217 protein-coding genes, 2 tRNA genes, 1 other RNA gene, 2 pseudogenes and 2 riboswitches (2 of these 224 only partly in view) are annotated in these 225279 nt (G+C 63.4%); of the genes and pseudogenes, 133 read left to right on the plus strand and 89 right to left on the minus strand.

From position 1 onward, the window contains the following. The 3 genes from recN to ACYG9Y_RS07000 all read left to right on the plus strand — a co-directional run. Positions 1–485 carry the 3' end of a DNA repair protein RecN gene (recN, locus tag ACYG9Y_RS06990; protein WP_023739856.1) on the plus strand. Its footprint begins 1189 nt before the window's first position, so only the last 485 of its 1674 coding nucleotides appear in the window; the start codon falls outside the window, past its left edge; its stop codon occupies positions 483–485. A gap of 111 nt (positions 486–596) precedes the next feature. After that, positions 597–2801 (plus strand): NAD-dependent DNA ligase LigA, encoded by a 2205-nt coding sequence (ligA, locus tag ACYG9Y_RS06995; protein ID WP_023749130.1) that lies wholly within the window; start codon positions 597–599, stop codon positions 2799–2801. Beyond that, a complete protein-coding gene (locus ACYG9Y_RS07000) occupies positions 2801–3493 on the plus strand; it encodes a DUF2461 domain-containing protein (RefSeq protein WP_023739854.1) in 693 nt (230 codons plus the stop codon). Before ligA ends, ACYG9Y_RS07000 begins: the two co-directional genes overlap by 1 nt. A gap of 22 nt (positions 3494–3515) precedes the next feature. Here the strand turns inward: ACYG9Y_RS07000 and ACYG9Y_RS07005 are convergent, their stop codons facing one another. Continuing rightward, positions 3516–4274, minus strand: coding sequence for an SDR family NAD(P)-dependent oxidoreductase (locus ACYG9Y_RS07005; RefSeq protein ID WP_023697012.1), 759 nt, complete (start codon positions 4272–4274; stop codon positions 3516–3518). Positions 4275–4389: 115 nt separating this feature from the next. Here ACYG9Y_RS07005 and ACYG9Y_RS07010 point away from each other — a divergent pair, with 115 nt between their 5' ends. Continuing rightward, complete coding sequence (locus tag ACYG9Y_RS07010) at positions 4390–5118, plus strand: AzlC family ABC transporter permease (protein ID WP_023739853.1); 729 nt, start codon at positions 4390–4392, stop codon at positions 5116–5118. After that, entirely contained in the window at positions 5115–5411 is a 297-nt protein-coding gene (locus ACYG9Y_RS07015) for an AzlD family protein (protein ID WP_023690882.1), read from the plus strand. Before ACYG9Y_RS07010 ends, ACYG9Y_RS07015 begins: the two co-directional genes overlap by 4 nt. Positions 5412–5567: 156 nt before the next feature. Here ACYG9Y_RS07015 and ACYG9Y_RS07020 read toward each other — a convergent pair whose 3' ends face one another. The 3 genes from ACYG9Y_RS07020 to ACYG9Y_RS07030 all read right to left on the minus strand — a co-directional run bounded on the left by ACYG9Y_RS07020 (position 5568) and on the right by ACYG9Y_RS07030 (position 9048). Further along, the gene (locus tag ACYG9Y_RS07020; RefSeq protein ID WP_023739852.1) at positions 5568–7412 is read right to left on the minus strand and encodes an aminopeptidase P family protein; all 1845 of its coding nucleotides are present in this window, start codon (positions 7410–7412) and stop codon (positions 5568–5570) included. A 105-nt stretch (positions 7413–7517) separates the two neighbouring features. Then, a complete protein-coding gene (locus ACYG9Y_RS07025; RefSeq protein ID WP_023739851.1) occupies positions 7518–8390 on the minus strand; it encodes a 50S ribosomal protein L11 methyltransferase in 873 nt (290 codons plus the stop codon). An 82-nt stretch (positions 8391–8472) separates the two neighbouring features. Next, positions 8473–9048 carry an SCO family protein gene (locus tag ACYG9Y_RS07030; RefSeq protein WP_023741688.1) on the minus strand — a complete coding sequence of 192 codons (576 nt, stop codon included), beginning with the start codon at positions 9046–9048 and terminating at the stop codon, positions 8473–8475. Positions 9049–9230: 182 nt separating this feature from the next. On the opposite strand from ACYG9Y_RS07030, the gene ACYG9Y_RS07035 reads away from it, so the two are divergent. The 3 genes from ACYG9Y_RS07035 to ACYG9Y_RS07045 all read left to right on the plus strand — a co-directional run bounded on the left by ACYG9Y_RS07035 (position 9231) and on the right by ACYG9Y_RS07045 (position 11281). Beyond that, positions 9231–9764: a CreA family protein gene (locus tag ACYG9Y_RS07035; protein WP_050593161.1), complete on the plus strand. Its 534-nt coding sequence runs from the start codon at positions 9231–9233 to the stop codon at positions 9762–9764. A gap of 61 nt (positions 9765–9825) precedes the next feature. Next, positions 9826–10467: an LbetaH domain-containing protein gene (locus ACYG9Y_RS07040; RefSeq protein WP_023739849.1), complete on the plus strand. Its 642-nt coding sequence runs from the start codon at positions 9826–9828 to the stop codon at positions 10465–10467. Positions 10468–10849: 382 nt separating this feature from the next. Continuing rightward, positions 10850–11281, plus strand: a complete 432-nt coding sequence (locus ACYG9Y_RS07045) for a low affinity iron permease family protein (RefSeq protein ID WP_023750938.1) — start codon at positions 10850–10852, stop codon at positions 11279–11281. A gap of 26 nt (positions 11282–11307) precedes the next feature. On the opposite strand, the gene ACYG9Y_RS07050 is transcribed toward ACYG9Y_RS07045, so the two are convergent. Further along, a complete protein-coding gene (locus tag ACYG9Y_RS07050) occupies positions 11308–12174 on the minus strand; it encodes an SDR family NAD(P)-dependent oxidoreductase (RefSeq protein WP_023699598.1) in 867 nt (288 codons plus the stop codon). 132 nt (positions 12175–12306) lie between these two features. Between ACYG9Y_RS07050 and ACYG9Y_RS07055 the strand changes: the two genes are divergently transcribed. After that, on the plus strand, positions 12307–12588 hold the full coding sequence (locus tag ACYG9Y_RS07055; protein WP_023668298.1) for a hypothetical protein: 282 nt from the start codon (positions 12307–12309) through the stop codon (positions 12586–12588). 12 nt (positions 12589–12600) lie between these two features. Here the strand turns inward: ACYG9Y_RS07055 and ACYG9Y_RS07060 are convergent, their stop codons facing one another. Next, positions 12601–13176: a TMEM175 family protein gene (locus ACYG9Y_RS07060; protein WP_023668299.1), complete on the minus strand. Its 576-nt coding sequence runs from the start codon at positions 13174–13176 to the stop codon at positions 12601–12603. A gap of 153 nt (positions 13177–13329) precedes the next feature. Here ACYG9Y_RS07060 and ACYG9Y_RS07065 point away from each other — a divergent pair, with 153 nt between their 5' ends. Then, on the plus strand, positions 13330–14538 hold the full coding sequence (locus ACYG9Y_RS07065; protein ID WP_023739848.1) for an MFS transporter: 1209 nt from the start codon (positions 13330–13332) through the stop codon (positions 14536–14538). A 3-nt stretch (positions 14539–14541) separates the two neighbouring features. Here ACYG9Y_RS07065 and ACYG9Y_RS07070 read toward each other — a convergent pair whose 3' ends face one another. After that, positions 14542–16014 carry an MATE family efflux transporter gene (locus ACYG9Y_RS07070; protein WP_460223109.1) on the minus strand — a complete coding sequence of 491 codons (1473 nt, stop codon included), beginning with the start codon at positions 16012–16014 and terminating at the stop codon, positions 14542–14544. Between the two features lie 198 nt (positions 16015–16212). Between ACYG9Y_RS07070 and ACYG9Y_RS07075 the strand changes: the two genes are divergently transcribed. Further along, positions 16213–17001, plus strand: a complete 789-nt coding sequence (locus tag ACYG9Y_RS07075) for a L,D-transpeptidase (protein WP_023668302.1) — start codon at positions 16213–16215, stop codon at positions 16999–17001. A 78-nt stretch (positions 17002–17079) separates the two neighbouring features. Here the strand turns inward: ACYG9Y_RS07075 and ACYG9Y_RS07080 are convergent, their stop codons facing one another. Continuing rightward, positions 17080–18546, minus strand: a complete 1467-nt coding sequence (locus ACYG9Y_RS07080) for an esterase-like activity of phytase family protein (RefSeq protein WP_031253295.1) — start codon at positions 18544–18546, stop codon at positions 17080–17082. Between the two features lie 232 nt (positions 18547–18778). Here ACYG9Y_RS07080 and ACYG9Y_RS07085 point away from each other — a divergent pair, with 232 nt between their 5' ends. Further along, positions 18779–19093, plus strand: coding sequence for a ferritin family protein (locus tag ACYG9Y_RS07085; RefSeq protein ID WP_023712452.1), 315 nt, complete (start codon positions 18779–18781; stop codon positions 19091–19093). 27 nt (positions 19094–19120) lie between these two features. Here the strand turns inward: ACYG9Y_RS07085 and ACYG9Y_RS07090 are convergent, their stop codons facing one another. Then, positions 19121–20146, minus strand: coding sequence for a LacI family DNA-binding transcriptional regulator (locus tag ACYG9Y_RS07090; protein ID WP_023697001.1), 1026 nt, complete (start codon positions 20144–20146; stop codon positions 19121–19123). 195 nt (positions 20147–20341) lie between these two features. Between ACYG9Y_RS07090 and ACYG9Y_RS07095 the strand changes: the two genes are divergently transcribed. The 5 genes from ACYG9Y_RS07095 (at position 20342) to ACYG9Y_RS07115 (ending at position 25325) form a co-directional block, all read left to right on the plus strand. Next, positions 20342–21373: a Gfo/Idh/MocA family protein gene (locus tag ACYG9Y_RS07095; RefSeq protein ID WP_023739845.1), complete on the plus strand. Its 1032-nt coding sequence runs from the start codon at positions 20342–20344 to the stop codon at positions 21371–21373. Continuing rightward, on the plus strand, positions 21370–22278 hold the full coding sequence (locus ACYG9Y_RS07100) for a sugar phosphate isomerase/epimerase family protein (RefSeq protein WP_031253296.1): 909 nt from the start codon (positions 21370–21372) through the stop codon (positions 22276–22278). The genes ACYG9Y_RS07095 and ACYG9Y_RS07100 overlap by 4 nt, the downstream gene beginning before the upstream one ends. 115 nt (positions 22279–22393) lie before the next feature. Next, entirely contained in the window at positions 22394–23407 is a 1014-nt protein-coding gene (locus tag ACYG9Y_RS07105) for a substrate-binding domain-containing protein (protein ID WP_023739843.1), read from the plus strand. An 86-nt stretch (positions 23408–23493) separates the two neighbouring features. Beyond that, complete coding sequence (locus ACYG9Y_RS07110; protein ID WP_023739842.1) at positions 23494–24291, plus strand: ATP-binding cassette domain-containing protein; 798 nt, start codon at positions 23494–23496, stop codon at positions 24289–24291. Further along, positions 24288–25325 carry an ABC transporter permease gene (locus ACYG9Y_RS07115; protein ID WP_023739841.1) on the plus strand — a complete coding sequence of 346 codons (1038 nt, stop codon included), beginning with the start codon at positions 24288–24290 and terminating at the stop codon, positions 25323–25325. The genes ACYG9Y_RS07110 and ACYG9Y_RS07115 overlap by 4 nt, the downstream gene beginning before the upstream one ends. Before the next feature lie 318 nt (positions 25326–25643). On the opposite strand, the gene ACYG9Y_RS07120 is transcribed toward ACYG9Y_RS07115, so the two are convergent. Continuing rightward, positions 25644–28430 (minus strand): ATP-dependent helicase, encoded by a 2787-nt coding sequence (locus ACYG9Y_RS07120; RefSeq protein WP_023749131.1) that lies wholly within the window; start codon positions 28428–28430, stop codon positions 25644–25646. A gap of 284 nt (positions 28431–28714) precedes the next feature. Here ACYG9Y_RS07120 and ACYG9Y_RS07125 point away from each other — a divergent pair, with 284 nt between their 5' ends. Together ACYG9Y_RS07125 and ACYG9Y_RS07130 are read left to right on the plus strand one after the other, a co-directional pair. Continuing rightward, a complete protein-coding gene (locus ACYG9Y_RS07125) occupies positions 28715–31027 on the plus strand; it encodes a glucose/quinate/shikimate family membrane-bound PQQ-dependent dehydrogenase (RefSeq protein WP_023739840.1) in 2313 nt (770 codons plus the stop codon). A gap of 157 nt (positions 31028–31184) precedes the next feature. Beyond that, on the plus strand, positions 31185–31343 hold the full coding sequence (locus tag ACYG9Y_RS07130; protein WP_023714759.1) for a hypothetical protein: 159 nt from the start codon (positions 31185–31187) through the stop codon (positions 31341–31343). 451 nt (positions 31344–31794) lie between these two features. Here ACYG9Y_RS07130 and ACYG9Y_RS07135 read toward each other — a convergent pair whose 3' ends face one another. Further along, complete coding sequence (locus tag ACYG9Y_RS07135; RefSeq protein ID WP_023749132.1) at positions 31795–32046, minus strand: hypothetical protein; 252 nt, start codon at positions 32044–32046, stop codon at positions 31795–31797. Positions 32047–32212: 166 nt separating this feature from the next. On the opposite strand from ACYG9Y_RS07135, the gene ACYG9Y_RS07140 reads away from it, so the two are divergent. After that, complete coding sequence (locus tag ACYG9Y_RS07140; RefSeq protein WP_023739837.1) at positions 32213–33118, plus strand: dienelactone hydrolase family protein; 906 nt, start codon at positions 32213–32215, stop codon at positions 33116–33118. A gap of 3 nt (positions 33119–33121) precedes the next feature. Here the strand turns inward: ACYG9Y_RS07140 and ACYG9Y_RS07145 are convergent, their stop codons facing one another. The 4 genes from ACYG9Y_RS07145 to ACYG9Y_RS07160 all read right to left on the minus strand — a co-directional run bounded on the left by ACYG9Y_RS07145 (position 33122) and on the right by ACYG9Y_RS07160 (position 35805). Next, positions 33122–33571 (minus strand): response regulator, encoded by a 450-nt coding sequence (locus ACYG9Y_RS07145; RefSeq protein ID WP_023668313.1) that lies wholly within the window; start codon positions 33569–33571, stop codon positions 33122–33124. After that, a complete protein-coding gene (locus ACYG9Y_RS07150) occupies positions 33568–34716 on the minus strand; it encodes a histidine kinase dimerization/phosphoacceptor domain -containing protein (RefSeq protein ID WP_023739836.1) in 1149 nt (382 codons plus the stop codon). Before ACYG9Y_RS07150 ends, ACYG9Y_RS07145 begins: the two co-directional genes overlap by 4 nt. 259 nt (positions 34717–34975) lie before the next feature. After that, on the minus strand, positions 34976–35173 hold the full coding sequence (locus tag ACYG9Y_RS07155; RefSeq protein ID WP_013531006.1) for a hypothetical protein: 198 nt from the start codon (positions 35171–35173) through the stop codon (positions 34976–34978). Positions 35174–35319: 146 nt separating this feature from the next. Then, entirely contained in the window at positions 35320–35805 is a 486-nt protein-coding gene (locus ACYG9Y_RS07160; RefSeq protein WP_023739835.1) for a thioesterase family protein, read from the minus strand. Positions 35806–35907: 102 nt separating this feature from the next. Between ACYG9Y_RS07160 and ACYG9Y_RS07165 the strand changes: the two genes are divergently transcribed. The 3 genes from ACYG9Y_RS07165 (at position 35908) to ACYG9Y_RS07175 (ending at position 41909) form a co-directional block, all read left to right on the plus strand. Further along, entirely contained in the window at positions 35908–37317 is a 1410-nt protein-coding gene (locus tag ACYG9Y_RS07165) for an FAD-binding oxidoreductase (RefSeq protein ID WP_023696996.1), read from the plus strand. 20 nt (positions 37318–37337) lie between these two features. After that, a complete protein-coding gene (locus tag ACYG9Y_RS07170; RefSeq protein WP_023739834.1) occupies positions 37338–37817 on the plus strand; it encodes a hypothetical protein in 480 nt (159 codons plus the stop codon). A 153-nt stretch (positions 37818–37970) separates the two neighbouring features. Then, entirely contained in the window at positions 37971–41909 is a 3939-nt protein-coding gene (locus tag ACYG9Y_RS07175) for an AsmA family protein (RefSeq protein WP_023739833.1), read from the plus strand. Between the two features lie 7 nt (positions 41910–41916). On the opposite strand, the gene ACYG9Y_RS07180 is transcribed toward ACYG9Y_RS07175, so the two are convergent. From ACYG9Y_RS07180 to ACYG9Y_RS07195, 4 genes are all read right to left on the minus strand, one after another. Next, positions 41917–42138, minus strand: coding sequence for a ribbon-helix-helix domain-containing protein (locus ACYG9Y_RS07180; RefSeq protein WP_023699587.1), 222 nt, complete (start codon positions 42136–42138; stop codon positions 41917–41919). Positions 42139–42151: 13 nt separating this feature from the next. Beyond that, positions 42152–42346 (minus strand): DUF4169 family protein, encoded by a 195-nt coding sequence (locus ACYG9Y_RS07185; RefSeq protein WP_023699586.1) that lies wholly within the window; start codon positions 42344–42346, stop codon positions 42152–42154. A gap of 18 nt (positions 42347–42364) precedes the next feature. Continuing rightward, positions 42365–42910, minus strand: coding sequence for an SspB family protein (locus tag ACYG9Y_RS07190; RefSeq protein WP_023667419.1), 546 nt, complete (start codon positions 42908–42910; stop codon positions 42365–42367). Positions 42911–43040: 130 nt separating this feature from the next. Beyond that, positions 43041–43724, minus strand: a complete 684-nt coding sequence (locus ACYG9Y_RS07195; RefSeq protein ID WP_023668320.1) for a TetR/AcrR family transcriptional regulator — start codon at positions 43722–43724, stop codon at positions 43041–43043. Between the two features lie 188 nt (positions 43725–43912). On the opposite strand from ACYG9Y_RS07195, the gene ACYG9Y_RS07200 reads away from it, so the two are divergent. Next, positions 43913–45118, plus strand: a complete 1206-nt coding sequence (locus ACYG9Y_RS07200; RefSeq protein ID WP_023667417.1) for a multidrug effflux MFS transporter — start codon at positions 43913–43915, stop codon at positions 45116–45118. A 212-nt stretch (positions 45119–45330) separates the two neighbouring features. On the opposite strand, the gene ssrA is transcribed toward ACYG9Y_RS07200, so the two are convergent. After that, positions 45331–45689, minus strand: a transfer-messenger RNA (tmRNA) gene (gene ssrA / locus ACYG9Y_RS07205). 168 nt (positions 45690–45857) lie between these two features. Here ssrA and ACYG9Y_RS07210 point away from each other — a divergent pair. From ACYG9Y_RS07210 to ACYG9Y_RS07220, 3 genes are all read left to right on the plus strand, one after another. Then, positions 45858–46169 (plus strand): DUF2853 family protein, encoded by a 312-nt coding sequence (locus tag ACYG9Y_RS07210; protein WP_023739832.1) that lies wholly within the window; start codon positions 45858–45860, stop codon positions 46167–46169. A gap of 195 nt (positions 46170–46364) precedes the next feature. After that, positions 46365–47555 (plus strand): integrase core domain-containing protein, encoded by a 1191-nt coding sequence (locus ACYG9Y_RS07215; protein WP_352608426.1) that lies wholly within the window; start codon positions 46365–46367, stop codon positions 47553–47555. A 292-nt stretch (positions 47556–47847) separates the two neighbouring features. Then, positions 47848–48642 (plus strand): thymidylate synthase, encoded by a 795-nt coding sequence (locus ACYG9Y_RS07220; protein WP_023740254.1) that lies wholly within the window; start codon positions 47848–47850, stop codon positions 48640–48642. Between the two features lie 11 nt (positions 48643–48653). On the opposite strand, the pseudogene ACYG9Y_RS07225 reads toward ACYG9Y_RS07220, so the two are convergent. Next, a pseudogene (locus ACYG9Y_RS07225) lies at positions 48654–48852 on the minus strand (TOBE domain-containing protein). Between the two features lie 159 nt (positions 48853–49011). On the opposite strand from ACYG9Y_RS07225, the gene modA reads away from it, so the two are divergent. The 4 genes from modA to ACYG9Y_RS07245 all read left to right on the plus strand — a co-directional run bounded on the left by modA (position 49012) and on the right by ACYG9Y_RS07245 (position 52040). Continuing rightward, positions 49012–49806: a molybdate ABC transporter substrate-binding protein gene (gene modA / locus ACYG9Y_RS07230; RefSeq protein WP_156929846.1), complete on the plus strand. Its 795-nt coding sequence runs from the start codon at positions 49012–49014 to the stop codon at positions 49804–49806. 15 nt (positions 49807–49821) lie between these two features. Further along, positions 49822–50526 (plus strand): molybdate ABC transporter permease subunit, encoded by a 705-nt coding sequence (gene modB / locus ACYG9Y_RS07235; protein ID WP_023740252.1) that lies wholly within the window; start codon positions 49822–49824, stop codon positions 50524–50526. Next, positions 50523–51635: a molybdenum ABC transporter ATP-binding protein gene (gene modC, locus ACYG9Y_RS07240; protein WP_023740251.1), complete on the plus strand. Its 1113-nt coding sequence runs from the start codon at positions 50523–50525 to the stop codon at positions 51633–51635. The genes modB and modC overlap by 4 nt, the downstream gene beginning before the upstream one ends. A 69-nt stretch (positions 51636–51704) precedes the next feature. Continuing rightward, positions 51705–52040, plus strand: coding sequence for a winged helix-turn-helix domain-containing protein (locus tag ACYG9Y_RS07245; RefSeq protein WP_023740250.1), 336 nt, complete (start codon positions 51705–51707; stop codon positions 52038–52040). Positions 52041–52251: 211 nt separating this feature from the next. Here the strand turns inward: ACYG9Y_RS07245 and cobF are convergent, their stop codons facing one another. Further along, the gene (gene cobF / locus ACYG9Y_RS07250) at positions 52252–53025 is read right to left on the minus strand and encodes a precorrin-6A synthase (deacetylating) (protein ID WP_023740249.1); all 774 of its coding nucleotides are present in this window, start codon (positions 53023–53025) and stop codon (positions 52252–52254) included. 147 nt (positions 53026–53172) lie between these two features. Between cobF and ACYG9Y_RS07255 the strand changes: the two genes are divergently transcribed. The 6 genes from ACYG9Y_RS07255 to ACYG9Y_RS07280 all read left to right on the plus strand — a co-directional run bounded on the left by ACYG9Y_RS07255 (position 53173) and on the right by ACYG9Y_RS07280 (position 58891). Continuing rightward, positions 53173–54189, plus strand: coding sequence for a DUF4424 domain-containing protein (locus ACYG9Y_RS07255; RefSeq protein ID WP_023740248.1), 1017 nt, complete (start codon positions 53173–53175; stop codon positions 54187–54189). After that, the gene (locus tag ACYG9Y_RS07260; protein ID WP_023667408.1) at positions 54189–54707 is read left to right on the plus strand and encodes a dihydrofolate reductase; all 519 of its coding nucleotides are present in this window, start codon (positions 54189–54191) and stop codon (positions 54705–54707) included. The genes ACYG9Y_RS07255 and ACYG9Y_RS07260 overlap by 1 nt, the downstream gene beginning before the upstream one ends. 145 nt (positions 54708–54852) lie before the next feature. Continuing rightward, positions 54853–55968 carry an FtsH protease activity modulator HflK gene (gene hflK, locus ACYG9Y_RS07265; protein ID WP_023749643.1) on the plus strand — a complete coding sequence of 372 codons (1116 nt, stop codon included), beginning with the start codon at positions 54853–54855 and terminating at the stop codon, positions 55966–55968. Beyond that, on the plus strand, positions 55968–56945 hold the full coding sequence (gene hflC, locus ACYG9Y_RS07270; RefSeq protein WP_023668332.1) for a protease modulator HflC: 978 nt from the start codon (positions 55968–55970) through the stop codon (positions 56943–56945). Before hflK ends, hflC begins: the two co-directional genes overlap by 1 nt. A 4-nt stretch (positions 56946–56949) precedes the next feature. After that, positions 56950–57135, plus strand: coding sequence for a DUF2065 domain-containing protein (locus ACYG9Y_RS07275; protein WP_023668333.1), 186 nt, complete (start codon positions 56950–56952; stop codon positions 57133–57135). Positions 57136–57373: 238 nt separating this feature from the next. After that, entirely contained in the window at positions 57374–58891 is a 1518-nt protein-coding gene (locus ACYG9Y_RS07280; protein ID WP_023753511.1) for a DegQ family serine endoprotease, read from the plus strand. Positions 58892–58937: 46 nt separating this feature from the next. On the opposite strand, the gene ACYG9Y_RS07285 is transcribed toward ACYG9Y_RS07280, so the two are convergent. Beyond that, positions 58938–59510 (minus strand): GNAT family N-acetyltransferase, encoded by a 573-nt coding sequence (locus ACYG9Y_RS07285; RefSeq protein ID WP_023740245.1) that lies wholly within the window; start codon positions 59508–59510, stop codon positions 58938–58940. Beyond that, positions 59507–60394, minus strand: a complete 888-nt coding sequence (gene serB, locus ACYG9Y_RS07290) for a phosphoserine phosphatase SerB (protein WP_023749642.1) — start codon at positions 60392–60394, stop codon at positions 59507–59509. Before serB ends, ACYG9Y_RS07285 begins: the two co-directional genes overlap by 4 nt. Here serB and miaA point away from each other — a divergent pair. Together miaA and ACYG9Y_RS07300 are read left to right on the plus strand one after the other, a co-directional pair. After that, the gene (miaA, locus tag ACYG9Y_RS07295; protein WP_023740243.1) at positions 60384–61367 is read left to right on the plus strand and encodes a tRNA (adenosine(37)-N6)-dimethylallyltransferase MiaA; all 984 of its coding nucleotides are present in this window, start codon (positions 60384–60386) and stop codon (positions 61365–61367) included. The genes serB and miaA overlap by 11 nt on opposite strands. Positions 61368–61498: 131 nt before the next feature. Next, positions 61499–62290, plus strand: coding sequence for a GGDEF domain-containing protein (locus ACYG9Y_RS07300; RefSeq protein WP_023690907.1), 792 nt, complete (start codon positions 61499–61501; stop codon positions 62288–62290). A 225-nt stretch (positions 62291–62515) separates the two neighbouring features. On the opposite strand, the gene ACYG9Y_RS07305 is transcribed toward ACYG9Y_RS07300, so the two are convergent. Next, positions 62516–64348: an ATP-binding protein gene (locus tag ACYG9Y_RS07305; protein WP_023668338.1), complete on the minus strand. Its 1833-nt coding sequence runs from the start codon at positions 64346–64348 to the stop codon at positions 62516–62518. 152 nt (positions 64349–64500) lie between these two features. Between ACYG9Y_RS07305 and ACYG9Y_RS07310 the strand changes: the two genes are divergently transcribed. The 3 genes from ACYG9Y_RS07310 to ACYG9Y_RS07320 are packed head-to-tail and all read left to right on the plus strand — an operon-like array spanning position 64501 to position 65917. Then, positions 64501–65067, plus strand: coding sequence for a helix-turn-helix domain-containing protein (locus tag ACYG9Y_RS07310; protein WP_023668339.1), 567 nt, complete (start codon positions 64501–64503; stop codon positions 65065–65067). Positions 65068–65071: 4 nt separating this feature from the next. Further along, positions 65072–65380 (plus strand): hypothetical protein, encoded by a 309-nt coding sequence (locus ACYG9Y_RS07315; protein WP_023668340.1) that lies wholly within the window; start codon positions 65072–65074, stop codon positions 65378–65380. A gap of 15 nt (positions 65381–65395) precedes the next feature. Next, positions 65396–65917: a GNAT family N-acetyltransferase gene (locus ACYG9Y_RS07320; RefSeq protein WP_023749641.1), complete on the plus strand. Its 522-nt coding sequence runs from the start codon at positions 65396–65398 to the stop codon at positions 65915–65917. Here the strand turns inward: ACYG9Y_RS07320 and ACYG9Y_RS07325 are convergent. Together ACYG9Y_RS07325 and ACYG9Y_RS07330 are read right to left on the minus strand one after the other, a co-directional pair. Further along, complete coding sequence (locus tag ACYG9Y_RS07325; protein WP_023740240.1) at positions 65914–67716, minus strand: NAD(P)/FAD-dependent oxidoreductase; 1803 nt, start codon at positions 67714–67716, stop codon at positions 65914–65916. The genes ACYG9Y_RS07320 and ACYG9Y_RS07325 overlap by 4 nt on opposite strands. 138 nt (positions 67717–67854) lie before the next feature. Continuing rightward, positions 67855–68745 (minus strand): LysR family transcriptional regulator, encoded by an 891-nt coding sequence (locus ACYG9Y_RS07330; protein ID WP_023682083.1) that lies wholly within the window; start codon positions 68743–68745, stop codon positions 67855–67857. Between the two features lie 121 nt (positions 68746–68866). Between ACYG9Y_RS07330 and tmpA the strand changes: the two genes are divergently transcribed. The 3 genes from tmpA (at position 68867) to ACYG9Y_RS07345 (ending at position 71420) form a co-directional block, all read left to right on the plus strand. Then, positions 68867–70018 (plus strand): 2-trimethylaminoethylphosphonate dioxygenase, encoded by a 1152-nt coding sequence (gene tmpA, locus ACYG9Y_RS07335; protein ID WP_023740239.1) that lies wholly within the window; start codon positions 68867–68869, stop codon positions 70016–70018. Continuing rightward, positions 70015–70599: a (R)-1-hydroxy-2-trimethylaminoethylphosphonate oxygenase gene (gene tmpB, locus ACYG9Y_RS07340; protein ID WP_023707197.1), complete on the plus strand. Its 585-nt coding sequence runs from the start codon at positions 70015–70017 to the stop codon at positions 70597–70599. Before tmpA ends, tmpB begins: the two co-directional genes overlap by 4 nt. A 335-nt stretch (positions 70600–70934) precedes the next feature. Continuing rightward, on the plus strand, positions 70935–71420 hold the full coding sequence (locus ACYG9Y_RS07345; RefSeq protein WP_156929845.1) for a hypothetical protein: 486 nt from the start codon (positions 70935–70937) through the stop codon (positions 71418–71420). A 49-nt stretch (positions 71421–71469) separates the two neighbouring features. Here ACYG9Y_RS07345 and ACYG9Y_RS07350 read toward each other — a convergent pair whose 3' ends face one another. The 3 genes from ACYG9Y_RS07350 to ACYG9Y_RS07360 all read right to left on the minus strand — a co-directional run bounded on the left by ACYG9Y_RS07350 (position 71470) and on the right by ACYG9Y_RS07360 (position 73971). After that, positions 71470–72117, minus strand: coding sequence for a LuxR C-terminal-related transcriptional regulator (locus ACYG9Y_RS07350; protein ID WP_023682079.1), 648 nt, complete (start codon positions 72115–72117; stop codon positions 71470–71472). Continuing rightward, entirely contained in the window at positions 72114–73505 is a 1392-nt protein-coding gene (locus tag ACYG9Y_RS07355) for a sensor histidine kinase (protein WP_023690914.1), read from the minus strand. Before ACYG9Y_RS07355 ends, ACYG9Y_RS07350 begins: the two co-directional genes overlap by 4 nt. Before the next feature lie 163 nt (positions 73506–73668). Continuing rightward, a complete protein-coding gene (locus ACYG9Y_RS07360) occupies positions 73669–73971 on the minus strand; it encodes a DUF1236 domain-containing protein (RefSeq protein ID WP_023731684.1) in 303 nt (100 codons plus the stop codon). Positions 73972–74550: 579 nt separating this feature from the next. Here ACYG9Y_RS07360 and ACYG9Y_RS07365 point away from each other — a divergent pair. From ACYG9Y_RS07365 to ilvN, 3 genes are all read left to right on the plus strand, one after another. Then, complete coding sequence (locus ACYG9Y_RS07365) at positions 74551–75513, plus strand: DUF1236 domain-containing protein (protein ID WP_023740237.1); 963 nt, start codon at positions 74551–74553, stop codon at positions 75511–75513. A 332-nt stretch (positions 75514–75845) separates the two neighbouring features. Next, positions 75846–77642: an acetolactate synthase 3 large subunit gene (locus tag ACYG9Y_RS07370; RefSeq protein ID WP_023668351.1), complete on the plus strand. Its 1797-nt coding sequence runs from the start codon at positions 75846–75848 to the stop codon at positions 77640–77642. An 81-nt stretch (positions 77643–77723) separates the two neighbouring features. Continuing rightward, a complete protein-coding gene (gene ilvN, locus ACYG9Y_RS07375) occupies positions 77724–78296 on the plus strand; it encodes an acetolactate synthase small subunit (protein ID WP_023668352.1) in 573 nt (190 codons plus the stop codon). An 11-nt stretch (positions 78297–78307) separates the two neighbouring features. On the opposite strand, the gene ACYG9Y_RS07380 is transcribed toward ilvN, so the two are convergent. Further along, complete coding sequence (locus tag ACYG9Y_RS07380; protein WP_023702997.1) at positions 78308–78688, minus strand: metalloregulator ArsR/SmtB family transcription factor; 381 nt, start codon at positions 78686–78688, stop codon at positions 78308–78310. A gap of 156 nt (positions 78689–78844) precedes the next feature. Here ACYG9Y_RS07380 and ACYG9Y_RS07385 point away from each other — a divergent pair, with 156 nt between their 5' ends. The 7 genes from ACYG9Y_RS07385 (at position 78845) to ACYG9Y_RS07415 (ending at position 86907) form a co-directional block, all read left to right on the plus strand. Then, the gene (locus ACYG9Y_RS07385; RefSeq protein WP_023740236.1) at positions 78845–79801 is read left to right on the plus strand and encodes an acyl-CoA desaturase; all 957 of its coding nucleotides are present in this window, start codon (positions 78845–78847) and stop codon (positions 79799–79801) included. 122 nt (positions 79802–79923) lie between these two features. Then, positions 79924–80520, plus strand: coding sequence for a LysE family translocator (locus ACYG9Y_RS07390; protein WP_023682076.1), 597 nt, complete (start codon positions 79924–79926; stop codon positions 80518–80520). 225 nt (positions 80521–80745) lie between these two features. After that, the gene (locus ACYG9Y_RS07395) at positions 80746–82041 is read left to right on the plus strand and encodes an efflux RND transporter periplasmic adaptor subunit (protein ID WP_023740235.1); all 1296 of its coding nucleotides are present in this window, start codon (positions 80746–80748) and stop codon (positions 82039–82041) included. Next, complete coding sequence (locus tag ACYG9Y_RS07400) at positions 82038–85202, plus strand: efflux RND transporter permease subunit (RefSeq protein WP_023740234.1); 3165 nt, start codon at positions 82038–82040, stop codon at positions 85200–85202. Before ACYG9Y_RS07395 ends, ACYG9Y_RS07400 begins: the two co-directional genes overlap by 4 nt. A 64-nt stretch (positions 85203–85266) precedes the next feature. Continuing rightward, entirely contained in the window at positions 85267–85890 is a 624-nt protein-coding gene (gene nthA, locus ACYG9Y_RS07405) for a nitrile hydratase subunit alpha (protein WP_023702993.1), read from the plus strand. Then, the gene (nthB, locus tag ACYG9Y_RS07410) at positions 85887–86546 is read left to right on the plus strand and encodes a nitrile hydratase subunit beta (RefSeq protein WP_023725320.1); all 660 of its coding nucleotides are present in this window, start codon (positions 85887–85889) and stop codon (positions 86544–86546) included. Before nthA ends, nthB begins: the two co-directional genes overlap by 4 nt. Then, positions 86533–86907: a nitrile hydratase accessory protein gene (locus ACYG9Y_RS07415; RefSeq protein WP_023725319.1), complete on the plus strand. Its 375-nt coding sequence runs from the start codon at positions 86533–86535 to the stop codon at positions 86905–86907. The genes nthB and ACYG9Y_RS07415 overlap by 14 nt, the downstream gene beginning before the upstream one ends. Positions 86908–86948: 41 nt before the next feature. Here the strand turns inward: ACYG9Y_RS07415 and ACYG9Y_RS07420 are convergent, their stop codons facing one another. Further along, positions 86949–87251, minus strand: a complete 303-nt coding sequence (locus ACYG9Y_RS07420) for a hypothetical protein (RefSeq protein ID WP_023668360.1) — start codon at positions 87249–87251, stop codon at positions 86949–86951. 242 nt (positions 87252–87493) lie between these two features. Between ACYG9Y_RS07420 and ACYG9Y_RS07425 the strand changes: the two genes are divergently transcribed. After that, positions 87494–88621 (plus strand): ATP-dependent DNA helicase, encoded by a 1128-nt coding sequence (locus ACYG9Y_RS07425; protein ID WP_023682070.1) that lies wholly within the window; start codon positions 87494–87496, stop codon positions 88619–88621. 20 nt (positions 88622–88641) lie between these two features. Here the strand turns inward: ACYG9Y_RS07425 and ACYG9Y_RS07430 are convergent, their stop codons facing one another. Next, positions 88642–89061: a SpoIIAA family protein gene (locus ACYG9Y_RS07430; RefSeq protein ID WP_023682069.1), complete on the minus strand. Its 420-nt coding sequence runs from the start codon at positions 89059–89061 to the stop codon at positions 88642–88644. Between the two features lie 112 nt (positions 89062–89173). Here ACYG9Y_RS07430 and ACYG9Y_RS07435 point away from each other — a divergent pair, with 112 nt between their 5' ends. The 4 genes from ACYG9Y_RS07435 to ACYG9Y_RS07450 all read left to right on the plus strand — a co-directional run bounded on the left by ACYG9Y_RS07435 (position 89174) and on the right by ACYG9Y_RS07450 (position 95043). Beyond that, positions 89174–89914, plus strand: coding sequence for a pyridoxine 5'-phosphate synthase (locus tag ACYG9Y_RS07435; protein WP_023702989.1), 741 nt, complete (start codon positions 89174–89176; stop codon positions 89912–89914). A 77-nt stretch (positions 89915–89991) separates the two neighbouring features. Next, the gene (locus ACYG9Y_RS07440) at positions 89992–91905 is read left to right on the plus strand and encodes a potassium transporter Kup (RefSeq protein ID WP_023823130.1); all 1914 of its coding nucleotides are present in this window, start codon (positions 89992–89994) and stop codon (positions 91903–91905) included. A 141-nt stretch (positions 91906–92046) separates the two neighbouring features. Next, on the plus strand, positions 92047–93966 hold the full coding sequence (locus tag ACYG9Y_RS07445) for a potassium transporter Kup (RefSeq protein ID WP_286459217.1): 1920 nt from the start codon (positions 92047–92049) through the stop codon (positions 93964–93966). A gap of 36 nt (positions 93967–94002) precedes the next feature. Beyond that, on the plus strand, positions 94003–95043 hold the full coding sequence (locus tag ACYG9Y_RS07450) for an SDR family oxidoreductase (RefSeq protein ID WP_023739163.1): 1041 nt from the start codon (positions 94003–94005) through the stop codon (positions 95041–95043). Between the two features lie 50 nt (positions 95044–95093). Here the strand turns inward: ACYG9Y_RS07450 and ACYG9Y_RS07455 are convergent, their stop codons facing one another. Beyond that, a complete protein-coding gene (locus ACYG9Y_RS07455) occupies positions 95094–95984 on the minus strand; it encodes an SDR family oxidoreductase (protein ID WP_023668371.1) in 891 nt (296 codons plus the stop codon). A gap of 138 nt (positions 95985–96122) precedes the next feature. On the opposite strand from ACYG9Y_RS07455, the gene ACYG9Y_RS07460 reads away from it, so the two are divergent. Further along, positions 96123–96530: a winged helix-turn-helix transcriptional regulator gene (locus ACYG9Y_RS07460; protein ID WP_023668372.1), complete on the plus strand. Its 408-nt coding sequence runs from the start codon at positions 96123–96125 to the stop codon at positions 96528–96530. Positions 96531–96605: 75 nt separating this feature from the next. Further along, positions 96606–97841, plus strand: a pseudogene (locus tag ACYG9Y_RS07465) (FAD-dependent oxidoreductase); the annotation flags it as partial. Here the strand turns inward: ACYG9Y_RS07465 and ACYG9Y_RS07470 are convergent. Both ACYG9Y_RS07470 and ACYG9Y_RS07475 read right to left on the minus strand, forming a co-directional pair. Further along, positions 97804–98544 carry a glutathione S-transferase family protein gene (locus tag ACYG9Y_RS07470; RefSeq protein ID WP_023739161.1) on the minus strand — a complete coding sequence of 247 codons (741 nt, stop codon included), beginning with the start codon at positions 98542–98544 and terminating at the stop codon, positions 97804–97806. The pseudogene ACYG9Y_RS07465 and the gene ACYG9Y_RS07470 sit on opposite strands and share 38 nt — an antisense overlap. 1 nt (position 98545) lies before the next feature. Then, positions 98546–98911 (minus strand): Rieske (2Fe-2S) protein, encoded by a 366-nt coding sequence (locus ACYG9Y_RS07475; RefSeq protein WP_023739160.1) that lies wholly within the window; start codon positions 98909–98911, stop codon positions 98546–98548. 36 nt (positions 98912–98947) lie between these two features. On the opposite strand from ACYG9Y_RS07475, the gene ACYG9Y_RS07480 reads away from it, so the two are divergent. From ACYG9Y_RS07480 to ilvC, 3 genes are all read left to right on the plus strand, one after another. Beyond that, complete coding sequence (locus ACYG9Y_RS07480) at positions 98948–99406, plus strand: MarR family winged helix-turn-helix transcriptional regulator (protein WP_023668376.1); 459 nt, start codon at positions 98948–98950, stop codon at positions 99404–99406. Between the two features lie 143 nt (positions 99407–99549). Beyond that, a complete protein-coding gene (locus ACYG9Y_RS07485) occupies positions 99550–100215 on the plus strand; it encodes a TetR/AcrR family transcriptional regulator (protein WP_245260437.1) in 666 nt (221 codons plus the stop codon). 23 nt (positions 100216–100238) lie between these two features. After that, positions 100239–101258: a ketol-acid reductoisomerase gene (gene ilvC / locus ACYG9Y_RS07490; RefSeq protein WP_013531065.1), complete on the plus strand. Its 1020-nt coding sequence runs from the start codon at positions 100239–100241 to the stop codon at positions 101256–101258. 79 nt (positions 101259–101337) lie between these two features. On the opposite strand, the gene ACYG9Y_RS07495 is transcribed toward ilvC, so the two are convergent. Together ACYG9Y_RS07495 and ACYG9Y_RS07500 are read right to left on the minus strand one after the other, a co-directional pair. After that, positions 101338–101622 carry a PilZ domain-containing protein gene (locus tag ACYG9Y_RS07495; protein ID WP_023685169.1) on the minus strand — a complete coding sequence of 95 codons (285 nt, stop codon included), beginning with the start codon at positions 101620–101622 and terminating at the stop codon, positions 101338–101340. A gap of 172 nt (positions 101623–101794) precedes the next feature. Continuing rightward, positions 101795–102388, minus strand: coding sequence for a BA14K family protein (locus ACYG9Y_RS07500; RefSeq protein ID WP_023739158.1), 594 nt, complete (start codon positions 102386–102388; stop codon positions 101795–101797). Positions 102389–102545: 157 nt separating this feature from the next. On the opposite strand from ACYG9Y_RS07500, the gene ACYG9Y_RS07505 reads away from it, so the two are divergent. Both ACYG9Y_RS07505 and ACYG9Y_RS07510 read left to right on the plus strand, forming a co-directional pair. After that, on the plus strand, positions 102546–103658 hold the full coding sequence (locus ACYG9Y_RS07505; protein ID WP_023739157.1) for an endonuclease/exonuclease/phosphatase family protein: 1113 nt from the start codon (positions 102546–102548) through the stop codon (positions 103656–103658). A 5-nt stretch (positions 103659–103663) separates the two neighbouring features. Further along, positions 103664–104383, plus strand: coding sequence for an NUDIX hydrolase (locus ACYG9Y_RS07510; RefSeq protein WP_023739156.1), 720 nt, complete (start codon positions 103664–103666; stop codon positions 104381–104383). Here ACYG9Y_RS07510 and ACYG9Y_RS07515 read toward each other — a convergent pair. The 4 genes from ACYG9Y_RS07515 to ACYG9Y_RS07530 form a co-directional block, all read right to left on the minus strand. Continuing rightward, entirely contained in the window at positions 104380–104622 is a 243-nt protein-coding gene (locus ACYG9Y_RS07515) for a hypothetical protein (protein ID WP_023733825.1), read from the minus strand. The genes ACYG9Y_RS07510 and ACYG9Y_RS07515 overlap by 4 nt on opposite strands. A gap of 129 nt (positions 104623–104751) precedes the next feature. Next, positions 104752–105969, minus strand: a complete 1218-nt coding sequence (locus ACYG9Y_RS07520; RefSeq protein ID WP_023739155.1) for an ABC transporter permease — start codon at positions 105967–105969, stop codon at positions 104752–104754. Next, the gene (locus tag ACYG9Y_RS07525; protein WP_023685174.1) at positions 105966–106670 is read right to left on the minus strand and encodes an ABC transporter ATP-binding protein; all 705 of its coding nucleotides are present in this window, start codon (positions 106668–106670) and stop codon (positions 105966–105968) included. Before ACYG9Y_RS07525 ends, ACYG9Y_RS07520 begins: the two co-directional genes overlap by 4 nt. Before the next feature lie 4 nt (positions 106671–106674). Further along, on the minus strand, positions 106675–107961 hold the full coding sequence (locus ACYG9Y_RS07530) for an efflux RND transporter periplasmic adaptor subunit (protein ID WP_023739154.1): 1287 nt from the start codon (positions 107959–107961) through the stop codon (positions 106675–106677). Positions 107962–108074: 113 nt separating this feature from the next. On the opposite strand from ACYG9Y_RS07530, the gene ACYG9Y_RS07535 reads away from it, so the two are divergent. Both ACYG9Y_RS07535 and ACYG9Y_RS07540 read left to right on the plus strand, forming a co-directional pair. Next, on the plus strand, positions 108075–108983 hold the full coding sequence (locus tag ACYG9Y_RS07535) for a PhzF family phenazine biosynthesis protein (RefSeq protein WP_023739153.1): 909 nt from the start codon (positions 108075–108077) through the stop codon (positions 108981–108983). A gap of 106 nt (positions 108984–109089) precedes the next feature. Then, positions 109090–109165 (plus strand) — tRNA-Lys (locus ACYG9Y_RS07540). 169 nt (positions 109166–109334) lie between these two features. Here ACYG9Y_RS07540 and ACYG9Y_RS07545 read toward each other — a convergent pair. The 8 genes from ACYG9Y_RS07545 to ACYG9Y_RS07580 form a co-directional block, all read right to left on the minus strand. Beyond that, positions 109335–109607 carry a hypothetical protein gene (locus tag ACYG9Y_RS07545; protein ID WP_155923538.1) on the minus strand — a complete coding sequence of 91 codons (273 nt, stop codon included), beginning with the start codon at positions 109605–109607 and terminating at the stop codon, positions 109335–109337. A 250-nt stretch (positions 109608–109857) separates the two neighbouring features. After that, positions 109858–110868, minus strand: a complete 1011-nt coding sequence (cobT, locus tag ACYG9Y_RS07550; RefSeq protein WP_023685178.1) for a nicotinate-nucleotide--dimethylbenzimidazole phosphoribosyltransferase — start codon at positions 110866–110868, stop codon at positions 109858–109860. 24 nt (positions 110869–110892) lie between these two features. Continuing rightward, positions 110893–111660, minus strand: coding sequence for an adenosylcobinamide-GDP ribazoletransferase (gene cobS, locus ACYG9Y_RS07555; protein WP_031194701.1), 768 nt, complete (start codon positions 111658–111660; stop codon positions 110893–110895). After that, a complete protein-coding gene (locus ACYG9Y_RS07560) occupies positions 111657–112970 on the minus strand; it encodes a cobyrinate a,c-diamide synthase (RefSeq protein ID WP_023739152.1) in 1314 nt (437 codons plus the stop codon). The genes cobS and ACYG9Y_RS07560 overlap by 4 nt, the downstream gene beginning before the upstream one ends. Next, positions 112967–113779 (minus strand): uroporphyrinogen-III C-methyltransferase, encoded by an 813-nt coding sequence (cobA, locus tag ACYG9Y_RS07565; protein ID WP_023685181.1) that lies wholly within the window; start codon positions 113777–113779, stop codon positions 112967–112969. The genes ACYG9Y_RS07560 and cobA overlap by 4 nt, the downstream gene beginning before the upstream one ends. Further along, positions 113776–114540 (minus strand): precorrin-4 C(11)-methyltransferase, encoded by a 765-nt coding sequence (gene cobM / locus ACYG9Y_RS07570; protein ID WP_023685182.1) that lies wholly within the window; start codon positions 114538–114540, stop codon positions 113776–113778. Before cobM ends, cobA begins: the two co-directional genes overlap by 4 nt. After that, complete coding sequence (locus ACYG9Y_RS07575) at positions 114537–114923, minus strand: cobalamin biosynthesis protein (RefSeq protein ID WP_023685183.1); 387 nt, start codon at positions 114921–114923, stop codon at positions 114537–114539. Before ACYG9Y_RS07575 ends, cobM begins: the two co-directional genes overlap by 4 nt. Next, entirely contained in the window at positions 114920–116146 is a 1227-nt protein-coding gene (locus ACYG9Y_RS07580; protein WP_023739151.1) for a bifunctional cobalt-precorrin-7 (C(5))-methyltransferase/cobalt-precorrin-6B (C(15))-methyltransferase, read from the minus strand. Before ACYG9Y_RS07580 ends, ACYG9Y_RS07575 begins: the two co-directional genes overlap by 4 nt. Positions 116147–116300: 154 nt before the next feature. Here ACYG9Y_RS07580 and ACYG9Y_RS07585 point away from each other — a divergent pair, with 154 nt between their 5' ends. Further along, a complete protein-coding gene (locus ACYG9Y_RS07585; protein ID WP_032903654.1) occupies positions 116301–117059 on the plus strand; it encodes a cobalt-precorrin-6A reductase in 759 nt (252 codons plus the stop codon). Here ACYG9Y_RS07585 and ACYG9Y_RS07590 read toward each other — a convergent pair. From ACYG9Y_RS07590 to ACYG9Y_RS07630, 9 genes are all read right to left on the minus strand, one after another. Then, a complete protein-coding gene (locus ACYG9Y_RS07590) occupies positions 117023–117787 on the minus strand; it encodes a precorrin-3B C(17)-methyltransferase (protein ID WP_023700382.1) in 765 nt (254 codons plus the stop codon). The two genes, ACYG9Y_RS07585 and ACYG9Y_RS07590, sit on opposite strands and share 37 nt — an antisense overlap. Then, the gene (locus ACYG9Y_RS07595; protein ID WP_031199068.1) at positions 117784–118557 is read right to left on the minus strand and encodes a precorrin-2 C(20)-methyltransferase; all 774 of its coding nucleotides are present in this window, start codon (positions 118555–118557) and stop codon (positions 117784–117786) included. Before ACYG9Y_RS07595 ends, ACYG9Y_RS07590 begins: the two co-directional genes overlap by 4 nt. Beyond that, the gene (locus ACYG9Y_RS07600) at positions 118554–119186 is read right to left on the minus strand and encodes a precorrin-8X methylmutase (protein ID WP_023739148.1); all 633 of its coding nucleotides are present in this window, start codon (positions 119184–119186) and stop codon (positions 118554–118556) included. The genes ACYG9Y_RS07595 and ACYG9Y_RS07600 overlap by 4 nt, the downstream gene beginning before the upstream one ends. A 2-nt stretch (positions 119187–119188) precedes the next feature. Continuing rightward, positions 119189–120652: a precorrin-3B synthase gene (cobG, locus tag ACYG9Y_RS07605; RefSeq protein WP_023739147.1), complete on the minus strand. Its 1464-nt coding sequence runs from the start codon at positions 120650–120652 to the stop codon at positions 119189–119191. Next, positions 120649–124329, minus strand: coding sequence for a cobaltochelatase subunit CobN (gene cobN / locus ACYG9Y_RS07610; RefSeq protein WP_352608381.1), 3681 nt, complete (start codon positions 124327–124329; stop codon positions 120649–120651). The genes cobG and cobN overlap by 4 nt, the downstream gene beginning before the upstream one ends. Before the next feature lie 114 nt (positions 124330–124443). After that, a complete protein-coding gene (gene cobW / locus ACYG9Y_RS07615) occupies positions 124444–125496 on the minus strand; it encodes a cobalamin biosynthesis protein CobW (RefSeq protein WP_023739146.1) in 1053 nt (350 codons plus the stop codon). Positions 125497–125498: 2 nt separating this feature from the next. Further along, complete coding sequence (locus ACYG9Y_RS07620) at positions 125499–125924, minus strand: DUF1636 family protein (RefSeq protein WP_023700378.1); 426 nt, start codon at positions 125922–125924, stop codon at positions 125499–125501. Positions 125925–125962: 38 nt separating this feature from the next. Beyond that, a riboswitch (cobalamin riboswitch) is annotated at positions 125963–126167 on the minus strand. A 58-nt stretch (positions 126168–126225) separates the two neighbouring features. Beyond that, positions 126226–126918, minus strand: a complete 693-nt coding sequence (locus ACYG9Y_RS07625) for a DUF6348 family protein (RefSeq protein ID WP_023739145.1) — start codon at positions 126916–126918, stop codon at positions 126226–126228. A gap of 29 nt (positions 126919–126947) precedes the next feature. Further along, on the minus strand, positions 126948–128171 hold the full coding sequence (locus tag ACYG9Y_RS07630; protein WP_352608376.1) for a winged helix-turn-helix domain-containing protein: 1224 nt from the start codon (positions 128169–128171) through the stop codon (positions 126948–126950). Between the two features lie 327 nt (positions 128172–128498). On the opposite strand from ACYG9Y_RS07630, the gene ACYG9Y_RS07635 reads away from it, so the two are divergent. The 27 genes from ACYG9Y_RS07635 (at position 128499) to ACYG9Y_RS07765 (ending at position 154820) form a co-directional block, all read left to right on the plus strand. Then, positions 128499–128864, plus strand: a complete 366-nt coding sequence (locus ACYG9Y_RS07635; RefSeq protein ID WP_023670825.1) for an NADH-quinone oxidoreductase subunit A — start codon at positions 128499–128501, stop codon at positions 128862–128864. Continuing rightward, positions 128855–129436 (plus strand): NuoB/complex I 20 kDa subunit family protein, encoded by a 582-nt coding sequence (locus ACYG9Y_RS07640; RefSeq protein WP_023670824.1) that lies wholly within the window; start codon positions 128855–128857, stop codon positions 129434–129436. Before ACYG9Y_RS07635 ends, ACYG9Y_RS07640 begins: the two co-directional genes overlap by 10 nt. Positions 129437–129440: 4 nt before the next feature. Continuing rightward, on the plus strand, positions 129441–130043 hold the full coding sequence (locus tag ACYG9Y_RS07645; protein ID WP_023685194.1) for an NADH-quinone oxidoreductase subunit C: 603 nt from the start codon (positions 129441–129443) through the stop codon (positions 130041–130043). Between the two features lie 33 nt (positions 130044–130076). Next, on the plus strand, positions 130077–130454 hold the full coding sequence (locus tag ACYG9Y_RS07650; protein WP_031196361.1) for a four helix bundle protein: 378 nt from the start codon (positions 130077–130079) through the stop codon (positions 130452–130454). Positions 130455–130520: 66 nt separating this feature from the next. Then, a complete protein-coding gene (locus ACYG9Y_RS07655; protein WP_023685196.1) occupies positions 130521–131711 on the plus strand; it encodes an NADH-quinone oxidoreductase subunit D in 1191 nt (396 codons plus the stop codon). Then, positions 131711–132223 (plus strand): DUF7674 family protein, encoded by a 513-nt coding sequence (locus tag ACYG9Y_RS07660; protein WP_023700376.1) that lies wholly within the window; start codon positions 131711–131713, stop codon positions 132221–132223. Before ACYG9Y_RS07655 ends, ACYG9Y_RS07660 begins: the two co-directional genes overlap by 1 nt. After that, on the plus strand, positions 132224–133555 hold the full coding sequence (locus ACYG9Y_RS07665; RefSeq protein WP_023670821.1) for an NADH-quinone oxidoreductase subunit E: 1332 nt from the start codon (positions 132224–132226) through the stop codon (positions 133553–133555). Beyond that, positions 133555–133758: a hypothetical protein gene (locus ACYG9Y_RS07670; RefSeq protein WP_023739144.1), complete on the plus strand. Its 204-nt coding sequence runs from the start codon at positions 133555–133557 to the stop codon at positions 133756–133758. The genes ACYG9Y_RS07665 and ACYG9Y_RS07670 overlap by 1 nt, the downstream gene beginning before the upstream one ends. Positions 133759–133761: 3 nt before the next feature. Further along, a complete protein-coding gene (nuoF, locus tag ACYG9Y_RS07675) occupies positions 133762–135066 on the plus strand; it encodes an NADH-quinone oxidoreductase subunit NuoF (protein WP_023670819.1) in 1305 nt (434 codons plus the stop codon). 74 nt (positions 135067–135140) lie between these two features. After that, positions 135141–135833, plus strand: coding sequence for an NADH-ubiquinone dehydrogenase subunit (locus tag ACYG9Y_RS07680; RefSeq protein WP_023685199.1), 693 nt, complete (start codon positions 135141–135143; stop codon positions 135831–135833). Between the two features lie 11 nt (positions 135834–135844). Beyond that, positions 135845–136126: a pentapeptide repeat-containing protein gene (locus ACYG9Y_RS07685; protein WP_023685200.1), complete on the plus strand. Its 282-nt coding sequence runs from the start codon at positions 135845–135847 to the stop codon at positions 136124–136126. Further along, complete coding sequence (nuoG, locus tag ACYG9Y_RS07690; protein ID WP_023690955.1) at positions 136126–138207, plus strand: NADH-quinone oxidoreductase subunit NuoG; 2082 nt, start codon at positions 136126–136128, stop codon at positions 138205–138207. The genes ACYG9Y_RS07685 and nuoG overlap by 1 nt, the downstream gene beginning before the upstream one ends. Before the next feature lie 2 nt (positions 138208–138209). Then, on the plus strand, positions 138210–139253 hold the full coding sequence (gene nuoH / locus ACYG9Y_RS07695; protein WP_023685202.1) for an NADH-quinone oxidoreductase subunit NuoH: 1044 nt from the start codon (positions 138210–138212) through the stop codon (positions 139251–139253). Further along, on the plus strand, positions 139253–139744 hold the full coding sequence (gene nuoI / locus ACYG9Y_RS07700) for an NADH-quinone oxidoreductase subunit NuoI (RefSeq protein ID WP_023690956.1): 492 nt from the start codon (positions 139253–139255) through the stop codon (positions 139742–139744). Before nuoH ends, nuoI begins: the two co-directional genes overlap by 1 nt. 123 nt (positions 139745–139867) lie before the next feature. Next, entirely contained in the window at positions 139868–140488 is a 621-nt protein-coding gene (locus ACYG9Y_RS07705; RefSeq protein ID WP_023739143.1) for an NADH-quinone oxidoreductase subunit J, read from the plus strand. 1 nt (position 140489) lies between these two features. After that, positions 140490–140798, plus strand: a complete 309-nt coding sequence (nuoK, locus tag ACYG9Y_RS07710; RefSeq protein ID WP_023670810.1) for an NADH-quinone oxidoreductase subunit NuoK — start codon at positions 140490–140492, stop codon at positions 140796–140798. A gap of 10 nt (positions 140799–140808) precedes the next feature. Beyond that, positions 140809–142782, plus strand: coding sequence for an NADH-quinone oxidoreductase subunit L (gene nuoL, locus ACYG9Y_RS07715; RefSeq protein ID WP_023739142.1), 1974 nt, complete (start codon positions 140809–140811; stop codon positions 142780–142782). Then, positions 142782–144287, plus strand: coding sequence for an NADH-quinone oxidoreductase subunit M (locus ACYG9Y_RS07720; RefSeq protein WP_023670808.1), 1506 nt, complete (start codon positions 142782–142784; stop codon positions 144285–144287). The genes nuoL and ACYG9Y_RS07720 overlap by 1 nt, the downstream gene beginning before the upstream one ends. Positions 144288–144305: 18 nt before the next feature. Next, the gene (gene nuoN, locus ACYG9Y_RS07725; RefSeq protein ID WP_023706136.1) at positions 144306–145742 is read left to right on the plus strand and encodes an NADH-quinone oxidoreductase subunit NuoN; all 1437 of its coding nucleotides are present in this window, start codon (positions 144306–144308) and stop codon (positions 145740–145742) included. Between the two features lie 4 nt (positions 145743–145746). Continuing rightward, complete coding sequence (locus tag ACYG9Y_RS07730) at positions 145747–146568, plus strand: biotin--[acetyl-CoA-carboxylase] ligase (protein ID WP_023709242.1); 822 nt, start codon at positions 145747–145749, stop codon at positions 146566–146568. A gap of 32 nt (positions 146569–146600) precedes the next feature. Beyond that, positions 146601–148274 (plus strand): ribonuclease J, encoded by a 1674-nt coding sequence (locus tag ACYG9Y_RS07735; RefSeq protein ID WP_023739141.1) that lies wholly within the window; start codon positions 146601–146603, stop codon positions 148272–148274. 97 nt (positions 148275–148371) lie between these two features. Beyond that, complete coding sequence (gene mce / locus ACYG9Y_RS07740) at positions 148372–148776, plus strand: methylmalonyl-CoA epimerase (RefSeq protein WP_023739140.1); 405 nt, start codon at positions 148372–148374, stop codon at positions 148774–148776. Beyond that, the gene (locus ACYG9Y_RS07745) at positions 148773–149054 is read left to right on the plus strand and encodes a DUF1467 family protein (protein WP_023739139.1); all 282 of its coding nucleotides are present in this window, start codon (positions 148773–148775) and stop codon (positions 149052–149054) included. The genes mce and ACYG9Y_RS07745 overlap by 4 nt, the downstream gene beginning before the upstream one ends. Before the next feature lie 731 nt (positions 149055–149785). Continuing rightward, positions 149786–151114, plus strand: a complete 1329-nt coding sequence (proS, locus tag ACYG9Y_RS07750) for a proline--tRNA ligase (RefSeq protein WP_023735912.1) — start codon at positions 149786–149788, stop codon at positions 151112–151114. Further along, the gene (locus ACYG9Y_RS07755) at positions 151111–152427 is read left to right on the plus strand and encodes a lipoprotein-releasing ABC transporter permease subunit (RefSeq protein ID WP_023739137.1); all 1317 of its coding nucleotides are present in this window, start codon (positions 151111–151113) and stop codon (positions 152425–152427) included. The genes proS and ACYG9Y_RS07755 overlap by 4 nt, the downstream gene beginning before the upstream one ends. Next, positions 152424–153107, plus strand: coding sequence for an ABC transporter ATP-binding protein (locus ACYG9Y_RS07760; RefSeq protein ID WP_023739136.1), 684 nt, complete (start codon positions 152424–152426; stop codon positions 153105–153107). The genes ACYG9Y_RS07755 and ACYG9Y_RS07760 overlap by 4 nt, the downstream gene beginning before the upstream one ends. A gap of 462 nt (positions 153108–153569) precedes the next feature. Beyond that, positions 153570–154820, plus strand: coding sequence for a peptidase M50 (locus tag ACYG9Y_RS07765; protein WP_023739135.1), 1251 nt, complete (start codon positions 153570–153572; stop codon positions 154818–154820). A gap of 19 nt (positions 154821–154839) precedes the next feature. Here the strand turns inward: ACYG9Y_RS07765 and lipB are convergent, their stop codons facing one another. Beyond that, the gene (gene lipB, locus ACYG9Y_RS07770; RefSeq protein ID WP_023739134.1) at positions 154840–155583 is read right to left on the minus strand and encodes a lipoyl(octanoyl) transferase LipB; all 744 of its coding nucleotides are present in this window, start codon (positions 155581–155583) and stop codon (positions 154840–154842) included. Positions 155584–155920: 337 nt separating this feature from the next. Between lipB and ACYG9Y_RS07775 the strand changes: the two genes are divergently transcribed. Next, a tRNA-Leu gene (locus ACYG9Y_RS07775) sits at positions 155921–156005 on the plus strand. Between the two features lie 200 nt (positions 156006–156205). Here the strand turns inward: ACYG9Y_RS07775 and ACYG9Y_RS07780 are convergent. After that, the gene (locus ACYG9Y_RS07780) at positions 156206–156439 is read right to left on the minus strand and encodes a GcrA family cell cycle regulator (protein ID WP_081726058.1); all 234 of its coding nucleotides are present in this window, start codon (positions 156437–156439) and stop codon (positions 156206–156208) included. Positions 156440–156674: 235 nt separating this feature from the next. Beyond that, the gene (locus ACYG9Y_RS07785; protein WP_023685214.1) at positions 156675–157754 is read right to left on the minus strand and encodes a sensor histidine kinase; all 1080 of its coding nucleotides are present in this window, start codon (positions 157752–157754) and stop codon (positions 156675–156677) included. A gap of 399 nt (positions 157755–158153) precedes the next feature. Here ACYG9Y_RS07785 and ACYG9Y_RS07790 point away from each other — a divergent pair, with 399 nt between their 5' ends. Then, entirely contained in the window at positions 158154–159086 is a 933-nt protein-coding gene (locus tag ACYG9Y_RS07790) for a TauD/TfdA dioxygenase family protein (protein WP_023739133.1), read from the plus strand. A gap of 27 nt (positions 159087–159113) precedes the next feature. On the opposite strand, the gene sucD is transcribed toward ACYG9Y_RS07790, so the two are convergent. The 5 genes from sucD to ACYG9Y_RS07815 form a co-directional block, all read right to left on the minus strand. Then, a complete protein-coding gene (gene sucD / locus ACYG9Y_RS07795; RefSeq protein WP_023739132.1) occupies positions 159114–160013 on the minus strand; it encodes a succinate--CoA ligase subunit alpha in 900 nt (299 codons plus the stop codon). 128 nt (positions 160014–160141) lie between these two features. Next, on the minus strand, positions 160142–161326 hold the full coding sequence (locus ACYG9Y_RS07800; protein WP_023739131.1) for a malate--CoA ligase subunit beta: 1185 nt from the start codon (positions 161324–161326) through the stop codon (positions 160142–160144). 18 nt (positions 161327–161344) lie between these two features. After that, positions 161345–162319 (minus strand): HpcH/HpaI aldolase/citrate lyase family protein, encoded by a 975-nt coding sequence (locus ACYG9Y_RS07805; RefSeq protein WP_023739130.1) that lies wholly within the window; start codon positions 162317–162319, stop codon positions 161345–161347. A gap of 10 nt (positions 162320–162329) precedes the next feature. Next, on the minus strand, positions 162330–163520 hold the full coding sequence (locus ACYG9Y_RS07810; RefSeq protein ID WP_023739129.1) for an aminotransferase class V-fold PLP-dependent enzyme: 1191 nt from the start codon (positions 163518–163520) through the stop codon (positions 162330–162332). Positions 163521–163665: 145 nt separating this feature from the next. Next, a complete protein-coding gene (locus ACYG9Y_RS07815; protein WP_023739128.1) occupies positions 163666–164331 on the minus strand; it encodes a response regulator transcription factor in 666 nt (221 codons plus the stop codon). Between the two features lie 266 nt (positions 164332–164597). Between ACYG9Y_RS07815 and mgtE the strand changes: the two genes are divergently transcribed. Together mgtE and ACYG9Y_RS07825 are read left to right on the plus strand one after the other, a co-directional pair. Continuing rightward, a complete protein-coding gene (mgtE, locus tag ACYG9Y_RS07820; protein WP_023739127.1) occupies positions 164598–166016 on the plus strand; it encodes a magnesium transporter in 1419 nt (472 codons plus the stop codon). Between the two features lie 158 nt (positions 166017–166174). Then, complete coding sequence (locus ACYG9Y_RS07825; RefSeq protein ID WP_023685221.1) at positions 166175–166561, plus strand: MerR family transcriptional regulator; 387 nt, start codon at positions 166175–166177, stop codon at positions 166559–166561. A 308-nt stretch (positions 166562–166869) separates the two neighbouring features. Here the strand turns inward: ACYG9Y_RS07825 and ACYG9Y_RS07830 are convergent, their stop codons facing one another. Continuing rightward, positions 166870–167376: a methyltransferase family protein gene (locus ACYG9Y_RS07830; protein WP_031244029.1), complete on the minus strand. Its 507-nt coding sequence runs from the start codon at positions 167374–167376 to the stop codon at positions 166870–166872. Beyond that, positions 167373–168383 carry a heparan-alpha-glucosaminide N-acetyltransferase gene (locus ACYG9Y_RS07835; protein ID WP_023733796.1) on the minus strand — a complete coding sequence of 337 codons (1011 nt, stop codon included), beginning with the start codon at positions 168381–168383 and terminating at the stop codon, positions 167373–167375. Before ACYG9Y_RS07835 ends, ACYG9Y_RS07830 begins: the two co-directional genes overlap by 4 nt. Before the next feature lie 232 nt (positions 168384–168615). Between ACYG9Y_RS07835 and ACYG9Y_RS07840 the strand changes: the two genes are divergently transcribed. After that, on the plus strand, positions 168616–169815 hold the full coding sequence (locus ACYG9Y_RS07840) for an MFS transporter (protein ID WP_023733795.1): 1200 nt from the start codon (positions 168616–168618) through the stop codon (positions 169813–169815). Positions 169816–169822: 7 nt separating this feature from the next. On the opposite strand, the gene ACYG9Y_RS07845 is transcribed toward ACYG9Y_RS07840, so the two are convergent. Then, positions 169823–170998 (minus strand): aromatic ring-hydroxylating oxygenase subunit alpha, encoded by a 1176-nt coding sequence (locus tag ACYG9Y_RS07845; protein ID WP_023733794.1) that lies wholly within the window; start codon positions 170996–170998, stop codon positions 169823–169825. A 136-nt stretch (positions 170999–171134) separates the two neighbouring features. Here ACYG9Y_RS07845 and ACYG9Y_RS07850 point away from each other — a divergent pair, with 136 nt between their 5' ends. The 5 genes from ACYG9Y_RS07850 to cobO all read left to right on the plus strand — a co-directional run bounded on the left by ACYG9Y_RS07850 (position 171135) and on the right by cobO (position 174246). Next, positions 171135–171827 carry a gamma-glutamylcyclotransferase gene (locus ACYG9Y_RS07850; RefSeq protein WP_031203234.1) on the plus strand — a complete coding sequence of 231 codons (693 nt, stop codon included), beginning with the start codon at positions 171135–171137 and terminating at the stop codon, positions 171825–171827. Between the two features lie 67 nt (positions 171828–171894). Continuing rightward, positions 171895–172090, plus strand: a riboswitch (cobalamin riboswitch). A gap of 36 nt (positions 172091–172126) precedes the next feature. Then, on the plus strand, positions 172127–172306 hold the full coding sequence (locus tag ACYG9Y_RS07855) for a CbtB domain-containing protein (RefSeq protein ID WP_023670784.1): 180 nt from the start codon (positions 172127–172129) through the stop codon (positions 172304–172306). Positions 172307–172321: 15 nt separating this feature from the next. Then, positions 172322–173125: a CbtA family protein gene (locus ACYG9Y_RS07860; protein ID WP_023739126.1), complete on the plus strand. Its 804-nt coding sequence runs from the start codon at positions 172322–172324 to the stop codon at positions 173123–173125. Next, a complete protein-coding gene (cobU, locus tag ACYG9Y_RS07865; protein ID WP_023739125.1) occupies positions 173118–173630 on the plus strand; it encodes a bifunctional adenosylcobinamide kinase/adenosylcobinamide-phosphate guanylyltransferase in 513 nt (170 codons plus the stop codon). The genes ACYG9Y_RS07860 and cobU overlap by 8 nt, the downstream gene beginning before the upstream one ends. A 1-nt stretch (position 173631) precedes the next feature. Beyond that, positions 173632–174246, plus strand: coding sequence for a cob(I)yrinic acid a,c-diamide adenosyltransferase (gene cobO / locus ACYG9Y_RS07870; protein WP_023739124.1), 615 nt, complete (start codon positions 173632–173634; stop codon positions 174244–174246). Between the two features lie 155 nt (positions 174247–174401). On the opposite strand, the gene cbiB is transcribed toward cobO, so the two are convergent. After that, complete coding sequence (gene cbiB / locus ACYG9Y_RS07875; RefSeq protein ID WP_023739123.1) at positions 174402–175379, minus strand: adenosylcobinamide-phosphate synthase CbiB; 978 nt, start codon at positions 175377–175379, stop codon at positions 174402–174404. On the opposite strand from cbiB, the gene cobD reads away from it, so the two are divergent. Continuing rightward, a complete protein-coding gene (gene cobD / locus ACYG9Y_RS07880) occupies positions 175378–176433 on the plus strand; it encodes a threonine-phosphate decarboxylase CobD (RefSeq protein WP_023739122.1) in 1056 nt (351 codons plus the stop codon). The genes cbiB and cobD overlap by 2 nt on opposite strands. Beyond that, the gene (locus tag ACYG9Y_RS07885) at positions 176430–176939 is read left to right on the plus strand and encodes a tyrosine phosphatase family protein (protein ID WP_023739121.1); all 510 of its coding nucleotides are present in this window, start codon (positions 176430–176432) and stop codon (positions 176937–176939) included. The genes cobD and ACYG9Y_RS07885 overlap by 4 nt, the downstream gene beginning before the upstream one ends. A gap of 9 nt (positions 176940–176948) precedes the next feature. Here the strand turns inward: ACYG9Y_RS07885 and ACYG9Y_RS07890 are convergent, their stop codons facing one another. Both ACYG9Y_RS07890 and ACYG9Y_RS07895 read right to left on the minus strand, forming a co-directional pair. Further along, entirely contained in the window at positions 176949–177752 is an 804-nt protein-coding gene (locus tag ACYG9Y_RS07890; protein ID WP_023670776.1) for a creatininase family protein, read from the minus strand. A 53-nt stretch (positions 177753–177805) separates the two neighbouring features. Then, positions 177806–178189 carry a RidA family protein gene (locus ACYG9Y_RS07895; RefSeq protein WP_023739120.1) on the minus strand — a complete coding sequence of 128 codons (384 nt, stop codon included), beginning with the start codon at positions 178187–178189 and terminating at the stop codon, positions 177806–177808. A 256-nt stretch (positions 178190–178445) separates the two neighbouring features. Here ACYG9Y_RS07895 and ACYG9Y_RS07900 point away from each other — a divergent pair, with 256 nt between their 5' ends. The 7 genes from ACYG9Y_RS07900 (at position 178446) to ACYG9Y_RS07930 (ending at position 185461) form a co-directional block, all read left to right on the plus strand. Continuing rightward, complete coding sequence (locus ACYG9Y_RS07900) at positions 178446–179450, plus strand: ABC transporter substrate-binding protein (protein ID WP_023739119.1); 1005 nt, start codon at positions 178446–178448, stop codon at positions 179448–179450. A 2-nt stretch (positions 179451–179452) separates the two neighbouring features. Further along, entirely contained in the window at positions 179453–180277 is an 825-nt protein-coding gene (locus ACYG9Y_RS07905; protein WP_023739118.1) for an ABC transporter ATP-binding protein, read from the plus strand. Beyond that, complete coding sequence (locus ACYG9Y_RS07910) at positions 180264–181115, plus strand: ABC transporter permease (RefSeq protein ID WP_023739117.1); 852 nt, start codon at positions 180264–180266, stop codon at positions 181113–181115. Before ACYG9Y_RS07905 ends, ACYG9Y_RS07910 begins: the two co-directional genes overlap by 14 nt. A 198-nt stretch (positions 181116–181313) precedes the next feature. Beyond that, positions 181314–182615, plus strand: a complete 1302-nt coding sequence (locus ACYG9Y_RS07915; RefSeq protein WP_023739116.1) for a cytosine deaminase — start codon at positions 181314–181316, stop codon at positions 182613–182615. Beyond that, positions 182615–184018 (plus strand): FAD-binding oxidoreductase, encoded by a 1404-nt coding sequence (locus ACYG9Y_RS07920; protein WP_031253341.1) that lies wholly within the window; start codon positions 182615–182617, stop codon positions 184016–184018. Before ACYG9Y_RS07915 ends, ACYG9Y_RS07920 begins: the two co-directional genes overlap by 1 nt. Positions 184019–184298: 280 nt before the next feature. Next, positions 184299–184880, plus strand: coding sequence for an NAD(P)H-dependent oxidoreductase (locus tag ACYG9Y_RS07925; RefSeq protein WP_023739114.1), 582 nt, complete (start codon positions 184299–184301; stop codon positions 184878–184880). Continuing rightward, positions 184880–185461, plus strand: a complete 582-nt coding sequence (locus ACYG9Y_RS07930) for an NAD(P)H-dependent oxidoreductase (protein WP_023739113.1) — start codon at positions 184880–184882, stop codon at positions 185459–185461. The genes ACYG9Y_RS07925 and ACYG9Y_RS07930 overlap by 1 nt, the downstream gene beginning before the upstream one ends. A 168-nt stretch (positions 185462–185629) precedes the next feature. Here ACYG9Y_RS07930 and ACYG9Y_RS07935 read toward each other — a convergent pair whose 3' ends face one another. The 5 genes from ACYG9Y_RS07935 to ACYG9Y_RS07955 form a co-directional block, all read right to left on the minus strand. Next, positions 185630–188077 (minus strand): GcvT family protein, encoded by a 2448-nt coding sequence (locus ACYG9Y_RS07935; RefSeq protein ID WP_023739112.1) that lies wholly within the window; start codon positions 188075–188077, stop codon positions 185630–185632. Continuing rightward, a complete protein-coding gene (locus ACYG9Y_RS07940) occupies positions 188074–189255 on the minus strand; it encodes a pyridoxal phosphate-dependent aminotransferase (RefSeq protein ID WP_023739111.1) in 1182 nt (393 codons plus the stop codon). The genes ACYG9Y_RS07935 and ACYG9Y_RS07940 overlap by 4 nt, the downstream gene beginning before the upstream one ends. Further along, positions 189255–190154 (minus strand): homocysteine S-methyltransferase family protein, encoded by a 900-nt coding sequence (locus tag ACYG9Y_RS07945; protein ID WP_023739110.1) that lies wholly within the window; start codon positions 190152–190154, stop codon positions 189255–189257. The genes ACYG9Y_RS07940 and ACYG9Y_RS07945 overlap by 1 nt, the downstream gene beginning before the upstream one ends. Continuing rightward, positions 190151–192604 carry a GcvT family protein gene (locus tag ACYG9Y_RS07950; RefSeq protein ID WP_023739109.1) on the minus strand — a complete coding sequence of 818 codons (2454 nt, stop codon included), beginning with the start codon at positions 192602–192604 and terminating at the stop codon, positions 190151–190153. Before ACYG9Y_RS07950 ends, ACYG9Y_RS07945 begins: the two co-directional genes overlap by 4 nt. Before the next feature lie 94 nt (positions 192605–192698). Further along, positions 192699–193262, minus strand: coding sequence for a helix-turn-helix domain-containing protein (locus ACYG9Y_RS07955; protein WP_081726057.1), 564 nt, complete (start codon positions 193260–193262; stop codon positions 192699–192701). Between the two features lie 261 nt (positions 193263–193523). Here ACYG9Y_RS07955 and ACYG9Y_RS07960 point away from each other — a divergent pair, with 261 nt between their 5' ends. Further along, a complete protein-coding gene (locus tag ACYG9Y_RS07960) occupies positions 193524–194228 on the plus strand; it encodes a nitroreductase (protein WP_023670762.1) in 705 nt (234 codons plus the stop codon). Positions 194229–194246: 18 nt separating this feature from the next. On the opposite strand, the gene ACYG9Y_RS07965 is transcribed toward ACYG9Y_RS07960, so the two are convergent. From ACYG9Y_RS07965 to ACYG9Y_RS07985, 5 genes are all read right to left on the minus strand, one after another. After that, complete coding sequence (locus ACYG9Y_RS07965) at positions 194247–195689, minus strand: MFS transporter (protein WP_023739107.1); 1443 nt, start codon at positions 195687–195689, stop codon at positions 194247–194249. 157 nt (positions 195690–195846) lie between these two features. Continuing rightward, a complete protein-coding gene (gene soxG / locus ACYG9Y_RS07970; RefSeq protein WP_023739106.1) occupies positions 195847–196434 on the minus strand; it encodes a sarcosine oxidase subunit gamma family protein in 588 nt (195 codons plus the stop codon). 22 nt (positions 196435–196456) lie between these two features. Then, positions 196457–199468, minus strand: coding sequence for a sarcosine oxidase subunit alpha (locus ACYG9Y_RS07975; protein WP_023739105.1), 3012 nt, complete (start codon positions 199466–199468; stop codon positions 196457–196459). Beyond that, a complete protein-coding gene (locus tag ACYG9Y_RS07980; RefSeq protein ID WP_023710790.1) occupies positions 199465–199761 on the minus strand; it encodes a sarcosine oxidase subunit delta in 297 nt (98 codons plus the stop codon). The genes ACYG9Y_RS07975 and ACYG9Y_RS07980 overlap by 4 nt, the downstream gene beginning before the upstream one ends. Positions 199762–199772: 11 nt before the next feature. Beyond that, positions 199773–201032: a sarcosine oxidase subunit beta family protein gene (locus ACYG9Y_RS07985; RefSeq protein ID WP_023699269.1), complete on the minus strand. Its 1260-nt coding sequence runs from the start codon at positions 201030–201032 to the stop codon at positions 199773–199775. 318 nt (positions 201033–201350) lie between these two features. On the opposite strand from ACYG9Y_RS07985, the gene ACYG9Y_RS07990 reads away from it, so the two are divergent. The 15 genes from ACYG9Y_RS07990 (at position 201351) to ACYG9Y_RS08060 (ending at position 219656) form a co-directional block, all read left to right on the plus strand. Beyond that, a complete protein-coding gene (locus tag ACYG9Y_RS07990; RefSeq protein WP_023739104.1) occupies positions 201351–203840 on the plus strand; it encodes a mechanosensitive ion channel family protein in 2490 nt (829 codons plus the stop codon). Between the two features lie 145 nt (positions 203841–203985). After that, positions 203986–204249 (plus strand): hypothetical protein, encoded by a 264-nt coding sequence (locus tag ACYG9Y_RS07995; RefSeq protein ID WP_023670370.1) that lies wholly within the window; start codon positions 203986–203988, stop codon positions 204247–204249. Between the two features lie 207 nt (positions 204250–204456). Beyond that, positions 204457–205890, plus strand: coding sequence for a UbiA family prenyltransferase (locus tag ACYG9Y_RS08000; protein WP_023739103.1), 1434 nt, complete (start codon positions 204457–204459; stop codon positions 205888–205890). Positions 205891–205893: 3 nt separating this feature from the next. Continuing rightward, positions 205894–207246: an FAD-binding oxidoreductase gene (locus ACYG9Y_RS08005; RefSeq protein ID WP_023739102.1), complete on the plus strand. Its 1353-nt coding sequence runs from the start codon at positions 205894–205896 to the stop codon at positions 207244–207246. 124 nt (positions 207247–207370) lie between these two features. Then, complete coding sequence (locus ACYG9Y_RS08010) at positions 207371–207814, plus strand: EamA family transporter (protein WP_023688097.1); 444 nt, start codon at positions 207371–207373, stop codon at positions 207812–207814. Further along, entirely contained in the window at positions 207811–208818 is a 1008-nt protein-coding gene (locus ACYG9Y_RS08015) for an NAD-dependent epimerase/dehydratase family protein (protein WP_023739101.1), read from the plus strand. The genes ACYG9Y_RS08010 and ACYG9Y_RS08015 overlap by 4 nt, the downstream gene beginning before the upstream one ends. Positions 208819–208885: 67 nt before the next feature. Beyond that, complete coding sequence (locus ACYG9Y_RS08020) at positions 208886–210316, plus strand: aspartate aminotransferase family protein (RefSeq protein WP_245260443.1); 1431 nt, start codon at positions 208886–208888, stop codon at positions 210314–210316. 33 nt (positions 210317–210349) lie between these two features. After that, positions 210350–211576, plus strand: a complete 1227-nt coding sequence (locus tag ACYG9Y_RS08025; RefSeq protein WP_023739099.1) for a glycosyltransferase 87 family protein — start codon at positions 210350–210352, stop codon at positions 211574–211576. After that, positions 211573–212328 (plus strand): FkbM family methyltransferase, encoded by a 756-nt coding sequence (locus ACYG9Y_RS08030; protein WP_023688101.1) that lies wholly within the window; start codon positions 211573–211575, stop codon positions 212326–212328. Before ACYG9Y_RS08025 ends, ACYG9Y_RS08030 begins: the two co-directional genes overlap by 4 nt. Positions 212329–212482: 154 nt before the next feature. After that, on the plus strand, positions 212483–215044 hold the full coding sequence (locus ACYG9Y_RS08035) for a GcvT family protein (RefSeq protein WP_023688102.1): 2562 nt from the start codon (positions 212483–212485) through the stop codon (positions 215042–215044). A 138-nt stretch (positions 215045–215182) separates the two neighbouring features. Beyond that, positions 215183–216007, plus strand: a complete 825-nt coding sequence (locus tag ACYG9Y_RS08040) for a M50 family metallopeptidase (RefSeq protein WP_023739098.1) — start codon at positions 215183–215185, stop codon at positions 216005–216007. Between the two features lie 94 nt (positions 216008–216101). Next, positions 216102–216947: a DUF1194 domain-containing protein gene (locus tag ACYG9Y_RS08045; protein WP_023739097.1), complete on the plus strand. Its 846-nt coding sequence runs from the start codon at positions 216102–216104 to the stop codon at positions 216945–216947. A gap of 99 nt (positions 216948–217046) precedes the next feature. Further along, the gene (locus tag ACYG9Y_RS08050; RefSeq protein WP_023688106.1) at positions 217047–217997 is read left to right on the plus strand and encodes an ABC transporter substrate-binding protein; all 951 of its coding nucleotides are present in this window, start codon (positions 217047–217049) and stop codon (positions 217995–217997) included. 91 nt (positions 217998–218088) lie between these two features. Further along, positions 218089–218862 (plus strand): ABC transporter permease, encoded by a 774-nt coding sequence (locus ACYG9Y_RS08055; RefSeq protein WP_023688107.1) that lies wholly within the window; start codon positions 218089–218091, stop codon positions 218860–218862. Next, a complete protein-coding gene (locus tag ACYG9Y_RS08060) occupies positions 218859–219656 on the plus strand; it encodes an ABC transporter ATP-binding protein (protein WP_023688108.1) in 798 nt (265 codons plus the stop codon). The genes ACYG9Y_RS08055 and ACYG9Y_RS08060 overlap by 4 nt, the downstream gene beginning before the upstream one ends. A 13-nt stretch (positions 219657–219669) precedes the next feature. On the opposite strand, the gene ACYG9Y_RS08065 is transcribed toward ACYG9Y_RS08060, so the two are convergent. The 3 genes from ACYG9Y_RS08065 to ACYG9Y_RS08075 all read right to left on the minus strand — a co-directional run bounded on the left by ACYG9Y_RS08065 (position 219670) and on the right by ACYG9Y_RS08075 (position 221641). Continuing rightward, positions 219670–220608, minus strand: coding sequence for a GlxA family transcriptional regulator (locus ACYG9Y_RS08065; protein ID WP_348524244.1), 939 nt, complete (start codon positions 220606–220608; stop codon positions 219670–219672). 349 nt (positions 220609–220957) lie between these two features. Then, positions 220958–221092 carry a hypothetical protein gene (locus tag ACYG9Y_RS08070; protein WP_023681787.1) on the minus strand — a complete coding sequence of 45 codons (135 nt, stop codon included), beginning with the start codon at positions 221090–221092 and terminating at the stop codon, positions 220958–220960. Between the two features lie 363 nt (positions 221093–221455). Further along, positions 221456–221641, minus strand: coding sequence for a hypothetical protein (locus tag ACYG9Y_RS08075; RefSeq protein ID WP_023681786.1), 186 nt, complete (start codon positions 221639–221641; stop codon positions 221456–221458). Between the two features lie 202 nt (positions 221642–221843). Here ACYG9Y_RS08075 and ACYG9Y_RS08080 point away from each other — a divergent pair, with 202 nt between their 5' ends. Continuing rightward, complete coding sequence (locus ACYG9Y_RS08080; protein ID WP_023670389.1) at positions 221844–222743, plus strand: LysR substrate-binding domain-containing protein; 900 nt, start codon at positions 221844–221846, stop codon at positions 222741–222743. Positions 222744–222867: 124 nt separating this feature from the next. Here the strand turns inward: ACYG9Y_RS08080 and ACYG9Y_RS08085 are convergent, their stop codons facing one another. The 3 genes from ACYG9Y_RS08085 to ACYG9Y_RS08095 form a co-directional block, all read right to left on the minus strand. Continuing rightward, on the minus strand, positions 222868–223833 hold the full coding sequence (locus ACYG9Y_RS08085; protein WP_023739096.1) for an alpha/beta hydrolase: 966 nt from the start codon (positions 223831–223833) through the stop codon (positions 222868–222870). 251 nt (positions 223834–224084) lie between these two features. Further along, positions 224085–224252 (minus strand): hypothetical protein, encoded by a 168-nt coding sequence (locus ACYG9Y_RS08090; RefSeq protein ID WP_196813564.1) that lies wholly within the window; start codon positions 224250–224252, stop codon positions 224085–224087. A gap of 186 nt (positions 224253–224438) precedes the next feature. Beyond that, positions 224439–225279, minus strand: partial view of an ASKHA domain-containing protein gene (locus tag ACYG9Y_RS08095; RefSeq protein ID WP_023739095.1) — the end only. It continues 1229 nt past the right edge of the window; the window shows 841 of its 2070 coding nt (coding positions 1230–2070); the start codon falls outside the window, past its right edge; its stop codon occupies positions 224439–224441.

Consider the following 225279-nt stretch of genomic DNA (forward strand, 5'->3'; position numbering starts at 1 on the left):
CCAGCGATGGCGAGAACCGCATGGAAGAAGGCATCGACCAGGTCGAGTTCTGGGTGCGCACCAATCCCGGCACCAGGCCTGGGCCGATGATGAAGGTCGCCTCCGGCGGCGAGCTGTCGCGCTTCCTGCTGGCGCTCAAGGTGGCGCTGGCCGACCGTGGCTCGGCGCCGACATTGGTCTTCGACGAGATCGACACCGGCGTCGGCGGCGCAGTGGCCGATGCGATCGGCCAAAGGCTGGCCAGGCTGTCGAAGCGCGTGCAGGTGCTGTCGGTCACGCATGCTCCGCAAGTGGCGGCACGTGCTGCGACGCATTTCCTGATTTCCAAATCCGGCGGCTCGGATAGGGTCGCTACCGGCATCGCCGAAATGGACCGGGCGGCGCGCCAGGAAGAGATTGCGCGCATGCTGGCCGGCGCCACCATCACCGAAGAGGCGCGCGCAGCCGCCGAACGGCTGCTGCGCGAGAATATTGCTGCAGCGTAGTCGTCGCAAGGCTTTCGGACTGAGTCAGGATATGGCTCCATCCCGCTGTTCAGGAATGCTTTTTCCGAAATCCTGATTTATGGTGCCTCGCCACTGTCCAGGGACCGCTGCATGTCTGAAAAACCAGTCGAATCGTTGAGCGAAAGCGAAGCCGCGGATGAGCTCCAGCGGCTGGCCGAGGAGATCGCCGGTCATGACAGGCGCTATCATGCCGAGGACGCGCCGACGATTACGGACGCGGAATATGACGCGCTGCGGCGGCGCAATCTTGCCATCGAGGAGCGCTTTCCCGGTCTGGTGCGCGAGGATTCGCCCTCGCTGCGGGTCGGCGCCGCGCCGGCGGAAGGCTTTGCCAAGGTGCGCCATGCGGTGCCGATGCTCAGCCTCGCCAAGGCCTATACAGACGAGGACGTCACCGATTTCATCGAGCGTGGCCGGCGCTTCTTCGACCGCGACAAGGACCTCGACATCGCGTTTACGGCCGAGCCGAAGATCGACGGCCTGTCGGCGTCGCTGCGCTATGAACGCGGTGTGTTCGTGCAGGGTGCTACGCGCGGCGACGGCACTGTAGGCGAGGACATCACCGCCAATCTCAGGACCATCGCCGACATCCCCGCCAAGCTGAAAGGATCGGGCTGGCCCGAGACCATCGAGATCCGCGGCGAGGTCTACATGACCTATGCGGAATTCGAGGCACTGAAGGCCCGCTCGGCGGCGGTGGGCGGCCAGGACTATGTCAATCCGCGCAATACGGCAGCGGGCTCCTTGCGACAGAAGGATGCGTCCGTCACCGCCAGCCGCAATCTTAAATTTTTTGCCTATGCCTGGGGCTATACGACAGCGGATCCGGCGCCGACCCAATATGATTCGGTGCAGAAATTCGCCGAATGGGGGTTCAAGGTCAGCCCATTGATGGTGCGGGCGAAGTCTGTCGAGGAGCTGATCGCGCACTACCACAAGATCGAGGAGCTGCGTTCGTCGCTCGGCTACGACATCGACGGTGTCGTCTACAAGGTCGACCAGCTGGAATTGCAGCGTCGCTGGGGCTTTGTCACCGGCGAGCCGCGCTGGGCGGTTGCGCATAAATTCCCGGCCGAACAGGCGATGACGACGGTGCAGAAGATCGACATCCAGGTCGGCCGTACCGGTACGCTGGCGCCGGTGGCGCGGCTAGCGCCCGTCACGGTCGGCGGCGTGGTGGTCGAAAACGTCACGCTGCACAATGAGGACTACATCAAGGGCTTCGACAGCAACGGCCTGCCGATTCGCGACGGCATCGATGTCCGCATCGGTGACACGGTTGTCATACAACGGGCGGGCGATGTCATTCCGCAGATCGTCAGCGTCGTCGTCGACAAGCGGCCGGCTGATGCGGTGCCTTATGAATTCCCGCACATTTGTCCGGTCTGCGGCTCGCCGGCGACGCGCGAAATCAACGAGAAGACCGGCAAGGAGGATTCGCGCCGGCGCTGCACCGGCGAGCTGATCTGCGCCGCGCAGGCTGTGGAGCGGCTGCGTCATTTCGTGTCGCGCGGCGCGCTCGACATCGAGGGGCTGGGCGCCGAGAATATCGACCTGTTCTTCAATTCGGGACTGGTCAAGACCGCCGCCGATATCTTCACCCTCAGGGATCGCCGCCCGGCCGTCACCAGGGCGCTGGCCGAGCGGCGCGAGGAGCAGGCCAGGCTGCGCGAGGCGGCATCGGGCAAGGCGCGCAAGAATGTGCGCGGTGTCGAGGACCGCAATTATGAAGGCCTCGACAAGCTGTTCGCGGCCATCGATTCGCGCCGCGAGCCGGAGCTCGACCGCTTCATCTTCGCACTCGGCATCCGCCATATCGGCGAAACGACGGCGGCCGTGCTTGCGCGGACGTTTTCGACCGTCGAGGAGCTGATCCGCGTCGGCAAGGAAACGGCGGCGGCTGAGGATCCGCACAGCGTCTTCCCCTCCATCAACGGCATTGGCGATACAGTGATCGATGCGTTGCGCGATTTCTTCGGCAATGAACGCAATGACGACGTGCTCGACAGACTGCTCGAACAGGTCAAGCCGAAGCCGTATGTCGTCACCGTGTCGACCGACAGCGAGGTTGCCGGCAAGACCATCGTCTTCACCGGCACGCTGGAAAAGATGACACGCTCCGAAGCCAAGGCGATGGCCGAACGGCTCGGCGCCAAGGTGGCGGGTTCGGTGTCGACGAAGACCGATCTGCTGGTGGCCGGGCCGGGCGCCGGCTCCAAACTGAAGCAGGCCAGCGAACTCGGCGTCGAAGTCATCGACGAGGACACCTGGCTGCAACGGGTCGGCAAGGCGTGATGGCCGGTTCGTTCAAAGGGTTCGGGCAAAAGGCCATACCGTTCCTCAAGGCGCTCGACTTCCACCAGAGCCGCGAATGGTTCCAGGAAAACCGCGCGCTTTACGACAGCGAGTTGCATGAGCCGTTCTGCGATCTGGTCGAGACGCTGACCGAGCGCTTCGCGGCGGCGGGTCTGGGCTTGCGCGGAGACCGCAAGAAGTCACTGTTTCGCATCAACCGCGACGTGCGCTTCGCCAAGGACAAGCGGCCCTACAACCAGCATTTGTCGGCCATGCTGTCGCCGGATGGCACCAAGATGGAGCAGGGCGTGTTCTTCGTCTATGTCGGGATCGACCGCTGCTTTGCCGATGTCGCCTGGTGGAATCCGGAGCCGTCCCTGCTGCTGGCGATGCGCAAGGCGATCGTCGCCCGGCCGGCCGAGTTCCGAAAACTGCTCTCAACGCTGAAGAAAAACGGCTTCGAACTTGAAACCGAGGGCCGCATGAAGCGCACGCCGCGTGGCTTCGAGCAGGTCAACGAACCCGATCTTGTCGACGCCATCCGCAACCGGCACTTCTATGTCCAGCACATGATCGATCCGGCTGGAATTCACGCGCCGACGCTGGTCGACGAGCTTGTCGATTTCACATTGCGCGCCAAGCCGTTGCTCGACTGGGGCAGGGCGATCCAGGGCACGGCACCGCGGAGCTAAATCAGCCCGGCGCACTGCACGGCTACATCCGCATCAAAAGCCCACCGTCGACTGCCAGCTCAATGCCGGTAATGTAGCTTGCCGCATCGGAAAGCAGGAAGAGCGTGGCATTGGCCATGTCCTGCGGCGTGCCGATGCGGCCGAGCGGCGCATAATTGGCAACGGCAGCGCGTTTCTCCTCGGTGTCCCAGCGCGCCTGCAGCGGCGTCAACGCCATGCCCGGGCAGATCGAATTGGAGCGGATGCCATCGCCCGCCAACTGCATGGCGAGCGACTTCGACAGCGCACAGACGCCGGCCTTGGAGGCCTGGTAGGCATCCTGCGGGGTCGGGTCGCCGCGATACCACTGGATGGTGGAGAAGTGCACCATGGCGCCGCCGCGTCCGCCGGCCCGCATATGCGGAACCACCGCCCGCGCGGTGTGGACGAAGGATTTCAGATTGATGTTGAAGACCTGATCCCAGACATCGAGGTCCATCTCGAGGGCCGATTTGTCGCGACCGAACCAGAGCACGCCTGCGACATTGGCGAGATAATCGATGCCGCCGCGCTCGCGGCCCGCGGCATTGATGGTCTGCTCGACGAAGGCGGCGTCGGTGAGGTCGCCCTGGGCAAAGGTGAGCCGGTCGTCATAGGCGGCAAGCGACGCCGGACGCGGCTTGACGTCGATGGCGGTGACCGAGGCGCCGGCATCGAGCAGCGCCAGCGAGATCGCCTCGCCCATGCCGCCACCGGCGCCGGTGACGACCGCGTGCCTGCCGGTGAAATCATAAGCGATCATCCGAACCCCTCATTTGTTTTTACAACATCAGTTTCGCTGATTTGTTGGCTCAAGCGAATTCGTCTGACTTTTCAAACGCCGGCTCCTACATAGCAGCGCGAGATGGGAATGTGACATGTCGGCAGAGACCTTAAGCGAAAATTCCGTGGCCAGCGACTTCTGGGACGGCGTGCGGCTGTCGATGCCGGTGGTTGTCGCTGCGGCGCCATTTGGGCTGCTGTTCGGCGCCATCGCCGTCGACAACGGCTTTTCCGTTCTCGAAGCTTTCTTGATGAGCGCGCTGATCTTCGGCGGCGCCAGCCAGATGGTCGGCATCGAATTGTTCGGCCAGCATGTCGCGCCATGGCTGATCGTGCTGTCGATCTTCGCGGTAAACTTCCGTCACGTGCTTTACTCCGCCAGCATCGGCCGGCGAATCGCGCACTGGCCGGTTATCAGCCAAGCGCTGGGCTATTTCGTGCTCACCGATCCGCAATTCGCGGTGGCCGAGCGTAAGGCCGAAGCCGGCGAGACCGTTAGCTTTGCCTGGTACATGGGCCTTGGCCTGCCGGTCTATGTGTTCTGGGGGATTGAAAGCGCGCTGGGTGCGGTGTTCGGCAAGCTGATCCCCGACACGCATGCCCTGGGCATCGATTTCCTGCTGCCGATCTATTTCCTCGGGCTGGTCATGGGCTTTCGCAACCGGCCGCTGTGGCTGCCGGTGGTGATCGCCAGCGCCGCGGCGTCGATCATTGCCTACAAAACTGTGGGATCGCCATGGCACGTCTCCATCGGCGCCGTTGCCGGCGTGCTTCTGGCCGTCATCCTGCCGCCGCACCATAGCGGTGTGGAGGCAAAACGATGAGCGCGACCTTGTGGATCATCATTGCCGGCGCGATCGCCACCTATCTCACCCGCGTCGGCGGCCATCTGGTGATCTCGCGCTTCGACCACATCCATCCACGCGTCGAGGCGGGTTTGAATGCCGTGCCGGCCGCGGTGTTGACGACGCTGGTGGCGCCCGCCGCACTTAGCGCCGGACCGGCGGAATGGGCGGCGCTGGTCGTCGCCGCTGTGGTCTCGCTGCGCGGCGGCCTGATGGCGATGTTTCTGGCCGGGGCGGTGGTGCTGATCCTCGCGCGGCAGTTTGTGGCATAGGGCGCCTGCCGGGCAGAACAGTTTCGAACGGTCGGCGCCGCCCCTCATTGCCCTGCCGGGCGTTCGTCACTCGAAAAGCCAAGCAATTGGCTTTTCGTCCGCTTCGCGGACCGCTCCTCACCTCCCCGTATAGTGACGGGGAGAAAGAAGCTCATTTCAAATCTTGGCGTCGTGCGGCAACGGCGCTGTTGCCTTCTCCAGCCAGGCCAGCGTCTCGCCGTCGAGCATCGGGCCGATCTCGGCCAGCACCCAAGCATGGTAAGTATCCAGCCAGTGCAACTCCTCGCGCGTCAGCAGGTCGGTGCGGATCAGCCTGATATCGATCGGCGCCAGCGTCAGCGTCTCGAAACCGTGCATGGCGATGTCGCCGCCCTCCACCTGTTCAGCCGGTGTCACCAGGATCAGGTTCTCGATGCGGATGCCGTAGGAGCCTTCCTTGTAATAGCCGGGCTCGTTGGACAGCATCATGCCGGCCAGCAGCTTTTCGGTGCCGGTGCGGGCGATGCGCTGCGGCCCTTCATGCACGGCCAGATACGAGCCGACGCCGTGGCCGGTGCCGTGGGCAAAGTCGCAGCCATGCTTCCAGAGCGCCATGCGCGCCACCGCGTCGATTTCCGAGCCGCGCGTGCCGGCGGGAAAGCGCAGCGTGGAAATGCCGATCATACCTTTCAGCACCAGTGTGAAGCGCTCGCGCATCTCCTCGGTCGGCTGGCCGATCGGCACCGTGCGGGTGATATCGGTGGTGCCGTCCTGATACTGGGCGCCGGAATCGAGCAGGAACAGCTCGCCCTTTGTCAGCTTGCGATTGGTGGCGCGCGACACACGGTAGTGCATGATGGCGCCGTTCGGCCCGGCGCCGGAAATGGTGTCGAAGGAGACGTCGCGCAGCGGCATCTGCGTTTCCTCGCCGGTCTGCCGGCGCGTTTCCTCCAACTTGGTGACAACGGTTATTTCGTCGAGCGTGCCCGGCTTCTGCCGTTCCAGCCAGCACAGCAGTTTCGCCACCGCCGCCCCGTCTCGGCGGTGCGCCGCGCGGCTGCCGGCGATTTCCGCCTGGTTCTTGGTGGCGCGCGGGATGCGGGCGGGATCGGCTGCTGAAACAAATGTGCCGCCATTGTCCTCGACCAGCATTCTCAGTTTTTCCGCCGCCAGCACCGGATCGAGCGCGATCTTGGCGCCGCCCTCGGCAAGGGCGACGACCGCCGCCTCGAATTCGCCGGGCTCGTGCAGATCGGCGAGTTGGGTGAGATAGGCGGCGACCGTGCGCGAAAACTTGCGCTGGTCCATGAACAGCTGGTGCTTGCCATCTGCTGCAAGGATCGCAAAGCCGAGCGCCAGCGGCGTGTGCGGCACGTCACCGCCACGGATGTTGAAGGCCCAGGCGATCGAGGAGGGGTCGGTGAGCACGGCGTGCGTCGCGCCCTCCTTGCCGATTGCCGCCGCCAGCCGCGCCAGCTTGTCCTTCGCCAGTTCCCCGGCAAAGCCGATCGGGTGGATTTCGACCGGCGCCGCCAGTGGTGCCGGCTGATCCTTCCAGATGATGTCGATCGGGTTCCTGTCGAGCGGCACCAGCGTCGCGCCGAATTGCTCGGCCGAGGTTTTCAGCGCCTTGACCTCAGTGATCGTGTGCAGCCAGGGGTCGAAGCCGAGCCTGGCGCCCTTGCCGAGATTGTCCTTGATCCAGGAGGCCGGCGGGTTGTCGACCAGGCTCTCGATCGCAAAAATGTCGAGATCGACTTCGTGGCGCACTTGCAAGGTATAGCGGCCATCGACGAACATGAAGGCGCGGTCACGCTGCACAAGTGCTACGCCGGCCGAGCCGCTGAAGCCGGTCAACCATTTCAGCCGCGCCGAGCGATCGGCGACATACTCGCCCTGGTGCTCGTCCGCGCGCGGCACCAGGAAACCGTCGAGGCCGTTATCCGCCAGCCATTGCCGTAGCAACGTCACGCGCGGCTTGCCGACGCTCGGGTCGCCTGCGGAATCGAAGGTCTGGAACATGGTATGCCTCCTGTATCGGGCGCGACCGTAGCGCATGACCCGGAAAACCGGAATCGATTTTCGCCAATCGCAAACAGCCTCGGATGGTCCAAAGCGCGTTGCGTCTCAGTGCTTCAGGTGGATCGTTACCCAGCCTTCGCGATGCAAGGTCCTGACATGGCGGAAATTCTGGCCGACATAGGCCGAGATCACCGCATTGCACTGCCGCTCGAGGATGCCGGACAGCACGATCGAGCCGCCGAGGCTGATGTGCCTCGCCATCTCAGGCGCCAGCCGCATCAGCGGCCGCGCCAATATGTTGGCGACGATGAGGTCGAAAGGCGCGCGCTTGCCGAAGATCGGGTGGTGGAAGCCGGGCGCCGTCACCGTTTCGACCAGCGCCTTGACGTGGTTGAGGCGGGCATTGGCGGCGGCGACCCTGACGGCGATCGGATCGATGTCGGTCGCCAGCACCGGAATATGCGCCAGTTTGGCGACGGCGATCGCCAGCACCGCGCTGCCGGTGCCGAGGTCGAGGGCATTCCTGGGACGTTCGCGGCGCACGACCCGTTCCAGCATTTCGAGGCAGCCGGCAGTGGTCCCGTGATGGCCGGTGCCGAAGGCAAGGCCAGCCTCGATCTCGATGGCGAGTTCGCCGCTGTGGCGCTTCCGGCGGTCGTGCGCGCCATGGACGAAGAAACGTCCGGCGCGCACCGGCTTCAGTCCCTCCAGCGAGCGCGCCACCCAGTCGATGTCGGGCAGAACCTCGCGCTCGATCGGCTTCGACAGGGACAGTCCGGCAAGGCTGTCCCTTAGCCGCGCCTCAACCGCGTCGACATTGCCGTCGGCGTAGAGCGAAACCTCATAGATGTCGCGGTCTTCATCGACTTCGAGCACGGCGATCGGCAGGCCTTCATCCTCGAAAGCCGGTTCGAGCGCGGCAAAGATGCGGTCGGCCTCGATCTTCCCAGCGATGAAGTGGAGCCTGGTCTGACCCATCAGCTGGTCTCTTGTTTGAGCATGATCTCTGGACAACACTTTTCTGTCCGAGAAAACCGGATTCCACATTTCGGGATCATGCCTAGCCTGCCGCCAGCCGCTTCAGCTTGGCGATCGCGGTATCGGCGCTTTCGCCATAGGCTATGGTGCCCGAAAACTCGCCCTTGGCGTTGAGCAGCAGCGCGGAGGCGGTGTGGTCCATCGTGTAATCGCCGTCGCCGGTGTCGACCTTCTTCCAGTAGATGTTGAAGGACTTCGCCATGGCGTGCACCTTGTCGGGATCGCCCGATATGCCGACGATGCGGTCGGAGAAATTGCTGACGTAAGTGTTCATCACCGGCGGCGTGTCGCGCTCTGGATCGACGGTAACGAAGTAGGCGTTGAGGTTCTTGCCGTCGTCGCCCAGCGTCTTCAGCCAGCCGGCCATTTCGAACAAAGTGGTCGGGCAGACTTCCGGGCAATGGGTGAAGCCGAAGAAGACGATGCTGGGTTTTCCCCGGAAGGCGGCTTCGGTGATTGGCGCGCCTTTCTGGTCGACCAGCGTGAATGGCGCGCCATACGGTTCGCCACCATAGTGGCCGCGATAGAAGTCAAAGGTGAGCCAGCCGATGCCCGCCGCCATCAGAACGAGAATGCCGAGCAGAATTGAACGCATCATCAGGAATTGTCCGTAGCAGAAATCATCGAGCGCCGGATCGGCGCCTCTCTGCCGGCAGTCTTAGCCGGTCGCAGGGGGCAAGGCAAAGATGCCGCGTTGCCGCAACCGGGCTGGGCGCTACCTTGCAAACAGCTGGCCCTTATCCCACCTGAGACCGGCAAACTGAACCTGAGGAGGCTCCCTTGCAAAGACGGACTGGGCAGAGACGGACTGGGCAGAGACGGATTGGGCAGAAACTGATCGGCGGCGCGCTGGCCGCATGCATTGCCCTTGGCGCCGGTGCCGCAGCGGCAGAGGAAGTCGGCAAGGTCAGCGTCGATTGGGTCGGCAACGACATCATCGTCGAGGCGATCAAGGATCCCAAGATCGACGGCGTGACCTGCCATGTCTCCTATTTCGACCGCAGCGTCATCGACCGGCTGCACAAGGGCAACTGGTTCGAGGATCCGTCTGATTCCTCGATCTCCTGCCGCCAGACCGGGCCGATCACCATCGGCGACATCGACATGAGCGAGGGCGGCGAAGAGGTGTTCAAGCAAGGCATCAGCCTGATCTGGAAGAAGCAGGTGGTGAACCGCATCTACGACAAGAAGAACGAGACGCTGATCTATCTCTCGCATTCGCGCCAGGTGCAGGACGGCTCGGCGAAAATGTCGGTGACGACCGTGCCGCTGTTCAGCCAGAACGTGGTGTGGACCGGCGGCAAGCCGAAATAGCGGATTCTCCGGGCGCAACGCGACAATTGCTTCCGCAATTGTGCGGGGGTAAATCCGCCAGATGGACCCTACCGAAAACCTCGTCCTGAAAGATCCGGAGCCGCGCATCCATCCGACCGCGGAGCTGAAAGCGTGCAAGCTTGGCCGCTATGCCTCGATCGGCGAACGGGTGGTGCTGCGCGAGGTCAATGTCGGCGATTTCTCCTATTTCGAGCGCCACGCCGAGGCGATCTACACGACGATCGGAAAATTCTGCTCGATCGCCGCCAACAGCCGCATCAATGCGCTGGAGCATCCGATCGAGCGGATCACGCAGCACAAGCTCAGTTACCGGCCGAACGAGTATTTCCGCTGGCTGGGCGTCGACGCGGCGTTCCGCGCGCGGCGGCAGGCCAAGGCGGTCGGCATCGGCAATGATGTCTGGATCGGCCATGGCGCCGTCATCATGCCCGAGATCAGCATCGGCAATGGCGCCATCATCGGCGCCAATTCGGTGGTGACGCGGGATGTGCCGGCCTACACAATCGTCGCCGGCGTACCGGCGAAGCCGTTGCGCATGCGCTTTCCCTCCGAGATCGCGGCGCGGATCGAAAGCCTTGCCTGGTGGGACTGGCCGCCGGAGAAACTCGCCAAAGCGGTTCCCGACATGCAGGCCTTGCCGATTGAGGATTTCCTCGATCGTTGGGAGCAAGAGCATTCCTGAGAGCTCGCCGCGCGTGCGCGGTTTCATCGACTGGCTGGCCGAAATCCTGGCGCCAAAATTCTGAACGGCACGTGTCGGGAAGAGTTCCGCCGGTCTGCGGCAACGCAACGGACCCCTTCCGCCATGCGGGGGTGGCGCAGCGGAAGGGGCTTGGAGACAAATCCGCCGTGAAGCGGAACGAACAGGTTTTGGCCTGCATGGTGACTAATGGCAACAAACCGATAAGGCGGCTTTTCACGGCGCTGCGCCTTTGGCGTGCATACAATTGCACCAGCGATGCCCTCTGCGACAGGGAACCGGAAGCGGCTGCCGGTTGTTTATTGTTGGAGCGATGAATGCGGCCTTGGTCAGCTCGTCGCGCTTTGAACGGTTGAGGATGTGAATGATCGAAAAGCTGTTTACCAGAATCGCCAACACCGTTTCGCACTTGGCGGGCCTGCCGCCGACTTTCATCGCCTGTTGCGCCATCGTTATCGTCTGGGCGGTAAGCGGGCCATTCTTCGGCTTCTCCGATACGTGGCAGCTCGTCATCAACACGGGAACGACGATCATCACCTTTTTGATGGTGTTCCTGATTCAGAACACCCAGAACCGCGACGGCGCCGCGGTTCAGGCCAAGCTCGACGAACTGATCCGCGTCAGCGAGGGCCACAATCATTTCATCGGCATCGAGCACCTGACCGAATCCGAGGTCGAGGAGATCAGAGACAAATGCGAGCGGGCGGCAAAACGCCATGACCACGAGCTCGCCGAACTGGCGGGCAAGAAGGCCGTCGCGCAAAAGCGCACCGCGAAAAAACGCGCGCCCGCCTGAGTCTCGGCTTTGGCTGAGTTCGACGATCAGTTTCCCATAAAGGCCGCGAAAGCGTCCTTATGGTCGGGGTGCCAGCGCGAGAGAGCAGGCCGGTTCTCGATGATGTCGCCGATCGCCCAGGCCATGCGCTTTTCATCGGTCGGCCGCATCACCTCATTGTCGGGGCAGAGGATGTAGAAGTCCCCACGCGCCAGCGAAGCCAGCATGAAGTCGACCACCTGCTCGCCGGTCCAGGCGCCAGCGGGTTTTTCGACCGCTCCTTCGGTGAGGCCGGTGAAGGTGAAGCCGGGAATGAGAAGATGCGCCGCGACCTTCGCGCCCGGCTCGTTGCGCAATGCGTGCGCCAGCCCTTCGGTGAACGTCTTCAATGCCGATTTGGAGACGTTGTAGGCGAGATTGCCGGGTGGCGTGGTGATGCCTTGCTTGGAGCCGGTGTTGATGATCAGGCCAGGCTCTCCGGAGGCCAGCATGGCCGGAGCGAAGGCCTCGACGCCATGTACGACACCCCAGAAATTGATGTCGATCATCCGCTTCCAGGCGTCGCCGTTCTCCCACGGTTTTCCCGGATTGTTGCCGACGCCGGCATTGTTCATCAGCAGCGATACGGCGCCGAAAGCGGCATGCGTCTTTTCCGCCAGCCGGCCGAGTTTGTCGGCCTTCGACACGTCGGTGGCGACGGCAAGCACGGCATTCTCGCCGGCGATCGCGGCGACTGCCTGGCGGGCCGCATCGAGGCGCGCGCCGCCAATGTCGGCCAGCACCAGTCTCATGCCCATAGCCGCCAGCCTTTTGGCAGCGGCAAGCCCGATGCCGCTGGCGCCCCCGGTGATGACGGCGACGTTGCCTCGGCTGAGGGCGGGCAAAGCGGATTGGATTTCGGCGTCGGAGGTCATGATCTTTTTCCTAGGGTTCGGGTGGCGCCGAACTTAGCGCGGGACGCGCATCGTGCAAGGCCGTCCCGCGTGTTCGGGTTGACCGCATCAACGGCGGCTGTGCATGCTGCGGCCGAACAGGGAGATTGCCGATTGACCGACTGGGTTGCGATCCTGAAGGAGCAGACCGCCACCGGCGACCAGATGGGCCGCGAGGTGCCGCAGATGCTTGCCAATCCGGACATAAGCGAAGCGCAGGTGAAGACCTTGTTTTCGGCACTCGAAAAACAGGCCGAGTTCGTCGAGAAATTGCGCATGGCGCTGGAAAAATTCGGCCATGATTTTTCGATCATCAAGGCGGCCGAGCGGCTGGAGGAACGCTATGCCGACCTTGCGGCGTCGGTTGCCGAAAAGCTGAAGGCGATGCGCAAGTAGAGACGTCCTACGCTACTTTTCCAGCACCCGCGAAAAACGCGTGTCCGGCACGAACCAGACGGCGGCCACCAGCACAAAGATCGCAACGCCGATCCATTGGTTGACGAAGGCAAGCGGGACGGCTGCGGCGTAGAGGGCCACCGAGATCTTGCCCTTGCGGTCATTGCCCAGCGCCTTGGCGAAGGCGGTGTCGTTGCCGTGCAAATGGTGCAGCTTGGTGGCGAGAAAGGTGTAGGCGACCGCGCACAGCACCAGGTCGATGCCATAGACCGCGACGGGGACGGGCGCGAAATGGTTCTCGCCCATGAAGGCCGTCGTTGCCGGCATCAGCGACAACCAGAACAGAAGGTTGAGGTTGGCCCACAGCACGCGGCCGTCGACCCTTTGGACGGTGTGGAACATGTTGTGCAGATTGTTCCAGTAGATGCCGACATTGATGAACGACAAGACATAGCTGAAAAAGATCGGCCACAGCGGCAGAAGCGCTGAAAAATCCTGGCCATGCGGCACTTTCAGCTCCAGCACCATGATGGTGATGATGATGGCGACCACCCCATCGGTGAATGCCTCGACTCTACCTTTTCCCATGGATTCTCCCTCTCGATGGAAAGACGTTAAGCGAGGACTTCGGGCAAGACCATCCTGACAAGGTTGTCAGGATGAAGTTCGGCGCGTGGAACGGCCATCCTTACATGGACGTTGGGGCGCAATTGGGCGTTGGGCGATTGGCCGGAGGTTGCCATGACCAGCTATGCCGAGACCACGACGCGCGACAACGGACTCGATGGCCGGCCCGCGATGGCCGCGGTTGCCGCCATGATCGCCGCGCTGTTCGCCGGCAGCACGGTGCTGACGCCGCTTTACGTCATCTACAAGCAGGCCTTCGGTTTCTCGCAGATCACGCTGACGCTGGTCTACGCCGTCTATGTCGTCGGCAATCTCGGCGCATTGCTGATGTTCGGGCGCTTGTCCGACGGCATTGGCCGCCGTCCTGCGGCGCTGGCGTCGATGGCCATAGCGGTGGTCAGCGCGGTGGTGTTCCTGCTGGCCGAGAATGTCGCATGGCTCGATGTCGCCCGCATATTGAGCGGCCTTGGCATCGGCGTCGGCGCGGGAACCGGCACGGCCTGGCTTGCCGAATTGATCGAAGGTAAGGACAAATCGCGCGCGGCAATCATCGCCACCAGCATCAACTTCGTTGGCCTTGGCCTCGGCGCGCTGGCATCGGGCCTGCTCGCCGAATATGCGCCCTGGCCGTTGAGACTAACGTTTGCGGTCTATCTTGCCTTGCTGGTGGTGGTGACGCTGCTGATCTGGCGTACCCGCGAAACCGTGTCCCGGCCGGGCAGGCTGACCGACGTTTCGTTGCGGCCACGGCTATCGGTGCCGAGCGATATCCGCGCTGCCTTCGTGGCGCCGGCGGTCACCGGTTTCGGCGCCATGGCGCTGGTCGGCTTCTATGCAGCCCTGGCGCCGAGCATCCTGGCGCAGCAACTGCATGTGGCCAACCATGCCGAGGCCGGCGCGCTGTTCTTTGAACTGTCGATCGTTGCGGCCGCGACCATTCTGGCCACGACCCGACTGTCCAGCCGCGCCGGAATGCTGGCCGCGCTGGCGCTGATGATCCCGGCCGTAGGGCTGATGGTTGCTGCTCAGTTTTTCGCGTCGATGTCCCTGATGGTTGCCGCCACCGCTGTGTGCGGCGTGGCGGCGGCGCTCGGCTATCGCGGCGGCCTGCAGGTGGTGAACCAGATCGCACCTGCCGAGCGTCGCGCCGAATTGGTGTCGGCGTTCTTTATCTGCTGCTTCTGCGGCAATGCGCTGCCGGTGATCGGCATTGGGCTGCTGTCGAGTTGGACCACTCCGACGACGGCAAGCCTGGCCTTCGCCGGTATGATCACGCTGTTCTCTGTCGTAGCGCTGGGGTTCGGCGTCAAATACGCGCGCTGAGCCTCACCCGCTTGGCGTCCCGGGCGCCATGTTTGCCCGTCCGCGCGGGATGCCGAGGCCGGTGTCGGGCGGCTCGCCGGCGGCCGGCCGGTCCTCGATCATGTGCATGGTGCGCCAGCGGCCGAAGCGATAATAGGCGGCGGCCAGCACCAGCGAGGTGATCGATCCCGCCGGAAAACTCCACCACAGCGCTTCCTCGCCGATGTAGCTCCTGAAGAAGTAGGCAAAGCCGGTACGCACGACCATCACGGAAATCACCAGAATGATCAGCGGCGGCATCACGGCACCGGTGGCGCGCACGGTCGCGAACAGCACGATGGTGACGCCGAACAGGATGAACGACCAGGACGCCACCTTGTTGATGTGGGCTGCAATGTCGATTGCGGTGCTGTCCCCGCTAAGGAACAGGCCGAGTACCGGCCTGTCGAAGAAGAACAGCAGCGCCACCAGGGCGCCGGTGAGCACCAGGTTGAAGCCGACGCCGGACGCCGCGATCCGACCGATGCGGTCCCACCGCCCTGCGCCGACATTCTGGGCCGCCATCGACGAGACTGCGGCGCCGATCGCCAGTGCAGGCATCTGGATATAGGTCCACAGCTGCGCCGCGATGCCATAGGCGGCGGCGACCTGCGAGCCGTAGGAGTTGACGATGCCCATCACGGTCAGCGCCGCCGCCGAAATGACGATCATCTGCAGGCCCATCGGCACGCCCTTGAAGACGACGATCCTGAGCAGCGCCGGATCCGGCCGCAGCAGAGCGAGGTTCGCGCCGGCGAGCCGCAACGGATGCTTTCTGGCATAAAGCACGACGAGGATGGCGATCACGCTCACCGTCTGGCCGATCAGCGTCGAGGTGGCGGAGCCGGCGATGCCGAGCTCGGGGAAGGGGCCGATTCCGCGAATGAGCAGCGGATTGAGGATGATGTCGAGCACGACGGCGAGCGCCATGAAGAAGAATGGCGTGCGCGAATCACCCGCACCGCGCAGCACCGTCATGACGAAGGACAGAAGATTCATCATCGGCACGGCGACGAAGATGATGCGCAGATAGGAGCGCGCCAGCGGCAGCGCATCGGGCGGGGTGCCCAGTGTGTTGAGGATGGCGTCGACCCAGATCCAGCCGCAGACGGCGAAGATAGCCGAGACGAGGAAGAAGAAGCTGGCGCTGGTGCCGACGATGCGCCGCGCCTCGGGCAGGTCGCGGGCGCCGACCGATTGCGCCACCAGGATGGTGGCGGCCATGCCGATGCCGAACACGGTGCCAAGAATCAGGAACAGCACCAGATTGGCGTTTGAGGTCGCCGTCAGCGCCAATTCACCGAGGAAGCGGCCGACCCAGACGGCGTTGATCGAACCGTTGAGCGACTGCAGCACATTGGAACCGAGCACCGGAAGCGCGAACAACAGCAGCGTGCGAGGGATTGGGCCGCTGGTGAGATCGCCGGTGCGCCGGCGCGGTAGTATTTTTTCGTCCATGGGCTGTTCGGCGAAGGTTCATCTCAAAGTCCGCCCGGCAATGATCGCCGATTTAACGGACAAGGTCGATGCGGCATTGGAACATGCCACCTGGCGGCTTCACGCTAATCAGTTCTCAAAACATTCGGAATGGGATATGGGTCGTCGCCGCGTGGGGTCGCATATCCTGTTGGATATGATGAATAGGCTGGGGGGATCATGTCCGACAATCCGCTTTTTTCCGAGCGCCTGAACCGGCGCGCGTTTCTTGGAATATCCGCTTTGGGTGCCGCTTCCATGGCGCTTTCAGCCTGCACCACGACCGACGTCGTGGTGCCGCCAACGCCCGCTCCGGCGCCCGAACCGGCTCTGGGCGATGCCGCCACCATGTATTCGGCGCGCGTCGATGAGGGCTTTTCATTGCCGGCAATCCCCGTGGCCAAGCTCGATCCGAAGTTCGTGCGCCAGATCGTGGACGATCCGACCGGCGAAAAACCCGGCACGATCGTCGTCGATACATCCGAGCATTTTCTCTATCTGGTGCGCGATGGCGGCAAGGCAATGCGCTATGGCGTAAGCCTCGGCAAGGCCGGGTTTGGCTGGACCGGCAGCGCCGTGATCCAGGCGCGCAAGAAATGGCCGGTGTGGACGCCGCCGCCGGAAATGATCCAGCGCCGGCCGGAACTGGCGAAATACAAGGACGGCATGCCGCCCGGACCGCAGAGCCCGCTCGGCGCGCGCGCGCTCTATCTGTTCCGCGACGGCAAGGACACGATGTACCGGCTGCACGGCACGCCGGAATGGGATTCCATCGGCAAGAACGCGTCGTCGGGCTGCGTGCGCTTCATGAACCAGGACATCATCGACCTCTACAGCCGGGTCAACGGCGTAGCCCAGGTCTATGTGCGCCCGAACCTGTCGGCCGCGGGCAAGATCATGGCTGTGTCGAGCCGGACCGCCGAGCCGATCGATGCCGGCGTGCCAAGGGATGCGGAGATTTTGAAATAGGTGCCTTCACGGCATCGCTGATCGCCGACAAACGGTTAGAGGCGGACGCGCCGGGCGCGTCCGCCTCTCCGTATACGGCTACTTCTTGGCGAGGCCCGGAAGCGTGACCTGATAGACCAGGAACATGGTGTCGACATCGGCGCCGTCTTCGGCCTTGTAGGGCGCGCTGACCTGAAAACCGTCCTCGGTGAGAAAGTCGTTATCGTTGCCGACGAACAGGAAATAGTCGTCGGGCAGCGCCGGATCGAGCACGCTGACCACCGACATTGCTTCCCACTTCTCCGACAGATTGTTCTTGTCGTTGGGCTTGCCGTCATGCAGGCCGAAACGGCCGAGTTCCTTGTTGTCGTTGATGTCGATGAACGGCGTCAGCTTGGCCGGCGTCACCGAGGGGTCGAGCACGCCCTTGGGCGCCAGCGGCTTGTCGGCGGCATCGAAGGCGCCGCCGGCAATGTCGGTGGCGCCAGAGACGTCGACGACGAAAATCTGGCGCAGCAGCGAAGTATCGCCCTTCACCCCCTGGCCGTTTCCGCTGTCGCGCGCCAGCATCAGGAAGGTCTTGTCGGACAGCGCCACGATTTCGCTCTGCGCGGCGACCTTGGTCTTGTCCTTGGCGTCCTTGAACACCGGCAGCGGCACGGCATATTCATGCACCAGCTTGAGATGGGCCGGGTCGGAGGCGTCGTAGACCAGCGCGCGGGTGTTCTGGCGCGTCGCGGGCGAATCGCCGCCATCCTGGCGGGGCGCCGACTGCAGCACAGTAATCAGCGACTTGCCGTCCGGCGTCAGCGCCATGCCTTCGAGGCCTTGATTGTTCTGGCGGCCGGTTTCGGGATCCTTCGGATCGGGTTCGGCTGCACCGGGGCCCGGATTGTCGGAGGCGAAGTTCGGCGCGCCCTTGCGCATCGGCACCAAAGCGGCGGGCGGCTGCGTTGCCGACAACAGATGGCCGTCGGCCGAGAAGCGGTAGATGTTGGGGCCGTATTCGTCAGAGATGAACATGGTGCCGTCGGGCAGCCGCGCGATCGCCTCATTGTCGAGCGCCAGCTTGCCATTGGCCTCGGGCAGGATCGGCAGGTCGCCATTGGCCGCGCGCAAGCCGTTGAGCGGATCGAGACCGGTGGCGTCTGCGCCCTTGTCGTCGGTGAGCAGCAGGGAATCGGCTAACGTCGCCTTGACGCCGGTCCTTTCCTGGCCGGCGGTGGGCGTGGCGCCCAGTGCGGTCGGCGTGAACTCGATGCGAATAGTGTTGAGCCGCGGCCGGTAGTCGGTGGTGCCGACGACATTGTAGCCGCGATCCGGCAGCAGCCACAGCGAACCCTTGTAGCCATCCGCGCCATGGGTCCAGCTTGCGGCGTCGATCGACATGCCGGAGCCGGAGCCGAAGGTCTCGCCGAACTTGTCCTTCTGATCGGCCGGAATGCGGCCGACGCCGACCAGGCCCTTGTTGACGAAGCCGCCAACGGTGGCGGTGCTGTCGGCAAGGGCAGGGGTCAGGGCGCTAAACAGCGCCAATGCGGCGCCGAGCGACACGGTTCGGTGCAATTTTTCATGGGATAACCTCTTTGTGACGGAACGGGCCGGAACGGCCGGATGACGAAGCCGCCGCAATCGACGATGCCGCGCCCACCGATGAGCGGTCTAGGACGCGAAGATGATAGTTGCGTGACAGACCGTGTCGCACGCGCTCCGGAACCATTTTCCAGCCTGATCCGTTGCACGCGAGCCCAAGCGTCGCCTGCGATGGCCGGTCGAGCCCCGGGCCCAGGAGGGATAAATGGGTTTCGATCAGTATCACGAGCCACCGGAAGAACTGACGCAGGAGGTGCGGACCTTTGCCCGCATGATCACCTCGTTGATCGAAGAGGCCGAGGCGATCAGCTGGTACGAACAGCGCATGTCGGTCGAGAAAGACCCTCAGGCCAAGGCGATCATGAAGAACGCGCAAGGCGAGGAGTTCAAGCATTTCGGCATGGATCTGGAATTCCTGCTGCGCCAGAAGAAAGACTGGCGCACGGAACTGAAGGAAATCCTGTTCACCACCGGCGACATCGTCAAGGCCGGCGAGCGGGGCGAGAAGAAGGTGGATTGAGGCCCGCCGGCCTTCCTCCGCGGCGGATCAATCGCTGTCGCGGGCGATCAGCTCCAGCGGCCAGACTTCGCGGATGATGCGCGGACCTTCCGGGCCGGCAAAGGCGGGAAGCGAGGCCAGCAGCATTTCGGCCAGCCGCCGGCCCATCGGCTCCAGCGACGGACGGAAGGCGGTCAGCGCCGGCGAGAAATAACGGCAGAGCGGCGTGTCGACGATGACGATCACCGCGATGTCGTGGCCGGGCCTGATGCCCATCTCGGCCAGTGCCTTGCAGCCGCCGAGCGCCATTGCGTCATTGTTGAAGATGATGGCTGTGGGCCGGTCCTTGGAGAGCATCACGCGCGGCGTCACCTGGTAGCCTCCGGCCTCGTTGATGAAGCCGTCGGCGATCAGGCCGGGGTCGACTTCGATGCCATGCCGCCCCAGCGCCTTGCGGTAGCCGTCGAGGAACAGGTAGCCGAAGTTGAGATCCAGCGAAGGGCGGATGGCGGCAATGCGGCGGTGGCCGCGCGCGACCAGCCGGTCGACGGCTTCGTCACCCGCCCTCTCGAAATCGATATCGAGCGAAGGATAGGTGTCGTCGCCGGATTGACTTCGGCCAAGCGTGGCGAAGGGAAAGCCAGCCTTGCTGAGATAGTCGATCCGATCGTCTTCCCGCCGTGTATTGGCCAACACGACCGCGTCGGCTCGGCGCGTCTCAACCACGCGGCGCAGCCTCTCCTGCTGATATTGGCCGGGCTCGCCCATGACGACCATCAGATCCAGGTCATCCTCGGCCAGTCGGCCCTGCAGACCGATCAGGAACGGGATGAAGAACGGTTCGCCATATTGCTGGTCGCCCGGATGCGGCTGCAGCATGAAGGCGATCGAATGGGTGGTGCCTTGCCGCAGACTGCGGCCGGACTGGTTGGGCGAATAGTTCAATTGCTTGGCGGCGGCGAGCACGCGCTGGCGGGTGTCGGCATTGACGTCGGCGCGGCCGTTCAGCGCCCGCGACACGGTGCCGATCGAAATGTTCAGGTGACGCGCAAGGTCATGGATGCTGGACGCCAAGGACAGTTCTCCCCCTGTCTTGGCTAGCACCGGCTGCCGCCCAGGCCAAGGCTTCGGGATGATTTTTCGCTGGCAGCCGATTGACATTCTACGCCATCGGGTGTGTTCTCGTAAACGTTTACGGAGAAACGTTTACGGTGATGCCGGAAATGCCGTGACATTCGGTCTGGAGGGACCGGACGGGAGGAATGCCGGATGATGAATGCCGTCCTCGTCGGCTGTGGTGCGATGAGCAAGGCCTGGCTCGATGCCGCGAGGCAGATCGACGGGCTGGCCATTGTCGGCCTTGTCGATCTCGACGCCGAACGGGCGAAGGCGAGGGCGCACGAATACGGGCTCGACGGCGCGGTAATCGGCACCAGCCTCGACGCGGTGCTCGACCAGACCAGGCCCGACGCGGTGTTCGATGTCGTGGTTCCAGCCGCCCGGCGTGATGTCGCCTTTGCCGCCTTTGCCCATAATTGCCATCTGCTGACGGAAAAGCCGCTGGCCGATACTCCGGAAAATGCGCGCGCCATCGTCGATGCGGCGCGTAACGCGGGGCGCGTCCATGCGGTCGTGCAGAACCGCCGCTATGTCGCAAATGTCCGGCGCATAAGGCGCTTTCTCGACTCCGGCGCCATCGGCAAGCCAACCAGCATCCATGCCGACTTCTTCGTCGCGCCGCATTTCGGCGGCTTTCGCGAGGAGATGGCGCATGTGCTCTTGCTCGACATGGCGATCCACACATTCGACGCCGCCCGCTACATGGTCGCAGGCGATCCCGCCGGCGTCTATTGCCAGGAATGGGATCCGGCGAATTCCTGGTACCGGCAGGGCTCGTCGGCCAGCGCTATCTTCGATCTCGGCGGCGGCAAGCGCTTCACCTATGCAGGCTCCTGGTGCGCGGCGGGCTTCCGCACCAGTTGGGAGAGCACATGGCGCATCGTCGCCGAGCACGGCAGCCTGCTCTGGGACGGCGAGGACGGACTGAAGGCCGAGGTTGTGTTGTCGGTCCGCGACGGCCTGTTCGACCTGACCCAGCCCATCACAGTACCGCCGCTCGATTCCGCCGACCGCGTCGGCGGTCATCTCGGCATCATCAAGGATTTCATCCACGCCATCGAGACCGGCAGCGAGCCGGAAACCCGTGGCAGCGACAACATCAAAAGCCTGGCCATGGTTTTTGGCGCCATCGAAAGCGCCGAGACCGGACGGCGCGTCGCAATCACACAGGAAGCATCATGATGCCAAACCCGCTTCTCGACATCCGTATCGGCACCATGGTGCGGGCCAATCTCGAAGACCCGGCCGCCTACATCAAAGAGATTCTGCCGCTCGGCTTCGAGAGCATCCAGCCCTTCTTCTGGCAGACGCTGGGCGGCAAGGATTTGGCGCGGCTCGCCGGTGAGATTGGCGAGGCGATCGGCGATGCCGATGTCGCCGTGTCGTCGATCGGCGTGTTCGGCAATCCGCTGGAGGATGGCGAGGTCGATCGCGGCGTGCTCGCGGCCTGGGAAACCGTCATCGACAATGCGCATCTGTTCGGCGCTTCGATCGTCAGCGGCTTCACCGGACGTCTGCGCGGCAAGAAGCTGACCGACAGCCTGCCGCGCTTCCGTGAGGTCTGGGGGCCGCTGGCCAAACGCGCCGCCGACAAGGGCGTGCGCATTGCCTTCGAAAATTGCGCCATGGACGGCAACTGGGCCGCCGGCGACTGGAACATCGCCCACAATCCGGACGCCTGGGAGCTGATGTTCAACGAATTGCCCGACGACAATCTCGGCCTCGAATGGGAGCCCTGCCATCAGCTGGTCTATCTCATCGACCCGATGCCGCAGATCCGCAAATGGGCGCCGCGCATCTTCCATGTCCACGGCAAGGACGCGACGGTGCGCTGGGATGTGATCCGCGAGCACGGCGTGTTCGGCAAGCTGCCCTTCGTGCAGATGCGCACGCCTGGTTTTGGCGACAGCGACTGGACGCGGGTGATCAGCGAATTGCGGCTGGCCGGTTACAAGGGCGCCATCGACATCGAGGGCTGGCACGACCCGGTCTATCGCGGCGACCTCGAAATCACAGGCCAGGTGCGCGGGCTGGAATACCTCAAGCAATGCCGGGGAGGAGCGACCTACCTGCCGAACCCAGCGTGACCGAGGGCCGGTGGGAGGAGCCGGCCTGACAGATTGCCAAGCACTGCCGACAAGCACTGCCGAAAAGCGAACGACGAACCCCTCGGCTCACCGAGGACAAAAGGGAGGAACGTGCATGAGCATCGCAATGAGAACGACACTTCTGCGCTCGACCGTCGTGGCCGCCGCCACGGCGCTGTGCGCTGCCATCTCCACTCTGCCGGCGCAGGCGCTCGACGCCCAGTGGTGCAAGGATGTCCACATCCGCTTTTTCGTCGGCGGCGCCGAGGGCGACGCTTTCGGCACCATCGTCTACAATGGCGCCAAGCAGGCGGCGTCCGATCTCGGACCCAAGGTCGACTACATCTTCTCGCAGTGGGACGTCGAGAAGATGGTTCAGCAATTGCGCGAGGCCGTCGCCGTGAAGCCCAACGGCATTGCCATGATGGGCCATCCCGGCGACGCCGCGATCATGCCGCTGGCCGAACAGGCGCACAAGGACGGCATCAAGATGATGTACCAGAACGTGCCGGTGCCGACGGTGGTGGCTGCGTTCGGCGGCGGCTATGTCGGCGCCCAGCAGGAGCAGCAGGGCCGCGCGCTCGGCGCTGAAGCGTTCAAGCTCGGCAATCTCAAGTCCGGCGACAAGGCGATCATGATCGGCCCGTTCGAGAACGAGGCGCGCGGTGCGCGCGAGCGCGGCACGGTGGCAGCACTCAAGGAGGCCGGCGTCGAGGTCATCCAGCTGTCGTCGCCGCCGAGCGGCGAATGGGCGTCCGATCCCAATCTGGCGATCCCGGTGATCACCGCGGCCCTGCTCAACAATCCCGATGTGAAGGCGGTCGGCTATCCCGGCGGCCAGATGCTGGGCAACGTCGCCACCTACATGCAGGCGGCGGGACGCAAACCCGGCGACATCTTCAACTTCGGCTTCGACACCAGCCCGCAGATCGTCGAGGCGTTCAAGGGCGGCTGGGTGCAGCTGACGGCCGATCAGCAGCCGTTCCTGCAAGGCTATCTGCCGATCCTCAGCCTTTGCCAGCAGGTGGTGCTGGGCCTGGCGCCGATGAATGTCGACACCGGGGCGGGCTTCGTCACGCCGCAGAATTACGAGATCGTCGCCGAGCTCGCCAAGCAGGCGCTGCGCTGACCTCCCAAACTGCCGGCTGGGCGCAAGCCCGGCCGGCAGGACCGCCGGCACCAGGCCGGGATGATACCACAGGAGCGAGGATCGCCATGGCCGAACGCATCATCGAACTGCGCGACATCAGCAAATCCTATGGCCAGGTCTATGCGCTGGGCGGGGTCAATCTCTCGGTCGACCGCGGCGAGGTGGTCGGCTTGATCGGTGACAATGGCGCTGGCAAATCGACGCTGATCAAGATCCTGTCCGGCGTCGTCAAGCCGACCAGCGGCGAGATCCTGGTGCGCGGCAAGCCGGTGACCGGCTGGAGTGCGGCACGCTCGCGCGACGCCGGCATCGAGACGGTTTTCCAGGACCGGGCGCTGGCCGTGCAGCAGACCATCGTGCGCAACATCTTCATGGGCCGCGAACTCACCGGCTTCATGGGCTTTCTGAAGGTCAATAAAGAGATAGAGGAGGCGAGCCGGCTGATGCGCGAGATCGGCTTTACCTCGAAGGTGTTCACGCCGCATTCGATCGTCGGCCAACTCTCCGGCGGTGAACGCCAGGGCGTGGCGATCGCGCGCGCCATCTACAAGCAGGCCGAGCTGATCATCCTCGACGAGCCGACGACGGCGCTGTCGCTGACCGAGACCGCCAAGGTCTTTCATTTCGTGCGCCAGGTGCGGGCGAGTGGCCGCTCGATCCTGTTCATCGGCCACAACATCCACCATGTCTTCGACATCGCCGACCGCTTCGTTGTGATTGACCGCGGCAAGGTGGCGCTGACCGCCGATCGCACCGAGGTCAAGTCGGCCGAAGAGCTGATCAATTTCATGGAAGACGTTGCGCATCCCGGAGGATTGCCGGGGCTGCACGAGGCCGGCGACGCGGAGAGGTCAGCACGATGAGCAAGACCATGGAACCCGATCTGCAGAGCCCTCTCGGCGGCAAGGCCCGACCCGAGTGGAAGCACCCGTCCGATCACTGGCTGCGCGGTTTCGTCATTGACAACCGCGCAGCGCTCGGCACGCTCGCCGTGTTCATCATCATGATGGCGGCGTTCCTGATCGCCAACCCGACCGTGTTCACCACCTGGTATCTCTACAGATCCGTGCTGACCACGCTGCCGGTTGCGCTGTTCGTGGTGGTGCCGCTGGTCTTCGTCGTCACCTGCGGCGAGATCGACCTGTCGTTTCCCGCAACCATGGGCTTTGCCTCCTGGGTGTTCGCGCTGGTGGTGCAGGCCGGCTATGATCCGTTCCTCGGCATCGCAGCCTCACTCATCACCGGCATGCTGCTCGGCTTTCTCGTCGGATCGCTGGTCGTCTATGGCGGGCTGTCGTCGCTGATCGCCACCCTCGGCATGAACTTCCTGCTGCGCGGCCTGATCCAGATCATCAACGAGGGCAGGTCGACGGCATTGACCGGTCTCAGCGACAGCTGGGCGTATACCATCTTCTCCAGTCAGGTGTGGGGTTTTCCGGTACAGGTCTTCTGGGCGCTCGCCTTCGTCATTTTGTCGGCAATGCTCTACAACCGGCACCGCTTCGGCGCGCAGGTGAGGGTGGTCGGCGACAACCCCGACAGCGCCCAGCAGATGGGCATCGACGTCAAACGCGTGCGGGTGAAAGTGTTCATCTTCACCGGCATTGGGGCCGCGATCGCCGGTACGTTCTCGGTGATGATCAACTTCACCTGGTGGCCGACCGCGGGCGACGGCTATCTCCTGCCGGTGCTGGCTTCGGTGTTCGTCGGCGGCACGCCGACCTGGGGCGGCATCGGCACGGTCGCCGGCGGCGCGATCGGCGCGGTCACCGTGTCGTTCATCCAGACCGGCGTCGTGGCGGCGGGCCTGAGCGGCTTCTACGTCCAGTTCTTCAACGGGCTGATCATCATCCTGTCGCTGCTGGGGCACAAGTGGAACCAGGCGCGGTACAGGTGAGGGGCGGGCTAAATTGACGGGGACGCTCATGTTGCGGACCGCATGCCCCGACGACTGGGCAGACGCCCGTCGCTTCGTCATTCTAGGGCGGAGCAGGAGCGAAGCTCCGTCGCGTAGACCCTGGAATCCATTCCGCGACCTTGGAGTGCAGCTGCGCAGGATTCCGCACCGTGGCAACGCGTTGAAGACGCGGGATGGATCCTCGGGTCTACGCTGCGTCGCTACGCTCCTTGCTCCGCCCGTGGATGACGAGGCGGGGAGGGCTCCGCCAGACTACAACAATGTGGTCGCTTGTAGGACAACAGGACAAGCGGGCGCTCACACCGCCGCCACAAACCCGTCCAGCACGCGTTTCTGGCCGGCTTTGTCGAAGTCGATGGTCAGCTTGTTGCCTTCGATGTTGGAGATGTTGCCGTTGCCGAATTTCTGGTGGAAGACGCGGTCGCCGACGCTGAAGGGCGACGGCGTGTCGGCGACGGATTTGGCGACCAGTTCGCCGTCGATGGTGCGGCCTTTGACCGAGGTACGGCCGGCGCCGTAGCCGGAGTCGGTCTCGCCATAGCCGATGCGCTCGACCTGGTGGCCGGAGCGCGAGCCCCAGTTGCGGTCGGTCGCCTCGGTGCGGTTGGCCTGCGCGCGCTGCCAGCCCGGCGTCGCATAGGTGTTGGAAAAGGCGCCGGATTTTTCCGCACCGACATTGTCGAAGCGCGAGGCGCCGTAAGGGTTCTGCCGTCCTGCGCCCTGGCCGCCACGGCCCGACGCAAAAGAACCGCCGCCATAGGAATTGCCGTAGCCGCCATAGGAGTTGCCGCTTTCGGCGACCTCGACATGGGCTTCCGGCAGTTCGTCCAGAAAGCGCGACGGAATGGTCGACTGCCACAGGCCGTGGATGCGGCGGTTGGAGACGAACCACAGATGCAGGTTCTTCTTGGCCCGGGTCAGGCCGACATAGGCGAGACGGCGCTCTTCCTCCAGGCCGGAGCGGCCGCCTTCGTCCAGCGCGCGCTGATGCGGGAACAGGCCTTCCTCCCAGCCGGGGAGAAAAACCGTCTCGAATTCGAGGCCCTTGGCCGAATGCAGGGTCATGATGTTGACGGCATCCAACTCGGCATTCTGCTCGGCGTCCATGACCAGGGCGACATGTTCGAGGAAGGAGCGCAGCGATTCGTACTCCTCCATCGAGCGGATCAGCTCTTTCAAGTTTTCCAGCCGGCCCGGCGCCTCGACCGAACGGTCGTTCTTCCACATGTCGGTGTAGCCGCTCTCCTCCAGAATGGTCTCGGCGAGTTCGGTGTGCGGCGTGGTTTCCAGCGCCTTCTGCCAGCGCTCGAAATTGGCCGCCACTTCGCGCAAGGCCGCGCGCGGTTTCGGCTTCAGCTCGTCGCTTTCCGCAAGCTTGGCGGCTGCCTCCAGCATCGGGATGCGCAAGCTCCGCGCCGTGTCGTGGATCTGGCGGATGGTGGCTTCACCCAGGCCGCGCTTGGGGACATTGACGATGCGCTCGAAGGCGAGGTCGTCGGCGCCCTGCGCGACGACGCGGAAGAAGGCCAGCGCATCGCGGATTTCCATGCGCTCATAAAAACGCGGGCCGCCGATGACGCGGTAATTGAGGCCGAGCGTGACGAAGCGGTCTTCGAATTCGCGCATCTGGAAGGAGGCGCGGACCAGGATGGCCATGTCGTTCAGCTTGTGCTTGGCACGCTGGTAGGTCTCGATGGTTTCGCCGACGGCGCGGGCTTCCTCCTCGGAATCCCAAGCGGCGTGAACATGCACCTTCTCGTCGTCCTCGGCGACCTTCTCGGTGAACAGCGTCTTGCCGAAGCGACCCTCATTGTGGGCGATGAGGTGCGAGGCGGTGCCGAGGATGTGCGCCGTCGAGCGGTAGTTGCGTTCCAGCCGGATGATGGTGGCGCCCGGGAAATCCTTGTCGAAGCGCAGGATGTTGTCGACCTCGGCGCCACGCCAGCCATAGATGGACTGGTCGTCGTCGCCGACGCAGCAGATGTTGACTTTGTTTTCGCTCACGGGCCGTTCCGCGCCTGCCGGCGCAGGCCCTCCGCCCCCTCTTTTTTGCGCGCCTTCGGCGTCGCGGGAGTCGCCTCGCAACGGCTCGGACGCCTGGTCGGGCTTGCGGCCTTCGGCCGAGCGCGCTTTACCCTCCCCTGGATGGGGAGGGTCGCCGCGAAGCGGCGGGGAGGGGTGACTGGCGCCGGCGCTGCCACCCCCACCCGCGCCGCTACGCGGCGCGACCTCCCCCATCGAGGGGGAGGTAGGTCTTTGCGCCAGGAGCCGCAGCCACATGTATTGCGCGGTGTTGGTGTCCTGGTACTCGTCGACGAGGATGTATTTGAAGCGCTTGTGGTAGTCCTTCAGCACGTCCGGATTGGCGCGGAAGATGCGGATAGGGTGGCAGAGCAGATCGCCGAAGTCGCAGGCGTTCAGGGTCTTCAGCCGCTCCTGATAGGCCTTGTAGAGTTCCCGGCCCTTGCCGTTGGCGAAGCTGCGGGCATCGCCCTCGGCAATGTCGGCGGGGCCTTGGCCCTTGTTCTTCCAGCCGTCGACCATCTGCGCGAACTGCTTGGCCGGCCAGCGCTTGTCGTCGAGGCCTTCGGCCTGGATCAGCTGCTTGATCAGCCGTACGACGTCGTCGGTGTCGAGGATGGTGAAATCGGATTTGAGCCCGGCCAGCTCGGCGTGGCGGCGCAAGAGCTTGACGCCGATGGAGTGGAAGGTGCCGAGCCACGGCATGCCCTCGACGGCTTCGCCGACGAGATGGCCGATGCGCTGCTTCATCTCGCGCGCGGCCTTGTTGGTGAAGGTCACCGCCAGGATCTGCGAGGGGAAAGCCCTGCCGGTGGCCAGGATATGGGCGATGCGGGTGGTCAGCACGCGTGTCTTGCCGGTGCCGGCGCCGGCCAGCACCAGGACCGGGCCTTCGGTGGTTTCCACCGCCAGCCGCTGCTCGGGGTTGAGGCCGTTGAGATAATCGGGCGCGCTGTTGGGGCCGCTGCGGGCCGCCATGGCGCGCGCCGCTATGCCCGACGGGGCCGCGGGCCGCGCATTGGGTTCGTCGAAAAAGGGCATGTCTTCCGCAAAGCCGGACATCTCCCCCGAATGTAGTGATTCGGGAGCGAAAGACCAGAAGTGTCTACGTTTTGTTCTGCTTTGGAAGTGAGATTCTGGGGCGCAGTGCGAATTTCGTCGTCCCGACGCCCGACAATGTCGTGGAGGTGCTGCAGCGTGGGAGCGGAATGAAGTCGAGCGTTTGCTCTCGCCTTATGCTGGCAGGGCCAGCTTGACACACGCGGCCTGGGGGAGAAAGCTGGCGACAGGGCAGGGGCGGCTGCCCGTGAGGCGCTGCAAAGCGCATCAGTCGAAGGAGTATCGTCTTGGCTGTCGTCATCACCTCCCTCATCCTGTTCCTCATCGGCCTCGCACTTGGCGGCGGCGGCGTCTGGCTCGCGATGCTCGGCGGCAGCTGGTACTATGTCGTCACCGGTCTCGCCTTCCTGATCGCCGCATGGCTGCTCTTCCGGCGCAAATCGACGGCGCTCTGGCTCTACACGGCGATCGTGCTCGGCACGCTGGCCTGGGCGGTGTGGGAAATCGGCTTCGACTGGTGGGAACTCGGACCGCGCGGCGGCATCATCGTGCTTCTGGCGCTGTGGCTGCTGACGCCTTGGGCAAGGCGGGGCCTGACCGGCCCCGACGCGCGAGCGCCGCTCATTCTGGCCGTGCTCGCTTCGCTCGCCGTCGCCGGTTATTCGATGACGGCCGATCCCAAGGACATCGCCGGCGACCTCAGCGCCGACAAGGTGACGCCGACTGCCGATCTCGGCGGCAACGTGCCTCCGGGTGAATGGCACTTCTATGGCCGCACGCAATTTGGCCAGCGCTATTCGCCGCTCGACCAGATCACGCCCGACAATGTCGCCAAATTGCAGCCGGCCTGGACCTACCAGACCGGCGACGTGAAAGGGCCGGACGATGTCGGCGAAACCACCTATCAGGTGACGCCGCTGAAGGTGGGCGACTCGCTCTATATCTGCACGCCGCACAATTTCGCCATCGCCATCGATGCCGCCACCGGCAAGGAGAAATGGCGTTTCGATCCCAAGATCAAGCTCGACAAGGACCGCCAGCACCAGACCTGCCGCGGCGTGTCCTATTATGCCGATGCCAAGATCGCCGCCGGCCAGCCTTGCGCGACGCGCGTCTATCTGCCGACCTCGGATGCGCGGCTGATCGCGCTCGACGCCGCCAACGGCCAGGTCTGCCCGACCTTCGCAGAGGCCGGCACGCTCGATCTGTTGACCAACATGCCGTATCCGAAGTCGGGCTATTATTACTCGACCTCGGCGCCGCTGATTGCCGGCGGCAAGATCATCATCGGCGGCGCGGTCAACGACAATTATTCGACGCAAGAGCCGTCCGGCGTCATCCGGGCCTTCGACGTCGACACCGGCGCCCTGGTGTGGAACTGGGATTCCGGCAATCCGGACCAGACAACGCCGCTGGCGGCAGGCCAGACCTACACCCACAACTCGCCCAACATGTGGTCGACGGCAAGCGCCGACGAGAAGCTCGGCCTGCTCTATGTGCCGCTCGGCAACCAGACGCCGGACCAGCTCGGGATGGGCCGCAGCGCCAATGTCGAGAAGTTTTCCTCCTCGATCACCGCGCTCGATCTGGCCACCGGACAAGTGCGCTGGGTGCGGCAGACCGTGCATCACGACCTCTGGGACATGGATGTGCCGGCACAGCCGACCCTGGTCGACATCACCACCGCTGTCGGCGTCGTTCCGGGCCTGGTTGGACCGACCAAGCAGGGCGACCTCTACGTGCTCGACCGGCGCAGCGGCGAGCCGATCATCCCGATCAAGGAAGTGCCGGCGCCGGGCGGCGCTGTCGAGGGCGATCACACGTCGCCGACGCAGCCGGTCTCGGATCTCTCCTTCAATCCGAGGCCGCTGACCGGCGCCGACATGTGGGGCATCACCATGTTCGACCAGCTGGCCTGCCGGATCGAATTCCAGGGTCTGCGCTACGAGGGCCGCTATACCCCGCCATCGGTGCAGGGCTCGCTGGTCTATCCCGGTAATTTCGGCACCTTCAACTGGGGCGGCGTCGCCGTCGATCCGGTGCGGCAGGTGATGTTCGGCATGCCGACCTATCTGGCGTTCAAATCGCAGCTCATTCCGCGCGACCAGGTGCCGCCCCCGGATGAGGGGCGCGGCAGCGAGCAGGGGCTGAACCGCAATGAGGGCGCACCCTATGCGGTGGTGATGGGGCCGTTCCTGTCGCCGCTCGGCGTGCCCTGCCAGGCGCCGCCATGGGGCTATGTGGCGGGAGCGGACCTCAGAACCGGCAAGATCGCCTACAAGCACCGCAACGGCACCGTCTATGACATGACGCCGTTGCCCTTGCCGCTGAAGGTCGGTGTTCCCGGCATTGGCGGGCCGATGATCACCGCCGGCGGCGTCGTCTTCCTGGGCGCGGCGGTCGACGACTATCTGCGCGCCTATGACCGGACATCGGGCAAGCAGCTCTGGCAGGCCAGGCTGCCGGCCGGTGGGCAGTCGACGCCGATGACCTACACCGTCGCCGACGGCCGCCAGTTCGTGGTCATCGTCGCCGGCGGCCACGGCTCGGTCGGCACCAAGCCCGGCGACTATGTGATGGCCTATACGCTGCCGAAGTAGCAGCGATGTGACTTAGCTGGGTGGTCGGCCCGGCAGATATTCTGGCAATGTCGCGCCGCCCCTCATCGCGCGGGAATTGTCGGTCTGGCTGACCTAGAATTGCCGCCAGAAGATGCGCATCCGAAAATTCCATTCGAGCAAACACATGAGCAACCGAATGAAACAGCCATCCCGGAACCAGCCAACGACGCCGACCCGATCCGAATGCGAGGTGTTCCTGGAGACGGCTCGGCAGCTTGAAGCCGACGAAAAGAAGTCCGCCGCCAATGCTCTAATGGGCAAGCTGGCGCACCGCCCGCGCCAAAACCAAAACTAAAGCCGATAGGGCGGAAGATCGCGCGGGCGAAGGCGTCTGATGCGGTAGCCAAGCGACGGATATGAGAAATGTGGGGTCTGCTCTGGGAGTTCTATGCGACGCCCGAATGCTTTGCGATTCGGCTCTTTCGGTTGCTGCCGATCTATCGGTTGAAAACGACGAACGTCGTCGCCGCACACGTCATCGAAGGTCGTTTCAATTTCCCCGCTATCTTGAATCGAGGCTCGCATCCTTGGAATACCGTCACCATCGGCAATCGTTGGCCTCGAAGGTGGGTCTTAGTCGAAAAGCGGTGGTGGCCCCGGTTCCTAGCGATCACGCCGAAAAACCCGGATGAGTTCGCAGCGGTTCTAATCCACAAGGTCTAGCGCTGGGACCTCTCTATGGCTCATGTTTGTAAAGTATATAGTCGCCGTAGTTTATAAGTTCACGGCCTCGGTAAGGCGCTCGCTTATCGGGCTTTCGAACGACGCCGGTCGACGCGGACCTTCACCATCCGAGCGGCGGCTGTGGCAGCAGCGGAGCGCATTGCCAGCAGGGCAGCAACAGCAAGCACGAGCGCGCTTGCAAGGATCGGAGTGGACAAGGTCATGGCGTTGTTCCTTCTCGTCGGGCTCGCCGCTACGGCGAGACCATCATCAGCTTCCTTCCATATTGTGGCGGCACCATCGAAATTCTCTGAAATGACCAAAATGTGATGCACGCGCCGATTTCCGCCAGCCGCCGCATCGTTCGATGGCGCAAGCGTCACCCATCCGTGACTGGACCATGCGAGCCTCCACCCTATCTTGACCCTCGAGGTCAACCCGGAATGACCGCAAGGTCATTTCCAGGTGACCGTGAGATCATCTCCTAACGAGGAGCACGCCATGACGAAACCCACCGCCGAAGCCGTCAAACCTGCCAAACCTGCCATCACCCAGGCGATGATCGATGCCTATGACGAATACACGCATCTGACGCTCGACCGCCGCCGCTTCATGGAGCAACTGACCAGGCTTGCCGGATCGGGCGCGGCGGCGGCCGCGATCGCGCCGCTGCTGGCGGCGAATTCGGCGCAGGCGACTATCGTCGCCGACAACGATCCGCGCGTGAAGGCTGAAGATATCACCTATTCCGGCAGCAGCGGTGAGATGAAGGGCTATCTGGTCAGGCCGGCGGACCAGTCCGGCAAGCTCGGCACCGTCATCGTGGTGCATGAGAACAGGGGGCTCAACCCGCATATCAAGGATGTGGCGCGGCGCGTTGCGCTGGAAGGGTTCGTGGCGCTGGCCCCGGATTTCCTGTCGCCGCTCGGCGGCACGCCCGCTGACGAAGACAAGGCGCGCGACATGTTCACCAAGCTCGACGCCAGCCAGGTCACCGCCGATGGCCTGGCGACCATCGCCTATCTCAAGGGCGAGAAGGACGGCAACGGCAAGGTCGGTGCTGTCGGCTTCTGCTGGGGCGGCGGCACGGTCAACAATCTGGCGGTCAACGCGCCCGATCTCGCCGCCGGCGTCGCCTATTACGGCATGCAGCCGAAGGCCGAGGATGTGGCGAAGATCAAGGCGGCGCTGTTGCTGCACTATGCCGGCCTAGACGAGCGCATCGACGCCGGCATCGATGCCTACAAGAAGGCGCCCGACGCCGCCCATGTCGAATACACCGTCTATGTCTATGACGGCGTCAACCATGCCTTCAACAACGACACCTCGGCCGCGCGCTATGACAAGAAGGCAGCCGATCTCGCCTGGGGACGGACGATCGCTTTCCTCAAGGAGAAGCTGGCGTAAGCTTCAGGCCGCCGACGACGCCCATACGCTTTCATAGGCCGGCGACAGCGTAAAACCGGCCGGCAGCACCGAGACCGGGGGCGGGCGCCGCACGCCCTCCTGCAGATAGCGCAACGCCGACACCAGTCCGTTCATCGTGTAGGGCTTGGCGATGACGCCGATCGCGCCGGCGAAATGGTCGGGGATGCGTTTTGGATTGGCGGTCATGAACACCACCATGGAACGGTTACCCTCGCGGATATGCTCGGCAACCTCGACCCCGGTTGGTCCGTCGGCGAGGTGGATATCGACAAAGGCAATATCGGCATCGGCGGTATCAATCATACCTCTTGCTTCGGCCAACGATGTCGCCCAACCCACAACGCTGTGGCCGGCTTCCTCGACGAGGCTTTCCAGTTCCATCGCCAGCAACGCCTCATCCTCGACGATCAGGACCTTGAGCGGTTCGTTCATGACAGCTTCCCTTTCTGCTGCGGTTCGTTCGGCATCGAGATGACGACCTTTGTGCCCGGGCCGGCGTCGCGCCATTCGATGTCGGCATGCAACTGACGGGCAAGCGACTTGATCAGCCGCATGCCGAAAGAAGCATCGCCACTGGCCTCGGCCATGCCGACGCCGTCATCCGAAACCTCGATGTTGAAGTGGCCGTCGGGCTGGCTCATCTTGATGCCGATGCGCCCCGCGGTGGTGCCGTCCGGCTTTTCCTTGAAGGCATGCTTCAGCGCGTTGGTGACAAGCTCATTGACCATCAAGGCAACAGGCGTGGCTTTTTCGGCCGGAATGACGATGGGTTCGAGGTCCAGCGTCGGCTTGATCTCGGCGCGCCCCGATGCGGTCAGCAGGTCGGTGACCAGATCCCTGGCGAAATCCGAGACATCGAAGCGGCTGACATCCTTTGACTGGTAGAGACGGCGATGCACAGTGCTCAGCGCCTCGATGCGCTCCAGCATGGTGGTCAGGGATCGCTTCGTCGCTTCATCCTTGATTGCCCGGCTTTGCATGATGATCAGCGAGGAGATCATCTGCAGGTTGTTTTTCACCCGATGGTCGACCTCGTGCAGCAGCGTGGTCTGCGCCTCAAGGGCGGCCTCAAGCTCGCGTGTGCGTTCCTTGACAGCCTTTTCAAAACGGTTCTTGTCGGCGGTGATGCGATCCTCCGAGCGCTTGCGATCCGAGACGTCGAGCTGTGAGGCAAAGAAGAACAGGAGTTCGCCTTTGTCGTTGGAAACCGGGCTGATGTAGAGCGCATTCCAGAACGTCGAGCCGTCCTTGCGGTAGTTCAACAGATCGATGGCGATATCGGTTCCCGCTGCTATCGCGTCGCGCACGCTATCCACAGCTGCCTTGTCTGTCTCTGGCCCCTGCAGGAAGCGGCAGTTCTTGCCCATGACCTCGTCGCGCTCGTAGCCGGTCAGGCGCAGGAACGCGTCATTGGCAAAGACGATCGGATTGTCCGCCTGACGGGGATCGGTGATGACCATCGACATGCGGGTGGCGCGGATGGCGGCCGCGAACGGATCGCCCTTGCCGTGCTCGGCATGCAGATTGTCCGTCATGTGCCATGCGTCGGCCGGTTCCCTGGTCCTTTTCCAGTCCATGCTTTCACTCCAAGCCGTTTTTCAGGGGTCACAACGGCTTAGACGTGGAATTGGTTCAATCTTGATCTTCTTGTCGCAGGCAGCCGTTTGCGAAACCGAATCGCCGGTTGCGCAAACTGTCGAAATGAACGGTTTTTGAAGGTTGTCGGATGCAGCCGATTCGCTGAAAGCGGGGCTGGCGCAGACCTTTGGAAATAATCAGATCGCACTTGTCCGTGGCGGCGCTCGCCGGTGTCGGCTTCTCAGAGCAGGGGAAACGTCAGGCGTGGCCACGCTTCATGCGCGCCTGCTTCAGGATGGCGCGCCAGCGGATCATGTCGAAGGGGATAGGCTCGTTGTTGTTGGCGATGTGGAAGATCTCGTTGTTGACGTTCTTCAACGAGCGCCAGAAATCATAGTCGGTGATGCGCGGATCGGCAGCCAGCCTGTCCACCTCGACCTTGATGTCGGTTTTCATGCACGTTCCTCGAACCGCCTGTTGCCCGCCGCCCGCATCGCAACTCGCATGGCACCGTTCTCAAACGGTCCGCTGAGTCGTTCAATGGCTCAAATGGCTTGTTCACGTTAAAACCTTGGTAAGGTTAACGCGGGCGCGGCAGCGCTTCAAGCGGTCCTGGGGCGAATACCGATCGAACGGCCGGCCCGCTCGGGCATCGGCAGTGCAGAATGGGCGGCGCGCATGGCTTCCACCTTGGCCTGCACATCGGCGGGGAAGGGCGCGACTTTCGGCCCGGACATGTCGACATGCAGCGACAGGGTTTCGGAGGTGGCGGCAAGCCAGCCATCGACATGGCGGATTTCCTGGTAGGCCCTCAGCCGCTTGTCGTCGTGATCGATCAGCTGGAAGGATACGACGACCTTGTGTTCGAGGTGCAGTTCCTGGACATAGCAAACATGGACTTCGGCCGTGTAGATGGTCAGGCGCCGCTCTTTGACATAGTCCAGCCCCATGCCCATCGCCTCGAACGCCTCATCCGAGCAGCGGTCGAACAACACGTTGTAATAGGCCATGTTGAGATGGCCGTTGTAGTCGATCCAGTCGTTCTCGATGTCCATCGGTTTGGAAACGAAGGGGGCAGGGATGGGCATGGAAAGTTCCTTGTTCTGGTGCTGGACAGAGCGCGGCAGTCGAGACTACGCATCCATAATCGCATAACAAGCGTGGACGCTGGTCCATTCGCGGAGGAATTCATGGCTCTGAGCGACCTCAATCCGGTCGAACGCAACGAGGAAGGCATCGCCGCCGTGCTCGGCATTCTCAAGCAGCAGCTCGGCGAACGCTTCCAGACAGGCGCGGCGATCCGCTCGCAGCATGCGCATACCACCACCTATATCCCGACGCAGGCGCCTGACGGTGTCGCGTTCCCGGAGACGACAGAAGAGGTGCAGGAGATCGTACGTGCCTGCGCCGCGCACCGCGTGCCGGTCATCGCCTTCGGCGTCGGTTCCTCGCTGGAGGGCCACACCAACGCGCCGGGTGGCGGCATCTCGGTCGACACCTCGCGCATGAACCGCATCCTGTCGGTCAACCCCGAGGATCTCGACTGCACGGTCGAGCCTGGCGTAACGCGCGAGGATTTGAATCGGCACCTGCGCGATACCGGCCTGTTCTTCCCCATCGATCCCGGCGCCAATGCTTCGCTCGGCGGCATGGCGGCAACGCGGGCCTCCGGCACCAATGCGGTGCGCTACGGCACGATGCGTGAAAACGTGCTGTCGCTGACGGCCGTCATGGCCGATGGCGAGACGGTGACGACCGGCAAGCGGGCGAAAAAGAGTTCGGCCGGCTACGATCTGACGCGGCTTCTGGTCGGCTCGGAAGGCACGCTCGGCATCATCACCTCACTGACCTTGAAGCTGCAAGGCATTCCGCAGGCGATCTCCGGCGGCGTCTGCCCGTTTCCAAACCTCGAGGCGGCCTGCAACGCGGTCATCGCGACCATCCAGATGGGCATTCCGGTGGCGCGCATCGAACTGGTGAATGGACTGCAGATGCGGGCGATGAAGAATTACTCGAAGCTCGATTACCCCGAGAGCCCGTGCCTGTTCGTCGAGTTCCACGGCAGCGATGCCGGCGTCGCCGAACAGGCCGAAACCTTCGGTGCCATTGCTGAAGACAATGGCGGCGGGCCATTCCTTTGGACCAGCGTCGCCGAGGAGCGCACGAAACTCTGGAAGGCCAGGCACGATGCTTATTGGGCGTCGCTGACGCTGCGGCCGGGCACCAAGGGCCTGTCGACCGATGTCTGCGTGCCGATCTCGCGGCTGGCCGAATGCGTTGCCGAAACCGAGGCCGACATTGCCGAGATGGGCCTGGTTGCGCCGATCGTCGGCCATGCCGGCGACGGCAATTTCCATGTGCTGGTGCTGATGGATGTCAACGACCCCAAAGAGATCGCGCTGGCGGAGAAATTCGTGGCGCGGCTGAACATGCGGGCGATCGCCATGGACGGCACCTGCACCGGCGAACACGGCATCGGCCAGGGCAAGATCGGCTTCCTGCGCCATGAGCTCGGCCATGGTGTCGACATCATGCGCTCCATAAAAAAAGCGCTCGACCCGCAAGACATCATGAACCCGGGCAAGATATTACCTGCATAGCCGAAATGTGAGGAGCGGCAATGGATACCCTGATTATAAGGGCATCGCTTGGCAAGACACTGTTACTGCTGTCGGCCAGCCTCTTCTTTGTCCTGGCCTGCGCTTTCCTGATTTATGTCTCCGAGGACGGCGACACCGCCGGCCTTTGGTGGTGCGTGGCCTTTTTCGGGCTGGTCGCGTTGGTGTTTGCCTGGCAGCTTGTGCGGCCGCAGATTCTGGTGCTGAACGGACAAGGTTTCAGTCTCGGCGGAGGCCTTGTTCGATCGCCCAAGCTGGTCCCCTGGAAGGATATCGAAAGCTTCTTCGTCGTCCATCGCCGGCGCAGAATCGGCGATATGATCGGGTACAATTTCGCACCGGGGGTCAACAAAAGCTCCGTCATGGGCAGCGTGACCAAAAGCCTGGGCGCCGAAGCCGCATTACCCCAGGGCTGGACATTGTCGCCCGAGGAGATGGTGGTGCTGCTGAACGAATATCGCCGACGGGCGGTGGCGGGTTAGTCTGTTGCATGTCGGCCGGCACGCAGTCACAGGCGTCCGAAATCTCTGCTCGTCCAGATACAGAGATCAAGCAACTCTGGATGAATTGCCTCTTTATCGACACGCTGATGCGGGTAGAGTGCGGCTGACTTTCAATCAACCCGTTCGGAGCTGATGCTCGCACGCCTGTTCGTGATCTTCGGTGGCTTGTTTGTGCTGGTGCTGGTTGCGGCGCTGGTGGTGCCGTATTTTGTCGATTGGACCGGGTACCGCGCCCAATTCGAGCGCGAGGCGAGCGCCATTCTCGGCCGCAAGGTGACGGTGCAAGGCGACGCCACGGCGCGGCTGTTGCCGTTCCCCTCGGTGACCTTCTCAAACGTCACGGTCGCCGGCGGCCCCGGCGGCCAGCAGGCAATGACCGTCGAGACCTTTTCGATGGACGCGGAACTGGCGCCGTTCCTGCGCGGCGAAGTGCTGATTTTCGACATGCGGCTGGTGCATCCGAAGGCGACGATCGACATCGCCGATAACGGCACGGTCGACTGGGCGATACGGCCGTCCTCGCCCTTCGACCTCAACCAGATCTCGATCGAGAAGCTGACGGTGACGGAGGGAGAAATTGCGCTCCGCCATGCCGCAGGCGGGCGCAGCCATCTGATTTCCGAGATCAATTCGACCATCTCTGCCAAGTCGCTGGCCGGGCCGTGGCGCATGGACGGAACGTTGCTGCTCGATGGCCTGCGTTCGACGGTTGCGGCTTCGACCGGCAAGGCCGAAGGCAGCGGCCAGATGCGGCTGAGGCTCAAGGTCGATCCCGATGCCTATCCACTGGTCATCGAAACCGACGGCAATGCCGGCATCGTCAATGGGGCTGCCGTCTATTCCGGCCAGTTCAAGATTTCCGGCAACGACAAAAACAGCGCCGAACTGCGCGGCAGCGATGGCGAGAGCGTCAAAATCAGCGCCGGCAAACCCGATCCGGGCTTCCGGCTGAACGGCAAGTTCTCGCTCGACCACCAGAAGCTTGGCGTCGACGAATTCCGCTTCGAGACCGGGCCGCTCGACAATCCCTACACAGCCGACGGCAAGGCTTCGGTCGATCTCGGCCTTAGGCCGAACTTCGCCATCGAGGCCAATGGCGCGCAGGTGCAACTGGACGAGGCGGTGGGCGCTGAGAAGGGCGCCGGCCTGACGCTGGACCAGCGCATTGCCGGAATCGAGCAGGCGCTGCTCGAACTGCCGAAGCCGAGCATCCCCGGCACTGTCGAGGTCAAGCTGCCGGCGGTGGTGGCTGGCGACACCACGGTGCGCGACGTGCATCTCTCGGCCGAGCCGGTCGAGGGCGGCTGGTCGGTGAAATCGCTGGCCGCGACCTTGCCCGGGCGCACGACGCTGGAAGCCAGCGGCATGCTCAGCGTCGAAGATCATTTCGGTTTCAGCGGCTCCATGCTGCTGGCGGTGGCGCAGCCTTCCGGCTTTGCTGCCTGGTTGTCCAAAGATGTCGACGAGGCGATCCGCCGGCTGCCGGCCGCCGGCTTCAAGGCCAAGGTGGACCTGTCGGAGAAGCGCCAGGCGTTCAGCGATCTCGAACTGATCCTCGGCAAGTCGAAGTTCACCGGCCGCATCGATTCCAGCCAGCCCGACGACGCCAAGTCCTCGGTGCTGATGCGGCTCGAGGGCGGCGAACTCGATGTCGACGGGCTGACGGCCTTCGCCTCGATCTTCGTCAGCGACAAGGGCGCCAACCGCTTTTCCGACCGTGACCTCGATTTTCAGATCAAGGCAGGGCCGGTCAATGCCGGCGGGCTCACCGCCGACACGGTCGATACCGCGCTCCGGCTCCGCGACGGGCTGCTCGAAATCGACCGGCTGTCGATTGGCGGCCTTGCCGGCGCCTCGATCAGCGCCACCGGCCGGATCAAGGATTTTCCGGCAAGCCCGACCGGCAAGCTCGATGCCTCGGTGGTCGCCGTCGATCTGAAGCCGCTGATCGACATTGCCGCGCAACATTATCCCGACAATCAGGTGCTGAAGGGGCTGGCTGGCCGCACGGCCGCCTATCCTGAACTGTTCCAGGACGCGCGCGTCGATCTGGTGGCGAGCGCCGCCGATAATGGCGACGGCACCACCGGGCTGGCGGTGAGCGGACAAGGCAAGACCGGCGGTTCGGCCTTTTCGGCGTCGCTGTCGGGCAAGGGGGCCGTCGGCCAGTTGCTCGACGCGCCGGTGACGCTGACCTTCAACGCCAAAAATCCCGACGCCACCGTGCTGCTGGCGCTCTACGGCCTGCCGGCGCTGCCGCTCGGCATGCTCGGCCAGGCAAGCACCGATATTTCGGCCAAAGGCACGTTTGGCGGCGGCCTGGCGACGAGCTTCAATTTCGCCGCCGACGACTTCAAGGCGACGTTCGACGGCACCGTTGCCCAGACACCGCAAGGCACCACCGCCAAGGGCAAGATCGGCCTCGACGCCTCCGACATCGAGCCTTGGCTGATGACGACCGGCGCCGGCCTGCCGGGCATGGGAACGGGCACCTCGACCTCGCTCAGCGCGGATGCCGATTTCGGCAATGGCCTGCTGGTGTTGAGCGGTCTCAGCGGATCCATCAACGAGTCGGAGATTTCGGGCGACGTCAACATCGATGCGAAGCAGGGGCTGCCGCATTTTGCCGGTGCGCTGGCGCTCGACGAACTGGACCTCGACCCGATTGCGGTTGCGCTGTTCGGTGACCAGTCGTTCCTCAGCAGCAACGCGAACTGGCCGACGGCGCCATTCAGCCAGAAATCCAGCCTGCCGTTCAGCGCCGATCTCGATCTGACGACGGCGACGCTTGCCGCCGGACCGCTGGCGACAGCCTATGATGCGTCGCTGTCGTTGAAACTGGACCAGGAAGGCATCCGCGTTTCGGACCTGAAGGCAAAACTGCTCGGCGGCGCGCTCACCGGATTGTTCGAGTTGAAGAACACAGACGGCACGGGGCTGTTCTCCGGCCAGATGAGGCTTGCCGGCGCCGACCTGGCGACTGTGCTGCCGGCTGCCGGATTGAGTGGCAACGGCGATTTCTCGACAGGGCTGTCGACCAGCGGCAAATCGGTCGACGCGATGATTGCCGCACTCTCCGGCTCGGGCACGGCGGCGCTGAAAGGCCTCACCATTGCCGGCGTCAATCCCGACGCCTTCGGCGCGTTGATTGCCAGGGCCGATGCGATCGGGCGCGACATCGACGTGGCCAAGACCGCGGGCTTTGCACCTGAGATCGCTGGCGACGGCAGCTTTGCTGCCGGCGATGCCGACATCGCCTTCACGGTCGCCGGCGGCACGTTGCGGGCACCACCGATCAAATTCGAAAACCAGGCGGCGACGCTGTCTGCCGACATCACGGCCGACCTCAACACCGGCACCGTCGCCACCAAGGGCGCTGTCACCTACAAGCCTGGCGACGAGGCGCTGATCGGCTCCGATCCGACGGTCAATTTCAGCGTCGATGGGCCGTTCGGGGCGCTGAAGAAGCAGTTCGACAGCGAGCCGCTGGCGCAATTTTTGACCCAGCGCGCGCTGGAAAAGGAGCAGCAGCGGGTCGAGGCGATGCAGGCCGCACTGCTCGAGAAGCAGCGGCTGCGGCGCGAGGTGCGCTACTACGCCGCCCTGCAGACCGAGCGCGACAACGCCGCCGAGGAATTGCGCAAGCAGGAGGAAGCGGCACGGCTCAAAGCCGAGGCCGACGCCAAGGCGAAGGCACAGGCCGATGCGAAGGCACAGGCCGAAGCGGATGCCAAGGCCAAGGCGGATGCCGAAGCAAAGGCCGATGCCGATGCGAAAGCGCAGGCAGAGGCTGACGCAAAGGCCAAGGCAGATGCGGACGCGAAAGCCCAGGCGGAAGAGCAGGCTGCCGAAGACGCCGCCAAGGCCGAGGACGAACGGAAGAAGGCCGAACAGGCTCGGATCGCTTCGCAGGAAAAAGCCAGGCTGGAGGCCGAGCGCAAGGCTCAGGAGCAGGCGCCGAAGGTCGACCGCTCACTTCCCGGTGTCAGTGACGGTTCGGCCCCGGCGCAGCCGAAGCCCAGGACAAATCCGTTCTCGGTCGACAATTTGCTGAAGTCGCTGGGCAATTAAGAACCATTCAGACCGCGCCGCGCTTGGCCCAGTCCAGCACGTGGAGCCTGAGCGCAGAGGACAGGTTCGCATCGCGCGGTCTTGTTTCGTCGATTTCGGCGACCAGGGCAGCAAGCGTCAGCTTGCGCGCGGCGGCGATGGCGAGGAGATCGTCGTAAAAGGGTTTTTCGAGGGAATAGCTGGTGCGATGGCCGCGGATGGTCACGGAGCGTTTTTCGACCGGGCTCACCGCAGGCGGTCCATCAATCGCCCTGGTCTTCCGGGCGTTCGCGGCGGTGGCCGGCGACGAATTTTTCGGCCTTGTCCAATGTCAGACGGTCACGAGTTCTTTCGGCTTTGGAACGGCCGTGCAGAGCGCGGTTCTCGCCGGCGAGCTTTTCCTTTTCGGTGCGCGCCTTCTGCTTGCGGACCTGGCGAAGGTTGACGATTTCGCCCATGTCGCGCCGACCGTCCCGCTACTTCTTGCGGAAGGCGTCGAGCGACACGACGTCGGCGCCCTTGCCGGCGGCGGCATCGGCCACGGCGGGCTTTTTCTCCGCCTCAGTGGCAGCTGCCTTCTTCTCGGCCTTCGGCTTTTTCTCGGAGACGATAGCCAAAGGCTCGGCAGCCGGCTGGGCGGCTGCATCGTCTTCCGCCGGGACGTCGGTCTTAACGTCGAATTCGAGTTCGAAATTGACCGATGGGTCGTAGAAGCCGCGTACGGCCGAGAACGGGATTTCCAGCTTCTCCGGCACGTCGGAGAAGGACAGCCCGACCTCGAAGCCGGTATCGGTCACCTTGAGGTCCCAATACTGGAACTGGATGACGATGGTCATCTGTTCGGGATAGCGCTCGCGCAGCCTGGAGGACACCCGCACGCCCGGCGCGCCGGTCAGGAATGTGATGAAGAAATGATGATTGCCGGGAAGGCCGGTGCGCGCGACTTCGGCCAGGACCTTGCGCATGACGCCGCGCAATGCCTCCTGGGCCAGAATGTCGTAGCGGATGTGGTCGTCGGCCATGTGCTGGTCGGGTTCCGTTGAATCGTCCGCATAGCTGTAATCAAGCTTGAGCGCGGCGTAAACCGGATATAGATCGCTGATGCGCCGAAGCGAAGCCCGTAACGGACGATTTGATCGCCGGCTTTGACGTTCAGGCGCTGGCCAGCTGTTTTTCCACCGCTGCCGCTGATCTGCGCTTGCCGAAGGCGCGCAGGAATGTGCGCACGCCGTGGGTGGCGGATTGCAACACTTCGTCTTCCGACGGCATGCCGCCTAGCATGAAGGTGGTCTGCAGTTCGGCGTTGGCTAGCGCCAGGAACTGGCGTGCGGCGACATCGGGATCGTCGACCGCGAGATGGCCGGCATGGGCGAGGCGGGCAAAACGGGCGGCAAGTGCGGGCCAGGTCCGGCCCGGCCCTTGGTCGCGCCATTCTGCGAAGAGCTCGGGATAGCGCTCGCCTTCGGTCTGGATCAGCTTGCGCAGGAAGCGTCCGTCGCGGTTGCAGATGCAGTTCTGATTCATGCGCACGGCAAAGCCGATCAGGTCGGCTTCCAGATCCTTCGGCTGGTCTGGGAAAGAGGCGAAGGTGGCGAAGATGCCGGCATTGCAGCGCTCCGTCAGATCGCGCACCACAGCCATGAAGAGCTTTTCCTTGTCGCGGTGGTGATTGTAGATGGTCTGGCGTGACACGCCGGCCTCCACCGCGATCAGGTCGATATTGGCGCCGGCAAAGCCTTCCCGGCAAAAGACCGAAGCCGCCGCATCGATAATCGACATACGCTTGGCCTCGTGGCCGCGTGGCGGGAAAATGTCAGGAGAAACGGCAAGCTTCATTGAAATCTATATAGAGGTGATTGACGAATTAGACAAGGCTGTCTAAATTTGTGGACACAATAAATGGGGAATTCGCTCCGTAGAGACGAATAATCTCGCTCTGAGCCGTCGGATTTCAACGGGATGGAACGTCCTAGGGTTAGTCGTCGCGTTGGCGGCGCCAACCAGACTTGAAAGAAGCCTTTATCATGAGTCCCAAATTCCTCCGCATCGCGGTCGTGCTCGGCCTGTTGTCCGCTATCGGCCCCTTCGCTATCGACATGTATCTGCCGGCGTTGCCTTCGATCGGCGAAGATCTGCATGCCGGCACCGCCGCCGTTCAGATGAGCCTTTTGATCTTCTTCCTGTCGATGGGCTTCGGCCAGATCGTCGTCGGACCGATCTCCGACATGGTCGGCCGCAAGCTGCCGCTTTACGGCGGCCTCGCGCTGTTCATGGTCGGCGGCATTGGTTCGGCCATGAGCCCGACCATCGAATGGCTGATCGCCTTCCGCTTCCTGCAGGGGCTGGGCGCCAGCGCCGGCATGGCGGTGCCGCGCGCCATCGTGCGCGACCTGCACACCGGCACCGAAGCCGCCAAGCTGATGTCGCTGCTGATGCTGGTGTTTTCGGTGTCGCCGATCCTGGCGCCGCTGACCGGCAGCCAGATCATCGAGAATTTCGGCTGGCGCGCCGTGTTCTGGACGGTGACGGGCGCGGCCCTGCTGGCCACCATTCTGCTGGCGACCTCGCTGAAGGAGACGCGGCCGGCGGAAGAACGCGTCGGTTCCTCCTTCGGAACCGCACTCGCCGGCTATCGCTTCCTCATGGGTGACCGCAATTTCCTCGGCCTGGTGGCGATCGCCGGCTTCGGCATCGCCAGCTTCTTCGTCTACCTCTCGAGTTCGTCCTTCATCCTGATCGACCATTACGGGCTGTCGCCTTCCGTCTACAGCGTGTTCTTCTCGATCAATGCGGTGGCCTTCATCGGCATGTCGCAGCTGACGGGACTGCTGTCGGAGCGCTTCGGGCTGAAGCGCGTCGTCTGGGTGGCGGTAACCGGCTATGCCACGACGATGGTTGTGCTGTTCGCAGTCATGGCGACCGGCGTCGACCGGCTCGATGTGATGGCGGCACTGCTGTTCGTCGGCTACGGCTTCCTTGGCCTGGTCATCCCGACGACGTCGGTGCTGGCCATGGAAGAGCATGGCGAGATCGCCGGCACGGCCTCGGCGCTGATGGGCACACTGCACTTCGCCATCGGTGCGCTGGCGATGGGCGTCGCCGGCATCTTCTTCGACGGCACCCCGCTGCCCATGGTGGCCGGCATCACGCTCTGCGCCGTAATCTCGTTCACGCTGGCCAAACTGACGCTCGGCCGCTCGCGCGAAGCCGTTGAAGCGCCGGCCGAGTAATCTGACCGCAATCGACCGGAAAGGCCGGGTCATCCCGGCCTTTTTCACGTCTGGGGTAATCCGGCCCCGGCCAGAACCACGGCCTTCGACCGACGCCAGCGGCAAATTGCACCAGCTCATGGCTCAATTTGGTGTAGGCTTCGCGTCCCATCGTCATGCGAAATCCGGCCAGCAGCAGCCGGCATTGAGCGTACGATATCGAGGAGGGGAGAAGTGGAGGTTTCTGTTGCCAGGTACCTCCGAACCCCGCCTAGAAGTGCGAACCTCTAGGGCTTGATTTGAAGCTATCGCACCGCTTACGCGGCGAGACGTGCTTCCGCATAGTTGTCATTTGCAACTACAGGTTTAGCCCGATGACGGTGGTACCATGCCGGGCAAAAGTACGATCTTTACACCTTCGTCGATCCTATTTCGCCCCCAGCAACAGCCGCTCTGATCACAGAGCGGTTCTTGGTGGAGGCGCCGGGTACCGCCCCCGGGTCCGAACGGCTTATTACATCGCCCATTTATCGCCATAGTCGGTCAAGCCGACAAAACGAATATAGGGGGGCGGCGCACAAAATGAAAGGCCGCAATGGCACTTCTTGGCCGCACCAAACTGCGGCGCCGAGGGTTGACTCGCGCGCGGTCTCAACCGAAGCTTTGCGATGGTGAGGACCATCGACATAGCGCACAAGTTGCGGCAGCGCGCCACAGCCCTCATCGATCGGATCCCGTGGCGCCGACATGGGGAAATTTGATGGCCGATTATCTCGCAGACGTGAAGAAATACGACGCCGCCGCAAATGCCGATGCGGTTGCCAAGATTGTGAAACATCTGGGCATTGCATTGCGCAACCGCGATTCCTCGCTGGTATCCTGCACCGACCCCAAGGAATTGGAGCGCGTCAAGACCAACTGGGTTGCCAAGAAACTCGGCGTGACCGACGGGGCGAAAGCCGACTCGGCGATCGAGAAGACCTGCAAGGCGTTGGCCGCCGACAGCTCCAAGAGCCGCGTGACTTTCTACTATCTGGTCGCCAAGGATCTGGGCAAGCTCGGCTCTTTGTGAAGATTACTGCCGATCGGCAAAGCGCGCGTTTGATTTGCTCCTCTCCGGGGGTCAGCACCGCCCCTCATTGCCCTGCCGGGCATTTCTCCCCGTATAGTGACGGGGAGAAAGGGCTGATGTCCGAACCGGATAGATAGGTAACAGAATGGACCGATAGCATGGGTGACAGTTTTCTTGTCCGCCGGAGGACCGGCGATGGTTTGGCGAGAGACTGGCATCATGGACGAGCGGCTACGGTTTGTTGTGGAGTGTCTTTCTAGGGATAAGACGATGGTTGCGCTTTGTGCGGCCTACGGGATCTCACGCAAGAACGGCTACAAATGGCTAGGACGCTATCGGACGTTTGGGCCTGAGGGTTTGCACGACCTGCCGCGAGCCCCGCTCAATCATGGCCGGGCGACAGCTCAGGACCTGGTTGAGCGGATTGTGGCGGCCAAGGAGCTGCATCCGCTCTGGGGTCCAAAGAAGATCGTGGCACGGCTCAGGCGCACGGCTCCCGAGTTCATGTGGCCTTCAGCCTCGACGGTCGGCGCGATCCTTGCGCGGCATGGGCTTGTCCGCGCCCGCAAGCGGCCACGGCTACGGGCCTGCGGCAATGGACCCTGGCCACAGCCGCAAGAACCGAACGCGGTGTGGACTGGCGATCACAAGGGCTGGTTCCGGACCCGCGACGGCTGGCGTTGCGAACCCTTGACGGTGATGGATGCGTCGAGCCGCTACCTCCTGGCGCTCGAAGCGACGGGGTCGACGGCCGATAGCGAAGCCTGGCCGGTGTTTGAGCGGCTGTTTGAAGAGCATGGCCTGCCAGATCGGTTCAGAAGCGACAATGGCCCACCCTTCGCATCGGCCGGCGTCACCGGACTGACGCCGCTTGTCGTGCGCTTCATCAAGCTCGGCATCACCTTGGAGCGGATCGCACCCGGCAGGCCACAGCAGAACGGACGTCACGAGCGCTTTCACCTGACCATGCTGCCGATGGCCGAGGCACCGGAAGCCGACCGAACGGCACAGGGCCAGGCCTTCGAGACCTTCCGCCACAGCTACAATGAGGAACGTCCCCATGAGGCGCTGGGCATGGATACGCCCGCCCAGCACTACCGGTCCTCACAGCGCGCCATGCCCAGGACACCACCCGAGCCCGTCTATCCGGCCGAGGCCTCGGTCCGCCGCGTGCGCCACAATGGCGAGATCCGATGGAATGGCGGCTTCATATATGTCTCGCAAGCGCTGGCGGGCGAACCGGTCGCTGCGTTGGAGACCGAAGACGGACAATGGACACTCTCATTCCATGCCCACCCGCTCGGCTTCATCGACACACGGCACATGAAGCTTGTCCGCCGCAGCGCCGCGCCAACCAATCCGCTTGGCGCTGCGGCGGACGCATAGGGGGAGAGAAGTGTCACCTATGTATCCGGTTCAAAGTGTTACCCATCTATCGGCTGGACACTGACCGCAGCCTTGGCTCTCTCTCTCTCTCGAACGCTTGTGATTGGCGAAACCGCTGATCACAGCGCCCCTCTCCCCGTCCCTATACGGGGAGAGGATGCCGGCAGGCAGGTGAGGGGCAGCGCTAACCATTGAAGAGTGATGGGGCAAGCCGCGTTCTGGTCCCTTTTGCTGTGTTCGGCCGGCGGCCAGTCGGTTATGATGGCGGTAACCCCGAATCGAGGCGAAGCCGATGCGCCAGTATCTCGACCTTTTGCAGCATGTGCTGGACAATGGCGCCGACCGTGGCGACCGCACGGGCACCGGCACGCGTGGGGTGTTCGGGTACCAGATGCGCTTCGACCTGTCGCGCGGCTTTCCCGTCACCACCACCAAGAATCTGCATCTGAAGTCGATCATCCATGAACTCCTGTGGTTCCTGGCCGGCGACACCAACATCAAATACCTTAGAGATCATGGCGTTTCGATCTGGGACGAATGGGCCGACGAGAATGGCGATCTCGGCCCGGTCTATGGCAAGCAGTGGCGCTCTTGGCCGGATGGCCATGGCGGGTCGATCGACCAGATTGCCAATGTTCTGAAGGAGATACGCAGGAATCCGAATTCACGCCGGCTGATCGTTTCGGCGTGGAACCCGGCCGAAGTAAAGGCGATGGCGCTGCCGCCCTGCCACTGCCTGTTCCAGTTCTACGTCTCGGACGGCAAGCTGTCCTGCCAGCTCTACCAGCGCTCGGCCGACATTTTTCTCGGCGTACCCTTCAACATCGCTTCCTACGCGCTGCTGACCCTGATGGTGGCGCAGGTGACCGGGCTGAAGCCCGGCGAGTTCGTCCATACGCTGGGCGATGCGCATCTCTATTCCAACCATTTCGAGCAGGCGCGCGAGCAATTGCGGCGCACACCCAAGGCGCTGCCGACGCTGTGGATCAATCCGGAGGTGAAGGACCTGTTCGCCTTCCGCTTCGAGGATTTCCGGCTGGAAAACTATTTTGCCGACGCGTCGATCAAGGCGCCGATCGCGGTCTGATCCGCCCACCTTCAATCAATGCCGACCATGACGCCCGATGCCTTGATCACGGCATAGGCCTGCTTGCCTTTTTCGAGCTCGAGATCGGCAACGGCCTCGTTGGTGATCGAAGCGTGACGACGGAGCCGGCGACATCACCGCGGACAGGCGAGGTGCTTCGACGATCTCGACGATCGTTCCCTTGAGGATGTTGCGGGCGCTGATCTTCATCGGAGTTCCTTTCCGGGTTTCGGTGCACGTCCAAACCAGAACAATCGATGCCGAACATACGCTTTCGCAGGAGGCGGCCTTCCCTTGTTATATTCATCCAGATATATCGGTCGGCAGGAGTCGAGCCAGCAGATTTCAAGCCCAGGGAGAGTTTTCATGTTGGGGCACAAAGGTTTTGGTATGAGGGCAATCGCGATTGGCGGCTTTGCCGTAGCTCTGATGGCCGCGATGCCGGCGGCTCACGCGGGAGACAAGGTGATCGTGTTTGCCGCAGCCAGCCTCAAGGACGGGCTCGACGCCGTCACCAAGGCCTGCGAAGCCGATGTCGGTGAAGCGGCGACCGTCTCCTACGCCGCGAGCTCGGCGCTGGCCAAGCAGATCGAAAGCGGGGCGCCCGCCGATGTGTTCATTTCGGCCGATCTCGACTGGATGAAGTACCTCTCCGACAAGAGACTGACCAAGCCGGAAACCGAGGTGAAACTGCTCGGCAACCAGATCGTGCTGGTGGCGCCACAGGATTCCAAGGTCGAAACCAGGATCGAGAAAGGCTTCGACCTGGCCAAGCTGGTTGGCGACGGCAGGCTTGCCATGGGCGACGTCAAGGCGGTGCCGGCCGGCAAATACGGCAAGGCGGCACTTGAATCGCTCGGCGTCTGGTCGTCGGTCGAAGGCAAGGTGGCGCAGGCCGAGAATGTGCGCGCCGCGCTCAAGCTGGTTTCAACGGGCGAGGCCGCGCTCGGCATCGTCTATGCCACCGACGCGCATGCCGACAAGGGAGTCAAGGTGGTCGGCACCTTCCCGGAGGATTCGCACCCGCCGATCATCTATCCGGTTGCCCAGACCACCGATTCGAAGGACAAGGATACCCCGGCTTTCCTGAAGTGCCTGCAGTCCGCCAAGGCGGTGGAGCTGTTTAGGGATCAGGGTTTCACCGTGCTCACGCCGAGCAATTAAGGTAGCGGCTGACGCATGAACTGGCTGCTGGACCTCACTCCGGACGAATGGAATGCGGTCCGGCTGTCGATCAAGGTGGCGACGGTGGCGATGCTGTTCAGCCTGCCGCCGGGCATCTTGATGGCGCTTTTGCTGGCCCGCGGAAAATTCTGGGGCAAGACGCTGCTCAACGGCGTGGTTCACCTGCCGTTGATCCTGCCGCCGGTGGTGACAGGTTATCTCTTGCTGCTTACCTTCGGCCGGCGCGGGCCGGCGGGAGCGTTCCTGGCCGAGCATTTCGGCATCGTCTTCTCGTTTCGCTGGACCGGCGCCGCACTGGCCTGCGGTATCATGGGCTTTCCCCTGATGGTGCGGGCGATCCGGCTGTCGATCGAGGCGGTCGACCGCAAAATGGAGGCAGCGGCGGGAACGCTCGGCGCCAACCCGATTTGGGTCTTCGCCACCATCACGCTGCCGCTGATCCTGCCCGGGCTGATCGCCGGCTCGATCCTGTCCTTCGCCAAGGCGATGGGCGAGTTCGGCGCCACCATCACCTTCGTCTCTAACATTCCCAACGAGACGCAGACGCTGCCTTCGGCGATCTACACCTTCACGCAGGTGCCTGGCGGCGATGACGGGGCGCTCAGGCTGACGCTGATCTCCATCGTCATCTCGATGGCCGCATTGGTCACCTCGGAAGTGCTGGCGCGGCGCGTCGGCCGGCGGATGGACATCGAATGAGCGTGCTGGTGGACATCAGCCATCGGCTCGGCGGTTTCGCCGTCGACGCGCGTTTCGAAAGCGCCGGGCGGCTGACGGCGCTGTTCGGGCCATCGGGCTCCGGCAAGACGACGCTGATCAACGTGATCGCCGGCCTGATCCGACCGGACAAAGGGCGTATCGCGGTCGATGGCCGCGTGCTGGTCGACACCGATGCCGGCATTTTCGTGCCGAAGCACAAGCGCCGGATCGGCATGGTGTTCCAGGACGCGCGGCTGTTTCCGCATATGAGCGTGGCCGGCAATCTGCGCTATGGCCGCTGGTTCACGCCACCGGCGGAGCGCTATGCGGATATCGACGCGGTCGTCGAACTGCTCGGCATCGGTCCTCTGCTCGACCGGCGACCGGCAAAGCTCTCGGGCGGCGAGAAGCAGCGCGTGGCGATCGGCCGGGCGCTGCTTGCCAGCCCGAAACTGCTGTTGATGGACGAGCCGCTGGCCTCGCTCGACGATGCGCGCAAAGCCGAGATCCTGCCCTATATCGAGCGGCTGCGCGACGAGACCAAGCTGCCCATCGTATATGTCAGCCACTCCGTCGCCGAGGTGGCGCGGCTGGCCAGCGACGTGGTGGTGATGGCGCAAGGCAAGGTCGCAGCCTCCGGTCCGACCGGCGCGATCATGCAACGGCTCGAATTGCTGCCGGCGGAGGAACGCGGCGAGGGCGGCGCGGTTCTCGACACCAAGGTGCTGCGCCATGACGAGATCTTCGGGATGACCGTGCTCGGCTCGGCGGCGGGGGAAATCCGGGTGCCGCAATTGGCGGTCTCGGTCGGCGCGCCTGTGCGCATCCGAATCCGCGCCCGCGACGTGATGATCGCCACCGAACAGCCGAAAGGTCTCAGTGCGCTCAACATCCTGCCGGGCGCCATCGTCGCAATCGGCTCGGGCGAGGGGCCGACGGTCGAAATCGGCATCGACTGCAATGGCGCAACCGTGCTTGCGCGCATCACCGAACAATCCAGGCAGGTACTGAACCTTCAACTCGGCGGCAAGGTGTTCGCGGTGATCAAGACGGTCAGTTTCGACCGTGCCAACACCGGCGCCGGGCTGCCGGCCGAAGCGGATGGCTGATAGCCGCTATATCGTTTTGGAATAGCGCTATGGGTCGAGAGGGGCTAGTGTGACCGTGGAGGACAAGAGATGCCGTCGCTGAGCCTGCGGATAAATCTCGATCCGGACGGGCGCATAGGTCCGGGCAAGATCGAATTGCTGGAGCAGATCGCCACTTTCGGCTCGATCTCGGCTGCGGCACGCGGCATGGAGATGTCCTACAAGCACGCCTGGGATCTGGTGGAAGATATGAACCGTGTGTTCGGCAAGCCGCTGGTCGCGGCGCAGACCGGCGGCAAAAAGGGCGGCGGCGCGCAGCTGACATCAGTTGGCCTTGCAGTCGTCAGCCGTTTTCGCGCTATCGAGCGCGCTGCGGCGGCAGCGGCGGCCACGCATATGGACGCCTTGCAGGCCGAGATTGATTGATGCTGGGTGAGGGTTGAAGCTTGCGATCCGTCACAACCCCCTCTGTCCTGCCGGACATCTCCCCGCAAGGGGGGAGATCAGCTCGCCCGTAGACGGGCGCTAATCTGTTAGGCGATTGGCGAAATCCTCCGTGACGGCCAATCTCCCCACTAGAGGGGGAGATGTCCGGCAGGACAGAGGGGGGCGCGAAGGAACTCGACCTTTGAGCGCGCTATTCCTCGGGCTCTGCTGCTTTACGCAGCAGATAGGTGTCCATGATCCAGCCCTTTCTTTTCCGGGCTTCTTCTCTCGTCCTCTCAATCTCCTCGCCGACATCACCCAGGCGACCGGAAACGAGGATCTCATCGGGTGTGCCGAGATAGGCGCCCCAATGGATGATCAGATCCTTGTCTGCCAGCGTGTTGAAGGCGCATTTGCCGTCGAGCATGACCACGGCGCTGCCGGCATTGTGCGGCATGCCTTGTTCGGCGAGGCGGCGGCCGGTGGTGATCAGCACGGGGTCGCCGATGCGGTTCAGCGCCATCTTGTGGCCGGCGGCTAGCGCCTGGACGGCGGTGATGCCGGGAATGACCTCCAGTTCGAATGCGACATTGCCCCTCAGTCGTACGCGCGCGAGGATGCGCAGCGCGCTGTCATAGAGCGAGGGGTCGCCCCAGATCAGGAAGGCGCCGCAGCCGTCCTCGGCAAGTTCGTCGCGGACCAGGCTCTCATAGATCTGGGCGATGGCCTCGTGCCAGTCATCGACGGTCGAGCGATAGGAAGGCGCCGGCTCGGCGCGCACCGGCACGTCGAACTCGACGCGGCGCGATTTCGGATTGCTGACGAAACGGTCGCAGATATGGCGGCGCAATTCGGCAAGGTCGTTCTTCTTCGCCCCCTTGTCGGGGATAAACAGGACGTCCGCCCGGTTTAGGCCTGATATGGCCTGCACGGTCATATGGTCGGGATTGCCGGCGCCGATGCCGATGACGAGAAGCTTGCGCATGACGCGAACTCCTGCCCGATCGAAACCTGTTAGTCCAGACCGCCGATTGGCGTGTCCAGACACTGTGGCGTCCTGCTGGGAGACGGAAGGCTTTGAAACGCCACATTGAAACGGCTAGGGTCGCGGCATTCTTGGCGAGGGGCTTCGATGTTGCAATATGTTCTGTCCGTAGCGCTGGCGCTTTTAGCCGTGCCCGCGCTGGCCAATGATACGACCGCCGAACTCGGCACAGGTGGCCTGATCCTGTCGCGTAGCGACGCGGTGTCGATGCAAAGCGAGGATCTCTATATCTCGCCGGAAAAGATCACGGTCGACTACGTCTTCCACAACAACACCGACACGGATGTAAATGCCATCGTCGCTTTTCCGCTGCCGGACATCGAAGGCAATCCGGAGGAAATGCCGGCCATCCCGGAAAACCAGAGCGACAATTTCCTTGGCTTCGAGGTGATGATCGACGGAGCGCCGGCAAAGCCGCAGCTCGAGCAGAAAGTGTTCGCTGTCGGCATCGATATCGGCGCCGATCTGAAGGCGCAGAACGTGCCGTTCAATCCGTTCGGCGATGCGGCCAAGGCGGCCCTGGCGAAGCTGCCGAAAACGGTCGCCGAGGATTGGGAAAACCGCGGCATCATCATCGAGGATACGGGCAGCGACGGTACCGAGGCGAACAAGGTCTATACGCCGTGGTGGCAGTTGCGCTCGACCTATTGGTGGCGCGCGATATTTCCGGCCAACAAGGATGTCCACGTCTCGCACCGCTACAAACCGAGCGTCGGCGGCACGTCATCGGTGAGTTTCTTCTATGACGGCAAGTTCACCGAGGGCAGCCAGTACACGACCTACAAGACCCGCTACTGCATGGACGACAGCTTCGAGAATGCGGTGCGGCAGGCCGCCAAGGCCGACGGTTATCCGCATTTTTACGAGAACCGCATAGCCTATATCCTGACCACCGGCGGCAACTGGGCCAATGGCAGCATCGGCAAGTTCAAGCTAACCGTCGACAAGGGCAATCCGAAAGCGCTGATCTCGTTTTGCGGCGACAATGTCAAGAAGGTCGGGCCGACGACCTTCGAGACGGCGGCGCAGGATCTCTATCCCGAGCACAACATCGACATATTGCTTTTGGAGCCGTCGGATGACGGCACCGGGGGAGCCAACTGATGGACGTCGCGATCTATGTCGCCATTGCGCAGAACGGCGTCATCGGGCGCGACGGCGGCTTACCGTGGCGGCTGTCCACCGATCTCAAGCGCTTCAAGGCCGATACGATGGGCAAGCCCGTCATCATGGGCCGCAAGACTTATGAAGGCATCGGCCGGCCGCTGCCGGGCAGGTTGAACATCGTGGTGACCCGCGACAAGGCCTGGCGCGCCGAGGGCATCGAGGTAGCGCACTCCCTGGAGGCCGCGATCCAGCTGGCCACGGTGCGCGGGCGTTGCATGGCCGGCGTCGACGAAATCTGCATCATCGGCGGCGGCGAGATCTATGCGCAGGCGCTGCCGCTGGCAGACCGGCTGCACGTCACCCATGTGCTGGCGGCGGTCGATGGCGACGCGCATTTTCCCGACATCGATCCGGATTTGTGGCGCCTTGTCAGCGCTCAGGACGTTCCGGCCGGTGAAAAGGACAGCCATGCGACGCGCTATTCGGTTTACGAGCGACGCCGCGGCGTGCATTGAGACGATAAAAGGGTCGCGAACGTCCAAAACGGACATGCTCGGCAGCGGATCGCGTTGAAAGCGCATCGCGGCATCCCTATAGAAGAACAACTGGATTTTGCGCCGCAACGCCGGCGCCGAGGGAATTCCAAGCGAAAGGACATTCATGCCCTGGAACGACAAGAGCGGCGGTGGCGGCGGCCCATGGAGTGGCGGCGGCGGCAACAATCAGGGACCTTGGGGGCAGGGACCGAAGGGGCCTAGCGGCCCGCCGGGGTCACCTCCCGATCTCGAAGACATCATCCGCCGCGGCCAGGACCGGCTGCGGCGCGCGCTGCCCGGTGGCGGCGGCGCCAGCCCGGCCGTGTTTGCGCTGATCGCAGCGGCTCTGATCGTGCTGTGGGCGTTCAAGGCGGTCTACACCGTGCAGCCGGACGAGGTTGCGGTCGAGCTGCGCTTCGGCAAGCCGAAGGCGGAGCTGTCGCAGCCAGGTCTGCATTTCCATTGGTGGCCCGTCGAAACCGTCGAGACGGCCAACATCGCCGAACAGCTCGTCGATATCGGTGGTGGCGGCGCGACGAGCGGCAACTCGTCGGGGCTGATGCTTACCGGCGACCAGAACATCGTCAACGTCCAGTTTTCGGTGGCCTACCAGGTCTCCGATCCCCGGGCCTATCTGTTCGACGTCTCCGACCCAGAAGGCATGCTGCAGCAGGTCGCAGAGAGCGCCATGCGCGAAGCGGTCGGCCGGCGACCGGCCCAGGACATCTTCCGCGACGACCGTCAGGGCATTGCGGCGTCGGTGCGTGAAATCATCCAGACGACGCTGGACGGCTACAAGGCCGGCCTGAACGTCAACGCAGTTTCGATCGAGGACGCGGCGCCGCCGCGTGAAGTGGCCGACGCGTTCGACGAAGTGCAGCGCGCCGAGCAGGACGAAGACAAGTTCGTCGAGCAGGCCAACCAGTATTCCAACCAGAAGCTCGGCCAGGCGCGTGGCGCCGCGGCGCAGATCCGCGAGGACGCGGCAGCCTACAAGAACCGTGTCGTCCAGGAAGCCGAAGGTGAGGCGCAGCGCTTCATCTCGGTCTATGACGAATACGCCAAGGCGCCCGATGTGACGCGCCGGCGGCTTTATCTGGAAACGATGGAAAAGGTGCTGAAGGAATCCAACAAGGTCATCGTCGAACAGGGCAATGGACAAGGGGTCGTTCCCTATCTGCCGCTGCCGGCACTGCAGCCGAAGGCGCCGCCGCCTGCGACCACGGGAGGAGCCCAGTGATGGCCAATCGTCTTCCCATCATCGCGGTCATCGCGGCCGTGCTTCTGTTCCTGCTCTACTCCTCGGTCTTCGTGGTCAACGCGCGCCAGCAGGCGCTCGTGCTGCGGTTCGGCGAGATCGTCGACGTGAAGAATGAACCCGGCATCTATTTCAAGGCGCCTTTCGCCTTCTTCGACGCCGACAGCGTGCAGTTGATCGAAAACAGGGTGCTGCGCTTCGATCTCGATAACATCCGCGTCCAGGTTTCGGGCGGCAAGTTCTATGAGGTCGACGCTTTCATCGCGTACCGCATCTCGGATCCGCGGGTGTTCCGCTCAGCCGTGTCCGGCCAGATCACACTGGCCGAAGCACGACTGAGGACGCGTCTCGATGCGGCGCTGCGCCGTGTCTACGGTCTGCGCGACTTCGAGGCGGCGCTCTCGGAAGAGCGGGCCGTGATGATGCGAGAAGTGCGCGATCAGCTTCGGCCCGACGCCACCTCGCTCGGCCTGCAGATCGAGGATGTGCGCATCCGCCGAACCGATCTGACGGCTGAGGTTTCGCAGCAGACCTTCGACCGCATGAAGGCCGAACGTTTGGCCGAGGCCGAACGGCTGAGAGCGCGCGGCAAAGAGGCCGCGCAGCGCATTACCGCCCGCGCCGACCGCGAAGTGGTGGAAATCGTCGCCGAGGCGCGCAAGGAATCGGAAATCCTGCGTGGTGAAGGTGAAGCCCAGCGCAGTGCGACCTTTGCCGACGCCTACAAACGCGATCCGGCGTTCTTCGACTTCTACCGGTCGATGAATGCCTATGGCACGGCGCTGGACAACTCCGGGACGACGATGGTGCTTTCGCCGAACTCGGAGTTCTTCCGCTTCTTCCGCAATCCGGACGGTACGGACGCGAAGCCGGCGACACCTGCGGCTCCGGCGACGGCACCTGCCGCGCCGGCGACGGCACCTGCCGCGCCGGCTGCACAACCTGCACCCGCCCAGTAGGGCGGTGCAGGATTTCCTTGCGGCCATAGGCCTGGTCCTCGTTGTCGAGGGCCTGGTCTATGGCGGCTTTCCCGGCCTTGCCAAACGTCTTGCCGGCGAAGTGCTGTCGACGCCGGAAATTGCGCTGCGCATCGTCGGGCTGGTGGCGATCGCCATCGGCGTCGGCATCGTCTGGTTGGTGCGTGGCTGAGGACCGCTGATCTGCAATTCCAGGAAAGTGTGAGCGGTTTTCCGTCCGGAATTGCGTAAAAGCAAAGGGATTGAACTGTTCGCCGTTTCCGCGAAACGGCGAACCGCTCTAAGGTGTAACGGAGGATTTATCCTCCTGATGTGGCCATAGCCGCAAACGTGCCGTATTTCTTGCCAACATGACGCGACGCGGCGTTTTGCCGAAGCGCTTTTTCTTTTCAGATTCCGGGAGGCTTTCGATGACATCCAACACCCTTCTGCGCGCGGCGCGGCGGACGTTCATCGCAGGTGCTGCGGCACTTATGGTCGGCGCGCTTGCCGTTCCGGCTTTGGTGACGCCGACGGTGGCCGCGGACGGACCGGCTTCGGTTGCCGACCTCGCCGAAGGCCTGCTCGGTGCGGTGGTCAACATCTCGACCTCGCAGACCGTGAAGGGCACGGAAGGTCCGGGCGCGGTGCCGATGCCGCAGCTGCCGGAGGGTTCGCCGTTCCAGGATTTCTTCGACGACTTCTTCAAGAACCGTGGCGGCGACAAGGATGGCGGCGCGCAAAAGGTGCAGTCGCTGGGCTCCGGCTTCGTGGTCGACGCCGAGCAAGGCATTGTCGTCACCAACAACCACGTCATCGCCGATGCAGACGACATCGAGGTGAATTTCTCCGACGGCGTGACGCTCAAGGCGACGCTGGTCGGCACCGACACCAAGACCGACGTGGCGGTGCTCAAGGTCGACCCGAAGGGCCACAAGCTGACGGCGGTGAAGTTCGGCGATTCCAACAAGATGCGCGTCGGCGACTGGGTGATGGCGATCGGCAATCCGTTCGGCCTTGGCGGCACGGTGACGGTCGGCATCGTCTCGGCCCGCAACCGCGACATCAATTCCGGCCCCTACGACGACTTCATCCAGACCGACGCCGCCATCAACCGCGGCAATTCCGGCGGGCCGCTGTTCAACAGCCTGGGCGAGGTCATCGGTATCAACACGGCGATCATCTCGCCGTCGGGCGGCTCGATCGGCATCGGTTTCTCCATCCCCTCGCAGCTTGCCTCGGGCGTCGTCGACCAGCTGCGCCAGTTCGGCGAGACCCGTCGCGGCTGGCTCGGCGTGCGCATCCAGCCGGTGACCGACGACATCGCCGAGAGCCTCGGCATGGCGACCGCCAAGGGCGCGCTGGTGGCCGGCGTCATCAAGGGCGGACCGGTCGACAACGGCACAATTCTCGCCGGCGACGTCATCATCAAGTTCGATGGCAAGGACATCCATGAAATGCGCGACCTGCCGCGCGTCGTGGCGGAAAGCCCGGTCGGCAAGGCGGTCGACGTGATCATCGTGCGCAAGGGCGTCGAGCAGACGGTGAAGGTGACGCTCGGCCGGCTTGAGGACGGCGAGAAGGTCGCTGCCGGTGAGGACGGCACTACCGATGAGGACAAGGGCGGCGACAAGGCGCCCGCGGTCTCCACGGCCTCGGTGCTCGGCATGACCGTCGGCGAGCTCAATGACGACACACGGAAAAAATTCGGCATCGCGGCCGACGTCTCCGGCGTCGTCATCACCGACGTCACCAAGGATTCGGCCGCCGCCGAGCGCGGCATCCAGGCCGGCGAGGTGATCACCGAAATCGCCCAGGAATCGGTCGCGACCCCGAAGGACGTCATGGACCGGATCGGCGCGCTGAAGGAGCAGGGCCGCAAGAATGCACTTCTGATGCTGGCGTCGAAGACCGGCGAGTTGCGCTTCGTGACGATCCGGATGGATTGAGTCCGGTCAGGCCTGCAACGATCTGATTTCGAAATGAAAAGGGCGGCTAGTTAGCCGCCCTTTTTCTTGCCTGCCAGTCCTTGCGCGACAGGGTGTAGAGGACATGCCGCTTGAGGTGCGGGTGGCTGTCAGGGATGGATGGGTGGTCGAAATCGCGAGCCGGGTCAGGGCTCATGCCAAGACGCTCCATGACGGCCGTCGAGCGGCGGTTGGCCGCGACGGCGAAGGAGACGATCTCGTCCCGGTCAAGCGTCTCGAAGCCATAAGAAAGCCATGCCTCGGCTGCCTCGGTGACGTAGCCCTTGCCCCAGAACTCGGGCGCCAACCGCCAGCCGATCTCGATCGTATCGGAGGGCAGGGACGGCACGTGATCGGTCTTTAAGAGGCCGACGAAACCGATGCATTCCCCAGTCGCAGCGATCTCGGCGGCGGCAAAACCAAAGCCGTCCTCGGCGATCCAGCCCTGAAACTCGTCCATCTTGGCATCCGTCTCGGCGCGGTCGCGGCGGAACGGAAAGAATTCCATCACCCGCTCGTCCGAATTGATGCGGTGGAAGAGTTCGCGATCGCGGTCTTCCCAGTTGCGCAGGATGAGGCGCTCGGTGCGCATCGGTTTCATTGGGCGAACTCTTCCTGGCGGTAGCCCTGGAGATAAAGCAGCGCGGTGAGATCGCCATGGTCGATGCGGACCTTGGCTTCGGCAGCAACGGCCGGCTTGGCGTGGAGCGCGACACCGGTGCCGGCCAGGCGGATCATGTCGAGGTCGTTGGCGCCGTCGCCGACCGCAATCGCATCGAATGGCGTCAGGCCGAGGCGGGCCGAGATATCGTTCAGCGCATCGGCCTTGGCGGCGCGGCCGAGGATCGGCTCGGCGACCAGGCCGGCAAAGCGCCCGTTCTCCTCGATCAGGCGGTTGGCACGGTTTTCCTGGAAGCCGAGCATGGCGGCGACACGGCTGGTGAAGACGTCGAAGCCGCCGGAGACAAGCGCCGTCCAGGCGCCATTGGCGCGCATCGTCTGCACCAGGGCGTGGCCGCCCGACGCCAGCGTCAGGCGGTTCGCGATGATGCGGTCGACAACGGCCGTATCGAGGCCTTTCAGCAACGCTACGCGTTCCCGTAAGGCGGGCTCGAAGGCGATCTCGCCGTTCATCGAGCGTGCGGTGATGGCGGCGACGCGGTCCTTGACGCCGATCTCGTCGGCGAGTTCGTCGATGCATTCCTGGTCGATCATGGTTGAATCCATATCGGCAAGCAGGATTGTCTTGCGGCGGCTTTCGGCCTGCTGAACGATCACGTCGACCGGCTCGGAGCCAAGTGCCAAGCGCAAGGCGGCACTTGCCTCAGCGGCTTCCGCACCCTCGGGTAGCACCAGATCGCAGGCGACGCCTTCGCCCAGCCAGCGAACAGCGCTTGCGCCGACCGACCGTGAGGCCATATTCGCAAGCGAGGCCGACATCGCGCGGCGGACGGGGTGAGACACAAGCGTGGCAATGAGCGGCATCGAGGCTTCCAAGCAGCTAGGCGAGGGCGGGCAGGCGGGCGAGGGCCGCGTGAAGGACGCGATCCTGATAGCCGGGCCGACCGCCAGCGGCAAGTCGGCGCTGGCGCTCGATCTCGCCGAGCGCAAGGGCGGTGTCATCGTCAACACCGATTCCATGCAGGGCTATTCGGTGCTCGATGTGCTGACTGCGCGACCGAATGCCGCCGAACTCGGCCGCGCGCCGCACTATCTCTATGGCCACGTGCATCCCTCCACCGCCTATTCCACCGGCGCCTGGCTGCGCGACGTGATGAAGCTGATCGATGACGGCACGCTCGCCCGACAGCCCGATGACGCCGGCTTTGAACGTCCGGTGATTTTCGTCGGCGGCACCGGGCTCTATTTTCGCGCACTTGCCGAGGGCATTTCGGAAATGCCCGACATTCCGCAGCAGGTACGCGACCGCTGGCGCTACGAGTTAAAGGAGCAAGGCGCAGCCAAGCTGCACCGCATCCTGATGCATGAGGATTCGGCGGTCGCCATGCAGCTGAAGCCGACCGACGGCCAGCGCATCGTGCGGGCGCTGGAGGTGCTCGACGCATCTGGCCGCTCCATCCTCGAATGGCAGGCAGCGCGCGGCCGGCCGCTGATCGACCGCGACAGCGCTCGGTTCTTCGTTATCGAGCCGGACCGCGCCGCCCTTGTCGAGCGGATCGAAACAAGGTTCGACCGCATGCTCGATCTCGGCGCGCTCGATGAGGTCAAACGGCTTGCGGCGCTTGGCCTCGATCCCGACCTGCCGGCGATGAAGGCGATCGGCGTTCGCGAACTTTCGGCTGCCATGGCGGGTGACATCAGCTTTCCTCAGGCCATCGAGCGCTGCAAGGCAGCGACGCGGCAATATGCCAAACGGCAAACGACGTGGTTTCGCCATCAGCTGGGACCGGAATGGCTGAGATTGCAGCCCGGCGACGGCCTGCAAGCCGTGATTTGATTTTCGTGCTGCTAATACAATTAAAGAAACAGAAGTAGGAATGAACATTCCCGCTCCGGTTGTCTGGATTAACCGTCCGTAAGGCGCCGGCATGCCATAGATCCGGGGGGTACTTTTCCAACGGGGAGCAGATGCGTTTCCACAAGGCGGAATCCGCATTTTTCGTCTTTATTTTCGTGATCCTGGCCGCAGGCCTGGTGACGCTTTATGCCTATGGTCAATTGCAGTCCATCGCGGTCGGTCACGATACGACTTCCCGGGTCGAGAGGATCGCCTATCTCAACACGCTGCTGTTTGTCACCGGGGTGCTGCTGGCGACAGCGCTGTTCTTCGGCGTGTTCTTCATCTACCCGCTGATTCGTAGGCAGGCCACGGAAGAGGGCAAGCTGCGCGCCATGACGGTTTCGCTCAGCGCCCGCTCGGAAACGCTGCAACATGCGGCATTGACCGACGGCCTTACCGGCATGCAGAACCGGCGCTATTTCGATGATGCGCTGAAGGAATATCTCGAGGAATTCCGCCGCATCGAAAAGCCCGTCGGGCTCATGATCCTCGACCTCGATCATTTCAAGCAGGTCAACGACACGCATGGCCACGATGTCGGCGACGAGGTGCTTAGGGCAGTCGCCAATTGCCTCAAAGGCATGACGCGCTATCACGACGTGGTGGCGCGGCTTGGGGGCGAGGAGTTCGCCGTCGTTACGCCCAACATGGATGCGGAGCTGTTGGGCAAGTTCGCCGAACGCATCCGCAAGGCGATTGCCAACATGTCGGTGCTGTCGGGCAATGTCCGCCTCAAGATCACCACCAGCGTCGGTCTTGCCGTCTGGGATCGGAAGGAAACGGCCGAGGAATTCTACCGCCGCGCCGACCGCCAGCTCTACGAGGCGAAGAGGCAAGGCCGCAACCGCGTCTGCGCCTAAAATCCCGAAGAAGAATTCATGAGGCCGGTTGCCTGACGTGGCTTTCTCGACTTCCGGTGCTCACGGACTAAATGTCCGCTCCGCTCCGGCTTCTCGAAAGCCACGCCATTCAATCCGGCCTGATGAATTCCCTTTCGGGATTTTGCCCAAGTGGGCCAACGAAGCCGAGCCCTGGCGCTCCGGCGGCTTCTCAATTGGCCGGCAAAAAAGTCGCTACGCTGAAGGTCAATCGTTCTGCGGGCGCATGCCGAAGGTTGTGGGCTTGAGGCCGTAGCGCAGGTCGAAATCGTCGTCGGGCTGGACGCGCTGGGCGGTGGCCGGCTTGCGGTAATCGGGATCGCCGGCCTGGCGGCCGGAGTCCACGACCTCGGCGAAGGCCATCTGCTGCTGCGGTTTCGGCACGTTGCGCAGCCGCTCGACGATGGCGGCGAGATCGACGTCGTTGCCGTCCTGCGAGAACTCGTCCTGCTCTCGCTTGGCGGTGCCGGGGATCAGGTTCTCCGCCAGTTTCTCGAACTTCAGCCGCATGGTCGTCGCCACGCCTTCACCGAAGGCGATGGCTTCGCGCTGGCCCATGGAGGACAGGAAGGCCAGCGTCGAGGCGGAGGAATCGGCGATCGCCGAGCGGATGATCGCCTGGTCCTGCTCGTTGGCCAGCCGCATGGCGAAGAAGGTCGAGCATTGCGACAGGATGGTCGGATCGAGTTCACCCGGGCGCTGGGTGACGACGCCGAGATAGCAGCCATATTTGCGGCCTTCCTTGGCGATGCGCGATAGTGCATGCCTTGTCGGGGCGAAGCCTAGGCGCGGATCGGCCGGCATATAGCGGTGCGCTTCCTCGCACAGCAGCAAGAGCTTCAGCCGGCCCTCGCTCCACAGCGCAAGGTCGAAGGCGAGCCGAGCCAGCACCGAACAGACGGAATTGACCACTTCGGACGGCATGCCGGCCATCTCGAAGCAGGTCACCGGGCGGCCATGATGCGGCACACGGAAAATATTGCCGATCGTCTCGTGGATCGTGTCCTCGATCAGCCGCGAATTGAACATGAAGCGATAGCGCGGGTCGGACGCGGCGGACTCGATGCGCGTCTTCAGCGATTTCAGCGTCGGGCGGTCGTTCTTGCTTTCCAGGAGGCCCATGCGCTCGTCGATCTGCTTGATGAGATCGACCATTCGGTAGGGCACCGGCGTGTCGGCGGTCAGCGCATCGCTGCCGCGGCGCACGTAAGAGCCTGAATTGGGATTGCGATAGAGGTTCTTGGCGGCGGGGATCAGGTCGCGCAGGACATCGACTTCTTCCGGCACGACCTCTCGGCCGCGAAACAGCACTTCGGCGAATTCTTCAAGCCTGAACATCCAGAACGGCAGGTCAAGCGTCTTGGAATCGACCCGGACGCAGAACTCAGGCAGGGATGCCGCGAATTCATTGTGCGGATCGAGAATGAGGATTCGCAGATCGGGCCGGGCGGCGATCGATTTGCGCAGCAGCAGCGAGATGGCGGTGGATTTGCCGACGCCGGTTGTGCCGACAACGGCAAAATGGCGCGCCAGCGTGTCGTCGATGGCGATGTTGGCGTCGATCGACTCATCCTGCGACAGCGTGCCGATGGTGATGGAATGACGCCCGGCGAGATCGTAGACCGCCTGCAGGTCACGGGTACGGATGCGGTGCGCTATGGCGCCGATATGAGGATAGGTGGTGATGCCGCGGTCGAACACCGGTTTGGCGCCGGGCTCCGCGCCGTCGCGCACTTCGCCGATCAGCTCGACGCTGACTTCGATGGGATTTTGTCCCTCATTGCTCCAGGCGCGATCCGACTTGCCGATTTCGTAGACCAGACCAACGGTGCGCGATGTCCCGAGATTGATGGAGATCATCTTGCCGACGGTCCACAGGCCGGTGACCGCGCCTTCGATGTCGTCGGCATAGGCGCTGATGGTGGCGCGCGCACCGTCGCACTGCACGACGTTGCCGAGAATGCGCTTGTCGCTCTGCTCTGCGCGGCGGCGCTCCTGCGAGGTCGGTTCGCCGACGGAGGCTTCGCGCTCGACAAACATACGATCCGATCCCCATTCTCGTGGAGCGTCGATCCTACACAGACGGGGTTAAGGTGGCGTGATGCGGGATGGTGTAGCAGGGGTTAACCGGTCAGCGAAAATTCAACCAGCCGGCCTCTTTTCCGAATCTAAATATTCGATATATTGGACGAATGACTGATATAGCGAATGACATGTCGGCTACGATAGGCAGACGAATCCACGCCGAAAGAGCCTTGCGGGACTGGTCGTTGGCCGACCTGGCGAATCGCTCCGGCGTCTCCAAAGCCATGCTCAGCACTATCGAGCGCGGCATGACCAGCCCGACGGCCGCGCTGCTGGTGCGCATCGCCGCTGCTTTCGGCATGACGCTGTCGACGCTGATTGCACGCGCCGAGCAGCAAGGTGGCGGCCTGCTGCGCGAGAGTGAGCAGCCGGTTTGGCGCGACCCCGGTACGGGCTATGTCCGCCGGCATCTGTCGCCGGTTTCCGACACGCCGCTCGAATTGATCCGGGTGCAACTGCCGGCTGGCGCCAGTGTGAGTTTCCCGGCGGCGTCCTATGCCTTCATCAAGCAGCAGATGTGGCTGATCTCCGGGCGACTTGAGTTCACCGAGGGTGATATGGTGCATAGTCTCGAGCCCGGCGACTGCCTGGCGCTCGGCGCGCCGTCGGACTGCACGTTCCATGCCGTCGGACCGCAGCCGGCCGACTATCTGGTTGCGCTGGTCAGGGGCTGAAATCGTGGCAAGACGTCCCAAGCGCTCCGACAATGGCGGACCGCCGCTCGATGATTACAAGGGTCCGCCATGGGGCAGGGGCGATCCCTACATCTTCCTGGCCTGGCAGGCAGCGCATGCCAAGGCGTGGAAGGCGCCAAGCCGTGACGTGATGCTGATGCGCATGGAAAAGGCCGAGCGGCTTGGCCTGACCTATGAGGAATACACGCTCGAAATCCTCGAACGCGGGCTGCATCTGCAGCCGAAAGACACCGATCGCATCGCCGCGATCAAGGCGAGACGAAAGCGGCGCCGCGTCGCGCGTCTGGATTAGCAAGGGAAAGTGCAGGTGAGTCCCATCGAAATCAGGTCGCTGACTGCGGAAACACGCGACATGCTGGCCGACCTCCTGATCGAGACGGTCGCGGCCGGCGGCTCCGTCAGCTTCATGCATCCCTTATCCAGGCAAGCGGCGGAAACCTTCTGGAGCAACTCGTTGATGGCAGCAGAGAGAGGTGAAAGAGCGGTGCTGGGTGCTTGGTATGGCGACGCGTTGATCGGCACCGTCACCTTGCTGCTCGACTTTCCGGTCAATCAGCCGCACCGGGCCGAGATCGCCAAGCTCATGACCCGCGTCGAACACCGCGGCAAGGGCATAGCGAGCCGGCTGATGCGCGCGGCCGAAACGCTCGCCGTCGAGAAAGGCCGCACGCTTCTGGTGCTGGACACCGCAACCGAGGAGGGCGCTTCCGGCCTTTACGAAAAACTCGGCTTCACGCTCACTGGCGAAATACCGGACTTTGCCCTGAAACCGCATGGCGGGCTGATCGGCACGCTCATCTACTGGAAGCGCATCGGCGGCGCTGCCTAACCCTTGTGGTGAACCTCTTGCAGCGCGTAGACCGGCGTCGCGATGCCTTCCATGCGCGCCTTCAGCTGCAGGGCCAGGAACTGGGAGTAATGGCGCGACTGGTGCAAATTGCCGCCATGGAACCACAGCGCCTCCTGATGCGTCGGCTTCCACATGTTGCGCAGCTCGCCTTCCCAGGGGCCTGGGTCCTTGGTGGTGTTGGAGCCGAGGCCCCAGCATTTGCCGACCTTGTCTGCGACCTCCCGTGAGATCAAATCGGCCGCCCAGCCGTTCATCGAACCATAGCCGGTGGCGTAGACGATGAGATCGGCCGGCAGTTCCGATCCATCGCTGAGCAGGACCGAATGCTCCTTGATCTCCTTCACGTCGACACCGCTTTTCAGCTTGATCGACCCGTCGATGATCAGGTCGGATGCGCCGACATCGATGTAATAGCCCGAGCCGCGCCGCAGATACTTCATGAACAGGCCGGAGCCGTCATCGCCCCAGTCAAGCATGAAGCCGGCCTTCTCCAGGCCCTTGTAGAATTTGTCGTCGCGCTTCTTCATCTCGGCATAGGCCGGGATCTGGAATTCGTGCAGGATCTTGTAGGGCAGGGAGGCAAAGACGAGGTCGGCCTTGGCTGTGGTCATACCGCTCGCGACCGCCTTTTCCGAATAGAGCGAGCCCAGGCCGATCTCCATCAGCGTGTCCGACTTGACGATATGCGTGGTCGAGCGCTGCACCATGGTGACGTCGGCGCCGGCCTCCCAAAGGGCTGCTGCAATGTCGTGGGCGGAGTTGTTCGAGCCGATGACGACAGCTTGTCTGCCGACATAGGCATCGGGTCCCGGATGCTTCGAGGAGTGATGCTGGTCGCCCTTGAATGTGTCCATGCCCTTGAAGTTCGGCATGTTGGCCTTGCCGGATTGCCCCGTGGCCAGCACCAATTGTTTCGGCTTCAGCGTGATGTCCTTGCCGTCGCGGCGCACGACAACGGTCCATTCCTTTTTCTTGTCGTCATAAACGGCGCTCTTGGCCTCGGTCGATGACCAGTAATTCAGCTCCATCACCTTGGCGTACATTTCCAGCCAGTCGCCGATCTTGTCCTTGGGCGCGAAGACCGGCCAGTTCTTGGGGAAGTCGATATAGGGCAGATGGTCGTACCAGACCGGGTCGTGCAGGCACAGCGACTTGTAGCGCTTGCGCCAGCTGTCGCCGGCACGCTCGTTCTTCTCGACGATGATGGTGGGCACGCCGAGTTGCCGCAGCCGGGCGCCGAGCGCGATGCCGCCCTGGCCGCCGCCAATGATGAGCGTATAGGGCTGGGTCTTGAAGCCGAGTTCGGCGGCTTCCTTCTCGCGCTCCTCCTTCCAGGTCGGGCGGTTCTTGCCATGGCCGTGCTTGGCGCCGAGCGGGCGGTCGAAACCGGCCGGCTCCTCATGGCCCTTGAGCTCGACCATAGTGGTGAGCAGCGTCCAGATCTTGCCGTCCTTCAGCCGGATGTGGCCGAAGCCGCGCGCGACAGACGTTTCGAAACTGATCCAGCCGTCGAGCACGCCGTCGCTTTCCGTGGCATCCTCGCCCCTGGCGATCGCCCAGTTCGACGGTTTGGTCCTGGCCAACTGGCTGACCAGCATGTCGCGCACCAGATCGCGGCCTTCCATCGTCTTGATGTTCCAGGTGAAGGTGACGAGATCGCGCCAGTAACAATCCTCCTGGAAGCAGGCGACCGCCTTGTCGATGTCGCCGGCGGTGAGTGCCGCGCCGAAGCGATCGAGCAGGTCGGAAAGCTTCTTGTTGGGGGCCTTGTCGAGCATTGAATTTCCTCCGCGATTTTTCTTGGCCGCCTGTAGCGAGCGGAACCCTGCCGAAGCTTGACGTCCGGCCTGGCGCAGTATCGCGACAAATTATGCGCCGCGTCACGTCGTCCAATAGTTTGCCGCGTATTCAGGGGCTTATCGGGAAATCGGGACGCCGAAGACCGTTGCGAACCAGCGGCGGACCGCTTCTTCGGCCGGGCTCAGATGCGCGCCCGAAGGTGCGGTCAGATAGTGGCCGGCACCGCTCGACAGCGTAAAGCCGGACAGGGTAACGAGAGATCCTTCGCGCAGTGCCGCGTCGGCCAACGGTCGCGATCCCAGCACCATGCCGGCGCCGTGCTTCGCCGCCTCCAACGCGGTAACGAAACTGTCGAATTTGTGCGTGGGCCCGAGCGCCGGCTTCATCCGGGCGACGGCGAACCACTCGCCCCACATTTCCCGCGCGCCGACCACTGTAAGTCTCGGCAATCCTGTCCAATCCTTGGCCTTGGCGACATTTGGCGACGCCATCGGCGTTAGGGTTTCGCGGGTGAGGCGGTCGGCCTGCCGTCCGGCAAAGGAGCCGGAGCCAATGCCGAATCGGATGTCGAGACCCACAAAGCGCTCGCCGTAATCGGCCGGTGTGTGGATGGTCTCGATCTGCAGCTGGACGAAGGGCAGGTCCTTGGCCATTTGCGGCAGCTTCGGCGCGATCATCAGCACGGCAAACGAGATCGGCGAGCGTATCGTCACGCTCTGGACGGTCTTGGGTTCGAACAACTCGCGCGTGCTGTTGGCGATCACGGCAAAGGCCGATTGCAGATGCGGCAGGTAGGCGGCACCCTCCGGCGTCAATTCGACGCCGCGCGCCAGGCGGATGAACAGCGGCTGCTTCAACCGCTCTTCGAGAGAACGGATGTGCTGGCTGACCGCAGCCTGGGTCAGGCCAAGCTCGGCCGCGGCGGCGGTGAAATTCGACAGCCGCGCGGCGGCCTCGAAACTCCGCAGCCAGTCGAGCGGCGGCAAGGGCAGGGTTGTTTGAGGCATAAACCGTTTATGGCCTTTGGCCGCAAAATGATAATTTGAGTTATGCCTTCGACATCATCACGATGCAACCGGAAACCCTGCGGAGTTGGCTGCGGGGCGCAGCGGACAGGAACGGATCTCCATGCTTACCCAGGCGCTGATCGGCGACGAAGGAAGAACGATCGACCTCGGTTGGAAGGACGGCGCGCGCACTCGCTTTCACGCCATGTGGTTGCGCGACAATGCGCTCGACGACAAGACGCGCAGCGCCGGCAACGGCCAGCGGCTGATCACCATTCTCGACATTCCGGCGCAAACGCGGATCGGCGCAGCCGCGATCAAGGGCGATGCGCTTGAAGTCAGTTTCGAACCGGAGGGAAAGACGGTGCGCTTTCCTGCGGCATGGCTGAGCGCCAATGCCTATGACCGCGATGCCGCCCGACAGCCCGGCTGGACAGGCGAGGGCACCGTGCGATGGACCAGGGCCTCTATGCAGAATTCGGTGCCGCGCGCCGGCTATGTCGCGGCCAGCCGCGACCGCGCCGTCTTGCGGCAATGGCTGTCGGCGGTGAAGACCTACGGCTTCGCGGTGATGGACGATCTGCCGGCCGAATCCGGGGCGCTGTGCAAAGTGTCCGATCTGTTCGGCTATATCAGGGAGACCAATTACGGCCGCTGGTTCGAGGTGCGCGCCGAGGTCAATCCAACCAATCTGGCCTACACCAATCTTGGCCTGCAGGCGCATACCGACAACCCCTATCGTGATCCGGTGCCGACCTTGCAGATCCTGTCGTGTATCGAAAACACGGTCGAGGGCGGCGAATCCAGCGTCGTCGATGGTTTTGCCGTGGCGGCCGCGCTGCAGGCCGAAAACCCCGAAGGCTTCCGGCTGTTGAGTTCATACCCGGCGCGCTTCGAATATGCCGGCTCGTCGGGCGTGCGATTGCAGGCCAAGCGGCCGATGATCGAGCTCGGGCCGGATGGCGAACTCATCGCCATCCGCTTCAACAACCGCTCGCTGGCGCCGACCGTCGATGTGCCGTTCGCGGAGATGGAGGCCTACTACGCCGCCTATCGCCGGTTTGCCGAACTGATCGAGGATTCTTCCTTCGAAGTCACCTTCAGGCTCGAGGCGGGCGAGGCCTTCATCGTCGACAACACCCGCGTCATGCATGCCCGCAAGGCGTTCTCCGGCACCGGCAAGCGCTGGCTGCAGGGCTGCTACGCCGACAAGGATGGCCTTTTGTCGACGCTGTCGGCGATCGAACACAGCTTCAAGGAGGCTGCGGAATGAGCGGCCAGGATTTGAACGCGGGCAACATCGTCGAATTCATCGCCGATATTTTCGAACGCCGAGGGGCGGAATCCTATCTCGGCGAACCCGTCACCATGTCGGAGCACATGTTGCAGGGCGCCTGGTTCGCCGAAAAGGACGGCGCGCCCGATGTGCTGGTGGCGGCAGCACTGCTGCACGATATCGGCCACTACACCAGCGAGTTCGGCACCTATTCGCCCGACGACGTCGAGGACAAGCATCATGACGAAGCCGGCGGCGAGGTGCTGGCGCCGTTCTTTCCACCGGTGATCGTCGAATGCGTCAGGCTGCATGTCGCGGCCAAGCGCTACCTCTGCGCTACCGACCCGACCTATTTCGGCAGGCTGTCGCAGGCCTCGGTCCACACGCTGTCGCTGCAAGGCGGGCCGATGAACGCCGAAGAGGTGGCCGAGTTCCGCAAGAACCCGTTCCACGAGGAAGCGGTTCGGGTCCGCATCTGGGACGAGGCCGGCAAGATCGCCAACATGAAGACCCGGGCATTTCGCGACTACATGCCGCTGCTGCAACGGGTTGTCCGCGACTTCGCCAATCGCGCCTGATCATAATCCGGAGAAGGACCGGCATGTGCTACCGCTTCGACGGCGAGCATGCGCTAACCGTATGCCGGAGACCTGCCGCAAGCGTCTGCGTGCCGCAGGCGCTCGCGCCTCGCTGCCGATCCCTACCGGTGACGAGCCTTGTCACCGCGGATTTTATTGCGACATCCGTCGGCGCGGCCAAGATCAGTAGGTCAGACTTCGGTGTATATTTGACTCAGACGAAGGTCTGAGAATCGAGCTGAAAGCACGAAAGGAGAGTTTCCTCAGCGTTTGTAAGCCGCAATTTTGGGCTGTTCATTCTTGAATACCGTGACACATCATGATGTGATGGTGGCATGAATGGAGAAAGGCAGCCCCTGTTTTCATCCGTGCGTCGCTGGGCGTACTTTAGCTTGCGCGTATTCGCGGCGGTTGCGGTGACGATGCCGGTGCTTGGTCTGCGGTTGAGCCATGTCGACGGCTACAAGATCGAATTCGCCGCTGCCAGCGCCAAGAGCGGAAACAATGGCAATGGTAACGGTGGTGGTAACGGTAGTGGTAATGGTAATGGCTCAGGCGGCAACGCCGGGAATGGCAACGCCAACGGAAAGGGAAAAAATGGTGCCGGCGACAACGCCCCCGGTAGCCAAGCTCCGAGTAGCCAAGTCAATGCCGCTGGCGACACGGTGACGGTACAGGGCTCCAAAATCCAGGTCGTGCATCGCGATGGATTCAGCGAAAGCATCGAGGCCGGCCGCTTCACTATGAAGGATCCGCTTGGAAGGACAATTGTCGAACGCGCCGTAAGGGCCTCCGACATTGCTCGTCTGAAAGGGCTGTGACTGCTGGTTCGCCAACCAGCATCCGACCTTCAGACAAGCCCCGATCTCCCTATACAAGACCCGTTTTGGGCGCGTGCATAAGAATGGCTGCTTCGGTGCGGTTTCGCACCTTTAGCTTTTGAAATATCCGAGTCATGTGGTGTTTTACCGTTTTCTCCTGCAGGTTGAGACGTTTGGCGACTTCTTTATTGCTCAGTCCTTCGCCTACCAAGGAGATTATCCCAAGCTCGCGTCCCGAGAGATTGGCAACGAGATCGGTGGTGCGCTTTTCCGGCCGTATCAGTTCATTCAAAAGCTGCGCTGACAGGGTCGGCGAAACATATTTTTTTCCTGCGGCTATATAAGTCAGCACCTCGGCCAGCGATGCCGCCCCAATCCCTTTCAGCACATATCCGCGTACGCCCAGCCTGAGCGCCGTCGCCAAATCGGCGTTCGCCTCCGAGACGGTGAGCATGACGATCTTGCAGTCAGGCTGAGTTGCAAGAATATTTTCCGCTGCCGCTAGGCCCCCTCCCGGCAAACTGATGTCGAGCAGCAATATGTCGGGATTTGCCAAGGCCGCAAGCTGTTCGGCATCCGCCGCGGTTTCGCCCGCACCAACGACTTCGAAGCCGCCGATTTCGGCGAGGCTGCGAGCCACACCCTCGCGAAACAGCGGATGATCATCAACAATGGCAATCCTTATGGGAGCGGTCATTTCTGGTCCTCGATGTTGAGCGTTATGGTCAGCCGGGTCCCCCTGGGGCTCGAAAACGTCTCGAAGTGACCTCCGATACTTTCGATACGTTCCCTCATGCCGGCGAGTCCAAGCCCTTCACACGATCCCGACTGGAATCCAGGGCCGTGATCAAGCACTTGAATGAGGAGCTTGCCCTGCGTCACTCGCGCCTTGACAGCCTGCCCCTTGCCCAGACCGTGTCGCCAGGCATTGTTCAGCCCCTCCTGCGCGAAGCGAAAGATGCTTATCTTCTCGGACGTCCCCAGGTCGGGCAGGCGAGATGGCAGTGAAAGCGATACGGAGGAGGCCGTCCGGCGTTCATGTTCGGCAACCGCAAGCCGCAATATCTCCGCGACTGTCGAAGCTTCGATCTGTGGCAGCACGAGGCCGGTGCAGATGGCGCGGATCTCCCGCATCGCCTCGTCCAACGTATGATGGATATCGGCGATCTCGGTCTTGCGGTGACTTGGGGATGCGGCGGGATCGAGCAGCAGAGGGCTGTCCATGCGCAGCGCAGCCAGTGCGACGAGCTGAGCTGGACCGTCATGCAAATCAGACCCGATGCGGCGCAAGTAACGCTCGTTGATTGCCGTTGCGCGGCGCGACGCCTGCTGGACGCGCTCCCGCAAAGCGGAATTTTGCTCCAAAAGCAACTGAAGTTCGGCCACTTGTGTCTCAAGCGCTGAACGCTGCGTTTCGATAGTGCTGCTGCCGCGAAGCACGATTCCCGAGAGCATCGCCAAGGCGACCGCGGTCGCGCCAGCCACGAGCAGCCAGCTCGACCATAGTGCCGAGTTTAAAGTGCCCTGAAGATCGTCGGCTATCTCGTAGAACTCGGAAACGGCCACAACATCGCCCGACCACGGCTCTCGAACCGGATTGTAGATCTCGAGCAGCGAGGCGGTGGGGCTCTTCCGTTCCTTCCTTTCATTTTCGTCCAGATCATTGAATTGCGCCACCACGTTTCCACCGAACGCATGCAGCAAGTTCGCATTTGGCTCGAAGGTCTGGCCGATAAGAGCCGCGTCTTTGGCGTACAGCACCTTGCCATCACGCCGCCAAAGCACGAACGACGCCAGTTTTTTGCCGAGAGCACCCTGGTCCAGGGTTTCATCGAGCGCCCGTTTAACGGTGTCGCTGAGCTGCTGGCTTTTGCGCATATCCGGCAGGATTGGCGCGATGACACTGTCGACGTAAAGCGCGGTCGTGCTTGCAGAGTTGCGGATCACTCCATCTCGTATTTGCGAGGTGACCCATAGGCCGACGACCAGCATCAGCGACAGCAGCCCAATGCTTCCGACTATGATGAACTGCCAAGCCAACGATAGCCTGTTCCAGTTTTGATAGAGACTATCAATGTAGCGCACGTCTCAACCGACCCCGCGACTTTGGCCGCGCCAAAATGCCTAAGCCATCCTACATCTAGAACGGTCGATGGTGCGAGCAAGCGCTAGGTTGAATTGCCGGGGAAACCGCAATTTCAGGGCATGATCCCACCGCCACCCGCGGGGAACGGCGGTGGGATCAGCGTTACTGTATGATCTTGACGATCTTCCGCGTGCCGGGGTCGACCAGCACGGTTCGCCCGTCGACCACAACGTAGCGATACTTGACGCTCGGCACTTCATGCAGTTCCACCGTGTCGGGAATGGCGGTCCCCACGTTCAATTCGACACCTGGAATCTTCACCGACGCAAGGGGCTGCTTTTTCACGTATTCGCGCACAACCGTTTCCTGCTCCGGCGCGATGATGACGTCTTGAGCGGCAACTACGCCCGCGCTCGCGAGCAGCAAGAATCCGGCAATTGCGGTCGACTGGTACATGGTCGTCATGATTCTCTCCTTCATCAACGCTCATGCATCTTGCGCGAGCTCGATTCCGATACGGTGGTTGTTGGTGAGGTTGATGCACACCGCAAGCCGAACGGGCTTTTCGCGGCTGCGTTCCCGCGTGGGGCTTCGGTCCGGGCGTCATCGGGCCAATGGACTATAGGGAGAGGGACCAAAGTCTGGTGCCAGGCTGTAGAGGTCCTAGAGCCTCCTCAGGGCGGAACACAGGGTTCTCGGCATCGTTGAGATCAGCACTTGTGGGAGGCGTTAATGGACAACAGCGTCCATCAGGCACGATGGTTGCTCTTGCCTGTTTTCGGGGTAGCCATCCTGGTCATGACGACGGGAGTACTTCTAAGCTTGTGAGGCTGGTGTCATCGCTATGGGATCACAAGCTCAGAAAAAAGCAAAAATCTTGCGTTGCATTAATTTTTTGATGCAATCTGTAGCTGATTGTTGGCAAAACTACTGCCTACATTTATTGGTCTTCTTAGAAGCCCGATTTTATTCGCAAAATGCGGAACAAAGTATTTTTGACAGAGTTGGCTAGGCTGAGGGACCGACTCTTTAAGGAGAAAGCAGATGAAACATGTGTTGATCACGAGCATGATTGCGCTTGGCCTCGGGTGCGGCGCCGCGATCGCCCAGACCCAGGCTGTGCAGCCGAGCGGCGGCGACAACTGCGCCGCTGGCGCGGCCGATTGCCAGAAGGGCGGCAAGGCCGGCGAACAGGCGCAAGGCAAGATGAAGTCACAGACCGATCAGAATGCACAGGGCCAGGCTGGCGCCACGACCGATCAGCAGGCTCAGGGCAAAGCCAAGCTCAAGACGGATGAACAGGCACAGGGCAAGGCCGGGACCAGTACCGAGCAGAATGCTCAGGGTCAGGCCGGCGCCACGACCGATCAGCAGGCTCAGGGCAAGGCCAAGCTCAAGACGGATGAACAGGCCCAGGGCAAGGCCGGGACCAGCACCGAGCAGAATGCTCAGGGCCAGACCGGCACCAGCACCGAGAAGCAGGCTCAGGGCAAGGCCAAGCTCAAGACGGATGAACAGGCCCAAGGCAAGGCCGGGACCAGCACCGAGCAGAACGCTCAGGGCCAGACCGGCACCAGCACCGAGAAGCAGGCTCAGGGCAAAGCCGGGACCAGCACCGAGCAGAACGCTCAGGGCCAGACCGGCACCAGCACGGACCAGCAGGCCCAGGGCAAGGCCGGGACCACCACCGAGCAGAACGCTCAGGGCAACACAAACGTCCAGACCGACCAGGGCAATACGGCCTCGATCAACAACGTGACAGTCGAGCAGAAGACGCAGGTCACGCAGATCATCCACGAGACCAGGGTTGAGCCGGTGAAGAACGTCGACTTCGACATTTCGGTCGGCATCGAGGTGCCGCGGCACAAAGTGCGCCTGCACCGTCTGCCGGCGCGCATTGTCAAGATCGTCCCGGCTTACGAATCCTATGAGTACTTCGTGCTGGCCGACGGGCGCATCGTCATCGTCGACCCGGATACGTACAAGATCGTGCTGATCCTGACGTGACACGGCAGTGGCTCTTGTTCCCGGCGCGGTGCGATTGAGGGGTATCGTATGCGCCGCGGTGGCCCGCCGACCAGAGGCGGCGGGCCACTTGCTTTGTCTTTCGCATCGCGCGTTTTTTTCCCGTTGACACCTTGCCTTTCACCCTCGTAGTGTCCGCCACGATGAAAAAGGCACTCATTCTCGTAGGAAAGCGCGTGGGCAAGGCGGTGTAACCGCCGGGCGAAAACCTCCCATGCGCAACACACAGGCTCCCTCGGGGGCCTTTTTTATTGCCCGAAACACGACTAAACGACCAGCAATCGCCTCATGGCTAGAAGTACGGGACCAGACCGATGAGCAACGGACAGAACGAACGGCGCGAAATGCCAAACAGGGAAATGACTGGCGCCGAAATGGTGGTGCAGGCGCTGAAGGACAACGGCGTCAAGCATGTCTTCGGTTATCCCGGCGGCGCGGTGCTTCCGATCTATGACGAAATCTTCCAGCAGGACGAGGTCGAGCACATCCTCGTCCGCCACGAGCAAGGCGCAGGGCATGCGGCCGAAGGCTATGCCCGCTCGACCGGCAAGGCCGGCGTCATGCTGGTGACCTCCGGCCCGGGCGCCACCAATGCGGTGACGCCGCTGCAGGATGCGCTGATGGATTCGATCCCGCTGGTCTGCCTGACCGGGCAGGTGCCGACTTCGCTGATCGGCTCCGACGCGTTCCAGGAGTGCGACACGGTCGGCATCACGCGCCCCTGCACCAAGCACAACTGGCTGGTGAAGGACGTCAACGAATTGGCCGCCACCATCCATGAGGCCTTCCATGTCGCGACGACCGGCCGCCCCGGCCCGGTGGTGGTCGACATTCCGAAGGATGTGCAGTTCGCCAAAGGCATCTATGTGCCGCCGCAGGCGGCGCCGCGCACCAGCTACCAGCCGAAGGTCCAGGGCGACCTGGAAAAGATCAAGGCCGCCGTCGAACTGATGGCCAGCGCCAAGAAGCCGATCATCTATTCGGGCGGCGGCGTCATCAACTCCGGTCCGGAGGCCAGCCATCTTCTGCGCGAACTGGTCGACCTCACCGGCTTCCCGATCACCTCGACGCTGATGGGCCTCGGCGCGTATCCGGCATCGGGCAAGAACTGGATGGGCATGCTGGGCATGCACGGCACTTATGAAGCCAATATGGCGATGCATGATTGCGACGTGATGATCTGCATCGGCGCGCGCTTCGACGACCGCATCACCGGACGGCTGACCGCCTTCTCGCCCAACTCGAAGAAGATCCACATCGACATCGATCCATCGTCGATCAACAAGAACGTGCACACGGAAGTGCCCATCATCGGCGATGTCGGCCGGGTGCTGGAGGACATGGTGCGGCTGTGGCGGGCGAGCGCCAAGGCCGACAAGAAGGCGCTCCATCCCTGGTGGGAGCAGATAGCCAAATGGCGCGCGCGTGACTCGCTCGCGTTCAAGATGAACCACGATGTGATCATGCCGCAATATGCCATCCAGCGGCTCTACGAACTGACCAAGGACATGGACACCTACATCACCACCGAGGTCGGCCAGCACCAGATGTGGGCGGCGCAGCACTATCATTTCGAGAAGCCGAACCGCTGGATGACGTCGGGCGGGTTGGGCACGATGGGCTACGGTCTGCCGGCTGCGCTCGGCGTGCAGATCGCGCACCCGGACGCGCTGGTCATCGACATCGCAGGCGACGCCTCGGTGCAGATGACCATGCAGGAGATGAGCGCGGCGGTGCAGCACAATGCGCCGATCAAGATCTTCATCCTCAACAACCAGTATATGGGCATGGTGCGTCAGTGGCAGCAGCTGCTGCACGGCAACCGCCTGTCGCATTCCTATACCGAAGCGATGCCCGACTTCGTCAAGCTGGCTGACGCCTATGGCGGCCACGGCATTCGTTGCGAGAAGCCGGACGAGTTGGACGATGCGATCAAGGAGATGATCGCGGTGAAGAAGCCGGTGCTGTTCGATTGCCGGGTGGCGACGCTCGCCAACTGCTTCCCGATGATCCCGTCGGGCAAGGCGCATAATGAAATGCTCCTGCCCGACGAGGCGACCGACGAAGCCGTGGCCAACGCCATCGACGCCAAGGGCAGGGAACTGGTCTAGGTCCAAGCCGGGGCAGGGCTGTCGCGAGAAGCCGTGCGCAAACAGAGAATTAGCTCAAAGTCTGAAATCGAGATTCATGTCATGAACGCACAGCTTCAACCGACCGGCTCCGCCTATTTCATCGCCAAGGAAACGGAAAAGCCGGAGAACCACACGCTCTCCGTTCTGGTCGACAATGAGCCCGGCGTGCTTGCCCGGGTCATCGGCCTGTTTTCCGGCCGCGGTTATAACATCGAGAGCCTCACCGTCTCCGAGACCGAACACGAGAAGCACCTGTCACGCATCACCATCGTGACGCGCGGCACGCCGCATGTGCTGGAGCAGATCAAGCATCAGCTCGAGCGCATCGTGCCGGTGCACCGCGTCGTCGATCTCACCGTGCGCTCGCACGAGTTCGGCCAGGAGCGGCCGCTGGAACGCGAGCTGGCGCTGGTCAAGGTCGCCGGCACTGGCGAAGCCCGCGTCGAGGCGCTGCGTCTGGCGGATGCTTTTCGCGCGTCGGTCATCGACGCCAACACCGAGCACTTTATCTTCGAGATTACCGGCAAGGGTTCGAAGCTCGACCAGTTCATCGCCATCATGAAGCCGCTCGGCCTGGTCGAGATCTGCCGCACCGGCGTGGCGGCGATGAACCGGGGCCCGCAGGGGATGTAGTCTCAGTCCAACTATTTTACCGGCTTGGGATCGACCTTGCCGCTCGCCAGATTCTTACTCTCCCTTTTGATCGGGCGCGATACCGGACAGACGTCCTGGACGAAGCCGTTCAGCGTGTTAACCAGATTGTTCTGGACCAGCGAGTAGCGGATGAATTGTCCCTGCCGCTCCCTGGCGATGAGGCCGGCCGTCTCCAGGATGCTCAGATGCTGCGAGATCGACGGCTTCGACATGTCGAAGCGCGCCGCGATCTCGCCCGCGGTCAGCGAGGAGTGGGCGAGATAGGCGAGGATCTTGCGCCTCGGCTGCGATGACAGCGCCTCGAACACGCGCTGTATGGCGCTGCTTGCCCCGATAGCCGTGTCGCCATCCGCTGCATTGTCTTCGATCACCGCCTGCCTCTGTCGTTTCGCTTCCGGTATTTAGTCTATTGCCTAAATACCTAAATCGGAATAGTAGATAGTTAGCTTATTGCCTAAATAAGCGCCTGCGCGCCGGAAGGCAAGGCTCTTTGGTACGGAAATGTTTCCTGCAGAGGAGGGGTACCGATGAAGACCATATCCACAGGCAGAATGATCTCGCAGCCCTTGAGCGATGCCGAAGATGGCGAGGTCGTCTGGATGCCGGCCAAGTCGATCTGGGTCGGTGCGATGACGCTGATTGCGTTGGTGTTCGGGCCGCTGACCTTCAGCTGGAGCGCTTTCGCCCTGTTCGTAGCGACGACGGCGGTGACGATCTGCGCCGGACACTCGGTCGGCATGCATCGCCTGCTCATCCATCGCTCGTTCAAGGTTCACATCTGGCTCGAACACGCGCTGGTCTATCTCGGCACGCTCGTCGGCATGGCCGGTCCGTTCGGCATGATCTATGCGCATGACATACGAGACTGGGCGCAGCGCCAGACGGCCTGCCACGAGCTGCACGCCCACCGCCGGCCTTTCTTCACCGACGCTTTCTGGCAAATGCATTGCGCCGTGGCGTTGCGCAATCCGCCTGACTTCGTCATCGAGCCGTCGATCCGCAACGACCGCTTCTACAGATTTGTCGAGCGGACCTGGATGCTGCAGCAACTGCCGTGGACGATCCTTTTCTTTCTGCTCGGCGGGTGGAGCTGGGTGGTCTGGGGCATTGCGGTGCGGATCTCGGTGTCGCTGACCGGGCATTGGCTGGTCGGGCATTTCGCACATCGCAGCGGGCAGCAGGGCTGGCGCGTCGATGGCGTTGCCGTGCAGGGCTACAACCTGCCGCGTTTCGGCCTGGTGACCTTTGGCGAGAGTTTCCACGGCAATCACCATGCGTTTCCCGAATCCGCAAAGCTCGGCCTGGAACGCGGGCAGATCGATCTCGGCTGGCTCTTCATCCGCATCCTGGCTGCCCTCGGCCTCGCGCATGGCGTGAAGCTTCCCGGGAACACGCCGAGGCGCAAAGGCCTGCGGCGTGTGGCTGGCCGTCAGGAGGCGGCCGCCGCTCCCAGCCTGTTGTCGGCGCGGCCCCACGGCAGGTAGACTGTGCCGGCGTGGCTGGCTCGGATAGACGGATCACGGCGGAGCGCTTTGGACCAATCGAATGAAGTTGCGTCCAACGCCCTGTCGACTTAAGTCAGCATTGCTGACCTTTGTGAGCCGTCATGACCCTCGACGCTTTCCTTGCACTTTTGGTCTACGCCTTCGTGACCTCGATCACGCCGGGGCCGAACAACCTCATGCTCTTGGCGTCGGGCGTGAATTTCGGCCTCGTCAGAACCATTCCGCATATGCTGGGCATCAGCATGGGTTTCCTGGTACTGTTGCTTGCTGTCGGCTTTGGCCTGGGCGCGGTGCTGACGGCGTTTCCGGCCCTGCACACCGGATTGAAGATCGCCGGCGCTGCCTATCTGCTCTATCTCGCCTGGAAAATCGCCATGTCGCGCTCGCTGTCCAGCAAGGGTGAGACGGAGGCACGGCCGATGCGCTTCATCGAGGCAGCCGCATTCCAGTGGGTCAATGCGAAAGCCTGGGTGATGGCGATCACCGCCATGGCCGTCTACTCCAATCCGGACCACCCGTTCCTGTCGGTGGCGCTGATCGCGATCGCCTTCACCGTCGTCAACCTGCCGAGCGTCTCGGTGTGGGCCGGCTTCGGCACGGCGCTGCGCGGATTCCTGTCGGATCCGGTGCGGCTGAAATGGTTCAACATCGCCATGGGCGTGCTCTTGGCGGCGACGCTCTGGCCGATGCTGAAATAGACGCATCCGGCCTGAAATCTCAACCGCATCCTGGCTGGTTTTCCGACTGCTGAGCCGGCTGCATAGTCATTGTGCAGTGCACATTAAATCTTCGTAATGCCGTGTTTTGGCCCTTTTCCGACAAATGTGCGTCCTATCTACTTCGGCGAGATCGCGGCAAGGCGCCGTGATTGGGTAGAATGAGACCACCGGGTTCGGCGTGTCGGATCATAGGGCTTTTAGTCGATGCGCGGAAAAGTCGTTCTGGCGGTGGTGGTGGCAGCGGCCTGTGTCGCCGCGGCATGGGTCTATTTTTCGCCGACGGCAATGAGCAGTCTGCGGCAGATGCTGCCGGGCGCCAGGCAGGCGGCAGCAACGGACAAGCCGGCTGGATCGGACAAGGCTTCGGCCGACAAGGCTGGGGGCAAATCCGGCGCCGGCGGTAATGCCGCCCGTTCGGCCTCGATCGTCTCGGCCACCGCGACAATGGCCGATTTTCCGATCCGCCGTTACGCCATCGGCTTCGTGTCTTCGCCGGCCGTGGTCAACATCAACGCCCGCGTGTCCAGCCAGATCGTATCGATCGACGTCAAGGACGGCCAGATGGTGAAGGCCGGCGACCTGCTGTTCTCGCTCGACGACAGGGCGCTCAAGGCGCAGCTTGCCAAGGATCAGGCGACGCTCGCCAAGGACCAGGCGCTGCTAACCAGTTCGGGCTCCGACCTCCAGCGCGCCAAGGATCTCGTCGCCAAGCAGGCCGGCACGCAGCAGACCTACGACCAGGCGGTGGCGGCGCAAAAGGCTGCCGCGGCGACGGTCGATGCCGACAAGGCGACGATCGACGCCGACAATGTCCAGCTCGGCTTTGCCAGCATCAAGGCGCCGATTGCCGGCCGGCTGGGCGCGGTCAACGTTTCGGTCGGTGACCTGGTTACCTTGAGCAACGGCAACTCGAGCACGGCCACGCCGCTGGTGACGATCACCGAGATGGATCCGCTGCAAGTCAACTTCAACCTGCCGGAGAGCAACCTGGCGCTGCTGCACAAGGCGCTGGCCAACCCGCAGCAAGGCGCGGTGACGCTGACCAAGGATGGCGATCCGATGCCGATCGGCAAGGGCACGCTCGACTTCGTCGATTCCAGCGTCGACACCGCGTCCGGTACGATCGCGACACGGGCGAGCATTCCCAATGCCGATCTTTCACTGTGGCCCGGCCAGTATGTGAATGTCGTGCTCGACGCCGGCATCATGCCGCAGATGACATCCATCCCGACCGTTGCCGTGCAACCCAGCCAGAAGGGGCCATTCGTCTATGTCGTCAAGCCCGACAACACGGTCGAGATGCGGCCTGTGCAGGTGGCGCTGACCGAAGGCGAAAACAGCGCCATCAGCGAGGGCGTCAAGTCAGGCGAGAAGGTTGTCGTCGAGGGCCAAACCAGGCTGAAGGACGGCGCCAGCGTGCATGAAGGCAAGGCGGCCGGCGGTGACCAGGCCGCGCCCAAGGTCGCCGAAGCGGCTAAGGCCGGTGGGGCCGCCCAATGATTTCCGAATTCTGCATACGCAGGCCTGTCGCCACGCTGCTGATGTCGTTCGCCTTCGTGCTGGGCGGGCTGTTTGCCTACAAGTTCCTGCCGGTGGCGGCATTGCCGAGCGCCGAATTCCCGGTCGTCAACGTCTCGGCCAACCTGGCCGGCGCGTCACCCGAAACCATGGCCACTTCGGTGGCGACGCCGCTGATCAAGCAGTTCGCCACCATTGCCGGCATCGATTCGATCTCGACCAGCAATTCGCTGGGACGCACGTCCATTGCCATCCAGTTCGTGCTCAACCGGGATATCGACGCGGCGGCCGCCGACGTGCAGGCGGCGATCGCGCGCACGCAGCGGCAGTTGCCGCCGGAGATGACGTCGCCGCCGAGCTATCGCAAGGTCAATCCGGCCGACGCGCCGATCCTTCTGATGTCGCTGGTCAGCGACACGGTTCCGCTCACCGACCTCGACGCCTTCGCCGAAAACGTCATCTCGCCCTCGCTGTCGACCATCGACGGCGTGGCGCAGGTGTCGATCTTCGGCCAGCAGAAATATGCGGTGCGCGTGCAGATCGACCCGACGGCGCTGGCGGCGCGCGGCATTTCGATCGACCAGCTGCAGACGGCAATCGCGTCGGCCAATTCCAACACGCCGCTCGGGGTCTTGCAGAACGACAAGCAGCAGCTGACCATCACGGCCAACACGCAGCTCACCGATGCCGCCGGGTTCTCCAACCTCATCATCGCCACCAAGAACGGCCATCCGGTGCGGCTGGGCGAGGTGACGCGCGTCATCGACTCGGTCGAGACCACGACGACCGCAAGCTGGTACGACGGCACGCGCGCCATCATCCTGGCGGTGCAGCGCCAGCCCGACGCCAACACGGTCGACGTCGTCGACAAGGTCAAGGCGATGCTGCCGTCGTTCAAGGACCAAATGCCGGCCGCCGCCGACATCAAGCTGCTCAACGACCGCTCGACCTCGATCCGCCAGGCCGTCGACGACGTCCAGTTCACGCTGCTCTTGACCATCGCTCTGGTGGTGATGGTGATTTTCGTCTTCCTGCGCCGGGTGACTGCAACCATCATTCCGGCCGTGGCGGTGCCGATCTCGTTGATCGCGACGCTCGGCGCCATGTTCCTGTTCGGCTTCTCCATCGACAACATCTCGCTGATGGGCCTGACGCTCGCAGTCGGCCTCGTCGTCGACGACGCCATCGTCATGCTGGAAAACATCTTTCGCCACATGGAGGAGGACGGTCTCTCGGCCTTCGATGCCTCGCTGAAGGGCGCGCGCGAAATCGGCTTCACCATCATCTCGATCTCGATCTCGCTGGTGGCGGTGTTCATCCCCGTGCTTCTAATGGGCGGCGTCATCGGCCGCATCTTCAACGAATTCGCCGTCGTGGTGACGGTCGCCATCCTGGCTTCGATGTTCGTGTCGCTGACTCTGACGCCAATGCTGTGTTCGCGCTTGCTGTCGGTGACCAAGGCCGATCGCGACAAGCATGCCCCCGGCCACAAGCAGGATATCGTCACCCGCGGCTATGACCGGCTTTTGACCTTCTGCCTGCGCCACACTTTTCTGGTGTTCCTCGTCTTCGCCGGCACGGCGGCAGGGTCGGTCTGGCTGATCGAGGTCTCGCCGAAAGGCTTTTTCCCGCAAGAGGATATCGGCCAGATCTCGGTGACGACGATCGCCAGGCAGGACATCTCCTACGACGCCATGGTCAAGCTGCAGAACCAGGCGGCAAGTGTCTTCTCGCGTTCGCCCTATGTCTCGCATGTGGCCTGGTCAGCCGGCGGCGGCAACAATGCGCTGAACCAGGGCCAGCTCTATGTGCAGCTGAAGGACAAGAGCCAGCGCCCCGACATCGATAAGGTGCTGTCGGATCTGCGGCGGCAGCTGGCCGTCGTGCCGGGGATCGATGCCTATATGCAGCCGGTGCAGAACCTGCGACTTGGCGCGCGTTCTTCCGCCAGCGCCTACCAGCTCGTCGTTCAGGGCCTCGATACCGGCCTGACCGACACATGGGCGCAAAAGCTCAACGATGCGATGGCGGCCGATCATGCGAATTTCACCGACGTCACCAGCGATCTGCAGAACAATTCATTGCAGGCGACGCTGGTGGTCGATCGCGACAAGGCGGCGTCGCTCGGCATCGACACCGACACGCTGCGCTCCAGTCTCTATGGCGGCTTCGGCACGGAGCAGGTCTCGACGATCTTCGGCTCGGCCGACAGCTACGAAGTCATCATGGAGCTCGATCCCAACATCGAATGGTCGCCCGAGCGCATGCTGGCCATCCAGGTCAGGACGGCAAGCGGCAGCCTGGTGCCGCTCGGCGCCTTTGCCCGCGTCGACCGCACCGCCGGCGCGCTGACGGTCAACCAGCTCGGCCAGCTGCCCGCGGTGACCATCTCCTACAACCTGCCGCAAGGCGTGGCGCTGGGCGACAGCACGGCCCGCATCGCCGCGCTGAAGGAGCAGATCGGCATGCCGCCGGCGATTTCGACCAGCTTTGCCGGCACCGCCAAGACCTTCCAGGACTCGCTGGCCAATCAGGGCCTGCTGATCGGCGGCGCCATTCTGACCATCTATATCGTACTCGGCATCCTCTATGAGAGCTTCATCCATCCGCTGACCATTCTGACCGGCCTGCCTTCGGCGGTGCTGGGCGCCGTGGTCGCGCTGCGCTTTGCCGGCATGGACCTGTCGGTGATCGCGGTGATCGGCATCCTGATGCTGATCGGCATCGTCAAGAAGAACGGCATCATGATGGTCGACGTCGCGCTGGAGCTGCGACGAGAAGGCATGTCGGCCAAGGAGTCCATACACAAGGCGTGCCTGATGCGTTTCAGGCCGATCATGATGACGACGTTGGCGGCGCTGATGGGCACGTTCCCGATCGCGCTCGGCACCGGCGCCAGTGCTGAGCTGCGCCAGCCGCTCGGTGTCGCGGTCGTCGGCGGGCTGCTCGCTTCCCAGGCGCTGACGCTGTTCGTCACCCCTGTCATCTATGTCTATTTCGAGAATTTCTCCGGGTGGCTGGTGAGCTTCTTCTCTTCGAAGAAGAACAAGCCGGCGCTGCATGCGGTCGAGAGCGGCGAGCAGGCGTCGCTGTTCGGCCCCGAGGACCGGCTCATCGAACCCCAGAAGGCCGCCGCCGAATAGGGGATAGCCCGTGGCCCAAGCTGTCATGCTTGCGGCCATGGGCCGCCGATCCTAATCTGAGATCATGTCCCATGATCATGACCACGACAATGAGCTCGACCCGTTTGCGGCGCGCGTGCGCGCGCTGGAGACCATCCTCACCGAAAAAGGCCTGATCGATCCGGCCGCAATCGACGTCATCGTCGACACCTATGAGACCAAGATCGGACCGCGCAACGGCGCCAGGGTGGTGGCGAAAGCCTGGAGCGATCCGGCCTTTGCCGAGTGGCTGAAGCGCGACGCGACTGCGGCGATCACCTCGCTGGGCTACACCGGCCGCCAGGGCGAGCACATGCAGGCGGTGTTCAACACGGACGAGACGCACAACCTCGTCGTCTGCACGCTGTGCTCCTGCTATCCGTGGTCGGTGCTCGGCCTGCCGCCGGTCTGGTACAAGGCGCCGCCCTATCGCTCACGCGCCGTGATCGATCCGCGCGGCGTGCTGGAGGAGTTCGGGCTGACCTTGCCGGCGGAGAAAAACATCCGCGTCTGGGATTCGACTGCCGAACTGCGCTATCTCGTGGTGCCGATGCGGCCTGGCGGTACCGAAGGCTGGAGTGAGGACCAGCTCGCCGAACTGGTCAGCCGCGATGCGATGATCGGCACGGCGGTGGCCAAAGAACCCGGGACAAAGAAGGTACCGGCATGAACGGGCCGCAGGATCTCGGTGGGCAGATGGGTTTCGGGCCGGTCGCGCCCGAAAAGGACGAACCGTATTTTCATGCGGATTGGGAGAGGCGGGCGCTCGGCGTCACGCTGACTGCCGGCGCCATGGGCGCGTGGAACATCGACGAGAGCCGGCACGCCAGGGAATCGCTGCATCCGGCCGTCTATTATTCCTCGAGCTACTACCAGATCTGGATCAAAGCGCTCGAGGTGCTGCTGAAGCGCCATGGCTTCGTCAGCGAGCGCGATCTGACGGAGGGTAAGGCGGTCGATCCGGCGGCGACGCCCAAAAGGGTGTTGAAGGCCGAAAACGTGCCGGCGGTACTGGCCAAGGGCAGTCCCTGCGACCGGCCGGTCGAGACGGCGCCGCGCTTCAAGGCCGGCGACCCGGTGCGGACAAGGAATTTCAATCCCACCGCCCACACGAGGCTGCCGCGTTATGCGCGCGGCAAGCACGGAGTTATCGAGGCCGTGCGTGACGGTTTTGTGTTCCCCGACAGCAACGCGCATGGCAACGGTGAAAACCCGCAATGGGTCTATACCGTGGTCTTCGATGGCTCGGAAATCTGGGGCGAGGGCGCCGACCCGACGCTGACCGTCTCGATCGATGCCTGGGAGAGCTATCTTGAGCCGGCCTGAAGGTGCATTGCCGGCGGGTCTGGACGAACCGGTATTCGCCGAACCCTGGCAGGCCGAAGCCTTCGCCATGACGGTGGCGCTGCATGACAAGGGCCTGTTTTCGTGGAGCGAATGGGCCGATGCGCTGTCGGCGCAAGTGAAGAAGCCGGGCGCCGCAAGCGACGGCCACGACTACTACGAGCATTGGCTGGCTGCGCTGGAGACGCTGCTGGCGGCCAAGGGCGTCGCGGGAAAAAGTGACGTCGACACGCTCGCCGCCGCCTGGGAACGCGCCGCGCATGCAACCCCGCACGGCAAGCCGATTTTGTTGGAGAACGATCCGGGGCCGACCAGAGGTAGCGGCGGCGGCGCGAACATATAGTCCGCCTGTGGTTGGTGTTTGAAATCTGGCGGCCGATGCAACTAATTTTCGACGACCATGCCTTCGTCGTCCCCATAGACAAACGCCTCAACGACGGCGAAGCGGCCACGGTTTTTGGAAATGGCGACGAAGTCGTTGTCACCCAAGTGGAGGATCACTTGCTCGTCGCTGATGGTAACACGTTCTATGGTTCTGGCATTTTCGTCACTCAGACAGGCCGTGACCTCGGTATATATCGCGAACCCTGCGTCATCCGACAAGGAGACAACGATGCCATAACCAGGTTCGCCGATTTCGATCTTCTTTATCGACTTTCCGATCAGCCTGTCTGCGAACGACCTCATCAATATCCTCGCTTATAGGTGTCTGCGCCGATCTGCATCTCGATCATGTCCGTGATAGTGGCATTGCCCGATCTAGGTTCAAGTGCCTGAACTCAAATCGTTCGTTATCCGCTTGCATGTTCACTTTACGTTCGCATTTGCGCCTGCTAGTTTGTCCCGTTGAAGGTGAGGCAATCCCATCGTTTTAAGCGGTGGTTGGCACCAAGCTTGTCTTTCTCTCGCGAATCCGGTCTGTCGAACCGATGGAATTCTCTCCCCAACAGGATGAGGCGTTGAAGGCGGTGGCGCGCTGGCTGAAAGAGGGCCGGCCGCAGGTCTTCCGGCTGTTCGGCTATGCCGGCACCGGCAAGACCACGCTGGCGCGCTATTTTGCCGAGCATGTCGACGGGCAGGTGCAGTTCGCCGCCTTCACCGGCAAGGCGGCGCAGGTGCTGCGTTCCAAGGGCGCGGTCAATGCCCGCACCATCCATTCGTTGATCTACCGGCCGAAGGGCGAGGAATCGGTGTCGGACGAGGTGACCGGCAAGACCTCGATGTCGCCGACCTTCTCGCTCAATCGCCAAAGCCCTATTTCACGGGCGAAGCTGGTGGTCATCGACGAATGCTCGATGGTCGACGAGCAGCTTGGCCGCGACCTTCTGAGTTTTGGCACGCCGATCCTGGTGCTTGGCGATCCGGCGCAGCTACCGCCGATCTCGGGCGGCGGCTTTTTCACCGAGCATGAGCCGGATGTGCTCTTGACCGAAATCCACCGCCAGGCGCGCGACAATCCGATCATCCAGCTGGCGCTCGACGTGCGCGAGGGCCGCGAGTTCATGCGCGGCGACTACGGCAGCGCGCAGGTCATCGGCAAGGAGGACGTCACCCAGGAGCTGGTGCTGAAGGCGGACCAGGTGTTGGTCGGCACCAACCGCACACGCCGCCGCTACAATCAGCGCCTGCGCGAGCTGAAGGGTTTCAATGCCGATTATCCGCAGGCCGGCGACAAGCTGGTCTGCCTGCGCAACGACCCCGCCAAGGGCCTGCTCAACGGTTCGCTGTGGAAGGTGATGACCTCGTCGCGCGAGACGGTGAAGCCGGGCATCAACCTTCTGGTCTCGCCCGAGGAGGACGATCCCGACCGCGGCGTCGCCAAGATCAAGCTGCTCAAGTCGGCTTTCGAGGATCCGGACGCCGATATCCCCTGGCAGCAGAAGAAGCGCTTTGACGATTTCGACTATGGCTACGCGCTGACCGTGCACAAGGCGCAGGGTTCGCAGTGGAACGATGTCGTGCTGTTCGACGAGAGCTGGGCGTTCAAGGAAACCCGCCAGCGCTGGCTCTATACTGCCATCACGCGGGCGGCAGAGCGGCTGACGATTGTTAGATAGCTGGCGTTAGATAGCCGGCGTCAGGTAGCAGCCGGCGCAGCAGGGCTGAGTGGCGTCGCACCCAGCCATTGCCAGGCATCCGCTTCATCCTCGGCCGCGAAGTGCCTGAACTCGATGGGTGGCGAAGCCGGAAGGAAGTTCCGCGCATCCGCTATCCAGTCGGGCTCACCGATCGTCGCGCACCGGGCGATATGCTCCAGGGCGTGCACCGTGCCCTGTTTCAGCGTCTCGTCGTCCATATCGATCCAGTCGACGCCCTCATGATCAACCAGCCGCACCAAGACATCGATCCTCGGGTGCAGCGCGTAGGCAGCCTCCAGCAATCCGAACAGATTTTCGCCGTCGGCGGCCGATACATGGCCGACGACGTCGATGGCGAAAAGGTCCTCACGGTCGGTTTCGAGGCGGCGGATCGCGGGCACGGATTGGAGAAAATTCATTGGCTGGGTTCCCCCTTGCGAGCAGATGTCATCACTGGAACACCCGAAAGCCCCTGTCTGTTCCCATCAAAGGCAGTATAGATGCGCTGCACAAACAGCCGGACCTCACGCCATGCCCGCGAAACTCTCGGTCAATCTCAACGCCATCGCCATGCTGCGCAACCGCCGCGACCTGCCGTGGCCGAGCGTCACCGGGCTCGGCCGCCTGGCGCTGGCGGCCGGCGCGCACGGGCTGACGGTTCATCCGCGGCCCGACGAGCGCCACACCAGGCATTCCGACCTGCCGGAGATCCGGGCGCTGATCGACGACGAGTTTCCCAAGGCGGAGTTCAACATCGAGGGCTACCCGACCGAGGATTTTCTGGCGCTTGTGGAAAGGCACCAGCCGGAGCAGGTGACGCTGGTGCCCGACGATCCGGCGCAGGCGACATCAGACCATGGCTGGAACTTTGCCGCCGAGGCGGCGTTCCTTAACCCGATCGTCAAGCGTCTGAAAAAAGGGGGCTTCCGCGTGTCGCTGTTTTCCGATCCGGATCCCACCGGCGTCAATGCCGCGCGCGACACCGGCGCCGACCGCATCGAGCTCTATACCGGGCCCTACGGCAGCTACCATTCCGATTCCGCCAAGGCGCGGAAGGAGCTGGAAAGATTGGGAAAAACCGCGGATGCCGCACTCGCCGCCGGGCTCCAGGTCAATGCCGGGCACGATCTGGTGGTGAACAACCTTCCGGCATTGGCAAAGCGCATTCCGGCATTGGCCGAAGTGTCTATCGGACACGGGTTGACAGCCGATGCGTTGGAGTATGGCATGGCCGGCACGGTGGGGCGGTTTCTGAAGGCTTGCGGTTGGTAGCGGTGGAAGGCTCGTGTCGAAGGTGATATCGCATGACAGCAAGCAAGGCGCACCGCGCGGTGATCGGGGAGTAGTCGATGGCTCTTTCCAGCATCGGTAGCGAGGCTGAACCCGTCGAACAACCGAACCACTCCCACACTGAACAGCACAGCACCAAAGTTCTGATGCTGGGCGCGCTTGGCGTCGTCTATGGCGATATCGGCACCAGCCCGATCTATGCCTTCCGCGAGGCGCTTCACGCTTCGCCTGGTACCGACACGCGCATAGATGTCCTGGGCGTGCTGTCGCTGATCGTCTGGGCGCTGACGATTATCGTCACCATAAAATACGTCGCTTTCGTGCTTCGCGCCGACAACAAGGGCGAGGGCGGCACGCTGTCCCTGATGGCGCTGGCGCGCAGCGCCTATCCAAAAGGCGCCAAGCTTATCCTCGGCATCGGACTTTGCGGGGCGTCGCTTTTTTTCGGAGACGCTATCATAACTCCGGCCATTTCCGTGCTGTCGGCAGTTGAGGGCCTCGAAGTGGTGACACCGACGCTGGAGGCCTATGTCGTTCCGATCACCTTGGTCATCCTGGCGTTTCTGTTCTCCGTGCAGCGCTTCGGCACGGGGAAGGTGGCGGCAGTATTCGGGCCGGTGACGGCGCTATGGTTCCTGGCCATCGGCGTTTCCGGGCTCTACCACCTGATGGATGATCCTTCGGTGCTGTTGGCGATCAACCCGTATTATGCGATCGCCTACTTAGCCGGCACGCCGACCGCCGCTTTCGTGACCGTTGGTGCAGTGTTCCTGGCGGTAACGGGGGCCGAGGCGCTTTATGTCGACCTTGGACATTTCGGGCGCAAGCCGATCGTGCTCGCGTGGTTTTCCGTGGTGTTTCCTTGCCTGCTGCTCAACTACTTCGGCCAGGGCGCCTTTGTGTTGGCGAATGGCGGCAGGCCGACCAATCCATTCTTCGAGATGTTGCCGGATTGGGCGCTGATGCCAATGGTCGGCTTGGCAACGGCCGCCACCGTGATCGCCAGTCAGGCGGTGATCTCGGGTGCTTTTTCGCTGGCACGTCAGGCAGTGCAACTCAACCTGCTGCCCCGCATCGAGGTGCAGCACACGTCCGAAATGCAGAGCGGCCAGATTTATATGCCGCGCGTCAACCTGCTCATCGCCCTGGGAGTGATGCTGCTGGTTGTCGGCTTCGGCAGCTCGAGTTCGCTGGCTTCCGCTTACGGAATTTCGGTGACCGGCGAGATGCTGATGACAACCATTCTGCTGTTCGTTGTCATGCGCAATTTGTGGAAATGGCAGCTTGGGCTCGCCCTGGCATTGGCGCTGCTGTTCGGCACCATCGACATGGGTTTCTTCCTGGCGAATGTCGTCAAGATCGTGGAAGGCGGATGGGTGTCAATATCCGTTGCCTGCCTCATGGGGCTGATCATGACCACCTGGATACGCGGCAGCCGCTATCTGTTCGACAAGACCCGGCGCAACGAAATCCCGCTCGATTTCCTCGCCGGCAATCTGCTGAAGAAGAAGCCGCAGCTGGTGTCCGGCACCGCCGTGTTCCTGACCAGCGATCCGCAAAGCGCGCCGACAGCGCTGATGCACAGCCTGAAGCACTACAAGGTGCTGCACGAGCAGAACGTCATTCTGTCGGTGGTCACCGCACCGCAACCGCTGGTGCCCGACAGCGAGCGGGTCAAGATGGAGACAGTCAACGAGTTGTTCATGCGGGTGACGCTGACCTTCGGCTATATGGAGCAGCCCAACATTCCGCGCGCGCTGGCGATCTGCCGCAAGCAGGGCTGGAAGTTCGACATCATGACGACGTCGTTCTTCCTGTCGCGGCGCTCGCTCAAGGCATCGCCCAATTCCGGCATGCCGGTGTGGCAGGACAAGCTGTTCATCGGGCTCGCCCGCTCGGCGGCCGATGCGACGGAGTATTTCCAGATCCCGACCGGACGTGTGGTCGAGATCGGCACGCAGGTGGCGATCTGAGGTTTCCGGCAGCCTTTGACGCCACGCACCGGTCATTGCGGGGCAAGCCCTGCGCTGGGAACATGGTAGCCCTACCGTCACGGCACTTGATATTGCATCGCAGCAAGCGTAGAGCACCGCGCGCTTATCGGAGTGTCGTCCATGGCCCTTACCAATGCTGGTATTGAGGCAGAACCCGTCGAACAATCGAGCCATCCCGAAATCGAACAGCACAGCACCAAAGTTCTGATGCTGGGCGCGCTCGGCGTGGTCTATGGCGACATCGGCACCAGCCCGATCTACGCCTTCCGGGAAGCGCTTGTTGCGTCCTCCGGCGGCGAAATCGCCGAGCGCGGCGATATTCTGGGCGTGCTGTCGCTGATCATCTGGTCGTTGACGATTATCGTCACCATCAAATACATCATGTTTGTGCTCAGAGCCGACAACCGAGGCGAGGGCGGCGTGCTGTCGCTGATGGCGCTGGCGCGCGGCAGTTTCCCGACCCGCTCGGCGATCATCCTGGCCATCGGTATTGTCGGCGCGTCATTGTTCTTCGGTGACGCCGTCATCACGCCGGCAATCTCGGTGCTTTCGGCGGTTGAAGGCATGAATGTCGTTACCCCGACCTTCCAGCCCTACGTCGTGCCGCTGACGCTGGTCATCCTGGCGATCCTGTTTTCGGTGCAGCGCTTCGGGACCGGCGGTGTGGCGCTGATCTTCGGGCCGATCACGGCGGTCTGGTTCCTGGCTATCGGTCTTTCGGGCTTGAACCACATCATCGCCGATCCCGAAATCCTGTGGGCGGTCAGCCCGCACTACATCGTCGCCTTCCTGATCAATTCGCCCGATGTCGCCTTCGTCACCATCGGCGCCATCTTCCTCGCCGTCACCGGCGCCGAAGCGCTTTATGCCGATCTCGGCCATTTCGGCCGCAAGCCCATCGTGCTCGCCTGGCTGGCCATCGTGTTTCCCTGCCTACTGCTAAACTATGCCGGGCAGGGCGCTTTCGTGCTGGCGAAGAACGGTCACGTCGGCCATCCATTCTTCGAGATGAACGAAGGCTGGACGCTGATCCCGATGGTGGTATTGGCAACCGCGGCGACGGTCATCGCCAGCCAGGCGGTCATATCGGGCGCCTTCTCGCTGACCAGGCAGGCGGTGCAGCTCAATATGCTGCCGCGCCTCGAAATCCTGCACACGTCGGAACGGCAGTCGGGCCAGATCTACATGCCGCGCGTCAATGTTTTGCTGGCGTTGGCGGTGATGTTGCTGGTCGTCGGTTTCGGCGAATCGAGCAAGCTCGCCTCCGCCTATGGCATCTCGGTGACCGGCAACATGTTGGTGACGACGGTGCTGCTGTTCGTCGTCATGACCCGCATCTGGAAATGGCGGCTGTGGGTGGCGGTCGCCATGACGGCGCTGTTCGGCTTCATCGACATCGGCTTCTTCGCCTCCAACATCGTGAAGGTGTTCGAGGGCGGCTGGGCGTCGCTTGCGGTGGCCTTCACCATCGTTCTGGCGATGTGGACCTGGGTGCGCGGCAGCCGCTATCTGTTCGACAAGACCCGGCGCAACGAAATCCCGCTCGATTTCCTCGCCGGCAATCTGCTGAAGAAGAAGCCGCAGCTGGTGTCCGGCACCGCCGTGTTCCTGACCAGCGATCCGCAAAGCGCGCCGACAGCGCTGATGCACAGCCTGAAGCACTACAAGGTGCTGCACGAGCAGAACGTCATTCTGTCGGTGGTCACCGCACCGCAGCCGCTGGTGCCCGACAGCGAGCGGGTCAAGATGGAGACAGTCAACGAGTTGTTCATGCGGGTGACGCTGACCTTCGGCTATATGGAGCAGCCCAACATTCCGCGCGCGCTGGCGATCTGCCGCAAGCAGGGCTGGAAGTTCGACATCATGACGACGTCGTTCTTCCTGTCGCGGCGCTCGCTCAAGGCATCGCCCAATTCCGGCATGCCGGTGTGGCAGGACAAGCTGTTCATCGGGCTCGCCCGCTCGGCGGCCGATGCGACGGAGTATTTCCAGATCCCGACCGGACGTGTGGTCGAGATCGGCACGCAGGTGGCGATCTAAGGGGTCTCGAAGGGATAAATCGTCGAGGAGGCTAATATGAGCGGCGAATTGGTGCTGGTCACCGGCGGGTCCGGCTTCCTCGGCGCTCACTGCATCCTCGAACTGTTGAAGGCCGGCTACCGCGTCCGCACCTCCGTGCGATCGGCCAGGCGCGAAGCCGATGTGCTCGCCATGCTCAAGGCAGGTGGCACGGAGCCCGGTGACGCCCTTTCATTCGCCCATGCCGATCTGATGGCCGACGCAGGCTGGCCGGCGGCGGTGGCCGGCTGCGATTACGTGCTGCATGTCGCATCGCCTTTTCCGCCCGGCGTGCCCACGCATGAGGATGACCTGATCCTTCCGGCGCGCGAGGGCGCGTTGCGCGTGCTGCGGGCGGCGCGGGATGCCGGGGTCAGGCGCGTCGTGCTCACCTCATCCTTCGCGGCCGTCGGCTATGGCAAGATGCGCGCGGATGGGCAGCCTTTCAACGAGGAAAACTGGACCGATCCGGCAGGCAAGGTCAGCGCCTATGTGAAGTCCAAGACGCTCGCCGAGCGCGCGGCCTGGGATTTCATCGCCGAGCAGGGCGGCGCGCTGGAGCTTGCGGTCGTCAATCCCGTTGGCATCTTTGGACCGGTGCTCGGCGCGGACCATTCGACCTCGACCGAATTTGTCCAGCGCATGCTGAACGGCGCCGTGCCTGGGCTGCCGCGCCTGTCCTTCGGCGTCGTCGACGCGCGCGACGTGGCGGATCTGCATGTTCGCGCCATGACCCACCCCGCCGCCAAGGGCGAACGGTTCCTCGCTGTCGCCGGCGATTTCATGACAGTGCGCGAGATCGCGCAGACCGTGAAGACGCGGCTCGGGCCGGCGGCGTCGCGCGTCTCGACGCGGGAGTTTCCCGATTGGCTGGTGCGCATCATCGGGCTGTTCAATCCGGAAGCGGCACAACTCGCAACGGAACTGGGCAAGATCAAGAACGCCACCAACGCCAAGGCGGTGCGCGTGCTCGGCTGGGCGCCACGCTCGCGCGAAGATGCGTTGACTGCCACGGGCGAAAGCCTGATCCGGCTGGGACTGGTCAAGCGACGTAAGTAATTGTGCGGGAGGCCGAACCTTAAGGGCTCGGCGTCCCGCAACGGCAGCTTTCAGCCGGCCAGTGCAGCCTTGTTCGTCTCCAGAAACTGCTTCAGCGGCACCGACTTTCGGCCGGAGAGTTTTTCGACCGCGTCGGTCACCATGCCGAGGTCACCGGCGCGGGCGGCGGCGTCGAATGAAACCAGCACCTTGGCGAAGGGTTCAGGCAGGCCGGCCGACTTCATTCCCTCGGTCAGGGCTTCGTCGGAAAGCTGGATGACCTTGATCGGCTTGCTGGTGACCTCGGTGACCAACGCCGCCACTTCGGCAGCCGTATACGCACTGGGGCCGGTGAGCGTGTAAGTCGCGCTTTCGCTGCTGTCCGAGGCGAGCCCCGCTGCGATCGCCGCCGCGAAATCGTCGCGCGTGCCGTAGGAAATGGCGCCGTCGCCGGCGGAGGTGTACCACTGACCCGACGCCAGAACCTGCGGCAACGCCATGAACAGGTTCTCGTTATACCAGCCGTTGCGGAATATCGTGTAGGGGATCCCGCTCGCCTTGATCGCCTGTTCGGTGTCGTAGTGGTCGGGCGCGAAAACAACCGGCGAACCAGGCTCGGGGTTGGGCATCGAGGTGTACAGCAGGTGGCCGACGCCAGCCTGTTTGGCCGCCGTCACCGCCGCAAGCTGCTGCTCGCGCCGCTTCCCCTGTACCTCAAGTTCGTTGGTCGAGATGACGAGTGCCCGGTCGGCTCCCGCGAAGGCCTCGGCAAGCGATTGCGGGTCGTTGAAGTCAGCGGCTCTGACGACGACGCCGCGCACCGCCAGATCGGCAAGGTTGGCGGGTGTACGGGTGGTGGCGATGATGCGGTTTGCGGGGACCTTTAATGTGTCCAGCAGGTGGTTGATGACGCCGCGGCCAAGCTGGCCGGAAGCGCCGGTGACGAGAAGGGTTGCGGTCATGGGGGATCCTGAAATTGCGCCGGGTGGCGGGTGCTTCTGACAGTCTCAAAAAGAGACCAGCACTAAAATAAGAATTGACCGGCCACCGTAAAGAAGGCAGTTTTTAGGGAGGTAGGCACCGCCAGGGAACCAGCAGCCATGGACGGCAAGGTCGTCAATCTGAGAACCAAGCTCAATATATTCAAAGCCACCAGCGATGGCGCAAACATTGCCGATTGCCCGGTTCGCGACGTGATGCAGGGCGTGAACGGCAAATGGAGTTCGCTGCTGATGGCGGCGCTCGCAGAGCAGCCCTATCGTTTCGGCGAGTTGCGGCGCCTGGTGCCCGACATCTCGCAGCGCATGCTCACCCAGACGCTCCACGATCTGCAGCGCGACGGCTTTGTTCATCGCGAAGTGTTCCCGACCAAGCCGCCAAGCGTCGAATACAGCCTGACCGATCTCGGCCGTTCGATGTTCGGCGCCTTGCATCAATTGATCCTGTGGGCCGAACTCAACCATGGTGCGGTGCGCACGGCGCGCGCTTCCTTCGACGCCGGTGGCTGATATTTTGGTCCATGCAGCAAAGGCTTGATTTGACAATGGCGCTGAAGGATTGTCCGGCCAGTGGTTGGGCGGGCAATGGAAAAATCTCTCGACATCGCGATTGCGGGCGCCGGCCCGGCGGGGCTCGCCACCGCGCTCTATCTCAAGCGCGCGGGCCACAACGTCACCATCTTCGAACGTTTCGAGGAACCCAAGCCCGTCGGTTCCGGACTGATCCTGCAGCCGACCGGGCTGAGCGTGCTCGCCGATCTCGGCCTGCTCGACGACATTCTGGCGCTGGGGAGCCGCATCGAGCGTCTGCATGGCGCCGATGCCTCGAGCGGCCGCACCGTGCTCGCCGTGCGCTACGATGCGCAGCCTGGCGGCCGTTTCGGGCTGGCGGTGCACCGGGCGGCGTTGTTCAACATGTTGTTTCGCGCCGCGCAGCGCCAAGGCATCGCCATCGAAACCGGTGTCGAGATCGAGACGCTGGACGTCGGTGAGCGGGCGATCCTGATCTTCGACAAGAGCCGAACGGTGGGGGGCCGCAGGGCAGGGCCGTTCGACCTCGTGGTCGACGCCAGCGGCTCGCGTTCGAAGCTGCGCCGGTGCCTCAACGATCCGGCCCAGCCGCGGCAGCTCACTTACGGCGCGTTCTGGGCCTCGCTCGGCTGGCGCCAAGGCTTCGACGAAAATGCGCTGCTGCAGCGCTACGACAAGGCCAGCGTGATGATCGGCGTCCTGCCGATCGGCCGACCGGAACCGGGCGGGGAAAAGATGGCGGCGTTCTTCTGGAGCCTGAAGCCGGCGGATGCCGAAAACGTGCGCGCGGCAGGGCTCGACGCCTGGAAGGCGAGACTGGTCTCGCTGTGGCCACAGTGCGAGGCGTTCACCAGCCAGATCGACAGCTTCGACCAGCTGTCGCTGGCGCGCTACGGCCATCACACGATGAAGCTGCCGACCGGCCGCCGGCTGGCGGTGATCGGCGACGCCGCGCATTCGACCAGCCCGCAGCTCGGGCAAGGCGCCAACATGGCGCTGCTCGACGCGGCAGCGCTCAGCCATGCCTTGGCACAGACGGGCAACGTCGAGGCAGCGCTGGAAAGCTACGCCCGGGCGCGGCGATGGCATGTCCGGATCTTCCAGCTGCTGTCGCTGGCGCTGACGCCGTTCTACCAGTCGGACGGCACGATGCTGCCCTTCTTCCGCGACAGGCTGGTGGCAACCATCGCCAAAATCCCGCCAGTGCCAAGCGTGCTTGCCTCGATGGTGGCCGGCACGCTGATCGATCCGTTCAGGCGGATCGGGCTAGAGGAGGTGCACTGGCCAGATCATCCGGCGGGATCAGGGTCGAGAAAAGCGAATTTCTCGCACGCAGGAATAGACGCAGCCGCTGCGGATAGTCCGGCGCCACGGCACCCTTGATCGAGGCGCGTTCGCTCAACGCCTTGCGCCAGGCCTGGACCAATGGCTTGCCGTCCAGAATGCCGAAATTGCCGATCCGGTCGAAGGCGTCGAGATAGCGGAAGACCGGGCCGTAGACGGCATCGACGAGGCAAAAGCACTCGCCATTGAACCACGGTCCGGCCTGGTCGGCCAGTTCGTCCTCCAGACGATCGAACATGGCCGAAAGTGCCGTGGACTCTGCCAGGAAGGCGGCCTCCGTCGAAGCCGTGTAGAACCGGCCGATGGCGTTCAATGTCGCCGAGCCGAACTCGATCCAGGCGCGATGCCGGGCACGGGCGTAGGCGTCGGCCGGATGCAGAGGATTGGCTTGCGTCTCCTCGAGGAATTCGAGAATGACGGCGGATTCGAAGATCACCGTCTCCTCGCCATTTGCCTGGACGATCAGCAGCGGCACCTTGCCCAGCGGCGAAATCGCCTTGAACCAGTCCGGCTTGTTGGCGAGGTCGATGGTGACACGCTCAAACGGCACGCCTTTCTCGGCCAGCGAGATCGCCGCGCGCTGCACATAGGGGCACAGATGATGGCTGACGAGAATGAGCTTGCCAGGCATTTCATTCTTCTCAGGCATGTCACTCTCCCCAGACATAGTTCAACGCGCCGTCGTCGACGCGCGTCGACAGGAACATCAGTCGCGACGCTTTTGGCGCCGGACCTTCAAGCCGATCGCCGCTTTCCATATCGAAGGCGGCACCGTGCCATTGGCAGACCAGCTTGCCGTCCTTGCAGTCGAGCGGCCCGCCGAAATGCAGGCAGACATTGGCGGCGGCACGGACACGCTCGCCGCTGCGCCAGACATGGACCTCGCGGCCGAAGAACGGTGCGATCAGGCTGCCCGTCTGTGGGACGTCGGCGACTTTGCAAATTTCGTGTTTCCATGGATCTTTCCCGGATCGATGCAGTTGAATGCATATAGATGCAAGTGCATTGACCGTCAAGCTTGATGCAACTGCATCTACCGCCTAGGATGGGTCATGACCAAAACAACCACGCCTTCGCCCGAAGCCGTCAAGGCCTGGGCCCGCCTGATGCGGGTTTCGCGCCAGCTCATCGAAAAGGCGGAAGAGGCTTTGAAGACTAGTGGCTTGCCGCCGCTCGACTGGTATGACGTGCTGCATGAACTCGCCGAGGCGGGTGAGGGCGGGCTGCGGCCATTCCAGCTGACCGAGCGCACACTGTTTGCGCAGTATAACATCTCGCGGCTTCTGGCGCGCCTCGAGGCCGACGGACTGGTCGAGAAGCTCAGGGCTGCCGATGACGGCCGCGGCCAGACCATCCGCATCTCGGCCAAGGGCCGTCAGACGCGGCGACGGATGTGGGCTGTCTATGGACGGTCGATTGCGGAATTGGTCGGCGCAAAACTCTCCGCCGAGGAGCTGAAGATACTGGCGAGCCTGCTTGGAGAGCTGCGCCATCCGCCCGCCGATGATTGATCCGTCAGAATCTCGTGGTTTGCTCGGCGGCTCTCACGTCGACGATTTTTCTACCTGACCCCTTGCGTCGAGCATAGGATTGCGCAATATGCCGAACCGTAACGTACGGTACGCCGTTTGAGGCGACCCGGCGACCTCATCGAATGGGCAGGAAATTGTTGCAGGCAAGGGCCGAGATCGATACCAGCGAAGTGCTGACAGAGCGGCAAAAGGCCGTCCTGGACGCGGCTTTGCGGCTGCTGGTCGAGGAGGGCGACAATCTGACCATGACGGCGGTGGCGCGCCGCGCCAGCTGCTCGAAGGAAACGCTCTACAAATGGTTCGGCGACCGCGACGGACTGCTGACGGCGACCGTGCAGTGGCAGGCATCGAAAGTGCGCGTGGTGCCGGTCGACGGTGAGCGGCTCGATCTTGCCTCGCTGATGGCAAGCCTGGAAGGCTTCGCCTCGGACTGGCTGAAGGTGATTTCGAGCGATACCTCGATCGCGCTGAACCGCGTCGCGGTCGGCCATGCCGGATCCGGAAAGGACGATCTCGGCGCGATCGTGCTGGAGAATGGCCGTTTCGCGCTGGCCAGACGGCTGAAGCCGGTGCTGCTTGCCGGCAAGCAGGCCGGGCTGCTCGACTTTACGGATGCCGAAATGGCGTTCCGGACCTTTTTCGGGCTGGTCGCCCGCGACGTGCAGATCCGTCTCCTGCTCGGCGACAGACTGGAATTGACTGAAGCGGCGATCGGCGGCGATGCCGTCCGGGCAACGCAGCAGTTTCTCGCTCTTTATGGAGCAAAAGCCGGGCCGCAAGGCCTCTAATCTCTACGGGAAGGAAGCAAAAGATGCGTGTCTATTACGATCGCGACGCCGATCTCAATCTGATCAAGGGCAAGAAGGTCGCCATCATCGGCTATGGCAGCCAAGGCCGGGCGCATGCGCTCAACCTCAAGGATTCGGGCGCCAAGGAAATCGCCATCGGCCTCAAGGCGGGATCGGCGACGGCCAAGAAGGTCGAGGCCGACGGGCTCAAGGTGATGAGCGTGGCGGACGCTGCCAAATGGGCCGATTTGATGATGATGGCGACGCCTGACGAATTGCAGGCCGACATCTACAAAAACGAAATCGCGCCAAACATTCGTGACGGCGCCGCGATTGCCTTCGCGCACGGCCTCAACGTGCATTTCGGCCTCATCGAGCCGAAGTCGACCGTCGATGTCGTCATGATCGCGCCGAAAGGCCCCGGACACACGGTGCGCGGCGAATACCAGAAGGGCGGCGGCGTGCCGTGCCTGGTCGCCGTCAACCAGGATGCTTCCGGCAATGCGCTCGATCTCGCTCTGTCCTACGCCTGCGGCGTGGGGGGCGGCCGTTCGGGCATCATCGAGACCAATTTCCGCGAGGAATGCGAGACCGATCTGTTCGGCGAGCAGGTCGTGCTCTGCGGCGGCCTGGTCGAACTGATCCGCGCCGGTTTCGAGACGCTGGTGGAAGCCGGCTATGCGCCCGAAATGGCCTATTTCGAGTGCCTGCACGAGGTCAAGCTGATCGTCGACCTGATCTATGAAGGCGGCATCGCCAATATGAACTACTCGATCTCGAACACAGCCGAATGGGGCGAATATGTCTCTGGCCCGCGCATCATCACCGCCGAGACCAAGGCCGAGATGAAGCGCGTGCTGAAGGACATCCAGACCGGAAAATTCACCTCGGAGTGGATGCAGGAATACCGCGCCGGCATGTCGCGCTTCAAGGGCATCCGCCGCAACAATGACAGCCACCAGATCGAGGAAGTCGGCGCCAAGCTGCGCGCCATGATGCCCTGGATTTCCAAGAACAAGCTGGTCGACAAGGCCAAGAACTAACCCGCAATCTTCGGATTGGGAGCAAAGAGCCGGCGGAGCGATCCGCCGGCTTTTTATGCCGGTTTATCGATCAGGATGCTCAGCCATAGTGCCAATGCGGCTTCGGCTCGGTGCCGGTGAACTCGACGCCGATGCGGTCGTCGCGGCGCCAGCGCACGATGGCCTTGTAGCCGATGCCGTCGACCGGCACATAGAGCAGGAACTCGTCCGGCACGCGCGCGTCTATAGACACTTTCAGCTCGGCGCCGCCGGCGTGCATGTTGCGCACCGTGCACTTGACCTCGGAATTGGTGAGGCCGGTCAGAATCGTCGCGCCTTTCAGCACGCGCTGCCGGTGTTTGTTTCGCAATTCGTTGTCGGCCATGACGGCACGTCCTTCGCGACCGGATCGGCGCGATCGTCAGATGGGGCACGATATCACGGATAGGCTGAGCCGATAAACATATGGTTAGCGGTGACCGAGACCAGCCGTCTTTCCCAAAAAATGAAAACGGCGCCGCGATGGGGCGGCGCCGTCGTGTATTGTCGTTTATAGTTCAGCTGTAGGGCGACCAGCATTGCTGGCGCGGGCCACCATAGGGCTGGAACGTGTTGTCCCAGGCCCGGTAGGACCGATAGCGGTCGTAGCACCACTGTACATGGGCGCTGGACAGACGCTGCGTGCGGTAATAGCGGCGGGGCGCCGGCTGCACGTAATAGCCGTCATTGTAATAGCCGTTGTTGTAGTAGCCGTTGTTGTAGATGCTGCCGAGGCCGAGACCCAGGCCGAGGCCGAGAACTGCTGCGGCGCCGCTGTCAAAATCACGGCCGCGATGGTGGCGGTGATGGCGCCAGCGCCAGTTGTCGCCGCCGTTCCAGTTGCCGCCATTCCAGTTGCCGTTGTTCCAGTTGCCTGACCGGGCAAAGCGACGGCCGTCGTGGCGGCGCCACTGCCAATCGTTGAAGGAGCGGCGGTCATTGCCGCCCGCCCAGCTGTCGCGAACCGGTGTGATGTCAGACAATGCGGTGCTTGTCGGCACCGCCAGGTTTGGCTGCAGGATCGGGCCGGCGGCGGATGGCGCCGTGAGACCCGAGAAAAGACCGAGCGCTAACAGCCCGGATTTGACTGTGGACGAAAAGAGCGAGCTCATTGCACTCTCCAAGTGATACAGGCCCCACGCCCAGATATCCCAGGGAAGTGGCCTATTGATGGACCTTGGCGTCTGAACGGAGGATGAACAGAAAGGTTCCATCAGCCATGACAAGCAGCCCTTGTTTTCATGGGCGCTTGCAGGCAAAGGTCAGTCCATGTCGCTGCGCCTCGCCACTTTCAATGTCGAAAACCTGATGAACAGGTTCGATTACTCGGGCTTCCGCAACCAGCTCAACGAAGACCGCACGCTGGCGCTTTTCGACATCCAGAGCGAAGCCGAATACCGGATGCTGGAGCAGGCGCGCGCCATCGCGCAGTCCGACGATACGCGCCAGTTGACCGCGCTCGCCATCGCCGCCACCCGCGCGGACATCATCTGCATGCAGGAGGTTGACAACATCGAGGCGCTGAAGGCGTTCGAGTATGGCTATCTCTTCAAGATGGTGGGCGAGGGTTACCGGCAGAAATACACCACCGCCGGCAATGATTCGCGCGGCATCGACGTTGCCGTGATGATGCGCAACGAGACAGCGCAAGGTCAGCCGATCGAATTCGTGCGCATGACCAGCCATGCCTATGTCACGTTCGAGCAGTTCGGATTGCACACGCCTGAACTCGAGGCGCTCGGCAACCTGGCCAATGAACGCATCTTCCGGCGCGATTGCCTGGAGGTCGACATCAAGGTCGGCGGCGTGCCGCTGACGCTTTACCTCGTCCATTTCAAATCGATGGGCTCGCCGCGCAATGGGCTCGACGGCCGCGAGGCGACGATGCCGGTGCGCATCGCCGAGGCGCAAGCCGTGCGCCGCATCATCGACGAGCGCTTCGGCAAAGAGCACGCAGCCGACAAAAACTGGGCGATCTGCGGCGACATGAACGACTACCGGCAGCGGGTGAAGATCGAGGGCGACGCCGTCGACGGCTACCGCTTCCAGGTGATCGACGAAAGCCAGTCCTGTATCGATGTGCTCACCGCCGGCGGGTTTTGCGAGAATGTCGTCGAGCGGCGGCCGGAGATGGACCGCTGGAGTTTCTACCACACGCGCGGGCCGAAAGAGCGGCATCTGTGCCAGCTCGACTACATCCTGCTGTCGAAAGGGCTGGCGGCGAAGAATGCGACGGCGGCTCCCGACATCATCCGCAACGGCCAGCCCTGGCGCACCATCTTTCCGGCCGGACAGGCGGTGGAGCGCTTTCCGCGCGCCGGCTGGGACCGGCCGAAGGCGTCGGACCATTGTCCCGTCGCAATTAGCCTGGACATGGCTTGAGCGCGGTGAGCTTCGACCTGCCGCGCAACGTCATCCTGCCCGTCGACGAAATCGACGTCCGGCTCGACCCCGGCCCGCATCCGTTCGAGCGCGACAACGCGCAGGCGATAACTGACAACTGGCGGCGTGAGGTTACGGCCAATCCGGCGCTGTTCGACGGCACGGTGGTGCTGCTCTCGGCGCTCGCCTGGCGCGACAACCGGATCGTCGGGCGTTGTCACGCGGTGAAGTACTCGACCTTCCTGCTGTGGCGAAAGAACCGGCAGGGGACGGGCGCCGAGCATGCCTATGGCCACGCCATGCTGGTCGCCGGCGACAACGCCCTGGTGGCGATCCGCATGGGCGCGCACACGGTCCCGGCCGGTAGTGTCTACTTCGCTGCCGGCTCGTTCGAGCCGATCGATTTTCGCGATGGCCGCGTCGATGTCGATTTCAACATGATCCGTGAAGTGCGCGAGGAGACCGGGCTTGACCTGACAGGCGCTGCGCGCGGCAAGCGCTACCATGCGCTGTCGACTTCGACCGGCACGGTCCTCTTCCGCCGCTACCACGTCGACCTGCCGGCCGACGAGATTGCGCGGCGCATCGGCGCCTTCATCGCGACCGAGACCGAGCCGGAGATCGAGGGGCCGGTGATCATCCGCCACGCCGCCGACCTGCCGGAAGGGCTGGCGCCGCATATGAAGCCGCTGGTCGAGTGGCATTTTGGCGGTGGCGGGGGCTAACGGCGCGGATTGTTCTGCGCAGCCTTGCGGTCGTTGCAGGCGGCGACGAGGAACAGGATGACGCCGATGCCCAGCAATCCACCCATGACCATGCCCATCGTCTGGCCGACGACTGCCTGAAAATCGGCGGTGACACGATCGGGATTGGTCATGCCGTAGCGGGCGAGATACCACCAAAGTCCCGCAAGGGCGCCTTCGATGATCACCATCGTCAGAATCAGCCGCGCCTTCTTGCTCATTGCCACTCCTTGACCAGATGCTTTGCTCTAAAATTAGCATCGCAGACCGGACGACAACAAGTATTGCCGATGTCGACAAGCACCCATGCTTGTGGATAGCGGTTGGTTGCGGTGGAGCTGATCTGGCGCTTATTCGTGGCGCAGCGCGTCGATCGGGTCGAGCCTGGCGCCGCGCAGCGCCGGGAAGAAGCCGAACACCATGCCGATCAGCGCCGAAAAACCGACGGCGAGCAGGATGACCACCGGGCTCGGCGCAAACGGTATGGCCAGCGTTGCCGAGGCGAGGCCGGCCAGCGCCAGGCCGATCAGGATGCCGATAATGCCGCCGAGCAGCGACAGCACCGTCGCCTCGACCAGGAACTGGATGAGGATGTGCTTTTCATGCGCGCCGATGGCGAGCCTGATGCCGATCTCGCGGGTGCGCTCAGTGACCGAGACCAGCATGATGTTCATGATGCCGATGCCGCCGACCAGCAGGCTGACGCCCGCGACGGCGCCCAGCATGCCGGTCATGGTGGTGGTGGCGCTGGCCATGGCGTCGGCGATCTGGGTCATGTCGCGGATCGAGAAATCGTCTTCGCGGTCCGGCGTGATGCGGCGGGTGTCGCGCAAAATGTCCTCGACTCGCGGCTGCAATTCGGTGGTCGGGGTGCGGTCGTCGGCGGCGACGTAGATGTTGTCGATGTCGCGGTTGCCGGCGATGCGGCGCTGATAGGCGGCAAGCGGCATCAAGACGACATTGTCCTGGTCCTGGCCGAAGCCGGTATAGCCCTTGGGTTCGAGCAGGCCGATGATCTTGCACGAGGTGCGGTTGACGCGGATGATCTCGCCCTCGGGTTCGCCGGCGCCGAAGAACTGCTGGCGCACCGTTTCGCCGATCAGGCACACGCCGGTGCCGGAGCGTGTTTCCGAATCCGAGAACGGGCGGCCCGACACCAGCTTCCAGTCGCGAGCGTCGAGATAGGCGCTGTCGGTGCCGGTGACGCCCGAGGTCAAGCTCTCGGTGCCGAAAATGACGCGGACTTGTTTCTGCGACGCCGGCGCAATGGCGCGCGCCCCGGCCAGATGTGCGACGAGGGCGGCTACATCCTTGTCGGCCAGAGGCCGTACCGCCTGGTCGAGCCCGCCTGGTCCGCCGCTGCCTGCCGGGCGGCCGGAACGGACGACGAGCAGGTTCGAGCCGAGCTTGGCGATGTCCGACTTGACCTTGGCCGTGGTGCCCGAGCCGATGGTCAGCATGGCGATGACGGCGGCGACACCGATGACGATGCCGAGCAGCGTCAGGAACGAGCGCAGCACATTGCGGCGGATGGAGCGCAGTGAGAGGCGGACGGTTTCCCAGATCATGACGCCAACTCCGACTTGGCCGTGTCGGACGCGACGTGGCCGTCGAGGAAGCGGATGGTGCGCTCGGCATAATCGGCCACATCGGCCTCGTGGGTGACCATGGCGATGGTCAGGCCAAGCTCGCGGTTCAGCCGCGTCAACAGTTCCATGATCTCATGCGTGCGGGCGGTGTCGAGATTGCCGGTCGGCTCGTCGGCGACGAGCAGCGTCGGCCTGGTGACGATGGCGCGCGCGATCGCCACGCGCTGCTGCTGGCCGCCGGAGAGTTCGGCCGGCGTGTGGTGTTCGCGCCCGACCAGGCCGACCTCCGCCAGCGCCTGCATGGCGAGATCGCGGCGCTCGCGGGCAGGAGCGCCGCGATAGATCAGCGGCAGCTCGACATTTTCCGCCGCCGTGGTGCGCGGCAACAGATTGTAGCCCTGGAAGACGAAGCCGATATAGAGATTGCGCAGAAGCGCGCGACGGTTGCGGTCGAGCCGGCCGGCATCGATGCCCATGAAGGAATAGGTTCCGGCAGTCGGCGTGTCGAGGCAACCGATGATGTTCATCGCGGTCGATTTGCCCGAACCGGACGGGCCCATGATGGCGACGAATTCGCCACGCTGGATGGCGAGGTCGACGCCGGCCAGCGCATGGACCTTGGCTTCGCCCTGGCCATAGCTCTTCCAGACCGTGTCGAAACCGATGAGGCCCGCGGCCATGGCGTCAGCTCCGCAGCTGCGAGGTCGTGATAACCTCTGCACCTTCATCCAGCCCGGAGGTGATCTCGGTCAGTTCGCCGTCGGTGGAGCCGATCTTCACGTTGACCGGGTGCGGCCGGCCGTTCTCCAGCACATAGAGCGTGCGTGAGCCGTCGGTGGGCGCCTTCACCGGCTGGCGGCGGTTGCCGCCACGACCCATGCGGCCGGTGAACAGATCGCTGAGGCTCCACGTGCGGGCAGCAGGTGCCGATGGCCGATAGCGAAACGCTGTTGAAGGCACGGTGAGCGCGCTCTTGGCCTGCCTGGTGACGACCGAAACCGTGGCGGTCATGCCGGGCCGCAGCAAAAGCTCGTTATTGTCGACTTCCAACCGTGCATTGTAGGTGACGACGCCGTCGGTGGTGACCGAGGCGTAGGAGATGTCGCGGATCTCGGCGTCGAACGGCCGCTCCGGAAAGGCATCGACGGTGAAGCGTGCATGCTGGCCTGGTTTGACCGCGCCGATATCGGCCTCGTCGACCGCCGCCACCAATTCCATGTTCCTCAAATCGGCGGCGATGATGAACAGAACCGGCGCCTGCAGCGAGGAGGCGACCGTCTGGCCGGGGTCGACGGAACGCGTCAAGACGATGCCGTCGATCGGCGCATAGATGGTGCTCTTGGCAAGGTCGGTCTGCTGCGCCTTGAGATCGGCCTGGGCGATGGCGAGATTGGCCTGCGCACTATCGAGCGCCGCCTTGGAGCGGTCGCGCGTGGCAGTCGCCGCCTCGAGCGACTGATCGGTCGCCATGCCACGCCTGGTCAGTTCGGCCGCGCGGGTGAGGGCGCTTTCGTTCTCCTTCAGGGTTACCGTGGCGTCCTCGACATTGGCGGCAGCGGCCTTGGCCGAGGCTTCGGCGCGTTCGATCTGGACCTCGAGTTTCACCGTGTCGAGCGTCGCCAGCACGTCGCCCTTCTTGACCTGCTGGTTCTCTTCGGCCGAGACCGAGCGGATGATACCGGACAGCTCGCTTGAAATGTCGACCTGGGTGAGGGGCTGCAGCGTGCCGGTCGCCGAAACCGCGACGGTGAGGTCGGCAATGGTAGCCGGCGTGGTGGTGTAGTCGATCTTGGCCGGGGAGCCGGCAAACCACTGGTAGCCTGCCAACCCGGCGGCAAGTGCGATCAGCGCCAGCAGCGCGTAAAGCCAGCCCCGGCGGCGCGTCTTGCGCACGCCGCGCTGATCAAGCCCGAGCGCCGCCTCGATGGCGGAATCCGATTCCGTCTTTGGCAGATTGACAAGCTGGTCCACGCCGGACCCCTATGAAAGCGTAATGTCCCTAGTTGTGCACAGATCAGGCTTGGTGGTTCGAATATCAAATTAAATTTCGGCCATGTTCGGATTGAGGCGGAAGGTTTTTCAAGATGCAGACCCGCAATTACTTGCTCTACGATGTGTTTACGACGGAGCGGCTGGCCGGCAATCCGCTGGCTGTCGTGCTCGACAGCCAAGGGCTGGATACAGCCGCCATGCAGGCCATAGCGCGCGAGTTCAACCTGTCCGAATCGGTCTTCGTGCTGCCGCCGGACAATCCAAAACATCGCAACCGCATCCGCATTTTCACGCCCGACTATGAGATGCCGTTCGCCGGACATCCGACAGTTGGCGCCGCGATCGCGCTGGCCGAACTGACAGGCGAGGGCGAAGCCGGCATCTTCGTGCTGGAGGAGAATATCGGCCCGGTGCGCTGCGCCGTCAGCCGGCACGATGGCGCCACCTTTGCCGAGTTCGACCTGGTGAAGCTGCCGGAGCCGCTGAAGCTCGATGCCGACCCGGAGGCGATCGGCGCCGCCCTCGGGCTGGCGCCGCACGAGATCGGCTTCGAGAATCACCTGGTGTCGTTCTGGTCGGCAGGCGTGCCTTACGTCACCATTCCGGTCGCCAATCTGGAGGCTGCCGGCCGGATCAAGCTCGACAACCAGGCCTGGTCGGAACTGGCGCCGCGCAAGAGCGAATGGGCCTTCGCCAGCCCGTACGTCTATTGCCGCCAGACGGTGAACCATGACAGCGCCTTCCATGTCCGCATGATCGTGCCGGGTACTCCCTCCTATGAGGACCCGGCGACCGGGTCGGCGGCGGCGGCCTTTGCCGGCGCCATCATGCATTTCGATGCGCCCACCGACGGCATTTCGCAGCTGTGGATCGAGCAGGGGCTGGAGATGGGCCGCCCGTCACGTATCCGCTTGGAACTCACTGTCGAAGGCGGAAAACTGGCCTCCGCGCGCATCGGCGGCCATGCCATCAAGGTGGCGGAAGGCAGGCTGTTCGTGTGACCGCCTGCGGCAGTTCAGCGATTTGTCGGGAAATGATTCCGGCAGGGCTGGACAGGACCGGTATCGGCGGCTATATGCCCGCCAACGCCGGTTTTACCGGTCGAGTGGGTGCGTAGCTCAGTTGGTAGAGCAGCTGACTCTTAATCAGCGGGTCCACAGTTCAATCCTGTGCGCACCCACCAAATTTCTAGAAGAGTTGGTGGAAGACCTTGGAATGCCGGACGCGTTGACGCGCCTCGACATGCTGGGGCAGGTTTGCCTTAAACTCGGCGGCCGGTAAGCCGGTGCGCTATTTGGCGAAGGAGTGAAGGCCGCGCTGGATTAAGAAAAGCCCGGAAGCCGAAGCCGCCATCAATTAAAGCCAGTTTGAAACCACGGACTGGTGTCATACCCTAAGCGCGGATTATAATGATCCAGGAAGTTTTCGGCCCTATTTGACGGTCGCGCAACCACGGTGCCTGTCGATTTGCAATCCGGTTTCGCGGTCGGCTTGCTGCCAGCCTTCTTATGAGCTGTAGAACACGAGGTTGTAGCCTGAGCGGTGGCCACCTTTTTCTTCTCTTTCGCAGCAGCTGCTCCGGTAGCGGCCAATACTATTGCTACGCCAAAGACAACGAGTTTCATTGAAAACGCCCTCACCCTGCCCAATCCGTAATGATTGCGCCTGGTCACCGTTACGTCAATCACATTTTGTCGGCAACGGCGGCGAATAGTGCCAGTAAAAAGAGCCCACCACAGAAGCAGCGGGCCAACCCCCAGGTGGGGAATCTTTCAGCGGCCGTGCTGTTCGAGCCACCAGCCCGGAATGCCAGTGATCGGCCCGACGATGGTCAGTGAAGGTTCGGGCCGGCGCCCTCCCGTCAAATCGCTCTAGCTACTTCTCCGAAACACCAGCCTCGGCAAAGCTCGCCATGCCCGTGTGGCACTCCAGCGCCGAGCGGACGATGTTGACGGCTAGGCAGGCGCCGGAGCCTTCGCCGAGCCGCATGCCGAGGTCGAGTAGCGGCGGCAGGCCGAGCACTTCGAGCAGGCGGCGGTGGCCGGATTCGGCCGAGACATGGGCGGCGATGGTGTGGGCGAGGCCAGACGGGTGCAGCCGCGCCAAGGGCGCTGCCGCCGCCGTGCAGACGAAGCCATCGAGCAGCACCGGGACATTGTTGCGGCGGGCGGCGAGCGTGGCGCCGAAGGTGGCGGCGAGTTCTCGTCCGCCAAGGGCGGCGGCGATCTTCAGCGGGTCGGACAGCGCGTCGGCATGGCGCTTGAGGCCGGATTCAATGGCGATGACCTTGCGCTTCAGCCCGGCATCGTCGACGCCGGTGCCGCGCCCGGTCCATTTTTCAGCGCCGCCGCCGAACAGGGCGGTCGAGATGGCGGCCGCCGGCGTGGTGTTGCCGATGCCCATCTCGCCGAAACAGACGAGGTCCAGGTCTTTCGTCACCGCGTCATAGCCAGCCGAGACGGCGGCGAGGAAGTTTTTTTCGTCCATTGCCGGCACGTCAGTGAAGTCGCCGGTCGGATGATCGAGATCGAGCGGGATGACGTCGAGTTCCGCGCCGGCGATGCGGGCAAGCTGGTTGATGGCGGCGCCGCCGCCGGCGAAATTCGCCACCATCTGCACCGTCACTTCCGAGGGAAAGGCTGAAACGCCTTGCGCCGTCACACCGTGGTTGCCGGCGAACACGAAGACTTTGACGCGGTCGAGTTTCGGCATGTCGCGACCCTGCCAGCGCCCCAGCCAGGCGGCGAGAGTTTCCAGCCGGCCCAGGCTGCCTTGAGGCTTGGTCAGCGTGTCCTGGCGGCGGGCGACGGCGTTGGCGGCGGTATCGCTGCCGGCAGGCAGATCGAGACAGGCGGCGCGCAGTTCGTCGAATGATTTGAATGGCATGGGGAAGGAATCTCCGGGGAAGAATCAGGACAGGGAAACGGAAGCGACGAGCAGGACAGTGATCTCGCCCAGCTGCTGCAGGGCGCCGATCGTGTCACCGGTGTGGCCGCCAATCTGGTTGAGGCAGAGCGCGCGCAAGGCGCTGAACACGAGAGCGAGCAGGATCAGTGCGGCAAAGGCGCCGCCGAGCCCCAGAGTCAGAAGCGGGATGGCCCCGAGCACGGCGCCGAGAACAGCTGTCTGGGTCGAGACGGTCCCGGCGCCGGCAGACAGGCCGTCACTGCGCGCCGCCGGCGCCAGATGCATGAACGCGCCGAGCAGGCCTCGCGAGGCGGCATGGGCGGCGATCAGCGCGAAGAGAACGCTTGTCGGATCGGCCAGTTGCGACAGCGCGCTCCAGCGAATGAGCATCGACAGGCCAAGCGCCGAAGCGCCATAGGCGCCGATACGGCTGTCGCGCATGATCTCGAGTTTTTTATCGCGCGTCTTGCCGCCGCCAAAGCCATCTGCGACATCCGACAGCCCATCCTCATGCAGGCAGCCGGTGGCGAGCAGGGTTGCTGCAAGCGCAAGTGCGGCCGCCGGCCCAGCGGCGAGACCGAGCTTTACCCCGATGGCGTAGACGACGGCGCCGACCAAAGCGACCGCGAGGCCGGCGGCAGGCGCCGCCCAGATCGCATCGGCCAGGCTGCGGCCACGAAAGTCGAAGACCGGCAGCGGCAGCCGGGTGAAGAAGACGAGGCAAAGCGCGACGTCGTCGAGCGCTTGCCGGGGTGAGGGCACGGCGGTCATGCACTCCTCGCAATGGCGTGGAAGAAGGTGCCGCTGACAAGGCCGCGGCGATAGCCGGAGGCGCCGAGCGGATTGCCCTGGCCATCGGCTAGGTCGGCCAGCGGCTCGTCATTGCCGGTGGCGATCATCTGCGCATAGTGGAATTCATGGCCACGGATCAGCGCGCCTTGCGGCCCCAGCGGACAGGCGGCGCGCAGGCGTGCCTCGCGGTAGCCGAGGTTCATCTTGCGCTTGGCAAAGCTGGTGGAATGGCCGAGCAGGCCAAGCATGGCGTGCGTCTCGCCGGCCGCGTCCTCCAGCGCTTCGCCCAGCACCATGAAGCCGCCGCACTCGCCATGGATGGGTTTGGTCTCGGCAAACCTTGCCATGCCAGCTCGGAAATTGGTCGCCGCCGCGAGGCGGCCGGCGTGAAGCTCGGGATAGCCGCCGGGCAGCCAGCAGACATCGCAATCCTGCGCCGGTGCTTCGTCGGCGAGCGGCGAGAACGGCACGATCTCGGCGCCGGCCTGACGCCAGTGGGCGGCAACGTGCGGATAGAGGAAGGTGAAAGCGGCATCTTCGGCGAGTGCGATGCGCTGGCCGGGCGGCTGCAAGGCATTTTCGAAACTGCCCGGTGACGGCGAAAACGGCGCGGCCAGCGCCATGATGGCGTCAAGGTCGAGGGATTTCTCGACCATGTCGGCGAGGCGGTCGAGATGCGTCATCAGGTCGGCATATTCGCCGGCTTGGACGAGGCCGAGATGGCGCTCCGGCAAATTGAGCGTGGGATCGCGCAGGATGGCGCCGACGACCGGCAGGCCGAGCGCTTCGATCGCCTCGCTGCACAGCTTGCGGTGGCGCTCGCTGCCGAGGCGGTTGAGCACGATTCCGGCCATGCGCACATCGGGATCATAGGTGGCAAAGCCCTTGGCGACGGCGGCCGCCGTCGTCGACTGTCCCGAGACGTCGAGCACCAAAAGCACCGGCAGGTGGTAGAGCCGCGCCAGATCGGCGGCCGAGCCGGTGCGGCCTTGTCCGGCCGGGATGCCGTCGAACAGGCCCATGGCGCTTTCGAGGAAGATAAAATCGGCGTCCTCGGTGGCATTGCCGGCCAACGCGTTGAGCAGGTCAGGCGACATCGCCCAGCTGTCCAGGTTGACGCCGGACAGGCCGGTGGCGGCGGTATGAAAACCCGGATCGATATAGTCGGGGCCGGACTTGGCGCCGCGCACCTTGATGCCGCGCCGGGCGAGTGCGCGCAAAATGCCGATGGTGACGCTGGTCTTGCCGGAGCCGGAACGCGGCGCGCCGATGATGATGGCGCGGGTCATGCGTTACCCGCCAGTGCCGCGCGCATGGCGACGATGCCGCCGACGACAATGAGGGCCGGCGAGGCCAATTCCGCCGCGGCGGCCGCTTCGGAAATGGTGGCGAGTGTCGCGACGACGGTCCGCTCCTGCGGTGTCGTCGCCGAAACGACGACAGCCGCCGGCGTCGACGGCGCCAGCCCGCCTTCGAGCAGCGACGCGGCGATAACAGGCAGATTGGCCATGCCCATATAGATGACCACCGGCTGGCCGGTGCGGGCGATCGCGCCCCAGTCGAGATCGTCATCTGTGCCGGCGGCATGACCTGTCGCCAGGATGATCGCCTTGTTGATGCCGCGCATGGTTGCGGGAATGCCGGTGGCGGCCAGCGCGCTCAGCCCCGATGTCAGGCCGGGCATGACGCGGAAAGGGATTTTTTCGCGCGCCAGCGCCAGCGCCTCTTCGCCGCCGCGGCCGAAAATATAGGGATCGCCGCCCTTCAGCCGGACGACGCGGCGGCCCTCGCGTGCCAGCCGCACCAGCAAAGCGGTGATATCGTCCTGCCTCATGGACGGTTTGCCGCCGCGTTTTCCTGCAAAGAACAGCTGGGCATTGTCCGCAACGGCGACAACGTCAGAGGAGACCAGCGCGTCATAGACCACAGCGTCGGCCTCGGCCAATGCCGCCAGCACTTCCAGCGTCAGGCAGCCGGGATCGCCGGGGCCGGCGCCGGCCAGCCAGACATGGCCCGGCTCAAGCCGGCGCGGCTTGAAGTTCAGCCGGGCAAGGGCCTGTTCGAGCGTGGTGTTTTCGCTTTTGGTCTTGCCGCTCACAATCCGTCCCGTCCCCGGAAACGCCGCTGGTAGTGGGCGTCGTACAATGAACTCTCGCCAAAACCTTCCGCTGCCAGCGAGCGGCCGACGAAGATGATCGCCGTGCGCTCCATCGGGTCGGCGGCGAGCAGTGCCTCGATCGTGGCGAGCGTGCCGGTCAGCACGTGCTCGTCCGGCCATGAAGCGCGAAAGACGATCGCCACCGGGCAATCGCCGCCATAATGCGGCGACAATTCGGCGACGACTCGGTCGATGGCGTGGATGGCGAGATGAATGGCCAGTGTGGCGCCGGTGCGGCCGAAGCCGGCCAGCGTTTCGCCCGGCGGCATTTTCGAGGCGCGGCCGGAGACGCGGGTCAGCACCAGGCTTTGCGCCACCTCGGGAATGGTCAGTTCGCGGCGAAGGGCTGCGGCTGCGGCGGCGAAAGAGGGAACGCCCGGCGTCAGCGTGTAAGGAATGCCGTGTTTTTCCAGCCGGCGGATCTGCTCGGCCACGGCGCTCCACACCGAGAGGTCGCCGGAATGCAGGCGGGCGACATCGTGGCCGGCCTGGTGGGCTGTCACATATTCGACCTCGATTTCGTCGAGTGACATCGGCGCCGTATCGATCAGTTTGGTCCCCGGTGCGCAGTGTTGCAGCAATTCCGGCGCGACGATCGAGCCGGCATGCAGACAGACCGGGCAGCTTGCCAGCAGCTTGGCGCCGCGCAGTGTGATGAGGTCGGCGGCGCCGGGACCGGCGCCGATGAAATGCACGGTCATGGCGCGTCTCCGCTGATGGCGATGGCGCAGGTGACCGGGCCGAGCACGGTGCGTGGACCAAGCAGCTTTGCACCGGGGCCGGCAACGGTAAGGGCGGAGGCTTCTGAGACGGAGGGTGTGCCGGCGAGATCCTGCGAGAGATCGGATTTGCTGAGTGCCTCCGACGAGACGGCCTGAAGTGCTGCGTCATCAACGATGATGACGGGAAGGTTGAGCGTGCGGCCAGCGGCAGAGATCGCTTCTTCGTCTTTCTTGAGCGCGGCGGTCGCCAAGGCCGACAGCGCCGTTATCGCCAGCCCGTGCGCTTCGAGGGCGGTTTCGATCGCCGCGAGCACGTCTTCGACGCTCACGCCCTTCCGGCTGCCGATGCCCGCCACCATCATGGCTTCACCCAGCTCCACTGGGTGACCGGCATGGCCGGGCGCCAGGCCTGCATCGAACCGACAGGAGAAGCGCGGGAAATGGTGATGCGGGTAAGGTCGCCGCCGCGCTTGATGTGCTCCGCGAGAAGCAGCGCCTCCATCTCCAGCGTCACCGCATTGGCAACGAGACGGCCACGGGATGGCAGCGCCTTGATGGCGGCGTTCAGTACGCCGGCGTCGCTGCCACCTCCGCCGATGAAGATCGCATCCGGCGTGTCCAGCCCGGCCAGTGCCTTGGGCGCCGACCCTTCCACCACGACAAGACCGGGCACGCCGCAATGCGCGGCGTTGCGGACGATGCGGGCGGCGCGGTCGCTGTTGGCCTCGATGGCGATGGCGCGCATCGAGGGGTGAGCGAGCATCCATTCGATGCCGATGGAGCCGGAACCGGCGCCGATGTCCCACAGCAATTCGCCACGCCTCGGCGCCAGCGCCGCAAGCGTGATGGCGCGGATGTCGTGCTTGGTGATCTGGCCGTCGTGCTCGAACAGATGGTCGGCGCGGCCAACGGTCAGCGGCAGGATGCGGGCCTCTTGTGTCGATTCAAGCTCAAGCGCCAGCACGTTGAGCGGATTGATGTCTCTGAGATCGAAAGCGTCGGCACGTGCCAAGCGAAGCTTCTCGTTCGGTCCGCCCAGCGCTTCCAGAACGGTCAGCCGCGAACCGCCGAAGTCGAGCTCTGCGAGCAGGCGCGCTATTGTCGCTGGTGCGTCGCCGTCCGATGTCAGCGCCAGGATGCGCGCCCTGGGATGCAGCAGCGGCCGGATCAGATCGAGTGGGCGGCCATGCAGCGAGATCACTTCGATGTCCTGCAACGCCCAGCCGAGCCGTGCGGCGGCCAGCGAAGTCGCTGACGGCGCGGGGATAACATGCATTTGCCCAGGCTTCACCTTGCGGGCAAGCGTAGCGCCGACACCATGGAAGAACGGATCGCCGGAGGCGAGCACGCAGACCTGCCGGCCGGCCAGCGCCAGCACGTCTGCCATGCCGGCATCGAAAGGAACCGGCCAGGCGCGCGCCTCGCCCTTGGCCAGGGAGGCCACCAGCGCCAGATGCCGCTTGCCGCCGAAGACGAATTCGGCTTGCGCGATCAGCCGCTTGGCCTCGTCGCCGAGACCCGCTAAACCGTCCTGGCCGATGCCGACGATTGTAAGCCATTTTGGCGTGGGCTGTTTTTTTGACATGTCGCGCCGCCCCTCATCCGCCTGCCGGCACCTTCTCCCCGTGTAGTGACGGGGAGAAGGGAGAAGCTCCGGCTCTGACGCCTCCCTCTCCCCGTTCTTCACGGGGAGAGGGTAGGGGTGAGGGGCAGCGCCGACGCTGTTCAACATGGTGCTCATGAAGAAGATTCTGATCCTTGGCGGCACGACAGAAGCGCGCCAATTGGCCGAAAAACTGGTGGAAGATTTCCGTGTCACCCTGTCGCTGGCCGGCCGCACCGAAAGCCCGGTCGCGCAAGGCGTGCCGGTGCGCAGCGGCGGATTTGGCGGCGCCGACGGGCTGGCCGCCTATCTCAGGGAGGCGGGCATCGACCTGCTGATCGACGCCACACATCCCTATGCGGCGCAGATATCCGCCAATGCGGCGCAAGCCTCGCGCCTGACCGGTGTGCCGATCCTGGCGCTGCGCCGTCCCGGCTGGAAGCCTGTCGACGGCGACCGCTGGACGCAGGTCGATACGACAGGCGATGCGGTGCACGCGCTTGGATCGACGCCGCGCCGCGCCTTCCTGGCGCTCGGCCGGCAAGAGGTCGCGGCTTTCGAGGCGGCGCCGCAGCATCACTACCTCATCCGCAGCGTCGATCCGGTCGAGCCGAAACTGGCGGTGCCGGATGCGACCTACCTTCTGGCGCGCGGGCCGTTTCGCGAGGCGGATGAACGCGCACTGCTCGAGGAGCACCGCATCGATGGTGTCGTGTCCAAGAACAGCGGCGGTGAGGCGACCTACGGCAAGATCGCGGCGGCGCGGGCGCTCGGTATCGAGGTGGTGATGGTGCGCAGGCCCATCCTGCCGGAGGTGCCGTCGGCCGAAACTGTCGAAGCATTGGCCGCGATGATCGATCATGGTCTCGACCCCGTCGCGGAGCGCGGCGTGTAGACCAGCGCCGGTTTGTCGCCGCGCTTGATGATCCGTGTTTCCGGCGAACCGATGATGATGCAGGTCGCCATGTCGGCTTTTTGCGCGTCGACATCGGCCAGCAAAAAGACCTCGATGCGCTCGTCCGGGCGGCCGGCGGCGCGGCCGAAGATGACCGGCGTGGTGCCGGGCAGGATGGCGGCCAGGCATTCGAAGGCACGGCCGAGCTGCCAAGGGCGCGCCTTGCTGATCGGGTTATAGAGCGCGATGACGAAGCCGGCGCCGGCCGCCGCCAGGAGGCGCAGTTCGATCAAGTCCCACGGCTTCAGATTGTCGGACAGCGAGATGGCGCAGAAATCATGGCCGAGCGGCGCGCCGATGCGGGCGGCAACCGCCAGCATGGCGGTGACGCCGGGCACGACAGTGACATCGACGGTGCGCCATTCGGCCGGACCGGCCTCGATCGCCTCGCAGACGGCGGCCGCCATGGCGAACACGCCGGGATCGCCGCCGGAGACGACGGCGACGTCATGGCCGTCCGCCGCCTTTACCAGCGCGTCCTTGGAGCGGGCGAGTTCCTCGCGATTATCCGAGGCGACGCGGGTTTGATCCGGGCGAAGATCAAGCCGGTCGAGATACGGCTTGTAGCCATAGAAGAACTTTGCCTCGGCGACGGCGCGGCTGGCTTGCGGCGTCACCTGGTCGGCATTGCCGGGCCCAAGGCCGATGACGGTGAGCCGGCCGCTCACGGCGTGCCTCCCATAACGCCAGGCCGGCCGGACCAGCCGGCGACCAGCACGATGGCGAAATAGGGGGCCTTGTCGTCCGGCTTGTCGGCGAGCTTCAACGAAACGCTGCCGGCCATGGTGCCGCGCTCGACATAGACGGCGCGGGTCAGTTTGCCGGTGGCTTCCAGCGCCCGCCTGATCTTGGGCAGGTTGCGGCCGACCTTCATGATGACGGCGGCATCCGTGTCGGCGAGACGGCGTGTCAGCTCGAACTCGCTCATCGTGCCGGGCAAAACCGTCAGGACATCGTCGCCCTGGACGATCGGCACGCCGGTCTGCGACCAGCAGCCCGACATGGCGGTGACGCCGGGGATGACTTCGGTCGGGAAGCGATGGGCGAGGCGGACATGCAGGTGCATGTAGGAGCCGTAGAACAGCGGGTCGCCTTCGGAGAGCACGGCGACCATGCGGCCGGCTTCGAGGTGTTCGGCGACCTTCTCGGCCGACTCCTCGTAGAAATCGGTGATCTGCGAACGGTAGTCGTCGTGATCCTTGTCGATCTCGGTGGTGACGGGATAGAGAAGCGGCAGTTCCAGCATATCCGGCCGGAAACGCGCCTCGACGATGGCGCGCGCGTTGCTATTGTTGCCGCGCTTGGCGAAATAGGCAACGACATCGGCCTCGGCCAGGACGCGCGCGGCTTTCAGCGTCAAGAGTTCGGGATCGCCGGGACCGGTGCCGACGCCGACGAGGCGGCCTTTTGCCAGATCTTCTTTGACAGCTGCGTTCACAGGCCGGGCCTCGCCAGCGAATTGAGCGCGGCTGCAGTCATGGCGCTGCCGCCAAGCCTGCCGCGCACGATGGCGTAGGGCACGCCATAGGAATTCTGCACCAGCGCATCCTTGGATTCGGCGGCCCCGACGAAGCCGACCGGCATGCCGATGATCGCCGCCGGCTTCGGCGCGCCGTCGCGCAATTTTTCCAGGAGATAGAACAGTGCCGTCGGCGCATTGCCTATGGCGACCACCGAACCGGCCATACGCTCGCCCCACAGATCGATTGCCGCGGCCGAGCGGGTGTTGCCGATCTGCTTGGCGATGTCGTGCGTGCGCGGGTCGCGCAAGGTGCAGATCACCTCGTTGCCGGCCGGCAACCGGGCGCGGGTGACGCCATGCGAGACCATTTCGGCGTCGCAGAAGATCGGTGCGCCGGCCGTCAAGGCGCTGCGGGCGGCGGCAACGAAATCGCTGGAGAAAACAAAATGACTTGATGCTTCGACCTGGCCGCAGGCATGGATCATGCGGATGGCAATGTCGGCCTCGGCCTCGGAAAAGCGGGACAAATCGGCCTCGGCGCGGATGATGGCAAAAGAGCGCTCATAGATGGCGTTGCCGTCATGGATGTAATCGTAGGCGGCCATGCTTATTCCTGTCGGTAGCTTTCGGCGATTGCCGCCGGTCCGAGCCTTGTCAGGCAGGCGGCGGCGGTTTCACCTGGATATTGAGCGCTGCGGACCATCGCTGCGACGCGACCGATGCCGCGCGCGGCGTCATAGCCCGGCCTGTAGCCCGCAGGAAGGGCCTTTGCCGTCGCGTTCACGACAAGTCCGGCTCCGTTTTCGCCGCCGACGATTGTTAGCGCGGCAGAGCCGGGGTGAGCGCAGCCCTTGGCGCAGCCGGAAATGTGCAGTGTGAAGTCGAGGATATCAGCGTTTTCGGCGGCGATTGTCTCGGCGATGTCGCGCGTGGCGATGCGGCCGGAGGCACACGCAGGGGTGCCGGGGCAGGCGGCGATGCGGGTGCGCGGGTCGGCGGCGGTGGTGACGAAGCCGAGCGCGGTGGCGGTGGCCTGCAGGAGGTGGTTTGCGGACGATGGTTGGCCGAGGAAAAGCAAGGCGCGGCCGGGGGCGAGGCGGATTTCGGCGACGCCGAGGGACAGGGCGCTTTGGGCGAGGGCGATGAGTTTTTCGGCCGGCATGCTGCCATAGGGGAGGGCTATGCCGAGAGCGGTGGTGTCGTTGGATAAGGGGAAAAGACCGATAGGCCGGCGATCCTGCACACCCCCCTCCGTCCTGCCGGACATCTCCCCCTCAAGGGGGGAGATTGCGTCTTCGTGGGCGATTTCGCCAATTTTCAGCGTCGAAAGTGGAGAGCCGCCGGCGACCCTGCTGATCTCCCCCCTTGTGGGGGAGATGTCCGGCAGGACAGAGGGGGGCGCGAGGGAATGCCAGCTTGCGAGAGAGGCCAATTGCCTCTCCGACAAATCCCGAGAATGTGCGTCACGCCCCTTCTCGGCAACCATCCTCAGCGCAGCAACCGCAATATCGCGCGCTGCATCCTCATCGGCCGTCGCAAGCGGCCTCGCGCTTTGACCGTCAACAGCGACAGATACAGTCCACAGAACGCTAGCGCCGTCCCGCACCGCCTTCAGCCTGACATCGGCCGTCACCCCATCCATCGTCAACTGCCCGTCGCCATCGACAACCACCGAAACCTTCGGCCCGAGCCTTGGCGTCAGCCCAGCTTCCTCGACCGCAGCCCTGACCCGCTCAGCCAAAGATCGCGGATCGGCAATCTCCCGCGGATCGATGCCGGCCAGCGGCCCGGTCTCGACCGGCACGCCGGTACGCACTGCAATCCCCAGTGCATCGACCTCCGCCGCCAACAGCACCGCACTTTCCGCCGTCAGGCCGCGTATCTGCAGGCTGCCTCGTGCGGTCACTTCCATGATGCCGTTGCCGCGCTTCAAGGCGGATTCGCAGAGTCCGATCAGCGACTTGGGGGAAAGCCCTCCAGCAACCGGGTTGAGCCGCACCAGCAGGCCATCGCCGGTCTGCATCGGCGCCGAGAGAGCCGGACAGGCGCCGCGGCGCGAGAAGGCGTTCATGCCGCGACCCCGAGCGCCTCGGCCTCGGCGATCAACGCCGCGAGATCGTCGTCGATCGCGTTGCGCAAGGGATGCCAGAGACCACGCCGGCGCGCCGACAGGAAGCGTTCGGCGATGACTTTGGCTGCGGCCGGGTTTTCGCGCAGGATGAAGGCGCGGACATCGGGATCACCGACATAGGCATCATGCACGGCCTCGATCAGCGCGCCTGAAATGGCGTGCGTGGTTTCAGCGAAGCCGATGAGGCGGTCGACCGTTTCGGCGAATTCGGAGGCGCCGCGCGGGCCGTGCCGCATCTGGCCGGCGATGAAACGCGCATTGACGGCTCGCGCCCGCACAACCCGCGACACAGCCTCGCCGACCGAGCGCGGCTTCGGCTTGTGCGGGTCGGTGGTGTCGAGCACGATGACGTCGGCATTTCGGCCGAGCGTCGCAAGTGCAGCCGAAAAGCCGCCGATGAAGGCGACGTCGGCGGAGCCCTCGAGAATGTCGCGGCCGGGATCGTCGCCGGTGTGGACGAGCAGATCGGCCTCGGCGATGCGGGTCTCGAAAGCGCCGGGGGAGGCAATGCCTTCGCCCTCGGCGCCGCCATAGGCATGCGATGTCGCATCGAGATAGGCGCGGCCGATTTCTTCGCGCCCGACCCAGTCGCCGCTGGACAGCAGGTCCTCGACGCCGGCGCCGTAGGTGCCGGGCGAGGTGCCGAAGATGCGCGGGCCGATCTTGCCATCGGCGCGGGTTCTGGCGGCGAGCGGGTTTTCCGAATCGTCCTCGTCGCGCGCGGCTACGGCGTTGGCGGCGGCGTCGATCAGCGCGATCTGGGTCGGGAACATGTCGCGGAACAGACCCGAAATCCGCCAGGTGACATCGACGCGCGGGCGACCGAGCGTGGCCGGCGGCAGCACTTCGATGCCGGTGATGCGGCCGGTGGCCGAATCCCATTGCGGCCGGCAGCCCATCAGCGCCAGGCCTTGCGCGATCTGCTCGCCGCCGGTGCGCAGCGAGGCCGAGCCCCAGAGGTCGATGACCAGCGAGCGCGGCCAGTCGCCATGCGACTGCATATAGCCGCGCACGACTTCTTCTGCCGCCGCCTTTCCCAGATCGTAGGCGGTCGGCGTCGGCATGGTGCGCGGGTCGGAGGTGAACAGGTTGCGGCCGGTGGGCAGCACGTCGGAGCGGCCACGCGCCGGTGCGCCCGCCGGACCCGCCTTGATGTGACGGCCGTCGAGCGCGGCAAGAAGTGCTGCTTTCTCGGCCTCCGCGCTTTGCACGCGCATGGCGTCGGGCTCGTCGTCGGGAGCGCGGCCATAGATGTGCAGGCCGTCCTTGATGGCGAAATCCTTGAGGTCGCAGAGCCAGGCGTCGATGCGGCGCAGCGCCTCGTCGGGCGCGTCGGTTTTGGCGACGCCGGCTTCGGAGGCGAGGCCGGTCTTTTGCGCGGTGTCGACGATCAGCTTGGCCAGACGATCGCGCCGGCGGCGGTCGAGGCCGTCGGCCTGGGCGTATTCGTCGACGAGGCGCTCGAGCTTGTGCTGCTCTTCATCAAGGCCAGCAGCTGCCAGTGGTGGCGGCAGATGGCCTAGCGTGACGGCTGCTATGCGCCGCTTGGCTTGCGCCGCCTCGCCGGGATTGGAGACGATGAAGGGATAGATGACGGGCAGCGAGCCGGTGGCGATCTCGGGGAAGCAGTTTTGTGAGAGCGCAACCGTCTTGCCGGGCAGCCATTCCAGCGTGCCATGGGCGCCGACATGGATGAGAGCATGGATGCGGAGCGATTTGCGCAGCCACAGGCCGAAGGCCAGCAGATCGTGGCGCGGCGGCAGCGTCGGGTCGTGGTAATCGGCGCGCCGGTCGGCCGAGCGGCCACGGTCGGGGGCGAGAGCGACAGTGATGTTGCCGAAGGTGGCGGCGCGGAAGGGGAAGCCGCTCTTACCCTCCCCCTTGTGGGGAGGGTGGCCCGCAGGGCCGGGTGGGGGTGGTGCACCGCTACCCCCACCCCGTTTCGCGCCATCCGCTTCGCGAATGTCGCGAACCGACCCTCCCCACAAGGGGGAGGGTGAAGGAGCGCCCCATGCCGCCTCGACTGCAGCCAGTGCATCAGCCGGCAAATCCTTTGAGAAGTCCAGATACTCATCCAGCCCCAGCCCACCATCGCTCCGCTCCAACGCGTCCAGCAGCGCACGCGGCGTTTGCGGAATCCCTTCAACGTCGTAGCCCTGCTCCTTCAGGTCATGCAGCATGGCCAGCACGCTGGACGGCACATCCAGGCCCACGGCATAGCCAGTGCGGCCGGGCGCACTCGGATAGTCCGGAATGAGGATCGCCAACTTACGCGTCGCGCGGGGCGTCTGCTGCAACCGTGTGAACGCCGCTAGCCTGTCCGCCACTTGCGCCACGCGATCCGGTTCCGGCCGGTTGGCGAAGGCGCGGTGGCCGAGCGCCGGGTCGGTCTCGCTCTCGCCCTTGAAGGAAATCGCGCCGGCGAGGATGCGGCCGTCGAGTTCGGGCAGCACGACATGCATGGCGAGGTCGGCGGGCGCCAGGCCGCGCTGGTTGTTGTCCCAGACGTCGCGGCGGGTGGTGGCGACGATGACCTGTAAGACCGGCACGCCGGCGCGGTCGAAGAGCGTTTCGACGCCGGGTTCGGCACCGGAAGCGAAGGCCGTTGCGGTGATGATGGCGGTGGGCTTGAGCGTGGCCAGCGCGGTTCCGACGAAGGCCAGGGAGGTCGGGTCTTTGAGGCTGGAGACGAAGATCGGGATCGGTCTCATGCCGCGCTGGCGGAGTGCATCAAAGAGGGCATCGATTGGCGCGACATCGGCGGCCAGCAGCATCGAGCGGTAGAATAGGATGGGGATGATGGGAAGGTTGATGTTGTCTGCGCCGAGTTCCCGCCCACCCCCCTCTGTCCTGCCGGACATCTCCCCCGCAAGGGGGGAGATTGCGCTGTCATCGACGCTTTCGCCAATCGGGGATGTTGCAGAGGAATCTATTATCGACTGGGCAGAAAAAGTGCCGAGGTCCGCGCCGGCTGATCTCCCCCCTTGCGGGGGAGATGTCCGGCAGGACAGAGGGGGGTGTGAAGGAACGCCGACATCGGCCAAATCCAACTTGCCTACGACGCCGCGGCCTGGCTCGTAGTAGCCAGCTTTCGGCACGCTGACCGGCTCTGCAACCGCCGCATCCGACCCAGCCAACCCCGCCAGCCGCTGCATCAGCGCTGCCATATTCTCCGGCCCGCCCTCGCGGAAATAGCCCAGCAGGCCGTCCAGCTCCTCGCGCGGCAGCGTCGAGGCTTCGATCAGCCTGAGATCCTCGTCGTGGCTCTCGCCCGGCAGCAGCGCCAGCTTGATGCCGTTCGCACGGGCAGTCGCGGCAAGCTGGTCGCAGCCATAGCGCCACCAGTCGTAGCCGCCGAGGATGCGCACCAAAATCACCTTGGCGTGGCGGGCGACGCTGTCGATCCAGAGGTCCACGGACATGGGATGGCGCAGGTCGCGCAGCGCCGCCAGCCGCATCGACGGCAGGCGGACGGCATCGGCCGTCCAGGCCGCCGCGAGGCCGGCGAGGTCGCTGTCGGTGAAGGACAGCGCCACGATATCCGCCGGCGTCTGCCGGAGATCAACTGGCTCGGCGAGATCGTCGAGCGAGGCGGAGGTCGTGGCGAGTATGTGCATCGCGGCTTAGTGCGTTTCACCGTTTCACGGAACGGCGAACCGCTCTATCTCCTTGTTTTTACGCAATTCCTGTGGGAAAACCGTTTCACACTTTTCCTGGAATTGCTCCTGAGATCAGCCGGCGAGTATACGCTCGATCGCCGGGCGGTTCAGCCCCTTCAGGCCGATGACAACGAGACGCGAGCGGCGATCGTCCTCGGCCGTCCAGGCGCGGTCATAATAATGGTTGACGCGCGGGCCGACGGCCTGCAGCAAAAGCCGCATCGGCTTGCCGCCGACATCGACGAAGCCTTTCACACGCAGCACATTCTCTTCCTCGGCAACCGTGGCGACGCGCCTGGCCAGTTCGTCCGGATTGGTGATGGAGGGGATGTCGACGATGAAGGTGTCGAAATCGTCATGCTCGTGGTCGAAGGCGCCGTCATGGTGCGATTTGCGGTTCTCGATGTCGTCCTCGACGGCGAGGCCGAGGCCGAGCAGCACCGAGGGATCGACCTTGCCATGTGCGGTCGGCACGATCTTCACGGCGCGGGCGGAATGTTCATTGATGATGGCGTTGGCGCGGGCCGAACCGGGGGCGTCCATTAGATCGCTCTTCGACAGGATGATCAAATCGGCGCAGGCGATCTGGTCCTCGAAGACTTCTTCGACCGGATCGTCGTGGTCGAGCGTCTCGTCCTGAGCGCGCTGTGCCTGCAGGGCGTTCATATCGTTGGCAACGCGGCCCTCGGCCAGCGCCGGGCCGTCTACCACGGCAATGACGCCATCGACGGTCACCCGGCTCTTCACGCTTGGCCACTGGAACGCCTGGACCAGCGGCTTGGGCAGAGCCAGGCCCGAGGTCTCGATCAGGATGTGGTCAACCTTAGGTGTCAGCGCGAGGATCTTGTCGAGGGCGGGCACGAAATCGTCGGCGACCGTGCAGCAGATGCAGCCATTGGCCAGTTCGAGGATGTTTTCCTCGGGGCAGGTGTCGATGCCGCAGCCTTTCAGGATTTCCCCGTCGATGCCGATGTCGCCGAACTCGTTGACGATGATGGCGATGCGCTTGCCGCCGGCATTTTCCAGGAGATGGCGGACCAGCGTCGTCTTGCCGGCGCCGAGGAAGCCTGTAACGACAGTGCAGGGAACACGGGAGAGGTTGGCGGCCGGGTTTGAAGCGTTCATCGTCAGTCCTTCAGCATGTCGAGGGGTGGGATGCGGGCAACGAGGCCGCGCTTGAGGCTATCGGGCCGGCCGCGCCACGGGATGAGGCCGTCGGCCGAAGTCGCGAAGAGCTTTGCGCCGGTAACGAGGTCGGCGCCGCTGGTTGCGGTCAGATCGCCGAAGACATAGCTCCAGCAGCCATCGCGCAGGATCGCGGCGCTGAGGCGGCGCTTGCAATTGCCGAGACATTCGGCGGTGCGGACCCGGATATCGCCGGCAGCGGCGCGGCGTGTGTCCTCAGCCAGCAATTCGCCGGCGCGCGGATGGGCGTCGGAACCGGTCTCATCGCGGCAGGAGGCGCAGACGATGACGGTCACGCCGGTCAGGGCGTCGTTGTCGCCGGACGCAATGTCCGCTGTGCCAGCCGAAAAACTGCTGTTCTGGTCCAAAAACCGTGCTCCTTGCCCGGAAACCCGCCAGGCGATCGGATACTTTGTCTCAGACGGCAGGTCTCCTGGCTCGCGGGTCGTCGCCTTGGTTAGCCGCCTTCCCGGTGTTACCCAGTGGCTTTCGGCCTTGGCTCGTCGCTTACAGTTGCGGGGACAGCCGCGGATTTGGGACCGAAATCCCGCACCGCATTCCCTCTTGGCCCTTGCCGTTGCGGGCAGGGGACCGTCTGCAGCGGATTTAGGCTTTTGCGGGCGGCGGTGTCAACGCACGGCTACGACATGGCGATGTCGGCAGGGGCTGTCATGTCCCGGCTTCCGGCAGTGCCAGGATGACCTGTCGGATAGCTTGATAGCCATCGCTATAGTCCCAGTCATGGCCGACAGCCAGATTCTGTCCCTCATGCCAAACCGCGTTGTCCAGAAGGACTTCGGCACTAATCAGCGTGCCCTTCAAGCCTGCCAGAAAGGTCCGGACAAAATGGCTTCCGGGGGGTACCGAAGCTGTGAATAGCTTTTCCAGCTTGGCATAGAATGCTGGATAGCCTGGTGTCAGCGAGCATAGCTCGGTTGTGGCCTGGGAAATGACCGGGCCGCTATAGATTTTCCAGCGGGCATCTTTTCGCCAGATCTTCCAACTGGCGCTGCTTCGCTGCCAAAGCTCTATTTCGGCCTGCATGGTCTCGCAGACGTGATCGGCCAGTCCCTCAATGGCCACATGGAAAACACCACGGAGAAACTTTTCAAACGCCTGGTTCAGTTCCTGTTCGCGCGTGTCGCCGAAGCCAGCAAAGGATTCAATGACCGGCTGAACATCAAGCAGCGGAGAAAAAATGTAGATTTCCAGGACCAGCCGGTCAGAACTCGTCTCGAACACCTCAGCCTCAAACCGAAGCTGCTTCGATTGGAGCATGACGTCCCTATCTCTGCGGACTGCATCTATTCCATGCGCAATGAGGGCGCCATGGATCATGTCGAGCACTTTGTCCGATGCCATTGCACAACCTACGAGGCTTATTGAGGCCTCTATGACAGACGCTGCAAGGGTTGGCCATCTCTCTCGCTAGCCAATGCCGGCCCCAGATTGCCGGCCGGCGTCACTTCGATGCGCTCAAGGCCAAGCCAGCCCTGCATCTCCTTTAGTTCCTCGAAAAGCTGTGCGGTGGTCTCAGGCGGTGCGCCTGCTTCGGCATAGGCGGCGTGGACGCGTAAGACACTCGCAGGCCGGTCGGCCTTGAGGTCGACGCGGGCGACGATCTTGTCGCCGAGCAAGAAAGGCAGCACGTAATAGCCATATTGCCGCTTGTCGGCCGGGGTGTAGATCTCGATGCGGTAGCGGAAATCGAAGAGACGCTCGGTGCGCGCGCGCTCGAAGACCACCGGATCGAAGGGGGCCAGCAAGGCGCGGGCCTCGATCTTTCGCGGCAGGCGGGCGTCCCTATAGAGGTAAGCCGGCTTGTCCCAACCTTCGACGTTTACCGGCAGCAACTCGCCCATCTCGACCAGTTCCTCCAACCGGCCCTTCATGTCGGCCGGCGACAAGCGGAAATAATCGCGCAGGTCACCCGACGTCGCGATGCCGTGGGCGCGGGCGGAAATGCGCAGCAATTCGCGGTGCGCGTCCTCGGCCGCCGGCACCGGCAGATCGAGGATCGCCTGCGGCAGCACGCGCTCGGGCAGGTCATAGAAGCGTTCGAAGCCACGGCGGTGCGCCGTGGTGATGCGTCCGGCCCAGAAGAGCCATTCGAAGGCGTGCTTGGCGTGGCTCCAGCCCCACCAGCCGCCCGAACCTTTCTGGCCTTCCAGTGCCGAAGCGGCAATCGGGCCGCGCTCGGCGACCGCGCGGTAGATCTCTTCGATATAGGCGGCGTGCTCGCGGCCCCATTTGGCGAGGCCGAGATACATTTCGTCGCCTTGCTCGGCCCGCTGCATGCGCCAGCGCATCAGCGGGTAGGTCTCGACCGGCAGGAACGAGGCCTCATGCGCCCAGTATTCGAACACCGTGCGTTTGCGGGTGATGGCCGCATTGTCGAGCAAAGCCAGCGGGTAGGGGCCAAGCCGCGAATAGAGCGGCATATAGTGGGCGCGCACCACCGCGCTGACGGAATCGATCTGCAGCAAGCCGGTGCGCGACAGCACGCGGGCGAGGTGGCGGTGATCGGGCGTGCCGACCGGGCGGGGATCGAGAAATCCTTGCGCGGCGAGCGCGATGCGCCTGGCCGCGGGGAGTGAGATTTTGTCCTTCGTCAAAGTGTCTTGCCTCGAACCATTTTCCCGACTTTAGCCGGCGATTCCGGTCATGCTAGCAGGCAAATGGCGGGAGATGTGTCAGGAGACAAAAGTGGAGTGAAAGATGAAGGAAATCAAACAGGAGGAGATCGGACCAGTTTTTCCCGGCCTGCCGTCCAGCACTGTCTTTTGAACAAGGTTTGACTTGCTTCGCTGAAAGCCGTGCGCTAACCCTCGCCGCGTTGCAGCAAAGGCACCTAAAACGGTTCAGCGGTTAAACTGTCGCGCTTCCGCATTAGGGTTGGTTGCTGTAATCAAAGTGGATTGGCCGCCAACGGAAAGCCGAGCATGAACGTACTCCTCAGTTCATACCTGCCCATCGTCCTCTTCATCGCCGTGGCCGCAGTTGTAGGCCTGGCGCTTATCATCGCGCCGTTCCTGGTGGCTTATCGCAATCCCGATCCGGAGAAGCTTTCCGCCTACGAGTGCGGGTTCAACTCGTTCGACGATGCCCGGATGAAATTCGACATCCGCTTCTACCTGGTGTCGATCCTGTTCATCATCTTCGATCTGGAAGTGGCCTTCCTGTTTCCGTGGGCGGTGTCGTTCTCGAAGATCGGCATGCTCGGTTTCTGGTCGATGATGGTGTTTTTGGCGGTGCTGACCATCGGCTTTGCCTATGAGTGGAAAAAAGGAGCGCTGGAATGGGATTGAACGACAGTTCCGGAACGCTCGTCGCGCCGAAGCCCAAAGGCCTGATCGACCCCAATACCGGACGTCCGGTCGGTTCCGACGATCCGTTCTTCCTCGAGATCAACAATGAACTGGCCGACAAGGGTTTTCTGGTCACCTCGACCGAGGCGCTGATCACCTGGGCACGCAGCGGCTCGCTGATGTTCATGACCTTCGGTCTCGCCTGCTGTGCCGTCGAGATGATCCACACCTCGATGCCGCGCTATGATTCGGAGCGGTTTGGCGTGGCTCCTCGCGCGTCGCCGCGCCAGTCGGACATAATGATCGTGGCGGGAACGCTGACCAACAAGATGGCCCCCGCTTTGCGCAAGGTCTACGACCAGATGCCGGAGCCGCGCTACGTCATCTCGATGGGCTCCTGCGCCAATGGCGGCGGCTATTATCACTATTCCTATTCGGTGGTGCGCGGCTGCGACCGCATCGTGCCGGTCGACATCTATGTGCCCGGCTGCCCGCCGAGCGCCGAAGCGCTGCTCTACGGCATTCTTCTCCTGCAGAAGAAGATCCGCCGCACCGGCACGATCGAACGGTAGACCCATGGCCGCATCCCTGAGCGAACTGTCGACCTATCTCGGCGAAAAGCTGCCGGGCCGCGTCACCGATGCGGTGCTTGCCTATGGCGAACTGACGATCTCGGTTGCTACAGACAATCTGATCGAGGTGACAAGCTTCCTGCGTGACAATTCGGGCTGCCAGTTCATTTCGATCATCGATATCTGCGGCGCCGACTACCCGTCGCGCGTCAAGCGTTTCGATGTCGTCTATCATTTGCTTTCGCCGAAGCAGAATTTGCGCATCCGCATCAAGGTGCAGGCCGACGAAGAGACGCTGGTGCCGTCGCTCACCGCTGTCTATCCCGGCGCCGACTGGTATGAGCGCGAGGCCTACGATCTCTATGGCGTGCTGTTCTCCGGCCATCCGGACCTGCGCCGCATCCTCACGGACTACGGTTTCGAGGGCCATCCCCTGCGCAAGGACTTCCCGCTGACCGGTTTCGTCGAGGTGCGCTACGACGACGAAGCCAAGCGCGTGATCTACGAGCCGGTGGAATTGAAGCAGGAATTCAGGAACTTCGATTTTCTCTCGCCATGGGAAGGGACGGACTACGTCCTGCCGGGCGATGAGAAGGCGAAACAGTGAGTAGGAAGTAGTGAGTAGTCAGTAGCAAAAGATTTGGAGCAACGGATCGAATCTTATCGCGACTTGAAGGTGTGGCAATCGGCGATGACGCTTGCTGAGGATTGCTACCGTTTCACCAAAGAGTTTCCGAGGGATGAGATTTACGGCATGACCTCTCAGATGCGCCGATCGGCGGTTTCGGTCGCAGCGAACGTCGCGGAGGGATACGGTCGGGAGAACAGAGGGTCGTTCGTTCAATTTTTGCGCATGGCGCAAGGCTCGTTGAAGGAACTGGAGACACACATACTGCTGGCATGTCGGGTTGGCCTGCTGCGAAAAGACAATGAGATTGAGCTGCCGCTGCGATGCGAAGAGATTGGAAAAATGATGAGATCTCTTATCCGAACGGTGCAGGCCAAGCAGGCGGAATGAAGCAGGCATTGAGATTGATGATCACTACTCACTACTCACTACTGACTCTTCGCCAGAGGCGCCAGAATGGCTGAAACCTCCGTCCGCAACTTTAACATCAACTTCGGACCGCAGCACCCTGCGGCGCACGGTGTTTTGCGTCTTGTGCTGGAGCTTGACGGCGAGGTGGTCGACCGCGTCGATCCGCATATCGGCTTGCTGCATCGCGGCACCGAAAAGCTGATCGAGCACAAAACCTATCTGCAGGCAGTGCCCTATCTCGACCGGCTCGACTATTGCGCACCGATGAACCAGGAGCATGCCTTCGCGCTCGCCACCGAGCGGTTGCTCGGCATCGAAGTGCCGAAGCGCGGCCAGTTGATCCGCGTGCTCTATTCCGAGCTCAGCCGCATCATGTCGCACATCCTCAATGTGACGACGCAGGCGCTGGATATCGGCGCGCTGACGCCGCCGCTGTGGGGTTTCGTCGAACGCGAAAAGCTGATGGTGTTTTATGAGCGCGCTTCCGGTTCGCGCATGCATGCGGCCTATTTCCGTCCCGGCGGCGTGCACCAGGATCTGCCGGCGAAGCTGGTCGAGGACATCGGCAAGTGGATCGACCCGTTCCTGAAGTCGCTTGACGACCTCGACAGGCTGCTTACCGGCAACCGCATCTTCAAGCAACGCAATGTCGATATCGGTATCGTGTCGCTTGCCGACGCCTGGGCCTGGGGCTTTTCCGGCGTCATGGTGCGCGGCTCGGGTGCGGCCTGGGATTTGCGCAAGTCGCAGCCTTATGAATGCTATTCCGAGATGGATTTCGACATCCCGATCGGCAAGAACGGCGACTGCTACGACCGTTATCTCGTGCGCATGGAAGAGATGCGCCAGTCGGCGAAAATCATGCGCCAGTGCGTCGACCTTCTGCTCGGCAAGGAGAGCACCGGGCCGGTGTCGAACCTCGACGGCAAGGTGGTGCCGCCGAAGCGCCAGGCGATGAAGCGCTCGATGGAAGCGCTGATCCATCATTTCAAGCTCTACACCGAGGGCTATCGCGTGCCGGCCGGCGAGGTCTATGCTGCCGTCGAGGCGCCGAAGGGCGAGTTCGGTGTCTATCTCGTCTCCGACGGCACCAACAAGCCCTATCGCTGCAAGCTGCGCGCGCCCGGCTTCGCGCATCTGCAAGCCATGGATTTCCTCTGCCGCGGCCACATGCTGGCCGACGTCACTGCCGTCCTGGGTTCCCTCGATATCGTCTTCGGGGAGGTTGATCGGTGATGGCGGCAGCCAATCCTACAGTGCGCTCTCAGGTCGGTGTTCGAGGGAATGCCGACGCTGCCCTACCGCGGTGGCGCGAATTGGCAAAAGCCATGCTGCCGGTCGAGTTCGCAGAGGCTTCTTACAACTCGACTCAGCACTGTTCGATCTATGACTTCTTTTTTACCCTGCTACCCAAGACGCGCCTTGCCCACCGCGACAATGACGTCGACAAGCTGGGTAGAATGCACGGGTTCGCCCAATGGGCTGCCGTTCACCCGAACAAACAGATTTGGAATGCGGCTGGTGTCGCTTTTTACGAGCACTTGTTCGACGATGACATCGACGCTGATGCGGTCATGGCATGGATCTCGCCTCAAGTAAGGCAAACTGTTCTGGGGCTGTGGCAATACATGTTGCCCGCAGAGCGATTTGCGAGTGTTGCTCGATCTGCCGAACGCATTCCGTTTTCTCATCAGAAAGAATGTGAAACCGCAATAGCTCTCGTAGCAGAGCAGGGGCCCGATCGCTAAATGTCAGTCCGCCGTCTCGCAGAAGCAAGCGTCCAGCCAGCCTCCTTCGCCTTCAACCGGGCGAATGCGGCGGTTGCGAAGCAATGGATCAAGAAATATCCGAAGGGCCGCGAGCAGTCGGCGATCATTCCCTTGCTGATGATTGCGCAGGAGCAGGAAGGCTGGGTCACCAAGGCGGCGATCGAGACGATTTCGGACATGCTCGGCATGCCGCGCATTCGCGGCCTCGAAGTCGCGACCTTCTACACGCAGTACCAGCTCAATCCGGTCGGCACGCGCGCACATATCCAGGTCTGCGGCACCACGCCCTGCATGCTGCGCGGCTCGGAAGCGCTGATGGATGTGTGCCGCTCGAAAATCCATCACGACCAGTTCCACACCAACGACAAGGGCACACTGTCGTGGGAGGAAGTCGAATGCCTCGGCGCCTGCGTCAACGCGCCGATGGTGATGGTCTTCAAGGATACGTTCGAGGATCTCACCCCCGAGCGGCTGGCCGAAATCATCGATCTTTACGATGCGGGCAAGGGCGCCTCGGTTCCCACGGGACCGCAAAACGGCAGAACCGGCTCGGAGCCGGCGCCTGGCCTGACGACGCTGAAGAGCGAAAAGGCGATCCTCAAAGCAACGCGCGACAAGGAAGCCAGGGCGGCGAGCAAGGCTGCCCACGCGGCGCCCGACGCAATCATTGCGGCGCCTGTTCCGGCTCCTGCCGCTCCTGCAGCGGCCGCCCCGGTCGCGCCATCCAACGCCGGCAAACCGAAAACCGATGCGCCGGAAACCAGCTCGGCGTTGAAGTCGCCCTCCAGGGCCAAGGTTGCACCGGCGGCGGAAAAAGCGGCGAGCGTCCCGGCGCCCCTGCATTCGGCCGCCAACGCCAACACCGCGGCGCCTGAAGTCGAGAAGGTCGCCAAGCAGCGTAATGGCCCGAAGACCACCTCCACGCCGGCAGCTGCCTTCATCGCTCCGGAATTCAAGGCGCCAGCGGCCAACGCCCCGGTGGCCCCGACCGTCAAGGCGCCGACAGCCAGACCCGCAAAGCCGTCGCTCGAGGACAAGAACCGTCCGGCCGGAATCGACAGGCCGGCTGCGGTCGACGATCTCAAGCTGATCTCGGGCATTGGCCCGAAGATCGAGGGCATCCTTCATTCGCTTGGCATCTTCACCTTCACACAGGTCGCATCCTGGAATAAGGCCGAGCGCGACTGGGTGGATGGATATCTCGCTTTCCAGGGCCGCATCGAGCGCGACGACTGGGGCAAGCAGGCCAAGGCGCTCGCCAAGGGCGGCGTCGCCGAATACATCCGCGTCTTCGGCAAGGAGCCACGTTGATGGCTGAAGCGCAAAGCACCGGATCTTTGCTGTCGCTGCGCAGCATTGTCATCGGCGTTGTCTGCATCGCTGCTGCCAACATCCTTCTGGAGGGGCTTCGGCGCCTCGTCGAATTGCCGGTTTCGGATACCCTGGAATCGATGGCCGCGACCGGCATAGGCGTGCTGGTGTGGGTCTCGATCGTCTTGCGGGGAAAGAGGTAAGTCATGCTGGCTGACAAAGACCGCATCTTCAACAACATCTACGGGCTCTTCGACAAGTCACTGGCCGGCGCGATGGCGCGCGGCGCCTGGGACAACACGCCCGGCATCATCGCCAAGGGGCGAGAGTGGATCGTCAATGAGATGAAGGCGTCCGGCCTGCGCGGCCGTGGCGGCGCCGGCTTCCCGACCGGGCTGAAATGGTCGTTCATGCCCAAGCAGAGCGATGGAAGGCCGAGTTATCTCGTTGTCAACGCCGACGAGTCCGAGCCCGGCACGTGCAAGGACCGCGATATCCTGCGCAACGATCCGCACACCCTGGTCGAGGGCTCGTTCATCGCCGGCTTCGCCATGGGCGCGGTCGCCGCCTACATCTATGTGCGCGGCGAGTTCATCCGTGAGCGCGAGGCGCTGCAGCGCGCCATCGACGAGGCCTACGAGGCCAGGCTGATCGGCAAGAACAACACGTCCGGATACGATTTCGACATCTACATGCATCACGGCGCCGGCGCCTATATATGTGGCGAGGAAACAGCACTTCTCGAAAGCCTCGAAGGCAAGAAGGGCCAGCCCCGGCTGAAGCCGCCATTCCCAGCCAATGTCGGCTTGTACGGTTGTCCGACTACCGTGAACAATGTCGAGTCAATCGCGGTCGCGCCGACCATTTTGCGCCGTGGCGCCGCCTGGTTCTCGTCCTTCGGCCGCCCCAACAATGTCGGCACCAAGCTGTTTTGCATCTCGGGCCATGTCAACAATCCGTGCACCGTCGAAGAGGCGATGTCGATCCCGTTCCGCGAGCTGATCGAGACGCATTGCGGTGGCATTCGCGGCGGCTGGGACAATCTCCTCGCGGTCATTCCGGGCGGCGCTTCGGTGCCGCTGGTGCCGGCCGAGCAGATCATCGATGCGCCGATGGATTTCGATGCTTTGCGCGACCTGAAATCCGGCCTCGGCACGGCGGCTGTCATCGTCATGGACAAATCGACCGATATCGTGAAGGCGATCGCCAGGCTTTCCTATTTCTACAAGCATGAGAGCTGCGGCCAGTGCACGCCATGCCGCGAAGGCACCGGCTGGATGTGGCGGGTGATGGAGCGGCTGGTGCGCGGCGAGGCGCAGAAGCGCGAGATCGACATGCTGCTCGACGTCACCAAACAGGTGGAGGGTCATACGATCTGCGCGCTGGGCGATGCCGCGGCATGGCCGATCCAGGGCCTGATGCGGCATTTCCGCGGCGAGGTGGAGCGGCGCATCGACGAGTTTTCGCGCAACGCGCACCGGGCCGAACCGGTGATGGTGGCGGCTGAGTAGATTTGAAATACGGGCGCAAGCCCGGGACTGACACAGCGGGGCGGGGCAAGCGAAGAAACGACCAGGAGATGTCTATGGCGCAGTATTCGAACCCTTTGATGCCCAATTTGGACCAGCTTGAAAAGATGAACCAGGATTTGACCAGGATGATGCCGAAGGAGATGGCCAGCGCCGTCAACCTTCTCGCGCATCCTGTCGCTGGTGCCGCCGCGATGTCGGCGCTGGGCTTCGGCCTTGCCAACCATGCATTTGGCGTGTGGCTCGGCGCCTTGTCGGGTGCTGCCGAGGCATCGCAGCGGATTTTCCAGCCGATCATCGACGATTTCGAGCAGCGCACCCAAGAGTTCTCCGAGACCGCGCCGGCCACCAAGGCGCGCGCGGCGACCAGAACCCTGATCGCCGAGGCGCAGAGTTTTGCCCAGGATGTGACCGATATTGCCGCTCGCACCGTCGATGCCGAGCCGGAGAAGACCGATGCCGTCGCCGAAGGCGCGACGATCGGATTGATGCCGGAGGATTTCAGACAGCCCAAGGCCATGGCGCGTCCGGCCAAGCCGTCGGATCTCAAGGCGATCACCGGCGTTGGGCCGAAGCTGGAAAAGGTGCTGAACGGCCTCGGCATCTGGACCTTTGCCCAGATCGCGGCGTGGACGCCGGAAGAGATCGCCTGGGTCGAGGACTACCTGTCGCTCACCGGCCGCATCGGCCGCGACGAGTGGACCCGCCAGGCCGCGGCGCTGACGCTGGCTGCCAAGGCGAAGAAGTAGGGGTGGCAGGCATGGAGATCCACGACAGGAGCGATGTTCTCGATGTGCGCAATGCCATCGTCAGCAACTCCAGATTTGACGATGTGAACTTGTCGAACACGCAGTTTCACAACGTCGACCTGTCGGCGGCCGTGGTGGACGACGCGAACCTCTCGAACGCGTTTTTCAGCAATGTGAATATGAGCAATCTGAAGATAGAAAACGCTGAAGTCGCCGGCATGATGATCAATGGCATCAGGCTGAGCGATCTGTTTCAGGCATATGAGACGGCGCAGACCGCCGGGGGCAATTGATGGCAAAGCTCAAGGTCGACGGGAAAGAGATCACTGTACCCGACCACTACACGCTGCTGCAGGCGGCCGAGGACGCCGGCGCGGAAGTGCCGCGCTTCTGCTTCCATGAGCGGCTGTCGATTGCCGGCAATTGCCGCATGTGCCTGATCGAGGTGAAGGGCGGGCCGCCCAAGCCGCAGGCCTCCTGCGCCATGAATGTGCGCGACCTGCGTCCGGGACCCAATGGCGAGGCGCCTGAAATCTTCACCAACACGCCGATGGTCAAGAAGGCCCGCGAAGGCGTGATGGAATTCCTGCTGATCAACCATCCGCTGGATTGCCCGATCTGCGACCAGGGCGGCGAATGCGACCTGCAGGACCAGGCGATGGCCTTCGGCGTCGATTCCTCGCGCTATCACGAGAACAAGCGCGCGGTCGAAGACAAGTATATCGGCCCACTGGTCAAGACGGTTATGAACCGCTGCATCCACTGCACGCGCTGCGTTCGCTTCACCACGGAAGTTGCGGGCATTTCCGAGCTTGGCCTGATCGGCCGCGGCGAGGATGCCGAGATCACCACCTATCTCGAAAGCGCCATGACCTCGGAGCTGCAGGGCAATGTCATCGACCTCTGCCCGGTCGGCGCGCTGACGTCGAAGCCGTTCGCCTTCCAGGCGCGGCCGTGGGAGCTGACCAAGACAGAATCCATCGACGTCATGGACGCCGTCGGCTCGGCAATCCGCGTCGACAGCCGTGGCCGCGAGGTGATGCGCATCCTGCCGCGCGTCAATGAAGCGGTGAACGAGGAGTGGATTTCCGACAAGACCCGCTTCATCTGGGACGGATTGCGCACGCAGCGCCTCGACCGCCCCTATGTCCGCAAGGACGGAAAGCTGGCGCCGGCCAGCTGGGCCGAAGCGTTCGTTGCGATCAGGGATGCGGTGTCGAATGCGGCGCCCGAGAAAATCGGCGCGATTGCGGGCGATCTTGCCGCCGTCGAGGAAATCTACGCGCTTAAGCAGCTTATGGCTGCGTTGGGCTCGAAGAACACCGATTGCCGCCAGGACGGCGCCGCACTCGATCCCGCGCTCGGCCGCGCCAGCTACATCTTCAACCCCACCATCGAGGGCATCGAGCAGGCCGACGCGGTGCTGATCATCGGCGGCAATCCGCGCTTCGAGGCCTCGGTGCTCAATGCCCGCATCCGCAAGCGCTGGCGGATCGGCAATCTGCCGGTCGGCGTCATCGGCGAGGTCGGCGACACGCGTTACGACTATGAACAGCTCGGCGCCGGTCCGGAGTCGCTGAAAGACTTGGCCGATGGCAACGGCAAGTTCTTCCAGGTGCTGAAGAAGGCGACGCATCCGCTGATCATCGTCGGCCAGGGCGCACTATCGCGTGCCGACGGCGCGGCGGTGCTCGGCCAGGCGGCGAAACTCGCCACGGCCGTGAACGCTGCCCGCGCCGACTGGAACGGCTTTGCCGTGCTGCACACTGCGGCCGCGCGCGTCGGCGGTCTCGATGTCGGCTTCGTGCCTGGCAGGGGCGGCAAGAACGTTGCCGGCATGCTGGGGGAGAGCGAGGTTCTGTTCCTGCTCGGCGCCGACGAGATCGACATGTCCAAGACCGGCGGCGCCTTCGTTGTCTATGTCGGAACGCATGGCGACGCCGGTGCGCACCGCGCCAATGTCATCCTGCCGGGAGCCGCCTACACCGAAAAGTCCGGCACCTATGTCAACACCGAGGGACGCGTGCAGCAGACCAACCGCGCGGGCTTCGCGCCGGGCGACGCGCGCGAAGACTGGGCGATCCTGAGGGCATTGTCCGATGTGCTGGGCAAGAAACTACCCTTCGATTCGCTGCAGCAGTTGCGCGCCAAACTCTATGGCGAATACCCGCATCTCGCCCGCATCGATCATGTCGAAGCCGGCAATGCCGATGACGTCGCTAGGGTGGCGAAGCTCGGCGGGCGGCTGAACAAGGGCACTTTCACCTCGCCGGTCACGGATTTCTATCTGACCAACCCGATTGCGCGGGCCTCCGCCGTCATGGCGGAATGCTCGGCGCTGGCGAAAAACGGCTTCAGGCAGGCGGCAGAGTAGACATGGACACCTTCTTCTCCTTCTACGTGCTGCCGACGCTGATCATCCTTTTAAAGTCGGTCGTGCTGATCGTCGTTTTGCTGATCGGGGTTGCCTACCTGCTTTACGCCGACCGCAAGATCTGGGCGGCGGTGCAATTGCGCCGCGGCCCGAACGTCGTCGGCCCGTGGGGCACGCTGCAGGCTTTCGCCGACCTGCTAAAATTCGTCTTCAAGGAACCGGTCATTCCGTCCGGCGCCAACAAGGGCGTGTTCCTGCTGGCGCCGCTGGTGTCGGCCGTGCTGGCAATCTCGGCCTGGGCGGTCATTCCCGTCAATGCCGGCTGGGGGATCGCCAACGTCAATGTCGGCATCCTCTACGTCTTCGCCATCTCCTCGCTCGAGGTCTATGGCGTGATCATGGGCGGCTGGGCGTCCAATTCGAAATACCCGTTCCTCGGCGCGCTGCGCTCGGCGGCGCAGATGGTGTCCTACGAAGTCTCGATCGGCTTCGTCATCGTCACCGTGCTGCTCTGCGTCGGCTCGCTCAACCTGTCGGACATCGTGCTGTCGCAGCAGGATGGGCTGGGCACCAAGCTTGGCCTGCCCAACAGCTTCCTCGACTGGCACTGGCTGGCGCTGTTCCCGATGTTCGTCATTTTCTTCATCTCGGCGCTGGCCGAGACCAACCGCCCGCCCTTCGACCTGGTGGAAGCCGAGTCCGAATTGGTCGCCGGCCATATGGTCGAATATTCGTCGACGCCGTTCCTGTTGTTCTTCCTCGGCGAATATGTCGCCGTGGTGATGATGTGCGCGCTGGCCACCATCCTGTTCCTCGGCGGCTGGCTGCCGCCCTTCGACTTCGCCCCCTTCACCTGGGTGCCCGGCGTGATCTGGTTCGTGCTCAAGATCTGCCTGATGTTCTTCATGTTCTCCATGGTGAAGGCCTTCGTGCCGCGCTACCGATACGACCAGCTGATGCGGCTCGGCTGGAAAGTGTTTTTGCCGATCTCGCTGTTCATGGTCGTTGCCACCGCGGCCTTCCTCAAGATCACGGGGTTTGCGTGATGTCCGCTCTTGGCCAGGCCGCCAAATCGCTGCTGCTGCAGGATTTCGTCAGCGCCTTCTTCCTGTCGATGCGCCAGTTCTTCGCGCCGAAGGAGACGATCAACTATCCGCACGAAAAGGGGCCGACCAGCCCGCGCTTCCGGGGCGAGCATGCTTTGCGCCGTTACCCCAATGGCGAAGAGCGCTGCATCGCCTGCAAATTGTGCGAAGCGATCTGTCCGGCGCAGGCGATCACCATCGAGGCCGGCCCGCGCCGCAATGACGGCACGCGCCGCACCGTGCGCTACGACATCGACATGGTGAAGTGCATCTATTGCGGCTTCTGCCAGGAAGCCTGCCCGGTCGACGCCATCGTCGAGGGGCCGAATTTCGAGTTCGCGACGGAGACGCGCGAAGAGCTTTACTACGACAAGGACAGGCTGCTGGCGAATGGCGACCGCTGGGAGCGCGAACTGGCGCGCAACATCTCGCTGGACTCGCCCTACCGCTGACATTTGACGCATGGACGGGGCGAGGGGCCTCGTCTAAGGACAACGCAACTTGCCGGCCGGAGGCGGTCGCAGAAATCAAACAGGACGGATGTCCTGTTTGGACAGGAACCCGGGGGATCCCCAATGCTGAGTGGACTAGAGGCGGCCTTTTTCTACCTCTTCGCCTTTGTCGCGGTGGCGTCGGCCTTCATGGTCATTTCGTCGCGCAACCCCGTGCATTCCGTGCTGTTCCTGATCCTGACCTTCTTTAACGCCGCCGGCCTGTTCATGCTGACCGGCGCCGAGTTCCTGGCGATGATCCTGCTCGTCGTCTATGTCGGCGCGGTCATGGTGCTGTTCCTGTTCGTCGTCATGATGCTCGATGTCGACTTCGCCGAGATGAAGGAAGGCGCCCTGCAATATGCGCCGATCGGCGCGCTGGTCGGGCTGATCCTGGCGGCCGAGCTGATCGTGGTGCTCGGCGGCTACACCTTCGCGCCGCAACTGGCCTCGACGGTCTCCAAACCCATCCCGGATCTTGCCGCGCGGACAAACACCGCAGCACTCGGCGACATCCTCTATACGGACTACCTCTACTACTTCCAGATTTCGGGCCTCATCCTGCTGGTCGCCATGATCGGCGCCATCGTCCTGACGCTGCGCCACAAGGAAGGGGTCAAGCGGCAGTCGATCGCAGCCCAGGTCGGCCGCACGCCGGCGACAGGCATGGAAGTCCGCAAGGTCAAGTCAGGCGAGGGGCTCTGAGATGGTCGTCGGCATCGCACATTACCTGACCGTATCGGCGATCTTGTTCACGCTGGGCGTGTTCGGCATCTTCCTGAACCGCAGGAACATCATCGTCATCCTGATGTCGATCGAGCTGATCCTTTTGGCGGTCAACATCAATTTCGTTGCCTTCTCGGCGGCATTGGGCGATCTCGTCGGCCAGGTGTTTGCCCTGTTCGTGCTGACGGTCGCCGCCGCCGAAGCGGCCATCGGTCTTGCCATTCTCGTCGTCTTCTTCCGCAACCGCGGCTCGATCGCGGTCGAAGACGTGAACCAGATGAAGGGTTGACGGGGCTAACATGTATCAAGCGATCGTCTTCCTTCCGCTGCTCGGCTTCCTGATTGTCGGCCTGTTCGGCAATTCGCTCGGCGCCAAGGCATCGGAATATATCACCTCAGGCTTCCTGGTGATCTCGGCCGTGCTGTCCTGGGTCGCCTTCTTCACCGTCGGCTTCGGCGAAGGCGAGGTGTTCACCGTGCCGGTACTGCGCTGGATCCAATCCGGCGGCTTGGACGCCTCCTGGGCGCTCAGGATCGATACGCTGACCGTGGTCATGCTGGTGGTGGTCAACACGGTGTCGGCGCTGGTCCACATCTATTCGATCGGCTACATGCACCACGATCCGAACCGGCCGCGCTTCTTCGCCTATCTGTCGTTGTTCACCTTCGCCATGCTGATGCTGGTGACGGCGGACAATCTGGTGCAGATGTTCTTCGGCTGGGAAGGGGTGGGTCTCGCCTCCTATTTGCTGATCGGCTTCTGGTACAAGAAGCCGTCGGCCAATGCCGCTGCGATCAAGGCCTTCGTCGTCAACCGCGTCGGCGATTTCGGCTTTGCGCTCGGCATTTTCGGCGTCTTCGTTTTGTTCGGCTCGGTCAATCTGGGCACCATCTTCGCCAATGCCGCTACGTTCATTCCGGCTGAAGGCGCCCCACAAGGCGCCGCCGTGCTTACCTTCCTCGGCTATGCGCTGGACAAGCAGGCGGCCATGACCATCGTCTGCCTGCTGCTGTTCATGGGCGCCATGGGCAAGTCGGCGCAGGTGCCGCTGCACACTTGGCTGCCGGACGCCATGGAAGGCCCGACGCCGGTTTCCGCGCTGATCCATGCCGCCACCATGGTGACGGCAGGCGTGTTCATGCTGGCGCGGCTGTCGCCGCTCTTCGAACTGTCGCATTCGGCGCTGACCGTGGTGACCTTCATCGGCGCCTTCACCGCCTTCTTCGCGGCGACCGTCGGCCTGGTTCAGAACGACATCAAGCGCGTCATCGCCTATTCGACCTGCTCGCAGCTCGGCTACATGTTCGTCGCGCTCGGCGTCGGCGCCTATGGCGCGGCGATCTTCCATCTGTTCACGCATGCCTTCTTCAAGGCGCTGCTGTTCCTGGGCTCCGGCTCGGTCATCCATGCCGTGTCCGACGAGCAGGACATGCGCAAGATGGGCGGCCTGCGGAAGCTCATTCCGAAGACCTACTGGATGATGGTGATCGGCACGCTGGCGCTGACCGGCGTCGGCATTCCGGTGACCGTCATCGGCACCGCCGGCTTCTTCTCCAAGGATGCCATCATCGAGGCTGCCTTTGCCGGCCACAATTCGGTCGCCGGCCTCGCTTTTGTCCTGCTGGTCATCGCCGCCTGCTTCACCTCCTTCTACTCCTGGCGGCTGATCTTCATGACCTTCCACGGCGAGCCGCGGGCGAGCCACGACGTCATGCACCATGTCCATGAATCGCCGCCGGTGATGCTGGTGCCGCTGTTCATCCTGGCCGCGGGCGCGCTGTTTGCCGGCGTTATCTTCCATGGCGCCTTCATCGGCGAAGCCTATGCCGAATTCTGGAAGGCGTCGCTGTTCACGCTGCCGGGCAACCACATCCTGCACGAGATCCATGAATTGCCGCTGTGGGTCGAGCTGGCACCGTTCGTCGCCATGATCATCGGCTTTGCCGTCGCCTGGAAGTTCTACATCCGCTCGCCGGAGCTGCCCCGGAGCGTCGCCGCCAACCATCGGCTGCTCTATGCCTTCCTGCTCAACAAATGGTACTTTGACGAGCTCTACGACGTCCTGTTCGTGCGGCCGGCAAAGGCGCTGGGCAGGTTCTTGTGGAAGACCGGCGACGGCACCATCATCGACGGGCTCGGCCCTGACGGCATTTCGGCGCGTGTCGTCGACGTCACCGACCGCGTCGTCAAGCTGCAGACCGGCTATCTCTATCACTATGCCTTCGCCATGCTGATCGGCGTGGCCGCACTCGTCACCTGGATGATGCTCTGATGACCGCCTGGCCAATCCTCTCGCTGGTCACGTTCCTGCCGCTTGTAGGTGTGCTGCTGATCCTGTTCATCAGGGATGACAGCCCGAATGCGCGTCGCAACATCCGCGCCATCGCGTTCACGACGACAGCAGCCACCTTCATCATCTCGCTGTTCATCTGGACCGGCTTCGACAATTCGCAAGCCGGCTTCCAGTTCGTCGAGAAGTTTGCCTGGTTGGATTCCGGCATCTCCTACCATATGGGCGTCGACGGCATTTCGATGCTGTTCGTCATCCTGACGACGTTCCTGATGCCGCTCTGCATCCTGGCGTCGTGGGAAGCGATCGACAAGCGGGTCAAGGCCTACATGATCGCCTTCCTGCTCTTGGAAACGCTGATGATCGGCGTGTTCTGCGCGCTCGACATCGTGCTGTTCTACGTCTTCTTCGAGGCCGGCCTGATCCCGATGTTCATCATCATCGGCGTCTGGGGCGGCAAGCGCCGCGTCTATGCCTCGTTCAAGTTCTTCCTCTACACGTTGGCCGGCTCGGTGCTGATGCTGCTCGCCATCATGGCGATGTTCTTCCAGGCGGGCACCACCGACATCCCGACGCTGCTGACCCACAACTTCCCGGCCCACATGCAGACATGGCTATTTCTGGCCTTCTTCGCCTCCTTCGCGGTGAAGATGCCGATGTGGCCGGTGCACACCTGGCTGCCCGACGCCCACGTCGAAGCGCCGACGGCGGGCTCGGTGATCCTGGCCGGCATCCTGTTGAAAATGGGCGGGTACGGCTTCCTGCGCTTTTCCCTGCCGATGTTCCCGCTGGCCTCGGAAATGTTCGCGCCGCTGGTGTTTACGCTGTCGGTCGTCGCCATCATCTACACCTCGCTGGTGGCGCTGATGCAGGAGGACATGAAGAAGCTGATCGCCTATTCCTCCGTCGCCCATATGGGCTTCGTCACCATGGGCATCTTCGCCATGAACCAGGAAGGCGTGCAGGGCGCGATCTTCCAGATGCTGAGCCACGGCCTCGTCTCGGGCGCGCTGTTCCTGTGCGTCGGCGTCATTTACGACCGCATGCACACGCGCGAGATCGACGCCTATGGCGGCTTGGTCAACAACATGCCGAAATACGCCACGGTGTTCCTGATCTTCACCATGGCCAATGTCGGCTTGCCGGGCACGTCAGGTTTCGTTGGCGAGTTCCTGACCATGCTCGGCGTGTTCCGGGTCAACACCTGGGTGGCTTTCTTCGCCGCCACCGGCGTCATCCTGTCGGCGGCCTACGCGCTCTGGCTCTACCGCCGGGTGATCTTCGGCGCGCTGACCAAGGAAAGCCTGAAGGGCCTGCTCGATCTGTCGACGCGCGAGAAGGCAATCATCTACCCGCTGGTCGTGCTGGTCATCTTCTTCGGCGTTTATCCCGCTCCCGTCTTCGATGCCACGGCCCAGTCGGTCAAGGCGCTCGTCACCAATGTCACCGCATCCATCGGCGCCGCGCAGACCGCGGCGGCGAACTGACCAGAGGTTTTGCGAACCATGACGCCGGACCTTTACTCCAGCCTTTCGCTCTCGACGCCGGAGCTGATCCTCGCCATCGGCGCGCTGGCGCTGTTGATGGTGGGCGCCTATTCGCGCGCCAACACTGCCATTCTGGTGACTGTCCTTGCCGTCGCCGTGCTGGTGATCGCAGGCCTATGGCTGATCTTTCCCACGGGACAGGGCGCAGCCTACGGCAACGCCTTCATCCAGGATCCGTTCTCCCGCTTCATGAAGGTGCTGTCGCTGATCGGTTCGGCGGTGACGCTGGTGATGTCGATGCGCTTCGCCAGGCAGGAGCATTTCGACAAGTTCGAATACCCGGTGCTGATCCTGCTCTGCACGCTCGGTATGATGCTGATGATCTCGGCCAACGGCATGATCGGGCTCTATCTCGGCCTCGAGCTGCAGTCGCTGGCGATTTACGTGCTGGCCGCGATCAATCGCGACAATCTGCGTTCGACCGAGGCCGGTTTGAAGTATTTTGTGCTGGGCGCGCTGTCGTCGGGCATGCTGCTTTACGGCATCAGCCTCATTTACGGCTACACTGGCAATGTCGGCTTCCAGGAAATCGCCTCGGCGCTTGGCAGCGGTGAGCGCCAGCTTGGCCTCGTCGTCGGCCTGGTTTTCGTTTTGGCCGGCCTTGCCTTCAAGATTTCCGCGGTGCCGTTCCACATGTGGACGCCCGATGTCTACGAGGGCGCGCCGACGCCGGTCACCGCCTTCCTGGCGGCTGCCCCCAAAATGGCGGCAATGGCGCTGATCGTGCGCGTCACCATGGGCGCCTTCAAGCCGATCGCTTCCGACTGGCAGCAGATCATCGTCTTCATCTCGATCGCCTCGATGGCGCTCGGCTCCTTCGCCGCGATCGGCCAAACCAACATCAAGCGGCTGATGGCGTACTCCTCGATCGGCCATATGGGCTACGCGCTGGTCGGCCTAGCCGCCAACAGCCAGGCCGGCGTGCGCGGCGTCGCCATCTACATGCTGATCTATCTCGTCATGACGCTCGGCACCTTCGCCTTCATCCTCGCCATGCGGCGCAAGGAAGGCAATGTCGAGCAGATCAGCGATCTCGCCGGTCTGTCGTCGACCAACCCGATCATGGCGACGATCCTGACCATCCTGATGTTCTCGCTGGCCGGCATCCCGCCGCTCGCCGGTTTCTGGGGGAAATGGTACGTGTTCCTCGCCGCCATCAACGCCAATCTCTATGCGCTGGCGATCATCGGCGTGCTGGCCTCTGTGGTGGGCGCTTTCTACTATCTGCGGATCATCAAGATCATGTGGTTCGACGAACCGGCCGGCGGCTTCGTGCCGATGGCGGTTGAGCTGCGCCTCGTGCTTGGTGTCTCCGGCGCTTTCGTGCTGTTCTATGTGCTGATCGGCGGGCCGATCGCGACCTACGCCGAAGCCGCCGCCAAGACATTTTTCTGAACGGATGGCATTTCGGCTGGCTCCGACCTCTGAGACGGAAGGGTTCCGGCTCGAGGCCCATGACAGCGTGGGTTCCACCAACACGCTGGCGCTGGACCATGCAAGGGCAGGCGATCCCGGCAAATTGTGGGTCGTTTCCAAGAAGCAGGAAAGCGGCCGTGGCCGCCGCGGCAGGGCCTGGGTATCGCCCGAGGGCAATCTGGCGGCGACATTGCTGGTCATCACCGGCGGTGAGTTGCGTCTGGCGGCGACGCTGGGCTTCGTCGCCGGCCTGTCGCTGGCCGATGCGCTCGACGCCGTGGTGCCGAAGGGCAGGATCGCTATCGGCCTCGACGGCGCCAGCCAGGGGCAGAATCGCTTCGAGCTGAAATGGCCGAACGATGTGCTGGCCTCCGGCGCCAAGCTGGCCGGCATCCTGCTGGAATCGGCCATTCTCGATGGCGGCCGTTTCGCGGTGGCGGTGGGCATCGGCGTCAATGTGGTGGCGCATCCGCCGGATTTGCCGTATCCGGCGACATCGCTTCAGGCGCTGGGCGCGACATGCGACGCCGAAACGCTGTTCTTGGCGCTGTCTGATGCCTGGACCGACAATGCCCGGCTGTGGGATGACGGACGCGGGCTCGACGCCATCCGGCGTCGCTGGCTATCGCGCGCGGCGGGGCTTGGCGGCGAGGTTGCTGTCAGGATTGACGGGAATGTGGTGCGCGGTACCTTCGAGACCATTGACGCGGACTGCCGTTTCGTGATCCGCGATGATGAGGGGTCGGTCGTGACGGTAGCCGCCGGCGACGTGCATTTCGGCGCCGTCGCGTCGGCAAAGATTTAGAGCTGGTCGCAAGGGCCGGGAAGGGAAAATTGATGGCGAAAGCGCAAAACGCCGAACTCGTCTTCGTGCCGCTCGGCGGCGTCGGCGAGATCGGCATGAACTTCGCCCTTTACGGCTATGGGCCGCCTAGCGCGCGCGAGTGGATCGTCGTCGATGTCGGCGTGACTTTTCCCGATGCGGCGCATCCTGGCGTCGACCTGATCCTGCCCGATACGCGCTTCATCGAGGAGAACCTCGCCGGCCTGCGCGGCATCATCATCACCCACGCGCATGAAGACCATTACGGGGCGCTGCTCGACATCTGGCCGAAGCTGAAGGCGCCGGTGTGGATGACACCGTTCAGCGCCGGACTGCTGGACGCCAAGCGCCAGGGCGAGCAGGGCGCGCCGAAGAAAATTCCGGTGACGATCTACCGGGCAGGCGAAACATTCACTGTCGGCCCGTTCTCGATCGAGGCCATTCCGGTGGCGCACTCGATCCCCGAGCCGATGTCGCTGGCGATCACCTCGCCGGCCGGCACCGTCATCCATACCGGCGACTGGAAGATCGATCCGGAACCGACGATCGGTCCGAAAACCGACGAGGCGCGGTTTCGCGCCTATGGCGACAAGGGTGTGCTGGCGCTGATCTGCGATTCCACCAATGCGCTGCGCGAAGGCGAATCGCCGTCGGAAGTGGCGGTGGGCGAAGGCCTCAGGGGCGTCATCCAGAGCGCTGTCGGCCGTGTCGCCGTCACCACCTTCTCCTCCAATGTCGGACGCATCGTCTCCATCGCCAAGGCGGCGCGCGATGCCGGCCGCCAGTGCCTGGTGCTCGGCCGCTCGCTGAAGCGGGTCATCGATGTCGCCGGCGAACTCGGCTACATGGACGGGCTGCCGGAGTTCATCGCCGAGGAGGATTTCGGCTTCATCCCGCGCGAGAACCTGGTCATCATCTGCACCGGCAGCCAGGGCGAGGCGCTGGCGGCACTGGCAAAACTGTCGCGCGACGAGATGAAATCGGTGTCGCTGACGGCCGGCGACACGGTGGTGTTTTCCTCACGCACCATTCCCGGCAACGAGAAGGCGATCCTCGAGATCAAGAACCGCCTCATCGACCTCGGCATCAAGATCATCGAGGATGGCGACGCGCTTGTGCATGTCTCCGGCCATCCCCGCCGCAGCGAATTGCGCAGGATGTATGAATGGGTGCGGCCGCAGATCGGCGTTCCCGTGCACGGCGAAGCCGCGCATCTGGTGGCGCAAGGGTCGCTGATGTCGACGTCGGGCATCGGCCAGGTGGCGCAAGTGCGCGACGGCGACATGCTGCGGCTGGCGCCGGGTCCGGCCACGATCATCGACCAGGTGCCGTTCGGCCGCATCTACAAGGACGGCAGGCTGATCGGCACCGACCAGGCGATGGGCATACGCGACCGGCGGAAGCTATCCTTTGCCGGCCATGTCGCGGTCAATGTCGTGCTCGACGACAAATATGAGCTCGCCGGCGATCCCGATCTGGTCGCCATCGGCGTCGCCGAGGCCGATGCCCGTGGCGAAAACATGGAAGATCTGATGCTCGACGCGGCCGTCGGCGCGGTTGACTCGATCCCTCGCCAGCGCCGCAAGGACCTCGATCTGGTGCAGGAAGCGGTGCGCCGCGCCGTGCGCGGCGCCGCCAACGAAGCCTGGGGCAAGAAGCCGCTGGTGACGGTGTTTGTGACGAGGTGAGGGAATAGGCAGTAGGCGGTAGGCAGTGGAGAAAAATGCGGATGTATCACTACTGCCTGCTGCCTATTCCCTACTCCCTTAACTTGTGGAGCACTTCATGCTGGGACGCCTGAACCATGTAGCACTTGCCGTACCGGACCTGGCCGCGGCGATTGCGGCCTATCGCGATACACTTGGCGCGCGGGTGACTGCGCCGCAGGCTTTGCCCGAGCATGGCGTGACGGTGGTGTTCGTCGATGTCGGCAACACCAAGATCGAACTCCTGGAGCCGCTGGGCGAACGGTCGCCGATCGCGGCCTTTCTGGCGAAGAACCCCTCGGGTGGCATGCATCATGTCTGCTACGAGGTCGACGACATCCTTGTCGCGCGCGATCACCTCAAAGCGAGCGGCGCCCGCGTGCTGGGCGACGGCAATCCCAAAACCGGCGCCCACGGCAAGCCGGTGCTGTTCCTGCATCCCAAGGATTTCTTCGGCACGCTGGTCGAACTGGAGCAGGCATGAGCTGGATTTCGTTTGCCGCGCTGTTCTTCATCACCTGGTGGCTGATGCTGTTCATCGTGCTGCCGTTCAGCGTCAAGACGCAGGATGACGACCATGACGTGACGCTGGGCACGGTTGCGAGCGCGCCGCGCGGACCGCATATGCTGCGCGCCGTGATCCGCACCACTATCGTCACGGCTGTCGTCATGGGGGTTTTCTACAGCCTGACGCACGGGCTGGGCTACAGCCTCGACGAAGTCCCGCACATCATCCCCGAAGCCAGCCAGGCACCCGGCTAACTAACCACTTTCCCGCCGGCAGATCGGCTGGGATGTTTGTGTTTGTTTCGGAGCGCCAAACTCAGATTTTGTCTCGCCAGCCTGCGATGCGCAATAGGCGGCCAGGCATGGCCCACCCGCATTAGAATCACGCCTTGGTGTCAGGCTGACGCAAGCTCACGTGATTTGGGAACAGGTTGATCTAACCAGATGATCGGGCAAAAAAAATGCAAGGCACAAGGCCTTGCAATTTAAACGCGTTCCGATCTGTTTTCCGGTTTCCGGCGGCAGCGGGTAACCGCGCCTAGATCGCATCCTCCCAAGACTTTGACCGCGTAGGAGAGCAGATTTTTCTCCACCCTCTCGGTTATCGGGGCACACTAGCCTAACCCTGATGAAATTGTCACGCAGAATTTTGCCCGCAATCGGGCAATCTGTGCTGCAGTGCACAATAGTGCGGCAGGCTTTGCTTGCGAAACGAACAACACCGGGGCTGCCGCCTTAATCTGGTCAGGTGTGCCGCGTCGCCCGGACGCGCAAAGCGTGTGTGAGCACTTCGGAGTCCGGGTCATCATTTTGCATCAAAAGCATTATCGTTTTCGGTGCGAAGGTCTTTGGAAGAAGAATTGATTTTTGCGATTTCGGACCGATGCGGCCGGTCGGGTTTCCATTCCGTCACGAAATAGCTATGAAGCCGGGGCAAGCAAGCCAGCCGCGCCGATTCCGCAGCCTCCTCTCTCACGGACCTGTCCATGCGTTTGTCGCAGTTTTTCCTGCCCATCCTGAAAGAAAATCCGCGCGAGGCCGAGATCGTCTCGCACCGGCTGATGCTGCGTGCCGGCATGATCCGCCAGCAGGGGCAGGGCAGCTTTTCCTGGCTGCCGCTAGGCAAGCTGGTGCTCGACAAGGTCTGCCGCATCATCCGCGAGGAGCAGAACCGCGCCGGCGCTCTGGAAATCCTGATGCCGACCATCCAGTCGGCCGATCTGTGGCGCGAAAGCGGCCGCTATGACGATTACGGCAAGGAGATGCTGCGCATCAAGGACCGGCAGGACCGCGACATGCTTTACGGTCCGACCAATGAGGAAGTGGTCACCGAGATCGTGCGCGCCTACGTCAAGTCCTACAAGGACTTGCCGCTAAACCTCTACCACATCCAGTGGAAGTTCCGCGACGAGGTGCGGCCGCGCTTCGGCGTTATGCGCTCGCGCGAATTCCTGATGAAGGATGCCTATTCCTTCGACCTCGATTTCGAGGGCGCGAAGGCCGCCTATAACCGCATGTTCGTATCCTATCTCAGGACGTTCACGCGCATGGGGCTGCAGGCCATTCCGATGCGGGCCGACACCGGGCCGATCGGCGGCGATCTCAGCCATGAATTCATCATCCTGGCCGACACCGGCGAGAGCCAGGTCTATTGCGACCGCGAATATCTGTCGCTGCAGGTGCCCGGCGAGAAAACCGACTTCGGCAATGACGGCGAGATCGCCGACATCGTCAAGACGTGGACGACGCCTTACGCCGCCACCGACGAGATGCATGACGAGGCGGCCTGGGACAAGCTTGGCGAAGCCGACCGGGTCTCGGCACGCGGCATCGAGGTCGGCCACATCTTCCATTTCGGCGACAAATATTCCAAGCCCATGGGCGCCAAGGTGACCGGGCCCGACGGCAAGGATCATTTCGTTTCCGGCGGCTCCTACGGTATCGGTCCGTCGCGGCTGGTGGCGGCGATCATCGAGGCCAGCCATGACGATAACGGCATCATCTGGCCGGAAGCGGTGACGCCGTTCGACATCGGCCTGATCAACATGAAGGCCGGCGACGCCGAGTGCGACCGCGTCTGCGGCGAGCTCTACGCCGCCTTCACCGGCGCCGGCAAGGATGTGCTTTACGACGACACCGACCAGCGGCCGGGCGGCAAGTTCGCCACCGCAGACCTGATCGGCCTGCCCTGGCAGGTGATCGTCGGGCCGCGCGGCGTGGCCGCCGGCGAGATCGAGATCAAGAACCGCCGGACCGGCGAGCGCGAGACGCTGCCGGTCGCGGAGGCCAGGAAACGCTTCGGTGCAACCGCATGAGCGAAGCCGCGGCAGCGAAGTCTTCGGTAGCCAAGTCTCCGGTCACCAAGTCTCCGGTCGCCGGCCCGTTCTCCATGTTCGAACGCATGGTCGCCTGGCGTTATTTGCGGTCGCGCCGCAAGGAGACGGTGATCTCGGTCATCGCCTCGATCTCCTTCCTCGGCATCATGCTGGGCGTCGCCACGCTGATCGTCGTCATGGCTGTCATGAACGGGTTTCGAGCCGAACTTCTGACCCGCATCCTCGGCGTCAACGGCCATCTGATCGTGCAGCCGCTGGATTCGCCGCTTGAGGATTATGCGCAGGTCGCAGCCCGCATCAACGGCGTGGCCGGCGTCAAATACGCGATACCGCTGATCGACGGCCAGGTGCTGGCGCAAGGCAATGTCGGCGGCGGCATGGGCGCGCTGGTGCGCGGTATCAGGGCCGAAGACCTCGGCAAGATCGCCATCGTCGCCCAAAACGTCAAGCAAGGCACGCTTGACGGCTTCGACTCCGGCGATGGCGTCGCCATCGGCAAGCGCATGGCGGAGAATCTCGGCCTTGTGCTCGGCGACACCATCACGCTGATCTCGCCGGACGGCGATGTGACGCCGATGGGCACGACGCCGCGGCTGAAGGGCTACAAGGTGGCGGCGATCTTCGAGGTCGGCATGTCGGAGTATGACAGCTCCATCGTCTACATGCCGTTTTCCGAAGCGCAGCTCTATTTCAACATGGACGGCAGGGCGCAGACGATCGAGATCTATGTCGAAAATCCCGATAATGTCGACGCGCTGAAACCGCTGGTCGATGCGGCGGCGCAACGGCCGATCGACATGGTCGACTGGCGCCAGCGCAACGAGACCTTCTTTTCGGCGCTGCAGGTCGAGCGCAACGTCATGTTCATGATCCTGACGCTGATCGTGCTGGTGGCGGCGCTCAACATCATCTCCGGCCTGATCATGCTGGTGAAGGACAAGGGCCACGACATCGCCATCCTGCGCACGATGGGCGCCTCGCGCGGCGCCATCCTGCGCATCTTCCTGATGACGGGTGCTGCGATCGGCGTCACCGGCACGCTGGCCGGCGTGCTGCTCGGGGTGCTCATCTGCACCAACATCGAATCCATCCGCCAGTTCTTCTCCTGGATGACCGGCAAGGTGCTGTTCAACCCGGAGCTCTATTTCCTCAGCCAGCTGCCGGCAAAGATGGACCCGCGCGAGACCACCTATGTCATCCTGATGGCGCTCGGCCTGTCCTTCCTAGCAACGGTGTTTCCGGCCTGGCGCGCCGCACGGCTCGATCCGGTCGAGGCCTTGAGATACGAATGAAGTCCGAGATCATTATCGAGCTGAAGAGCGTCGAGCGGCACTATGTCCAGGGGCCGCGCAAGCTCACCATTTTGAACGGCACCGACTTTTCGCTGAAGCGCGGCGAGATGGTGGCGCTGGTGGCGCCGTCGGGCACCGGCAAGTCGACGCTGCTGCACACCGCGGGCCTGCTCGAGCGCCCCGATGCCGGTGACGTCATTCTGGCCGGCCGCGCCTGCGGACGGCTCTCCGACGACGAACGCACGGCAATCCGCCGCAACGATGTCGGCTTCGTCTATCAGTTCCATCATCTGCTGCCGGAGTTTTCGGCGCTGGAAAACATCATGATGCCGCAGCTGATCAAAGGGCTTTCGCGCAAGGAGTCGTCGGAGCGCGCAGCACAGCTGCTCGACTATATGCAGATCGGCAAGCGCGCGTCGCACCGGCCGTCGGAGCTGTCCGGCGGCGAACAGCAGCGCGTCGCCATCGCCCGTGCCGTCGCCAACGCGCCCTTGCTGCTTTTGGCCGACGAGCCGACCGGAAATCTCGACCCGGTCACCGCGTCCTATGTGTTCGAGGCGCTCGGCGCGCTGGTCAAGCAGTCCGGCCTTGCCGCGCTGATCGCCACCCACAATCACGAACTCGCCTCGCGCATGGACCGGCGGGTGACGCTGGCGGACGGCAAGGTCGTTCCGTTGTAGGCCCCAACTTCGTCATCCTAGCGTCTGCGCCGCGTCGCTGCGCTCCTTGCTCCGCCCTAGGATGACGAAGTGATTGGTGCGTGTCGGCCGATCGCAAAGGCATGCGATGCGCTCTCCGTCAGCACTGCCGTCACCCCGTCAACTTTTCCTTAACCCTGCCCAAACCGGCTGTCAGGATTCGTCGGCATGCCGCTTTCCGCTCATTGACTTTCGAACAAAGTTAGAACAAAATACGAACATAGCAACAACAGGAGAGAGTTATGAGCGATCTTGTTCAGGACGTCGTTTCGTTGGTGTGCATGAGTGCGTTTCTGGTTTCCATGGCCGTCTGGATCGGCGCCATGTGATGCAACTGCTGTTCGCCGCAGTGTTTTAGGCGGGCAGGAGGGCGTTGTGCCGTTAAGCCTTTCTTGCCGCCGTGCCGCTAGGGTGCCCTGCCAAATACAGGGAGCAAAACCTTAGGTGTCGCCGATCGTGACGGCTCTTCTCGTGGCCGGTAATCTCGGATTGATTTTCCTTTTGATGACCGCGCCGCTCGGTTTGCGCACGGTGAGGCTCAGCCGCGTGGTCGCAATGGACCGGCAGCGCCTCTGGCAGGCGCTGTGGCCGCTCGGCAGCGATGCCGGCTGGTCCGGCGAGATACTCTCGGCCCAGCCGCTGGACGGGCACGGCACGGCCCGCATCCTGCTGTCGTGGGAAGGCCGGGACGGCCAGCCGATCGAGCGCAGGTCGCGCTTCGAGGACGTCGTCGAAGGCAGTCGTTTTTCGATGCGGGTCATCGAGGATACCGCGCTCGACGCGTCGTTCTGGAAGGATTTTTATGAGACCACTGAACTCACCTCGGAAGGTGTCGGCACGCGGGTGACGCTCAGTCAGACCGATCGCTATCGCGGCGTCGCCTTCCTGGTGTTCCGCTACTTCGCCATGCGCCGCGAGCTCGGCAAGCTGGAGATCTGGGCGAGGACCGGACAGTATCGCAAGGGCGGCTGGTTCGAGCATCCGCTGAGCCAGGTCGGTTTCGCCGTTCTGTCGGCTTTCATCCTTTGGCCGTTCTTCGGGCTCAATCTCGGCGGCCTGGCGCTGGCCGCGATCCTGACCTCGGTGGTTGCCCTGCATGAGCTCGGCCACATGGCGGCCTTTCGGCTAACCGGTCATCGCAAGGCGCGGATGATCTTTATCCCGCTGCTCGGCGGCATCGCCATTGGCGGCCGGCCTTATGACAGCCGCTTCGAGGTCGCCTTCGTGGCGCTGATGGGCGCTGGTTTTTCCGCGTTCCTGGTACCGCTGCTGATCGTCGCCAGCGGGCTCGCATCCGGCGAGGGACATCGGCTCGCCGCGGCCCTTCTGGCGACGCTTGCCGGCTTTGCCGCGCTGTTCAACATCGCCAATCTGGTGCCGGTGTGGAAATTCGACGGCGGTCAGGTGCTGCGCCAGATCTGCCCGGGGCCGGTCGCCCTGGCGCTCGCCTCGTTTTCCCTGCTCTCGGCCTTGCTGTGGCTTGGCTGGCTGGCCGGCTTTTCCCAAAGCTTTCTGCTGGTGGCAGGCGCCGTCTTTGCCATCCTCAGCCTGATGACAGTGGGTAGCGGGGTAAAACCGCGCCACGAATTGAAGCCGATCCGCATCTTCGACCGTTTCGCCATGGCCGGCGCGCTGCTGGCCGTCTTCGCCATTCACGGTTTCGGGTTGTTGTGGGCCTCGGCGCGGTTGCTTTGAGCGTTGGTCGAGGCGAGACTCAGCCGGCCTTGCGAGCCGGTTCTGCAGAAGTTGACTCCGCTGCCCCGAAAACATCCTCGAAGGCGGATTTCAGCGCCATGTCGAAATCGCCCATGGTCACGGGCAGGCCGAGGTCGACGAGGCTGGTGACGCCGTGATCCGGCACGCCGCATGGCACGATGCCGCTGAAATGGCTGAGATCCGGCTCGACATTGACGGCGATGCCATGAAAGCTCACCCAGCGCCGCAGCCGGATGCCGATGGCCGCGATCTTGTCTTCAGCCGGCGAGCCGTCGGGCAGGGACGGGCGCTCGGGCCGCACCACCCAGACGCCGACGCGGTCCTCGCGGCGTTCGCCGCGTACATTGAAGGCGGCAAGCGTGCCGATGATCCACTGCTCGAGCGCGGCGACGAAGGCGCGCACATCCTCACGCCGGCGCTTCAGGTCAAGCATGACATAGGCAACCCGCTGCCCCGGCCCGTGATAGGTGTATTCGCCGCCGCGTCCGGCGGCAAAGACCGGGAAACGGTCGGGGTCGATCAGGTCCTCGATGCGGGCGCTGGTGCCGGCGGTGTAAAGCGGCGGATGCTCGACCAGCCAGACCATCTCGGCGGCTGCACCCGCGCGGATCGCCTCGGCGCGCGCTTCCATCAGGGCCAGCGCATCGGTGTAGCCGGTCAGGCCGGGCTCGATGCGCCATTCGACCGGCGTCGAACCCGGCAAGGGCAGGAACGACGTGGCGATCTGGCTGCGTTCGGTCATGGCTTTTTCGTTTTTCGCGTGATGCACGCCGGCTTGGCGAAACCGCCTTGCGCTCTGGGGCCAAATGCATTTGCCCTTCATATGGCGGTATCCGGCTGAAACGTCCAGTTCGCCACGCATTTCGGCCTTCGCGCACGACCCCGAAGATAGGAACGATCTTCGGAAAGGATCATGCGCCAAATCAAAGTGCTGCAGCGTCGTTGCGCGTCTCACAGGACGCGCGGCGCTGTAGAGGCCGATATGCCAATTCGCGGCGATTATTGCGCGCCGCGCCCTTGTTTCGCCGGAAACGATTTGCTACACGCCGCGAGCCGGTTCGTTCCGGCTCCTACCACGGGCGGTCGTGGCGGAATTGGTAGACGCGCAGCGTTGAGGTCGCTGTGGGGCAACCCGTGGAAGTTCGAGTCTTCTCGACCGCACCATAATTTTTCGGCCATTGAAATCATTGCGACTTCTCAGGCCGTCGACGCCAAATCATCGCCTTTGGCGCTTGAACCGGCCGCAGCAGAGTTGCAACAAGAGGTCGCAGAGCCGCACGCGAACGCCGCTTGGCTCGCACCGGCCAGCCTCCTGCACCTGAGTCCCCGGCTTTGCCGGTGGCGGGGCAGGGGATGTGGTTGACCTAAGCGGCGCGTCGTTGCGGGAAATGGAGACCCGGACGGGCTCGACGAGGGTCAACGGCCGTCACGACGGTGTGGTGGTGATCGCAGTAGACGCGATCCGGCGACGTCGGCCCGGCACAAAACCGGTAACCACCGGGTACCGACCGGTCTTCGCTCACCGGGAAGCGGCACTGGTGCAGGCCTAGCTGAATGAGGGGGACGTCTCTCGACGCTGGTCTGATATTTTCACGCATGATGGTTTTCAGTTTCCTGGTTCATAGCCATTGCCGGCTGACGGCCGCGATGCGACCGGTCGGAGCGAGCTTCTCTCGTTTTGGAGGGCTGTGGACCACATATGGTGCTGATAGCACCGTCAAAGAAGCCCGGCGCCCCGCTTCTGCAGCCAAATCGTTTGCGACTTAAGGCCACACCCGCGAGCGCCCGAAGCACCTGTCCGGCCGGGATTTGCCGGCGCGCCGTCGCATAGCCTCAGTCCGTCGCCGCCGATCGCTTGAAGACGATGGTGACCCTGGTTCCCTCGCCGGCACTCGACTTGACGTCGAATTGCGCCTTGGCATTTTCGGTCAGCGACCGCGCGATCAAGGAGCCGAGCTTGCCTGGCCTGGGCCAGGTCTCACCCGTCGGCAGACCGATCCCATCATCGGCGACAGTCACCCGGCAACCATCGCCGCTGACGACGCTGTGCAGCGTGATCGTGCCGCCATCGCGCCCGACGAATGCATGTTTGAGAGCGTTGGTCAGCAACTCATTGACGACCAGGCCTGTCGGCATGGCAACGTTGATGGATACCGGATAGGTATCCACCTTAAGGTCGAGGCGGATACCTTCGACTGCGTGCGACGCCATGACGGCGGACGCGATCTGGCTAAGGTACACGCCAAGATCCACCTCATCCTTCTGCTGGTCAGCCGACAATGTCTGGTAGAGGATTGCCAATGCGTCTACCCGGCCGGCAAGCCTTTCGAAACGCTTCTGGTCCGGTTCGGTGGCGTTGCGGGTTTCCATCCGGATCAAAGCGGTGATCATCTGCAGATTGTTTTTCACCCGATGCTGCAGTTCGCGCAACAGGGTGTCCTTCTCCCGGATGAGCTCCTCCGCGGGTCGCGCGTCCTCGGTCTCACCGTGTGCCGTGACGTCGACAAGCGCCACCAGCCGGAAGCAGAGCTTGCCGTTGTCGTCCTCGATAACGTTGGAATAAACGTCGACGATTGCCGGCTTGTCCTCGCCGCGCTCGAGGCGAAACGTGCCGACGAAATCGGTGTCTTCAACGACAGCCTCGGCGAGCGGCCTGTCCTTCTGCCGATGAAGCCCCCTGCCGGAAAGGGCCGCCCAGTTTTCCCGCGCAAGCTTCGGCGCCTTGAGGTCCGAGAGCTTCTCGAATTCGGGATTGGCGTAGACGACACGTTCCTTCGCGATCAATTCCGAGACGGCGATCGCGATCGGCATCTGGTCGAGAAATTTCTTGAACTGGTCGCTTTCCAGCGCGGTGGCGAGGTCAGGCGTATCGAGCAATTGCTCGACAGCGTCAGCCTTATCGGAGTCTGTCATCTCGGCGCCTGCGTGATGCGTGGAAGCCATCAATATCAGGCATGCAATTCACCCGCCATCTCCAATATCGAAGGGGATACGACAGCGTCACTACTGGTGCGGGCCGCGTCGCGCAGCGCTCCACCGCCTGCCGCTCACGAACGAATTGGACAGAAGGCATTTTTCTCAGGGCCGCCGAACTTTGAAAAGAAATGTCTATGGAATTTGTAGAATTACGCTTTGAATGGGATCTCGGTACTGCTCGCAAGCCTTGGCGGCCTTCGCCTCCTGAGTTGAGATCAGTGCTCTCGTTGCCAAGCAAGTCGGCTCCCGATGAGGGAGTTGCTCCGCCGATCGCTATGCGGCCGGCAGACGGCGGAGCATTGCCACCAGCCCGCGGCTTTAGAGGAAGAGGTTCCCATGACCAGACTTACCCCCGTAGAGCAGATCATCCCGGATGCCGATATTGTCCCGCTTACCGGACGCGTCGGCGCAGAGATCAGGAACATTCGGCTCTCCGGCGACCTGCCGCAGCAGACGGTCGCGGCGATCAACCAGATCCTGTTGCGGCACAAGGTGGTGTTCTTCCGCGACCAGGCGCATCTCGACGATGCCGAGCAGGAGCGCTTTGCCCAGCGTCTCGGCGACCTCGTCCCGCATCCGACCCAAGGTCCCGTCAAGGGAACGGCGTCCATTCTCGAACTCGATTCCAGCCGTGGCGGCGGTCGCGCCGACCAATGGCATACCGATGTCACCTTCGTCGACGCCTATCCGAAATTCTCCGTTCTTCGCGGCGTCGTCATACCGCCGGCCGGCGGCGACACCATCTGGTCGAACACCGCGGCCGCCTATCAGGACCTGCCCGAGCCGTTGAAGCTGCTGGCCGACAATCTCTGGGCGGTGCACAGCAACGCCTACGATTACGCCGCGGTGCGGCCGCGTGCGAGCGCCGCGGAAAAGAAGCACTTCGAGGAAATCTTCACCTCGACGATCTACGAGACCGAGCATCCCGTTGTCCGCGTCCATCCCGAAACAGGCGAGCGCTCGCTGCTGCTCGGCAATTTCGTGCAACGGCTGATCGGCCTTTCCAAAAGCGATTCGGCGAAGCTTTACGAGGTTTTCCAGTCCTATGTCACCGCGCCGGAGAACACCGTGCGCTGGCGCTGGAAGGCCGGCGATGTGGCGATCTGGGACAACCGCGCGACGCAGCACTACGCCGTCAACGACTATGGCGACCAGCACCGGGTGGTGCGTCGCGCCACGGTCGACGGCGACGTTCCGGTCAGCGTCGACGGCCGCCGCAGCGCCACCCGCACCAAGGTCGCGAAGCCGGCAGCCGACAAGGCGGCATGAGGCGCGGTCGAACGCGAAGGCCGCTGTTCAGGCGGCCTTCTTCCTACGTGACAGCGTCTCTGCAACCACCTCACCAAACGACGATGGCGTCGGCACGATGATCACCCCGGCGTCCTTTAGAATCTCGACCTTTTCCTGCGCCGATTCGCCGAAGGCCGAGATGATGGCGCCGGCGTGGCCCATGCGGCGGCCTTTGGGGGCGGAGAGGCCGGCGATGTACGCGATGAGCGGCTTCCTCATGTTGTCGCGCGCCCAGATCGCGGCTTCGGCTTCCTGCGGTCCGCCGATCTCGCCGATCATCACCACGGCGTCGGTGTCGTCATCCTGTTCGAACAGTTTCAGCACGTCCTTGAAGGAGGAGCCGTTGATCGGGTCGCCGCCGATGCCGACGCTGGTCGAGACGCCGATGCCGAGCGACTTCATCTGCGACGCCGCCTCGTAGCCCAGGGTTCCCGAGCGGCCGACAATGCCGACGCGGCCGGGGAGGTAGATGCTGCCGGGCATGATGCCCATCAGCGCCTGTCCGGGCGTGATGACGCCGGCGCAGTTCGGGCCGATCAGCCGCATGCGGTCCTCGTAGCGGTAGCGCAGCATGTAGCGCTTGACCTGCATCATGTCCTGCGACGGGATGCCGTCGGTGATGCAGACGCAGAGTTTAATGCCGGCGTCCGCCGCTTCCATGATCGAATCGGCGGCAAAGGGCGGCGGCACGAAGACGATGCTGGCCTCGGCGCGGGTCTCGCGCACCGCGCCCTTGACCGTGTTGAAGACAGGCAGGCCGAGATGCTTCTGGCCGCCTTTGCCGGGGGTGACGCCGCCGACCAGCTTGGTGCCATAGCGTTTCATGTCGTCGGCATGGAAGCTGCCGATCTTGCCGGTGAACCCCTGGACGATGACGCGGGTGCTGCGGTTGAGCAGGATTGCCATTTTCTCGACCTCCCTAGAGCATGATGCCGAAAAGTGTGAAGCGGTTTTCGGACGACATCATGCTCCATCTATTTGATTTTAGAGACGGATTCAGATTTCAGGTCGATTCGACCTGAAATCATCCGGCTCTAGGCTGCTTTTTTCTTGGTGGCCGAGCGCCATGCGGCGACGGCTTTTTCGGCGGCTTCTGCAAGCGTGCCGGCAACGATCACCGCCTCGCCGGAATCAGCCAGGATGCGGCGGCCTTCCTCGGCCCTGGTGCCGGAGAGACGGACCACCAGCGGCACGTTGACGCCGACCTCGCGGATCGCCTTGATGACGCCTTCGGCGACCCAGTCGCAGCGGTTGATGCCGGCAAAGATGTTGACCAGGATGGTCTCGACATTCTTGTCGCCGAGCACGGCGCGGAAGGATTTCGCCACCCGCTCGGGCGAGGCGCCGCCACCGATGTCGAGGAAGTTGGCCGGTTCGCCGCCGGCGATCTTGATCATGTCCATGGTCGCCATGGCGAGCCCTGCGCCATTGATGATGCAGCCGATGTTGCCGTCGAGGCCGACATAGGAGAGGCCACGGTCGCTGGCAAAAGTTTCGCGCGGATCTTCCTGGCTTTTGTCGCGCAGCTCGGAGATTTCCGGCCGGCGGAACAACGCGTTCTCGTCGAACGACATTTTGGCGTCGAGCGCGATCAGATTGCCGTCGCGGGTCACCACCAGCGGATTGATCTCCAGCATCGAGGCGTCGTAGTCGCGGAACACCTGATAGCAGGCGAAGATGGTTTCGGTCGCCTTGCCGATCAGATTGTGGTCGAGGCCGAGCCCGAAGGCGATCTCGCGCGCCTGGAAACGCTGCATGCCGACGCCGGGATCGACCGATGTGCGCAGGATGGAGTTCGGTGCCTTCTCGACGATGTCCTCGATCTCCATGCCGCCGGCAGCGGACGCCACGATCATGACGCGCTCTTCCTTGCGGTCGAGCACGAAGCCGACATAGAGCTCCTGCGCTATGTCGACGGCTTCCTCGAGATAGAGGCGCGAAATCAGCTTGCCGCGCGGGTCGGTCTGCTGTGTCACCAGCTTGCGGCCGAGCATGCCCTCGGCCGCGCTGGAAATCTCCTCGTCATTGGCGCACAGTTTGATGCCGCCGGCCTTGCCGCGGGCGCCGGAATGCACCTGCGCCTTCAGCACCCATTTGGCGCCGCCGATCTCGCGGGCCCTGTAGGTCGCCTGCTCGGGGCTGTAGGCCAGCCCGCCGCGCGGCACATGCACGCCGTGGCGTGCCAGCAGTTCCTTGGCCTGATATTCGTGGATGTCCATTTTGTCCTCCCTGAACAGTCAATGCGTGGCGACGCGCGGCTCGCTAGAGAATTGGCTGGCCCGTTCGATTGCCTCGTTGACCACCAGAACATTGCGCGCCATGCGTTCCGACGCTGCGTCGATCATCTTGCCGTCGAGTGCGGCCGCTCCCTTGCCCTGCGCCTCCGCCTCCTTCAGCACTTCGAGGATGCGCCGGGCGCGGGTGACCTCTTTTTCCGGTGGAGAGAAGACGTCGTTGGCAAGCGCGATCTGCGAGGGGTGGATCGCCCACTTGCCTTCGATGCCCAGCGCCGCCGCGCGCCTGGCGCCAGCGATGTAGCCCTCCGGATCGGAGAAGTCGCCGAACGGCCCGTCAATGGCGCGCAAGCCATAGGCGCGGCAGGCGACGGTCATGCGCGACAGAGCGAAATGCCACTGATCGCCGGGATAGTCGGGGTTGAGGCCGCCAATCTTGACCGTGCGCGCCTTGCAGCTTGCCGCATAGTCGGCGACGCCGAAATGCATGGCTTCCAGCCGGCCGGGTGTCGCGGCAATCGCCTCGACATTGGCCATGCCGAGCGCGGTCTCGATCAGCGCTTCGAGGCCGACGCGGGTCCTGAAACCCTTTGCCATCTCGATCTGGTTGACCATGGCCTCGACCATGTAGAGGTCGGCCGGCACGCCGACCTTCGGCACCAAAATGGTGTCCAGCCGGTCACCGGCCTGCTCCATGACGTCAACCACGTCGCGGTACATGTAGTGCGTGTCGAGGCCGTTGATGCGCACCGAGACGGTCTTGCCCTTGGCGCGCCAGTCGATGTCGTTGAGCGCCTGGATGATGTTCTTGCGGGCGCGTTCCTTGTCGGGCGGGGCGACCGCATCCTCGATGTCGAGGAAGATGAAGTCGGCGGCGCTGTTGGCCGCCTTGTCGATCATTTCCGGGCTGGAGCCTGGAACCGCCAGCTCGCTGCGCTGCAGCCGTAATTTCTTGAGGTGGTTGATGGTGTGGCTCATTGTCGGCTCCTCAGGCGGCTTCGGCGACCGGCACGGCGGCCGAGGCGCGGAAGTGCTGGATGGCGGCGCCGACGCCGGAGCCGGGCGCCAGCCGTACGCCGCAGTCGAGCAGCGCCATTTCGGCGGCCGAGAGCGAGGCCAGCACCATCACCTCGTTCAGCCAGCCGAGATGGCCGATGCGGAAGACCTTGCCGATCACCTTGTTGAGGCCGCCGCCGAGCGCGGTCTGGTATTTCTGGTAGGCGCGCTTGACCACATCGCCGCTGTCGACGCCGTCCGGCACCAGGATGGCGCTGACGGTGTCGGAGTGCCATATAGGCGTCTTGGCGCAGAGCTTCAGGCCCCAGGCGTCGACCGCCTTGCGCACGCCTTCGGCGAGGCGATGGTGGCGGGCGAAGATGTTTTCCAGCCCTTCCTCGGCGATCAGGTCGAGCGAGGCGCGCAGGCCGCGCAGCAGCTGCGTAGCCGGCGTATAGGGGAAGTAGCCGGCATCGTTGGCGCGGATCATATCTTCGAAGGAGAAGAAACAGCGGCGGTGGGTGGCGCTCCGCGAGGCGACCAGCGCCTTCTTGCTGACGGAGAGGAAACCGAGGCCGGCGGGCAGCATGAAACCCTTCTGCGAGCCGCTAACCGCGCAATCGACGCCCCATTCCTCCTGGCGAAAGTCGATCGAGCCGATCGACGAGACGCCGTCGACGAAGAGCAAAGCAGGGTGGTTGGCGTCATCGAGCGCGGCGCGGCAGCCGGCGACGTCGCTGGTCACGCCGGTCGCGGTCTCGTTTTGGGTGCAGAAGACTGCCTTGATGCGGTGCGCCTTGTCGGCCCTGAGCCGCTCGGCATAGAGCTCGAGCGGCACGCCGGTTCCCCATTCGCAGTCGATGACATCGACCTCGAAGCCGAGCCGTTCGGCCATGTCGACCCACAGATGCGAGAACTGGCCGAAGCGCGACATCAGCACGCGGTCACCGGGGCTGAGCACATTGGTCATCGCCGCTTCCCAGGCGCCGGTGCCGGAGGAGGGGTAGATGAAAACGCGGCCGATCTCGTTCTTGAACACCGTCTTGATGTCTTCGAACAGCGGTAGCGTGAGATCGGGGAAGGATGCTGCACGCATGTCCTCCATCGGCAGGTTCATCGCCTGCCGGACCTGTTCGGGGATGTTGGTCGGTCCGGGAATGAAAAGATGGGTGAAACCGGCCATGTCGCGAACTCCTCCTGATCCAGCAAAGCGGTGAGGGTAGTTTCGTCTCGACGGCTAATGGCAACAACACCTCAAGGGGTAACATCTTGCCGCGCGCGGGTGAGGGTTGCCTACCCGGGTGACCTACCCGCGGCCAGTCGCTCGCCTACCCCAACGGCTGCTTCTGGGTACGCCTCTCCCGCGCGTAGAGCGCGACGGCCATCGCCCGGTTGCGGACGTCGAGCTTGTCGTAGAGATTCTTGAGGTGGTATTTCACCGTGTTCTCCGAAATCCCGGTGCGCGTCGCGATCTGCAGATTGGTCCAGCCGTCGGACAGCACCGCCAGCAGCTCGCGCTCGCGCACGGTGAGCAGCGACAAGGGTGTGTCGTTGACCTTGTTGATGTCGATGTAGGGGATGCAGATGCGGCCATGCGCGACGGCCAGGATGGTCTCGAAGATGATCGCCGGATCGTCGAACTGGAAGCAGTAGCCCTGGGCGCCGAGCCGCACGCACTGCTTCAGGATGCCGATGTCGTGGTCGTTGGAAAACACCGCGATGCGCACGCCGAGCTTGCGGCTGTGAACCTCGGCCAGCACATCGGCGCCGTCCATGTCGGAGAGCTTCCAGCCGATAACGGCGACGTCGAATTCGCCTTCCGCTGCCAATTCCAGAAAATGCCTGCCGCTTTGCACGCAGGCCCTGAGATCGAAGCGCCCGTCGCAGTCCAGCATGTCGCGCAGGGCCGATATGACGAGCGGATTGCGTTCGGCGACGACCACGCGTACGCGCCGTTCCTCGATTGCCTTCTGCGTCTGCGACCTGATCTTCAAGGGCTTCCGGCTGTTCTGGTTGTCGCCTGGGCGGGTCCGGCCTTTGCCTGGACCTGCATCATGACAATTCTGCCCCAACCGTGCTGGGGTGCTCTTTCCCCAGCGACATGTGCTGTCGCGCCGGCTGAAGCCTGGGCGGAGTCATATCCTGATGAAATCACTCTCGCCCATATGCAGGGCGGGGCGCATTTCGTTTGATATTCCCGTGCGTTGCGCGCTAGACCTGACAGGCACCTTTTCCGAAATTCCCATGGCGGGAGCCGCTGGTGGAACGCCAGGACGACCACACGACCGGCGCCAAAGCCGCTGACGATGCCCACGCCGACATCTATGGCGAGGACGGCGCCGTCCTGTCATCATTCCTCGCCCAGATCGGGGCGGCGATCGCCGATCGCGATACGCTGACGCTGAAGCGCGAAGTCGACGACCTGCACCAGTCGGAACTTGGCGATCTGCTCGAGGCCCTGCACCCCGAACAGCGTCGCGCCCTTGTCGAACTGCTCGGCGCCGACTTCGACTTCTCGTCGCTGACCGAGGTCGACGAGGCGATCCGCCGCGATATCGTCGACAATATGCCCAATGAGCAAATTGCCCAGGGCATGCAGGACCTCGATTCCGACGACGCGGTCTACATTCTCGAAGACCTTGAAAAGGAAGACCAGGACGAGATCCTGTCGCAGTTGCCGTTCACCGAGCGGATCAGGCTGCGCCGCTCGCTCGACTACCCGGAAGAGACGGCCGGTCGCCGCATGCAGACCGAGTTCGTCGCCGTGCCGCCGTTCTGGACCATAGGCCAGACCATCGACTACATGCGCGAAGACAAGAACCTGCCCGAGCGCTTCAGCCAGATCTTCGTCATCGATCCAAGCTTCAAGTTGCTCGGCGCCATCGACCTCGACCAGATCCTGCGCACCAAGCGCACGACCAAGGTCGGAGACGTGATGCACGAGACGAGGCACGCCATTCCGGCCACCATGGACCAGGAAGAGGCGGCGCGGGACTTCGAGCAATACGATCTTCTGTCCGCCGCCGTCGTCGACGAGAACGAGCGGCTGGTCGGCGTGCTGACCATCGACGACGTCGTCGACGTCATCCAGCAGGAGGCCGAGGAAGATCTGCTGCGCATGGGCGGCGTCGGCGACGAAGAGTTGTCCGACAGCATTTTTTCGACCTCGCGCTCGCGCGTGCCCTGGCTGCTGGTCAACCTGTTGACGGCGTTCCTGGCGGCGTCGGTGATCGGCCTGTTCGACCGCACCATCGAGCACATCGTGGCACTGGCCGTGCTGATGCCGATCGTGGCCGGCATGGGCGGCAATGCCGGTTCGCAGACCATGACCGTCACGGTACGCGCGCTGGCGACCAGGGATCTCGACATCTACAATGCCGGCCGCATCATCCGCCGCGAAATGGGCGTGGGTTCCATCAACGGCATCATCTTCGCCGTGCTGATCGGCATCGTCGCGGCCGTCTGGTTCCGCGATGCCAATCTGGGCGGCATCATAGCGGCGGCGATGATCATCAATATGTTCGTGGCAGCCCTTGCCGGTATCCTGATCCCGCTATTGCTCGACCGGTTCAAGATCGATCCGGCGGTGGCGTCGGCGGTTTTCGTCACTACGGTCACCGACGTCGTTGGCTTCTTTGCCTTCCTCGGGCTGGCCACCTGGTGGTTCGCTATCCCTTGAGAAAGAGGCGTTGCGGGTTCAATTGACTTTTACGTAAATGTGGTGCGAGGCTTGCGCGGGGTTTCGTGCCGAGTCCGGCTTGGAACGGGGTTGATCGGAATGCGTTGGAAATCCCGGGCGACCGGGCGTTTTCCGATGTTCCGACATTTGGAGCAAAGATGCGGGAATATTATTCGATCACCGAACTGACCCGCGAATTCGACGTGTCGACGCGGACGCTGCGCTTCTATGAGGACGAGGGGCTGGTGCAACCGGTCCGGCGGGGCCGCACAAGGCTGTTTCGCCCATCTGACCGGCATCTGATCCGTCAGATCATGCGCGGAAAACGGCTCGGCTTCTCGATCAACGAGATCCGCGAAATCATCCAGATGTACAAGGAACCGCCCGGCGAGGTCGGTCAACTCAACCTGATGATCAAGCGCATCGAGGAAAAGCGCGAGGATTTGCGCCAGAAGCGCCGCGATCTCGAGGAGACGCTGGCGGAGCTCGACCAGGCGGAGGAGTCTTGCGTCGAGCGGCTGGTGGAGTTGGGGGTAAATACCTGAGCGGATCGTCGAGCGTTTGCGCGCCCGTCGCAAACGTTCGCGATTAGCGGAGCCCTTCCACACTTCGTCATTCTAGGGCGAAGCAGGAGCGAGGCTCCGTCGCGGAGACCCTAGAATCCATTCCGTGACATTGGCCGTGGAGTGCAGCGGTGCAGAATTCTGGACCGTGGCAACTGCTGTACGTCGCGGCATGGATCCTCGGGTCTGTGCTGCGTCGCTACGCTCCTTGCTCCGCCCGTGGATGACGAAGAGATGGGCGTTCGGCTAGTCGCCAAGGCATGCGAACCCTGCCAGCGATCACACCCGCCTCAAATCCACCGGCGCACCCGCTTCGTATAGTCGCGGTACTTCTTGCCGAATTTGGCGAACAGCACCTTCTCCTCGCTCTCGATGGCGACCTTCTGCGTTGCAAAAGCCGCGATCAGGGCCAGCGGCAGGAACCATACGATCCCCGAGACGAAGGCGACGCCGATCAAAAGCAGCGTGTTGGCCAGATACATCGGGTTGCGAGTCACGCCGAACGGGCCGGACGTCACCAGATGATCCGGCACGCCATTGGGGTTCATCGTCGTTTTGGCCCCGATCATGGTGCGGATAGCGGTGAACCAGAGGGCTGCGACGGCAAACAGCACCACAAAGCCGGCGGCAAACAAAAGGTCGCCCAAGAGGTCGCCGATCCAGGGCAGGGGATAGAACAGGCCGAGCGCGATGCTGATGGCAATGGCGGCGATGTAGATCAGCGGCGGCCATGGGATCAGCCGTGGTCTCGGTAGATCGGGTTTTGCCAGCCCGGGTTTTGTGAGCTTGTCGGTCATTGTTGCCCTCCCTGCGTCATCGGACTCTCCTCCGTCCTTGCGGTGCAGATGCCGGCGAGTTCACCGAGATGCGCTTTGAACTCCGGGGTCTGGTCACCATTGTAGAGCCGGTCGAATGCCGCTTCGCTTTGCAGCGTGTCCAGCATGCACACACAATAGCTGGTGCAGAACTCCGTGTCGCGCTGCTGTTCGCAGGATACCTGGCATTCCTTGAGGAAGACTACTTCCCGTGTCTCGACCGGCGCCGGCGCGATCTGCGAGAACAGCCAGACGCAGCCGAACAGCAGCGGCTGGTGGATCAGATAGAAAGCCAGGCTGTGGCGGCCGATGAAGGTGAGCGGCCTGGTCCAGCTTCCTGATCCCAGCGTGGCCAGCCGCGCCAGCAGGCCGGTGGTGGACGCAAACTTTGCCGCGGCGATGCCGAGAAGCACGGCGCCGAACCAGGGAAACAGCGGCACGTAATCGTTGGAGCGCGGGTTGATCGCCGACAGGCCGACCCACCACAGCGCCGGATGATCGAAGGCTTCGGATCGGAAATAGATCGGCCCGGCGATCACCACCGCCGCCACGACAAGCGCCAGCAAGGACGGCAGCCGCAAGAACAAAAGGCCGAGCAGGCTGGCCAGCGCGATCTGATGCAGGATGCCGAAGAAGATGAAGCTGTCCGGCGTGATGAAGTACGTGACCGCCGATATAGCGGCGGCCGCGACGGCGACCATGGCAAAACGTTTCCAGAAGCCGGTCCAGCGGATCTGCCTGCCATGCGCGAGAAACAGGCTGACGCCGACCAGGAACAGGAAGGTCGAGGCGATGCAGCGCGCATAGATCTTCCACCAGCCGACGGCGGTGAGGCCGGGATCGGTGTAGTGGAAATTTTCGAGATCCCAGGTGAAGTGGTAGCTCGCCATGGCGATCAGCGCGATGCCGCGTACGACATCGATGGCGACGATGCGCTTCGGTTGATCTCGCTTCAGTTGATCTCCAGGGGGTGCGGTATGGATGCTCATGGTCTCGCGATCTGATTCAGCCCCAAAGACGACTATCACGGTTGCACCGGACAAAAGAAGGCCGCCCTCTACGCTCCGGGTCGCGCCGTGCGGCTGCATCGCGCGGCGCTTTAGGCCAGAGCCGGAAAGCCTTTGGCCGAATTCGCTTTTTGCCGGGAAGGGGTCGGTTTCCTGTTACCGGCGGAGGAAGCGCCAGCGCAGATTTGGGCTGCGAGTCTGATTTGGGGATCAAATGTCCACCCATGTGCGCCATCCGATCTGGCTGCCAGCCCTGCGTCCGGCGGATGCGCGCACCTTTGCCTCGCTCTATGCGGTCGAATCCTTCGCCCGTGCCACGGTGTCGAGCGTCATCCCGATCCAGGCTTATGAGATTCTGCACAACGAGCAGATCGTCTCGATCCTCTACACCATCGTGGCGCTGCTCGGCCTGTCGGTGACCTTGTTCATGCCGATGCTGATCCGCAGGTTTGACCGGCGCTGGGTCTATACCGCCGGCGCCTGCCTGCTGGCGATGGGCTCGCTGTTCTTCGTCACCCACACGCTTGCCGGGCAACTGGCAGGCATGCTGTGCCGCGTGATGGGGGCGAGCGCCCTGTCGATCACGCTCAACCTCTACATCATGGACCACATCCGCAAGACCGATTTCATGCAGGCCGAATCGCTGCGCATGGCGTGGTCGATGCTGGCCTGGACCGGCGGGCCGACACTCGGCATCTTCCTCTACACACGCTACGGCATCTATGCCGCGCATGGCGCGGTCGCGGTGTTTGCGTTGGCCTTGCTGGCGCTGTTCTGGACCTACAGGCTGGGCGACAACCGGTCGATCCGGCCGGGCAAGACACGGCCGGCCAATCCGCTGGCCAATATCGGCCGCTTCGTAGCACAACCCAGGCTCAGGCTGGCCTGGCTGATCGCCTTCGGCCGCTCCTGCTTCTGGACGACGTTCTTCGTCTACGGGCCGCTGTTCATGGTGATTACCGGCGAGGGCAAGCTTGCCGGCGGCCTGCTGGTTTCGGCCGGCAATGCGCTGTTGTTCATGGCGATCTTCTGGGGCAAAGCGGGAAAACGCTTCGGCGGCCGGCGCACCATGACCTTCGCCTATTTCGCGATGTCGGCGACGCTGCTTGCGGCGGGCGCGGTCGGCACTACCGCGCCGCTGCTTACGGGCTTTTTCCTGCTCTGCGGCGCCTTCTTCACCATCGCGCTCGATGCACTGGGCTCGACCGCCTTCATGCGCTCGGTGCGGTCCTATGAGCGGGCGCAGATGGCCGCGGTCTACCGCACCTATCTCGACTTTTCCGAGCTGACGCCGCCGCTGGTCTATTCGGTGGTGCTGGCGTTTTTCGGCCTCGGCTCGGTGTTCGTGACGCTGGGCATTCTGGCCGCGGTTTGCGGCTTTATCTCCTGGCGCTATCTGCCGAAGTCGCTTTAGTCGCCGATCAGGCGGTTGCCTCAAGCGCTGCATGCCGCTCGCGCACCCAGTTGTGGAAGCGGTGCAGATCGTACTCCTCCGGCATTAGCACGCCGGCCTGGTGGCGCATCGAGCGCAGGCCTTTCTGATTGATCTCGCAGATCGCGGCATCCTCCTCCAGCACCTGGGTGCCGAAGGCGACGACATTGTCGATGTCCGTCTCAGCCAGCGCCTCGGGCGCGAACAGCCACTCGGCGGTGAGTTCGGTCTGTTCGGGACCGAGCGGCATCAGTCGCACCGTCCTGACATAATCGACATGGCCAACGATGAACATCGAGGGCAGGCTGGTGGCATAGGTCTGTCCGGCCGCACGCTCGGCCGGCGTCAGGCCCGGGAAGACCGGGCCATGGGCATGTCCGTCGCGCGACCAGGTCTCGGCGCCGGCGCGCAGGCCACCCGAAAACTCCGGTGCGTCATTGTCGGCATGGCGGACCCAGTCGGGGTCGTCGTGCCGGCTCATCAGGCCGCGGCCGTATATCGGCACCAGCCGAGACAGGTCCTTGTGGACGCCTGGGCAATGCAGGCACTCGTTGAAGTTCTCCCAGAAGATCTTCCAGTTGCAGTTCATCACCTTGCGCAGGACATGGCCTGATACCAGAGTTTCCAGCGGCCAGTTGGCGAGGTCGCCGGATGCGGGATCGAAGGAGGTCCCGGCGGAGCCGGCCGCAGCCTGCTGAAGGTTCACAAAGACAAAGCCGCGCCATACCGACAGCGCCACCCGGTAGAGCGGATGATCTGCCTTGTCGAAACCATCTGGCAGCGATTTCGAGGGAACGCGCACGAGATCGCCGCGCAGCGAGTAGGACCAGGCATGGTAGGGGCAAGTGATGAGCCGCGCTTTCAGCCGGCCCTCGCTTTCCTGGCAAAGCTGCGAGCCGCGATGCCGGCAGGTGTTGTGGAAGGCGCGCAACTCGCCGGTGTCGTCGCGGAGCACGACGATTTCCTGTGTGCCAACGCGGAATGTCCTGAATGCCAAAGGCTGGGCAAGATCGGCCTCGCGGCAGACGAGCAGCCAGCTTTTGTACCAGATGGCGTCGAGATCGCGCTGGTAAGCCTCGCTATCCCAATAGGCCGATGACGGTAGCGTCGGTTCGGCCCGGCTCAGGCCGTTATAGGGGTCGCGCTCGCTCGGGTTGGGATGCATGGCTGGCTTCCTATGAAGCGTCAGCCGACACCCCGGCAGATAGTTTGTCAATCAGAGTGCCGCATTGCCGGTTGCAGGCGCGGCGCATAATCATGTCGTGGACATGGGACATTCGGAAATTGGGGGGATTCGGAAATTGGCCGCACGACAGATGTCGCTTACGCCGGAGCTGGTCGCGCGCTGCTGGCGCGAGATCAGGGACCCCGGGCCGGATCCGGACGCGATGCATCTCGATGACGCCGACTATGACGCGCTGCTGGATGAATTGCAGGTCGAACTCCCGGATAGCGAACCGCTATGGCTGTTCGGCTATGGATCGCTGATCTGGAAACCGGAAATAGATTATGTCGAGGACCGCGTTGCGCTGGCGCGCGGCTGGCATCGGTCCTTTTGCATGAACATGACGCGCTGGCGCGGCACCAAGGACAGCCCCGGCCTGATGATGGCGCTGGACCGTGGCGGACAATGCAAGGGCGTCGCCTTCCGGCTGACCGAAAGTAACCGGCGCGGGCAGTTGGGCCGGCTTTTCCGGCGCGAAGTCACGCTGAAGCCGACAAGCTACCGGCCGCGCATGCTGAAGCTTGCAAGCGAGGCCGGACCGCTCAGGGCATTGGCCTTCGTCATCAACCGCAACGGCCTGACCTATTCAGGGCCGCTCGACGAGGGCAAGGTCGTCGAAAGGCTGGCAACGTCCTGCGGGCACTGGGGGTCGGGCGCCGACTATCTCTACAACACGGTGAAAAACCTTGAAGAGCGCGGCATTCACGATCGCCATCTGTGGCGGCTGCAGCGGCTGGTTGCCGAGCGGATCACCGCGTTGAACCCGTAACGCCGCATGGCGCATTCGCGCTGTTGGCCGGCGGAATTTGGTTTGCCGGATGCGGCCGTTTCAGCCTATAGTCATGCATGTCGTCGGTTCCGTTAGGGACCAAGAGGGAATGCGGTGAGGGCTGACTTGTTGCCCAATGCCGTGGCTGCCCCCGCAACTGTGTGCGGTAGTCCTCTCCAAGCCACTGAGGATTTTTTCCTCGGGAAGGTGGGGAAGGGCGCTGATCCGCGAGCCAGGAGACCTGCCGGCGACAGGGAACTGACTTCGATGCCCTCGGGTGGAGGGCGAAAGGACAAGATATGAATACCGCTTCCGTCTCCCTCGGCGCATCCGTCTCCTCGCAGTCGCGCTTCATGCAGCTCGTGCTTAGCGCGTTTCTGGGCATTTTCGTCGTCGGCGTTGTCGGTTTCTCGCATATCGATGCGGTCCACAATGCGGCGCACGACTATCGCCATTCGATGGCGTTTCCCTGCCACTGACGAGGATCTGACATCATGAACCTGTTTCGCAACGTCGTGTTCATCGCGGCGATCGCAGGGCTCGTGGCGGGTGTCGCTCTCGCCTGCATGCAGGCCTACGCCACCGTGCCGCTGATCCTCAAGGCGGAGGTCTACGAAAAGGCTGGTGGCGGCCATGAGCATCAGCATGCCGCGGCGCCCGCCGCCAACGCTGCGGACACCGATGCCATGAGCACCGCCGCGCCGGCGGAAAATGCGGTGAGCAGCGCAGCCCCGGCTGAAGCAGCCGCGCCGGCGGAGGACGAAGGCTGGGCGCCGGCCGACGGCTTCGAGCGTTTCGCCTTCAGTGTCGTCGCCAATATCGTCACCGGCATCGGCTTCGCGCTGGTCCTGGTGGCGGTTTCCGAGTTCGCCGGCGGCATCGGCAGCTGGCGCCAGGGCGTGTTCTGGGGCTTGGCCGGCTTTGCCGTGTTCACGCTGGCGCCGGGCCTCGGCCTGCCGCCGGAACTGCCGGCAATGCCGGCGGCCGATCTCATGCAGCGCCAGATCTGGTGGTGGGCAACGGTGATGACAACGGCGATCGGTCTTGCCCTTATCACCTTCCGCACGTCGGCGCCCCTGACCGTGCTCGCCGTCGTCCTGATCGTCGCCCCGCATATTGTCGGCGCGCCGCAGCCTGACAGTTTCGTAACGCCGATCCCGGAGGGCCTGCATCATCAGTTCGTGGTGGCGGTGACGCTGACCAATCTGGTGTTCTGGCTGGTGCTCGGCGCAGTTGTCGGCATAGTGCGCGCGCGCTTCGCCGGCACCGCGACCAGCCTGCGCGACAGCTTTGCCTGATCGCAGTTTGACCTTCATCATCGGCGGTGCGCGCTCCGGCAAGAGCGCGCATGCCGAAACTTTGGCGACGGCGTTGCCGCCGCCATGGGCTTATATCGCCACCGCGCTAGCCTATGACGGCGAAATGCGCGAGCGCATCGCGCAGCACCGCTCGCGCCGTGGCGAGGGGTGGGCGACCATCGACGCCCCGCTTGATCTTGCCGGTGCGCTCGAGGCATTGCCGGACAACCAGCCGGTGCTTGTCGACTGCCTGACGCTGTGGCTGACCAATCATATGCTGGCCGATCATGATCTGGAGGGGGAGTGCCGGCGGCTGGCCGATGTGCTTTCGCGGCCGCGCGGACCGTGGTTCGTGGTCTCCAACGAAGTCGGACAAGGCATCGTGCCCGACAATGCGCTGGCACGCCGGTTCCGCGATGCCGCCGGCCGGCTCAACCAGCAGATCGCGGTCGTAGCTGATATGGTGCTTCTGATGGTGGCGGGGCTGCCGCTCAAGGTGAAATGAGATGACCGATATCGACACAAAAGACGAAGAGCGCCATCGCGCCAAGATGGCCAAGCGCAAGGCGGTGCAGGACGCCGAGGTCGCGGAAAAGACGGTCGAGAAGGGGCTGCTGATCGTCAACACCGGACCCGGCAAGGGCAAGACCACGGCTGCCTTCGGGCTGGCGCTGCGCATGCTCGGCTATGGCAAGCGCGTCGGAATCGTCCAGTTCATCAAGGGCAAATGGCACACCGGCGAGAAGGATGCCTTCGCGGCGTTCGGCGACCGCGTCGTCTGGCACACGATGGGCGAGGGTTTCACCTGGGAGACGCAGGATCTGAAGCGCGACATTAAGGCGGCCGAAGCCGCCTGGGCCAAGGCGCTGGAGTTGATCGCCGATCCCTCGATCAGCCTCGTCGTGCTGGACGAACTGAACATCGCGCTGCGTTACGACTATCTCGATCTCGACAGAGTGGTGGCGGCGCTGAAAGCGCGGCGCGAAGGGCTGCATGTCGTCGTCACCGGCCGCAACGCCAAGCCGGCGCTGGTCGAGGCGGCGGATCTGGTGACGGAGATGGGCGTGACCAAGCATCATTTTTCGGCCGGCGTGAAGGCGCAGCAGGGGATCGAGTTCTGAGGGGCTATCCTCACCTTTTACCCTCCCCCTTGTGGGGAGGGTCGATCCGCGAAGCGGATCGGGGTGGGGGTCCTCGTAGGTCGCAGTCCCCCACCCCGGCGCTTCGCGCCGACCCTCCCCACAAGGGAGGGTAAAGGAAGGGCGACGGTAAGCTCTCAGAACGTTACCGCGATAAGCACCGCCGACAGCAACCCGAACAGCCCAATCAGCAGATAGTCGGCGACCTGATAAAGTTTCAGCGCCCGCCTGATGTCCAGACTTTCCGCCTCGCGGCGGCCGCCTTCGCCCATGAAGGCATCGTTGACGACAACGCCGCCATAGCTGCGCGGGCCGGCGAGCGCCAGGCCGAGTGCGCCGGCCATTGCTGCTTCCGGCCAGCCGGCATTGGGTGAGCGGTGCTTTTTGGCGTCGCGCCGCACTGCTTGCCAGGCGTTGCGGGGATCGGCGCCGTCAACGAGAAAGGCGGCGGCAACGATCAGCAACGCGGTCAGCCGGGACGCCGGCAGGTTGATCCAGTCGTCGAAGAGTGCCGCCGCGCCGCCGAAGGCCTCGTGGTGCGGGGTGCGGTGGCCGATCATCGAATCGGCGGTGTTGGCGGCCTTGTAGGCGACGCCGCCGGCCAGACCGCAGACACCTGTCCAGAAGGCGGGCGCAACGATGCCGTCGGAGAAATTCTCGGCCAGGCTTTCGATGGCGGCGCGGCTGACGCCGGCATGGTCGAGCTTCTCTGGATCGCGGCCGACGATGCGCGCAACCGCAATGCGGCCGAGCGCCAGCCCGCCGGTATCCAGCGAATCGGCCACCGCCTCGACATGTTCGGTAAGGCTCTTTTGCGACAGCAGCGACGAGGCCAGGATTGCCGTGATGATCATGCCGGCAGGAAAGAGCTGCCAGAGCAGGATTTGCACGATGAAGGCGATTGCCGCCGGCACCAGCACGATCACCAGCAGCGCCTGCACGCTGCGGCGGCGACGCAGCGCGTCGGAATCAGTGTCGCGGTTGAGCCTGAGGTCGAGAAAGGCTATCAGCCTGCCGAACCAGGTGACGGGATGGCCGACGGCACGGAACAGCCAGTCCGGGTAACCCAGGATGCGTTCGATGGCCAGCGACAGGAAAGCGATCAGGATCGACATGAAGCTTTCTGATGGAGCGATTACTGTGGTGGATCACGGTGGATCCCTTGGCCGGGCGAGGGCGCTCTTCCCTCACGCGCCACAACCTTTCGTCGATCTCTCGACAGGTATCAATCCGCACTCCTACCCGCTTTTCGAGCTGCCCGCCACCGCCCTGTCACGATTGCCGGAGGCCGCGCGCCTGCGTGAACTGGCCAGGGTCGCGGCCGGCGCCTATGGCGCGCCTTCGGCCGAGAATGTGACGGTCGCCCCGGGCACGCAGATCCTGCTGCCGCGCGTCGCCTCGCTGGTCAGCCCCGGCAAGGCGCTGGTGCTCGGGCCGACCTATGCCGAGCATGCCAGGGCCGCCGCGATTGCCGGCCATGCGGTGGCGGAGGTCGACGATTTCGAGGCGCTTGCCGGAGCCGAAATTGCCATCGTCGTCAATCCCAACAATCCCGACGGGCGAGTCGTGTCGCGGGAAAGGCTGCTTCGGCTTGCCGAGACATTGCGCGCCATAGGCGGTCTGCTGGTCGTCGACGAAGCCTTCATGGATGTCGGCCCGCACGCGGAAAGCCTGGCCGGCGATGTCGGGCGGGGCGGCATCGTCGTGCTGCGCTCGTTTGGCAAGTTCTTCGGTCTCGCCGGCCTGCGGCTCGGCTTCGCACTTTCCGATGCAGCGACGGTCGAAAGGCTTGAAACGCAATTCGGCCCTTGGGCGGTCGCCGGCCCAGCGCTCGAATACGGCATCTGCGCGCTTGCCGACAGCGGCTGGCAGGCCGACATGCGGCGGCGGCTGGCGCAGGATGCGGCGCGGCTCGATGCGCTGCTTTCGCGCTTTGGCGTTGCTGTCGCCGGCGGCACGACGCTGTTTCGCTATCTCCGGCTTGCCGATGCACCGGGGCTGTTTTCGACGCTCGGTGAGCGCGGCATATTGCTCAGGCATTTTTCCGAGCGTCCCCAGGTGCTCCGCGCGGGGCTGCCTGGAAGTCAGGAGGAATGGCAGCGGCTTGAATCGGCGCTTGCCGACTGGGGCGCACGGCGCGACGATGGGTCGAAGGAGATCGCGCCATGATCCATATCTGTTCGCTGGCAAAGCTTGAGGAGACGGTGGCCAAAAGCGGCGCCGAGCGCGTGCTGTCGCTGCTCGCTGCCGGCACCGAGGTGACGCGGCCGGCCTCAATTGCGAGGGAAAACCACCTGCATCTGGTCATGCACGACATCGCGGTGGCGCAGGACGGCATGACCATGCCAGGCGAAGACCATGTGCGCAATCTGCTCGATTTCGCCCGGAAATGGGACCGCGTCAAACCCATGGTCGTCCATTGCTATGCCGGCATCAGCCGCTCGACCGCCTCGGCCTATATCATTGCGGCGGCGCTCGCCCCGAAGCGCGACGAAGTCGAACTTGCGCAGACATTGCGGAAGCTTTCGCCCTCGGCGACACCCAATCCACGGTTGATCGCCGTCGCGGATGCTCTGCTCTCACGACAAGGCCGCATGATCGAAGCGATCGAGGCGATCGGGCGGGGCGCCGATGCTTTTGAGGGTACGCCTTTCGTGTTGAAGATCGACGGCTAAGGCGGCCCGCTATGCCAGCCAGTCGGCAAGCTTCGCCTTGCGCACATCCTTCAACAGGGTGATGAAGCCGTCGGCCTGATGCTCCGCCGTCAGTCGGCCTTTCTCGGCCGTGGCAATGCTGGCATCGCCGACCACGCCGTTGGGGTTGAGATCCCCAGCGATCCAGGCGAAAGCGTGCGTTCCGGTGTGGCGCAGCAGCGCAAATTCGGTTTCGGCGCGGGCGACCTTGGAGGCGAAATTGTCGGCCTTGGCCATGTCGACTAACTCCGGGCGAAAATGCAGCATCAACGAGGTCTCGACGTCGCCGCCATGGATGCCATGGCGGTCTTCCAGCTCGGTGTACATGCCGGCGGGGCGGCCGAAGCGCTGCCAGCTGGTCTTCACCGCCAGCATCCTCTCACGCACGCGCAGCTCGCGCGTGACGATGCCCATGATCTCTTCATTGCCGCCATGCGAGTTGACGACGATCAGTTTCCTTACGCCTGCGCGGGCAACGGACAGGCCAAGCTCGGTCCAGGCATCGACCAGGGTGGCCGCCGGCAGGGTGAGCGTGCCCGGCGCCTGCAGATGCTCGTTCGACTTGCCGACCGTTTGGACCGGCAGGATGCGGATGTCGAGATCGCCGGGCAGGCGGGCGATGACCGTCTCCAGCATGCCGTTCATGATCGAGGTGTCGGTTGATACAGGCAGATGCGGGCCGTGCTGCTCGATCGCCGCCACCGGCAGCACGGCAATCGTCGCCTCCGGATCGATCGCGGCGTATTCGGTGGTCCGGTAGTCGCCCCACCACACGCGTCTGTTTGCAACGGTCATGTCATGCCTCTTGACTGTGAGGGAGACCTAGCGCGCCAAACGTCGCCTGTCGATCACCCGGCAGCAATCGCCTCGACCTCGACCTTGAATTCCGGCCGCGCAAAGCCTGACACGATCATCAGCGTCGAGGCGGGCGCGGGGCTGGCAAACAAGCGGTCGCGGACGTCGATATAGGGCCGCAGAAAGGCGCGGTCGGTGACGTAGGCGTTTATGCGCGCGATGTCGCCTAGCCCCAGCCCGGCTTCAGCCAGAATCGCCGCTATGTTTTGAAAGCAGAGCTCGGCCTGCGCGCCGGCATCCTCGGGGATCTCGTCGTCCGCCGTGATGGCGACCTGGCCGGAGCACAGAACCAGCCGCTTGCCTGGCGGCACCTCGACGCCGTGGCTGTAGCGGGCGAAAGGCGGCTTAATCGACTTCGGCGCGAGGTATCTGAACATGGCAATCTCCTGTCTGCGAGAGCAGCCTAAGACGTGACCGATAGTACGTTCAAGATGTGGTGCATGGCACAAGGGCGATTGTGGACAGGCGTCCAAAAAATAGGCACGATGCACTCCCGCACAGCATGACCCGTCCGGTGTTGGCAGTGACTGCCGCGCAAGCAGGCGGCCCGGGCGGTGGCATGTGTCTTGCTTCTTGGATCAATGGTGTCGAGCCCGGCGCGTGACGCTCCGGAGCCAACAAAGGGTGGTGTCGATGTACGGAAAACAGAAGATTTCAGCGCTTGCGGTCGCGCTGCTTGGAGCCGGCACGTTCGGCGCGGCAGCAAACGAGAAGGTCACCTTCGGCACCAACTGGCTGGCCGAGCCCGAGCATGGCGGCTACTACCAGGCCGTCGCCGACGGCACCTACGCTGCATGTGGCCTCGACGTGACGATTTCGCAGGGAGGTCCGCAGGTCAGCGGGCGGCCGCTGCTGCTGGCCGGCAAGCTCGATTTCTACATGGGCGGCAATCTGCTGTCGACCTTCGACGCCGTCCAGCAGGGCATCCCGATGCGCGTCGTCGCCGCCGATTTCCAGAAGGACCCTCAAGTCATCATGTCCCACCCGGGGCAGGGGCTGGACAAGTGGGAGGATTTGAAAAACGCCGACCAGTACATTCTCGGGGACGAGGGCGTCCAGACCTTCTTCCAGTGGATGGTCATCGAACTCGGTTTCGATGCCGCCAAGCGCGTGCCCTACACCTACAACACCGCTCCATTCCTGGCCAACAAGAAGTCGATCCAGCAGGGTTACGTCACCTCGGAGCCTTTTGCGGTCAAGAAGGAAGGCGGCTTCGTGCCCAACCAGTTCCTGCTCGCCGACTATGGCTGGGACACCTATTCGACGACGATCGAGGTGATGCAGGACACGATCGACAAGCGGCCGGAGGTGGTCCAGTGCTTCGTCGATGGCTCGGCCAAGGGCTGGTACAACTACCTCTACGGCGACAACAAGGCCGCCAACGAGATGATCAAGAAAGACAATCCCGACATGAGCGACGAGCAGATTGCCTTCTCGATCGAGCAGATGAAGAAGTTCGGCCTGGCCGATTCCGGCGACACCGAAAAGCTCGGCATCGGCGCCATGAACGAAGACCGGATCAAGAGCTTTTATGACAAGATGGTCAAGGCCAAGGTCACGCCCGAGGGCATCGATATCAAGAAGGCCTATACGCTGGCCTTCATCAACAAAGGTGTCGGAATCGAGCTGAAGAAGTAATCGTGAAGCTGGAAAAGATGGCGCAGGCGCCCATGACGGCATCGGGTGAAGGCCCGATGCTGCTGACGCTGCGCCATGTCGGCAAGGTGTTTTCCAATGGCGTGACTGCATTGAGCGACGTCGATCTCGCCATCCGCGAGGCCGATTTTGTCAGCCTGCTCGGGCCGTCCGGCTGCGGCAAGTCGACGGCGTTGAGGCTGATCGCGGGCCTGTCGACGCCGACATCCGGTCAACTCGACTGGGGCGGTTCGATCGACCGCGCCAATATCGGCTTCGTCTTCCAGGAACCGACGCTGCTGCCCTGGGCCGATGTCTTCGACAATGTCTGGTTGCCGCTCAGGCTGAAAGGCGTGTCGCGCGCCAAGGCGGCGCCGGTGGTGATGGAGATGCTGGAGCGGGTGCACCTGACCGGTTTCGAAAACGCCGTGCCGCGCGAGCTTTCCGGCGGCATGAAGATGCGCGTCTCGATCGCACGCGCGATGGTGACGAAGCCGCGCATTCTGTTGATGGACGAGCCGTTCGCCGCACTCGACGAGATCACCCGCTTCAAGCTCAACAACGACCTTCTGGAGCTGTGGCAGGACGAGCGCTTCACCGTCGTCTTCGTCACCCACAGCGTCTTCGAAAGCGTGTTCCTGTCAAACCGCGTCGTCGTCATGGCGGCGCGGCCGGGCCGCGTCCATGCCGAGTTGGCAATCGGTGCCGCCTATCCACGCGACGAGGTGTTCCGCACCTCGCCCGACTATGCCGCGCTCTGCCGCCAGGCCTCGGACATCCTGGTCAACGCCATCAACACATCAGCCGGACCGCACCATGACGGCCATTGACCAGAATGCCGCAACGCTCGACGCGGAAGAGGCGGGCCGCGTACGCCAGGAGCGGCTGGAGCGGATCGGCCGGTGGGTCTTGCCTTTGGCGATCATGATCCTGGCGATCTGGCTGTGGGACCGCATTTGCGTGTGGAACGCGATCCCGCAATATATTCTGCCGCGTCCCGCCGTGGTGCTGTGGACGCTCTATAGCGATGCCGGGCTCCTGTTCTCCGCGCTGCTGGTCACGTTGCGCATAACCTTCCTCAGTCTGCTGCTTGCAGTGGTCGGCGGCGTCGGACTGGCGGTGCTGTTTGCGCAATCGAAATGGGTGGAGATGTCGTTCTTTCCCTTCGCCATCGTGCTGCAGGTAACGCCGATCGTGGCGGTCTTCCCGCTCATCAACATCTATGTGGACAACCAGACGGTGAAGCTTTTGCTTTGCGCCTGGATCGTCGCGTTCTTCCCGATCCTGTCCAACACCACGCTCGGCCTCAATTCGGTCGACCGCAATCTGCGCGACATGTTCAAGCTCAACGGCGCGACGCGCTGGCAGCAATTGCGCTATCTCAGACTGCCGGCGGCCATGCCGTATTTTCTAGGAGGCCTGAAGATCGCCGGCGGCCTGTCGCTCATCGGCGCCGTGGTGGCCGAGTTCGTCGCCGGCGCGCAGGGACAATCCTCAGGGCTCGCCTCGCGCATCATCGAGGCCGGCTACCGCCTCAACGCGCCAAGGCTTTTCGCGGCGCTGATCCTGATCTCGCTCACCGGCATATTGATCTTCCTGGTGCTGTCGCTGGTGTCGCATCTCATCCTGCGCCGCTGGCACGAGAGCGCGCTGAAGCAGGAGCGGTAGGGGGTTGGGTGACGTGATTGAGATGCTGGCGCGAAACACCCCCCTCTGGCCTGCCGGCCATCTCCCCCTCAAGGGGGGAGATTGGACGTCATCCGGGATTTCGCCAATTATCGACGTTGGAAGACGGGTGCTGTCGGAAAAGCTGCCAATCTCCCCCCTTGAGGGGGAGATGCCCGACAGGGCAGAGGGGGGCGGTCCTTGATACCGACCTCTGGCTCGTACCATCTCACCAACGTCCGCCTTCACCGGTCGCTGACATCAGGTCTTGCCACCACTTACGACACCGACGGTTTCGCGCTGGCCGACATTGCCGTTGCCGATTGCAAGATCTCGGCCATCGCCGCGCACTACAAATCAAAGGCGCCGACCGATGCCGTCGATCTCGCCGGCCGCATCGTGCTGCCGTGCTTCGTCGACTGCCACACCCACATCGACAAGGGCCATATCTGGCCGCGCAAACCCAATCCCGACGGCAGTTTCATGGGCGCGCTCAATGCCACCGGCGCCGACCGTGCAGCGCGCTGGAGCGCCGAGGACGTGGCGCGGCGTATGGATTTCTCGCTGCGCTCGGCCTACGCGCACGGCACCAAGGCGCTCCGCACGCATCTCGACAGCGTGCCGCCACAGGAGGAAATCTCCTGGCCGGTGTTCGAGGCGATGCGGGAGAAATGGCGCGGCCGCATCGAATTGCAGGCAGCCTGCCTGCTCGGCATCGAAGGCGTGCGCGACAGAAAGTGGTTCGAGAGGCTGGCCAAGCGCGTGGCTGCGGCCAAGGGCGTGCTCGGCGTCGTCACCTATATGGTGCCGGATCTCGAAGAGCTTCTCGACAAGGTGTTCGCCGAGGCGAACAGGCACGGGCTCGATCTCGATTTCCACGCCGACGAGACCGACGACATCGCGGCGATATCGCTGAAGAAGATCGCCGAGGCGGCACTGTGGAACGGTTTTGAGGGCAACATGCTGGTGGGACATTGCTGCTCGCTGGCGCGCCAGCCGGATCTCGACGTGCTCGATACACTCGACAAGGTGGCCAAGGCGCGGTTGGCGGTCGTGTCGCTGCCAATGTGCAATCTCTATCTGCAGGACCGGCGTGCCGACCAGACCACGCCACGCTGGCGCGGCGTGACGCTGCTGCATGAGATGAAGGCGAGGGGCATCCCGGTCGCGGTCGCCTCCGACAACACCCGCGATCCGTTCTATGCCTATGGCGATCTCGACATGCTGGAGGTCTACCGCATGGCGACGCGCATCCTGCATTTCGACCATCCGGTCGGCGACTGGCCGCAGACGGTGGCGGCGACGCCGGCCAAGGTGATGCGGCTCGACGGTGTCGGGACACTGACAGCCGGTGGCAGCGCCGATTTCATCGTCTTCAAAGGGCGGAGCTGGACGGAATTGCTGTCGCGGCCCGAATCGGATCGCATCGTCGTGCGCGACGGCCGAGCGATCGACAGGCAATTGCCCGACTATGCCGAGCTCGACGAACTGATGGTGGAATGATGGATGTTTCGGCGCTCAAACGCGATCTCGACGGGATAAAGCTTGACGACAATCCGGCCATCGTCCAGCAGAAGAGCCGCGACTTCTACTGGTACAGCCCGGTGCTGAAGCAGCAGCTCGACCACGTCACTGGCGACCTGATCGTGACGCCCAGGAACGAGGCCGAACTGATCCGCGTGCTTGCCGCTTGCCACCGTCATGGCGTTCCGGTGACGCCGCGCGGCAGCGGCACCGGCAATTACGGTCAGGCGATGCCGCTATCGGGCGGCGTGGTTTTGAACCTTGCCGAGATGAACGAGATCAAGGCCATAGCGCCGGGCCGCGTCGTCACCGGGCCGGGCGCGATCCTCGCCGACATCGACAGAGCGACGCGCGCGCATTCCGGGCAGGAACTGCGGCTGTCGCCGTCGACCTACAACACCGCCTCGATCGGCGGCTTCATCGCCGGCGGCTCGGGCGGCGTTGGCTCGATCAATTTCGGCGGTCTGCGTGATTTCGGCAATGTGCTGCGCCTGCGCGTCGTCACTATGGAGGCGGAGCCGAAGGCGCTCGAACTCACCGGCGAGGACCTGCACAAGGTCACCCACGCCTATGGCACCAACGGCATCATCACCGAGGTCGAGATGCCGCTGACTGCAGCCTATGAATGGATCGACGTGATCGTCGGCTTCGACGCTTTCATGCCGGCAGCCCGCTACGGCAACGCGCTGGCACGCCAGGACGGCATCCTGACCAAGCTGATCACGCCGATCGCCGCGCCCGTGCCGCAGCTCTATTTCAAGCGCCACCAGAAGTTCTTCCGGGACGGGCAAAGCATCTGCGTCGTCATGGTTGCCCGGCATGGGCTAGACGCGTTCCTCGCCTTCACCCGCCGCGCCGGCGGCGAGGTCATCTTCAATGCCGCGACGGCCACGGACGAAGAGAAAAAGGGCCTGCCGCCGGGCTTCGAACTGGCGTGGAACCACACCATGCTCAGGGCACTGCGGGTCGATCCCGCGATCACCTATCTGCAATCGCTCTATCCGTTTCCCAACCAGCTGGCGCTGGTGGAGAAGATGGACGCGATGTTTCCGGGCGAAGTCTTTTCGCATCTCGAATTCGTGCGCCTCGACGGCAACATCACCTGCTTCGGCCTGCCGCTGGTGAAATTCACCACCGAGGCGCGGCTCAACGAAATCATCCGGCTGCATGAGGAGAACGGCTGCCCGATCTTCAACCCGCACCGCTACACGCTGGAAGAGGGCGGCATGAAGCAGACGGATGAAATCCAGCTCGCCTTCAAGCGCGAGACCGATCCGCAAGGCCTGCTCAATCCCGGCAAGATGATCGCCTGGGAAAATCCGGATTACGACTATCGCTCGGGCCGGACTTTTTTGTTCAAGGGTTTGCAGAGGGCGGGGTGAGAGGTTTGCGCTTGAACACCCCCCTCTGGCCTGCCGGCACCGGCCCTTCGCTGCCGCTTCGGGCGTTCGTCGTTTGGAAAGCCAAGCAATTCGCTCTCCATCGGCTTCGCCGACCACTTCTCACCCCCCTCAAGGGGGGAGATTATTCGCCCCGCCTTCGCCTATCTTCAACGTTGAAAGGACAGGTGCGACACAAAGGCTGCCAATCTCCCGCCTTGAGGGGGAGATGCCCGGCAGGGCAGAGGGGGGTGCCTCGCGCCGACCTCGCAAGTATTTCCCCATGAAAGTCCTCGTCCTCTACGCACACCCGGTGGAGACCAGCTTCAATGCAGGTCTGCACCGCACGATCGTCGAGCGGCTGACGGCCCCCGGCCATGACGTCGACGATTGCGATCTCTATGCCGAGGATTTCGACCCCAGGCTGACGCGCGGGGAGAGGCTGGATTACCATAACCAACGCAGCCCTGCGGACCCGGCCGCGCCCTATGTCGAGCGGCTGCTCAAGGCCGAGGCGCTGGTGCTGTCATATCCCGTCTGGAACTACGGCTTTCCGGCCATCCTGAAAGGCTTTTTCGACCGCGTGTTTCTGCCCGGCGTGTCGTTCAAATTGGTCGACGGCAAGGCGCAGCCTTCGCTCCACAACATCCGCAAGCTGACCGCCGTCACCACCTATGGCGGCAGCCGCTTCCGCGCAATGCTGATGGGCGATCCGCCGCGCCGGCTGGTCAAACGGATGCTGCGCGCGACGATCAGGCCCGGCGCCTCGGTGTCCTACCTCGCGCATTATTCGATGAATCTGTCGACCGAGAAGACCCGCGCGGCCTTCATGGCCAAGGTCGCGGCCGGGATGGATACTTTCTGATGCTCGTGCTGGTGGTCTATTGCCATCCGGTGCCCGAAAGCTTTTGCGCCGCCATCAGAGATGCCGCCGTCGATGTGCTGAAGGCACGCGGCTGGGAGGTGCGGCTGCTCGACCTCTATGCGGAGAAATTCGATCCGGTGATGGGCTGCGAAGAGCGACGCGCCTACAATGAGCGGGCGCCGGAGGATCCGGCCCTAAAACCGCATTTCGAGCATCTCGCCTGGGCTGAGGCGATCCTGTTCATCTATCCGACCTGGTGGTACGGGCTGCCGGCCATGCTGAAGGGCTGGCTCGACCGGGTCTGGGCGACCGATGTCGCCTTCAAGCTGGGCAAGGGGCGCATCACGTCGCTGATGACACATGTCACCAGGGTCGGCGTCATCACCACCTGCGGCGCGCCGACCTGGTGGAGCGTCGTCGTCGGCCAGCCCGGCCGCAAGACCTTGCTGCGCGGTATGCGCGCGCTGTGCGCCCGCCGCTGCCGGACGTTTTTCCTGGCGCACTACCTGATGGACGCCTCGACGCCAAGGACGAGGGCGGCGTTTCTGGGGAAGGTGCGGGCGAAGCTGGAGCGGTTTTGAGCTTCTTCACCCTCCCCCTTGTGGGGAGGGTCGCGCAGCAAATGCCGCAAGGCGGCTTTTGCGAAGCGGGGTGGGGGCCTCGTAGGGCGCACCCCCACCCCGTCTCGCAATCGCCGCTTTGCTCCGACTGCGAGCCGACCCTCCCCACAAGGGGAGGGTAAAAAGGTGCTACATCCTCGTCCGTTCCGCCTTGGGATCGTACATCGGCTTCAGCGATGCTTCCGCCGCAAAACGCTCGCCGGCGATCTCGATCTCGTAGGACGAGGCCAGCACATCCGCCTCGCTCTCGCCCTGGCAGGGCACATAGCCCAGTCCGATCGCGCCGCCGAGATGGTGGCCGTAATTCCCCGATGTGATCGGGCCGACGATCTTGCCGTCGCGCAGGATCGCCTCGTTGTGGAAGAGCAGGGGTTCAGAGTCTTTCAAACGGAACTGCACCAGCCGGCGCGACAGGCCGGCTTCTTTTCTCTTCAGCACCGCATCGCGGCCGATGAACTCGCCCTTGGCGGTTTTGACCGCAAAGCCGAGGCCGGCCTCCAGCACATTGTCCTCGTTGGTGACGTCATGGCCGAAATGCCGAAACGCCTTTTCGATGCGACAGGAATCCAGCGTATGCAGTCCGCAAAGTTTCAGGCCGACATCCGACCCCGCTTCATCGATCGCCTCGAAGACATGGGCCGCCTGGTCGGTCGAAACATAAAGTTCCCAGCCGAGTTCGCCGACATAGGTGACGCGGTGGGCACGGGCGAGGCCCATGCCGATCTCGATCTCCTGGAAGGTGCCGAACGGATTGTTCTCATTAGAAAAATCATTAGGGCTGACCTTCTGCATCAGTTTTCGCGCATCCGGACCCATCAGGCAGAGCACCGCCTCAGCTGCTGTGACATCCGTGATGACGACGAATTCGTCGCCGACATGCCGGCGCAGCCAGGCGAGATCGCGCTGCAGCGTCGCGCCCGGCACGACGAGGAAGTAGGCGGTCTCAGATAGCCGCGACACCGTCAGGTCGCTTTCGATACCGCCGCGCTGGTTGAGCATCTGGGTGTAGACGATCTTGCCCGGCGCCACGTCCATATCGTTGGCGCACAGCCTTTGCAGGAGGGCACAGGCGTCGCGGCCTTCGACACGGATCTTGCCGAACGAGGTCATGTCGAACAGGCCGACCTTGTTGCGGACCGCCAGGTGCTCCTCGCGCTGGTTGTCGAACCAGTTCTGCCGCTTCCAGGAATAGCGGTATTCGCGCTCCTGTCCCTCGCGGGCGAACCAGTTTGCGCGCTCCCAGCCGGCGACTTCGCCGAACACGGCGCCGCGCGCCTTCAGATGCTCGTGCAAAGGCGAGCGCCTGACATTCCTGGACGTTGCCATCTGCCGGTAGGGGAAGTGATCCGCATAGAGCAGGCCGAGTGTTTCGGAGACACGCTCCTTGAGATACCTACGGTTCTTCTGGAATGGCTGGGCGCGGCGGATGTCGACTTCCCAGAGGTCGAAGGGCGCTTCGCCATCGTTGATCCATTGCGCCAGTGCCATGCCGGCGCCGCCGGACGAGACGATGCCGATGGAATTGTAGCCGGTCGCCATCCAGTAGCCACGGAGTTCCGGGGCCTCGCCGAGATAATAGCGGTCGTCGGGGGTAAAGCTTTCGGGGCCGTTGAAGAAGGTGTGAATGCCGGCGGTTGCCAGCATCGGCATGCGGTTGACGCCCATTTCGAGGATCGGCTCGAAATGCTCCATGTCCTCCGGCAACTGGTCGAAGCAGAAATCCTCGCGGATGCCGTCCATGCCCCAGGGCTTGGCCACAGGCTCGAAAGCGCCGAGCATCATCTTGCCGGCATCTTCCTTGTAGTAGGCGCATTCATCGGGAACGCGCAGCACCGGTAGACGACCGAGCCCGGGGATCGGCTCGGTGACGAGATAAAAATGTTCGCAGGCATGCAGCGGGATGGTGACGCCGTTCTGGGCGCCGAGCTCGCGCGCCCACATGCCGGCGCAGTTGACGACGATGTCGGCCTCGATCGTTCCCTGATCCTCGCCTTGCGCCCACGACACACCGGTGACGCGACCGGCCTTGGTATGGACCTTGGTGACCTTCACATTCTCGACGATGGCGGCGCCGCGCTGGCGGGCGCCCTTGGCCAGCGCCATGGCGATGTTGGCCGGATCGCACTGGCCGTCGAGCGGCAGATGCACGGCGCCGACCACATCGGACACGTTGAGATGCGGGTACATCTCCTTGACTTCACCAGGCGAAATCTCGCGCACATCGACATCGAAGGCGCGGGCGAGCGAGGCCTGCCGATAAATCTCGTGCTTGCGCTCCTCGGTCAGCGCCACGGTGATCGAGCCGACCTGGCGCATGCCGGTGCCGACTTCGGTTTCGGCCTCCAGCTTGACGTAGAGGTCGGCCGAATATTTCGCCAGCCGCGTCATGTTCTGCGAGCCGCGCAGCTGGCCGATCAGGCCGGCGGCGTGCCAGGTCGTGCCCGAGGTCAGCTGCTTGCGTTCCAGCAGCACGATGTCGGTCCAGCCGAGCTTGGCCAGGTGGTAGGCGACCGAACAGCCGGAGACACCGCCGCCGATAATAACCGCGCGGGCCTTGGTGGGAATGCTTCTGGTCATGCGGCCTCGCGGCGATAGCCGGATGCGAAGCGGCGCAGGCGTTTTGCGGCTTCCTGAAGCACCGGTTCCGGTTGGCAGAGGCTGATGCGGATGTGGCCGGCAGCGGCCTTGCCGAAGCTGGAACCCGGCATGACGCCGACACTCTCCTGGTCGAGAAAGGCCCAGGCGAATTTCTCGTCGTCGGGCTCGACGGCGGAGATGTCGAGCATGACATACATGCCGCCCTCGGAGCCGTGCACGCTGACATTGTTCATGCCGCGCACGGCGTCGAGCAGGACGGTGCGGCGCGCCGCATAGCGTTCGGCGATCTCCTTGACGCCAAAGCGGTTCTCCAGCGCCTCGGCGCAGGCGATCGAGATGAAGGCCGGCAGGCCGTAGGTCGTCACCAGATTGAGATTGGTCAACAGCGTGATCATCTGCGCCGGGCCGGTCAGCCAGCCCATGCGCCAGCCGGTCATGCCATGGCTCTTGGACATCGAATTGATGACCAGCGTGCGCTCCGCCATGCCGGGCAGGCCGCGCGGCGAGATGTGCTCGCCGCCGCCGAGCGTCCAGTAGACCTCGTCCGACAGCAGCCAGAGATCGTGCTCGCGGCAGATCTCGGCCAGCTCTTCCAGCCGCTCGCGCGAATAGACGGCGCCGGTCGGGTTGTTCGGCGTGTTGATCAAAATGGCGCGCGTGTTGGGCTTGAGCGCCGCGCGGATCATCTCGGCGTGCGGCTGGAAACCGTCTTCGGCCGGTGTCTCGACGACGGTGAAGCTGGCGCCGGCGGCGCTGAACGTGTTGGGATAAGTCGCGTAGTAGGGCGCCACCACGATAGCGTGGTCGCCCTGGTCGAGAACGGCCTGCACGGCCGCGTAAAGGGCAGCCTGGCCGCCCGGCGTGGCGATGACTTGGTCAGGTGCCGTCTCGACCCCGGTGCAAGCGGTCGAGGCCGCCGCCATCGCCCTGCGAAGGCGCGGAACGCCGGACAGCGGGGTGTAGTGATGGTTGCTGCCGCGAACCGCCGTCACGCAGGCTTCGATCGTCTGGCTCGGCGTATCGAAATCATGGTCGCCGACCGACAGCATGATGATGTCCTGTCCGGCCTCCTTGCGGGCCCATGCCTCGGTGTGGACCTCCCAGCCATCCTTGCCCGAAGGCACGATGCCGGAAATGCGCGATGACGGTCTGGGCATCAGGATACTCCCGAGATTTCGTGGCCGGCCTGTTCGAGCCAGTCGCGCAAGGCGGCGATGTGGGCAGGGCCGACTTCGCAGCAGCCGCCGACGATGGTGGCGCCAGCGGCGACCCAGCCGAGCGCCTGGTCGGCATAGGCATCCGGATCAAGGTCGTGGCGTGCGTGCAGCACTTCGACCGTTCCGCCATGCTTGAGCGCTTCGACAGAGGTGAAGCCATTGGCATAGGCGCCGACCGGGCCGCCGAGAGCAATCAATTCGGGCAGTGCCGCGGCGATAGCTTCTGGCCGGCAGCAATTCACCAGGCGCGCTGCAACCGTCAGGCCGTCGAGGGCGTCCGCCGCTGCCGCTATTGTTTCGCCGCTGCGCAGCCGCGGCGCGCCGTGATCGGCGAGCGTCCAAGATACCCAGACAGGTTTGCCGCTTTCCGACGCAGCGGTAACGGCCGCACGGCCTTCCTCGGCTGAGGCCATGGTCTCGCACAGGAACAGGTCGACGCCATCGGCCTGCTCTGCGACGATGCGGCGATAGATGTCCAGCGTCTCCTGGAACGATATGGTCAGCGCCGGCGCATAGCTGCCGAACAGCGGTGACAGGCAGCCGGCGATCGCTGCATCGCCTGCCTCGTCGCATGCCTGTCTTGCCAATTCGATGCCGCGCTTCTGCAAGGGCTTGAAGAGGTCTTCTGCTCCTTCCCGCGCGAGCCGCTCCGGCGTTGCCGAATAGGTGTTGATGGTGATGACGCGAGCGCCGGCCCGGATGAATTCGGCATGCAGGTCACGCACCAGATCCGGCTCGTCGATCAGCACCCTGGCCGACCAGAGCGGCGTCGGCTCGGAGCTGCTGCGGCGGACCAGTTCCTGGCCCATGCCGCCATCGGTGAGAATGACTTTCTTCATGCTCTCAGTCTTTCGTTTTTCGGATCCCACAGCGGCTCGTCTTTCTGCACGACTGCCTTGAAACGATCGCCAAAAATTTCAATCTCGATCGCGGTATCGGGTTCAGCCAGGTCGGCGCGCAGCATGCCGAGCGCGATCGATTTGTCGATGCGATGCCCCCAGCCGCCGGACGTCGTCTCGCCGACGATCTTGCCGTCATGCCAGAGCGTCGACACCGACGGCGCGTCGCAATCGCCGGGGTTTTCGACCACCAGCGTGACGAAGCGCTTCTTTACGCCTTGCTGCTTTTCGTTCTGCAGGGCTGCCTTGCCGCGGAAGTCGGGCTTGTCCCATTTTACGAAGCGCTCGAGCCCGCCCTGCAGGACCGTATAGTCGGTCGACAGGTCGCCCTTCCAGGTCCGGTAGCCCTTTTCGAGGCGCAGCGAATCCAGCGCATACATGCCGAACGGTTTCAGACCGTGTTTTTGTCCCGCCGTCCAGACGGCGTCGAAGATGGCGGCGGTGTCTCCCACCTTGGTGTGGATTTCCCAGCCGAGTTCGCCGGCGAAGGATACCCGCACCAGCTTCGCCCAGCGGCCGGCGATGGTGGTTTCCTGATGCGTCAGCCAGGGCAGCGAGAGATCCGCGCCACAGACCTCGGCCAGGATCTTGCGCGAATTGGGGCCGGCGAGGATTTGCGTCGAATAGTCTTCGGTCCTGTCGGTGAGGGTGAAAGCTGCGTCCTTCGGCAGGCGCGACTTCAGCCATTCGAAATCGTGCCACTGCGCTACCGCCGCGGTGATCAGAGTCATCTGCTCTTCGCCATGGCGCACCACCGACATCTCGGTGACGATGCGGCCTTTGTCGTCGGCAAAATAGGCGAGGCCGATTCGGCCGGGCTTGGGCACCAGGCCGGTGACCTGCAGCGCCAGCCATTCGGCTGCGCCAGGACCTTCGAGGTTGAAGCGCGAGAAGCCGGGCAGGTCCAGAATGCCGGCGGCGTCGCGCACCGCCAGGCATTCTTCGCGCACGCGGTGCTGCCATGGCCCGTCGCGGCGGAAGGTGAGTGTTGCTTCTTCCGACGTGTCGTCACCGGGTTGCGCATACCAGGTGGCACGCTCCCAGCCATTATAGGCGTCGAACTGGGCGCCGAGCGCCTTGATGCGATCGTGGATCGGCGACAGCTTACGGTCGCGCCCGGCCGGCCAGGCATGGCGCGGGAACTGGATGGCGTATTCGTTGCCGTAGATCTCCATGCCCTTGGCGACGCTATAGTCGGGGGCGGCCGCAAAGCTGGTGAAACGGCGCGGATCGCAAGACCACATGTCCCATTCGGTCTGGCCCTGCGTCACCCATTCGGCCAGCACCTTGCCGGCGCCGCCGCCCTGGGCGATGCCGAAGGTGAAGACACAGGCCTCGAACGCGTTGGGAACGCCGGGCATCGGACCGATCAGCGGATTGCCGTCCGGCGCGTAAGGGATCGGCCCGTTGATCACCTTGGACAGGCCGGCAGTGCCCAGGATCGGCACGCGGGCTACGGCATCGGCAAGGTAGTGCTCGAGACGGTCGAGATCGTCGGGGAAGAGCTGGAAGGAAAAGTCCTCCGGCATCGGGTCGTTGTGGGTTGCCCAATGCGCGCGGCAATTGCGCTCATAGGGACCGAGATTCATGCCGTTCTTTTCCTGGCGCAGATAGTAGGATGTGTCGACGTCGCGCAGCAGCGGCAGTTTCTTGCCCTGCTCCTTCGACCAGGCCACCAGTTCGGGGATTTCCTCGAACAAAATGTACTGATGGCTCATCACCATCATCGGGACGTCGCGGCCGAACATTTTGCCGACTTCCGCGGCTCGGTAGCCGGCGGCGTTGACGACGATCTCGCAACGGATCTCGCCTTGCGGCGTCCCGACAACCCATTCGTCGTTCTCGCGGCGCACACCTGACACCGGACAGAAGCGGACGATCCTGGCGCCCATGTCGCGCGCACCCTTGGCCAGTGCCTGCGTCAGCTGCGCGGGGTCGATGTCGCCGTCGTTTGGATCGTAGAGCGCACCTTTGAGGTCATGCGTCTCGATGAAGGGATAGCGGCGCTTGATCTCATCAGGGCCGACAATGGCGATGTCCATGCCCTGGTAGCGGCCCATGCCCTTGGCGCGCTGGAACTCCTGCATGCGCTCCTTGGTGTGGGCGAGGCGGAGCGAGCCGGTAACGTGGTAGTTCATGGGATAGTCGACGGCATCAGCCAAGCCGCGATAGAGCTCGGTCGAATAGCGCTGCATGTTCATCAGCGACCAGGACGACGAGAAGGTCGGCACATTGCCGGCGGCATGCCAGGTCGAGCCCGATGTCAGCTCGTTCTTTTCAAGCAGCACGCAATCGGTCCAACCCGCCTTGCACAGATGGTAGAGCGAGGAGGTGCCGACGACACCGCCTCCGATGATCACCACGCGTGCCGTGGTCGGCAAACCGGCCATATTCTTCTCCCAAACCTGAAGCGCGCTGCGCTTCTATCTTTTTGCTTGATGCATGTCGTTTCCCAAACCGCTGCACACTTTGGGCGACATGCATTCAATAAACAGGCGGCGAAACCACCCAGATGACCACGGCCGGCTCGCTGCCGGGATTGCGCCAGCGGTACGGCTTGCGCTCGAAGCGGAAGGAATCGCCTTCGCCGAGCCGGTGCCAGACGCCGGCTATCTCGATCTCGAAAATGCCAGAGGCGATGTAGCCGGCTTCCTCGGTCGGCCGCAGCTGCTCGCTCTTCATCTCGGCGCCCGGCGCAAAGATCGAACGCACCATCTCGAAACTACCGCCGAGATCGGGCGACAGAAGCTCTTCCACGAGGCCGGATTCGCTTGTGCCAAGCGTGCGCCGGCTGCCGGCGCGCACGACAAAGCCGCGCTCCTTTTCGATCGGCACGTCGTGGCTGAAGAACAGGCTGAGCGGCACGCCGAACAGGTCTGCGAAAGCCCTGAGGTCGCCAAGCGAAGGGATAGACAGGCCGCGCTCGACCTGGCTGACCCAGCCGACGGAGCGACCAAGCTTCAGCGCGATCTCAGCCAGCGTCAGCCCGCGCGCCTTGCGCAGCGCACGGATGTCGCTCGCCAGCAGGCGCTCGTCAGGTCCCTGCAATGTTTTGGGGATAGCTGGGGGCAAAACGCTCACTTGATGAAAAACTGGAAATGAATTTCATGAGAGCTCACGTCCGTGAAAAAATCAAGCGAATTTTCATGTACACACAAGATTTGCTTGCGCGATTTTGGCGGTTCATGCAAAGGCTCTGGCACGAGCGGCGGGTGTGGGAATGCGGGTCGGCGACCAAGGATTGAAATCTGCGCAAGGTCTTTTCCGATAGCCGGTTCGGCTTTCGAAGTGTGCGCAAAGGGACGGCCCATGCTGGAAAAAAACGGCCTGGCAGCGCATAACGCGGCTGTTGTCGACGAGGCGATCATCTCGCGCCGTTCGGTGCGCGCCTTCCTGCCCGACATGGTCGATGACGAGACGATCCGAGCCATTCTTGGCGTCGCCGCGCGCGCGCCTTCGGGCACCAATATGCAGCCCTGGCGGGTCTATGTCGTCAAGGGCGAGGTCAAGCAGCAGATCACCGATGCCATCCTGAATTCCGGTATCCGGGCCGAAAAGGCCGATTGGGACGAGTATCGCTATTACCCCACCCAGTTCTTCGAGCCGTATCTCACCCGCCGCCGCGCCAACGGTTTCGGGCTCTATGGGGCACTCGGCATCGGCCGCCGCGAGGTCGACAAGATGCGCGCCCAGCACGACCGCAACTTCGTCTTCTTCGACGCGCCGGTCGGCATGATCTTCACCATAGACCGGCGGCTGAACCAGGGCTCGTGGATCGACTACGGAATGTTCCTGCAGAACATCATGGTGGCCGCGCGAGGCAGGGGCCTGCACACCTGCCCGCAGGCCGCCTTCGCGCCCTATCACCGGCAGATCCGGCCGGTGCTCAACATCCCCGATGAGGAGATCGTCGTCTGCGGCATGGCGCTCGGCCTCGAGGATACGTCGAAACCCGAAAACGACTTCCGCACCGACCGCGTGCCGCTGGAAGAGTGGGTGACATTCAGCGGCTAGGACTCGGCTACCGGGGCCTCATTCCACGTTCATCTGCGCGCCGTGGCCGCTGACATGGGCGCCGTCCTGCGGTGTCAGTCTGAGATAGGCGATCAGCGCGCACAACGTGATGACGCCCTCGACCACGAACAGGATGCGGAAATCGTTGGTCACCGCCGGCCTGCCGCCAGCCAGGAACGACAACAGCGCCGCCGCCAGGCCGACGCTGATCGCCACCCCCAACTGCCACAGTATGTAGTAGAGCGCGCTGAAGCGGGCGAGCTGGTCGGGCGCGATGTCGGAATAGGCGAGGTTGCCGGTCGAAGCCCACTGCGCCGAGCGCAGAACGCCGAAGGCAAAGATATAGACGAGCACGATCCAGACCGGCGTTGTCGCCTCAATCGAGGCGAAGCCCGCTACCATGGCAGCAACGATCGGCGTGTTGACGACCAGCACGCGGCGAAAGCCGAGACGGTTGAGCAGGCGCGGCATGAACACACGCATGATCAGCGAGCCGATTGCGGCGACGAAAGTCAGCGATCCCGCCTGCACCGCGCTCATGCCGAAGCCGAGCTGGAACATCAGCGGCAAAAGGAAAACGACCGAGCTCAGGCCGATCGTGTCCAGCCCACCACCGGTGAGGAAGGAGATGCGAAAGGTGCGGATGCGCAGGAGTTTCAGGTCAAGCAAGGGGTTGCGGGCGCGCAGGCAGTAGAAGGAAGCAAGCGTCAGGATGACGATCGCCAGCGTCAGCTCGGCCGCGATCATGCTGCCGGCGGCGTCTTTGGCCGCAAGCGAATCCATGCCGAAGACCAGCAGGACCATGCCGCTGCCGACCAGCAGGAAGCCCGGGAAATCGAACGGCGTGCGCACCGGTTTGGTAACAGTCGGAAACAGCGAGGCGGCAAGAACGGCCGCCGCCAGCGCGAACGGCACGTTGATGAAGAAGATCCAGCGCCAGGAGATATAAGTCGTCAGCGCGCCGCCGACCAGCGGGCCGACCAGCGGTCCGGACTGGCCGGCCAGCGAAATATACATGTTGATCTTCAGCGTGCGGCTGCGCGGGAAGGTCGACAGGATGACGACCTGGCCGAGCGTCCCCATCAAGGCGCCGCCGAAGCCTTGCAGCGCGCGGGCGCCGACCAGCGTCCAGATGTCGTTGGACAATCCGCACAGCGCCGATGACGCGGCGAACACCAGCAAGGCGAAGCAGTAAACGTTGCGCAGGCCGAAGCGGTCGGCCGCCCAGCCGCCGAGCGGCATCGAGATGATCAGGCTGGCGACATAGACGGTGATCAACAGGCCGAGCTGGCTCGGCGGCCGGCCGAGGCTGTCGCTGATACCGGGCAGGGCGGTGACCACGACATTCTGGTCGAGGCTGGTCATGAACACGCCGCAGGCGACCGTCAGCGGCAGCAGGAGCAAGGCTGTGGCCGACACATCGGCGCGATCCGTGGCGCCGGCGGATAGTTCTGCGGTCATGGGGATGTTCGAACCAAACGACGATGCCGACTATGAGACGGGATCTTTTTAATCCCCTGGGCCGGTTGGGCCACGTTCCCCACCATGGGCTTCCATTGGAGCATTCTCTAGCGGCAGAACCGGCTGGCCTTGATGCCAGTGGCCGAAGGCGGGACGGCTACTGCACCTCGTAGCCGACCTCCTCGCTGGCAAGGCAGAGCGCCTTCCAGAACGAGCGGGCGAAGGAGCGGAAGACATAGATGTCGAACTGGTCGGCGCCGGTGCGCTGGATCTGCGCAAAGACGTCGTGATGGGTGGTCGAACGGCCGGAGCCTATGGGGAAGGCGGGCAGCGCAAAGTCGATGGCGAAGAATTTCGCCAGCACCCATTCGGCCTTAGGGCCGGCGATGCGGATAGCGGTGCGGCCATGCGACAGGTCGGTGATCGTGCCGATTGCCGGGGTTACGTCCCCGGCAAAACGCGTCGCCAGGCCCTCGGCGTCGTCGACGGCGGTGAATTTTCCAGGCGCGAAACCGAACGCGGCCTTGCCGTCCTTGGCAACGCCGCCGCCGGCGCCATCGGGCAAATCTAGGCCGGTGACCTTGCGGATCGCTTCGATCAGCTGCTTTTCCGCGCCCGGCCACGCGGCCAGTTGCAGGATCGAGCCTGGCCGGGTCTCGGTCAGGATGACTTCAACGCCATGCTCGAAATTGCCGTGCGAACCCGGATGGGATACCGGCTCGAGCGGTGAGAGGCGCTCGGGCAGTTGGCGTTCGGGTGATTGGCGCTCAGCCATGCATGCGGCTCCCGTCCGGGTCGTAGAAATGGTTGGAGACGATCTCGACGGGCCCGAACCGCTTGCGCAGCGGATCGGAGACAAACGCCCGGGTGCCATGGCGCGCCTTGCCGCCTTCGACCAGGGCCAGCGCGATGTGCTTGCCCAGCGCCGGCGAATAGCAGCACGCGGTGATGTGGCCGATGGAATCGTGCGGATTGGCTTCGTCCAGTTCCTCGACGAGGTGGGCGCCGCCATTGAACGGCCGGTTGTCGAGCGAGACTAGGCCGACCAGCTGCAGCCGCTCGGGCGCGATCAGGCCTTCGCGGTCCATCATCGCCGAGCCGATGAACGGCTTCTTCTTCGACAGCATCCAGTCGAGATGCAGGTCGCGCGCCGTAGTGCGCCCGTCGATCTCCGCGCCGGTGACATGGCCCTTTTCGATGCGCATCGTGCCCAACGCCTCCAGCCCGTAGGTGACCAGGCCGAACGGCTTGCCGGCTTCGACAAGGGCTTGCCAGACATGGGTGCCGTAGCCGGCGCCGCAATAGACCTCGAAGGCCATTTCTCCGGAGAAGGACAGCCGGCAAATCATCACCGGCACGCTTGATATCTCGCCGCGCACGATGCCCATGAAGGGCAGGGCCGTGTTGTCGACGGCGGTGCCGGTGACACAGGCGGCGAGGATGGCCCGCGCCTTCGGCCCGCCGATGGCCGCGCCCGCCCATTCGTCGGATACCGAGGTGACATGCACTTTGAGTTCCGGCCAGATGACGTCGAGGAAATATTCCAGATGCTGCATCACCTTGCCGGCGTTGGCCGTGGTGGTCGTCATCAGGAAATCCTGTTCGCCAAGCCGCCAGGTGGTGCCGTCGTCGAAGGCCAGGCCATCCTCGCGCAGCATCAGGCCGTAGCGGGCCTTGCCGACGGGGAGGGTAGAAAACATGTTGGTGTAGACGCGGTCGAGGAATTCACCGGCATCCGGTCCCTGCACGGCAATCTTGCCCAGCGTCGAGACGTCGACAATGCCGGCACTTTCGCGCGTCGCCCTGGCTTCACGGACATAAGCCTGCTCGACCGTCTCGCCGGCAAGGCCGTAGATCATTGGTCGATACCAGAGGCCAGCGGAATACATCGTTGCGCCATTGGCGAGGTGCCAGTCATGCATGGGCGTCAGGCGCTCGGGTTTCAGATCGCCGAAGCGTTCGGCGGCAAGCGAGCCGATCGACACCGCGGAATAGGGCGGGCGGAAGCGCGTCGTTCCGACTTCGGGGATCGGTTTGCCCAACGCCTCGGCCATGATGGCGAGGCCCGGAACGTTGGAGTTCTTGCCCTGGTCGGTCGCCATGCCGAGCGTGGTGTAGCGCTTCAGATGCTCGACCGAGACGAAGCCTTCGCGATGCGCCAGCCGCACGTCCTCGGCGGTGACATCATGCTGGAAGTCGACGAAGCTTTTGCCTTTCGCCTTGATCTCGAACACCGGGGCCGGATCTGGGTTTCCCGGGGCTGCTTCGACATCCGGCAAGGCTGCCGGCGCAGCCGCTCCGCCCGCTGCGGACAGGCCGGCTGCGCGGCCCTCAGTGATCGCTTCGATGGTCGAGAAGCTGCCGTTGAAAGCACCCGCACCAATCCATTGCTGATTTGGCCAGCGCTGTTGCGTTTGCTTTGGCGGCAGGAAGGCCTGGCGGGCAGGATTCCACTCGGCTCTCGCGCCAGCCTGGCTGGCGAGGTGGATGGTCGGCGACCAGCCGCCCGACATCAGCAGGCTATCGGCGTGGATGCTGCGGGCGTCACCGCTGAGCGCGCCCGAGGTCATGTCGAAGCGCTGCACCTTGAGGCCGGAGAGCGCCTTGCCGCCTTCGGTGGCGACCACGGCATGGCCGGAGAGGATTTCGGCTTCGGCCTCGGTGGCGAGGCTGCGCATTTCGGCCGAAAGCTCGGGGCGCACATCGACGATGGCGACAATAGCCGCCCCGGCCTTCCTCAGCGCCAGCGCCGAGCGATAGGCGCTGTCATTGTTGGTGAACAGCGCGATCCTGTCGCCGGGCAGCACGCCATAATCGTTAGCATAGCGCTCGGCGGCATGCGCCAGCATGACGCCCGGCCGGTCATTGCCGGTGAACACAAGCGGCCGCTCGAAAGAGCCGGTGGCCAGCACCACCGTCTTGGCGCGGATCGCCCAGTAGCGATGGCGCGGCTCGCCCTTGCCGGGCGTTTCCTTGTGGTCGGTGACGCGCTCGAGCGCGGCTAGCGTGTTGCCGTCGTAATAGCCCCACACCGTGGTGCGCGGCAGCAGGCGGACCGTGTCATGGCCTTCGAGCTGGCTGACGGCGCGCGCCGCCCAGTCGGCGGCCGGCGCGCCGTCGATGGCCTCGCCGGACCAGTTGGCCGAGCCGCCGAAACGCGGCCCGAGTTCGGCCAGGATGACGCGCGCGCCCTGGTCGGCAGCGGCCTTGGCGGCTGACAGGCCGGCCGGGCCGGAGCCGACCACCAGCACGTCGCAAAACGCGTTCATGCGCTCGTAGCGCGAGGTGTCGGCGGCAATACCGGCGCGGCCCAGGCCGGCGGCGCGGCGGATGAAATGCTCGCAGAACATCCAGAAGCGGGTGCCTTTCAAGGGGCCGAAGACAGGGCCCATGAAGGTCTTGTAGTAGAAGCCGGCGGCCAGGATCTTGCCGCCGAGCTGGTTGACGGCGTTGATGTCCCAGGCGAGCGAGGGAAAGCGGTTCTGGCTGACGGCCACCAGCCCGTCATAGATCTCGACCATGGTTGCGGCGATGTTGGGCTCGCGCACTTCGCCGCGCAGCACCGTCACCAGCGCGTTCGGTTCCTCGACGCCGGCCGAGAGCAGGCCGCGCGGGCGGTGGTATTTGAACGAGCGGCCGAAAAGCGTCACGCCGTTGGCAAGCAGCGCCGAGGCCAGCGTGTCGCCGCCATGGCCGGTGTAAGGCGTGCCGTCGAAGGTGAAGCGGATGGTGCGCAGGCGGTCGATGCGGCCGCCGGTCTCGGTGCGGCGCGGGCTCACGACTTGCCTCCGGCCTTGTGCCGGGCACCGGCATTGTGGTCGACGCGGGCGAAACCGGTGCTGGAAATCTCATGCGTGACCGTGTTGCGCACCATCCTCAGATGGGTGCGGCAACCGCCGGAATGCTGCCAGATCTCATTGTGGTCGCCGGCCGGGTTCAGCCGGTCGTAGACATAGGCGTTCCAGGCGTCGAGATCCTGCGAGGCGGGCTGCGGGCGCTCGCGGTTGCCGTCGCCTTGATAGGTGAACTCGATGACGTCGCGCGGGCCGCAATAGGGACAAGTGATAAGCATTTGTTTGAACCCTAATGCAGCCGGGGCGTTGCGCCCTGGCCCTTGTCGTCGATCACCAGGCCGCGATAAAAACGGTCGAGCGTGAAGGGCGCGTTGAACGCGTGCGGCTCATCCTTGGCGATGGTGTATGCAAAGCACCAGCCCGAGGCCGGCGTCGCCTTGAAGCCGCCATAGCACCAGCCGCAATTGAGATACATGCCCGGCAGCGGGCCGGTGGTGATGATCGGCGAACCGTCCATCGACATGTCGCAGACGCCGCCCCAGGAGCGCAGCATGCGTACACGCGCAAGGCCGGGAAACAGCGCCAGCATCTCGCTCATCACCTCGTCGACGATGGGCAGGTTACCGCGCTGGGCGTAGCTGTTGTAGCCGTCGATATCGCCGCCATAGACGAGGCCGCCCTTGTCGGACTGCGACATATAGAAATGGCCCATGCCGAAGGTCAGGACCGTGTTGCAGAACGGTTTCAGCGACTCTGTCACGAAGGCCTGCAGCACATGGCTCTCGATCGGCATCCTGTCGATGCCGGCAAGCTGCATCACCCGTCCGGTGCTGCCGGCAACGGCCACGGCGACTTTCTTGCCGCGGATCTCTCCGCGCGTCGTCTGTACGCCGGTGATGCGGTCGCCGTCGCGCAGGAAGCCGGTGACCTCGCAATTCTCGACGATGTCGACGCCGCGTCGGTCGGCGCCGCGCGCATAGCCCCAGGCAACCGCATCGTGCCGGGCGGTGCCGGCGCGTGGCTGCATCAGGCCGCCGACGATGGGAAAGCGCGCGGAGGCCGACATGTCCAGCGCCGGGACCAGGCGCGCGATCTCGGCGGTGCTCATCAGCTCGGCATCGACGCCGAGATGGCGCATGGCGTTGCCGCGCCTGGCCAAGTCGTCGAACTGGCCCGGCGTGTGAGCCAGATTCAGGCAGCCGCGCTGCGAGAACATGACGTTGTAGTTGAGGTCGTGCGAAAGGTTCTCCCACATCTTCATCGAATGTTCGTAGAAGCGGGTGTTGGACGGCAAAAGGTAGTTGGAGCGCACCGCCGTGGTGTTACGGCCGACATTGCCGGAACCCAGCCAGCCCTTTTCCAGCACCGCGACATTGGTGATGCCGTGCTCCTTGGCCAGATAGTACGCCGTCGACAGGCCGTGGCCGCCGCCACCGATGATGATGACGTCATAGGAAGCCTTGGGGTCGGGCTTGCGCCAGGCCGGCTTCCAGTCCTTGTTTCCCTTGAGCGCGTTCGTGAGAAGCGAAAGGGCTGAATATTCCGCCATTCTTCATGTCATCCCTAGAGCATGATGCCGAAAAGTGTGAAGCGGTTTTCGGACGACATCATGCTCTATATCTTTGATTTCTAGAGCCGGATGATTTCAGGTCCAACAGACCTGAAGCCATCCGGCTCGGGTGCGATGCGGCAGACTATAGAGCAGGCGGCGTGCGCAAAGCCAAGATTGCGCCATGGCTTTTCGACTGGCCGACTCCCGCAAGGCGCCCAACTGTCATGCTTCGCCACGACTTGCCCCACGGGATGAGCGTCTCTATCAAGGACCGCTTTAGAGGCGGCCTTTGCCGCCCTTTGAGTCGCCACCATTATGTTTTTTCGCTTCTTTCGCCTGATCCTGGTCCTAGCGCTCGTTGCCTTGGCGCCGCATTCGTTCGGCGCCATGGCGCAGGGGCTGGGCCAGGCGCCTGCCGGGCTGGTCGCCGACCAGCAGAAAATCCTGCAGGGTTTGGCGACGAAGACCGACGCTCTGGAGAAGAAAGTCCAGGAGGACGGCGTCGACGACACCACCCTTGTCGAGATCCGCCTGCAGCTGGAAGAGCTGTCGCGCGCTGCGCTGAACAGCGCGCTGGCGTTTCGTTCGCGGCTGGGAGAGATCAATTCGAGGCTCGAGCAGCTTGGCGCACCGCCGGCTGCCGGACAGCCCCCTGAACCGGACATCGTGACCGGCGAGCGCCAGGCGCTGGCGTCGGAAAAGGCGGAGATCAACGCCGTCATCGCCGGCGCGCAGAACCTGTCGATCCGCATCAATGCGCTGATCGAGAAGATCGGCAACATGCGCAGCGAGCTGTTTCGCAGCGGGCTGACCAAGCGCTATGTGTTGTCCGATGCACTGAGCCCCCAGGTGTTTTCCGACGCAAGGGACGAATACGCCAACTTCTACAGGGCGGTGTCATCGTGGCTGAGCTTTGCCTTCAAGTTCAAGTTCCAGGCGATGCTCGCGGCGACCCTCATGGCGCTTGCTTTGGCGGTGGTGCTTCTGGTCGGTGGGCGCCGCCTGTTTGGGCGCATCTTCGAGCCCGACGCGTCGGTTGAAGATCCGACGTATCTCAGTCGCCTGTCGGTGGCGTTCTGGTCGACCTTGCTGCCGACGCTGGCGGTCAGCGCCTTCCTCGCCTCGACGGTGTTCCTGTACAATTATTACAATGTGCTGCGCGGCGACATAGGCGTGTTCCTCAACGCGCTGGCAGCCGTCATCGCCATAGTGTTCTGTGTCAACCGCCTGACCAATGCGGCGCTGTCGCCTAGCATGCCGAACTGGCGCCTGATCCAGGTCGAGACCGGCCCGGCGCGTTGGCTGGTGCGACTGACGACGGCCATGGCAGTCGTCATCGGCATCAACAATTTCCTGTCGATCGTCAACGACAAGATGGGCTCGCCTCTGTCGCTGACGGTGGCCAGGAGTTTTGTCGCCACCGTGATCGTCGGGGTCATCCTGATCCTGATGGCGCTGCTGAAGCCTTACAAGGACGTCGCTGGGCGCTGGCGCCGCTGGCCGGCCTGGCTGCGCTACACCTGTGTCGCGCTCGGCCTGTTCACGATTGCGGCGGCGCTGTTCGGCTATATCGGTCTTGCCATCTTCGTCTCGTTGCAGGTCGTGGTCACCGGCACCATCCTGCTCACCGCCTATATCGGCTTCCTGTCGGCGCGCGAGATCGGCGAGGAGGGTGGTTTCGCCGGCACGTCCATCGGGCGCTGGCTGAAGACCAATTCCAGCTATGAGGACACCGCGCTCGACCAACTCGGCCTCGTCGTCAGCGTTGCCATCAACCTGATGATCGTGCTGGTGTTCCTGCCGCTGATCCTGTTGATGTGGGGCTTCCAGCCCGGCGATATCCAGGCCTGGGGCTATAAATTGGCGACAGGCGTCACCATCGGTTCGGTGACGATCTCGGTCACCGGCATCCTCACCGGCATCGTCGTCTTCATCATCGGCTATTTCCTGACCCGCTGGTTCCAGGGCTGGCTCGACGGCTCGGTGATGGCGCGCGGCAAGGTCGATACCGGCGTGCGCAACTCGATCCGGCTGGCGGTCGGCTATGCCGGCGTCGCGCTCGCCGGCCTCGTTGGCATCTCGGCGGCGGGCATCGATCTCTCCAATTTGGCGCTCGTTGCCGGCGCACTCTCGCTGGGTATCGGCTTTGGCCTGCAAAATGTCGTGTCCAACTTCGTGTCCGGCCTGATCCTGCTCGCCGAGCGGCCGTTCAAGGTCGGCGACTGGATCGTCGCCGGCGACACCTCAGGCACGGTCAAGAAGATCAGCGTGCGCGCCACCGAAATCGAGACCTTCCAGCGGCAATCGGTGATCCTGCCCAATTCGAACCTCATCAACAACGCCGTCGGCAACTGGACGCACCGCAACAAGCTCGGACGTGTGGAGATCAAGGTCGGGGTGGCCTATGGCAGCGACGTCAAGCGGGTACACGCGGTCCTGCTTGAGATTGCGCGCGGCCATGCGCTGGTGCTGAAGAACCCGGAACCCTTCGTGCTGTTCACCAATTTCGGGCCGGCAGCACTCGAGTTCGAGATCCGCGTGTTCCTGGCCGATGTGCTGAACGGCGCCATCGTTCAGAACGATATCCGCTTTGCCGTTCTCGATGCTTTTGACGCCGAGCACATAGAAATCCCCTCGACGCCGCGCGCCGAGGTCAAGGTCAAGAAGACCGACGCATGGCCGATCGACGACGACAAGGTCGAGGTCGAGTTCGCCGAGAAGGAGCAGGCGGAGGCCAGAGCCGCCGCCGAGGCGAAGCGGCTGGCCAAAACTGGTCGCAAGGCCCGCAAACCCGATCCCAGCTAAGGCCCCAAGCTCCTCCCAAACCAATTGCGGCATGAATGCGGCATTCAGTTGCGGTTCAGCTTGCATCTCATATAAGCTCACATGCAAAGGCGAGAATGCCTTGCGAAATGCAACAGAGGCGGTGTGGAAGCACCGATATTGCAAAATGTGGAAGTCGCTCGTCGTCGCCATCGCTCTTACCGCAGCGAGTGGCTCGGCCTTTGCCGCCAGCGCGGTCAACAAGGATGCTGAGACCCGTACGCTGATCGTGACGGAAGGCGGCGGCAAGACGGAACTGGCGCTGGCCGCCGGCGAAACCGTGGAATTCTGCCCGAACGGCTGTTTCGTCACCTTGCCCAATGGTGACCTCGAGGCCCTGACCGGCTCGGAAACGGTCGAAATCTCGGGTGGCGTTGCCCGCATCAAGTAAAGTCGGCAGGCAGCTCTTGCAGAGGCCGGGCAATGCCCGGCCTTTTCTCGTCTACGGCAACGGTTGCTTAACGATGACGAGGGAAATACCCCGGCGCATATCCGTTGCAACCAGACGTTTTAACGTTCGTTGCGCCGTTGCTCGCTATGCCGGATACCAAGCCGCCGAAACGTGGCGCGACGGGTTTTTGAGCTGAGCAGGAAAGATATGGATGCGCGGTCGGACAAGAACGCAATCCCGCTTGCGGTCGACCTCGACGGCACGCTGATTGCGACCGATCTTCTTTGGGAAGGCCTGTTCATCCTGCTCAAGAAGAATCCGCTCTATGTTTTCCTGGTTCCGTACTGGCTGGCCGCCGGCCCGGCGCGGCTGAAACAAGCGATTGCCGACCGCATCGACATCGATCCGGCCTCGCTGCCCTATCGCGAAGCGCTGCTGCAGCGGCTGCGCGCCGACCATCGCGACGGACGCAAGATCGTGCTGGCGACCGGTACGCCACGCAAGTTCGCCGAGACGATCGCCGCGCATCTGGGCGTCTTCGACTATGTGCTGGCGACCGACGGTCCCCACAACATGACCTCGGGCCGCAAGCGCGACGCGCTCATCGCCGCCTATGGCGACGGCGGTTTCGACTATGCCGGCAACAGCCGGCACGACCTCAAGGTTTTCGGAGCCGCACGCAACGCCATCGTCGTGGCGCCCGACCGCCGTGCGAAGCGCTGGCAGGCCGCGCATAGTGCCGAAAGGATGCCGGCGCCGAAAAGGACATTGAAGACATTCGTCAAGATGCTGCGCGTGCATCAGTGGCTGAAGAATTCGCTGATCGCGGTGCCGATGGTGCTGTCGCATGAATACTTCAACATCAACATGATCTGGCAATGCTTGCTGGCGTTCGTCTCCTTCAGCGCCGTGGCTTCCGCCATCTACATTCTCAACGATTTCTTCGACCTTGCGCTCGACCGCAAGCATCCGACCAAACGCAACCGGCCTTTCGCCAGCGGCGCTTTGTCGATCCCGTTCGGTCTCGGCGCGATGGCGGTGCTGCTGGCGATCGGCATTGCCGCCGGGCTTCTGTTGCCGATCGAGTTCCTGGGCGTGCTCGCCGGCTATCTGGTGGTGACCACAGCCTATTCGCTGTCGTTCAAGCGCATGCTCCTGGCCGACGTACTGACGCTGGCCGGGCTCTACACAGTGCGTGTGCTGGCAGGTGCTGCGGCGACCGGGGTCGAAGTCTCGTTCTGGCTGCTCGCCTTCTCGATTTTCTTCTTCCTGTCGCTGGCGCTGGTGAAGCGCTATGTCGAACTGCGCACCACAGCCATTCCGGTGGGCGAGCGCATTGCCGGTCGCGGCTACCGCATCGAAGATCAGGAGATCGTCGCCCAGGCGGGCATGGCGTCGGCCTTCTCCTCGGCGCTGGTGCTGGCGCTCTACATGGACAGCGTCTCCGTGCGCGAACTCTATCCGCATCCCTGGCTGGTCTGGCCGCTGGCGCCGATCGTGCTGTATTTGACCATGCGGGTCTGGATCCTGGCGCGCCGCAACGAGATGAATGATGATCCGGTCATCTTCATCATTCGCGACTGGCGAAGCCAGATCGTCGTGGTGATCGGCGCCGCCCTTCTGGTCGCGGGAGGCTGGTAGGGCATGGCCGGCGAACGGTACCGGAGTTTTGGCCTCGCCACGCCGGCCGCAAAGCGAGCCATCGCGGCCGACGATGCCATCGCGCTGATGCGAAGCGGCAAGGCGACAAAGAACGCTCTGCTCGCCTATGGCAATGGCCGCTCCTACGGTGATTCCTGCCAGAACGAGCCAGGTGCGGTCGTGGACATGCGGCCGCTGAACCGCATCGGCGCCTTCAATGCCGAGACCGGCCTGCTCGAGGCGGAGGCCGGCGTGTTCCTCTCCGATATCATTGCGCACACTGCACCTTACGGCTTCTTTCCGACTGTGGTCCCAGGCACCCAGTTCGTCACCCTTGGCGGCGCGATCGCCAATGACGTCCATGGCAAGAACCATCACCGGCGCGGCACTTTCGGCTGCCATGTCGAGTCTCTCACCCTGTTGCGCTCGGACGGGCGGACCTACACCTGCTCGGCAACCGACAATGCAAGGCTGTTCGCGGCGACGATCGGCGGCATGGGGCTGACCGGCCTGATCCTGTCGGCCTCGATCCGGCTGATGCGGGTGCATTCGCTCGACATCGCCGAGAAGGTAACGCGGTTTGCCGATCTTGGCGAATTCTTCGAACTGGCCGAGGCCGCCGACCAGGCCAATGAATATGCCGTCGCCTGGATCGACCAGCTTGCCGGTGGCCATGGCCGCGGGCGCGGCCTGTTGTTGACCGGCAATCATGCCGAGTACGGTTCGCATGCGGCGTCTCGCGCCGGCTCCCGTTTTTCAGTGCCGTTCCAGCCGCCGTTCAATGTGCTCAACCGGCCGTTCCTCACCGCCTTCAACGCCGCCTATCGGTGGAAGAAGGGGCGCTCGCCGGGGCCGAGCCAAACCGGCTACCAGGGCTTTTTCTTTCCGCTTGATGGTGTCGGCGACTGGAATCGGCTGTATGGCCCGAAAGGTCTCTACCAGCACCAGAGCGTGGTGCCGGAAAATGTCGCGCGTCAGACCGTGCCGGCGCTGCTCGAGGCGGCGCGACGGGCCGGGCAGGGCTCTTTCCTCACCGTGTTGAAGCGCTTCGGCTCGATCCGCTCGCCGGGGCTGCTGTCCTTTCCGCGGCCAGGCTTCACGTTGACGCTGGATTTCCCCAATCGCGGCGACAGGACGCTGGCCCTGCTCAGCGAACTCGACCGCATCACGGTCGCGGCCGGCGGCGCGGTCAACCCGTACAAGGATGCGCGCATGGGCGCTGATACTTTCGCGGCCTCCTTCCCGAATTGGCAGCGGCTTGAAGCGCTGCGCGACCCGGCGTTCGTGTCCAGTTTCTGGCTGCGGACGGCGAAAAAGCTCAACGTCCGGCCAGGGCGTGTCGAGGCAGCTGAATAGGTACAATCCGAATAGGTCATAGTGAATAGATCGTAAGTTTCGTGGTTTACTCAAAGCATTGTCGTGACTTCACGAAATGTTTGCAGGTTAGTAATAGGACCGTTGCGAGTGGCGGGTGCAAAATATGAAATATATCGTCTTCATTCTGTTTACGGTCATGACCAATGCCGCGGCGCAGCTGATGCTGAAGCAAGGCATGATGTCGCTCGGGCCGATTTCGTTCGAAGGCACCAATCCGCTTTTGAAGCTGTTGCAGATCGTTTTCAGCCCATGGGTGTTTCTCGGCCTGTGCACCTTCGTCATCTCAATGGCTTCGCATCTGTATGTGCTGTCCAAGGTCGAGCTCAGCTTTGCCTATCCGTTCCTCAGCCTTGCCTATGTCGCGGTTGCGATCTTCGCCTATTTCATCTTCCGCGAGGACCTCAATGCCTGGCGCATTGCCGGCATCGCCTTCATTTGCATCGGCACCGTGCTGATCGCGCAAAGCGGTCGAGACTTGGGCGGGAGCGGGCATGACGACCAAACCGCTTCCATCATCCCCGACAAGACCAGCGAGATCGTTCGATGAGACATGTTATTTTCGGCGGCGACGGCTTCGTCGGCCGTCATCTTGCCCCGAAGCTTGTGGCCGATGGTGAAGAGGTTGTCGTTGCCGACATCGTCAAGAGCGACCTGACGCACTATCGCAACGTTCGCTTCGTCACCTGCGATGTCACGGATACGGCCTCGGTGGCCAACATCGGATTGAAGGCCGACGACATGGTCTACAACCTGTCGGCCAAAATGCTGTCGCCGATCCAGGTGCGGGCCAAGCGTCACGACTTCTTCTTTCCGGTGAATTTCCACGGCACCGAACACATCATGCAGGCGATGGACAAGGCCGGCGCGTCCAAGCTCGTCCACTACACCACCGACATGATCTACGGCCACACGGTCACCCAGCCGATGACCGAGGAGCACCCGGTCGCACCGCTCGGCGAATATGGCTGGTCGAAGCAGAAGACCGAGGAGCTCGCCGCTCAATGGCGCAAGCGCGGCATGTCGATCTCGCTGTTTCGCCCGCGTCTGATCATCGGTCCCGGCCGGCTCGGGATCCTGGAAAAGCTGTTCAAACTGATCGACTGGAATTTTCCTGTGCCGATGATCGGCTCGGGCAAGAACCCCTATCAGTTCATCTCGGTGTTCGATTGCGCGGAAGCTGCCCGCGCGGCCTGGAAGGCAGGCGTGCCCAACCAGGCCTATAATCTGGGCTCCCTCAATCCGCCGCCGGTGAAGAAATTGCTGGGCGACCTGATCAAGCATGCCGGCTCGAAATCGCTGCTGATCCCGACGCCGGGCTGGGCGGTCAAGCGCACCCTCGACCTGCTCGATCTCATGAACATGCCGATCATGGATCCCGAACAATATCTGATCGCCGATGAGGAGTGCGTGCTCGACGTATCCAAGGCCGAGCGCCAGCTCGGCTGGGTGCCGCAATATCGCGACGAAGACATGCTGATCGCCGCCTACAGCGAATACCGCGCCAAGAAAGACGGGCTTGCCGTCACCGCCAATCATGCCCCCGCCGAATAAGTGGGACGACCAGGAGAACTCCGAAATGACCGTCATGGCCAAGCCTGAGCAGACGAACGCGCGCACCATGGTCGGCGCGCCGGCGTTGTCGCCTACCGCCATCGCCAAGCCCGACCTGATCAGCGTCGAGCAGGCGAAGGCGATGGATGTCGCGCGCATGACCGACCTGTTCAAGGCGCATCTCAATCCGGGCCAGCTGCATTTCATGAAGCTGCTCGGCTTCCACAAGATCAAGATCGAGCGTGCCGAAGGCATGTTCTACATCGACCAGAACGGCCGCAAGATTCTCGACTTCTTCGGCGGCTTCGGTTCGCTGGCCTTCGGCCACAACCATCCGCGCATCCTGGAGGCCCGGCGCAAATTCCAGGAGGAGAAGCGCCAGGAAATCGCCATCGCCTTCATGTCGCAATATGCATCGGCCCTTGCGCACAACATCGCCAAATGCTCGCCCGGCGATCTCGACATGGTGTTTCTGGGCTCGTCGGGTTCGGAAGCGATGGAAGCGGCGGTGAAGCTCGCCGAGCGCGCCGCCGGGCCGAAGAGGCCAAAAATCGTCTATGCCGAGAATTCCTTCCACGGCAAGACCAAGGGCGTGCTCGGCATCACCGACGGCCAGCTCTACCGCGCGGACTTCAAGATGGCTGAGAACACCGTGCGCATTCCGTTCGCCGATATCGAAGCGGTCGAGCGGCTGTTCCGCTCCGACCCGGAGGTCGGCGTCATCGTACTCGAGACCATCCAGGGCGGCGGCGGCATCATCCAGGCAGAGGCGCAATACTGGCAGAAATTGCGCGCGCTCTGCGACCACTATGGGGTGCTGTGGGTGGCTGATGAAGTGCAGTGCGGCTATGGCCGGTCCGGCCGCTTCTACGCCTTCGAACATTATGGCGTCGTGCCCGATGTGACGGCGCTGGCGAAATCGCTCGGCGCCGGCAAGGCGGCGGTCGGCGCGATGATCGCCCGGCGCGAGGTCTATATGAAGGCCTATGGCACGCCGAAGACGGCGATGATCCATGCCATGGCCACCTTTGGCGGCATGGGCGAGGCCTGCGTCACCGCGATCGAGGGCATCAACGTGCTCTATGATGAGGGGCTGATCGACAACGCCGCCACTACCGGCGACTATCTGCTTCAGCGCCTGCAGGCGCTGAAGCAGAAGTACCCGAAGATCATCAAGGATGTGCGCGGCAAGGGCTTTATGGTCGGGCTCGAGTTCCACGACTTCTCGCAGACCTTGCCGATCGTGCTGCGTCCGATCGTCAGCGTCCTCGACGACAAGCTGAAGGGCTCGCTGTCGGGCTTCGTCGGCGCGCTGTTGCTGCGCGACTATGACGTGCTCGTCGCCTTCACCGAATACAACCGCAACGTCATCCGTCTCGAGCCGCCGCTGATCTGTCAGCGCGAGCATGTCGACCATTTCGTCGATGCCTTCGATAGCCTGCTGTCGCGCGGCATCGTGGGGATCGTGAAGGATTTCGTCAAAAGCCAGGTCCGTTAAAGAAGTCCGTTGAGCGAAGTCCCGAGTCCGACAATGCTGAGCAAGTCTCCCGCCCCGCAAAACACACTCGACCGGCTGACCGCGGCCGCTCTGGCGTGGGGCGAGGGGATTTATGCGCGATGGGCCGCGCCAATCGGCGCGATCGCGTTTTCGCTCTATATCCTGCTTACGGCGTTTACCGCCTGGACGATGCCCGATGCCAATTGGGACATGCTGCCTTATCTCGCAATCGCCGAGGAGGGCGCTTACCCCGATGCGCAGGCATTGCATGACTATGCCTACAGGACGGTCCAGGCCGGCGTTTCGGCCGCCGACTACAAGGCGCTGACAGACGATGGCGGCGGCTTCCGCAGCCATATGGCGCAAAATGCCGCCGACTTTCACTCGCTGCTTGGCATGTACCGGATCAAGTTCCTCTACGCCGAGATGCTGTCGACGATGAGTTCGGTGATGTCGCCGGTCGAGGCGATGCGGGTGCTGCAGGTGGTCTCGGTGCTGCTGTTCGGGATGATCACGCTGCTCTGGTTGCGAACCGAAGGCGCGTTGGCGCTGGCGCCGGTGGCCGGCGCGGTGCTGATCATGGCCGATTTCGGCGACGCGGCACGCGCCTCGACCCCGGATCTGTTGTGCTCGGCCCTGTTCCTCGGCGGCCTACTTGCCTATATGCGCGGCCGCGAGGCAGCGACCGCTGTCCTGCTTTTCCTCGCCTTCATGGCGCGGCCGGACAACATCGTGTTCCTGGCCGTTTTCGCCGTGCTGCTGCTGGTCTTCCGGCAGCGGGCGTGGGGCGCGCTGGCCGGCTTTGCCGCGTCCTTCGTCGCCTATTTCGCGATTTCGCACTGGGCCCAGCATCCCGGCTGGTGGCCGCATCTGTGGTTCTCCAGCATCGAGCAGCACTACAATATGGATGGCTTCGAGCCGCCGTTCTCGGTTGGCGCCTATCTCAAGGCGTTTGCCGCATCCTTCATTCGCGCTATCAGCATCAACAGCTGGGTCGGGGTCTCGGTTCTGGCGCTGGCCGCGTGGTTTGCGCTCGGCCGCGCCGGCTTCCGGCTCGATCGCCGCGCCGGCATCCTGCTTGCAGCACTGGTGCTCGGCGTGCTGGCGAAATTCACCGTCTTTCCGATCCACGACACCCGCATCTACTTCCCGAACCTTCTGCCGCCCTACCTTTTGCTTGTCGGCCCGATCATGGCGCTGTGGGCGTCGGCAAGCCTGAATGGAAGGCGGCCCATCGCCATACCTGGAGGTAAGCCATGAGTTCCATTTCCGGGCTGGCGCGCATCGCCCTTTCGCTCGGCCTGCCCGCCGGCCTGCTCGATCGGGGGCCGGCGTTGCGTGGCACGAAATTCCTGGCCAAGGCGGCGCTGAAGGCGCGGTTTGGCGGTGGGCAAGCCTTCCAGATGGTCAATGTCGGCGCTTGCGACGGCGCGCTGTTCGACGACGTCACGCCGTGGCTGCACCGCATTCCGCGGGCGCGGGCCGTGCTGGTCGAGCCGATCCCGTACAATCAGAAGCGGTTGCGGGCCAACTATCCCGACACGGAACGCTTCGTCATCGAACCGGTCGCGGTGACGAAGACCAAGGGCACGATCACCGTCCACACTTTCGATGCCGCGGCACTCGAGGCCGGCACGCTGCCGATCGAGTTCATCGGCTGCTCGTCGGTCACCGACACCAATCTGATGTCGGGCAAGAATGCCTGGGGCGAGGACGACGCCAATTTCAACAAGTTCGCGCCGCACGTGAGGGATATCGAGGTGCCGTCGGAAACGCTGCAGACGCTGCTCGACCGCAACGGCATCACGCATATCGACGCCTTCCTGGTCGATTGCGAGGGCGCCGACTGGATCGTCTTCGAACAGCTCGATCTCAAGCGCTATCGTCCGGGCATGATCAAGGTCGAGGTCGGCGCGCTGCCGGCGGCCGAAATCGGCGAGGTAGTGGTCAAGCTCAAGACATCAGGCTACCAGGTCGGCTTCCAGGCCGAGGACATCTGGGCCTTCGCCTGAGATAGATCGCCACTGGCGGCACGCCGGCGCGCCGGGTCGCGTCGCATCCGCGACGTGTCGCAAACAGGCGGTAGCTCCATCCACGTCCTCTGCATATTGTGCGCCATTCGAACGGGCGCGGACACGCCCGCTTTATCCCCTTGGAGTCGCGGCAATGGCAGAGTTTCCGAAACAGGCGAAGGTCGTCATCGTCGGCCTGGGTGGCATTGTCGGCGCGTCGATCGCCCATCATCTGATCGAACGCGGCTGGACCGACATTGTCGGCATCGACAAATCGGGCATCCCGACCGACATCGGCTCGACGGCGCATGCCTCGGACTTCTGCTACACCACCAGCCATGATTTCCTGTCGTGCTGGACGACGCTCTACTCGATCGATTTCTACGAAAAGATGGGCCATTATGCCCGCATCGGCGGCCTCGAGGTGGCGCGCGTCGGCGACGACAGCCGCATGGACGAGATCAAGCGCAAGATCGCCTCGGCCAAATCCTTCGGCACCCGCGCCCGGCTGATCGAACCGGCCGAGATCAAGGAAAAATTCCCGCTGATCGAAGAGTCCATGGTGCAGGGTGGCCTTTGGGATCCCGATGCCGGCCTGGTCATCCCGCGCTCGCAGACCGTCGCCGGCAAGCTGGTCGACCAGGCGGAAGCGTCCGGCAAGTTGAAGTCGTTCGCCAACACGCCGGCCAAATCCCTCATTGTCGAGGAAGGCCGCATCAAGGGCGTCGTCACCGACCGCGGCACGATCATGGCCGACTATGTCATCGTCTGCGCCGGCATCTGGGGCCGGCTGATCGCCGAAATGGTCGGCGAAGACCTGCCGGTCATGCCGATCGACCATCCGCTGACCTTCTTCGGGCCTTACAACGAGTTCGCCGGCACCGGCAAGGAGATCGGCTGGCCGCTGCTGCGCGACCAAGGCAATTCGGCCTATATGCGCGACACCGGCGATCCCAAGACTGCCGAGGGCGGCCAGATCGAATGGGGTTACTACGAAGAGACCAATCCGCGTCTTTGCCATCCGCGCGATTTGCTGGAAAAGGATCAGGCGCGGCTGTCGCCGTCGCAGCGCGATCTCGACATGGAGCAGATCCTGGCGCCGCTTGAGCGCGCCATGGAACTGACGCCGATCCTGGGCGAACTCGGCTACAATGAAAGCCATTCCTTCAACGGCCTGTTGCAGGTGACCGCCGATGGCGGCCCGTCCATGGGCGAGAGCCAGAAGGTGAGGGGCCTCTGGTACGCCGTCGCCATCTGGGTCAAGGACGGCCCCGGCATGGGCAAGCTGATCGCCGACTGGATGACGGACGGCCGCACGGAAATCGACCATCACGCCATCGACTATGCGCGCTTCTATCCGCACCAGACGAAAGAGCAGTTCATCTGGGATCGCTGCACCGAGACGGCGATGAAGGTCTACAATCCAGCGGTGCATCCGCGCGAGCCGTTCTCCAAAGGCCGCAACATCCGCCGCTCGCCGTTCTGGGAGCGCGAGAAGGAGCTTGGCGGTTACTTCATGGAGCTGGGCGGTTGGGAGCGCGCGCATGGCTATGCCGCCAACGAGCATCTGCTGGAGAAGTATGGCAACCGGGTTCCCATACGTGAGAACGAGTGGGACAATCGCCATTTCTGGCGGGTGTCCAATGCCGAGCACCTGGCGATGAGCGAGGATTGCGGCATCGTCAACCTCTCGCATTTCTCGATGTACGACATCGAAGGGCCGGATCATGTCGCGCTGCTGGAGTGGCTGTGCGCGGCCAAGATTGGTGGCGACAACAACATCGGCAAGGGTATCTACACCCACTTCCTCGACGAGGAAGGCATGGTGCGCGCCGACTTCACCGTCATCCGCATGGCCGACCGCTGCCGTCTGATCGACGGCGCCGACGCCGGTCCGCGCGACTTCCGCTACATGCAGCGCACCGCGCAGGACAAAGGCTTTGACGTCACCATCACCGACGTGACGGAAAAATACGTCACCATCGGCATCTGGGGACCGAACGCGCGGGCGACGCTGCAGAAAGTGGTCGAAAATCCGGATGGTCTCTCGCTCGAGAACTTCCCCTTCGCGGCGATCAAGCCGGTCAGGATCGGCGGCAAGGACGTCACCGCCTTCCGCATCTCTTATGTCGGCGAGCAGGGCTGGGAACTGCATATGCGCTACGAGGACGGCCTGGCCGTTTGGGACGCGCTGCGCTCGACCGGCGTCATGCCGTTCGGCGTCGAGACCTATGCCAACACGCGGCGCATGGAAAAGAGCCTGCGCCTGCAGAACGCCGACCTTCTGACCGAGTACAATCTGCTTGAGGCCGACCTTGCCCGACCGAAGGTCAAGGAGAACGATTTCTGCGGCAAGGCCAAACATGTCGAATACCGCGCCCGCGAACACCAGCCGGCGATCCTGTGCACGCTGGTGATGACGGAAAACGTCGATTCGAAGGGTGTTGCCCGCTATCCCGTCGGCACCATGCCGGTGATGGATCCGAAGACCGGCGAAACCCTTGTCGACGAACTCGGCCGCCGCTCCTTCACCACGTCGATGGCCTATGGCCCGACCATCGGCAAGAACATCGGCCTCGCCTATCTGCCCTGGGCCCACGCCCAGGAGGGCCGCAAGTTTGCCATCGAATATTTCGGCGAGACCTACCCGGTCGAGGTGGCTGCCGTCGGCTACAAGCCGCTCTACGATCCGGAGAATTTGAAACCGCGGAGTTGAGCGCCGTCGATTTCTCGGCAGCACCGCTCATATTGGTGTGACGCAAAACGAACAGATGAAAGCCCGGCTCCTTGCCGGGCTTTTCTCTTTGTAAGCTGGCAATTCTCGCCTACCGTCGCTTCGGGCGGAGTGAAGCACTTGCGGCGATTTGGCTGGGACAGGAAGAGCGATGCGCTGGTGTTCAGCGTGAATGGGAACATCCCCGTTCTCGTCAGCTGGACCTTTGCCATCCCGGTTGTCCTGCCCTTTCTGCACGAGTGGTCGACGCGTCCCAAAACCGCGCTGATCCACACATCGATCTTTGCCGCACTGTTTTTCGTATCGGTGTTCCTGCACGAACTGGCGCACACATGGGTTGCCCACCGGCAAGGGATCGGCACCAACAGGATTGAGCTTTATCTGTTTGGCGGGGTTGCCTACTTCAAGCGCGGCGCCACGTCGTCCTATGGTTGGGCGTGGATTGCGTTTGCCGGACCCCTGACCAACATCCTGTTGGCGGCGTTTTTCGCTGCTTCCTATTATCTGATCGCCAAACCTTTGGCGCCTGTCGAATCGGACAGCTTGTTCAGTGCGCCGCCTCCAATGCCGATGACTTATCTTGCGTGGACGCTATGGATCGGCGCCATGTTGAATGGGGTACTCGCCGTCCTCAACATTCTACCGGCATACCCTCTGGATGGTGGGGTGATCGCGCGGCATCTGCTTGCGCGGCGCTTCGGCGAGGGGCGGGCGGCGCGTATCGTCGGGTTCTGCGGTGTCGTGCTGTCGGTATTGCGTTTCGCCGTGATCCTGCCCGCCGCGATAGCAGGCATCCTGTTGTGGCTGCCGCCATCATTCAAGCCGAACTGGAGGGCGCTTCGTGGCATCGGCAGAAAGAAGTCCCGTCCAAACCCGGAAGCGGCGAAGGCCGGAGCCGACGACGTGGAATGGCGCGGCAAAGGTGGGCGACCCATCAACAAATGAGGCCGAACCGCGCCGCCGTTTCGGGGTTAGATGTAGAAGCCCTCAGTCCCGGCTTTTTGCTTTGTCAGCAGCCGGTTTTCGCTTACCTTCGGGTATGTCTGCTTTTTCTTGCGCACGACATTTCCTTTCAGGCAGCGCCGCGCTGGCGCTGGGGCTCTGGCTGGTGCCGCCGGTTCAAGCCGCCGAGCCGGTCGACGTCGAGCTGGTGCTGGCCGTCGACGTGTCGCTGTCGATGTCGCCGGGCGAACTCGAAATCCAGCGTCGCGGCTATGCTGCTGCGCTGACGCACGACAATGTTCTGCAGGCCATCGCCGATGGCGCCTACGGCAAGGTCGCCGTCACCTATGTCGAATGGGCGGGTGCGACCACGCAGCAGGTCGTCGTGCCGTGGACGGTGATCGCCAGCCGGGCCGATGCCGAGCGGGTGGCCGCGCAGCTTTCCGCCCATCCGCCGGCCAGCGCCCGGCGCACCTCGATTTCCGGCGCGCTGGAATTCGGCAGCGATCTGTTCGCCGAAAGCGGTTTTCAGGGGACAAAGCGCGTCATCGATATTTCCGGCGACGGGCCCAACAACCAGGGCGCGCCCGTCGACATCACCCGCGACGCGGTGGTCAAGCAAGGCATCATCATCAACGGCCTGCCGCTGATGACGCGCGGCGGGTTCGGCGGCGCCTATGACGTCAACAATCTCGACCGCTACTACAGCGACTGCGTCATCGGCGGTCCCGGCTCCTTCATGATCCCGGTCAATGACTGGACGCAGTTTCCCGAAGCCATCCGCCGCAAGCTGGTGCTGGAGCTGGCCGGCGCCGCTTCGCCGCAACGGGCGCGCGAGGAGGCCGGGCATCCGCCGGTGGTGCTGGCGCAGGACCGGCCGACCGACTGCCAGGTCGGCGAAAAGATGTGGCGCGACCGCAGCTGGATGTTCGATGCGCGTTAGCGTTCGCATCATCACGCTGCCGTGAAGGGCCGGTTTCATTGACAAGCCCATGGGCGTCTGTGACACAATTCGGCATCCGAAAAAACAAGGGGAACCGACATGAACAAGACCATCGTCGCTGCCGCGGTATTGGCGCTTGCGGCTGCAATATCCGTGCCGGCCGAGGCTGCCACATCGGTCACCATCGGCATCAGCGGATGGACCGGCTTTGCGCCGCTGACGCTCGCCAAGCAGGCCGGCATCTTCGAGAAGCATGGCCTCGACGTGACCCTGAAGAAGGTGCCGCAGGCCAGCCGGCCGCTCGCCATCGCCAGCGGCGATCTGCAATGCGCCGCCACCACGGTCGAGACCTGGCTGGTGTGGAACGCCAGCGGCGTCACCACCAAGCAGATCTTCCAGCTCGACAAATCCTATGGCGCCGACGGCATTGTCGTGCGCAACGACATCAAGACCGTCGCCGACCTCAAGGGCAAGAATGTCGCGTCCTCGGCGCCGGGCACGTCGCCCTATTTCATGCTGGCCTGGGTGCTGAACAAGAACGGCCTGTCGACCAAGGATGTGACCGTCGTCAACCTGGAACCGGATGCGGCGGCGCAAGCCTTCCTCGCCGGCCAGAACGATGCGGCGGTCACCTATGAGCCGTTCATCTCGGCGGTGCGCGACAAGTCCGATCAGGGCCACATATTGGCGACCACGCTCGACTACCCGATGGTGCTCGACACGGTCGGCTGCACGCCTGAATTCCTCACCGCCAATCCCGACGCCGCCAAGGCGCTGGCCGACAGCTATTTCGAAGCGCTCGACCTGATCAAGAGCGATCCGCAGAGATCCTACGAGATCATGGGCGCCGACGTGAAGCAGTCTGCGAAAGAATTCGAGGATTCGGCGAAATACCTGAAATGGGCCGACAAGGCGGAGAACAAGCAGTTCTTCACCAAGGAATTCCAGGACTTTTCCAAGACCGCCGGCGAGCTTCTGCTGCAGATGGGGTTGATCAAGGAAGCGCCAGACGTTGCCACGCTGGCCGACACCAGCGCGGTGGCGAACTGACAGGCCTCGCCTTTGACCATTGTGCGGCGGCGCCTAGGGCCGTCGCTCTCTCCTGGACAAGTGATGATTTGACGATGCGGACGATCTGAAGATGCGCCCCTTGCATCCGGTGTCGCCGGGCATTCGAACCGTGCTTGGCATTTCCTTCTTCGTGCTGTTCGTCGCCTTCTGGGCGTGGATCACGCTTGGCGGCCACGTCAACCGCATCTTCCTCGCCGACCCGCTGTCGATGCTGCGGGATGGTTGGCGGCTGCTGGTCGAGGACCGCTTCTGGCTCGACATATTGATCACCATCTGGCGGGTCTTCGGCGGGTTCCTGCTGGCGTCGATCGTCGCCGTGCCGATCGGCATCGCCATGGGCGCCTGGAAACCAATAGAGGCGTTTCTGGAGCCGTTCGTCTCCTTCGCCCGCTACCTCCCGGCTTCGGCCTTCATTCCGCTGCTCATCCTGTGGGCCGGCATTGGCGAGCTGGAAAAGCTGCTGGTCATCTTCGTCGGCTCGGTGTTCCAGATCATCCTGATCGTCGCGGTCAAGGTGGGCTCGACGCGGCGCGACCTGGTCGAGGCGGCCTATACGCTGGGCTCGACCAACAGCGGTATCGTCAAACGGGTCATCATGCCGGCCAATGCGCCCGAGATTGCCGAGACGCTGCGGCTGGTGCTCGGCTGGGCCTGGACCTATGTCATCGTCGCCGAGCTGATCGGTTCGTCCTCAGGCATCGGCTACATGATCATCAACAGCCAGTCGCGGCTGGCGACAGGGCAGATCATCTTCGGCATCATCGTCATCGGGCTGATCGGACTGTTGTCCGACTTCGCCTTCAAGGCGTTCAATCGCTGGCTCTTTCCCTGGAGCCTGGCATGAGCAAGTTGCTTATCGAAGGCGTCTCGCGAACCTTCGCCGGCGTGCGCGGCGGGCAGCCGGTCAAGGCGCTGATGCCGGTCGACCTTGCGGTCGCGGCCAACGACTTCATCACCATTCTGGGGCCGTCCGGCTGCGGGAAGTCGACGCTGCTCAGGATCGTTGCCGGCCTGGAAGCGCCGAGCGAAGGCCGTGTGCTGCTTGACGGCAAGGCGGTGACGCGGCCGGGACCGGATCGCGGCATGGTGTTCCAGTCCTACACGCTGTTTCCGTGGCTGACGGTGGCGCAGAATATCGCCTTCGGCCTGCGCGAACGCAGCATGGCCGAAAAGGAGCGAGACGGGATCGTCGCTTCCTATGTCGACCTCGTCGGGCTGAAGGGCTTCGAGAACCATTGGCCAAAGCAGCTGTCCGGCGGCATGCAGCAGCGCACGGCGATCGCCCGGGCGCTGGCCAACGATCCCGAAATCCTGTTGCTGGACGAGCCGTTCGGTGCGCTCGACAACCAGACGCGCGGACTGATGCAGGAACTGCTGCTCGGCATCTGGGAGCGGCGCAAGAAGACAGTGCTGTTCGTCACCCACGACATCGAGGAGGCGATCTTCATCGCTTCGCGGGTGATCGTGATGAGCGCGCGGCCAGGCCGCATCAAGTCGGATGTCGCCATCGACCTGCCGCATCCACGCCACTACACGCTGAAGACCAGCCCGGAATTCTCAGGCCTGAAGGCGCGGCTGACCGAGGATATCCGCGTCGAGGCGATGCGCACAGTACAGGCGCAGCCCGCCGAAGCCTGAGTGCGTTTTCGGATCAGGCCGCCAGCAATTGCTTGCGGTCGACGCGCTCCTGCTGCGGCGAGCGGGCATAGAGCTCGCGGTAGCATTTGGAGAAATGCGACGCCGAGACGAAGCCGCAGGCGACCGCTACCTCGACCACCGGCATCGACGACTGAATCAGCAGGTGCCGGGCGCGGTCGAGGCGGATTTCCAAGTAGTAGCGGGCAGGGGATCTGCCCATCTCGGTGCGGAACAGGCGCTCGATCTGGCGGCGCGACAGGTCGACATGGTCGGCGATCTCGATCAGCGACAGCGGTTCGGAGAGATTGCCTTCCATCAGTTCGATGATGGTCAGCACCTTGGAATTCTGGACGCCCAGGCGCGCGCGCAGCGGCAGGCGCTGGCGGTCGGTCGGGCTGCGCACGCGGTCGGTCAACACCTGCTCGCAGACGCGGTTGACCAGATTGTCGTCGAAATCGTCGCCGATCAGCTTCAGCATCATGTCGAGGGCGGCGGTGCCGCCGGCGCAGGTGTAGATGTTCTGGTCGATCTCGAAGAGGTCGGCAAAGACATTGGCCTTCGGAAAAGCCTCGGAAAAGCCCGGCAGGTTTTCCCAATGGATGGCGCAGCGCTTGTTGGAGAGCAGGCCCGCGGCGGCAAGGATATGCGCGCCGGTGCACAGGCCACCGACGGCGACGCCTCTGTTATATTCCTCGCGCAGCCAGGCGAAGGCAGACCTGTTCTGGTAGCGCTCGACATTCATGCCGCTGCAGACGATGGCCATGTTCGGCCGATCCGGTCCGGCCATCTTCTTGCGCTCTTCCTCGAGCGAGGTGTTGACGGCGCATTCGACGCCGTTGGAGGCGCGCACCGGCTTGCCGTCGATGCTGGCCAAGCGCCAGCGATAGGCCTCATAGCCAAGCATGCGGTTGGCCGAGCGCAGCGGGTCGAGCGCCGTCGCAAAGGCGATCATGGTGAAGTCCGGGACAAGGAAGAATACAAACGATCGCTTGATCGGATGCTTTACGGCGTTCAAGGGAACCTCACGCAGCCATGGCGCGAACAGGATGTCGCGAACAGCACAGCGACATCAGGAAAAACCATTCCTGTCAATTGGCTAGGGGGCTAAGCGGAAACTATATTTGCGACATGGGTCGCAAATGAGCAATCGTCCGGGATGACAGGCACGGGCTGCCGACGGATTGGGCATGGTTGCGGCGGCATAGGTGCCAAAAACGAGAAACGCCGCTTCGGTCAAGCCGAAGCGGCGCTGTTATCGACTATCGGCAGCGGCAGGGAAGCGCTGAGCGCTAGCCGTTATCTCAGGCAACGAAACCGAGGCGCACCGCATTCATGGCACCGGTCTGGCCGGGCATGGTATTGGCAAGGCGCTGGCGCTCGAGAGCGGTCGTCAGGTTCATTTCGCGGCGGGCAAAGAGGCGGGCAAAAAGCTTCATCATCATCTCCTATCGGTTGCTCAGACGGGTCGCCTTCGCTTGATGGAGTGGGGCAGCTCGTTTGCTGACGGTGATATAGGCCTGCGTGAGCAGAAACTAAATCGCAAATGCGAAGCGCTTGAATGGAAATGCGACATCGTTTGCGACATTATTGGGCATGGTGCCCAAAATTTACGATTACTTACAGTGTGTTACCGGCGACATTGAGGCGCCATGCAAGTGACGCATATGCGCCATGCAGCGGCGACACGGCTCTGAAAATCATTTGAGTGCAAATAAGTTGGAGAAAGCCTGCAGGGCGAATAGAGAAGGCCTGCCGGGCTGGTCTGCGCGGCAGGCCTTCAGCACAAGGTACACAATGGTTTACTTTGCTCCAGCCCAGGATCCGACGCCGTGGCGTGCACCGGTCTTGGTGTCGGCAGCTTCAGGCCAGCCGATATCCTTCTGCAGTTCGATCGGCAGCGAGCGGATCGCACGTTCGGTCTGGAAGCGGGCGCGGGCCGCGCTCAATTCGGTCGCAAGCCGACCGATGGATGACAGGATAGACATTTCATTCTCCTTTGGTTGTGGCACGTCCCGCATGAACGCGTTCCGTCGCCTGGATATTCCGCATCGAGTGCAATTCCGTGTCAGGAGCGTTGGAGCCATGGCACGTTCTGCCTTCGATGGAGTTGACTATCCTCCCAATCTGATGTTCAATCAAACGAAATTGAATGATGCTTCACATCAGAAAAATTGAAGGTCGATCCCGATGAACGCCCCACTCAATCATCCGCTGCCGCTGCTCGATCTCGACGTTTTGCGCACCTTCGTGGCCATTGCAGAGACCGGCAGTTTCACCACGGCGGCCAATGCGGTGTTCCGCACGCCGTCGGCGGTCTCCATGCAGATCAAGAAGCTCGAGGACATTCTCGGGCGCTCTGTTTTCGCGCGGGATGCGCGCTCGGTGACGCTGACCACGGATGGCGAGATGCTGCTCGGTTATGCCCGCCGGCTGTTGTCGATCAACCGCGAGGTGGTGTCGAAGTTCATCATCCCCGAGATCGTCGGCGTGGTGCGGCTCGGCTCGCCGGACGACTATGGCGAGCGCGTGTTGCCGCATGTGCTGAAGCGTTTCGCGCAGTCGCATCCGTCGATTGCCGTCGACGTCACCATCGACCAGAGCAGCAATCTGCGCCGCCGCATGGACGACCGGGCGCTCGACATCACGCTGCTGACCAATTCCTACAAGACCAGCGCACTCGGCGCCGAGGTGCTGCTCACCGAGCCGATCGTCTGGGCCGGCGCCAAGGGCGGCAGCGCGCATCTGCGCGAGCCTTTGCCGGTGTCGCTGTGGGAAGAGGGCTGCGCCTGGCGGGCCGGCGCGCTCGATGCGCTGAGCCGTGAAGGCCGCAATTACCGCATCGCCTATATGAGCGCCCACACGGCAGGCCAGCGCGCCGCCATCATGTCGGATCTCGCGGTTGCACCGTTGCCGAAGTCGTTCCTGGGCAACGACATGGTCGAGCTTTGCCCGAAGGACGGCATGCCCGATATCGGCACCTACAATCTGGCGATGGTGGTGTCGCCGGACGCCAGCGCGCCGGTCAAGGCCGTCGCCGACCATATCCGTGCGACGTTCGAGCTTTTCCGCGAAACCGGCAAGTTCTAGAGCGGTTCACCGTTTCACGGAAACGGCGAGCCGCTCTAACTCCTTGTTTTGACTCAATTCCCAAGGGAAAGCGCTACACGCTTTCCCGGGAAAACCGTTTTACACTTTTCCTGGAATTGCTCTGCTATTCCGCTGCTTGGGCGGGGCGCGCCGCGAGAGCGGGTCGCGCCGTGCGCCGCGCAGTTGCGCGCCGCCTGGTGGGCTCACCTTCAAGGAAGGCGACGATGCTGTCCCTGGCGCGACGCGCCTCCGGCATCTCGATCAGCGGCCAGACGTGGAACATGCCTTCCTCATAGACGACGTCGATATCGACGCCGGCAGCGCGTGCCTTTTTGGCGAAGATCAGATTGTCGGGGCTGAGCAGGTCGTGCGAGCCGGTCAGAAGCAGGGTCTGCGGCAGGACCGAGAGGTCGCCATAGAGCGGACTGATATGCCAGTCCCTGCGATCGATGCCGGCACTGTACATGCGGATCGCTTCCAGCCCGCCGGAAATGCCGAGCCACGGATCGTTGCGTTCCGCCTCGAACACTTCGGGGTTGGACAGCGACATGTCGAGGCCGGGTGAAATCAGCACGTGGCGCGACGGCAAGGGCAGGCCTTCCTCAGCCGCCATCATGGTCAGCACGACGGCCATGTTGCCGCCCGCGGAATCGCCCATGAAGACGATGTCTTCAGCGTCGGTCTCATCCAGCATCTGCCGGTAGACGTCGCCGACCATGCCGAACATGGCGTGGAAATCATGCTCCGGCGCGATGGGATAGATCGGCACGGTGATGCCGAAACCCAAGCGCTCGGCCACCTCGGCGATCAACCCCCAATGATAGGATGTGATCTGGAAGACATAGGCGCCGCCATGCATGTAGAGGATGCGCCTGCGTTCGCCGGCCTTCGGCGCGATTTCATAGACAGGGAAGCCATCGACGCTGCGCTCGGTGATATCGAGCTGCTCCCGCAGCAATGCCGGGGGATGATGATCCTCGGTCTTGCGGGCATAGGCGATCCAGCGCTGCAGGTTTTCCGGGCTGGCAAATGCCTTCTTGCGGCTGTGCCGGAGGATGAAGGAAACGAGGTGGCTTTTGAAACTGGGCATTCGCGTACACAAGCTCGGCCGCAGCCGACTAAGAGAATTCCCCCACTGTCTCGAAGATCGTACCTCCAGCCGAAATGTCAAGATTCTGGCCCAAGCCAACACGGTTGTTTGATCAGCCAGGTCCGCTGTTTTGCGCAGCGCGGCTCAGCGCCGGGGCAGCAGCGCGGCGCGCAGCTTGATGTCGGTCGCAGCCGGGACCATGCGGCGGCCCCGGCGCTTGGTCAGCAATTTGCACTTGTCGGCGAAGGTCATCAGCGGCCCGAGCCCAGGATCAGACGCGACAGGTTGGTCTGGGCGTCGATGCGCGGCGACACGGGCCAGCCGATGTCCTTCTGGATTTCGGGTGGCAGGTTGTTCATGGCGCGCACGGCCTGTGCATTCTTCATGGCCGCACGAAAACGGCCCAGGGTCTCGAACATCTCTATTCTCCTTTGGAGCGTTGTGGCGGCGGAATAGTCCGGTCCGCCATTCGATGTCCGTTAAATGCTTCACGTCTGTATCGGACGGATTGCGCCAAAACAGCGTTTCGGTTTCCAGATCGGTGCGATCTGGAAACATTTGCATACAAATGAAATTGGGCGAATTGGCGGCCTTCGTAAGGCGGCTTATTCCCGGCTGCGCCTGGCGGCATGGCCTTCGCGCGAACGCCGGCGCGGGGCGGCGTCGCCGGCGACGCCATCCTCGCTGACGGTCTTGCGTGGCGGCAATTTCACCGCCGCCGACAGTTTCGGGAACGGATCGACCTTGTTGGGAAGCGCCATCGCGTAGACGAAATGCTCCTGGAATTTCGGCTCCAGAGCGGTCTCGATCTTCTCGATGTGGCTGACCGTGTCCTCGATCTCGCGGCGATAGCCACGATTGAGCAGCGCCATCCGCGCACCGGCGCCGGCGGCGTTGCCGACGGCCGAGACCTTGTCGAGGTCGCAATCCGGGATCAGGCCGAGCACCATGGCGTATTTCGGATCGATGAACGAGCCGAACGCGCCGGCGAAATGGATGCGGTCGACGTGTTCGGTGTTCTGCTTTTCCATCAGAAGCTTGGTGCCGGCATAGAGCGCCGCCTTTGCAAGCTGGATGGCGCGCACGTCGGTCTGGGTGATGGTGATCTTGGGTTCGCCTTCCTTCAAGACATAAGAGAAGGTGCGGCCGTTGACCGTGACGCGCGGCGACCGCTCGGCCAGCGACCCGTCGATCACTCCATCCTCGGAGATGATGCCGGCGAGGTACATTTCGGCCACGATCTCGATGATGCCGGAGCCGCAAATGCCGGTGACGCCGGTCGCCTGCACGCTGTCGAGGAAGCCGGGATCGTCGGACCAGAGTTCAGAGCCGATGACGCGGTATTTCGGCTCCAGCGTATCGGGGTCGATGCGCACGCGTTCGATGGCGCCGGGGGCAGCGCGCTGGCCGCCGGAGATTTCCGCGCCCTCGAAGGCGGGACCGGTG

The sequence above is a fragment of the Mesorhizobium sp. W050 genome (genome assembly GCF_054719535.1).

Coding starts and splice junctions, on each gene's coding strand:
- ligA (WP_023749130.1), top strand. CDS start 597: ATGTCTGAAAAACCAGTCGAATCGTTGAGCGAAAGCGAAGCCGCGGAT.
- ACYG9Y_RS07000 (WP_023739854.1), top strand. CDS start 2,801: ATGGCCGGTTCGTTCAAAGGGTTCGGGCAAAAGGCCATACCGTTCCTC.
- ACYG9Y_RS07005 (WP_023697012.1), bottom strand. CDS start 4,274: ATGATCGCTTATGATTTCACCGGCAGGCACGCGGTCGTCACCGGCGCC.
- ACYG9Y_RS07010 (WP_023739853.1), top strand. CDS start 4,390: ATGTCGGCAGAGACCTTAAGCGAAAATTCCGTGGCCAGCGACTTCTGG.
- ACYG9Y_RS07015 (WP_023690882.1), top strand. CDS start 5,115: ATGAGCGCGACCTTGTGGATCATCATTGCCGGCGCGATCGCCACCTAT.
- ACYG9Y_RS07020 (WP_023739852.1), bottom strand. CDS start 7,412: ATGTTCCAGACCTTCGATTCCGCAGGCGACCCGAGCGTCGGCAAGCCG.
- ACYG9Y_RS07025 (WP_023739851.1), bottom strand. CDS start 8,390: ATGGGTCAGACCAGGCTCCACTTCATCGCTGGGAAGATCGAGGCCGAC.
- ACYG9Y_RS07030 (WP_023741688.1), bottom strand. CDS start 9,048: ATGATGCGTTCAATTCTGCTCGGCATTCTCGTTCTGATGGCGGCGGGC.
- ACYG9Y_RS07040 (WP_023739849.1), top strand. CDS start 9,826: ATGGACCCTACCGAAAACCTCGTCCTGAAAGATCCGGAGCCGCGCATC.
- ACYG9Y_RS07045 (WP_023750938.1), top strand. CDS start 10,850: ATGATCGAAAAGCTGTTTACCAGAATCGCCAACACCGTTTCGCACTTG.
- ACYG9Y_RS07050 (WP_023699598.1), bottom strand. CDS start 12,174: ATGACCTCCGACGCCGAAATCCAATCCGCTTTGCCCGCCCTCAGCCGA.
- ACYG9Y_RS07060 (WP_023668299.1), bottom strand. CDS start 13,176: ATGGGAAAAGGTAGAGTCGAGGCATTCACCGATGGGGTGGTCGCCATC.
- ACYG9Y_RS07065 (WP_023739848.1), top strand. CDS start 13,330: ATGACCAGCTATGCCGAGACCACGACGCGCGACAACGGACTCGATGGC.
- ACYG9Y_RS07070 (WP_460223109.1), bottom strand. CDS start 16,014: ATGGACGAAAAAATACTACCGCGCCGGCGCACCGGCGATCTCACCAGC.
- ACYG9Y_RS07075 (WP_023668302.1), top strand. CDS start 16,213: ATGTCCGACAATCCGCTTTTTTCCGAGCGCCTGAACCGGCGCGCGTTT.
- ACYG9Y_RS07085 (WP_023712452.1), top strand. CDS start 18,779: ATGGGTTTCGATCAGTATCACGAGCCACCGGAAGAACTGACGCAGGAG.
- ACYG9Y_RS07095 (WP_023739845.1), top strand. CDS start 20,342: ATGATGAATGCCGTCCTCGTCGGCTGTGGTGCGATGAGCAAGGCCTGG.
- ACYG9Y_RS07100 (WP_031253296.1), top strand. CDS start 21,370: ATGATGCCAAACCCGCTTCTCGACATCCGTATCGGCACCATGGTGCGG.
- ACYG9Y_RS07105 (WP_023739843.1), top strand. CDS start 22,394: ATGAGCATCGCAATGAGAACGACACTTCTGCGCTCGACCGTCGTGGCC.
- ACYG9Y_RS07110 (WP_023739842.1), top strand. CDS start 23,494: ATGGCCGAACGCATCATCGAACTGCGCGACATCAGCAAATCCTATGGC.
- ACYG9Y_RS07115 (WP_023739841.1), top strand. CDS start 24,288: ATGAGCAAGACCATGGAACCCGATCTGCAGAGCCCTCTCGGCGGCAAG.
- ACYG9Y_RS07120 (WP_023749131.1), bottom strand. CDS start 28,430: ATGTCCGGCTTTGCGGAAGACATGCCCTTTTTCGACGAACCCAATGCG.
- ACYG9Y_RS07130 (WP_023714759.1), top strand. CDS start 31,185: ATGAAACAGCCATCCCGGAACCAGCCAACGACGCCGACCCGATCCGAA.
- ACYG9Y_RS07140 (WP_023739837.1), top strand. CDS start 32,213: ATGACGAAACCCACCGCCGAAGCCGTCAAACCTGCCAAACCTGCCATC.
- ACYG9Y_RS07145 (WP_023668313.1), bottom strand. CDS start 33,571: ATGAACGAACCGCTCAAGGTCCTGATCGTCGAGGATGAGGCGTTGCTG.
- ACYG9Y_RS07150 (WP_023739836.1), bottom strand. CDS start 34,716: ATGGACTGGAAAAGGACCAGGGAACCGGCCGACGCATGGCACATGACG.
- ACYG9Y_RS07155 (WP_013531006.1), bottom strand. CDS start 35,173: ATGAAAACCGACATCAAGGTCGAGGTGGACAGGCTGGCTGCCGATCCG.
- ACYG9Y_RS07160 (WP_023739835.1), bottom strand. CDS start 35,805: ATGCCCATCCCTGCCCCCTTCGTTTCCAAACCGATGGACATCGAGAAC.
- ACYG9Y_RS07165 (WP_023696996.1), top strand. CDS start 35,908: ATGGCTCTGAGCGACCTCAATCCGGTCGAACGCAACGAGGAAGGCATC.
- ACYG9Y_RS07170 (WP_023739834.1), top strand. CDS start 37,338: ATGGATACCCTGATTATAAGGGCATCGCTTGGCAAGACACTGTTACTG.
- ACYG9Y_RS07175 (WP_023739833.1), top strand. CDS start 37,971: ATGCTCGCACGCCTGTTCGTGATCTTCGGTGGCTTGTTTGTGCTGGTG.
- ACYG9Y_RS07185 (WP_023699586.1), bottom strand. CDS start 42,346: ATGGGCGAAATCGTCAACCTTCGCCAGGTCCGCAAGCAGAAGGCGCGC.
- ACYG9Y_RS07190 (WP_023667419.1), bottom strand. CDS start 42,910: ATGGCCGACGACCACATCCGCTACGACATTCTGGCCCAGGAGGCATTG.
- ACYG9Y_RS07195 (WP_023668320.1), bottom strand. CDS start 43,724: ATGAAGCTTGCCGTTTCTCCTGACATTTTCCCGCCACGCGGCCACGAG.
- ACYG9Y_RS07200 (WP_023667417.1), top strand. CDS start 43,913: ATGAGTCCCAAATTCCTCCGCATCGCGGTCGTGCTCGGCCTGTTGTCC.
- ACYG9Y_RS07210 (WP_023739832.1), top strand. CDS start 45,858: ATGGCCGATTATCTCGCAGACGTGAAGAAATACGACGCCGCCGCAAAT.
- ACYG9Y_RS07215 (WP_352608426.1), top strand. CDS start 46,365: ATGGTTTGGCGAGAGACTGGCATCATGGACGAGCGGCTACGGTTTGTT.
- ACYG9Y_RS07220 (WP_023740254.1), top strand. CDS start 47,848: ATGCGCCAGTATCTCGACCTTTTGCAGCATGTGCTGGACAATGGCGCC.
- modB (WP_023740252.1), top strand. CDS start 49,822: ATGAACTGGCTGCTGGACCTCACTCCGGACGAATGGAATGCGGTCCGG.
- modC (WP_023740251.1), top strand. CDS start 50,523: ATGAGCGTGCTGGTGGACATCAGCCATCGGCTCGGCGGTTTCGCCGTC.
- ACYG9Y_RS07245 (WP_023740250.1), top strand. CDS start 51,705: ATGCCGTCGCTGAGCCTGCGGATAAATCTCGATCCGGACGGGCGCATA.
- cobF (WP_023740249.1), bottom strand. CDS start 53,025: ATGCGCAAGCTTCTCGTCATCGGCATCGGCGCCGGCAATCCCGACCAT.
- ACYG9Y_RS07255 (WP_023740248.1), top strand. CDS start 53,173: ATGTTGCAATATGTTCTGTCCGTAGCGCTGGCGCTTTTAGCCGTGCCC.
- ACYG9Y_RS07260 (WP_023667408.1), top strand. CDS start 54,189: ATGGACGTCGCGATCTATGTCGCCATTGCGCAGAACGGCGTCATCGGG.
- hflK (WP_023749643.1), top strand. CDS start 54,853: ATGCCCTGGAACGACAAGAGCGGCGGTGGCGGCGGCCCATGGAGTGGC.
- hflC (WP_023668332.1), top strand. CDS start 55,968: ATGGCCAATCGTCTTCCCATCATCGCGGTCATCGCGGCCGTGCTTCTG.
- ACYG9Y_RS07280 (WP_023753511.1), top strand. CDS start 57,374: ATGACATCCAACACCCTTCTGCGCGCGGCGCGGCGGACGTTCATCGCA.
- ACYG9Y_RS07285 (WP_023740245.1), bottom strand. CDS start 59,510: ATGAAACCGATGCGCACCGAGCGCCTCATCCTGCGCAACTGGGAAGAC.
- miaA (WP_023740243.1), top strand. CDS start 60,384: ATGAGCGGCATCGAGGCTTCCAAGCAGCTAGGCGAGGGCGGGCAGGCG.
- serB (WP_023749642.1), bottom strand. CDS start 60,394: ATGCCGCTCATTGCCACGCTTGTGTCTCACCCCGTCCGCCGCGCGATG.
- ACYG9Y_RS07300 (WP_023690907.1), top strand. CDS start 61,499: ATGCGTTTCCACAAGGCGGAATCCGCATTTTTCGTCTTTATTTTCGTG.
- ACYG9Y_RS07305 (WP_023668338.1), bottom strand. CDS start 64,348: ATGTTTGTCGAGCGCGAAGCCTCCGTCGGCGAACCGACCTCGCAGGAG.
- ACYG9Y_RS07310 (WP_023668339.1), top strand. CDS start 64,501: ATGACTGATATAGCGAATGACATGTCGGCTACGATAGGCAGACGAATC.
- ACYG9Y_RS07325 (WP_023740240.1), bottom strand. CDS start 67,716: ATGCTCGACAAGGCCCCCAACAAGAAGCTTTCCGACCTGCTCGATCGC.
- ACYG9Y_RS07330 (WP_023682083.1), bottom strand. CDS start 68,745: ATGCCTCAAACAACCCTGCCCTTGCCGCCGCTCGACTGGCTGCGGAGT.
- tmpA (WP_023740239.1), top strand. CDS start 68,867: ATGCTTACCCAGGCGCTGATCGGCGACGAAGGAAGAACGATCGACCTC.
- tmpB (WP_023707197.1), top strand. CDS start 70,015: ATGAGCGGCCAGGATTTGAACGCGGGCAACATCGTCGAATTCATCGCC.
- ACYG9Y_RS07345 (WP_156929845.1), top strand. CDS start 70,935: ATGAATGGAGAAAGGCAGCCCCTGTTTTCATCCGTGCGTCGCTGGGCG.
- ACYG9Y_RS07350 (WP_023682079.1), bottom strand. CDS start 72,117: ATGACCGCTCCCATAAGGATTGCCATTGTTGATGATCATCCGCTGTTT.
- ACYG9Y_RS07360 (WP_023731684.1), bottom strand. CDS start 73,971: ATGACGACCATGTACCAGTCGACCGCAATTGCCGGATTCTTGCTGCTC.
- ACYG9Y_RS07365 (WP_023740237.1), top strand. CDS start 74,551: ATGAAACATGTGTTGATCACGAGCATGATTGCGCTTGGCCTCGGGTGC.
- ACYG9Y_RS07370 (WP_023668351.1), top strand. CDS start 75,846: ATGAGCAACGGACAGAACGAACGGCGCGAAATGCCAAACAGGGAAATG.
- ilvN (WP_023668352.1), top strand. CDS start 77,724: ATGAACGCACAGCTTCAACCGACCGGCTCCGCCTATTTCATCGCCAAG.
- ACYG9Y_RS07385 (WP_023740236.1), top strand. CDS start 78,845: ATGAAGACCATATCCACAGGCAGAATGATCTCGCAGCCCTTGAGCGAT.
- ACYG9Y_RS07390 (WP_023682076.1), top strand. CDS start 79,924: ATGACCCTCGACGCTTTCCTTGCACTTTTGGTCTACGCCTTCGTGACC.
- ACYG9Y_RS07395 (WP_023740235.1), top strand. CDS start 80,746: ATGCGCGGAAAAGTCGTTCTGGCGGTGGTGGTGGCAGCGGCCTGTGTC.
- ACYG9Y_RS07400 (WP_023740234.1), top strand. CDS start 82,038: ATGATTTCCGAATTCTGCATACGCAGGCCTGTCGCCACGCTGCTGATG.
- nthA (WP_023702993.1), top strand. CDS start 85,267: ATGTCCCATGATCATGACCACGACAATGAGCTCGACCCGTTTGCGGCG.
- nthB (WP_023725320.1), top strand. CDS start 85,887: ATGAACGGGCCGCAGGATCTCGGTGGGCAGATGGGTTTCGGGCCGGTC.
- ACYG9Y_RS07420 (WP_023668360.1), bottom strand. CDS start 87,251: ATGAGGTCGTTCGCAGACAGGCTGATCGGAAAGTCGATAAAGAAGATC.
- ACYG9Y_RS07425 (WP_023682070.1), top strand. CDS start 87,494: ATGGAATTCTCTCCCCAACAGGATGAGGCGTTGAAGGCGGTGGCGCGC.
- ACYG9Y_RS07430 (WP_023682069.1), bottom strand. CDS start 89,061: ATGAATTTTCTCCAATCCGTGCCCGCGATCCGCCGCCTCGAAACCGAC.
- ACYG9Y_RS07435 (WP_023702989.1), top strand. CDS start 89,174: ATGCCCGCGAAACTCTCGGTCAATCTCAACGCCATCGCCATGCTGCGC.
- ACYG9Y_RS07440 (WP_023823130.1), top strand. CDS start 89,992: ATGGCTCTTTCCAGCATCGGTAGCGAGGCTGAACCCGTCGAACAACCG.
- ACYG9Y_RS07445 (WP_286459217.1), top strand. CDS start 92,047: ATGGCCCTTACCAATGCTGGTATTGAGGCAGAACCCGTCGAACAATCG.
- ACYG9Y_RS07450 (WP_023739163.1), top strand. CDS start 94,003: ATGAGCGGCGAATTGGTGCTGGTCACCGGCGGGTCCGGCTTCCTCGGC.
- ACYG9Y_RS07455 (WP_023668371.1), bottom strand. CDS start 95,984: ATGACCGCAACCCTTCTCGTCACCGGCGCTTCCGGCCAGCTTGGCCGC.
- ACYG9Y_RS07460 (WP_023668372.1), top strand. CDS start 96,123: ATGGACGGCAAGGTCGTCAATCTGAGAACCAAGCTCAATATATTCAAA.
- ACYG9Y_RS07470 (WP_023739161.1), bottom strand. CDS start 98,544: ATGCCTGAGAAGAATGAAATGCCTGGCAAGCTCATTCTCGTCAGCCAT.
- ACYG9Y_RS07480 (WP_023668376.1), top strand. CDS start 98,948: ATGACCAAAACAACCACGCCTTCGCCCGAAGCCGTCAAGGCCTGGGCC.
- ACYG9Y_RS07485 (WP_245260437.1), top strand. CDS start 99,550: ATGGGCAGGAAATTGTTGCAGGCAAGGGCCGAGATCGATACCAGCGAA.
- ilvC (WP_013531065.1), top strand. CDS start 100,239: ATGCGTGTCTATTACGATCGCGACGCCGATCTCAATCTGATCAAGGGC.
- ACYG9Y_RS07495 (WP_023685169.1), bottom strand. CDS start 101,622: ATGGCCGACAACGAATTGCGAAACAAACACCGGCAGCGCGTGCTGAAA.
- ACYG9Y_RS07500 (WP_023739158.1), bottom strand. CDS start 102,388: ATGAGCTCGCTCTTTTCGTCCACAGTCAAATCCGGGCTGTTAGCGCTC.
- ACYG9Y_RS07505 (WP_023739157.1), top strand. CDS start 102,546: ATGTCGCTGCGCCTCGCCACTTTCAATGTCGAAAACCTGATGAACAGG.
- ACYG9Y_RS07515 (WP_023733825.1), bottom strand. CDS start 104,622: ATGAGCAAGAAGGCGCGGCTGATTCTGACGATGGTGATCATCGAAGGC.
- ACYG9Y_RS07520 (WP_023739155.1), bottom strand. CDS start 105,969: ATGATCTGGGAAACCGTCCGCCTCTCACTGCGCTCCATCCGCCGCAAT.
- ACYG9Y_RS07525 (WP_023685174.1), bottom strand. CDS start 106,670: ATGGCCGCGGGCCTCATCGGTTTCGACACGGTCTGGAAGAGCTATGGC.
- ACYG9Y_RS07535 (WP_023739153.1), top strand. CDS start 108,075: ATGCAGACCCGCAATTACTTGCTCTACGATGTGTTTACGACGGAGCGG.
- ACYG9Y_RS07545 (WP_155923538.1), bottom strand. CDS start 109,607: ATGAAACTCGTTGTCTTTGGCGTAGCAATAGTATTGGCCGCTACCGGA.
- cobT (WP_023685178.1), bottom strand. CDS start 110,868: ATGCCATTCAAATCATTCGACGAACTGCGCGCCGCCTGTCTCGATCTG.
- cobS (WP_031194701.1), bottom strand. CDS start 111,660: ATGACCGCCGTGCCCTCACCCCGGCAAGCGCTCGACGACGTCGCGCTT.
- ACYG9Y_RS07560 (WP_023739152.1), bottom strand. CDS start 112,970: ATGACCCGCGCCATCATCATCGGCGCGCCGCGTTCCGGCTCCGGCAAG.
- cobM (WP_023685182.1), bottom strand. CDS start 114,540: ATGACCGTGCATTTCATCGGCGCCGGTCCCGGCGCCGCCGACCTCATC.
- ACYG9Y_RS07575 (WP_023685183.1), bottom strand. CDS start 114,923: ATGATGGTGGCGGGCATCGGCAGCCGGAAGGGCGTGAGCGTCGAAGAC.
- ACYG9Y_RS07580 (WP_023739151.1), bottom strand. CDS start 116,146: ATGTCAAAAAAACAGCCCACGCCAAAATGGCTTACAATCGTCGGCATC.
- ACYG9Y_RS07585 (WP_032903654.1), top strand. CDS start 116,301: ATGAAGAAGATTCTGATCCTTGGCGGCACGACAGAAGCGCGCCAATTG.
- ACYG9Y_RS07600 (WP_023739148.1), bottom strand. CDS start 119,186: ATGGCCGCCTACGATTACATCCATGACGGCAACGCCATCTATGAGCGC.
- cobG (WP_023739147.1), bottom strand. CDS start 120,652: ATGAACGCCTTCTCGCGCCGCGGCGCCTGTCCGGCTCTCTCGGCGCCG.
- cobN (WP_352608381.1), bottom strand. CDS start 124,329: ATGCACATACTCGCCACGACCTCCGCCTCGCTCGACGATCTCGCCGAG.
- cobW (WP_023739146.1), bottom strand. CDS start 125,496: ATGAACGCTTCAAACCCGGCCGCCAACCTCTCCCGTGTTCCCTGCACT.
- ACYG9Y_RS07625 (WP_023739145.1), bottom strand. CDS start 126,918: ATGGCATCGGACAAAGTGCTCGACATGATCCATGGCGCCCTCATTGCG.
- ACYG9Y_RS07635 (WP_023670825.1), top strand. CDS start 128,499: ATGAACGTACTCCTCAGTTCATACCTGCCCATCGTCCTCTTCATCGCC.
- ACYG9Y_RS07640 (WP_023670824.1), top strand. CDS start 128,855: ATGGGATTGAACGACAGTTCCGGAACGCTCGTCGCGCCGAAGCCCAAA.
- ACYG9Y_RS07645 (WP_023685194.1), top strand. CDS start 129,441: ATGGCCGCATCCCTGAGCGAACTGTCGACCTATCTCGGCGAAAAGCTG.
- ACYG9Y_RS07655 (WP_023685196.1), top strand. CDS start 130,521: ATGGCTGAAACCTCCGTCCGCAACTTTAACATCAACTTCGGACCGCAG.
- ACYG9Y_RS07660 (WP_023700376.1), top strand. CDS start 131,711: ATGGCGGCAGCCAATCCTACAGTGCGCTCTCAGGTCGGTGTTCGAGGG.
- ACYG9Y_RS07665 (WP_023670821.1), top strand. CDS start 132,224: ATGTCAGTCCGCCGTCTCGCAGAAGCAAGCGTCCAGCCAGCCTCCTTC.
- ACYG9Y_RS07670 (WP_023739144.1), top strand. CDS start 133,555: ATGGCTGAAGCGCAAAGCACCGGATCTTTGCTGTCGCTGCGCAGCATT.
- nuoF (WP_023670819.1), top strand. CDS start 133,762: ATGCTGGCTGACAAAGACCGCATCTTCAACAACATCTACGGGCTCTTC.
- ACYG9Y_RS07680 (WP_023685199.1), top strand. CDS start 135,141: ATGGCGCAGTATTCGAACCCTTTGATGCCCAATTTGGACCAGCTTGAA.
- ACYG9Y_RS07685 (WP_023685200.1), top strand. CDS start 135,845: ATGGAGATCCACGACAGGAGCGATGTTCTCGATGTGCGCAATGCCATC.
- nuoG (WP_023690955.1), top strand. CDS start 136,126: ATGGCAAAGCTCAAGGTCGACGGGAAAGAGATCACTGTACCCGACCAC.
- nuoH (WP_023685202.1), top strand. CDS start 138,210: ATGGACACCTTCTTCTCCTTCTACGTGCTGCCGACGCTGATCATCCTT.
- nuoI (WP_023690956.1), top strand. CDS start 139,253: ATGTCCGCTCTTGGCCAGGCCGCCAAATCGCTGCTGCTGCAGGATTTC.
- ACYG9Y_RS07705 (WP_023739143.1), top strand. CDS start 139,868: ATGCTGAGTGGACTAGAGGCGGCCTTTTTCTACCTCTTCGCCTTTGTC.
- nuoK (WP_023670810.1), top strand. CDS start 140,490: ATGGTCGTCGGCATCGCACATTACCTGACCGTATCGGCGATCTTGTTC.
- nuoL (WP_023739142.1), top strand. CDS start 140,809: ATGTATCAAGCGATCGTCTTCCTTCCGCTGCTCGGCTTCCTGATTGTC.
- ACYG9Y_RS07720 (WP_023670808.1), top strand. CDS start 142,782: ATGACCGCCTGGCCAATCCTCTCGCTGGTCACGTTCCTGCCGCTTGTA.
- nuoN (WP_023706136.1), top strand. CDS start 144,306: ATGACGCCGGACCTTTACTCCAGCCTTTCGCTCTCGACGCCGGAGCTG.
- ACYG9Y_RS07730 (WP_023709242.1), top strand. CDS start 145,747: ATGGCATTTCGGCTGGCTCCGACCTCTGAGACGGAAGGGTTCCGGCTC.
- ACYG9Y_RS07735 (WP_023739141.1), top strand. CDS start 146,601: ATGGCGAAAGCGCAAAACGCCGAACTCGTCTTCGTGCCGCTCGGCGGC.
- mce (WP_023739140.1), top strand. CDS start 148,372: ATGCTGGGACGCCTGAACCATGTAGCACTTGCCGTACCGGACCTGGCC.
- ACYG9Y_RS07745 (WP_023739139.1), top strand. CDS start 148,773: ATGAGCTGGATTTCGTTTGCCGCGCTGTTCTTCATCACCTGGTGGCTG.
- proS (WP_023735912.1), top strand. CDS start 149,786: ATGCGTTTGTCGCAGTTTTTCCTGCCCATCCTGAAAGAAAATCCGCGC.
- ACYG9Y_RS07755 (WP_023739137.1), top strand. CDS start 151,111: ATGAGCGAAGCCGCGGCAGCGAAGTCTTCGGTAGCCAAGTCTCCGGTC.
- ACYG9Y_RS07760 (WP_023739136.1), top strand. CDS start 152,424: ATGAAGTCCGAGATCATTATCGAGCTGAAGAGCGTCGAGCGGCACTAT.
- lipB (WP_023739134.1), bottom strand. CDS start 155,583: ATGACCGAACGCAGCCAGATCGCCACGTCGTTCCTGCCCTTGCCGGGT.
- ACYG9Y_RS07780 (WP_081726058.1), bottom strand. CDS start 156,439: ATGCGTGAAAATATCAGACCAGCGTCGAGAGACGTCCCCCTCATTCAG.
- ACYG9Y_RS07785 (WP_023685214.1), bottom strand. CDS start 157,754: ATGACAGACTCCGATAAGGCTGACGCTGTCGAGCAATTGCTCGATACG.
- ACYG9Y_RS07790 (WP_023739133.1), top strand. CDS start 158,154: ATGACCAGACTTACCCCCGTAGAGCAGATCATCCCGGATGCCGATATT.
- sucD (WP_023739132.1), bottom strand. CDS start 160,013: ATGGCAATCCTGCTCAACCGCAGCACCCGCGTCATCGTCCAGGGGTTC.
- ACYG9Y_RS07800 (WP_023739131.1), bottom strand. CDS start 161,326: ATGGACATCCACGAATATCAGGCCAAGGAACTGCTGGCACGCCACGGC.
- ACYG9Y_RS07805 (WP_023739130.1), bottom strand. CDS start 162,319: ATGAGCCACACCATCAACCACCTCAAGAAATTACGGCTGCAGCGCAGC.
- ACYG9Y_RS07810 (WP_023739129.1), bottom strand. CDS start 163,520: ATGGCCGGTTTCACCCATCTTTTCATTCCCGGACCGACCAACATCCCC.
- ACYG9Y_RS07825 (WP_023685221.1), top strand. CDS start 166,175: ATGCGGGAATATTATTCGATCACCGAACTGACCCGCGAATTCGACGTG.
- ACYG9Y_RS07830 (WP_031244029.1), bottom strand. CDS start 167,376: ATGACCGACAAGCTCACAAAACCCGGGCTGGCAAAACCCGATCTACCG.
- ACYG9Y_RS07835 (WP_023733796.1), bottom strand. CDS start 168,383: ATGAGCATCCATACCGCACCCCCTGGAGATCAACTGAAGCGAGATCAA.
- ACYG9Y_RS07840 (WP_023733795.1), top strand. CDS start 168,616: ATGTCCACCCATGTGCGCCATCCGATCTGGCTGCCAGCCCTGCGTCCG.
- ACYG9Y_RS07845 (WP_023733794.1), bottom strand. CDS start 170,998: ATGCATCCCAACCCGAGCGAGCGCGACCCCTATAACGGCCTGAGCCGG.
- ACYG9Y_RS07855 (WP_023670784.1), top strand. CDS start 172,127: ATGAATACCGCTTCCGTCTCCCTCGGCGCATCCGTCTCCTCGCAGTCG.
- ACYG9Y_RS07860 (WP_023739126.1), top strand. CDS start 172,322: ATGAACCTGTTTCGCAACGTCGTGTTCATCGCGGCGATCGCAGGGCTC.
- cobO (WP_023739124.1), top strand. CDS start 173,632: ATGACCGATATCGACACAAAAGACGAAGAGCGCCATCGCGCCAAGATG.
- cobD (WP_023739122.1), top strand. CDS start 175,378: ATGAAGCTTTCTGATGGAGCGATTACTGTGGTGGATCACGGTGGATCC.
- cbiB (WP_023739123.1), bottom strand. CDS start 175,379: ATGTCGATCCTGATCGCTTTCCTGTCGCTGGCCATCGAACGCATCCTG.
- ACYG9Y_RS07885 (WP_023739121.1), top strand. CDS start 176,430: ATGATCCATATCTGTTCGCTGGCAAAGCTTGAGGAGACGGTGGCCAAA.
- ACYG9Y_RS07890 (WP_023670776.1), bottom strand. CDS start 177,752: ATGACCGTTGCAAACAGACGCGTGTGGTGGGGCGACTACCGGACCACC.
- ACYG9Y_RS07895 (WP_023739120.1), bottom strand. CDS start 178,189: ATGTTCAGATACCTCGCGCCGAAGTCGATTAAGCCGCCTTTCGCCCGC.
- ACYG9Y_RS07900 (WP_023739119.1), top strand. CDS start 178,446: ATGTACGGAAAACAGAAGATTTCAGCGCTTGCGGTCGCGCTGCTTGGA.
- ACYG9Y_RS07910 (WP_023739117.1), top strand. CDS start 180,264: ATGACGGCCATTGACCAGAATGCCGCAACGCTCGACGCGGAAGAGGCG.
- ACYG9Y_RS07920 (WP_031253341.1), top strand. CDS start 182,615: ATGGATGTTTCGGCGCTCAAACGCGATCTCGACGGGATAAAGCTTGAC.
- ACYG9Y_RS07925 (WP_023739114.1), top strand. CDS start 184,299: ATGAAAGTCCTCGTCCTCTACGCACACCCGGTGGAGACCAGCTTCAAT.
- ACYG9Y_RS07930 (WP_023739113.1), top strand. CDS start 184,880: ATGCTCGTGCTGGTGGTCTATTGCCATCCGGTGCCCGAAAGCTTTTGC.
- ACYG9Y_RS07935 (WP_023739112.1), bottom strand. CDS start 188,077: ATGACCAGAAGCATTCCCACCAAGGCCCGCGCGGTTATTATCGGCGGC.
- ACYG9Y_RS07940 (WP_023739111.1), bottom strand. CDS start 189,255: ATGCCCAGACCGTCATCGCGCATTTCCGGCATCGTGCCTTCGGGCAAG.
- ACYG9Y_RS07945 (WP_023739110.1), bottom strand. CDS start 190,154: ATGAAGAAAGTCATTCTCACCGATGGCGGCATGGGCCAGGAACTGGTC.
- ACYG9Y_RS07950 (WP_023739109.1), bottom strand. CDS start 192,604: ATGGCCGGTTTGCCGACCACGGCACGCGTGGTGATCATCGGAGGCGGT.
- ACYG9Y_RS07960 (WP_023670762.1), top strand. CDS start 193,524: ATGCTGGAAAAAAACGGCCTGGCAGCGCATAACGCGGCTGTTGTCGAC.
- ACYG9Y_RS07965 (WP_023739107.1), bottom strand. CDS start 195,689: ATGACCGCAGAACTATCCGCCGGCGCCACGGATCGCGCCGATGTGTCG.
- ACYG9Y_RS07980 (WP_023710790.1), bottom strand. CDS start 199,761: ATGCTTATCACTTGTCCCTATTGCGGCCCGCGCGACGTCATCGAGTTC.
- ACYG9Y_RS07985 (WP_023699269.1), bottom strand. CDS start 201,032: ATGGCGGAATATTCAGCCCTTTCGCTTCTCACGAACGCGCTCAAGGGA.
- ACYG9Y_RS07990 (WP_023739104.1), top strand. CDS start 201,351: ATGTTTTTTCGCTTCTTTCGCCTGATCCTGGTCCTAGCGCTCGTTGCC.
- ACYG9Y_RS07995 (WP_023670370.1), top strand. CDS start 203,986: ATGTGGAAGTCGCTCGTCGTCGCCATCGCTCTTACCGCAGCGAGTGGC.
- ACYG9Y_RS08000 (WP_023739103.1), top strand. CDS start 204,457: ATGGATGCGCGGTCGGACAAGAACGCAATCCCGCTTGCGGTCGACCTC.
- ACYG9Y_RS08005 (WP_023739102.1), top strand. CDS start 205,894: ATGGCCGGCGAACGGTACCGGAGTTTTGGCCTCGCCACGCCGGCCGCA.
- ACYG9Y_RS08010 (WP_023688097.1), top strand. CDS start 207,371: ATGAAATATATCGTCTTCATTCTGTTTACGGTCATGACCAATGCCGCG.
- ACYG9Y_RS08015 (WP_023739101.1), top strand. CDS start 207,811: ATGAGACATGTTATTTTCGGCGGCGACGGCTTCGTCGGCCGTCATCTT.
- ACYG9Y_RS08020 (WP_245260443.1), top strand. CDS start 208,886: ATGGTCGGCGCGCCGGCGTTGTCGCCTACCGCCATCGCCAAGCCCGAC.
- ACYG9Y_RS08025 (WP_023739099.1), top strand. CDS start 210,350: ATGCTGAGCAAGTCTCCCGCCCCGCAAAACACACTCGACCGGCTGACC.
- ACYG9Y_RS08030 (WP_023688101.1), top strand. CDS start 211,573: ATGAGTTCCATTTCCGGGCTGGCGCGCATCGCCCTTTCGCTCGGCCTG.
- ACYG9Y_RS08035 (WP_023688102.1), top strand. CDS start 212,483: ATGGCAGAGTTTCCGAAACAGGCGAAGGTCGTCATCGTCGGCCTGGGT.
- ACYG9Y_RS08045 (WP_023739097.1), top strand. CDS start 216,102: ATGTCTGCTTTTTCTTGCGCACGACATTTCCTTTCAGGCAGCGCCGCG.
- ACYG9Y_RS08050 (WP_023688106.1), top strand. CDS start 217,047: ATGAACAAGACCATCGTCGCTGCCGCGGTATTGGCGCTTGCGGCTGCA.
- ACYG9Y_RS08055 (WP_023688107.1), top strand. CDS start 218,089: ATGCGCCCCTTGCATCCGGTGTCGCCGGGCATTCGAACCGTGCTTGGC.
- ACYG9Y_RS08060 (WP_023688108.1), top strand. CDS start 218,859: ATGAGCAAGTTGCTTATCGAAGGCGTCTCGCGAACCTTCGCCGGCGTG.
- ACYG9Y_RS08065 (WP_348524244.1), bottom strand. CDS start 220,608: ATGATCGCCTTTGCGACGGCGCTCGACCCGCTGCGCTCGGCCAACCGC.
- ACYG9Y_RS08070 (WP_023681787.1), bottom strand. CDS start 221,092: ATGAAGCTTTTTGCCCGCCTCTTTGCCCGCCGCGAAATGAACCTGACG.
- ACYG9Y_RS08075 (WP_023681786.1), bottom strand. CDS start 221,641: ATGTCTATCCTGTCATCCATCGGTCGGCTTGCGACCGAATTGAGCGCG.
- ACYG9Y_RS08080 (WP_023670389.1), top strand. CDS start 221,844: ATGAACGCCCCACTCAATCATCCGCTGCCGCTGCTCGATCTCGACGTT.
- ACYG9Y_RS08085 (WP_023739096.1), bottom strand. CDS start 223,833: ATGCCCAGTTTCAAAAGCCACCTCGTTTCCTTCATCCTCCGGCACAGC.
- ACYG9Y_RS08090 (WP_196813564.1), bottom strand. CDS start 224,252: ATGTTCGAGACCCTGGGCCGTTTTCGTGCGGCCATGAAGAATGCACAG.